The following is a 224,715-nucleotide window of genomic DNA, read 5'->3' on the forward strand; positions in this document are numbered from 1 at the left end:
TCATTCATTTCTTTTTTTAATTCCTTAAATAAAAATGGTGATATCTTGCCAATCGTATATAAATGTAAAAATTGCGGATATGTTTTTCATTATTTAGAGCATGTCGGTCAAGATTATATTGGCATTCCTTCATTAAATGAAATAATTGGAAAATATGGGTCAGTTTGTCCAAAATGCGGTAGTAAGTTGTCAAAACCGTCACAAGAGGATATCGTGATAACTTCATTATCGACTGCAGTAAAGAAAAATATGCTCCCAGTATCTGTAGGAGGTAGCTTATACGTGCTTTCAAGTATATTAGATACGAGCGTATACAAAGGAGAATTAGACAAAGTTAAGATTCCTGTCGAAAAATAATATTTAAAATCTTCTCAATTACTTTTTCTATTTCTTCTTGCATACATCTTTTTTTGAAGCAGTTTTTATACAAAATTAATAGTTCTCTTAGCTTGTTTTGTTTTATCTCATCGATTTTAAAACTCTTGGTAATCCTTTCATTAATTCTAGATTTCGAAAGGAAAAGAGCTGAAGATATTTGTAAAAAATTTGAGTTATTTCCGTTTATAGTTGAGCTACCGAAATCTAAGAAAATTGGAGTTATCTTTTCGCGATTTTTGATAAAGAAAACATGGTGATAAGGCCGGCTGAGCTCATTATGAGATAATCTGATCGAGTCTAATTTTAAAGAATAGATCAGCAAACTTCTTAAGGCATCTTTTAACTCATCTTCGCTTGCACTAAAAATAAAGTCTGAGATTGAAATTCCGTTTATTCTCTCCATTAATACGTGATACTTTGAAAAAGAATATAGTTCAGGCGCAATTTTTATCCCTGTTTTTTTAAAGTTTCTTTCCAATATATATAATGACATTCCTTCTTTTAATAGCGAAATTTCTCTATCTAATCTTACTACCTTTAAAGCGTATTTTTCATCCAGCGATAGAACAATTGAGTCTGTTCCTTTAGCTAGAAGTGTTAATTTTCTCCCCTCTAGGTCTAAGATTTTTTCAATTACTTCCTCAATTTCCAGGCATTTTTTTGCATATTTGTCATTAAAAGGAAAACAAATTACGTATTTCAAACTCTCCATTAATCTCATCTTAAACTTAAGCGCCTTTAATTGTGTCTGAATATTTCGAGCTTTTCAAAGAAGATATTTTTTCTTCGAATATAGAAAGGTAATATGGCATAATCCATTTGGGCTTGTTCATAATAAATGTCTTTAGCCAAACACCTCTTTTTCCTGAGAGTTTTTCAGTTCTCCAAGAAAGAATATACATGTCAACCAAAGAGTCTGCAAAATCAGAAATAGCAATTTCCTTTTTTCTTTCCAAGAGGAGCTGTAGTGCATTTAAAAACTTTCTCTCATTAAGTGACCATAATCTACCGTCATCACCTATCCACGGTCCTTCAACGGGTCTTAAAATGTGCTCATTAATAAATGCGAAGAAATGCTCTTTAAAGAACATAGGCGGACCTATAGACACGTTTTTACTTGGCAAAAATATTGATGTTAGTAAACAAGCAATGTATGCTTCCTTTTTCTCATCGCTCCAAGGTTCGCATTTGACGACATCAAACCCCTCATTCTTCAAGATATTAAAGGCATTTTTGCTCATTCTTTTTAGCTCTCCCCATATAACATCTTTACTAATTTCTTTACGGATTTCAAACTCGATTATTACAACGTTTTTATAGTAAGGCTCAAGCGATTCAAAATTTATTGTACTGATGACTTTTTCATCATTATCCTCTTCGAAGAAATAAAGCGTTGGTTTCTTTAAATAAAGCTTCGAAGCAGAAGAAAATTCAAATATTTTTCTTTTTGATACTGCAGCTGCAACATTTCTTTCACTATCTGTAGGGTCTTCGACTATCATAGGACAATTCTCATATTTGCTTAAGAGACGCTTTATTGATTCGCTACTTGAAAATGATATCTTTATGGGGATTCTCCACTCAGATGCTTTATTCAGTAGCTCTCTGAAACCTCCATATTTTATTGTTAAAAGCTCAATCAAGTATCCAGAAAATCCCTCGATTTTTGTCTCTGCTCCATAAACACCAATACTTCTTGCAAACTTTTTTGCAACTCTAATTTCATCCCTAAGCTCCGGAGTGGTATTTTCAAGTATAAAAAGCGTATGAAGAGGGGTTCTATCCACAGCTGTTTTAGTTCTCTTTCCTTTTTCGTATTTAATAGCTGGAACAATGTCGACGTTGTACTCATCCACTTTTATTGTTAGGTAAGGATGCTCGGCATATTGCTTTGCAGGTTCATATTCATTTAAAATACTCGCCAATTTATTAACAATGGATTCAAAGTCTTTTTTATCAAGCTCATTTTCAAAAACGATAAAAACGTCCATTTCAGGGCTTGTTCTGAGCCATGTATCCTTAGCTATGCTTCCTTCAAGCAATACCTCAAATTTTTCGTTACTCGCTTTCAATCCTTCAATTATCTTGTTTTTTACTATATTAAAAATAGCATTTGCCTTAGCCCTATCTTCATCAGTCGGCTTTATTTTTTTTAAAATTTCAACTTCAATAGAAGAAAGGGTCATTATCTATCCTTCCCTAAGGTCTTTTGATAGTATATCATCATATATTGGACCTTTTGGCGTAAGTGTGCTTTTTTTAAGTTTTAATTTGTCGAAAACTACTTCGCCAATTTCAATACTTGAAAACTCATTTATAAAGCTCGCGAGCCTTTTGATATTTTCTCTCCCCTTTATTCTCGCAATAGTAAGATGGGGGGTAAAGTCCTTTTCCCTTTCAAAAGGAACTTTATGAGCTACTAAGCTACTTGATACCTTTTTGTACAACTCCATAATAGAGATGCTCGCTTTATCGTCAACTCCTATCCAAACAACTCTCGGCGAGTTTGAATTTGGAAAAGCTCCAATTCCCTTGAGTTTTGCTTTAATTTTCGTATGCTCTATTTCTTTAATTGCTTCTATTGCATCTTGAAGAGTGTCTTCACTAATTTCTCCGATGAATGCAAGAGTTATATGAAGATTCTCCTTTTCTACAACTTTCATAGGAACTTTTAATGATAGCATCTGCTCTTCAATGTTAATAATTTTCGAGACAACATTTGGATCATTAACCTCTATTGCCACAAATGTCCGAACCAAAATACTTCCCCATTTTATTATTATCAATACAACATAGTATTAAATAATATTTTTATCAATACAAAAGAAGCTCATGAAAACTTTTCAAATGTATAGTAAGATACGTCTCCGTGTTTATCTACTACAGCTAAAATCGCTTCTCTATTTAGTCTCTTAGCCGCATCTAATAAATCTAGAAGAGTAGAAACCTTAAATTCAAAAGTTTCTTCATATACAAATACTAAGCTAATTGGCTTATTATTCTGATAAAGAGTAAAGCTGTTTTGAAAAGGTCCATACTTCAATATTCTGCCTCTTTCTCGCAGATCATAGTATACAGAAAATAGAATCCAGGCATTATTCTCTAATTGAGATCTATCTAAAACGATGTCGTACCATTCTAAAGTTTTTTGGTCTTCGTCAGTTATAATAATCTTTCCTTTTTTGCACATGTATACAGTTTCATAAAAATCCAGCTTTTCTCCAGTGTAACATACGAGCTCTCTTTTTTCCCTTAAGTATTTAGCTTTTGTACATTCTTTCACTTATGCTTCACCACTATGTTAAATTCATAATCTGCAATATTTTATAAATGAAATTTTAAGCATAATAGTATGAACATCAGAAATTTATATTAGTATGAATAAAACTAATATTAACAAATATCTTTTGACTATAATTGCGACTAAATAAATTTTTGATTCTTAAATCTAAAAGGGTGAAATTAACTTTGGGACAGAATTCAATTAAAGACGAAATAATAGAATCTATAATTTCTGCGGGTCTTCTTGAAGATTTAATTTCATACTTGAGCAAAAATGGAATCGATATAGATGGGATAAAGAAAATTACCGATATAGACGAAGAGGTTTTGTTAAAATATGCAAAAGAAAAAGGGCTGCTATTTGAAAGCGACCCATCTCAAGTACTAGAAAAAACTGATGAATATGAAGATATAGAACCTTACGAACAAAGACCAAAAACTCCTCCAAAAAATAAAAGATAATTCTGTTTTTCTTTTTACAACTGAAAGCCTCGCCTTTTAAGGCGGGAAGGAGGTCAGAATCGAGGCGATTAAGATACCTGATAATCCAGTAGGTGAAAGAGCGTTTAAAGGTTTTTTAAAGGATAATCCCACTATAATCATTTCCTAAAATTAATTTTTCCTAAAAATATATATTTTGAATTTTTATAATTATTAAGAAATTAATAAAATACAAGGTGTAAAAAATGTTATCTAAAAATCCATTGGAAATTCCTATGGATAGGAAATTAAAAGCTAATGAAATTGCCGATGCGTTGAGGCTTTCGATAATTGCTGAATTGGACGCAATAAATCTATATTTGCAACTTTCAAAGTCTGTTGAAGATGAGAACGTTAAGAAAGTTTTTGAAGACGTAGCTAAGGAAGAGAAAACTCATGTCGGAGAATTCCTTGCACTTCTTAATTCTTTAGATGCGGAACAAAAGAGTGAGCTTGAGGCTGGACTCAAAGAAGTAAAGGAGCTAACTTCTATGAACATAAAAGATGACCCAAGCAACTTAGTATCCAATGAGGAAAAGAAAGAAGAAAATAAGGTTAAGAACAGTAATGGAGATTTTCTTTCTATTGTTGTAAATGAATATCAAAAAGCTCTTGAAGAAATGAGGATTTTCAGAAAATATTTACCTATAAAAAGAATCGAAAAAGGCACTCAGGCTATATTTGTTGAGAAAAGTGATGAAAAAGGAGAAAGAGAAATAATTCCTCTAAATGAGATAGAGTCTTATTTTATAGTCTCGCAAATGTCAATAGATTCTATAGATAAAAACGGGGAATTGGAGGCTCCCGACTTATACAGATCTGCGTTGGAACTATCTAATAATGAAGATCGCTTGATACTTGAGACTATATTGAATCGCGAAGGTACGATAAAGTTACCAGTTGACGAGTGGAATGAACCGTCTCAGTCTGTAAATGATATAGCTAATGCTTTTACGGAGATTTTAAGATCAGGAGCAACTAAGCCATTTGCATTGTTTATAAGCCCGAAAAAATATGTGAAGCTTTTGGCAATAAGCGATAAAACTGGAACTACAGATCTTGAGAGGATCAAAGCTTTTATTGATAATATAGTTATTCTTCCGATTTTACCTGATAATGTGACCATAATAGTTTCATTGCAGCCCAGAATTCTGGAATTAGTAATTGGCATTGACAGTGAAATAAGATATCTCGGTCCAGAAAAGGGTTACCACAACTTTAGAGCAAGGGAAAAGCTCGCTTTAAAAGTAAAGGATGCGAGAGGAATAGCTATATTGGAGGGGAAATAAAGTTGGTTGAAGAAGAAATTAAGAAAGAAGTGAAGGAATTCGCAATTTTAGAAAAAGAATATGCTAAAATCCTTTTGGAGCTCTCAAAGAAGATAAAGCATAAGGCTTTGAGTTCTATTTTTGAATCACTCTCAAAAGATTCTGAGAAGCATGCCACATTGTATGAAACGATATCAGAGCTATTAAGCAACGAACAGCCTTTTATTTCGGAAGAGGACTTTCGGCTGATTGAACGTACCATAAATGAACATATAACAACAGAAGCAAAAATGATAGAAGAATCTAGAAAAATTCTAAATAACATAAAAGATCCTAGGGTTAGGTTATTAGCCGCTATCATATACGAAGATGAAGAAAAGCACCATAAGCTTCTACTTACTGTCAAGGAAGACATTGCAAAAAAAGAGACATTTTCTGAAACAGATTTCTGGAATATGGTTTGGAGAGATAGCCCATATCACGGAGCCCCAGGAGGATAAAAAATATGTTATTCTTTTTTTTGACTGCAGAAACTCTTGATATCCTTAAACTTATAGTCAAAATACCTGTTTTAGAACTAAATAAAATCAAACTAAAAAAATTACAGATTATTTGTGAAGCTCGAATAACTCAATCCTACTGGCAGTCACAAAGATAGAATAGCTCTATACATGGTAAGTTCTGCAATCAAAGAGCATAATCTCAAACTAGGAGAATATATAGTTGAAGCTTCGAGTGGAAATACTGCTATATATGTTGCATTTGTAGCGAGAAAATTAGGTCTTAATCCAATAATTGTAGTTTCCCGGCAAACTAGTGTAGCAAAAGTTAAATTAATAAAGATTTTAGGAGCTGAAATATTTTACGGTTCAGATGATAAGGATGCTGATGATTATTATATCAAATAAGCAAAAAAAGATCGCCGAAGAGAAAGGAGGAGTTTTTTTGAACCAATACGAAGATAAAAATAACTTCAGGGCACATTATGAAACAACAGGTCCAGAAATATGGAGTCAAATGAATGGAAAAATTGACGCTTTTGTGATGGGAATTGGAACAAGGGGAATGTAATGGAAGTTGGAAGATACTTGAAAGAAAAGGACAAAAAAATTATTGGCATAATACCGGAAGGTTCTAGACTTGCAGGGGAAAAGGTTATGAAAGAATAGAAGGTTTAATGCATAAAGATATTCCGGGCCTTCTTGATAAAAAAATCTTGGATGGCTTAATTGAAGTAAAATTTTCAGATGCAAAAGAAATGACGGAAAAATTAGCAAAAGAAGAAAAGGGATTCTTGCCGGTTATTCCTCTGGTGCTAATGTGTATGCTTCACAAAAATTAGCAGAGAATATTGAAAGCAATTCTACGATTGTAACTGTAATAGTAGATTCCATCTTAAGATATTTGACTGAATCATGAGCAAATAAGCTTAATTACTTTTTTATTACAATATTCATTTTTGCTCACGAGAGATACATCCTTTAGGGCGAAAAGTTAAGTATAAATAACAAAGATAGAAAGCTTTAGGGATATTCCCTAAAAAACAGAAGTCAAAATCGCCTGAATGCATCAATTAACATAGCCCTTGCCTTAACGAGAGGTAAGGGTCGAGGGTTATGTAAACACCCAAAGGAGATATAAAGGTGAATCATGAAGGTCGCTGGAAACCCAAAAGCCCTGCAGAAATGAAGGTAGTTTACTCTAGGTAAACTTTTATACATAAGTTGAGATTTTTTAGTTTGTTAAATTGTTAAATAAGGAGTGCGAAGACATGCGAAAAGAAGAAACTTCTTTTGAAAATTTGCTAAAAACTAGGACTTATATAAAAGATCCGGTACATAAGCTTATTCCAATTAACTTCGTAGAATATAAAATTCTTCAACACCCTTTAATGCTTAGACTTCATGGCATTAAGCAATTGGGCTTTACGTATTTAGTCTATCCACAAGCGAAACACTCTAGGTTCGAGCACTCTTTAGGTGCTATGCATGTTGCGGGCATGATTTGGACTTCTTTCATGAATAACAGCCCTGGGATAATTTCTGAACTTTTCCCAACTTCCAGCTCCAGAAAAGATCAGTCTGCTTTCTACTTAGCAACAAGAATTTCTGCGCTACTTCATGACGTTGGTCACTTGCCTTACAGCCACGTCACAGAGAGCGCCCTTGAAACTGCATATGAAAACGGGGAATTGCCTGAAGAAATGAACGAAATTTTTGAAAAAGCCGAAAAAAGAAAATTAAAATTGCATGAATATTATGGATGCATATTTTCAGAAAAACTGCTAAAAGACATACTAACAGGTTTCAAAAAAGAAGAGTTTCCTAAACAGACAATAAAAATGCTCTCTGAGGCTTTTAAATCGGTGAAAGCTGTTCTTTGTAGAGATGATGATACTATTGAGGGGAGGCTTTTTAAAAAGGAAGCTCACAACATCATGAAACAAATAATTTCCGGCGAAATTATAGATGCTGACAAGATCGATTATTTGGTCAGGGACGCATATAACACAGGTGCTACCTTTGGAGCTATTGATATTGAGAGGCTTATAAGCGGTCTAATGCTTTATGATGAAGGAGGAAAAGTAAAGATTTCCATTCCGACGAAAATAATAAGCAATTTGGAAGACCTATTTTATGCTAGATATATGATGTATAAATGGGTATATCTTCACCATAAGGTCATATCATTAGAACTCTCGTACATAAATGCCTTGCAGACAATAGGCAGAAATTGGAGCAAAAATAAGAAAAAAATTCTTAAAGTTTTTGGACATCTGCCAAACAATTTCTGGGAACTATTTCATCCTGAATATATATACAAGTCAACTACTAAGTTTTGCCTTAGAATAGATGATAGCTTTATTGATATAATTCTAAGATATTCTCTTTCTGCTAATGCAAATTCAATTGCTGAGGATGTTAATGCACTATTAAATAGAAAAGCAAAGTTCAACTCGATTATCAAAAGAGAAGAAGATCTACTAGTCGAGCTCTTTGAAGTATTGTCGTCTGAAAATGAGAAGCGTATCAAACCTATAGATGTTTTGGAAAAGACTGGAGAGCTACTTCAGAGCTCTTCAGTGGAAATCTTAGATGTTGTTAAAAAAACATGGCCAGAGGGTTTTGAAAAATTGAACGAAGAATGCGGCAAAGTTAAAAATAGCTCTTACGATACTTTAAAGTGCTGTCTTGAAAAAATCTTAGGTGAAAAAATTAACAAAAAACTCAAAAAAGATATAGAGTTAACTCTATATTTCTCGCAGAGGATATCTCCTAAAAGCTTAGGAGGTCTATCACTGATGTCTGATGGTAAGGCATTACCTATCGAGCATGTATCATCTATTATAAGCCAGATTAATAGAGCCGGTCAGCATCCAATGATATTTTTATATTCAAAAGAAAAAATCGGCAAGTCAGAAGAAAGCTCTATTAGAAGGATTCTTGCCGAAGCTTTAATAGAACTCTACCTATCTTTAAGAAAGAACGGGTCAAAACCGTCTTAACACTTTTCACTAAAAATTCGTTAAAATTGCTCAAATAAAATCGAAACATCCAGCTAGAAAAATTAGATATACATTTATTAATTTTATTTGTTAGAGTGTCAATAATGCATAGATATTATAGTGAATTGCAATGAAGTTTTTTATAAAGACTTTTGGCTGTGCGCTAAATAGGAGTGACAGCGAATTAATGAGAGAGATCCTTATAAGCAGAGGGTTTGAAGAAATAGACAACTTAGAAAATGCTGATGTTATTATAGTCAATACGTGTACAGTTAGAAAAGATAGTGACCAAAAGGCGATTGAATATATAGAAAAAGTGAAACAGCTTAACAAGAATTCAAAAATAGTAGTAGCTGGTTGTATACCAGGAAGTCAACCGTATCTAATCAAATCAAGATTTCCTGATGCGGTTTTAATTTCACCGTATGAAACTAACAGGATCGTCGATGCTATTTTTTACGAAACGGACTTCCTAGGCTATGAAGAATTCAAGCGTTATAACGTTCCAATAGTAAAGACGGGCAATATTGCTATTGTACCCCTCAATGATGGCTGCCTTTCTAACTGTAACTTTTGTATTACGAAGGTAGCAAGGAGAAGACTTTTAAGCAGAATGCCTAAAGTAATCCTTAAAGCGATAAAGGATCTTGTTGAAAACGGTGTTTACGAAATCCAGCTTTCTAGTCAGGATGCTTCAGTTTATGGGATTGATTTTAAAGGGAGACCATTGTTACCAGATTTAGTTGAAACGATCAACCAAGAGATTAAAGGGGAATACATGCTAAGGATCGCGATGATGAATCCGGATGGAGTAAAAAAAGATCTAGAAAATTTCGTAAAAATTTTTGAATATGAGCATGTATTTAAGTTCTTGCATTTACCAATACAAAGCGGAGACGATGAAGTTCTGAAGATCATGGGAAGGGACTATAGCATAGAAGATGCTCTATATGTAGTAAATGAATTCAGAAGTAGAATTAAAGACCTGAGAATAGCAACAGACATTATAGTCGGTCATCCAGGGGAGAGTGAGGAGGCCTTTGAAAATACATTGAAAGTAGTTGTAAGCGGCTTGTTCGATAGGGTACATATCGCACAATACACACCAAGACCTTTCACCCTATCAGCGCGAATGCCTCAGATTTCTGATTCTGTTAAAAAGAAGAGAAGCAGTTTACTTAAGGAGGAGCTGGAGAAAGTATTGAATAAAAAAATGGAAAAATATGTTGGTAAGATCATAGAGGGAGTTGTAGTAGAAAAAGATGAAAAAAGAGAGAGTTATATTGCTAGGACAAAGAATTACATAAGCATTGTGCTGAAAGGAGGAAAAAAAGTTTCTTTAGGGATGAAAGTAAACATTGAAATAACTGATTATACACCATATGACTTAAGAGGAATAGCGCTCTAATTGTAATACTCTGGTGAGAAAAATGGGAGAGCTATGCATGTTGAAAATAGCAAATTCTGAAGAAGGAATATCTGCAGAGATTAGTTTATATGACGAATCTACCGGTAAGATGGTTAGAAGAGAAGAACTTGGAAAAGAAAAGAATATCAGGCAAATCAGCATAAAAAATAGCGTTCTAATTACAAGCGGAATTTTCGGCTTCACTATTACTTTAATTGTCAAGGATGTTACAGATATTAGGTTAAATAACGATATTCTTATAATTAATTAAGATTTGGTGATTTGTACTGAACATCGAGCTTATAAAAGAAAGATCTAAAAGTCTCACAGGAAAACATGCAGTTTATCACTGGTCATTTCTAGTTAGTGAAAATGACGTGAAAGAAGTGCAGGAATTGAAAAAAGAAAAGATAACGACGAAATACAGAAAGGGTGAAGCTTTTAAGATCATCGTAGAACCTCCTCAAGATGAAAAAACATACATACTAGACGTATATCTTTTAAAAAACCTGAAGGGGCATATAAGCGGAAGAATCAAAGTTATAAACAATAATGGAGACGTTGTTTTAGAATGCGTATATAGAAAGATGAAGGTTAGAAGAGTAAGGGGGAGTTCTCATCTCATTTGGGCAGTAAAAAAGCTTTTAGAAAAGCTAAAAGTTCCCGTAAAAAGATATAATGTAAAAACGGGGGAGCCTATATGAACTTATTAAAGGGATGACCGGATTTTAGCGGAATGATCCTTCACAGGAAATGATTTTTTCACGGACCGGGGGACCTTTTAGATTTTTGTAAGTTTAAGCTTTTTTATAAAGATCCTTACAATAATATACTTCCTTTCATTGATGATGAGCTTTCAGTTATATAAAACCATGGTCCTTCTATTCTGAACGACTTGCACTTGGGACACTTCGATGGCCTTTTTGCCTTTCTGTTGTCTTTGAAAGTGTATCCGCAATTTAAACATCTTGCAGGCAAAATTGCTATTCTTTCTTTACCATTGCTTCTGCTTTTTAAGCTTAAGGCTAAATGCTCAATATCTTCTTCTACTTTTCTTTTCTCTCTAACTGAATAACCAAGCATATTAATTATATCTTCAACAGTCAAAGGGATAGGAGAATTTTTGAGGATTAAATATATTTTTTCTCTGGTAGTAAGAAAATTTTCTTCCCCGCTCAAAATAATTGACCTCGAAAAGCTTTAGAATACTAATATAAGTTATAAAAACTTCATTAATTTATTTTAATTATTTTAATATAACAAGTTTTTGAAAAGGTGAAATTTTTGAGAAGAAAATTCTACATTGCCACTGATGAGGAAATTTTAAATGGAGAGGCAACAGATGTCTACTTTACAAGAGTTGAAAAAATTTTAGAAAGTGCAGGATTAAAGGACAAAAAAGTCAGAGCAGAATTTCATACTTATGGGCTACCTAAAGATTACAGCTGGGCTATATTTGCTGGATTAGAGGAGGCACTTAATGTTCTTGAAAACCACAAGGTAGATGTTTATGCGTTGCCAGAAGGCATACTTTTCAGGGAAAGAGAACCTGTAATGCTAATTGAAGGAGAATACTATGATTTTGCACTTTATGAGTCTATAATATTGGGAATTTTAAGACATTACACAAGCATCGCAACGAAAACCGCTAGAATAAAATACGCAGCAGGAAATAAACAGGTTCTATTTTTCGGTTTAAGATCTCTACATCCAGCGCTTGCTCCACTTGCAGATAGAGCAGCTTTGATAGGAGGCGCGGATTCTGTCAGCGGGGTTCTATCAAAAAAATATCTTGGAGTAGAACCTTCTGGAACTATGCCCCACAGCCTGATGATAATAGTGGGCGATCAAGCTAAGGCTTGGAAGCTGTTTGATGAAAATATAGATGAAAGCGTTCCAAGAATAATACTTGTTGATACTTTTTGGGATGAAAGAATAGAAACTGAGCTTGCAATGAAAACTTTAGGGAAAAAGCTTTATGGTGTTAGGCTAGACACTCCAAGCTCACGAAGAGGGAATTTCAGAAAAATTATTGAAGAGGTTAGATGGGCTCTAGACCTTAATGGATTCAAAAATGTAAAAATTATAGCAAGTGGAGGGTTAAATGAAGAAGATATTAATGAGCTTAAGGATATCGTTGATGCTTTTGGTGTTGGGACGTCTATAGCATTTCCTCCAAGCGTAGATATTAGTATGGACATCGTTGAAGTATATGAAAATGGAGAGTGGATACCTAGAACAAAAAGAGGTAAGTTGCCAGGTGCAAAGAAAATTTATAGATGCCCAGGATTTAAAGACCAGATATTGCCTTGGAACAAATCTCCTGAGAAATGTGAAGATGGCAGTGAGCCGAAGCTTTTATTAAAGAAATATATTGAAAATGGGAAATTGATCGAACCTCTTCCGGACTTAAAAGAAATTCGAAAATTAGTTCTATCTCAACTCAATGAGCTTGCAAATATCACTTTTTAAGATTTTTTGCAACTGAAAGGTTTCGCTCTTCAGAGCGTAAGGAGGTCAGCTAAAGTCGGTATAAAAGAGTTATAACTTAATAATTAATATAAATTTAACGAATATTTTATTATCTTCAAAAATTACATATGAATAAAATATTAAAAAACGAATGGGGATGATGCGTTATTTCCAACGAAACAGAAGAAGAGAGAAAATATAGGTCAGACACTGAAATCTTATATGAAATAATGAATGTTATTTCCAGTGGAGGAGATTTTGGGATAAAGAAGACTCATTTGATGTATAAGACCAACTTAAATTCCAAAATGCTTCAAAAATATCTCGACATACTTCAGAGAAATGGACTGATAATAGAAGAAAGTAAGGGAAAGCAGAAAATAATAAAAATGACGCCAAAAGGAAAAAGCGCATACTTTTCATTAAAGATGTTTTCTTCCTATCTCAACATAGTACAGACTCCGCAGGAAATTGTTGAAATATATGAAAGATTAAGAGGATTAAAGGGAGAAAATGTTAACATAAGTTACAACAGTATGCTCTTAGGAAAAAGCGGAATAGAATATGCGGCTTTAGTTGTAATTACAAAAGAGAAAGATAGGTACGTAGTTGGACATGTGCTAAGTAAAAACAAGCTTGATATGGTAGTAGATCTTATGCAGTATATAATTATGATGCTAGATACAAATTCAAAAATTATATTAATAGTTTCAGATGAAAGCATTTCAAAAATAATACCGGAAAAATTGGAAAATGATATCAAAATAATTCCATTAGAACCAAAAGAGAACTTGATTGAAAGGATCAGGAATTCGATAAAAATCTAAAGTCCCTTATTTTTCAACTCTTTCTAATACTGTCTTCATTGCTTCCTCCTCTTTCATCGATGAGTACCTTTTTGCCTTTGAATATAGGGCTTTTAGTTGTTCATTTGAAGCGTAATCAATTGGAAATCCTTTCTCGTTATTCTCTTCCCACAACTTGTATAAAATTTCCATAATTTTTGATACTTCTGAATCGGAGAAATATGCTGCCTTTATCCAGTTGCTGGGATTTTCGTCTATCATAGATATGATTTCCAGTTTCATTCTTTCATTTTGGTTATACTTCTTTTCCATTTCCATCACCTTTTGTCATCTTTTATTTAAATAAAAAAGTAAATATAACCATTTTTCTTAATTAAATTAATTAAGGGAAAAGTTATGGATGCATATACTTTAGTTTCAAACCTAACAACTATAATATTCATCATCATAATATTGATAATTTTCCTTTCAATGGCTATAAAAGTAGTCAGAGAATATGAGAGGGCTGTTGTCTTTAGGCTTGGAAGGCTACTTGGAGCAAAAGGTCCGGGACTTTTCTTCATAATTCCTTTTGTAGATAGGCTTTTAAAAGTGGATTTGAGAATTGTTGCGGTTGATGTTCCTGAGCAAAGGAGCGTTACGAGGGATAATGTTTCAGTAGGAGTTGATGCAGTAATCTATTATAAAGTTCTAGACCCAGTAAAGGCTATTATGGCTGTGGAAAACTACTCATATGCTGTTCTCATGCTTGCGCAAACAACTTTGAGGGATGTAATCGGGCAGGTAGAGCTGGATGATCTTCTTTCAAAAAGAGAAGAGCTAAATAAGAGAATTCAGGGGATATTGGACGTGCTGACCGATCCCTGGGGCATAAAAGTGACTGCAGTTACTTTAAAAGAGGTAAAATTACCGGACACAATGTTAAGGGCATTAGCTAAGCAAGCTGAAGCCGAACGGTTTAGGAGGGCGAGAATAATTGAGGCAGAGGGTGAGAGGCAGTCTGCTAGTATAATGTCTGAAGCTGCAACATTTTATGAATCTCATCCAATGGCTATGAGACTTAGAGAGCTTCAAACCCTTATTGAAATCGCTAGAGAGAAGAATCTGATAATTGTGACTCCAGAGAGTAGGGGTGAAATTCTTGGGACCGTAGTAGGTCTTACAAAAGGTATCCAGGTAGGTGGAAAAGAAACTTCAACCTCTTCTCCCATGAAAGCTTCAAGTGAGTCAGAAAGTGAAACATAAAATGAGTCTGAAAGCTAAAGCATTGTTTTTCATAGTGGTTTTTTTATTATTATTTTTGCTTTTTTCTGAGAGTAAGATTTCATATGCTCAAAGCAATAATGTTATAGGAAACAGAGTGATAGTCATAACTGTTAGCGGTGTAATTGATTCGGCGGTAGAAGAATATGTAAGCAATGCAATTGCAGTAGCAGAGAAAGAGCATGCGATTTTAGTTATATATCTAAATACTCCAGGAGGTCTTCTCGATTCTGCGATGAACATCGCTATAGATATCGATAAATCTACCATTCCTGTGATTGGATTCGTAGTAGATAAATGGGCGGAGAGTGCTGGAACACTGATTTTTGTCTGCACACATATAGCTGCAATGCAACCGGGAACAATAATAGGTTCCATGCAACCTATTGAATATGATCCTACTACTGGAACATATACATTAGTGAATGATACTAAAATAATCAACCCGATACTAAAGTTTCTAGATGAGCATGCTGGAAATAAAGATAGAAATTTAACGTCAATACATGATTTCGTGTTGGAAAATTTAAATTTGGGGCCTCAAGAGGCTCTGGAGTATCATGTTATTAACTATATAGCTTATAACATCGACGACCTTCTTAGGCAAATTAATGGAACGCAGGTTTACCTCCCAGGTACAAACATCACATATATAATAAATACTTCGTCTTATACATTAGAATATTTTGATATGAATATAAGAGAATATATTGTGCATGCGATATCAGATCCTACTCTTTCCACACTTATGTTATCCTTAGGCATGATGATCATATTATTCGGCATACTTTCAGGGCATCTAGGAGTAGTTCCTGCAGGCATTCTTCTACTTCTTCTTGGATTTGTAGGAAATGGTTATAGTATAAGTGCAACAAGCATATTACTAATTCTCTTTGGGAGCATTTTATTGGTTGTAGAGCATTTCATTTCTAGTTTTGGAGTTGCAGGAGGGATTGGGATAGTTATGATCGTCCTTGGCATAGCTTTAGCACCAACATCAATAGGTTTTTCTTTTAGTGAGCAGTATGCACAGAGTGTTTTATACTCCGCATATGCCGTTGGAGTAGTTTTAGGGGCAATTACCGCTTTCATCATTTACAAAATAATAGCGGTCAGAAGGAGGAAGCCTTTTTCATGGAAATTAGAGGGCGCTTTAGGGAAAGCAGTTGACCCTATTTCACCTGACAATGAAGGCTTTGTAGTAATTGATGGAGAATACTGGAAAGCTAAAAGCGAAAGCGAAAGTATTTCTCCTGGCGATGAGGTTATTGTAGTGAAAAAAGAAGGACCAATTCTTATTGTTAGGAAAAGGATAGAAAAATAATACATATGCGTAAATTATATATTTTTGCATATAGTTAATATTTTTGACAAATCTTCTAAATTTAAGGTGTTGTTATTATGAGCGAAGAAGTTAGAGCTATTGTAGCAGAAGCAAAATCAAGAGATGTCGGTAAGAAAAGGGCTAGGGTTTCATTTAGGTTAATGAGCAAACTAGGAGTTACTTCTGGAGACTTTATTGAAATAGAAGGTAGAAAAGGAACTACATTAGTTCAAGTTTGGCCTGCTTACCCAGAAGATGAAGATAAGGATTATATCAGAATTGATGGTGTAATAAGGAATGCGATAGGTGTTAGCGTTGGTGAGACTGTAACAATTAGAAAGGCAGAAGCATCTCCGGCAACAAAGATAGTGTTGGCACCTACTGGTATAGAAGGCAAGCTTAGTAAGGATTATGTAGAATACTTTGAAAACTTACTTAAAGAGGAGCTTAGCGGGAAACCTCTGAAGAGAGGCGAAACGATCATCGTTCCGCTTTCATTCTTTGGCTCTGAGCTTACATTTGTTGTTACTAATACACAACCCACAACAAATGTCTTTGTTACAAGTTCTACAGAAATTCAAGTAAGAGAAGAGCCGGTGAAGGAGGGAGAAATAGTAGGAGAAATTCCTAAAGTTACTTGGGAGGACATCGGAGATTTAGAAGAAGCCAAAAGGAGGCTAAGGGAAATTGTAGAACTTCCCATGAGGCAACCACAACTATTTAGGCATTTAGGTATAGAGCCTCCCAAAGGAGTTCTACTCTATGGACCTCCAGGAACCGGAAAAACCTTACTCGCAAAAGCATTGGCAAATGAAATTGGAGCCTACTTTGTAGCAATAAATGGTCCTGAGATTATGAGCAAGTTCTACGGAGAGAGTGAACAGAGGCTGAGGGAAATATTCCAGCAAGCACAGGAAAATGCACCTGCCATAATATTTATTGATGAAATTGACAGTATTGCACCAAAAAGAGAGGAAGTCACCGGTGAAGTGGAAAGAAGGGTCGTCGCTCAATTGTTAACGCTTATGGATGGTCTGAAGGAAAGAGGAAGAGTTGTTGTTATTGGAGCTACAAACAGACCAGATGCGCTCGATCCAGCTTTAAGAAGACCGGGAAGGTTTGATAGAGAAATAGAAATCGCCCCTCCAGATGTTAAAGCCAGAAAAGAAATATTAATGGTTCATACAAGAAACGTTCCATTGGCTGAAGATGTCGATCTTGATAAGCTCGCTGCTATAACTCATGGATTTACCGGAGCAGATCTTGCTGCTTTAGTAAAAGAGGCAGCAATGAATACTATTAGGAGGTTTATCGAAGAGAAAAAAGTAGATTTGGACAAGCCGATTAAGCCTGAGCTTTTGAAAGATGTAAAGGTCACATGGAGCGATTTTATGAATGCGCTTAAAGATGTGAATCCGTCGCTTATTAGAGAAATATATGTAGAGGTTCCAAATGTTAAGTGGAGCGATATAGGTGGGCTTGAAGAGGCAAAACAGCAGCTGAGAGAGGCAGTTGAGTGGCCTCTCAAGTACCCTGAGATATATGAAAAAATGGGAGTAAGACCTCCAAGAGGCGTATTACTCTTTGGACCTCCTGGTACTGGGAAAACGATGCTCGCTAAGGCTGTTGCAACTGAGAGCGAGGCGAACTTTATAGCAGTCAGAGGTCCAGAGGTGTTGAGCAAGTGGGTTGGAGAGAGTGAGAAAGCTATAAGGGAAATATTCAGGAGAGCAAGACAGGTCGCTCCGACTGTCATCTTCTTTGATGAAATTGATTCAATTACTCCTGCAAGAGGATTAAGGTATGATTCTTCTGGAGTGACAGATAGGATTGTCAATCAATTACTTACGGAAATTGACGGAATACAACCTCTTTCAAACGTTGTTGTTATTGGAGCTACAAACAGACCAGACATACTAGATCCTGCTCTATTAAGACCGGGAAGGTTTGATAGATTGGTGTATATTCCTCCGCCAGACAAAAAGTCGAGGTTAGACATATTAAAAATACATACGAGAAAAGTTCCTCTTGCAAGTGATGTAGATTTAGAAAAGCTGGCAGACATGACTGAAGGCTACACTGGCGCAGATCTGGAAGCTTTAGTTAGAGAAGCAGTGATGCTCGCTCTTAGGGAAAAACTTGAAGCTAGACCTGTTGAGTTCAAATACTTCCTTAAGGCCATGGAGACTGTAGGACCATCGCTGACTAGAGAAGAAGTAGAAAAGTATGAGAGGCTGGCAAAGCAGCTTAAAAAAATGACGATCTGAGCTTTCAATGGAATTTTTTAATTTAGGATTATCATGAGTGGCAAGTGTGTTATTCCCGATCCACGAATTTCCCCTCCTCTTCATTTATGTTCAAGAATTTGGTATTGACGCTTTAAGCTCAGCTCTACCTCTATATTGCATAAATGATGAATGTTCATATAATGTTTGAGTCACTAATAGCAAAACTTCAAAGTATTGCTTTACGAGAGATATCTTAGCTTAAAAAGGTGGTATCTACGACTATGAAGAGAGAAGAAATAGAAGCTATAGCTTCTGACTACATAAAAACTATAGGAAAAGAACCTCCGCACGAGATTAAAAAGTTTGCAAGAAGATTGAGAGATAATACTGAAAAATACGTAAAACTGAAATATAGAAGACTGGTTGTCGTTTCTGGCGGTGATGAAAAGAAACAGGGGTTCATAAGCGGGTATATTACTTATCATTATCTGCTTGAACTATCGAGGCTTAGAGGCGGAAAAAAGTTAAAGTTACTTTATATGTATCATGATGAGTATGAAGAAGCCAGAATTAGGAAGGAGACTTTTAGACAATTTATGAAAATGGCCAGAAAAAAACTACAAAATATTGAAAGAAATATTGACGTCTATGAAAAAAGTGACAGATATTTAGGAACAAGCTATGACGTCCTTATTTTAGACCTAACTAACGACTTAAGACCTAACGATATTGGAAAGCTTGTAGAAATAGTAAACGGTGGAGGTCTCATTATTTTCCTAACGCCCGATTTAGAAAAGTGGGACAGATGGATGACGGCATTCAAGCAAAAGCTTGTAGTACCAGGATTTAATGAGCCTAGACATATATTTATAAGATGGTTCAAAGAAACCATATTAGACTCAGACAGCACTTATGTTTATGATGCAGAAAAAGACCAGCTCGTTAAGAAATTCTATGTACAGAGGGTAAAAGGAGAAGAAAAGAAGTCCGAAGTAGTGAGAGAAAAGGGGCTCAAAGAAAAACACATATTTGACGAAAGATTATATTCGCTAGCCTTAACTGAAGATCAACAAAAGGTTTTAGAAGTTATGGAAGAACTTCTAGGGAAGACGAAAAAGAAAAAGGTACTTGTAATTACATCTAACAGAGGGAGAGGAAAATCTTCCGTACTAGGAATTGGGGTAATAGCTCTTGCTAATCATATGAGTCAGTTTAAGCACAAAGTCAGAATATTAGTGACGGCACCAGAAATCACAAACGTTCAATCTCTTTTTGACTTGGCATATCTTTCAGCAAAATCAATAGGCTTAAACGTGAAACTGTTGAAGAAGGGCGGAATGATAATAGAAATACAAGGGCAAAATTTTAGTATAGAGTATTGGGAGCCAATAAATATTCCAAAGATAAAGGGCGATGTGGTTGTAGTAGATGAGGCTTCTGGAATTTCAGTGCCGCTTCTACTGAAAATATTAAAAACACACAAAAGGCTTATCTTTTCAGCGACCATACATGGATATGAAGGCGCAGGAAGGGGATTTTCTGTCAGATTTTTAGGAAGCTTAAGAAAAGACCCTAATGTAGAATTAAGTACATGTGAGATGAAAACCCCAATACGATATGGAGAAGGAGATCCTATAGAAAAGTGGCTCTACAGAGCGCTACTTTTGGATGCGGAACCTACGGACCTTAGTGACGACGATCTGACAAAAATAAAGAACCAAGAGCTTGAATATGTATATTTAGATCCTGCTGAGTTATTTAAGAAAGAAAATGAAGAACTACTGAGGCAACTCTTTGGTATATTCGTTTTAGCTCATTACAGAAATCAGCCAGACGACTTAGCAATGATGGCAGACGCGCCACATCATATGATAAGGGCTGTTATGATAAAGGGGACAAATAAGATTGTATGTTCTCTTCAAATTGCAGTTGAGGGAGGGTTGGATTCGCAAACAGTTGATACTTTGCTTAGAGGAAACAAAATACAGGGAAACATAATCCCGGATAGAATTATAAAACATTTAAGAATATGGGAAATGGGATGGCTGAGAGGATATAGAATTGTGAGAATCGCAACACATCCTGAAGTTCAAAACTTAGGAATAGGGTCTTTTGCATTAGAAAGGCTTTATGAAGAAGCAAGACAGAAATCGTTTGACTGGATTGGGAGCGGATTTGGCGCCAATTACAGTCTCTTGAACTTTTGGATAAAAAACAAGTTTATACCTGTTCATATTAGTCCGGACAAAAATCCGATCAGTGGAGAATATACAGTGATTGTTATAAGACCGATAAACCATATTGCTGAAAAAATCACAAGAGAAGGGCAAATTTACTTGAGAAAGAAAATTGTAAAGGGAATGCGGGATGTATATAAGGAGATGGAGCAGGACCTTGCATTATTGATATTGAATTCTATAGAAAAGATGGAAATTGAAATTCCTAAGCTTCATCCTATAGATGTTGATAGATTATGGATATATGTTTATGGTCCAATGACGTATGAAGCTATAAGTGATGTCTTTTTAGATTTGGCAATATATTACTTTCTTGGAGATATGGAAAAGTTAGTTGAGTTGAATAACGAAGAAAAAATAATACTTTTAGCAAAAGTATTGCAAGGAAAAGATTGGAGTGAAATGTCAAAGATGTTGAGAAGAAGGAGAATCGATCTGATGCTCATATTAAAGGATATTGCAAAAAGAATGCTAAACAGCTATTACAATAAAAACCTAGAGTCATCTGTAGGCTATCATATATAAGATCAAATTGAATGAAGATACTTTAGTCCTGAACCCGTTAATGGAATAAGAATTTTACTACCTATCAATTCTTCTCTGTTAAGTAACTCAAAAGCCTTCCACACTACCGAACTCGAAGGCTCGACAATAAACCCTCTACTGTAGAGATTCCTCATTCCTTCTTTTATATCTTCATCATCTACGATTATACCTCCTCCTTTAGTTTCATTTATTGCATTGATTATATCATTGATTCTTGCAGGATTGCTAACAACAAGCGCGTCTGCAGAATCGCTTCTTCCTTGAGATTCATGTACAATTTTTACTTTTCCCCTCAAATAGCCGGTTCTAGTCGGCTGAACAGCCCAAATCTTAGGCAATCCTCCGTTCTTATCGATATTTCTCTTAAAGCCCTCAAATATTCCAAGCAATAGAGTTCCTGAAGCAAGTGGAACAATAACGTCAGTTATGCCAATTGTTTTCTTGAGCACTTCTTCTACTAAAAATGACATTCCATAGTTGAATATTGGATTTACCATGTGCCCTATGTAGCACGCATTTTCATATTTTTTTGCCATTTTTACTGCAAGATTAAAGGCTTCCTCCCTTGTCTCAGTTATCGTGAGCTTTGCACCGAGAAGGTTTAAAAGTTTTTTCTTAGATTCAGCTATAGTTTTTGGGGAAAAAATATAGGATTCTCTATTGACCCTTCTTGCGTAAACAGCTGTGCTTATTCCTGTATTTCCAGAAGAGTCTTCAATAAAAGATGAGCATTTTTTCTTCAAAAAGTATTGCACTGTAGCTGATGTTCCTCTATCTTTAAAGCTTCCTGTGGGATTCAAATATTCAAGCTTAAAAAAGAGTTCTTTTCCTCCTATCTTTTCCTTTACAAGCGGCGTATTTCCTTCTCCCATGATCCTATATCTAAATATCTTGGGCTTCTTGGCCAAGTTTAGCGAAGAACCACAATAAGGACATTTCCAATCTTTAGGCGCATCCTCGAACTCCTTTCCGCATTTTGGGCAGATAAATGTATAGCCTTCCATTCTGTTCACTGATTATATCTACTGTACATTGAGAGTCCTTAAAATTATCGGCGCAAGATGTTCAGGTTTGCTATACCACTTGTCATATTTATATGTCTGCCCTTTGTATGATAGTTCTATATAGTCTCCCTTATCAGTAATCGTCATTATGATCTCCATGTCCTTCACTAGTCTAAGCATCTTTTCCTTAGGCAATATCTTTATACCTGCGGCATTTAGCTTTACTGATATTTGTTCTTTTAATTGTTCTAAATAGTCTGCCATTTTTGATACCTCCTAATAAACTGATTAACCTTAAATTTGATTTTAGTAGGTTAAAATTTTTTTACCTGAGTTTCTTTCTGTTACGAATGATGATGAGATCAAGATTTAAACAACTTTAAAGATTTATTCTATTTAATCTACGCATTTCCTTTTGTCAGGAGGTTCGCAAAAGGTCAAAGCAAAATATTAAAAACATATTGAAGTGCTAGGGAAAATACCCTATTTACCTATCTTATATGCAGATTAAAGATGTAAGCTTGAAACAAGTGTAAACTGATATCCGATTTTAGGGAACTTTAATCTTTTATAGCAACGAGAAGGTCAAAGAATCAACTATAACTCCTTTTGTTACTTTATTTAAAAGATATCTTTATTCTTTTCTCTCTTGGATACAATTTCAAGAACATCTGGGATTATTCCCTTTCTACTAGGTTCTGATAAACTCTCCAAATTCTTTTTACTATGACAGAACTCATATCAAATACATTTTCTTTTAGGAGTCTTATAGCTATTTCAGGAAATTACTCTGGATGAAGTCCTTTGGCCATTAATGAGGCTTCTTTACAGCTTCTACTATGTCTCTGTTACTTGGAAATCAGGCCTTTCCCCGGTTTATTTTCACTTTCATATTTTTTCATCAAGAAGGTCCCCAGGTATGAATTCGCCATAATCAAATTCATCTTTTATCAGAAACACCTGTAACTACATTATTAAATAATATATTGTTATGTAAATAATAAATTTAGCAACAATAAATAATTAATTGTTTTTTGTTAGAAATCTTAGACTTTTGTAAATAATGTACACGGGCCCGCGGGGATTTGAACCCCGGATCACCGGCTCCGGAGGCCGGCGCCCTATCCTGGCTAGGCTACGGGCCCGCTACTACAGAGATCCTTTTTTTCAATCTTTTTCACGTTATCTAAGACGTTTTGCTTAATTTCATTAAGTGGCAAGTACTTTTCAAAAAAGGTTTCAAGCTTTTTTCCATCCACTGCGGTACTTGCTTTACTAGAAGCAATAGCACAAAATTCTGGGACTCTACTACTCACCTCATAAGTTCCCACTTTTTTTGATAGCTCTATTATTTCTTCTTTATCAAAGCCAATCAATGGCCTAAATACTGGAATATCGATAAAGCTCTCTGTAACTGCAAGGTTATGAACAGTTTGGCTTGAAACTTGTGCTAGGTTTTCTCCTGTTGAAATGGCTTTTATCCCAAGCGACTTTGCGAGCGCTTCAGCCCCTACATACATAGATACCTTAAGCGCGACGGTTCTATATCCTTCTGGGAAGTAATTAAACAGGTACGGGAATATCCACCTATGTTCTACGATGTACACATTCTGGTTTGGACCGTAGGACCAGCCGCATATAAGCTTCTTTGCAACATCTAGGAAGTACTCTTTATGTTCTTTCCCTCCTATGTTAAAGAACAGTATATCAACAGGTGAGCCTCTCTTCATGAGCATCCATGCAGCAACAGGCGAGTCAAATCCTCCGGAAACGAGAGAAAGTATCTTCAACTCGCTACCTAAAGGTAAACCGCCAACACCATTTATGATATCTTTATATACAAAAAACAATCCCTTTCTAGCTTCTACATATATGGATATTTCAGGGGACTCCAAGTTCACTTTTCCAGCTCCCATTTCCTGAAGCTTCGCGCCTATCCTTCTTTCTATGTCTTTGCTTGTAAATCTATTTTCGTCGGCCCTTCTCCCTCTAACCATAAATACTTTTCCCCTAACATCTTCAATTGAAGCCTCGCTCACCTTATCTACCAAGTCGTCTAGATCTCTATACTCGCCCATCAGAGCAGGGCTTGAGCTTGTAACCCCAAAAACCCTAGAAATTAACTCGGCCTCCTTCCTCGGATCCTCAGGAGTTGTTACTAAAACTCTGCCAGGGATAACTCTTACAATCGATCTTTCGAATCCATTAGATTTCAAAGCATTTTCGATATTCTTTGCTAAAATTGATTGCATTCTTCCCCTTGTAATTTTTCCCTTTATGCCTATTTCTCCAAATCTTGCTATAATACAGTTTGCATCCATTTTTTTCCAACTCATTGATATAAGTATATTATAAAACTTTATAATTAAAAAAATAAAAAATATTGAGTTTGAAAGGTGGCTTGCTTGAGTGAAGATGACAGAAGCAGAAAGATATTCTATATATTGGGAATAAGTGGGCTACTAGCTGTAATATTCTTAATAGGCGCAATAGTATATGCTGAAATAGACACTCCATCTTTAAAGCCTATGTATTCGCAGCCTGGACTTAAGCTTGATTATTTAATGAACGTCAGCTTTGGTAATTTTTCAGTACAGTATGTTAGAATTGAAACGGTTGTAAGTAGATATCCTCCTTATAACTATACAGTGAATGTAATTGTTGCAAACACAACGCAGTTCCCTCCTCCACCTAGAACGATAGAATATAACAATAACGTCACATTTCCGATGGGAAACGGATATGCAATGGAAGGGTTGCAACTAAATTCTCTAGTTCCAATCGGCACTGTAGATTACGAGCTGAATGGAGTTAAAATTTTAGGTGAAAGGTTTCTTGACCCACAAACAGGTTCAATAATAACAGTTGATCTCGATAAGGGGATAATTTTAGAAGTGAGATACTCTTACTACGGAGTGCTTAACGATATAAAACTTATTGACATGAGCGGGGGCTCTCTTTCTTATGCCTGGTCTCGCTAGGGTGCACATAAAAGTCTACGGCATAGTTCAAGGGGTTTTTTTCCGCTCCTTTACTAGGAAAGTAGCAAAAGAATTGAACGTAAAAGGATGGGTAAGGAACTGTATTGATGGCAGCGTAGAGATAGTCGCAGAAGGGGAAGAAGACGCTCTGTTTAAACTAATAAATGAGGTAAAGAAGGGCCCCCCTGCTGCTGTGGTAGAAAATGTAGATGTAAGCTGGGAGGAGTATAGAGGTGAATTTGACGATTTTGTGATCATTAGGTAGATTTCTCATTGCGATGGAAGTTTAAACTCTCTTATGGAATAATGATTTTATTTTAAAGCAAATTACACATGCACTAAAGTGTATAACGAAAACTCCTCATTTATTCTCCCGAATTTTATAGTATTTAAATTTTGAAAAGCACTTTCCTAGGGTCAATTACATTTTTGGTAATATAATCGTCAATAGCATGTTTAATTCTTCTCAGAAGACTTCTTCTCATTGATAAAGGGAGCTTTTGGTATATTGTTAAGAGATTATATTGTAGTTTAAGTTGATCGGAAAGCTCTTTGAAGTCTGCGTGGTTTATTACAGTGTTGTAAGCTTTATTGAAGTCCCTCAATTCGATCAGAAATTTTCCCAATAGTGAGGACTGAACATATGAAGGTCTTATTCCTTCTCCAGTTAGAGAAAAGACTGTTCCGTTAGCTTCTCCAATCGTATAGCCAAAAGTATATATGGGCTTAGCTCGATATTGAAGAGTTATTAGCGATGTCTTTATGTTCAAAATTCTTAAGTTTCTAAATTTTTTATTCATAAACTCCATTAGCTTGCTTGTAGGGTTCTTTATCAGCAAAGACCCATATCCAACGTTTATTAATTTTCCAGCACTGGGAAAAACCCAGTAGAATCCTATATTTTCTGCGTCAAAAATCAGTTTTACTTCACTTTCAAGAGAAAGATCTGAGGAAATAATCGCTCTAGCTATAGGTATTTTCCTCAACTTATTGAATGAAAATGGACCAGTAGCATCTATAACTAGATCCTCGCTACCATTTTTTTCTTTAAATGGATTTACTTTTTCGTAAGAAAGCAGTATACCGCTTTTTTCTGCATACCTTCTGTGCTCTTCAATCCACTTCCTTTTATCTATGATGAACCATTTTCCTGAGGAGTAATGTCTTTCTTCTATTAAATTTTCTCCGTCGTAAATGTAGAAGTCTTTTATTTCGTGCAATATTTCTGGTTCAACATAATAGATATTCATGTTTAAGTTCAGAAGCGCCTCTCCGCATGGCTTCTCATAATTTCTCTCTCCATCATATACTTTTATTTTTTCATCTTTTCTACTGTTGATAAGGTAGCTTATTGCAAATGAAATGCCAGAGGGTCCTCCTCCCACTATTTTTATCATAATCAACCACTCCTTTTAAATATGTTTTTGAAAAATTTATAAGCTTAAATAACAAGAGAAAAGAGTTGACTTTTAATAAAAGGTGAGTTAGTGTGTCAGTAGGAAAGGTCAAAGGAATTAACACTCACGGACATTTAGGATGGGTTATGAAAAAGTGCAGGATCTGTGGCAAACATCTTGATGTAACGAGGAACATTGTTTATAAGTGCCCTAACTGTGAGAAAAAATATGATGCTTACTTCTGCGAATCAGATGCAAAGGTCCTGCACTACAGATGCCCATACTGCCACGGTCAGCTAGTTCTCTTCTCAGAGAAACCCGGTTGAAAGTTATGCCAACAAGGAGTATATGGCTAAATAACTACGAAAGGGTTACAGAAGTTTTTTCTCCAGAACTCAATACTTATGTATACTTTATTGATATCTTCAAGCAATGTAAAGTGCTTAAAAATTTAGAATGTAAAGAAATATCTTCAACAGAGGGAAAACTTTCATTATTTAGTTGTGAGTTAAAAGTGGAAGCAATAAATTCGGCCGTAAGCCTAGAAGTTTTAGTTGATTCAGAACACGATATTACTCAGGCGATAAGCGTACACTTTTCTAGAAGTCTTCCCCTCGATCCTCAGCTTTTAATGAAAGTAAAAGAAGAAGTGAGCATTTTCTTAGACAAAAATTGTTGAACGATATAAAAATTTTCCTTTAGGATTTATTACTTTTCTATATAGACAATGTTGTCTAGCTTTATAGCACCTTCCCCCGGAGGAGGGTACTCGTATGATATGTATTTTAATTTATGCAAAGCCTTCAAGTCTTTTTCTGCTTCTTTTAATTCTTGCGGAATGTAGACAACTTTTGCTATCTCATCTGAGAACTTCAGTCCATTCTGTTTTTTATACTTCCATATATCACTATTAACTTTAACCATCAAATCGATTATTTGTGTTAATTTATCATTAATGCCTTCCTCCGCATTAATTTCTTGAGTTAATGATGCTTGATGTATGCTTCCGCAATTTTTCATAAGCCTCCAAATCTCATCAGAAATAAATGGCATTATTGGGGCAGTCATTAGCAGGATTGTTCTTAATACTAAATGCAATGTGGCCCAAGCAGATTCCTGATCTTCTTTGCTCCATTCATTGTTTAAATTATATGCCCTCTGCTTCACTAGTTCTATATAATTGCTTGCAAATATATCCCAAGTAAAGCTGTAGACTAAGTTAGAAGGTTCATAAGTATCCATTTCTTTGAAGCTACTTATATACTTCCTAAGTGTCATTTTTGTATATTCTAAAATTGCTTTATCAATTGTATTCTTTCCAGCTTTTTCCTTTCCAGGATCTGGAAACCTAGATATGAACCTTGAGATATTCCAAAGTTTTGTAGTAAATAGAAGACCTGTTTTTAAGAGGTTTGGATTAAACCTGTAGTCATATCCTACTTTAGCTGCTGAAGCAGCCCAAAATCTAAATGCATCAGCGCCATAGCTTTCAATTACCGGAAACGGGTCTATTACATTTCCCTTGGACTTGTGCATAGCTTCTCCTTTCTCGTCTAGACCCATACCTGTAATCCTAACGTACTTGAAAGCAGGTCTTCCTGTCAGCTGATATACTCTAAGTATGCTATAGTATAGCCAGGTTCTAATGATCTCATATCCTTGAGGTCTTAAAATATCGTTCTTCAATTTTTCATATAATTCATTGTCTCTCATGTACCCGGTGATATATAGGGAAGATATGCTTGAATCGAACCACGTATCAAATACCTTTTTCTCTCCTTCTAAGTAGCTCTTGTCAGCGCCACAGACAGGGCATTTTTCAAAAGGCGGTTCATCTTTCCATGGCCTATAGTATTTAAAGTCTTCTGGTACTAATATTGAATTGCATTTTTTGCACCTCCATGTAGGAATTTCTGTAGCGTAATACCTATCTCTAGAGATGGGCCAATCAGTCTTTATTGAGTTGATCCAGTCAATAAGCTTCTGCTTATGCATTTCAGGGTAAAACTTCATTTTATCAATAGCTTCTAAGAGCTTATCTTTAAATTCTATCTGCTTTAAAAAGTATTCTCTAACGTGAATAAATTCTATTGGAGTTCCGCATCTCCAGCAGACTGGTACCTTGTGCATAAGTTTTTCTTTTTTTACCATCAGACCTCTCTTTTCCAGCTCTTCAGCAATTTTAGTTCTAGCTTCATGCGTTTTCATCCCCTTTAGAAATCCTGCTTTTTCATTTAGTCTACCATCCCTGTCGACCACAATTTCAGGCTCTAAACCGAGCTCTCTAAACATCTTTATATCATCTTCATCTCCGTAGCTACATATCATGACAAGCCCGGTACCAAAGTTCGGGTCAGCGTTTTCATTCTTGTAAATTTTTAATTCTTTTTCATAGATTGGCGAAATGGCTGTTTTTCCCTCGAGCCCTGAATAGCGAGGATCAGATGGATGGTAAATTAAAGCCTTGCATGAGGAAAGTAGCTCTGGCCTTGTAGTTGCAACTGTCACGTAATCGTTAGTTTCCCTTATTTTAAATTTAATATAGTATAAGTATGTTTCGAGCTCTTTATATTCAAGTTCTGCATCGCTTAAGGTGGTTTTGCATCTTGGACACCAATTTACAGGCCTTTCTGCTACATAAATCAATCCCTTCTTCCAAAGCTCCCTGAATGTTGCTTGGGTGAGCTTTCTATATTCTTCGCTGTCAGTTCCGTTTTTCCAATAATCGTAGCTGCATCCAAGCCTTTCTAGTAGCTTTACCATTTCTTCCTCTATAGAATCAAGCTCCTTTTTGCAAAGCGCTAAAAACTTCTCCCTTCCTTCTGGTGTGGAGGAAACTTCATGAGGATTTATTCCTGTTTTCTTTTCAACACTCACTTCAACAGGCAAGCCGTTTCTATCAGCATAAAAAGGAAGAAGAACATTATAACCAATCATTCTGAAAAACCTTGCAATCATGTCATGATGGACGTAATGCGCTGCCCCAGCGACGTGCCATTTTCCGCTAGGATATGGAGGTGGGGTATCAATTACAAGAGTTGGCTTCCTTCCTAAATCCTCCTTCCTGAATTTTCCTATGTTCTCCTTTTTCCACCTTTCAATGATCTCGTTCTCCTTTTTTATATCCCATCTTTTCTCTTCTATAATATTGCTACTGCCGTTGTTTTCCAAGCGCTCCACCCATTAGAGCTACTATTAGTGAAAAATTCGTTCAGGCATTTTAATTTTGTAATTAATTCCTTTAATTTTCTTTTCTTTAAAAACATGAGTTTTCCTTTAAGCTTTTAGAAATAAGACATAATTGGTAATTTATAAATAGCTTGCATTCCTAATATAATACATTCCGTAAAAAATGTTTCAAATTGGAGGTACATATGTTGCAAAGAGAAGAAGTTGTAGTTTCTCCCCAGCTTTTAGAGAAGCAACTTTCTAAGGAACCATTTTTAAAAAAGGCGTACGAAATAGCATTGCGCGACGAGGAGCTTCAGGTTTTATTAGAGCATAGTAATGTAATGGCAGTTAAAAGATTGAAATATAACGACCACGGTCCTACACATGCAAAAATAGTTTCAGGCTCTAGCTTAGAAATATTCGACAGAATATTCTCCGCCGGCATTGAGCCTACTACTATAAAAGACGGTATTTTTCAGAAGACAGAAGAAGCAAAGCTGGTGGTCCTTTTAGGTTCGCTTTTTCATGATATTGGAAATAGTATTCACAGAATAAATCACGAGTTTATAGGAATGCTTATGTCCGCAAGTATTCTAGATAGAATTCTTTCTTCAATATTTCCAAACGATAAAAGGAAAGCTATATTAATGAGAGAAGAAGTGCTTCATGCTATATATGCTACAAGCTATACTGTTCCTGCACTTACTATTGAGGCTGGCTGTGTTAAGGTTGGAGATGGCACCGATATGTCAGAAGGAAGAGCAAGGATCCCTTATAGGTTAGGAAAAAACGATATTCATGCTATTTCTGCTCTAAGCATAGACAAAGTGACGATTTCTTCCGAAGACGAGACTCCAGTTGTAATAACCATTTATATGAAGGAGAGAGCTGGAGTGTTCCAGGTTGAGCAGGTTCTTTATCCAAAGATAGCGACGAGCGGTATAAAGAAGTATGTCAAGCTTAAAGCAGTATGGGGAGGAAAAGAAATGAAAATGGATCTTTCATAAAGAGAATTGCTGAAGGTAACAATATGATAGAAACTGAAGTAAAAATAAAAATTGATGACAACGATGAAAAGAGGATCAGGGATTTTGCAGAAAGTAGTTGCATATTTAGAGAAAAAGTATCCATAAATGACATATATCTGATCCATCCTTGCATCGATTTTTCTAAAACAGATGAGGCAGTAAGGATTAGAATTGAAAGTACTGCCGGTATTGAAAAAGTAAAAATAACATATAAAGGCAAAAGAAATAAAGACACAGATTTCAAAAAAAGGGAAGAAATAGAATTTGAGGTTAAAGCGAGCCCAAATGACGTAATATCATTTTTCTTAAGAAATAGGTACAGGGTCCTTTGTAATATAGAAAAAGATAGGGAGATATATGAGTGTAAGGGTTTTTACCTCATGATAGATAATGTGAAGGATCTAGGAAAATATATTGAGCTCGAGCAAATAGGCAAAAACGAAAAATCTATACAAATCTTTCTCGAGTCTTTCAATCTCAAAGAAAAAATTGAACCTCTTACATACTTAGAACTAATTATGAAAAAATGAAAAACATACATACGCAAAGATAATAATTTTTTTAAAAACATCAATAAAATGGTGATTTAAATGTCATTGAGGCTACAAGTTAAAAAGCCGAAGGAACAGTCCACAGAATATGATGTAGCAATAATAGGTTCAGGTCCAGCTTCATTATCGTGTGGATTATATTCTGCGAGGTATAGGATGAAGACGATAATAATAGGAGATACGATTGGTGGGCAATTAAATCTTACAAATATAGTTGAAAATTATCTCGGTTTTCCAAAGATTACAGCAACAGATCTAATCTCGAGATTTAAGAAACATGTAGAAGAATACGATGTGGAATTCAACCTAGACAGAGTTAATAGTATAAAAAAAGAGGGTAGCTACTTTATTATTAGAACTGTAAATGGCAAAGAAATAAAAGCTAAGTCAATCGTTTTAGCTATAGGGCTTAAAAGGAGAAAACTTAATGTGCCGGGAGAAAATGAATTTGCAGGAAAAGGAGTCAGCTATTGTAGCATATGCGACGCCGCATTTTTTAAGGATGCAGCTGCAGTAGCTATTGTTGGCGGAGGAGACTCTGCTTTGGAAGGTGCACTACTTTTGAGCGAATATGCTAAAAAGGTTTACTTAATACATAGAAGAGATCAGTTCAGGGGACAGCCGATATTAGTAAATGCAGTAAAGTCCCGAAAGAATATAGAAATAGTTTACAACAGTATAGTAAAAGAAATTAAAGGAGATAAGAAAGTAAACTCAGTTAAAATAAAGAATGTAGTTAGCGGAGAAGAAAGAGAACTTCAAGTTAACGGAATATTCATTGAAATAGGATTTGAGCCTGACATAGAATTACCTAGAAGCATCGGCATCGAGCTCGATGAGAACGGATTCATAAAGGTCAATGAATATATGTCAACAAATGTAGAAGGAGTTTTCGCTGCTGGAGATTGCACCAACATGTGGAAGGGATTTAGACAAATAATTACGGCGACAGTGCAGGGTGCTGTTGCAGCATATTCAGCTTATAAGTATTTAAGTGAAAAATGGAATAAAAATTAAGCTTTTATTTCTGCTTTAAAGTTCTTAAGAATTTCTGCAACGTTTTCCTTCCACCTTGACAAGCCGTAAGGAGTTTCTGGGTATTCATTATATGCGTTTTTCATTTTATTCATAAATGTCGAAAGTGTCCTCAGCTTTAAAAGTAGAGACGGCTTCGAAGTCATTTTTAAAATCTTAAAGAAATCGCTCACTATCTTCACTGACTTTTCTATAGCGGATTCATTTAACTCTCCTTTTCTTCCGAGAATGTCCACATCATTTTCGTCAACAATTTTCTTCTCCATGATGAAATCGAGCTCCTCGTCACTGAGCCTTTGAAGGAACATTCTTGTAAGCTCAAGAGATGCCTGCTTTGTTCCTATCATCTTCATGTACCCAACATTTGTGATCCATAAGTTGAACCTGTTAGGCTCTCCTTTTTCAAATGCATTTTCTATTCCTTTTGATGCCCAATATGCGGATATCATAGCATAACCCATTCCGCCACCGTGGACAGGATTGACTGCAAACGCAGAATCGCCGATGGCTATGAAATTGTCCCAAACTAAGGAATCTAAGGGTCTTCTTGTTGGTACTTGTGCCCCGCCTGAAGAGATTACTTCTTTTTTGCTCCTTATCTCAGGTCTTTTGCTCAATAAATTTTCGTATATTAGTTTTGGATTTGGATATCCCATACCGCCCTGAACGCCAAGTCCTATGTTTGCGCTGTCTATTCCCTCTGGGAAATACCACCAATAACCCCCTGGAGAAACTTTCTGATTCAGGTATATTTTCAATATACTGGGCTCCTTTATCTCATAATTAAGCTTGACTATTTCTCTATATGCTATATCTGAGTCTTTGGGATCCAGTTCTTCAGAAACGGGCCATTCCTTTGGCAGGTATCTTCTTATCACTCCAGCAGTTCCAGTAGCATCAACTATAATTTTTCCCTTGAATTCTTCAATTTTATCATTGATTTTTACCTTTATTCCAGCAAGTTTTGCGTTTTCAAAAACTGGACCCAAAACTTGCGTTCTTGGATAAAATTCTACTCCGTTATCAACTGCTGTCTTAAGAAGTCTAGTGCCGAACTTTTTCCTATCAATGATGTACCCTTCACCATAAATTCTAAATTCTACATGTTCACTAGGACTGATTATACTGATTCCTGTCACAGTTTGTTTTATTTCATCTCCTTGGGGTTCTGGAATTCCAAGCTCGAAAAAGTGATGCTTACCAATAGCATTTCCGCAAGGCTTACCCCATAGGTCTTCCCAGCTTCTTGAGTCAAAGACAGCTACCTTATAGCTCTTTTTTTGTGATAAAAAATAAGCAAGAGTGGATCCGCTCGGTCCTGAACCTGCAATTATAACATCATAATCATTGTTGACAATCAACTTCTTTTCACCAGAATGTTTTTTTGCAAATAAGATTATTTATTCTTTAATTGTTAAGAATTAAAAGTTTATGCTATTTTCATCTATGTATATTTTTAATTATTAACAATTATTAAGATTTTTAATTTTTAAATGAAAATAAAGAAAATAAATTAAAATAAATTATTTATTATATATATAAAATAAAAAATATTTAAATATTATTTTTCCTAATTAAATATTACTAATATCATTATTGAGGTATCATTATTGAGGTGTAAGTAATGGCGATAACATATACAGACCCACTAACTGCTCAGTTGTTTGGAATAACAGGATCAACGATTCTTGTAGCATATGCTATGTTAAGGATGGCAATGGGCCAAGATATAAAGACAGTATTGAAAGGATTGTATGCTCCACTACTTGCAATGGGAGTGTATGTCTTTTTTAGCGGACTATATGGATACTTCATATGGCCGTTGCCAGGAAGCTATGACATACTATTTTATGATATGTATGCAGTGCTTGGCGTAGGATTAATTGCAATAGCATTGTGCATTAAGCATGACACGAAACTGGAATACATCGGTTTTCTCGCTTTGATATATGGCGTCATAACTATATTCTACGGATATTCCGGATATAGCTTAGGAATGACGAAAGAGCCAGCAGGAATGTTCGCCCTCTATGCTCTAGTAGGATTATCATCAATAGTGTTCTATTTCGTTTCTTTTGGCATCGATTCTGGAAAAGTCAACAAGCCTTTGCTATATATAGAAGCTTTGCTTTTAATACTCGGAGGACTAGCGGCAGCATACATAGCTGGAAGTGCAGTGCCTTCCCATCTCAAAATGTTCGGTCAGTACGTGCCTTTCATCTAATTTTCAAATAAATAATAAAATTTTTTTATAAAAAGGTACAATAATAATACAAGTTAAAATTCTTAACTTCCATAGAAGGGGAAAAAATTGGGATTAGATGTAGAGCAAATTAGGGAGGACTTTCCAATTTTAAAGCAAGAAGTGAGGGGAAAACAGATAGTTTATTTTGATAACGCGGCTACATCACAGAGACCTATTCAAGTTATAAATGCCATAAAAAAATATAACGAAGAATTAAACTCAAATGTTCATAGAGGGCATCATTATTTGAGTAAAAAATCAACTGAGCTCTATGAAGAAGCTCATGAGATAGTAGCAAAGCACATTAATGCAGATTCATGGCAAGAAATAATTTTCTCTTTAAATACTTCTTATGCTGTTAACCTAATGGCATATCCTTTAGTGATGAGAGGGTTAAAAGAAGGTAGAGATAAGATAGTGATCACTGAAATGGAGCATCATAGCAATATGCTACCATGGAGAAATGCAGCAAAGATATTTGGGGCAAGAGTAGAATATGCGAGAGTTGACAAAGATGGTTACATTGACGTTAAAAGGTTAATTAATAAGCTAGATGAAAAGACATCTGTACTCGCTATAACTCATGCAAGCAACGTCACAGGGATAATAAATCCAATAGAAAATATTAGTAAAGAAGCGAAAAAGTACGGAATAACCGTTTTCGCTGACGTTGCTCAAAGTATTCCTCATTTAAGTATTGACGTCAAAAAGCTTGGAGCGGATTTCATCGTGTTTAGCGGACACAAGATGCTGGGCCCACTTGGAATTGGAGTATTATATGGAAAATTAGAGATGCTTAGAGAAATTGATCCATTTATAGTTGGGGGAGGGACTATAAAGGACGTGACTTTGGAGAGCGTAATGTACGACGAGCCTCCATATAAATTTGAAGCTGGTACTCCAAACGTATCTGCGGCTGTAGGATTAATGGAGGCTGTCAAATATCTTGAAAAGGTCGGAAAAGATAACATTATTCAGCATGAAAGAATGTTGCTAATGAAGGCTAGAAAAGGCTTAAGCGAAGTTGAAAAAATTAAATTATATCCGAAAGATCTCAAGAGCGAGTCGACTGGAACTTTGGCTTTTAATATAGATGGTGCAAACCCACATATAGTAGGGAGTGTACTCAATGATTTTTATGCTATTGCAGTAAGAACAGGGCTTCACTGTGCTCACCCGTACCACTATGCAATAGGAGCGAATGAAGGAACTATTAGGGCGAGTTTTTATTTATATAACACTGAAAGTGAGATAGAGTATTTTATAAGGTCAATGAGTGAAATAGTAAAAAAATATTTTTAAAATTAAATATTTCAAATATTATAGTAAAACATAGGTGCAGAAAATGGACGTAGAAGAGAAGATTAAGCTAATAACAAGAAATACAGAGGAAGTTGTAACCGTAGAAGAGCTCAGAGATCTTTTAATAAGAGGGGAAAAGCTCGAAGGTTATCTTGGGTATGAGCCAAGCGGGTTATTTCATATAGGTTGGATGGTTTGGGCATATAAGGCTAAGGATCTAGTTGAAGCTGGAGTTAATTTAAGGCTACTTGAAGCTACTTGGCATGCATGGGTTAATGATAAATTCAACGGAAACATGCAAGTGATAAAGGATGATGCGAAATATATAAGACATAGCTTGAAAGCGATTGGTATTCCTGTAGAAAAAATAAAATTTATAGATGCAGAGGATCTAGTTAGTGATAAAGATTATTGGGCACTCCTATTGAAAGTTGCGAAGAATACTACATTAGCTAGAGCTAAGAGAACTTTAACTATAATGGGAAGAAAAGAAGAGGAAGCCGAACTTGATTCAAGTAAAATAATATATCCTTTTATGCAGGCAACAGATATCTACTATATGGGGCTAAACATCGCTCTGGGGGGCATTGATCAAAGAAAAGTCCATATGCTCGTAAGAGAGTTGGCGGAAAAGGTCGGGGCAAAGAAGATAGTAGCAATACACACTCCACTACTCACTGGTCTTCAAGGATCAGGAAGGGCAGGTGGAGGATCGAGCAAAGATGAAATAATGTCCGAAGTAAAAATGAGCAAGTCAAAGCCAGAATCTACCATAATAATTCACGACAGTCCAGAAGATATAAGGGAAAAAATAATGAACGCGTACTGTCCGAAGCAAGTGGTAGAATTTAATCCTATAATCGAGATCAACAAATATTTGCTATTTTCTCAGGATAACTTCTCACTTTATGTCGAACGGCCTAGCGAATATGGCGGTCCTATTGAAATATATAGTTACGACGAATTAGAAAGAATGTACCTGAAAGGCGAAATACATCCTCTCGATTTAAAAAAAGCAACAGCAGATGCTTTAATAAAGAAACTAGAGCCAGCTAGAAAATATTTTGAAGATAATAAAGAAGCGAAAGAGCTCGCATTAAAAATTGCTTCTGAGCTAAAAATTGAGATAAATTTATAAAAATTTACTATCTATACTTTCATAATTTTTCAATTTTTCTATAATTCTTATCTAAGGGAAAAGTTTAATTTTTGTTGAATTGAAATTTAATTGAAAATGGCGTTTATCTCAATTAATGGCGACCTATGCTAACCTCTTAGTTGATACGAGACAACAACTAGGAGAAGCTGTAAGTATAATAGATAAGTGTTTGTTAGGTTTTAGCATGGGTCGCCGCTATTTACTATCAATGCATGGAGGATGATTATATATGAAATATCTGATAAAAGCAAAAATCGAAATTGATGGTGTAGTTGATAAAAACGATGTAATAGGGGCTCTCTTCGGGCAAACCGAGGGTCTTTTATCGCCAGACCTCGATCTAAGGGAGCTTCAGGATAAAGGAAGGATTGGAAGAATAGCTGTAGATTTAAAACCTCAGAATGGAAAGATAAAAGGAGAAATAAAGATTCCCTCAAATCTGGATAAGGCTGAGACAGCTCTTATTGCAGCTCTTATCGAAACAGTTGATAAGGTAGGACCATATAACGCTAAAGTACAGGTAACTAGAATAGTTGACCTTAGAATTGAAAAATTGAAGAAGGCCGTTGAGAGGGCAAAAGAACTACTGAAAACTTGGCAGAGTGCTGAAGCACCAGACGTAAAAGATCTTTTGAAAGAGATACAATCTTCTCTGAAGCCTGCCGAAATAATCGAATATGGTCCTGAAAAGCTTCCAGCAGGAAGTGAAATAGAAAAAAGCGATACTCTCATTATTGTTGAAGGAAGGGCTGATGTCTTAAATCTGCTTAGATATGGATACAATAATGCAATAGCTTTAGAAGGAGCAAAAGGAACAATACCTGAAAGCGTTAAGCAATTAGCAAGCAAAAAGCAGAAGGTAATAGCTTTTACCGACGGAGATCACGCAGGAGAGCTGATATTGAGGACTTTATTAAATAACGTGAAGATAGATTTAGTTGCAAAAACTCCTCAAGGGAAAGAAGTTGAAGACCTTACAGGAAAAGAAATAGAAATGGCCCTCCAAAACGCGGTACCTCCACAGCAGTTCCTTTCTGAGCTAGAGAAGAGGGAAGAAAAGGAAGAAGTGACACAGAAGGAGCTGGAGAAGAAAGAAGAAAAGTTAGCGCCTCAAATAACAGTTACAGAAGAGCAACAAAAACCTTCAATGCCTCTATCTATTGAAATACCTGAAAATGTAATGAAAGATATGAATGAACTCAAGGGAACGCTCGAGGCCATCCTTTATGATGATAACTGGAATGTAGTTGCAAGAGTGCCTGTAAGGGATCTCTATGATACTTTATCTAAGCTTGAAGCTAATAAGGTTAAAACTGTTGTATTTGACGGGATCATAACTCAGAGACTTATTGATATAGCATCTCAGAAGAATGTAAGCTATTTAATTGGTGCAAGGATAGGAAACGTCTTGAAGAGAGATGAAAAAGTAGTATTACTTTCAATGTATGATTTATTGAGCTAGCCCCAAAACAAAGGATTTTTTTAATATAAATCATATAGGTGTTTTACCTAATGATCGATAAATATTCCAGCGAAGATGCCATTATCCTAAGACCTGGAACAAAAATCTTTCTTAAAAGAATTCTTTCCTACAACCTGGATATGAGTAAAATTCTAGAAGAGCCTAAATTCTCTTTTTTAAAAAGCGATGAAAAAAAAGGAAGGTATGTTGCCATTGAAGGGATAGATGGATCAGGGAAAACTACAATAGCCGAAAAAGTTTGCAACCTTCTGATGCAAGGAGGAAAAAGATGTATTTTGGTTAGAGAGCCATGGACACTGGAAATAAAAAAGCTATTAGAAAACAATCCAAAAATTGATCCTGTTGTAGAAGCCTTTCTTTTTGCGACAGATAGGATGATTCTAAACTATAATGTAATAAGTAACGCTTTAAAAGAAGATACATATGTAATATCTGACAGGTGCTACTTATCTAGTCTAGTTTATCAGTATATCAGAGGTGCAGAGGAAAGCATAATTTTTGCTTTAAATTCGCTTATAATTAAACCGGATGCGATCTTTCTGCTTGATGTTTCGGTTGAGACTGGCTTGAAAAGATTAATGGAAAAGAAGAAAAGGGAGCTGACGCACTTAGAAGGTTTTGAATTTTTGAAAAAAGTAAAAGAAAGGTATTTGGAGATTTCGAATACTTTAAAGGATCAGAAAATATTTAAAATAGATGGAGAAGCAAAGCCAGAAGAAATTTCAGAAGCAATTTTCAATAAAATTATAGCGCTTTAAAAATAAATTTAACAACTGAAAGCCTCGCCCTTTAGGGCGGAAAGGAGTCAGTTGATATGTAAAATCCCCCCTTTAAATTCGAGTTTTTTCCTTTTTATTAGTTCATAAAGCAATTTTTTAGCTTCATTTTTTGATATTTTCAGTCTTCCCATTAAAACATTAGTTGCATCTTCTAAAGTAATTTCCCCAAATTCTAGCATGCTGTCTAGCAAGACTTTATAAGCCTTCTCGAGAAAGTAGCTTTCTCCTTCATCAGCCTCAAGTAACTTTCCATTTTTATATTTCAAGTACTTTTTTAATCCCCCGTATTTTATATAAAAGCCAGAATAATCTTTTTCTAGCCTTAAAATATTCATACCAAAAATCCTGTTAATCCCTTTACTCACATGTGTGAATAGAAGCCTTACATTTCTTTTTAGCCTTAAAAAATCATTAATATAATCATCAAGGTTTTCTCCTATTGAAAAGATTATTATAGGAACATTTGTATTGTTCTTCTTCATTTGCAACTCTTCGATGCTATGAGGAGGAATTATATTTATGGAAGCTTGATTGCAATTTGCTTGAATGTATTTTTCAATAATATTTCTGTTTATTGGGGAGATCTCTACAGCAAAAACTTCAACTCCCTCACTTTTGTAAATGTTACATACGGACTGTGCTAGCAATAAGCTAGACTCCAGTGAGTAATGTGATATGACTACCAACCTGAGCTTGGTTCCTATTTTTTCTAAAATGCTTTTCAAATTTCTCCACTAACTTACTAAATAGTGCCGCGAGCTCTTTTAATTTTTCATAATAAAATCCTGAAATGTTATAGTACCCGATAAACAGCAAAATAGACAAGGGAAAAAGCTCATAATATATTGGAGAAATTTGTGTGAAGTAAAAACTATAAAGAGTTTTGTTTCCTGCAAAATATGTAATATAGTAGAAAAAGAAAAAGAAAAAAGAAAGCAATGAAAGCCCTGCGAATTTTTCCAGATTTTTGTTCTCTGAAATTTTAAAGAAATATACTGGAAAAGTCAGAAGAGATGCAAAAAAGACAGGTATATATATGAACGGAAGTCCTTTAGCTGGGATGTCTGGATTGTAAGATAAGTAAAAAGAGTGCAAACCAAAGACCCAATCGATGGGAGTGCTTGCAGGAGGTCCTGGAGGTCTGCTTTGTGTGTTCCATATTATTGCTGAAACGAATTGAGATATAACCCATACAGGTCCAAAATGAATAATGTATGGTAGGAAAACTATGATTGCAACTATAAGCTGGGCTAGTGCAACCTTGAAAAATGCACCTATTATATCATTTTCTTTTTTATAAAGAAATAATATTAAAAATGGAATCAGAAACAGACCACTGTATTTTATCGTAGATGCAAGAGAAAAGAACAATAGGGAAAAATTCTTCTTATCATAGATATAAAAGAGAGATCCAAGTGCCGTAAAAAAGGCTAGGTGAATATCTAGCATTGCTACAGAAGCCATGTTAGTTGTTAATGGATCAAAGAAAGCGGCAGTTGAAGCTAGTATCATTCCAAAAATACCAGCCAATCTCCATCCTGCTAAAGCAGCTATTATAACTATAGCTGCACCCTCTATAATACCGGGCAATCTCCAACATATAGGTTTATCACCTAAAAGGTATATTGCTAAAGCAATTATGTATTTACCTAGCGGCGGATGCTCAGGATTTATATATGTATTAACGTTTGAGGTATCTGGAAGCGGAAAGCCGGGAATTATGTCAGTTAAGTCTTTGCATTGGCCTAATGATTTTACTAAGTTATTTGGCACTGCGACAGCTATTGCTGTATTTTTAATATAGTCACCTTTGAGGATTTCTCCGCCGTTTTGCAAAACAAAATTTTCGCATGTAAGCATTCCTTGGTACGAAGAAAAGAAGAGATTTAGACCTGTTAAATTATTTACCTCGTAGGTTGCATTCAAATGAAAAATATCTTTCAAAATCAAAACCGAGCTTGGAACGTACCAAATTTCATCGCTAACATACCAATTTTGGCTTTTTGCGATGTTGTATTCATTTTCAAATTTGTATCCAGAAAGGACTAAACAAATAATAATACCTATAATGAAAAGCTTTAAACCTCTTGCGTCCGTAATTTTTTTGATTATATTCATTGAAATTAACACCGTATTACCGATACGAATTCGAAAATGTAGCTTGCTTACCACATATCATAGCTTTTACTATTATGATAATATTTCATATCTAGAAATAATTATTTATTATTTAAAATCTATTCTAAAAATAAGTAAGGAGCCTTTCGTTAACAAAAGCTTTTAGGATAAAAGATTGTTTATCTTTCAATATAATTAAAAAGTTTTTATAAAACATCATCAATTTTAGTAATAAATAATGGAAAATATTCATAAATATAATTGATCGTGGTGAAGTTTTTATGGCAAAAAAAGAGAAAAATACCATATATCAATTAGATGAAATAGATTTAAAAATACTGACGCATTTATCCAATAGTTCAAAGACAAGTTTAAACCAGCTATCAAACATTTTAGGAATCCCGGTTTCTACGGTTTTTGCTAGAATAAAAAAGCTCGAAGAAAAGGGGATTATTGATAAGTATACCTTAAGCGTTGATCCGAAAAAGCTCGGATTTAACGTGACTGCAATAATCAATTTCAGTGTAGAGGGCTCTCATATAGAAGAATTTGAGAAGCAGATATCAAATCATCCCAACGTTTTGTTTTTGTATGATATAACTGGAGATTTTGATGTCATTGCAGTAACAAGATTCAGAAACATAGAAGAACTCGATTACTTTATAAAAAACGTACTAAAAAATCCATATGTAAAAAGGACAATAACAAATATAGCATTAAGGGTTGTAAAAGAATCATATCCTCATGTTCCTTTGTTGATAGAGTAAAAAAATTTTAGAGTGAATTTGATTTGCATGCAAAGATAAGGACTTTAAAAAAGGTTGCAATATCGCTGGTTTTAGCATGTATTTTTCTTTCAATCTTTTCTTATATCTTGACTAGAAATACTATACATTTGATAGAACTATCCATATTTATCTTTCTGCTTGTAATTGACTGGATCCTTATATAAATTCTTAAAGAATTAGTTTATCTAATAGGAGCCTGGCACCGGCTTGAGGCCCCTGCGAGCCCTCTCGGCGCTCACGGGGAACCTCAACGCAACCGGCTTAACTTCCGGGATCTGACGAGTCCGGGTGTTGCCCGGTTGCTATGGCCGGTCCAGGCAATAAATTATTAATTTTCAATAGGTTTTTAAATTTAATGGTTATCTTTAAGCATCAAAATTTAAAAAGGTGATATACGTGGATAATTTAAAAAGAGGTGTTGAGCTTATAAATAAGCTTGCAAATATTGATTCAATTGCTACTGATGTTGATGGAACTATTACCGCTAATAGAGACGGATATTTCATACCAAGTGAAGTTATAGAATGCATTAGAGAGATAAGAAAGTATAACATAATGCTCATATTTGTTTCAGCTAATGCTTTTCCAGTTTTGTATGGGTTGGCGAGATATATTGGTGCAAAAGCAATCGTTTCAGAAAATGGTTGCATTATTGCTTCATTAAATGAACATGGAAGAGAGATGAATATCTACGAAATTTGTGGGCGAGGATACAGAGAATTAGTTTCAAAAATTGTATCTGAAATGGGAGATTTCTTAAAAGAAAGCTGGCAGAATGATTATAGAAAATACGATTTTGCTCTTATTCAAAAAGATAATAGAGTATCTCATATAGAATTGATACAAAAAATTAAAAAAATCGTTATAAAAAACGGATATGACAGCAAGGTAAATGTTAATTATAGCGGTTACGCTTTTCATATTACTCCAAAAGAAGGTGGCAAGTCAGTTGGTCTAAAAAAGATTTCAGAAATTTTGGGAATTGAACTAAAAAATACTTTAGGAATTGGTGATAGTTATATGGATTTAGAATTCATTCAGCTAACTGGGGTAAAAGTTGCTGTTAGAAATGCAGACGAAGACCTTAAAAGGAACGTTGATATAATAACCGACGAAGAAAGCGGATATGGTTTCGCTCAGATATGCGAGACCATAATAGATGCAAAAAAATTAAAGCTTCAATCTCTTTAGAAGATTAATTATTTTTGATTTAATCGACTCTTTGTCTTGAACATCATCAATAAGCGAAATTCCTGCAGCATATGGATGCCCACCTCCTCCTAAAGCTGAAGCTATCTGTAGCACATTTATTTTATGGCTTCTTAAAGAAATTCCCTTATCATAAATAAATACATAAAGATCAGCCGGTCTTTTTCCCTCACTTTCTAACTCTCTAACTATATCGCCTGGATGTAATTTTTCACTTGAACTTATAAAGGCTATAACTCCTTGCTCAGTTTGAACATATTCTGAAGCTTCAATTGCACTTTTTATCAATTTTTTGTACTCGAGATCGATTCTTTCAAACTCCCTCTGAGCCCATTTAGGCCAAATATAACCATCAATCCAGCTTTCGAGTGTTTTATATCTTATACTCCAATCACCCCACCTTAGCAACACCCTCCACTTGTATGTCATTTCATATTTATTGGAGAAAGTATCATCATCAATAGCTAATTTAAGTACATCTTCAATATACGATGGAGGACGTTGCTCGCCATATAAGTAATTTTTTACCAGCTCAGCAGCGCAAGAAGCTTTCTCATCTACGATGATTTCAGCCCCCCGCGTTTTTAAAAAATTTTTCGCTTCTTCATCCCAAGCATGATGATCTATCCATACCAGCTTTATCTTCTTTTTTTCTGCAATTTTGATGATGTTTTCAGCTATTTGAAAACTGGGATTTAAATCAGTAATAAAAACATTCTGGACTTTGTTCTTACTAATTTCATTGAAATATTTGTCAATTTTTATAGTGCTAGAAAGCTTAATGTTTCTAGTGGGAATTCCATAATTAATAGAAAGAATAACGGCAGAAGCTATGCCATCTATGTCCCAATGCGAAATTATACCTCTCATCATTTTCAGCCTATATATTTATCCCAAATTATTCTTCTATTCAAAGGTTAAGATTTTTTACCTGTTACACTATAAGCACTAATATCCAATATCTAAGAATTTTTTTTTGCATATTAATTAAAAGCTTTTTTATATATAAAATTATAGGACTAGAAGCATTGTTAATTATCCATATATATTGTCATTTTATGGATATCTAATCATCTATAAAATTATATCTACAGATTTTAGAAAATTATATGAAACTCAAAACAGCTTGTCTATGGCAATACTGATTTACCTTTCATTTCTGTGCTATAAAAAATATTAAATAGTTAACATAACTTTTTTTATTATAGTATTGCACTAAATCACTTTATGTTAATGCTTTTTCCTAGCTTTTTTGATATCTTCATTAACATATCCTTTACCATGGATTCAAAGACCCACTCAGGACTCCAACCCCATTCTTTCCTCGCGACACAGTCGTCGATAGTTCTAGGCCAAGAGTCAGCTATTTGTTGCCTATAATCCGGCTTGTATTCTACTTGAAATTCTGGTATATATTTCTTTATTTCTTTTTCAAGCTGTTTTGGCGTAAAGCTAAATGCTGAGACATTATAGCCGACAAATGTTTCCAATTTTGACTTATCTGCATTCATGAGCTGAATTATGGACTTTATTGCATCAGGCATATACATCATAGGAAGCATCGTATCTTCATGAAGATAACAGGTATATTTCTTCCCTTCGATCGCATAGTAAAAGATTTCAACAGCATAATCAGTAGTCCCCCCTCCTGGGAGGGCTTCGCTACTAATTATTCCCGGCCATCTAACTCCTCTTACATCAAGGTCGTATTTGTTGACGTAATATCGTGATAGTAGCTCGCCTGCGTATTTTGTTATTCCGTACATGGTTGTGGGCTCTATTATTGTGTGCTGTGGAGTGCTATACTTCGGAGTAGTCGGACCGAACACTGCAATAGAACTCGGCCAAAAGACTCTTGTTCCGTATTTTCTAGCTACTTCAAGTACATTAAAAACTCCCAATAAATTTGTCTTAAAAGCTAGCTGTGGATTTTTTTCACCAGTAGCAGACAATATTGCAGCGAGATTATAAATTTCGTCTACATCATATTTCTTCACTACTGATTCAACTAAGTCTACATTCAAAACATCTATATATTCGCGAGGAGCTTCTAGTTTAATATCAATTTTTTCAGGATAATATCCAGCAATTACATTTTCTGAACCATAAAGCTTTCTAAGTACCGGCACAAGCTCAAAGCCTATTTGTCCGTTAGCTCCTATAACTAAAGCTCTCGTCAATAGAGTATCACCTTAATTTATATTATGCCAAGTTTTTTGCCCCACTTTTCATATGCCGCAAGAGTTTTGTCTAGGTCCTCTCTGGTATGTCCAGCGCTGACTTCATTTCTGGTCCTCTCTGTGCCTCTTGGCACCATCGGATAGACTATTGGCACTACAAATATGCCGTCGTCGAATAAAGCTTTAGCAAGCTCTCTAGCCTTTTTAGTATCTCCAATTATTACGGGAATCATCGGAGTTTCACTCTTTCCCGTGTTGAAGCCTATGGATTGTAGCTCTTTTCTAAAGTAATTTGCATTCTCATGGAGCCTTCTCACTCTTTCCTTTCCTTCTTGGCTCATCACTATTTCTAAAGCTTTGAGATTTGCAGCTATAGCACCTGGAGATGGTCCAGTGCTCAAAAGCCAAGATCTGGCTGTATTTCTTACATATTCTATTATCTCTCTGTCTGAACCTACCATTCCTCCCGATGATCCTAGAGCCTTTGAAAAAGTTCCCATATGAATATCAATTTTGTCGTCAACTCCAAAATGAGCAGGAGTTCCTCTTCCTTCACCTAGCACACCTTCTCCATGGGCATCATCAACATAAACTATGGCATTGTACTCTTCAGCAAGCTTAGATATATCTTTGAGAGGAGCAATATCTCCGTCCATAGAAAATACACCATCGGTTATGATTAGTATCTTGTTGTATTTTCCATGAGCTTTGCGAAGTTTATCTTCTAAATCGGCTACATCACAATGATTGTAAACGATTTTTTCTGCTCTAGAAAGCCTAATTCCATCTATTATACTTCCGTGATTAAGCTGATCCGATAAAATGAGGTCTCCAGTTTCTACCAACGTTGGAATCGTTCCTACATTCGTAGCATAGCCTGTCGGAAAGAAAATACCAGCTTCAGTTCTTTTGAATTCTGCTATCTTTTTTTCCAATTCTGACAAAATTTCATGAAAACCAGCTATAGCCCATACCGCACCAGGCCCCCACCCATATTTTTCTATTGCTTCAACGGCTGCTTGCTTCAGCCTTTGATCATTTGCAAGATTGAGGTAATTGTTCGTTGCGAACATAATTACTTCTTTTCCTTCAACAATAGCATGAGGACCTGTAGGTCCCATTAGCTTTTTAATTTCCCAATATTCTCCTCTTTCAAGGAGCTCCTTAAGTCTCTTACCATAAAGGTCTTTTACCCAACCTTTAGCCAAAATCTACCACCAAACATAGTATCTATTTTATTTTATAAAAATTTTTGTATTAGAAATACATATGTTTAAAATTGTGAGCATCACTATATTGGGAAAGTAAAATTCGAAATCTGATGTCTTTTAATTAAAAAACTTGAATTTTTTAACAAGTTAGTTTTTGAAGGGATCAGCGGCTACCATTCAATTCATCCGGTTGCCCGTCTTTAATTATCCCCTACGCTCATCATTTGGATTTGTTGAATTTTTCTTTCGCAACCACTAAAGCTTTGTATCTAAAAATGCTCGAATATATGCGTCATAAATAGATTGATCAAATTATAGCTTAAAAATTCTTCTAGCTAAGATTGGTACTAATTTACGAAATATTACTAGAAAGCTTCTGTCCAACAAAAATTTTCTTTTTATAGTATACAGTAAATTTCCACCAACTATAAAGCCAAAAAACCACAAAAGCTCCAAAAACAACAAATCGAAGGATTACGACTTCTACATTTTCGCTTTGGATATATAAAAATATAACTTTCATGAGGAAAGTAATAGCAATAAATCCAAACCATCCATATGCTAAAATCGGTAAAATTACAAAGACGGATCTAGCGACTTTTTTCGCAGAAAATGACATCCTTCTTTTCTGCCTCGTATTAACAATTACTAACAAAATTTATCTTATCTTCTTGAAGAGCTCAATGTCGGTTTTACTACTCTAACAAAATATTCTATCCTGTTTCTTACAATTGGAGGCTTGTTCTTTCTCCCTTTTGGTTCAATTTTAGGCGTTTGATTTCTGACTTTTCCTGCTTTTGTCAATGAACCGTGACTGGGCATGTTATTTTCACCCTTTTCTTAATTATTTTTTCTAAAAGGGTTTATAATAAATTCGCCTATTTTTGCGAAGGGAAGAACCTCTTTTCTAAATAAGCTATTATTAAAGTTAGTGCACCAGCAATCACAAGACCAACTAGCAGTATTTCTAAAAATCCTGAATCAAATAAAGAACTTCTCAGTATATCTAATGCAGTACCCCCTGGATAAGTTGTTAGATATTGACCTAATCGTAAAAACGCGATAATAAATATCAGTGTTACGATCATCCCTAGCACGTCTCTCCAAATTCTTATGTTTCTTTCTATAATTTTCACAATTCCCTTTCCTATATAAATAGAGAAAATGCTTAATCCAATCAAAGGAGTCGCAGACTGTAGAGCTTCCCCCCAAGACCTTATGTTATATTCGCTATATAATGTGTATCCAAATATAACTGCGCCTGATATCAAGAAAATTGTAGCTATTGTAGAAGAAATAAACATTATAGGACTGCTAGCCCAGAGCTCATAAATTTTGCTTTCTAAATTGAACCCTCTGATTATCATAGCACCTCCGATAAGAAATCCTGCAACCATAACTCCATATTGAATATATCCAAAGAAGTCTAGTATTACAAACGCCAAAATTATTGCACCTGGGAGACCTAGGAAAATCTTCGAAAATCTTGGCTCAAATATTGCTTTTTTTAGATATTTACCAATAAGAATATATGTTTCTTCAACTCCCCTCCATTGTTCGACAACAACTCTTTTTATTGAAATTACTGGGAGAATGGTCTCTATAACTGGCAAAGTAAGCTCGTCTTCGGTCCCATCGCTAACCATTATAATTCCAGTCACTCCAGTCTTCTCCTTTAAGAATTTAACGGCATCTCTGATCTTCATATCAGCTTTTATTGAATCAGTTTCATGTCCTCCGACGACAGCAATTTCAACATCCATTCCTTCGTTTCTGAGCTTTTCATATAATTGAAGAGCGGAAAACATCACGTTTAAATCGCTGTCTTCTGGCGATTTTAGGGCGAACTCTACTGCGATTTTGAAAACATCATCTTTTCCGAAAATTGGCGTACTCTTTCCAGTAACTCTTTCAATGTCGTTATCTCTGTCTACAACCAACAGAAGAACTTTTCCTTTCTCCACTTTCAAGACCTTTGCGAGCTTCCTGTTAGATCAAATTAAGCTAAATAATAAAATTATTAGTCTATTTAATATATCTATTTTTAGACAAGACATAAACTTCCCTCAAAAATTAAGATTATAAAAATAATACCGTTATCATTTCATTTTAAAACTTTACCAGTTTCCATATACCATAAATATAAGTCGAGTTCTCCCAAAGACAGTATAGAAGTTGTTGCTATTTTTTCTAAAACTTTTTCTATTTCTTCGTATCTTTTTCTAGTAAGAGTCTTAAATTCCTGTTTCAAAAGCTTATACTTTTTTAATATATCTAATATATGAAAATCGATGATTGCTAAATTGAAAAAGCCTGTATTTCTAAGAAAATGGCTGCTCTCTTTATACCCTATACCATAAATATTGTCAGCCATCCATTTTCTAATCTGTTTTGAACGGTCTTCATCGGAATTCTTCACTAATTCACATATTTTATCCTTGAATTTCCTGGCTTTAACAATATATTCAGCTCTTTTCTCGGGATATCTATGTCCAAGCTCTCTCAGCCTTCTAGCAAGCGCTTCCTCAGAAAGATAAAGAAATCCAATGCCAATTTCTTTCTGTATGAAGATTCCTCTTTCCGCACTAAAGTTCGCTGTAAGTATACAAAAAGAAAGCTCACTAAAAATATCTTCGCAACTCCCCTCTTCTTTTAATTTTCTAAATTCAATTATTCTTCCATTTATCAATTCCCTCAGTTTCTCATCTTTTTTTAATTCGATAACTTTCTCGACTAATTCCAAGATGCTCCTCCATTTAATACTTTGTCATGTTTATCTTCGTTTAAATGAAATTAAATATTTTATAAAGTTAGCAATTATTGCAAAAACTCTAAAAATAAAAAACCATTTAATGTTTTGGGAAATTTTTCTATCTTGGATAGAAAATCTTATATACAATATTAAAAGAGCATAAAATGGATTAAAATATAATAGGAAGTGTTTTAAAATGCAGGAAGAATACTGTAAAGAGCCACCTTGCATACATGTAGTATCTAATGATAGAAAGAAAATTTTTGCAGTGTTTTTTGAAGATAGCGAAGGGGTTATTACTTGGATTGAAAATAGGAAAATGAAAGAAGCACTTCAAAAAATTAGAGAAGCTGAAAGCAAAGGATATAGAGAAGCTACTCAAGACGAATTGGATAATTTAGCTAGGGAAAAGCTGGGAGTTGAGCCTATACCTGAAGAGGAAGAGGAGTGGTAAATATTTTTATGTAAATGAGTTTTTTGGAATTTATTTTAGTCTGAAAAATATATATAGAGAAAATTTTTAAAATAGTAAGCAAGTTAAATAAAAGTAGGTGTAAGATTTTTGGTTGAAATATCAATAATAGATAAAGTCATCAATATTGAAAGCGGTAGAAAAATAGACGTTAATCCTAACAGCAAATTAGGTTCGCCGATTTTTATATATGCAGTAACAAAGGAAAGAAAAAAAGAGGTATTTCCTATTGATTCGGTAGTTAAAGATGATTGGGAAAAGGCCGAAGTAGTCTTTTTCTTCAGCAAAAAAGGATTGGAGGTATTTATGGATACTCTGGGTCATGTTGTTGAAGCTTCATTAAAAACACTATATCCCGATTATAAGCTTGCAGGAATAACAGTTAGGGAAAACGAGGTGAGAATAGACTTCTTTACAAACGGTTCGGAGTTTTCTTCTGAACAGGCAGAAGAGGTAATAAGAAAGGCGGTAGAAATCGCTAAAAATTCAAGAGTTGAAGTAGATGAAATTGAAAGATCTAGAGTAGAAGAAATGCTGAAAAATTCTGGAGAGACATTTTTGCTTGATTTAATGAAGCGTATTGAAAAGCCTAAGTTGATAAAAATAGGAAATATTTTAACAATATGCGAAAACAGCATCCATCTTCCGGACTTATCTATTATAAAGAAAATAGAGGTAACTAATTTAAGTACATCCCATTGGATGGGAAGGGAAGATGCTCCCCTACTGACTAGCATTCACGTGACAGGTTTTCCCAGTGAATTTGATGAGAACCTTTACAGTGCGAGAAAAGAAGAAGCAATGAAAAGAGATCATGTGATGCTAGGGAAGGAAATGGACCTATTTCTAACATCTCCTCTAGTAGGAGCAGGGATTATCTTATGGCCTCCAAATGGAGCGATAATGAAGAGGGCCTTGGAGGATTATATCGTAAAGGTACATATGAAAAAAGGATACCAACTAGTATCGACTCCAGTAATATCTTCGGCGGAACTGTTTAAAATAAGTGGGCATCTCTCTCATTACAGGCAGAATATGTTTCTCTTCAATTTAGATGAAAAGGAGCATGCTATAAAGCCGATGAATTGTCCCTTTCACATCATAATCTTCAAGAGGAAAAAATGGAGCTATAAGGAGCTTCCAGTTAGATATTTTGAACTTGGAAATGTACATAGGTATGAGAGAGCAGGAACACTTCACGGCTTAACAAGGGTGAGAGGGTTCACCCAAGACGATGCACACATATTTGCAAGAGAAGATCAGATAGAGGAGGAAATCTCTGGAGTATTAAAGCTGACTAAGGAAATCTATGATACAATGGGACTTAAAGATTACAAATTTATTCTGAGCCTGAGAGATCCTTCTGACAAAGAAAGCTATATGGGAAGCGAGGAGATCTGGCAAAAGGCAGAAGTTGCACTAGAAAATGCCCTTAAAAGCCTTAATGTTCAATATACAAAATCTATTGGAGATGCAGCATTTTATGGTCCAAAAATAGATGTAATATTTACCGATGCCTTAGGAAGGGAATGGCAGTGCGCAACTATTCAGCTTGACTTCAATCTGCCAGAAAGGTTTGATCTCACATATATAGACAAGGACAACAAGGAAAAAAGGCTGGTAATGATACACAGAGCTATTTTGGGAAGCATTGAGAGGTTTATTGGAATACTCCTTGAACAATATGCAGGAAGACTTCCTTTATGGATTTCTCCAATTCAAGTAGCAGTGTTGCCAGTTGAAGAGTCAGATCCTCAGCAGGTCAAAAGGGCAGAGGAGATCAATAACTATTTGATGCAGAGTGGCATCAGAACTCAACTAATGGTAGAAGGAAGATTGAATGCTAGGCTAAGAGATGCAAGATTGCTTAGAATTCCATTGATTGCAGTAATAGGAAAATCCGAGCTTGAAAATGGAAGTTTGACTGTTTCCTACCTAACTTATGGGGAAGATAGCGATAAGAGATATAAGCCTAAAGAAGAAAAGCTTTCCTTCTCTAGTGAGAAAGAGTTTGTCGAATGGATCAAGAATAAAGTTAGAGAACAGACCGGCGGTGTTCTTTGATTTCTGCGGCAAGCTTTAAATATATTGATGCTCATACTCATGCGTATGAATATGAAGAAAAAAGCCTTTCCAATTATGAAAAAGAATTTCTTTTAATAGCGGTTTCGGATGATGCTGAATCTTCTAAAAGAACAGTAAAGCTGTCAGAAGATTTTAAAGCAGTATATCCTTGTGTTGGTATACATCCATGGAACGTCTCAAGGTCTTCTAGAGAAGACATAAAAACAATAGAAAACATGCTTGAGAATTCTGAATCGCCTTGTCTTGGAGAAGTTGGGCTGGATGCCAGAATGCATCCTGAAACATTTGAGAGACAAAAGGAATTCTTCGCCTCTTTTTTAGATATTGCGAGGGAATATGATGCCATATTGAATATACATACCTTAGATGCTTGGGAACTTGTCTATGAGCTAATTACTAAAAAAGAAATAAATAGAGCAATATTTCACTGGTATAACGGTCCCATTGAGTTAATGCAAAAAATACAAGAGACAGGATATTATATTTCAATAAACGTTGCATTAAAAATGCAAAAAAAGCATGAAGAAGTGGCTAGAAAAGCTGATTTGAAAAAATTGCTTACGGAGAGCGACGGTCCCTACATATACAAAGGCACACTCCTTAAAACAGAAATGATTCCTGAAGCGATTAAATACCTTGCGGAAATCAAAGGTGTTGGGGAAAACTACCTTAGAGAAAAAATATATGAAAACTTTTTTGACCTGGTGAAAAAAATTTGAAGTTGTTTTTCACAAGTGATATTCACCTGCCATTGTTTAAAAACGAGTTTTCTCTCTCTATAGAAAGGTTATGCAATAGAGAGGAAGAATTTGAGGTTGCAATGTTTGCAGGAGATATTATAGATAGGGGCAAAATTCAACATTTCAGCGATTTTTTCTCTATAATTAAAAAGTGTAAGTTTAAAAAAATTATTTCGATTTTTGGAAATGATGAATATGAAGAAGAAAGGGAAAAGGTCAAAAAAGAATATAGCTGGGTTATTTGGCTTGATGATGAAAATGTACAATTAAATATAGAAAATTACACTGTAACGGTATTGGGGACTACTGGTGTTTTAGACGTGCCTACTAAATGGCAATATAAAAATATTCCGAACATAAGAGAAAAATATGAAAGAAGACTTGTGCTTATTGAAAAATTCCTAAAAGCTGAAAAGAGAGAAAGAGAATTAAAAATACTATTAACGCACTATCCGCCCACTTTTAAGACATTGCAAGGTGAACTTCCATTTGCCTGGCCTCAAATGGGCTCAGAAAGGGCTGAAAGACTTATTAAAGATTTAGATACTCTAGATTACGTTATCCACGGTCACGCTCATAATGGAAAAATATTAGATACTGAAATAGGAAACACTCGGGTTTTCAATGTAGCTTTTCCGGCGAGGAAAAATATCTTTATATTAGAAATTGCTAAGAAGGTTTTGTTAACGGACTTTTTTTCTAAGAAATCTTCCAGCTAAATCTTTTTATTTTGAAAAAATTTTATTTTATAACTAGTTTTTATAAAATAAATCTATATATGATGTGATTAAAATGGAAAAAGAAAACGATATCAATAGAGAAATAATCAACCATCTTTCTTTTCTTTCAAGAATAAAGCTTGATGAAGATGAAGTGGAAAAAATGATTGAAGATTTGAAAATGATAAAATCTTACATCGATGAAGTTCTTTCAATTGAAGTGGAGGATGAGGGCGAAATTTATCTCACCACTGGAAGGCTTAGAGAAGACGAGGTTACAAATCAAATGATAAATCCAGCAGATTTCATTAAACCAGAATTTATTGAAGATGGTTATGTAAAAGGTCCAAAAGTTTCTAAATAGGTGACTTTTACGAAGAAAGAGACAAAAGTAATTGAACAGGTGCAAATGATCAAAGAAGGTACGCTCGATCCTGAGAAGCCATTTGAAGATGCTGTTGAACAAGCTATAAAAAATGATCCTAAGTACAATATTTTCATAACGCTCACTTCTAATGAAGATAAAAGCATTTTTAAGAAAGGAAAACTGTCAGGAATACCTATAGCAGTAAAAGATAACATTTCCACTAAAGGGATAAGGACAACTTGTGCTAGCAAGATCTTAGAAGATTATGTACCAGGATATTCTGCTACCGTAGTCGAGAGGATAGAAGCAGAGGGGGGTATAATTTTTGGAAAGACGAATATGGATGAATTTGCTATGGGAGCTCTTGGAACGACCAGCGCTTTTGGACCGACCTTAAACAACTTAAATATCGAACTTTCACCCGGCGGAAGTAGTTCGGGAAGTGCTGTAGCAGTTTCCTCAGGAACAGTTAAGCTTGCTTTGGGTAGCGATACAGGAGGAAGTATAAGGTTACCTGCGGCGTGGACTGGTATCTATGGTTTTAAGCCAACTTATGGTTTTGTTAGCAGATATGGACTTATATCTTATGCGGACAGCATGGATCAGATTGGACCTTTGGCTACCAACATTTCAGACTTAATTCTGCTTTTTTCAATAATTTCGGGGTCTGATGAAAGGGATCCTACCAGTCAATTTCCAGGAATAAATAAAGAAAAAATGCTTAAGTTAGCATATTCCGAAGCAGATGTCGATATCTTAAAAAAGCTAAAGCTTATTGTGATAAAAAACTTAATTGAACATCCTCAGGCCGATGAAGGACTTATAAATGAGTTCTGGAAAGATTTAAAAATGCTTGAAAGTTATGGTGCGTCTATCGAATTAATAGATGAGCCTCTGATATTGAAAATACCGCAGATTTATTATATAATTGCATTCTCTGAAGCAAGCAGTAACTTGGCAAGATTTGATGGACTTAGATATGGGAAAAGAATTTCGAATGTAGAAAAAAATGACTACGATTCTTTTTATATGGAAAACAGAACTCTTTTTGGGTGGGAAGTGAAAAGGAGAATCCTTCTTGGAACATTTATATTAAGCAAGGGATACTATGAAACTTATTACGTTAAGGCTCTAAAGGCAAGAACTTATTTAAGAAAGAGAATAGATAGAATTCTTAACGAAGAAACTAAGTTCATAGTAACACCAGGTAGCCTGATAAGACCCCTTCCACTAAAGTATGATGCAAGAGATCTTTCTAAGCTGAATGCAGTCGATGCTCCTCTTATGCTTGCTAACTTGATCGGCTCACCTGCCATTGTCATCCCTACGGGTTTTTCTCAGAGCTCTCCAAAATCCTTACAACTCATTGGGAGAGTTTGGAGTGACTATACCCTTCTATCAATAGCTAAGGCTATAGAATTGGTGATGAAGCATGAGTAAAAATGATGTAATGATCGGATTAGAAATACATGTCCAGATGACTAGCTTAAAGACTAAGCTCTTCTGCGGTTGCAGTTCGGACTACAGAAATAGTCCTCCAAATACGAATGTATGTCCAGTATGTCTTGGGCTTCCTGGCTCACTTCCAATGATTAATAAAAAAGCAGTTGAAAAGGCCATCCAGGTTGCAATAGCGCTTAACATGGAGATATCTAAAACATTATCATGGACGAGGAAGCATTACTTCTACCCAGATCTCCCTAAAAATTACCAGATTACACAGTATGACGGAAAAGGCGTATCTACAATTGCTAAAAATGGGTATGTGAGTTATACGGTAAATGGTAACAGCTATGTTGCGAGGATAAGGAGAATTAATATCGAAGAAGATCCCGGAAAGATCCTCTATCCCTCTGGCTCAATGATTACAAGTGATTATATTCTAATTGATTACAATAGAAGTGGTATAGCTTTGCTAGAGATCGTTACCGAGCCTGACTTCAAAACACATCAGCAGGTTTCTTCTTTTCTCAAGAAGCTTAGAAGCATACTTGAGCATTTAGGAATAGCTGATTTCAGTCTCGAAGGATCGATGAGAGTTGATGTCAATATTAGTATAGGCGGGGGAAAAAGAGTTGAACTGAAAAACATTAGTAGCATAGCAGAAATTGAAAATGCTATAGTATATGAAATAACGAGACAAAGAACTTTGCTCAATTTGGGCAGAGAAGTTGAAATGGAAACAAGGCACTGGGATCAGGAGAGAAAAGTGACATTTGCAACTAGGGCAAAAGAAACTGAAGAGGATTACAGATATTTCCCTGATCCAAACTTGCCATCAATTGAGATAAGCGAAGAATTGGTAAAGAAAATAAGAGAAAGCCTGCCAGAGCTTCCAGACAAAAGGAAGGAGAGATTCATAAAAGACTACAAATTAAGCGAATATATCGCCAGTGTTCTTGTTTCAGATAAAAAGCTATCAGATTACTTTGAAGAGGTCATGAAATCGACTTCTATTGATACGCAAAAAGCCGCGTCTTTTATCGTAAACGATGTCTTGGGATGGATCCCGTCAGGAGATACAAATGAGTTAAATAAATACATTCCGCCGCAGAAAATAGCTGAGCTGCTAGAAATGCTGAGGGAAGGTAAAATTACAATAAAAATGGCAAAGGAATTGATACCAGAACTTATAAATGGAAAAAGCTTGAAGGGAGCAGTTGAAGAAAAGGGATGGTTTGAAGTTATCTATTCTGAAGAAGAAATTCTAAAGGTTATAGAATCTATCATGAATGAATACCCAGAAGCGGTAAAAGACAGCATTAAAGATAAAAAGGCAGTACAATTTTTAGTAGGAAAAGTTTTGGAGGCTACTAATAAAAGAGCAGATCCAAAAAAAGTATATGATCTGATATGCAAAAAAATTGAAAAAATAAGCTCTAAGCTTCAAGAGGACCTATAACTTCTCTCCCAACTTTTTTGTTAACTTCTTCGACTTTTTTGTTAACTTGTTCTTGTATATATGATATTTCAACATCATTGAGATGAGCATATCTTCCTTGCATCTTCAGATACTCTTTAACAGGTTTCCTCTTTTTAACTGGAATCGTTACGTCTAGCTTCCCATTGTCATATTCATAGTTTATCCATATAGCAGTTTCTGTAGCAAGTCTTGCGATGGTTATTCCATATTTCGGATCAAATCTCCACCCAGTGGTGCATGGCATTAATACATGCATAAAGGAAGGTCCTTCCTGTTCAAGTCCTTTTTTGAATTTATTCATCATATCGACTGTATATGCGGGGTTTGCTACCGCTGCGTACTTCACTCCATGCGCAATAACTATATCAAAGATGTCTTTTTTATTTCTCCACTCTCCTCTTATTCTTTTAGTTACTGGAGTTGTCGTTGTCCAAGCTCCAAATGGAGTTCCACCGCTTCTCTGAACACCAGTATTCATATATGCTTCGTTATCATACAATACATACATTACTTTATGACCTCTTTCAAGCATGCCAGATAATGCTTGAAAGCCTATATCAAATGTTCCTCCATCGCCAGCGACGGCAATAATATTAATTTCTTCATTCGGATCAAGTATGCCCTTCATCTTCATTGCCTTTATTGCGCTCTCTACTCCTGATGCAACCGCACCTGTGTTTTCAAACGCTACATGTATCCAAGGCACTTTCCAAGCAGTATATGGAAATGAAGTTGTTGAGACTTCGAGACATCCTGTTGCATTGACTATAATTGTGTTTTTGCCCGCAACTTTTAACAAATGTCTAATTATGATTGGCGCTGTGCATCCAGCGCACATCGAATGCCCGCCGACAAAGAGCTCTTCCCTTGGTATATCAAATATATTTTTCAGCTGTTTACTTTCAGAACTCAATTCCTTTCACCCCGTAGAAGATTGATTCTTCGTAGAATTTTTTCTCATTCATATTCTTTACGAGCATTCTATATAGCTTGACGAAATCCTCGATAAGCATCCTTCTTTGTCCAATACCTGCAATTATGCTCTGGATAATAGGCTTGTCTTTCTTATATTGCAGAGCTGAAGCGATATCATTTGCAATTGGACCGCTTGGCTTTTGTCCAAAAGCTATTGCTCTGTCAATTACGCCCAATACCTGCAAATCCTTTATCATTGAATAGAGCTCTTCCCTTGGGAAAGGTCTGAAGACTCTTAGCTTTATAGTACCCACCTTTAGACCCTCTTTCCTTGCAAGATCTGTTGCAACTTTCAGATTTGTATAATATGAGCTTGTAGCAAGAAGGGCTACTTCAGCATCTTCTATTTTGTAACCTTCTATTATGCCATAGCTTCTTCCATATAATCTTTCAAATTCTTCATCTGCACTTTTTATAACACTTAATGATTCTTCAAGCGCCCTTTCTTGAGCATATTTAAATTCGTAGTAGTATTCCGGAGACGTTATTGTCCCCATAGTTATAGGGTCTTTTACATCAAGCGTATTCCATGTCACTTTTTTAGGTATATATTCTTCGACTACTGATTTGCCTACAGTTTCAACCCTTTCAATAGTGTGGCTGAGAACATATCCATCGTAAGAGACCATAACGGGCAGTAAGACCTTCGGATTTTCCGCAATTTTGTACGCCTGTAAAATAGAATCATATGCTTCTTGTGCGCTTGAAGCTATTATTGTTATCCATCCAGTATTCCTTTGATTCATTATATCACTTTGGTCATTGAATATGCTAATTGGCGCTGATAAAGCTCTCATGGCAACGCTCATTACAACGGGCAATCTCAACCCGCTTGTTATATGAAGAACTTCATGCATTAGCGCTAAACCTTGGCTAGCAGTTGCAGTGAAAACTCTCGCTCCTACTGCTGATGCACCTATAACTGCGCTTAATGCGCTATGTTCACTTTCAACATGTATCATTTCAGCATTGAGTTCTCCATTTCCTATCAGCTCGGCCAGAGTCTCCACAACTATAGTCTGTGGGGTTATTGGGTATGCCGCTACAACGTCTACATCAGCATCCTTCACAGCTTCTGCAACAGCTTCGTTTGAATTTAACGGTTTGACTTCTCCTTTTCTTTGTTTGCTATTTAACTTTTTCTCGGAAATCATTTAATAGACACCTCCTCAGGGACCATTTGTATAGCTTTTACCGGACATTCATTTGCGCAGATTCCGCATCCCTTGCAGTGCTGGTAATCTACAGCATATGTCACCTTGTATACTCTCCCAGAAGAAGTTTTGTACTCTTTATCAAGCTCAAGTATTGCTCCTTCAGGACAATATGTCCAGCAGATCCTACACCTGACACACTTTTCTAAGTCTATTATTGGTCTTTCGCTCCTCCAACCGCTCATGTCATTTTCTATAGAATTACCAGGGTCTTTAATATTCCCTCCAAGCGGAAAATCGCTCCATTTTTCCAATTTCATATTAGGCATAATACTTTTACCTCCAATTTATTTTTTTAAAAAATGCTTATAACCTTCTTCAATAACTTGCGCATTCAGATCTCCTAGCTTTCCCTTAAAAGTCTCTCTTACAGACTCCAGCACTGTTTCCAGCTTTACAATCGGAACTATTGCTATAAATGCCCCGACCATTACCGTGTTATATATAGGCCTTCCTAGTATCCTCATTACTATGCTTTTTGCATCAATGACAAAAAAGTTCTCTTCCTTAACTTTTATTCCCATTACTTTTATGGCCTCATCTTTCGATAGTTGGGTGTTTGCAATCACAACTCCATCATCTTTGAGATCAATATAGTTTTTAGCTTTCGATAACAAGCTGGGATCCAGAAGGACGAATATGTCTGGATTAACAATTGGAGTCTTATGTATTTCTTTCAGCTCTTTAGAAACTCTCGTATAAGCTCTAACTGGAACTCCTCTCCTTTCAGCGCCGAATTCTGGAATCGCTATCGCATTTTTCCCCTCCTTTATTGCAGACATAGCGACTAGCTCAGATGCTGTGACTGCTCCTTGTCCTCCCCTTCCTAGCCATGTCACCTCAATTATATCTTTATTTAGAAGCTCCTCTTGAAAAGGATACATTATTAGTTCGTTTTTACTCAATGTTTTTTCACCAGATTAACACTCTCAAACATTTAAAATTTATTGCTAATTTCATTATAAATGTTTAATAATTACTAAAAATAAATTGAGATTATAACTGTTTGTATATACTTGTATCCATTATGTTTTCTCTTAATTACTTATTACTTAATAGCCTATTTTTTTGAGTTTTCAGAAATCTTAAAAGTTAAAACTATAAAATGCCCTAATTCTTTAAATATTAATAGAAGAAGAGGTGAAATAGCAAATGTTGCTATTCTTAATTTCTCCGTATTTCTTCTTTGGAATGTTGATTGCATCACTACTTACTGCTGGAATTATAGGGATTCTTGCCGTATCAGCAGATAAAATAGTGAGAGGTCCTCCGAAGTCGTTAACAGGACTGAAGACATCCATGGCAGTTACAGCAATAGTGACATTTTTAGGAAGTATATCTCTAATTTATTTGGTAGGAGTGTACTTTTTGGGATATGGCTTTTCCTGGCTGTACTTCACTGTAGGACTGGTAGCAATTTTTATGATTTTACAGTGGCTGCTTTCTCCATACATGATTAAAGCTGTATATAGAGCATCTGAGCCGAAGCCAGAAGAATCATGGGTATCAGAAATGGTTACTAAGATGGCAAAAGATGCAGGTTTAAAAAGCATTCCAAAGGCTGTTATAGCCGAAGTCCCTGCACCGAATGCATTTGCGTTTGGAAGTCCAATTGCTGGTAATTATGTAGCCATAACCAGAGGTCTTCTCCAGCTATTTCCAAAAGAAGAAATCGAGGCGGTTGTCGGACATGAACTAGGACATCTTAAACATAGAGATGTCGCCACTCTTCTCGCAATAAGTTTACTGCCATCAGCAATTTACTTTATAGGAAGAATGTTGTTGGCTTGGGGCTGGCTTGCAGGGGATAGTAGGGAGAGGGGAGGAGGAGCAATGTTTTACGTGTTGATCGGAGCAATACTTTTCGTAGCTGGCTTCCTTTTCCAGTTCTTAGTGACACACTTCAGCAGACTAAGGGAGTACTTTGCAGACTATCACAGCGCAAAACTTACAGGAAATCCAAGAATGTTGCAGAGAGCTTTGGCGAGGTTGACTTTGATCTACGAGTCTAATCCAAATGTGTCAAACCAAATTAACAAATCAGCTGCTATGCTCTTCATTGTCAATTACTTTGTCAGCATGTCTGGAGGGATGGCCTATGAAAATATAGACTACTGGTTCCCTTACTCAAAGAAGCCATACATTCCGAAGGACATTAATATAGATGAGGCAGTTGAAAAAATTATGAACAGAAAAGAAAGCGCGTTTCTCGAGCTTTTCAGCACTCATCCATCAACTCCAAAAAGGCTTAGGTTCCTTGAAAATTTGAGAAATAAAGTCCCCTATTGAGTTAAGGTTCAAGAGTTCTGCATGCATTTTTTGTATATTTTCAGCTTTCCCTTTAAATAATCAATAATAATAGTTCTGGCAGCTTCATCAATTATCGGTTCTTTACTTTTTCTCTCTATCCATCCCCTCTTTTTAGCAAGGGCTTCTAAGAAGGAATAGGGATCTCCGCTCCATTCGATCTTATAAATTTTTGATAGTGCATTCTTAGAGATATTACTGGCTTTTTGTATTAACTCAACAGCTATAGATACAGGATCTTTTAACTTCTCAGGTGGGCTTGATCGTATTGTTTTTTCTATATAATCTCTCGCATCAGGAAAGACACCTGGCGTGTCATATATGTAAATCCCTGAAGATATCTTATATATAGAAGTGGATTTTGTATAGCCGGGCTTTCCCGGCAATGGGCTTATATTGGCGGAGTCCTTCTTTTTCAGCATATTGATAACGCTAGACTTTCCAGTTTTAGGTACCCCTGCTATCATTCCAACAATTTTTTCCTTTCCAAGTTTTTCTTTAATTTCTAAAAGAAAATTGACTACTTCTCCCCTTCCTATGTTCTTTTCTGCGGAAATTGGTATCACAATAATACCTTTGTCTTTAAAGTACTTAATGCATTCGGCGACAACTTCCGCTGGAACTATGTCTATTTTATTGAGTAAGATGGCAAACTGCTTATTCAATTGAAATGCAAGCTTTTCTAACTTAATCGACCTTGTCCCTAGAGAGTTTCTAGCATCTACAGTCTCTAAAACAAAGTCGCTTTCTCTGATCATTTCGAGCATTTTCTCCTTTCTTAGGAACTTCATTGAATCTTTCATATTTACCACAAACTATTATGTATTATTTTTTCTTTTTATGAAAAATTTTTATCATCAAATAAAAAAATCATGATAGAAAAATCCTTCTTTATAATTTTCTTGTATATATTATTTAGTGAATAAATTTGAAAGGTCCTTATTCGACTATACCTTTCACCTCTCTTGGTGGTGGAAGGGACAGGCTCAAGGATAAAAGGTTGGTCCATAAATTGGAGGGGGGAAAAGAGATGCTCAATTGGGAAAGAGATGATTATACTTTCTGAATTTAAAGATATAAATTTTTCTTTTTCTTTTAATTGAACAAAGCCAAATAATTTTTATATATGTAATTATTATATTTTTAAATTGAGTAGATAAAATATGCGAGTAATAGATGAGGCTTTTTTCTTAAAACGTTATGACGTTAATTTGTTAATTGAGCAGATAATGAGGACAGATCCTCCTATAAGGATTTCAAAGATAGCTGAGGATTTGAATGAACCAATTTCTCAAATTCGAAGAAAAATTTCAAAGTTATACAATTTAGGATATGGATTTAAAGGTGATTTTGATTTAAGAAGAATAGGGCTTTCCACGCTTGTATTGGGTTTTAATGAACCAATTGATGATGTTATTAAAAAATTACCGAGAAATTTTTCACAATATCTACCTTTTCTTAGAAGATGGCAGGGAGAAACTTTTTCTCCTAAGCATCTTAGTATTGCTTTAATGTATATTCCATATAATTACGATGTTTTAGCTAATGCTTATGGAATTTTGGAAAAAGCAAATATATCTTTAGAAATTAAACCATTTATAGCTGACATTTCTATTATAGGCAAACCAAGAACAAAGTATTTTGGTTTACCTGACTATTTAACAAATTGGGAACTTCTTTATAATGACCTCAAAAAAGAAGAAGACGAAGAGAATATTAAAGAAATTTTAAAAATAGATCCTATAAATCTTGACCTTATAGATGTTCTGATTTTAGCATCTTACCAAAAAGATGCTTTTACGCCAGTTAGCAAGATCGCATCAGATCTAAAACTCTCTATATCAAAAATAAATAGACACCTTAAAACACATATAGAAAAAAGAAAAATATTTAATGGTTGCTCAATTAAACAACTGATTTCAAAATTAGATATTCAAAATAGAATTATGATGTTGCTTATTGGAAAAAATGAAGATTTAAGCACTCTGCTCAAATTTATATCTATTGTGAAAAATTCGCCTGAATTTTATTCGGCACTGGTTGACAGCAACAACAATATGTATATGATGTTATTTAGCATAATGTTTTCCGAAATAGACCTATTTTCAAAATTCATCAAAAATGTGAAAGAATATTTAGGCGAATATAACATATTTATTTTAAATCCTTCTACTATAAAATCCTATACTATTCCGTTTTTAGCATACAATAGAGAAATTAAAAATTGGGACTTTAAAATTTCTGTAATCGATATAATGAAAGAAAAACTTGAAGCCTTGCTAAAAGCCTAAGTTTCTGCTGTCTCCTTTTTTGTTACGATGTTGTCTTCTAGAATAGAGCTTCCTTTTTCGCTCAATTTATAAACTTTGTGTGATCCCTTGCTATATATAAGCTCAACGTATCCAAGCTCCTTTAATATCTGAAATGCTGCTAATACATAATATCTCGGCAGTCCAGTTATTGAAGCTATCTCGCCAGGGTTAGCGGTTCCCTTCTCATCAAGTGTTTTTAACAGCTTTTTTATCGTTCCATCAGCTATACCTTCGCTCATTTTTTCACCTGATTATTTCTTTAATGGAAAATTACCTTTTTAAAAAGAAGAGCACGGGTAAGTCATATTTAAAAAAGCACTTTTAGATAGAAAATTTAAGGGAAAAATATTTAATTTGTTAGGATCTAATCATACGTTAAAGTAAAAATTAATTTAATTTTTAAATATTCAATATAAGTTTATATAAAACAGAAATATCAAAATCAAATAAGAAAAAGTTAACTAATAATGAATGGAGGGTTAAAGATGTCTGAACAGATTAAAAAAATAGTAGAAAATGCCAAAAGCAGCGGGAGAAAGAAGCTTTTAGAGCACGAATCTCTTGCAGTTCTTGAGGCCTATAATATACCAGTCGCGCCATACTTTTTTGCAAAAGATGAAAATGAAGCTCAAAGGAACATCGATAAAATTGGATTTCCTGTGGTTGTTAAAATAGTGTCGCCAGATATAGTTCACAAATCAGATGTTGGAGGAGTAATAGTTAACGTAAATTCAAAGGACGAGCTGGTAAATGCCATAAAAAGTATAAGAGCAAACGTTCAAAAAAATGCACCAAGTGCTGAAGTTACAGGCTTTCTTGTACAAAAGATGATGCCAAAGGGAGGACTTGAGGTCATAGTTGGAGGTATAAGGGATCCTGTATTTGATGCAACCGTCATGTTCGGTCTTGGCGGTATATTTGTAGAAGTATTAAAAGACGTCTCATTCAGAATTGCTCCAATTACTAAAGAAGAAGCCTTAGAAATGATAAATGAGATAAAGGCAAGGAAGATTTTAGAAGGATATAGAGGAGAGGCTCCAAGAGATAAAGAAGCAATAGCTGATATAATAGTTAAGGTCTCAAAACTACTGTATGAAAATCAAGAGCTTAAAGAAATGGACGTAAACCCAGTTATCGTTTATGAAAAGGGAGCATATGCCGTTGATGCAAGATTTATCCTCTAGCCGATTCAGAAACTGAAGGTGCATAAATTAGATGGGAGATAGTGTAGGGGAGACTCTCGAAAAGATTAGCGAGGATATATATAATCTTAAGCAGGAAATAGCAACGCTAAAAGAAGAAAGGATAGGACTGATAGAGGATCTCAAAAAAATTAAAGAAGAAAAAAGAAATCTGATAGAGAGTAGCAAATCTGTATTTGAGGAGATAAATAAGAAGAAAGATGAAAAGAATGCAATACTTGAGGAGATAAAAAAGCTCAAGAGCGAAAAGGATGAAATTGCAAAGAAAATTGAAGAGTTAAAACTAGTCATAAAGAGATATGAGGAACTGATCAATAAAACTCCAAATGGTCAGTCGCTTTCCTCTTTGAAAAAAAGGATCGAGCAGCTGACTTGGAAGCAACAGACTACACCTATGAGCATAGATGAAGAAAAGAAACTGATGCAGGAAATAGATAGATTGACGCAACTCTACAATAGATTGAAGGACGCGAGGGATGCAGAGAGCAAATTAATGGAGGTTAAAGCAGAGTATACAAGTCTTAAGATAAAGTTTAAGGATATAAAAAATAGTATGCAAGAAAAGATCAAAAAGTTTGAATCTATTAAAAAAGAAATAAGCTCTCTAAGGGAGAAGATAAACGGAATATCGCAAAAAATCGATCAGGCAAACAAGGAAATTACTGAAATCAGCAATAGACTGAACCAGCTGAAGGCGTCTATCGATGAAAAATACGAGCATCTTAAAAAGCTTCAAGAGGAATCTGCGAAGATAAAAGAAGAAGAAAGCAAGAAAAAAGAGAGTGAAATACTCGAAAAGAAGAAGAAAATTGCCGAAGAAAAGCTTAAGAAAAAGGAAAGGCTAACTTTTGAGGATCTTCTAGCATTATATGGCGAAGAGAAAGATTCTGAAGGATAAAAGTTTTTGATTTTCTTTTTAAACTACTATTTTTAACACATACTTGCTTATTATTATCTGAGGGGTCAAGGTTTGAGTGAAGAAAATAAACTACTTTCTCCAGGAATCTATGTAAGGATAAAAACAAAAGATGGTGCAATAATAGAAGGCTTAATAGTACAGAGATACGAGATTTTCGATCCAGGATTTATAACTTTAAAGCTGAAAAATGGATACAATATTGGTATTTCCATTAAAAAAATTGAGTCGGTTGAACTTTTAAACAAAGAGATAGAGATGAGGAGAGGAGAAGGCGAAATAGTACCAATATTTGAAAAAACAGAATCGAAAGGAAAAGAAATTCACATCATATCTACAGGTGGAACTATTGCAAGCAAAATCGATTACCAGACAGGTGGAGTGAAACCGGTTTTAACTGCCGATGAACTAATTGAAATGATACCGGAGCTCAACAGCATAGCGAAGTTCAAAAGCGAAATACTTATGAGCATTTTCAGCGAGAACATGAATCCTAAATATTGGGAAAAAATAGCAGAAAGAGTTGCAGAAGTTCTAGTGAAAGAACCGGATACAGGAGTCATTATAACTCATGGAACAGACACTTTGGCATATACGTCTTCTGCCCTCAGTTTCGCTTTAAGAAATATCGGATCACCTATAGCTCTTGTCGGGTCTCAAAGAAGCAGCGATAGACCGAGCAGCGATTCTCCATTCAACCTGATTGCGGCATCAATCTATGCGACAAGCGATATATGCGAACCTGCAGTAGTTATGCACGGAGAAACTAGCGACAGCTATGCTTTAGCTCACAGAGGGACAAGGGTAAGAAAAATGCACACAAGCAGGAGAGACGCCTTTCAAAGTATCTCATCTCTACCATTGGCGAAGATATTTCCAGCTGAGAAAAAGATCGAAGTGATAAGAAAAGATGCAAAAATATGCAGTAAAAGCGGAAATCTGGAAGCATATACGAAGTTTTCTGAAAATGTATCTTTGCTTAAATACTACCCTGGCATGCCTGGATGGATTTTTGAAATTCTTGCAGAAAAAGGAATTAAAGGAATCGTTATAGAAGGAAGTGGGTTAGGACACGTATCTACTGAAATTATAGACAGCATAAAAAATGTGATAGATCGAGGTACGATAGTTGTCATGACATCGCAGTGCATCTTTGGGAGGGTCAACATGAATGTTTACAGCACAGGCAGGCTTTTAAAGAAGATCGGCATCATAAGTGGAGAAAATATGCTTTCTGAAACAGCGTTTGTTAAGCTTTCTTGGCTTTTAGGTAATTTTAAAGATGAAGAGGAGATTACAAGGCTCTTTGCTACAAATATTGCGGGAGAATATGAAGGAAGAGAACTATTAAACTACTATCCGAGGTGGAATCATGGAGAGCAGTAATAATGAAATAGACTTTAGGAAAATAGGATTGAAAGTCGGCCTCGAAATTCACCAGCAGTTAAAAACAGAGAGGAAGCTTTTCTGTAACTGTCCAATAAGTTCAGAAGAAGGAAGAGAAGAACTGTTTGAAAGATCTCTTCGTCCAACAACCAGCGAATTTGGAGAAGTCGACATAGCGGCCTATTTTGAATGGAAAAAGGGAAGAAGGTATAGATATCATGCTCCTCATCCTTCAAGCTGTCTAGTTGAGGCTGATGAGGAACCTCCACATGAAATAAATAGAGAAGCGCTGGAAGTAGTCATAGGTATCTCAAAAGCTTTAGGATCTATTCCAGTTGACGAAGTTCATGTGATGAGGAAGATTGTTATAGATGGTTCAAACACATCAGGCTTTCAGAGGACAATGCTTGTATCCATTGGAGGAAGGATTGAAGTTGAGGGAAAAAGCTATAGGATACAAACCATTTGCCTAGAGGAAGATGCAGCAAGGAAAGGAGAAGATGAAGGAAACATATCTCATTATATTATAGATAGACTTGGAATACCGCTTATAGAGATAGCTACAGCACCTGACATCGAAACTCCTGAGGAAGCCCAGAAGGTCGCTTTATATATTGGGCAGCTACTCAGACTCAGCGGAAAAGTGAAAAGAGGCATAGGTACAATAAGACAGGATCTGAATATTTCAATAGAGGGAGGAGAAAAGGTAGAGATAAAAGGGGTTCAGGAGCTGAAAATACTCGCAAAGACAGTTGAGCTCGAAGCTATGAGGCAGTTAAGACTTCTTGAAATTAGGGAGGAGCTCAAGAAAAGAGGGCTTTCAGAACAAGATGTTAAGTTATCTCCTATTGATGTCACTGATATACTGAAAAGGAGTCAGAGCAAAATTGTGAGGGCAAATCTGTCAAAGCCAAAAGGAAAGGCATTAGCTCAGATATTGCACAGGTTTAAAGGGATCTTAGGTACCGAGGTTCAACCGAACAGAAGATTCGGTACAGAACTGGCTGATTATGCAAGGTTTTATGGTGATGTAAGGGGACTATTTCACAGCGATGAGTTGCCTAATTACGGAATATCAAAAGAAGAAGTTGAAATGATTTACAATGCGCTAGGGGCAGATAGGGAAAAAGATGCATTTGTGTTAATAGTAGACGAGGAGAGCAAGGCGCTGAAATCTATGGAAGCGGTTATTAATAGAGTGAAATATGCCTTTAAGGGTATTCCAAAAGAAACGAGAGTTGCCATGCCTGATGGAACTACAAAGTTTTTGAGGCCCCAGCCAGGGGCGGCAAGGATGTACCCAGAGACTGATATACCGCCGATAATAATTACAGAGGAAATTATGAAAAGCTCTGAAAAGTACACACCCCAGACTCCTGAAAAGAAAAAGGAATACTACATAAAGGAGTTGGGATTAAGCAGAGCTCTAGCAGAACAAATGGTAATGAACGAATCCTTCGACTTTTTCGATGAGCTTGTCGAAGAGTTCAAAGGATCAATTGAGCCAACTACAATAGCCTCGATTATGCTAGTAACAATGCCGGCATTAAAAAGAGAAGGATTAAATGTAGAATTAATACCTGAACGAAGCATCAGAGAGATATTCTCGTTATTTGCAAGAAGGATGATTACTAGAGAAGGGATTGAGGAGCTTTTGAAGCAACTGAGCAAAAAACCTGAGGAAAAGCCGGAAAAAATCGCAAAAGAGCTTGGTCTTCTTTCGCTAGGAGAGGAAGAGGTAAGAAAAATAATAGAAAAAGTCGTTGAAGAAAACATGAATGTGATAAGAGAAAAAGGAGAAAAGGCTGAAGGAATTTTAATGGGTAAGGCAATGCAAATACTTAGGGGAAAAGCTCCTGGTAGCTTAGTATCAAAATTAATAAGAGAAAAGCTCAGCGAGATTCTTTCGAAAAGCTAGAGTGTCAGATAAATGCCTTTTCTTCATTTTTAGTTCCGTATACGGATCGTCATCATCCATATATAATTTTGTCAGAAAGATAAATATAAGTTAATATACTCACTTTTTAAAAATATCAATTAGTTTACGGAAAAGTATTGAAGGCTGATATATGATGAAGAAATATTTAACACAGCATATAGTAGGTGCCTTTCTGATTGATGAGAAAGGAGAGGTCATAAAGAAAAGCTTTTCAAATAAGGATATTGATGAAAACGTAGAGGAAATGCTCCAATTTGAAAGTGGCAATCTTACAAAGCAAATCATAGGCTTGATAGAAGACATTTCCAGCGGAGATACCGTAGTTGTAGAAACAGATGCTCTGTCTAGAGCCCTTCTCAAGCAGAAGCCCTCTCTCAATGTGGTAGTTGAGAAAAATGCCGAAGTTTTCAGGACATTTAGAGGAAAAATAAGAGAAATAGCAATAAGCGGAGGATTCTTTAAAGGAGAAGACGAATTTCAAATGTATATTCATCAGTTCAATATGGAGTATACTAGGAGAAAACTAAGAAAGGCTGCTCAAAAGAGGGATCAGTTAGCTGCCCAGGCTATAAGAGCTATCGATGACCTTGATAAGACTTATAACCTATTTGTGATTAGATTGAGAGAGTGGTACAGTGTTCATTTTCCAGAATTGGACAATTTGGTTCCTAATCATGAGCAGTATGTAAGATTAGTAGCAGAGCTTGGACACAGAGACAATTTTGAAGTTTCATCTATTGTGAATTTAGGATTTTCTCAGGATAAAGCTGAAAAGCTGACTGATGCTGCAAAGAAAAGCATAGGGGCAGATCTAAGCGATTTTGACATTAAGCCAATTCAAACGCTAGCTAGAATGGCTTGGGATACTTATGTTTTGAGGGAAGACTTGGCAGGATATATCGAGAGCGTCATGAAAGAGGTGGCGCCTAATATAACCGCACTTGTTGGAAGCCTACTTGGTGCGAGGCTTATTAGCCTTGCAGGAAGCTTAGAAAATCTTGCAAAGTTGCCGGCAAGCACTATACAAGTTTTAGGTGCAGAAAAAGCCTTATTTAGGGCATTGAAAACAGGAAGCAGACCTCCAAAGCATGGTATAATCTTTCAGTACCCCGAAATTCATAAGGCTCCAAGATGGCAAAGAGGCAAAATGGCAAGAACTCTCGCTGCAAAATTGGCAATTGCAGCAAAAGTAGATGCATTTACTGGAAGATGGATTGGCGATAAGTTGGTAGAAGACTTGCAGAAGAGGTTAGAAGAAATTAAAAAGATATATGCGAAGCCCCCTGCAAGAAAGCCTACTGAAGCCGTTCAACAGCAGACAAGACCTGAAGCGAAGAGGAGGGAATTTCCAAAGCAAAAAAAGATGAAAGGAAAGAAAAGAGGATTTGGAGGTAAGAGAGAATGAGTGAACCTATTAAAGTAAAACCACTAGAGTTGAATGAAAGGATATTTGAAATAGAATTTGATGACGGTTCAAAAAAGCTTGCAACTATAAATTTAGTCCCAGGCAAAAAAGTCTATGGAGAAAGGCTTTACAGGATAGCAGGTACGGAATATAGAGAGTGGATCCCATATAGAAGCAAATTGGCAGGAGCAATTATGAAAGGAATAAAAGCTGTTCCTATTAAAGAGGGAGAAAAGGTCCTATATTTAGGAGCTGCATCAGGAACTACTCCGAGCCATATAAGTGATATTGTAGGAGAAAAAGGGATTATTTATTCTGTAGAATTTGCGCCAAGAGTAATGAGAGAATTTTTGCTAGTCGCCTCAGATAGGAAGAACCTCATACCGATAATGTCTGATGCTAGAAAGCCTCAGCTATACTCTCATATTGTAGAGCTCGTAGACATTATCTATGCTGATGTTGCTCAACCAGAACAAGCATCAATTGTTGTTGAAAATGCTAAGTGGTTCTTAAAGTCAAGAGGTAAGATATTCCTTGCTATAAAAGCTAGGAGCATAGATGTGACAAAAGAGCCGACAGAGGTATATAAAAAGGAAATATCGATACTTCAGGAGAATAGATTTGAAATAATAGATGTGGTTCATCTAGACCCATATGATAAAGATCATGCGATGGTCTTAGCGAGCTATGAGCCAGGAAAATAATATTGCAGAGACTCTAAGAAAAAAAGTCATCCTTGACTTGTCGGCTATAAATGACCCTGTAGAGGAATATGTTAGACTGAACGAAGTTGGAAACGAAGACGTGCTTTTAAAAACAAAAAGTAAGAGCTTTTTTATTTTAAAAAAAGATGACATCGCAAAGTTGAAAGAAAATCTTCCGAGTTACTTTCATGAAATGCTCGCTCTTCCAATAGAGATAAATATCTTAGTAACGCCAAACAATAAAATTTATATGCTGAATGAAGATTTATGGCAGAGAAGGGCTGTTAGATATATACTCAATAAAAAGCTTGAGTATGAGCCTAAAAAGTATATAACCAATGATGAATTAAATACGCTGATTTCGCTGATGCCTAGTGTATTTAAACTAAAAATTAAAGTAGAGTGGTAAGTATGAAGAACGAGAGCTCTTGGGTAAATGATTACCTACAAGAGCTTTTAGAGTCCACAGTAAAAAACATCATAAAAAGCGGATTTGAGTTTGTAAAAATAGATAGGCCAGATAATTTTAACGAAAGAAGCATTGATATATTAGCATGGTCAAAAGATGAAAAGAAAAAGAAGATACATCTGAAAATCACTCTAGATACAAGCTTTTTGAGCAAAGAAGAAATAAGGGATCTTATAGGTATTACAAAAAGCGCATCGTCCAGACCAATAATAGTAAGCGAATACGATAAAAAAATAGATATTCAGGATGAGGTAATTTATCTAAAGGAAAATGTCCCTACAGTAAATGTTACTACACTACCTAAGCTTCTTTCATGCTCTAAAGATTTATACATCTTTCTAAAAAAGGGAGAATTTGTTGTTAGAATTTCAGGAGAGAAAATGAGAGAAAGAAGGGAAAAGCTGGGATTAAGCCTTGGAGAGCTAGCAAACAGACTTGGCGTGACAAGGAAATCCATATATGAATATGAAAAGAATACTTTTGACGTAAGAATAGATTATGCTGATAAGCTTTTTGACACTTTGGGAGAAGAAATAGTCTCTCCATATAATATATTTTCGGACGAAGTAGTTGAAATGGTTAAGATGAAAAAAGAAGAAATCCCAGACAACCTATTCGAGGAAAAAATCTTCAATATTTTAAATGAGAAGAATATGTTCTTCTATCATGCTAGGAAGACATTTGTAGATATAATTGCAAAAAAAGGAGAAGAAATATTTTTTATTGCTATAGATCATGAGCATATGCCACTTACTTTGGAAGAAAAAGCAGAACAGCTTTCAAAAATCAAGAAGCTTAAAGATGTTGAGAAAATGATAGTCGCCAAAAAGGAGAAGGCCAAAGAATTAAAAAAGGAATATAGCGATGAGATAAGAATAATTCCCGATGACAAGATAAACACCATAAGCAGGATTTTAGATGAAAGAAAATAGGGAATCTGTTAGGATTTTCCTTACTGGTCATCCTGGCATAGGGAAAACAACTCTAGTATTAAAACTAGCAAGTATTCTTACTTTAGAAAAGGTAAAGTTTGCCGGATTTGCAACTCCTGAGAAAAGAGGAAAAAGCGGAAGAGAGGGGTTTGAATTAATTATTTTTCCTTCTAATGAGGTCCATGAGCTTGCATCAAAAAGCATAGAAAAAGGATACAAAATGAAGCTTGGAAGCTATTATGTTAATGAGAACATGGGAGCTATTATCTTAAAAATTATAAATGAATATCTCAATGATGATTCCTTCAAATTTTTTATTGGCGATGAAGTAGGACCTATGGAGTTGATGATACCTGGTATACGTGAAGGAATTTTGAAGTTGCTCAAAGCGGAAGAAAAAAGCATGCTAATGTCCTTCCACATCAACCTGAAACAAAAAGACCCAGAAATTTACGATTTGATTTCAAAAGGAGATGTGTACGTTTTAAGCACTGAGAATAGAAATCAGATATTAAATGATATTATTAACAAGATAAGAAGGAAAATAATCTGAAGGTGGATAGCGTATTGGAAAATATTGAGCTAAAAGAAGGCAGGGCAAAATTTTTCTTGCCAATGTCTAATGAATTTTTTAGGTCTGATGGAAAGCTAGAGCCTGCATGGCTACCTATCTTTTACAATCCTTATTCATCAATTAATAGAGATTTAACTGTTTTAGGGATTAAAGCCTTTTCTTCTTTGTTTAGAAAAATTGAAAATTTTATAGAACCTTTGGCGGGAAGTTGCGTACGCACAATTAGAGTCGTCTTGGAAAATGACGATATTGAAATAAACGGATACGCTAATGATATAAGCAAAGATGCCGTTGAATATTGCGTAAAAAACATTTCTTTAAATGGGTTAGAGGAAAAAATAAAGGTAATGAATGAAGAGGCTAACTTCTTTCTGCATTTTCTACTAAAAAAAGGCATAAAACAGGATGCTGTGGATATTGATCCTTATGGGAGTCCGATAAATTTTCTTGATTCCGCATCCAAAGCGATTTCAAATAATGGTTTATTGTTTGTTACGGCTACGGATATAGGAACTCTTATGGGAAAGTACAAGGATACTTCTTTGAGGAGATACGGCTCACATGTATATAAAACAGATTACGGTAGGGAGATCGCAGCTAGAGTATTAATATACTCTGTCATAAGAGCTTTTTCATCGAATGAGAAGAACGCTTATCCTCTATTCACCTATTATCATGAACATTTCTTAAAAACAGGATTTTTAATAAAAAAAGAGAAACAAGCGAACAAAATAGGTTTTTTATGCATTGATTCAAATAGCGGTTATCCTTTTGACAAAGTAATTCTAGGTAAAGATGGCTTTAAAAGTGAATGTAGCAACTATATCGGCCCTATATGGCTTGGCGAGCTTTGGAATAGAGATTTTCTTCTAAAGGTTGAAGATTTCTATAGAAAAGGAAAAGAAAATTATAGCATTAAGCTTGAGAAAGATATTAATACTATGCTTGCAGAGTCAGAAATAGAAAATCCCTTTTACTACCATATAGATAAGATAGCGAGCAAGTTAAAAAAGAATGTGCCAAAGTTTGAAAAAATTGAGGAAGAATTAAAAAAACTAGGTTATGCCTCGTCTAGAACTCACTTTGATGCTAAAGGAATAAAAACAAATGCTCCTTATGATATAGTATTCAATGTAATAAAATCACTTTGAAGCCTGTTCAATCTTATTAGTTTCACTTTCTAGCCAATTTTTAAGAATTTCGCAATTAGCCGGAGACCATTCCCTTCCTATGCCGCACTCTTTAATATATTTGCATGTAAAGCAAGGGATTTTTATAACGGTCGAAAGCTCTATTTTTAATTCTACTGGCTTTATAGTAGATAGCTGTATTTTATAATCTATTTTTCCATCTTCTTTTTTGATCTTTTCTTTTTTAACTATTCCCTTTCTGCTTAGTCTAGCAACTACTAATTTTAGTTTATCTTCCTTTATCTTCAATATCTTTTGCAATTCGCTTAAATTCATGCCACTATTTCCTGAAGATTCTAAAATTTTTATTATAGTGTTTTCAATATCTTTTGGTAGAGTTGTATTCTTAGACTTCAATAAATTCACCAGCAATTATTGCAAGTATCCTGAGGGATATCAAAAACCTTCTAATAATTTATTTGTTTTACTAGGATATTAAATTTAACAGAGAGCTCTCTACAAAGCTATCTTTCCAATAAAAAATTTAACAAAAAGTGAAAATTTATTTTTCAACTAATAATACTTGAGACCTCGTCCGTTAGGACGAGGACTTATGTATAAATAACAGAGAAAGAATAAAAACTTGAGGAATGTTCCCTGAAAGCAGAAGTCTGCCCTTACGGACAGGGAAGTTTACTCACTTTCCAAAATTTCTTCTTCTTTTTTGAAATGACCTAATAGCTCTCCAGAGATCGATTTTTCTAAATTCAGGCCAATATACATCAGTGAAGAAGAGTTCTGAATAAGCACTCTGCCATAAAAGAAAATTGCTTATCCTTTCTTCTCCACTAGTCCTTATTATAAGGTCCGGATCTGGAGAGTCCGAGGTAAACAAATAACTGCTCACTTTATTTTCGTCTATTTCGTTTAAAGATATTACGCCCTTTTTATAGTCAGATGCTATCTTTTTTATCGCTTCAATTATTTCATGTCTGCCTCCGTAACATACAGCTATATTTAGAATTCTTAACTCATTCTTTTCGGTTTTTTCTTCTACTTCTTTAGCTTTTTTGATTATCCAGTCAGGAATGAGCTCAAAATTGCCAATAATTTTTACTTTTACCTTTGAATCATATATTCTTCTATCATTTTCTAGCTGTTCCAGTCCCATATAAAGAAGTTGAAATATGTTTTGCTTTTCCTCCTCACTCCTCTTTAGACAATTCTCGGTTGAAAGTACATAAAGAGTTACAGCTTTAACATTTAAATTCCAAATCCAATCCAAAACTTGGCTGACTTTTTCATATCCCATTTTATGTCCAAAGGTATATTCATACCCATGTCTTTTCGCCCATCTTCTATTTCCGTCTGGAATTATTCCTATATGTTGTGGCATCTGATTATCTTTTATCTGATTCCATAAATAATGCTCATATAGCTTATATACTGGCTTCAGTATTTCTTCTTCGAATCTTTCAAATACTTTTGTCAAAAATTGCATCCTCCTTATAGTATAAGCTATAAGCCTATGGTTTAAAATATGTTGTTGTTTATTTAGAATCAATTTAAATAAAAATCTTCAAAATATAAAAATTTTTAATAAAGCAGTCAATTTATGAAACAACATATTTTTGGGAAATTAATTCTTTCTTTGGGAATAATAAAACATATAAACACTGATGATAATAACAAGAATAAAGAATGACAATTAATAACACCCTTTTAGTAAAGAAATTTTATGCAATACTAAAGGTGATAAAGTTTGGGGATATACCAAGAAAATGACTTAAAAAAGTCAAGCGGTGGAAAGAAAACAAGACCGTATAAGGTAAAAAGAAAAGCTCTCTTTGGAGGATACTTCACTGAAACAAAAGTTCATTCAGAAGATGAGAAGGAAATAATCAAAGTTAGAGGAGGTAACATAAAAATTAAGCTGAAAAAGGCAAGCAAAGCAGTTATTATGAGTAAAGACGGAAAAACTGTTAAAGTGGAAAAAATATCAAGAGTAGTGGAAACGCCTAGCAATAAAGAATTTGCACGAAGAGGCATAATTACAAAAGGAAGCATAATAGAAGTTGAGTCAGGAAAGGCTCTAGTAGTATCTAGACCTGGGCAGGATGGAGTTATAAACGCAGTTTTAATTGAGAAATAAAATTGCTGGTATATAGAGTTGAGCTCGAGAGGATTTAAGGGTAAAAAAATAGTAATTTATCCTTCTTATCTCGATTGTACTTCTTCTAGAACACATGGAAGAAAGATCCCAAAATCCTTATGCGTCCAGAAGCCCAGTATTAGTGAAATTTTAGAAGTTGCAAAAGGGTTAAGTTTGAATCCAATTTTGGAGGACAAGAAATTTCCTAAAAAATGGTGGGAAATAAAACAGAGAGTAATTGTTGATAAAAGATGGGGAAAAATTGAGACTTTAAAGAGAATTTGCATTGCAATAAATGATATGAGAAAGAAAGGGAAAAAAGAATAAGAAAAATTTACTTCGTCATAAGAACAAAAATTTCCTCCTCAGTATCTAAAATTTCAAAGTCAGATATTGTACCATTTGCCTTTAATTTATTTGAAAGCCTTAAAAGGAAAGCTTTTTCTTTTTTAGAAATATCGTTCTTTTTTACAAGGCTGAATTTTGGTTCAGATATTAGTAAATATTTTGAACCTATTTTTTCAACAAACTCCACTAGGTTCAATCTCTTAGTTCTATATAACGTATGGAGAATTCTCAATAGTAGTGTTAATGATTTATCGTAATTATTTATATTCTTATAAATCTCTTCGAGAGAATCAGTGTCAGCATCTGCTAATATTGGAGTCAAAAGCATTTTACTCTTTTTGCTATATATCAAGAGCGATTCGTATATTTTTTTGTTTTTTTCTATAGCATAATATCTGAGCTTGGGAGATGCCTCACCCAAAAAGGCGTCAAAATAAATAGGAAACGTTCCTGAACCTATGTCAACAATTGTATTTATATTTTTTTCTATCATTAGCTTTTTCAGAAACTCTAAAATAGCAGTGAGGTTTTTTCCTCTTTCTAATATACTAACATGTTCACCTTCAGCACTATAAAAAACTCTTGAGGAGTAGTAAATCCTCTTTTTGATTTTTTTAATCAATTTTTTAACTTCTGAAGCATCATCAAGCTTCCCTTTTCTTTCAAGCGATTCCGCAATTTTTTTATTTAAAAGAGCTTTATTGATTTCTTCAGATATAATGTCAGAAAACCTTTCATATGAATTTTGTCCTATCTTTTTCTTTACTAACTCTGCCAACTTTTGCTTAAGTTCTTCACTCATTTTTTCTCAATTAAAAAATATTCTTATTGTCGTTATAAATTCATAGCATTTTTTGGACAAGATTTTATCTTTTTTCCATTCTTTATATAAAAAATTTACAAAATTTTGAGAAAAATTTATATGTTTTTTATTATAATTATTTCTTCATTAAAATTTTTTTAAAGTGATAACAATGAAGATTGAAGAGTTGAAAAATATTATTGAAGATAATAAGTTGAAATGGATAAACTTACAACTAACCGATCTCCTCGGAATTTTCAGGCAAGTGGTAATTTCGAGCAAAATGTTTGATGAAGATGCTATTAATTTAGGGATAGGCAAGTTGGATGGAAGTAGCGTCTATGGTTTTAAGGAAATATATGAAAGCGATTTAACACTTAGACCAGTTTTAGATACTTTGAGGACAAATCCCTTTGAAATCAATACCGCTGATATCATTACAGAAGTTTTTGATACATTTGGAACGAAAAGGTTGGAAACCGATCCTAGATATGTAGCACAAAAAACAATCGCCTATACTTCAAGCTTTGGCTATAATTCACTTACAGCTGCTGAACTTGAATTTTACATTTTTGATGAAATAAGGTCTTGGTTGCGACCCCTCTTTTCAGGTTTCGAGATAAAGTCAGGTTCAGCAGGATATGATGAAAAAACAAATCATTCTCTAACAATAAAAGGCGGGTATTATGTTCCTCCTCCGTTCGATGAATCAATAAAAATTAGAAGCGAAATAAGTGACTTGCTACAAGATTTTTACAAGATAACCATAGAATCTCATCATCATGAAGTGGGGGGTGCAGGTCAAGGAGAAATTAATATGCAAGCTCTTGACCCTGTTTCTACGTCTGACAATATTCAAAGGATAAAATACGTCTCAAGATTTGTTGCTCATAAATATGGAAAAATCATTACTTTTATGCCTAAACCTATAAGTGATGATGCAGGTAATGGAATGCACGTGCATGTAAGTTTATGGAATAATGGTAAGAACGCCTTTTACGATATAAATGATGATTATGCTGGGATAAGTCAAGAAGCAAGATATTTTATCGGGGGGCTTCTTTCACATGGAAAGGCTCTTTCAGCCATAGTTTCTCCAACAGTAAATAGTTATAAGAGGCTTTTACCACATTATGAAGCTCCAATCTTTCTTACTTGGAGTAAAGGTAATAGAAGCGCAGCGGTTAGGATACCTTCATACCATAAGAACTATGAAAGAAGGAAAAGGGTTGAGTATAGACCACCAGATCCTTCATGCAATCCCTATTTGGCAATATCGGCTATAATTTTAGCTGGAATTGATGGTATAGTTAAAAAGATAGACCCAGGCGATCCTATTGACGAGAATATATATAAAATGGCAGAAAGTAAATTGAGGGAGTTAAAAATAGAAAGGCTTCCAAGTTCACTAGACAAAGCTCTAGATGAGCTGTTAAATGATAATGAATTTCTAAGACCAGCTTTTTCTCAATCATTAATCGAACTTTATATTGAGTTGAAAAGAAAAGAAATAGAAAAAATAAATAGGACAATATCTCCGGCTGAATTTTATTATTATGCAAATATCTAAAATCAAATATTTATATGTGCATCTTTTAAATGTATATAGCAGGTACTATCGTTTATTACAGTTTTTACATATGACAAAGAATAAACAATAGCTGATGCCATTTTTAGAGAGAGAGAGCTTAAAGATCCATTTGCAAGGAATTCCGATATATTGTTGCTAATGTTAGTAAAAAGCTTATTTGCATACTCTATTCTTTTGAGACTTTCGTTGGTAATAGCTCCAGCAACTTCCCAAATTAGAGATAGGTATAAACCGAAGATATTTTTAAAATATTCAACTTCATTTTTGCTTATATCTTCCTCTCCTATTTCTATTAGCACTAATAACGTATCCAATAGGTTTCTTAATATATTGTAAATTGAGTAGTAAATAGTCATTTTCAGTTTAGCCTTTTTCTCTAAGATCGGATCTTCAGCACTAAGGTCACCTATATTAAAAAAATGCTTTATATTTGAAGCTCGTAATTCAAAAGCTTCTTTAACTTTTTTCAATTCATCGAAACTCTTTTCATTAAACGATGTCAAAGATTCTAGCAATTTATTAATAGCGCCTTCAAACGATATTAAACTCTCTCTTAGAATTGCATCAATATCTTCATCGGTCATTTTGCTAACTAATTTGAATGAAATACCAAAAGGATCGACCTTTTTTATTTCGTAATCCTTATTTTCATCTTTTACTGACATGACTTCTCTTGCTATATCATCAGTTATAAGCTCGTTGCTCTTTAATATAAAATAAGGGATCCCAGCGTACATTAAACATTTTGCTTTATTTTTTATTTCTTCTATTAGCTGATTTTTCTCAAATTCTACAACTGCATAGACTTCTTCATTTTCAAAAGCAATTATTCTAAGTTCCTTCTCTCTTTCAATTATATAAACAGAATCGCCGGCTTTTATTCCAACCTTATTGACCCATGATTTCGGAAGAGTAATAATGAGGGAGGAGCTACCAAGCCTCTGAACTTTTCTGACTTCCAAATTTTCGCACCAAATTTTTATTTGTTAAAATATGAATATTAATTTTCAAATTGATCTATTTATCAGTTTTCAATTCCTATATCAATTTTCTTTTTTAGTATTAGTTTGATGTACTAAAAGTTTTTTATTTATTGTTGGAATAAAGGTTCAAACATATTTTTAGAGTTTCATTTAATAACACTTGAGCTCCCATCCTTTAGGACGAGAAGGAGGTCAGTCTAAGGAGTGAAATCATTATCAAGAGATTTCAAATCATAAATTAACTTCTATATATAATTTGTCAATAATTTCTCTATATCTGTTTCTGATCGCAACATCAGTAAAATTACCTAAAGCTGATGCAATATCTTTTTGGTTCTTTTTTTCGCCAAAGATAGATGAAGCGATATATGCTGTAGCAGCTGCAAGGGCTATTGGGGACTTTCCGTGATCCATGTTAAGCTTTTCTATAGCATTCGCGAGTCTGTACATTAGGTTTTCAGACTGCATTGATAGTCCTAACTTGGAAGTTATCATTGGAATATAATCTTTTGGCTTAGTGACTTTTGCATTAATTTTTCCTCCCTGTATTTCAACTATTTTTCTCTGTGCGTACCTTACTTTTTCTTCATCAGCCCCTACGCTGATAATTACAGAATAAAACGTTCTCGGTACCTTCATAAGTCTACATGCCATAAACAACGAAGCTGCAACATATGCTCTTATCATCTCTCCTCTTCCAAGACCCTTTTCCACAACTTTTTTTATGTAATAGGCTGCAGTTTCTGTTACTTTTTGAGGAAGCCCCAACTTTCTAGCTTCATCATTCAAAATTTGAAGCGCCTTTACCATTCGTTTATTTTTACTCATCCTTATCGCTGTATTTTTCCTTTTCAACTCAATAAATTTCCTTCTTTTTCTGAATGGTAGCTTTTTTATGTCACTTTCGCTAGTGTAAGTAGTTAGTCCGTGATCGTGCATCCTAAATGTTAATGGTGTGCCTGCTCTTGACCTAGATCTTTCTGCTTGAGAGCTGAAATCCCTCCATTCTGGTCCAGAATCAATTATAGTACTTATCACTTCACCTGTATCAAGACAAATTAATTCTCCTCTTTCCATATCAGCTATTGTATGTTGACAGTTTATTTTATTCTCGCTACTTTCGTCTGACATCTTTCTTACTCCCTATTTTTTCTTTCTAGAAGTGAAGGTCCGTTCATCTACTAGAAGAACTTGTCCTATGTATTTGGAAAGATCTTCCTCTTTTTTGAAAGGTTTTATAACAGCATATGGATTATTTACATTTCCTATAACATCCATAACTTTTCCAAATCCTCTAAAGTCCGGTAAAAGGACTCTATTTCCTATATTAGGAATATTTTTGCTATCTGTGATTTTTACTAGTAATAAATTATTAGTAGCAACTTTTTCAATAACTCCAAGTTTTTTCAATAGAACCTTCACCATTGTAATATATTTTTAAACAGAAATTCTTATTTAAATGGCATTACTTGTATTACCGATAAAAATACTGCTTTAATTTTAAAAATAATCATGCTAAAAACAATTTTTCATATTTAAAGTATTATCGTATTACCCAAATATATTTTTAAAAAGAAAAAAGTATTACTGGCTTCATAGGTATTGGTCTTTTCCCCCTCGTCACTAATCCTTCCTCATATTCGGAAAATTTTACTTTTAATGAAAGTTTGTTTTGTAATAAAGGAATAATGCTAAGCATCAATTCCCGCTCGTTGATATCTTCGCTCTTCAAAATGAAATCTGAAATGTCTTCAGGAATCGATTGATAAAATTCATTAAATTGCTCTGCAACCTGGTAAGGATTAGCATATCCGCCTATTTCTTTGGAAATAGCAGATGTAAGTTCTTTTACAGAATGCCCCTCTTTTAGTATTAATAGTGCATTCTTAAACAATTTCCACAGCTTTTCGTTTGAAATTATAATGTGTATTTCATTCGGAGTCTTTTTTAAAGCCTTCTTTATTCCCTCAATATCACTTATTATCCTTTCCATGTATATAATTGCAAGTTCTTCAAACGAATATGACGAAATTTCATTGTAGTCAGGCCATTTATTATTGAAAACGCTCTTTTCTATAGGGTCTTTAGTTACTAGATGCCAGAGATCTTCTGCAAATGAAGGAACAAAAGGACTCATCATTATGATCCACTCGTGAATGATCTCATTTAGTATTTTCGAATTGGGATTCTGCTTTATTGAAATATATTCTTCAATGCTTTGCTCTGTTTCAAAAAATATTTGGACCACAGCGTCTCTGAGAACATATCCTTCTAAATCATCGGTAACCCTTTTTACGATCCGTTTGAATTTGCTTATGAACCATTTGTCGATAATGTCTAGCTCCGCAGCACTTCCTTCTTGAGGAGTTTTTAAATATTTATCAGAAATTTCTGCAATTAAGCTATAAATTCTAGCAAGCTTATCCTGAACAACTCTAACTAACTCTTTGCTATAATTCGCATCATTACCTATTTCTGCGGAATACAAGAGCGAAACTCTTAGTGTGTTTGGACCTACATCTCTTATTGCCTTAAACATAGGAATAAAGTTTCCCAGGCTTTTACTCATTTTTACTCCTTCAACCATGATATGCCCGTTAACTACTATTCTCTTAGGCCATAAATTTTCTGGAAATATAGCAATGTGGTTGAAAAGCATAAATGAGAGGTGATTGGGTACGAGATCCTTTCCACTATGTCTGTTGTCAAGTGGGTACCAATATAGAAACTCATTTCTGATGCTCTTTAATACTTCTGTATCAATTTTTAATTTTTCAGATATCTCTTTTTCGTCACCATAGCCTAAAAAAACGTAATCCCAGAACTCTTCAGTCAGCTTTTCAGAGGTTATCTTATAATCTCTAATCTTTTTGATAACTGTATAAAAAGCCATATAAATTGTTGAATCACTGAGGCTTTCTATTATCCAGTTTTTGTCCCATGGAAGGGAAGTTCCTAAACCTCTACTTCTAGCACAAGCTCTTTTTTTCAGCCATTCTATTGTATTAAAGAACCACTCTTTATACTCTTCCGGTACAATTTCAATTCTATTTTCTAGCGCCTTTCTAACTTTATCTTTCCACTTTTGATTTTCATAGTCTATGAACCACTGATTCTCCAAAAGCTTTACAACGATCTCTGTTCCGCATCTGCAATATACAGGCTTGTTTGCAATTTCATAAAACATATCGCCGATTTTGTTCGATAGTAAAAACGATATCACATTCTTTTTAACATCTTTAACGTTTTTCCCTCTAATTCCCTCTATGAGCTCAATAACTTTCCTATCTGCAACATCTACGGCTATCGTTTTTATGAGGTCTTCTCTAATTACACCGTTAGAAAACTCTTCTAAGTAAAGTTCTTTTGTAGCCTTGTCTAAATTCTCCTTCTCTTTAACAGATTTTATTTTGTACTTCTGAACTACGTCTTCTGCAGGATTGGGAGAATATCCTTTAAGGTAAATTACAGGTACCGGTTTTAATTTTTCTTCATCTAGACCAAATTTCTTCACTTCGTTGCTAGATATAATTTCTTTTAATGCTACATAATCATATGGGGCATGAGAAGGTACACTCATTACTACTCCAGTGCCTGTAGAAGGATCAACAAAGCTTGAAGGGAGTATGCTAACAACTTTTCCAGTTATGGGATTTCTGACTTTTTTCCCTAAGACGTTTACTCCTTTTCCTGCATCTTTAATCAGTTGCACATTCTTTTTCTGAAAGGTGATTTTGTAGAATGCCTGTTTTGAAAGGAAGTACTTTTTTCCGTCAATATTTGCAATCACGTATTCTGCATCTTCATTAACCCATAGATTCGTAACGCCAAATATCGTTTCAGGTCTTAATGTCGCAGTGGGGTAGATCGTACCATCTTCTCCTTCAAACAGTATTAAAGTATACTCTTGAATCTCGGGCTCCACATCTCCCTTTGTATCATGCATCCCTACAGGCATTTGGTGATACGGACACCATCCAACTGGATGCGTGCCTTGAACTATATACCCTCTCTCTTTTAGCTTTAAAAACTGCCATGTAATGAAAGAGCTATATTCCGGATCTATTGTTGTAAATTCTCTCCTCCAGTCAATAGAAAGCATATAATCTTTCATGTCTTTTTTAGCCCTTTCTTTGAAGTAATTTGCCATGCCAAGAGGAGTCTTTAATTTTTCAAGATCTTCCTCAGAAACTTCATAAAGTTCTCTAAATTCTTTTATTAAATGCTCTTCACCCCTTGCTATTGCTTCTGAAGAGCTGAGGATAGGAGTACCGGTAAAATGAAATGCCATTGGAAATAGAACATTGTATCCCTGAAGCCTTTTATATCTTGCAATGACATCTGGTATTAAATACGTTCTTGCATGCCCTAAATGAAGAGGTCCGTTAGGATAGGGATATGCCGCCGTTAGGTAAAACTTTTTTCTGGAAGGTTCGGGATCAGCTTCATTTATTTTTATCTTTTCCCATACTTCATTCCATTTTTTTGATATGCTTTTATCGAATTCGGTAAAGTTGGCAAATTTTTCCAAATTTCTACACCTTTACGTTAAATTCAAAAAGCCTCAATTATAAAATGTTTGCAAAAACTAATTTTTAAACTTAAATTTTTTATTGCAAAAATCTAATTATTTAGAGTTTGTTCTCTATTTAATTATAAGTTAAAATAGGTATAATGCTAAGAGAAATTTATAGATCGGAGGGAGGCAATAGGTACGATAAAGGTTGAGGGAACTTATTTATATATAGGAAAAATTACGGCAAAGCAACTAGCGGATCAGTATGGAACCCCGATTTATGTATATGATAAAGAAGTGCTTCTTAACAATTATGAAAGGCTCAAGAAATCAATTAAGTACAGAGATTTAGAAGTTCTTTATTCATGTAAAGCCAATAATAATATTGATATTCTGAAAGTGTTAAAGGAGGAAGGTAGCGGATTAGATGTTGTATCGCCGTTTGAAGCGCTTTTAGGTGTAAAGCTAGGTTTTCAGAAAGATAAAATTTTGTTCACCGGCAACAATGTTTCTAATGAGGAAATGAAGTTTCTAAAAGAGCTAGGTATATTGATTAATATAGATTCCATTTCTCAATTGAAGAGATATGGTATTATGTTTCCAGGCACTGATATATCTATTAGAATAAATCCTGGCATAGGATACGGACATCACGAATATGCGAAAACTGGCGGATTAACTAAATTTGGAATATATCTGAATGAAATAGAAGCAGCGAAAGAATATGTAATGAAATACAATTTAAGAATAAGAGGCATTCATATTCATATAGGTTCTGGCATCTTGCAGACAGATCCTTATATTTCAGCACTGAACATTTTATTAAAAATAGCGAACGAATTTAAGGATTTAGAATTTATAGATTTAGGCGGAGGATTAGGAATACCATACAGACCTGGAGAAGAAAAATTTGATCTTGGAGATTTCGGTGAAAAAGTGTCTTCCATCCTTGAAGATTTTTCTAGAAAGCACGGTCATGTAAAGCTTCGAATTGAGCCTGGAAGGTATATAGTTGGAAGTTGCGGGGTTCTCTTAGTGAGGGTAGTTAGCATTAAAGATGTTTCTTTAAATGGAAAAAGAAAAATATTCATTGGCGTAGATTCAGGAATGAACCATCTGATAAGACCTTCACTTTACGGTTCATATCATGAAATTATCGATGTTACAAAAGCTTCAGACGAAAAGGAGATTGTTGCAGATATAGTTGGGAATATATGCGAAACTGGCGACTTTTTAGCTTTGGACAGACCAATGCCGAAAGTCGAAGAAGGAGATGTTTTGGCTGTGATGGACGCTGGTGCTTATGGCTATTCTATGAGCTCAAATTATAATCTAAGACCCAGACCTGCTGAAATTTTTGTTGACGGAAGTACTGCTAAAGTATCAAGAAGAAGAGAAACATTTGAAGATTTGTTAAGCACCTTCGCAGTTTAATTTTTCTAATGGTTTTATGAGGAAGAATCTTAGGATTCCACATTGTATACATTATTTAAATATATCTAACATGTTAGGATTTAGATAGCTAATGAGATCGCTAGTTTTTACCTTATATAGCTTATTCTTGCTTCCTCCGCCACAAAGTATATACTCTTCTTCTAAAATCTTCGGGTCTAGAAAAATTTTCAGTTTTTTAATTTGTCTGTCTATAGGACTCACAGCACCCGGTTCAGTGCCGAGAATTCTTTTCACATCTTCTGGAGAAGCAAGCTGAGGCTTTGTACCAAGAATATCATTAGCCTTTATATAGTCTACTTTTCTATCACCTCTAACTATGAAAACAACATATTCATTATTGAGCTTGAAAAGTAACGTTTTTGCTATCTTTTCTCTCGGTTCACCGCTCAACAAAGACGCCTTTTCAACAGTCTCAACAGTTCCTGAGAACTCTAAAACTTCTACTTTTAAGTTATCAATTACTTCATAGTTCATTGCTAGTATCCTATTAATAATTATTGTACTTATATTTTTATTAAGTTATCTATGTCTATTATTCTATGTGCAGAATATTCCTTTTTAAATATCTCCCTGTTCCAACCTTTTTTCTTAGCTTCCCGATCGTACTTAATGATCAGTTCAAAGACTTTCATCGCATGAGGATATTCAGCTGGAAATGATGACTTCGGATCGCTGGTTTCTAAATCATTAATATGATTTTTAACGACTTCGCAATCAGCACTCACTCGCAAAGTGAAATCATCCAATCCTATTATCAATGGAAACATCTTACAAGAAAGAGGCTTTGAATTATGTATTGTACATCTGCCTTCTCTATTTAAAAAAAGGCATCTTCCTTCAATTTTCCATCTGTACATTAAAACCCCAATTTCCTCATTGTTAATTTTATAAATGATGTAAGGCTCAAACATGCTAGATTTGTTAAGTCTTTCTAACCTCCTTTTCTCCCACGGAAAGACCAGAGGAGATTCCTCCTCGCTTTTAAATGTGCAGCAAACAGCTCCGCATAATAAACAATTAAATTTAAACATATTATTTCCTCTTTTTAAAATAATCAATAAAATTTATTTAAAAAATTTAAAATATTGATAATAGCTTAAGAATAGGATAAGGGATTTTTAATTCCCTAAAATTTAAACTTAAGATATTTGCAGTATATAATAATTCGTATCTATTATGGATACTTCATAAAAATAAAGGTGAGTCGTAAAAATGGAAGTTAAGATTCCGATTTCAAAGCCTATAATAGAACAGGATGAAATTGATGCAGTTATAGAAGTTTTAAAAAGCGGCATGCTCACGAGAGGTAAGAATACTGAACTTTTTGAAAAGGAATTTGCATCGTATATTGGAACGAAATACGCAGTTACTGTGACCAATGGTACTGTCGCATTGGAAGCAGCTTTAAAAGCTCTTGGCGTCGGAGAAGGGGATGAGGTCATAGTTCCCGATTTTACTTTTATTGCGACTGCTAACGCTGTAGTTAATGTTGGTGGTAGGCCAGTTTTTGCGGACATAGATGAAAGAACTTACTGTATAGATCCCGAATCTGTCAACGAAAAGATAACTAACAGGACAAGGGCAATTATTCCAGTCCACTTATTTGGTCACATGGCTGATATGAATTCAATAAACGAGATAGCTATTGATAACAAGTTGGTCGTGCTGGAAGATAGTGCGCAAGCTCATGGTGCTGAAATGAATGGAGTAAAAGCAGGAAGCATAGGGCATGCATCCGCATTTAGCTTCTATGCAACAAAGAACATGATGACCGGAGAGGGCGGAATGGTAACTACAAATTTAGATGCAGTCTATGAATTTTTAGTAAAATGGAAAAAACATGGAGAAGCTAAGAGATACTTGAGCGATACTTTAGGAACAAATCTTTCAATGACCGAGATGCAGGCAGCTATCGGTAGAGTTCAACTTAAAAAGCTAGATAGATTTAATGAGATAAGAAGGCAGAATGCCGCATACTTCACAAAAGAACTTTCAAAGGTTAAGGAAATAAAAACGCCTGTGGAGTTACCTGGATATAAACATGTCTATCATCAATATGTAATTAGAGTTCCAGCTGAGGATAGAGACAAGCTAATAGAACACTTAAATAAACTAGGCATAGGAACCGCAATCCACTATCCTTATCCGCTTCACATACAACCAATCTATAAAGCAATGGGATATCCGGAAAAACAAAATCCGGTATCGCTTGAAGTATCAAAAGAAGTTCTCAGCATCCCAGTCCATCCGCTTCTAAGCAAGAGCGATCTCGAGTATATTGTAAAAGGAATACTGAGCTATTTCAACCAAGCTTAATTTTTATTCAATTACTTAATAATGAAAATACTTTCAAAACATTTTATCATATCTTTTTCTAATTAGAATTAAAGACCAAAGCGATGATCTCTTACAATAAAATTCTTATATATAAGAAGGATAAATGTTAGCATACAATATAAAATTATTTTCAAATATTTTAGGAGGAAGGAGCAATTAATGAGCAATGAAAAATCATTTTCTTTATTTGAAAAAGAAACAATTCCAGTTGCCTCCAGCCCGAAATTCAAAAGACCAAGAGCTCCCTTTTATATGGAAAGCTGGTGCCCATGGATAAGAGTTCATGCTCAGCCGGTATTTTACTTGTACGATCCAAGAATCTCTCAATCTCCCTCGCCGAAAATAGGTAGCAGTTTGTCCACGAAAATTAGGAAAAAATTAGGTCAGGCAGGATTCTATCACAGCTTTTTAGTTAGAAGTATATGGAGTCAAGCTTGGAAAAAAATTGTGTCATATAGTGAAAATCCCGAATTACCAAATATAGATTCTGAATATGAAAATACGGAGATCGAAGAAGTAAAAAAGGATTTTCTTATTCTGGGAGATGAGGGAGATGCGATAACTTTTGCAAACTTTTTGTATGATGAAGCTAAAGGTAGCATTCTCATGATTTCTTCTAAAAGTAGAAAAGAGCTAGAAAATGAGTCTAAAGAGACATTAAACGATTCAGTTGAATTTTACACTGGGCTCTATTTAGGTAAGTTCGATGACGGGTTTGTATTTTTAAACAAAGAGAAGAAAAAGATACTCAAAATAGATGCAAAGAGCTTTGTAATTTATCCCGGATTTAGGGATTCATTCCCGATTTTTGAGAACAATGACCTTCCAGGAATAATAGGCTCTTCATTAGCAATAAAGCTTTTAGTGAATAAAGGTCTATTGAAAGAGATAAAGAAGGTAACGGTTTTAATTGGCAATGATGAAAGAGGATATGAAGTTGCTAATGAAATATCAAAATATAAAGATACTACTATCGTTGATGTAAAAAATAACGTTAAAGAAATAAAAGCTTTTGGTTATCCAAAAATAGAAGGAATAATTGTTGATTTGCCATCTGGAATAGAAAAAATTAATACAGATCTTCTCGTTTCAGCTGTTTCATTTATACCCAATATAGAACCAGCCTTGCAGTTAGGCGGGAATATCGTTTATTCTTCGAATCTAAATACAATTACTGTGCATACAAAAAACGGAGAAATTGTAGGTAATAATAATATGTATTTTCTTGGACAGGCGTCCGGAACTCCAAAAAATTTGGTAAAGGAAGAGGCTGAAATTGCCGCAAAGTTAGCTTCGGGAAAGAGTTTATCGACCACAGAGTCGTCTAAATTGGCTGAAATTCAAAAAGAGAAGAATCTTATTGATCCAAATGAAGTTATTGTAAAGGAAAGACCAGTGTTCATCTTAACTAGCAATACAAAAGGAATGAAATTTGTATGTCCATGCCAAGATGTTACTCTAGAAGATTTAATAAAAGCTTTCGATATGGGATTTTCAAACCTAGAAGAAATTAAAAGGTTTACAGCGCTGGGAACAGGAACCTGCCAAGGAAGAATATGCAGAATTGCTGCATTGCATGCTCTCTCATACTTCAGGAATGTACCTATAGGATCCATTGGCAACTTTAGACAAAGGGCTCCTTTGGTCCCTGTTGAAATAGAATATTTGAGGTGATATATTTGAATTGCAAAAATTCAATAATAGGCGGGGGAGTTGTAGGACTTTCGGTCGCTATGAATCTAGCAATAGCTAATGGAAAAGGAAATGATATATGCCTGTTCGAATCGAAGTATCTCGGTTATGGATCTTCGCTTAGAAACGCGGGAAGGTTCAGAGTTCATTTCGGCGATGAAAACAATTTAGAATTTGCCGTAGAATCTTCGAAATATTTAAACTCGCTATCGAAAATTACAGGCATGAATGTCCTATTTGCAAAAACAGGCTATTTGTGGATAGCTTCTGATGAAGCTTCTTATAATATATTGAAAAATGCTAACTCTACCTTCAAGAAGTGGGGAGTTCCTTTAACAGAAATCCCTTCTGAAGAATTGTATAAAAAGTATAAATTCTTGAGGAAAAGAAATGAGATAATTTCAGGTTTTCTCGGAAAAGAGGACGGAACAATACACCCAGATTCTGTAATTTTCGGCATGGCTAGAAAGTGCAAATCTTTGAAAGTGAACATATTTGAGCATAGCAATGTAGAAGATATAAGCATAAGATCCGGAAAGGTTGAATCAATTAAGGTTAATGGATCCAAGGTTGAAACAGAACGAGTAATTATAGCGAATGGTGCTTGGATGACTTTTTTCTCAGAAAAATTAGGACTGAATTTGCCTATAGAGCCTGTGAGAAAAGAAATATCAGTTACTGAGCCTTTCGCGTATAGGATAGAACCCTTTATTGTTGATTCATCTTTGCATACATATGTTTCCCAAACATTAAAAGGAGAAATAATAGGTTCCACATCAACTGGTGCTGAGCCTAAAGGACTAGTAGAATTAGGGAACTCATTTTTGTGGCTTAAAAAATATGCAGAAAGACTATCGAGAATCCTGGCAGGAGCAGAGAGGATAAGAATAATACGTGCATGGAGTGGCTATTATGAGATGACACCTGATAGATCGCACGTTGTTGGAAGAAGTAATGATTGGCCTGAAGAGCTTTATGTAATTGGAGGGTTCAGCGGCCATGGTTTTATGCTTGGACCATTGGCTGGAAAACTTATGGCTGAATATATATTTACTGGAACAATGCCAAGATTACTTAGGCCATATTCTCCAGAGAGATTCAAAACTGGAAAGCTGATAAATGAAACTTTTGTTATCGGCTGAGAGGTCCTGTTACAATGTTAAGGTTTTTTATCGGAAAATTTTGATAATAGGAATAAAATTTCCCCGCATAATTTCCTTGGATGAGAATTTTTCAGAAGTAACTTTTTCATTTTTTCTTCTAGAACAGAATCGTTGACTTTTAAACCTTCGATTCCTTCACACTTAACTCCTTTAACGATCAATTCTCCGTCGTATGTTAATCCATAATACCTGTTAGGAGCAGCACTTTTAATTGGGTTCAGTGCTTTAGGAAAAATTATCCATTTGTATCTTTGCTCTTCTTTTATTTTCAGTCCTGTACCTTTTTCTATTTCGCCAAGTAATCTATTTGCATCCATATCGTTTATCAATTCTTTAGAGAATTTTTGAAGAAATAGACTGTCTACTATATAATGAAGAACATTAAAACCGTTTTTCAGAGAGATTTCTATTGCTTTGTTCATAACTTTTTTAGAGATAAATATGACCAGTTCATAAGCACCAACATTTCCAAATCTTGCATTTCTGTAACCGAGGTATCCAAAGCTAGCTACCATTATCCATTTTACCGCTTTTTCCATCGTCTTGCTAAATGGTCCGTTTATTTCTTTTATTTTACTTCTAAGATCAATTAGTTTTTTCAGTGTGGATGAAACTAAACCATCGAAGTCTACACATACTTCGTGCGGTGCATCATTTAAGTGAAGTCTGTTTCTACAATTCGGTCTATCAATAGTTTCGGGAGAGATGTTAAATTTAGAGATTATTGATGGATAGAGACTTGAAAAATCGATCTGTAAGACATTTTCATATACTCCAGCTTCCGGAATGCCTATTAGTCCACCTGAGTCATACGTCAGTAACTCATCGACATTTCTCCAACCCTCATTGTATATCCTTATATTAGGAACCACCATTTTTCTTCTGTACGCCTCTATGGCTTCTATTTCTGTTAAAAGTTTCCCTATACTACTTGAAGCTACTTCATTAAGGTTAGTAAAGGAAATCCTTCCTATAATCATCCATCCAGGTATGCTGTCAATAGGATTTCTGACGTCAATTATTAAAATCTTGTTGCGCATATTCTTAGCATTGTCGATGATCATTTCACTTAGGTTTTTTGGAAGAATGATTATGTTGCACTCATTTAGGTATCCTACAAGATCGCGCTCATCATGGAGCTCCATCTCAATAAAGTTTGTTGCTCTATTTCTACTACAGCTTAGTGCATAAAAATTCAGTTTAACCCTTTTTTCATCGTATGTTATGCTTGCAATTTTTAGCTCTGGAAATGAGAGACGCGGAGACCAAGGATCGCTGACTTCACTATCCCATTCAAAAAGAACGACGCCATTTTCTATTAATGAGATGGTTTTAGAAGAAGGCTGAACATTGACTCTTTCTAAATATCCTTCAAGCTCCCAGCGCTTCAGAAGAGGATTTAGAGCTAAATAGTACTCCAGCTCTACTCTAATTATATCCGCTTTTTTATCATACCATGGCGGTAATGACCAGCTTTCTACCTTAATGTCAGAGACTTTCGGATCTCTTTTGATATTGTCTATAACTTCATCTGTGCTTAGCTTTTTAGCGATAAGATACATTGGATATTTAGTGTAGACTTCTTTAACCCTTTCTTCTCCATATTCATTTATCTGTACCAACTCAATTTGATTTGGGAAAAAATTAGCTTTTATGTTCCACCATCTGCTCAATTTCATCTATCCTCTTCAAAGCCTTTATTAATCCTGAAAGCAGTATAGCATAGGGATAGTCGTAGGGTGGAACAGCCTTAAATACAGGCGCGAGCTCCTTATAGCTTGCAATAATTTCATTCATAACTTTTCTGATTTCCGGGTCATGTATATATTCCATCATCTTCTCCAGTCGCTTAATTTCGTAATCTACAACCATTCTAACAGAGGGAGTTGTCCTTCCCATTTATCTCTCACCGATAGAATTTCATTTATACTTCTTACTAGGCTTTTTTCAGGCCTTGAAGGGTGTTTAATTAGCGTAGCTCTATAACTCCTTCTATCAACAATTTCTAATCTAACAATCATGTATGCGCTATGGTGGCTTAGATTTCCCCCTTCAGGAAGGAATCTGCCAAACTTACTTACTCTGTTGAATAAAAGAACTCTCTTGCCTTCAGCTGAAAGTGCCCTCATCATTGCAATTAGCCTAGCAAGTTTCCAATAATTTCTTGGCTCTGAAGGAGAATGAATATACGGATCGATGATTGCAATGTTTTCTGCATCAATATTGCTTGCGCTCTTAAGCATATTTATGGCATCTTCTAATCTAAATGCCCTTGAAACTAGCATGTCGTTTGTATTGCAACCAAAGCTTCTTGCATACATTCTCAGCATATAGAAGTCGTAATTTATGAGCTCATTCTGCATAATGCCTACGGCTGTTCCATCTATGCAGTGAAAGTTTGCTATTACCTTATAAGAGGTTTGAAGAACAAGCTGAAAATCTCCGTAAAACTCTGCAATGATGCCTTTCGGAATACATCCTACTAATTCATCAATACCTTCTATTCCGCTCTTTTCGCATTGCTTCACATCATATGAACGACTATCCTTGGAAGAAACCTGAATACTAAAAGACTTCATTATCATATCACTTTGTTCAATATGTTTTTGTTTCCTTTGAGATCCTTCTATTTCGATAATATAGAAAAGAACATATGTACCAGGAATAGGTAGAGAGTGAAAACCGAAAGTAATCTATCTTATAAAAATGATAAGATGTTTTAAAGATAGGAGCCCTTTTTCCCTTTTATGTGGTGGGCCCGGGGGGATTTGAACCCCCGACCTTCGGGTCTCTCCCTATTTCACATTTCCAGTCACATTTCATCGCCTTCGGGGCTCATCAGACCCGTAAGCATTGTGCATATTACGGAGTCTGCCAGCCGGAGAGCCAGCAACGTTCGCTGACTGGAGCTTCAGCCTTTGGGTCATTTTCTACCCAAAGACCGCTGCTCTGCCTGGCTGAGCTACGGGCCCTCCAACGTTCATCTATTTATTTATTAAAAATACTGCCTATTTTTATTTTTTCTTTTTGTTTTGAGATCAATTTTTATAAGAGAATGCTTTATAATATTATTTGAAAGTTTCTTAATCGGTGAATGGATTGGCAAGCGTAAAAATTGTCTACCCAGATGCAAAAATATTCAAAAGTTTATTTGAATCGATGTCAAAGCTTATCGATGAAATTAGGCTTGAAATAAATGAAAATGGATTGGAAATAAGAGCAATAGATTCAGCAAACGTCGCTCTCATGAGCGTTTCATTTCCTAAGGAATCATTTTCAGAGTTCATAATCAACGAGAAAAAAAGCGTCGGTCTAAATCTGAGCACGTTAGTCAAAATGATGAAGAGAGTGAGAAAGGAAGATAGATTCGAAATTGAAATTAATGAAGATGAAATCTCATTAAGGCTCATCGGGACAACGAAAAGAGAGTTTAAGGTAAATAACTTAGAGGTTGCAATCCCTGAAATTCCTGAAGGAGGGATAGAATTTTCCACTAGGCTGAAAGTAATAAGTGAGACACTGAAGCATGCCCTAAAGGATTTGGAACTTGTAGGTAATCAAGCAATTTTTGAATTTGATGGTAATGAAAAACTAATGATATCTTCAGTAGGCGAGGGAAAATATGAAATGCAATTGACCAAAAGTAGCGGGTCAATTATAGAAGTAATTTCCGGTAATCCCGCAAAAAGCACATATAGTGTGGAGTACCTCTTGAATTTACTATCATTAACGAAAATCGCCGACACAATTTCAATATCCTTTTCCTCGCAGATGCCCATAAAGCTTGAGATAGATCTTCCGACTGGAGGAAATATATCCTATCTTTTAGCTCCTGCAATTGTTTGAATTAGTGAAATTAAAAATTAGCAATCTTCCTTAAAACCTTACAATTTAGTTTATTATTTATTGTAAAACTTTTGTGGTGCCTGTTAAATGCTAACCAAAGCAGGCGATGAAATTAAGGAAATGAGCTCTGAGCAGGCTGCAGAATACTTCCTTTCACTGCTTTCTGCTTCAGGACTAAGCGAAAAAACCATAAGAAGCTATAGAGCTGCTATATATGATTTTCTAAATTTTTCAAAAGTGAAAAGATTAAATGAAATATCTCAAAATCTAATTTTGAACTGGATAAATTACAGGCTTAAAAACGGATTTGAAAAAAGGGGAGGTAAAGAAGAAAAAAGGAAAATTCAATCAACCATGCATTATTACACTTTATTTTTAAGAAAATGGCTAACTTGGGCTGGATTCGACAGCAAGATCGTTCCTATAGTTAAAAAACCTCAGAGCGGAGAAATTTCAGCGCTTACCAAAGAGGAAATAGACAAACTTTTCAGCTCAAGCAGAGACCTTCTTGACATGTTAATAATATCCCTTTTATTTGAAACTGGAATGCGAGCCAATGAATTGCTTTCTATAACTGCTGATGATGTTGATTTAACAGATGGGGAAATAAGTGTAAAAAACGCTAAATACGGAAAAGTGAGGACTGTTTTCTTAGGAGAAAATTCGAAGTTCTTGCTTGCTGAAAGAGTGAAAAATATAAGCTCAGGAGAAAGGGTTATACCGCTTTCATATAACGGACTATATAAAAGAATAAAATCATTGGCAAAAAGAGCTGGTATTCCATTAGAAAAAGTTAGACCTCATATATTGAGGCACACTTTTGCAACTGAAGCTGTCAGAAGCGGAATGAGCCTTCCTGCACTTCAAAAAATATTGGGCCATTCTGATATTAAGGTTACGCAAATATATACGCATTTACTAAAAGACGATCTTAAGAAAGAGTATTACTCGAAGTTCACTTCGTCGAGAGAAAAAACAATGTCAAAGAACGACGAGAGTTCCGCATTCAATGATGAAAACATTCACGAAGACATAAAATTTTGTCCAAATTGTGGAAAAAAATTGCCGCCAGGATCAAAATTTTGTCCTTTCTGCGGCTATAGACTTCCTTTAGTTGGTTCAGATGGAAGTAATCAAATAGAAACTTAAATTTTAGAAATGCATAACTTTTATAAACAATATTGAAAAAGCTAATTGTATGTTTTTTGTATAAAAGTTTTGATTTATATGTTTTGAGAGTGAGAAAAATGTTGATAGGTATATATCCACCGCGGTATACGGTAAAGCTTGATATGACTTTTAAAGACGCAATTTTTGGATTAAATTTTAGAAGAATACGTTATCCTCCTGTAATTGAAGAGGACGGAAGATATATGGGTCTGCTTAGACTTCAAAATATTATTGAAAAGACATATGAATATTACGAAAAAAATACCTTCGCTGAGCTTCAAAATATTAAAGCATTAGAGTTAAGCGACAATACTGTACCTCCGGTAACGTTGATGAAACCTAGCATTGATGAATTAATAGATCTCATGACTTCGCATAAGGTTGGCGCTTTAGCGGTAGTAAATAAGAATGAAGAAGTGATAGGAGAGATAACCGAAAAAAACTTGATAGATACTATTGACATTAGAAAGCCATTCGGAATTTTGATAGGAGACATCATATCTGGAAAAGAAATTATAAAAGTTGAAGCTACGGACATTCTGATAAGTGCCGTAGAGCTTATGAGAAAACATAAGGTAAAGAGGCTTCCTGTGGTTTTTCAAGGAGAGCTTATTGGAATCATAACCATTAGAGATGTTTTAAAATATTTTGCACTCCAACTTAGAAGCTATGGAAGCATTCGTGAAGACTCTCTGAAGGTACCAATTTGGAGTATCTCGACGCCTAAGCCGATAACAATAGGCATCGACGATGACATCGTAAAAGCAATTGAACTTTTTAAAACGGAAGATGTCGGCTCTTTAATAGTCGTAGATGAGAATTACAACTTACGCGGCATGCTTACGGAGATTGATATATTAAGGCACTACGATCTGCTTTCAAAAAACTAAAATTTGTTTATTTATAAATTGTAGATTTAATGATAACAAAGAGGAGGGTTCTACGTTCAGTTTAAAAACGCGAGGCAAGCAGAGCTTTTTCGTTTTTATTTTAGATACCAGCTGTGTTACCGACCCAAGATATAGAAAAGAGTTCTCTACAGATTCTTTGAATGATGTTATTATCAAGCTCACGCAGCTGATTTCCAAGCTTAAATTAAGTCTTGGAGTATCTTTTTTCGTTACCAACTCCATTGCGAAAGAAATGAAAAATTACATGTTAGCTAACGGAGTGGAGGAAAGTACAATAAATGAATTCTTTATGTGGGTTACAGTTAAAATGCCGGAAAAGCTTTCTATCAAAATTCCAGCAGTAATTTTTAGCGAGTACTTAAAAGAAATGAGAATGAGAGAAATAAAAGCATTAAAAATTTCGGAAGACTTTATAAAAAAAGCATATGATTTAAATTATGATGAAAAAAACATATCCGAGTTAATTCATGATTTGCGAGAAAAGTTTAGAGAAGCAATGAGAAAGGGTATAATTGATAGTCCTGAGGATTTCGATGCTGTCCTTTTATCTTATGAGTTAAAGGGTGTTCTCGTTACGAATGATGAAGGGATGAGGAAAGTTAGCGAGATTATGGGCGTGATAACTATTGATCCTTTGGCATTTTTAGAAAATCTCAGAAGGTTGATGATATATTTAAATAACGAGGAAAAGACGTAAAATAATGAATGATGAAACGATGGTGAACCGAACGAAAGTAATGAGGAAAAATCCCCTAACTGAGCAGTTTTTTGAAAAATGTTCAGCTTTATAGAAATTATCTAAATTTATTAACATAAATACGTTTATCGTTTAAAACAAGTTTTGATCTATAGCTTATTTGGCATTCTTTCCTCTATTCAGATATATTTTTAAAGTGATCGCAATTTTTTGTATCTATTCCGGCTTACATCTTTTAGCTACGGAAAAGACAGAAATATCAAAAACCTCTTTCTTGCTTTTATCGGTGATGCCTATTCCTTGCAACTGAAAGTCCAGCCATTTATAGTGGGGATGAAAAACTATATATTTCTTAAGGTATTATATCATATTTAAGCTTAGTGATCGGCTTGCAAGGTAATTAAGGATTTACAACCTTAACCATTGAAGTAGAATTAGCCCTGAGACCAAAACAATAGAGCTCTTTCAGTGATCAAGGGGTGATCTATGAACACCTAACTCCCCTGCAAATGTAAAAACGAATAGATGCAGAGGACCTATCGCACTTTAGGCATGGAGAAAGCTAGAAATAAGAGCTATATAAATTTTCATACCTTAGTGGGAATATGTATCCAAGGTGGAATCTTATAAAATGGGGAACTTCATGATAAGCTCAAGTCTAATGGCGGATGTGCTCAATATTTCCGAAAATGAGGCAAGAAAAATCTTAAACTCAAAAAATGTGAGATTTTTAAATTATAATGACATAGAGTACTTGACTTTTAGAAGGACGATAGGGAGAATACCTGAAGGCAGTGTGATCATCTATTCAAAAAACAAAAAAGCTCTTTTCGTTCCAGGCTATCCTCAGATTAAGAGAGCTTTGATTCTTAGCACCGCAATTTCGAGACATTTCTTAGATTATATAGTTGTCGAAGAGAAGCTAAATGGATATAACGTAAGGATAGTTAGATATTACGGAAAGATTTTAACGATAACAAGGGGCGGATATATTTGTCCTTATACAACGCAGAAAATAAAGGAATTGCTTGAAAAACTTGGTGGAAAAATTAACAAAGGAGAAGTAGTTTTTGTTGAAGTGGTTGGCGACGAAAACCCTTATACTAGATACAAATATCCAAATTGTAATGGATTTTGCTTCTTTGTAATAGATGTGTTAAAGGGTAAGAAATGGCTTGATGTAAAACAAAAGGAAAGATTCTGTAGAGAAAGAAATCTCCCGTGTGTTAAGCAATATGGAATAGTAAAAAAAGATGAGACAGCCAAGTTATGGGAAATTATAAGAAAATTGGAAAAAGATGAGAGAGAAGGAATAGTGCTTAAGGATATAAAAAATAGAGTTTCCCCGCTTAAATATACCACATCTTATTGCAATATAGGAGATATTAGAGATGGGATGAAGTTTTTCTTCGATGAAGGTAAAGGTTATATTTTTCCAAGAATTTTAAGGGAGATGTTTAAAATTGAGGAAGAAAATCTCGATAAGAGTGAATTAGAAAAGAGAGAGATTGAACTTGGAAAGGCTTTATTAGAAAGTGCAATAGAGTCCATTAATTCTTTCAAGAAGAACGGTTATTTAGGTGAAGAATTTTCTTTGAGGTTTAAAAATATTAATGAGATGAATGAGTTTGTAAGCTTTATGAAAAAGCAGGGAGGATTAATTGAGATTCGAGAAGTAAAAAAAGAAAACGGAGAAATAATAGCAAAATTCTTGAAGAGAAAAAGAACTGAAAAAATTATAGAAGATATCATAAAAAGGGGTATATCTCCTTTAGATTAGACTTGTTGCGTAGGAGTTTGTGCTTGTTCAGGAAGCTTATCAGGTAGAGAGAAAAATGCGACTACCATGAAAATTATTCCGATCAGTAGGATTATGAAGCCTACAAGAATTATAGTTAGTAGCGCTCCCCAAAAATAAAATTTCCCTGCGGTAGAAAAGAGATTTACATTTGTTTTTTCTTTTATTTGTTCAAAGCTTCTCCTCAAATAAGTGCTGGCTATAGTAAAAGTCACCCAAACGATTATTAATGCGACTATAAAAGTGAGAATAGCGGAAAAGAACATTCTTCTTATTGTTATAGCTCCAAGTAAAAATGTTCCCAGTCCTAAAATGATCGCAACTATACTACCAATTATCGTTATCAATATAAAATACATGAAGTTATTAAATATGGTGCTGTCTTTGGTCTCATCCGAAATGTATTTTACTGCTACTCCTATGAGGACCAAACCAATCAATAATAAAATTGATCCTGTGAAATGAAATCCTGTAAAGAAAGATGCTAGATAAAAGAGAGATCCGATACCTCCAATAAGTCTAGCATCGTTGAGTCTGGTCATAAATGTTACCATATCTAAATTATAAAAACTGAAAATAATAAATATTCCGAAAATAATTTTTAGCATCTGTTTACAACTGTTTTCGGCAACTTTCCCTCCTTGGCAAATTCAACAATAGATCTTGCGACATATTCTGAAGTTTCTTTCGTTGCCTCCCAAGAATATCCGCCTATATGCGGAGTGAGTATGACGTTTTTCATGCTTAACAATGGGCTACTAGTAGGTAATGGTTCTGTTTCGTAAACATCTAGTGCCGCATAAATTTCCCCGCTTTTTAGCCTTTCTATTAAAGCCTGCTCATCAATAATGCTCCCTCGCGACGTATTAACAATTAATGCGCCTTTCTTAACTTTGAGTATTCTTTCTTTATTTAAAAGATGCTTTGTTTCTGGAGTTAATGCGATAGTAACGGCTATAATATCGCTTTCTTCTAAAAGCTTATCAAGTTCAATCCTGTTAATATTTATAAGATGCTCTACTTCCGGTTTCACTTTTCTGTCCCAGTAAGATACCTCAGCACCAAAAGCTATCATTCTTTTTGCAAGTTCAGCACCAATCCTTCCCATTCCGATAATCCCAATTTTTTTGCCATGTATCGTGTGACCGATAAGTTCTGAAGGTATCCTGCCTACCCATTTACCGCTTCTTAAGTACTCTTCACCTTTAATTATATTCCTATAATGTGCTAAAATTAAAGCAATTATGTGATCTGCAACAGCTTCGGCTATTGAATCAGGAGCATTGGCAACATATATTCCTCTCTTGCTTGCTTCTTCGATGTCAATCTTATCTAATCCAGAACCGCTAACCATAATAAGCTTCAAGTTTTTTGCTTTTCCTATAAATTCTTTTCCAAATGGATGAGCTGGAGGCACAACTATGATGTCAGCATTAATAATTTCTTTTTCGAGCCATTCTTCATAAGTTTGCTGAGGATGTTGATGGAATGAAACTTCTAAACCCTCTTTTTTTAGAAATTCTAACTCTACTTCATTCGGTTTGTGGATATAGAGGACCTTTATTTGGATCACCATAATTTTTCGAAAAATTTTTAAAAATAAATATCTATCGTATTTATTAAAACTTTTATAATTATAAAAAATAACCTTTGGTGATTTTTATGAATAACAATTCTTATTATGAGCTTTACGAAAAAGAAACACCCAAATCTTCTGGTGAGTATGTAAGGATAAAAGAAGAAGAGCTAAGGGCTTTAGTTGAGAACATTTTTGAGAATAATGGTCTCTCCAAGGAGCACTCAAAAATTGTAACAGATGTTTTGGTATCTGCAGATCTTATGGGGATTTCAAGTCATGGAGTTCAGAGAGTTAATAGGTACATTATGGGGTTGAAAAAATGTTGTGTAAATCCGAGACCCGAAATAAAGGTTGTTAGAGAAATAGGCGCAACAGCAGTGATAGATGCAGATGCTGGCTTAGGACATATTGCTGGATTAAAAGCGATGGACTTGGCAATTGAAAAGGCAAAGACTTACGGAACTTCACTTGTATTAGTTAAAAATAGCCAGCACTTTGGAATTGCAGGATATTATGCCTTAAAGGCAATAGAAAAGAAATTGATCGGCGTAGCCATGACTAACTCTGAGAGCCTGGTTTCATATGTTAATACTGTTGGAAAAACACTAGGTACAAATCCTATCGCAATTGCTATTCCTAAAGCTTCCTTACCACCTATCTTGTTCGATGCTGCCACTTCTATTATCCCAGTTGGAAAGGTCGAGATATATGCCAAAGAGGAAAAGGAATTACCGCATGGATGGGTTCTCGGTGATGATGGAAAAGTCATAAGCAAGGACTCAAAAAAAGCTTTAGAAATGATAAAAAATAACAGGGCATCGCTTCTTCCTTTGGGAGGAATAGGAGAGGAATTTGGAGGACATAAAGGCTCGGGGTTGGCTTTTATAATAGATATCATAACAGGAGTCCTCTCAGGTGCTGCATGGGGAATCCATGTGGGATATACCGTAGGAGAAAAGCCTGCCAATGTGGGGCATGCTTTTGCGGCAGTAAATATAGAATCTTTCATGGAGTTAGCAGAGTTTGAAAAAAGATTGGAAAAATATATAGAAGAGATAAAAAGCTTGAGAAAAATTCCAAATGCAGATAGCATTTGGATCCCTGGGGAAAAAGCATGGTATACCATGCAAACAAGGAAAAAAATTGGAATACCGCTACATAAAAATGTTTGCAATGAGTTAAATAAAATAGCTCTAGATTCTGGAATTAATGAGAGGCTGAATTGCTTATAAAGTATCAATGATTGTTGAGCACATGTTCATATCCAATTATTTCATATCCAATTATAATATAAGAAGATTAATCCTGGATCTCTGCTTAAAATCGAGATCTTCCAGTATAAGTATGTAGTTTCAGTTATTAAGGAAGAATTATTTTCTTAATCTAGCTTTTTGGCTCAAATGATAAAAAATTCAGCTGTAAAGATGTTTTTTCCCTTTCAGTAGAAAACATATTGAATTTTAAATATAAGAATTTAACAAAAAAAACGTTTATTTTTTATAAAGAAAAAATTTAAGTGAGGTTAAATAAAATGGAAGTTAACGTAGAAGTGCCCAGATTAGTTGTTGGAAAATATGATTTAGAAAAAACATATATATATATTACTTTGGCGCTTGAAGGTCCTATCTCTAACGCATCTTTTGATAAAGAAAATAGAATTTTAGAGTATGATTGCAGATGTTCGATAAACGAAGATAAAATCTTATCGAGAATTCCAAATGCAAGCGAAAAAACAATAAAATTTATTAAAAAGGTTTCAGAGGAAGATCCAAGCGCATGTATTTCTTGTGACATAGCTATCGCATCTTCTTTATTGTATGCTTTATACAATGGTGAAAGATTGGACGATATTCCTGTTGATGCGGAGCTGAAAATTGGAATAAACAGTTTAATATTAGGCGGTTTGCAGGTGCATATGTTAAAAAGCAACAAACCTATACTGCTGGAATACTTCTATCCGATTGAAAAACTAAAAGTGATTTACGCGTATACAAATAAAACTGAAAGTGAAGGAAATATAATTTTTCCTAAGGAAGCTTTTTTCCACTTATTAGCTGGGATAAGGTTAGCCCAGAACGATTTAGTTGACGAAGGGTTAAATTATCTAAGAGATGCGAGCAAATTAGTATTAAAAGCAAACGATATTCATAACTTGTTAGAACTCAATGAGATTCCTGCATTTCCCGTCTCTGACGGATTTGTCATTTTTTTACCTGTCACCGAAAAATGTTATTCTCCGTTGTATGATTTTAATACTAAAGTTTCAGAAACACTTAAGAAAATGTCGCTTGTTCCAATAATTACAAGAATATCTCGCGGAGGTCAGGTTTTTATCGGATAATTTAGGTACCTTCTTCTTCTACGACCCATCCTTCATTTTCTACATACATGACTTTCCCTTCTTCAAGAAGTCTTTTGAACAAAATTGCCATTTTTTCGCTCAGCATTTTAGATACTTTATCTGCGTTTCTCTCGTTTATTTTTGATAGTTCATTTTTGAAATCCTCCCAAAAAGTTCTGTCTATTGCTACATACTCATTTCCAAGCGTCATCACGACAGCTCCATCTTTTCTTAATCTTTCAAAAAAAGCCCTAGGAGTATTCAGCCAAGATAAGTCCTTTTGGAAAACTACTCCTTCGCTTTTTAGCCTTTCAATGGCTTTTGGCTTAACTTTTTGAGACTGCGTTTCTTTAGCTTGGAACTTCTGTTTCGGCAATTCTTTACGAGTTTCAACTTCACTGATTTTAGACTCAATCCTTTCCATTTCTTCTTTTAGTTCGGCAAAGGATCTGGTAAGTTCGTCGATCTTTGCAGTAAACGGATTTATAAGGTCCTGTATCGTTCGTATTAAGTTTTGAAACTGATCTCTTTCAAGCTGAATTTTTTCTTGTGCCGTTTTTACTTCTTGTTGCGTCAAAGGGAGCTTAGAAGGTTGGAGATTAAATATGTTTTGCTTTACAAATTCCCCTACATCAGAATATCCCATAGAATTTGCTAAATTTTGAAGCTTTTTATACTGCTCCTCCGTAAGACTGAAACAAAGCATTGGAGACATAATGACTCACCTATGGCGGCGAAGGAAGCCTGTTCTTCTCTCTTGTTTTTGCAACTTCTTCCGCTTCCTTCAGGATTGCTTCAACATCCTCATTCATTCCTTCAGACATTGGGATTTGCGGATTGTTTAATAATTCACTGGAGTCAATTTCTAAACCAATCTGATTAAGTTTTTCTTCAAAATCGTTAAACATAATAGAAAGATCTGGATATGCCTTTACGATGCTCTTCTTAAGATCATTAACTAAGGGCACTACATCTTTAAGCATTTCAACACTGCCGTTAAGATCCATTACAGTTTCAAACCTAATTCTAACTCTCTCAACAGAGGTTCTCATATTCCTAATATTAAACAGCACTTTCTTCTGTTCTGCGATTTCTCCCGCAATCATTTTTGCCGCATCGACTCCATATAATTGGTTGTACTTGAGTAGCTCATTCATTTTGCTGTCTATTGAGTTTTGCAACCTATCTTCTATCATTCTCAGCTTGTTCTCCATTAACCTCAGTTGCGTTATTGCCTTCGCCATTTTCGTTTTATCAATCTTTTTTCCGAACAAAGCTGTAGCACCTTTTTATAATGTAAAAAATATCATTTAACAATTATATTTATGCAAAAAGAGTTTTAAAAGGAATTTGATTTGCTTACTTCATTTCTTCCTTGAAAGTATTGGCCTTGAAGAAATTATCCTTTCACCACTGAACCACTTAGTTCCAATATACAGAATAATTGCGATGTAGAGGATGTTTGCAATAAAGCTTGTTAGGAGATAGATATAGTTACCCAGAAACACAGATTTTATTGCTATAATCGGCGTAGAAGCTGGCAGAATGGAAACTATAAAAGCTCCAAAGCTTCCAAGCTGAGATATATTTACATAAATGAGCAGTATGTAAGGTATCAAGAATGGAAGCCATATGTATGAGGCAATGATCTGTGCTTCTCTTATATTGTTCGCAAGAGATGAAGCGACAATTGAAATTAAGAGAATAACGAAAATTGCGAAAAGAAAGCCTAAAGCAAATAAGAATAGCACTGTAGGCGAGATTATTGATGAAGCACTGCTTATATTTAATCCACCCGCTTCAGATATTCCAGTGCTAGAAAAGATTTTGTATTCGTAATAAAGCATTGCGGTACTCATTCCTATCAGCCCGATCAATGAAACGACAAATGAGCTCAGCACTTTTGATAAGAGTATATAGCTTCTTTTTACAGGAAGCGATAGAGTTATTTCAAGAGTTTTTTCCTCTTTTTCAGTACCCATACTGGACGCAGATATGGAAGACGCTATTGAAAACATTAGTATCGGAGCTATTATTAAAGCAGTATAAGGCCCGGTGAGAGATTCGATCGTATTAGCAGGTAAGATATTGCCATTTATGAAAACGCTTTCATTTGCTGAAACCGGATTTAGGAAAAATGTAGCATTCATATTCGGATATGCCTTTGCTAAGTATGAGAGTAAAACCATTCTATTGAAGGAAGAAATAATTAAATTGCTCGCAAGTGATACCTGGGAAAGGGAACTGATACTGATCTCTTTAATATATGTATAGCTTTCTATATTAGCACTTACTCCATTTACAATGTTATATGTAAAATTATTCGGAATGACAAAAACAATGAGATAATTTCCATTCCTCATCAAGTCGTAAACAGTGCCATTAGCGAAGACTTTAACGTTGCTATTTAAATCGTTCTTTATAAAGTTGATAAAATACTGAGAAAACGTGCCGTTGTCATAATTTATAACAGCAATGTTGACACCAGTCATATTTGATATTTCAGAGGTTTTTGATATAGAATATCCCATAACTTCTCCAAGTATAAAAAAGATAACAATAGGCACAACTAGCATCGTAATAATGATCTTCGGATCTCTAAATAAGTCCTTGACCTCTTTTTTTGCCAGTGTTAAAAACTCAGACCTGCTCATATTCCGACAGCCCTCACAAAAGCTTCTTCTAGATTTTTAGCGTCATATTTCTCCTTTATTTCTTCAGGGGTTCCTTCGACAATTAACCTTCCATCATACAAAAACGACACTCTGTCACACAAGTTCTCAACTTCCAGCATGTTATGGCTACTTAATATGATAGTAATTCTTTTTACTTTTGAAAAGTCTTTAATCGACCTTCTTAATTGAAGCGAGTATAGGACATCTATACCGCTAGTCGGCTCGTCTAGAATTGCCAACTTTGGCTTTACCATGAGAGTTCTTGCTACTTGCAACCTTCTTTTCATTCCTTTACTATATGTTTTTATCTTATCTTTAAGTGCATCGCCCAGCCCAGAAATTTCTTTCCCGACTTCTATAAAACTTTCATCTACTCCATAAATTTCTGCGATATACTTAAGATATTCTATGCCCGTCATATTCGGGTAAGCTCCAGCTTCTTCAGGAAGGTAGCTAATGATTTTTCTAACTTTTTCAGGTTCCTCTGCCACATTTATGTTATCTATATAAACTTCACCGCTTGTAGGCTTAAGAAGAGTTGCTAATATTCTAAGCGTTGTCGACTTTCCAGCCCCATTCGGACCTATTAATCCATATATCTCTCCTTCATCAATATTAAAACTTATTGACTTTAATGCTTCCTTTTCTCCATAATTCTTTCTTAGATCTCTCACTGTAACTAACATGTTTATTACCTAGAAAAACAGTTTTGCATGTCATAAAAGTTTATGTTTTGATGTTTATGTTATTTCATGCTATTTATAAATCTCTCTGCAATCATTATGCTTACTCCTTTTTGATGACACCTTCAAACACCTTACTTTTCGTTGAGAATTTAAGATCATTGCTGTATGAAGACCCCCATCCTGGCACAAAGGCGTTAAGCTTAAAAACGTTTTTAAATTAAAAAAAGACTAAAGAAAATTGCTTTCAAAGTAGAATTTGTCTAATTGGAAAAACGGCGTTCAGCCGTCAAAGACATCTAATATGAGTATAGCTTATAATTATAGAGGGGATTGATGAATGAATAAGAAAAGAGAGAAGGGCAAGTCGCATAGTACGAGACCAGTGAGCGTTGGCACGCCTAAGTGGTTAAGACTCGAACCCGAAGAAATTGAAGAGTTGGTAGTAGAATTAGCGAAAAAAGGATATCCACCGTCAATGATAGGTATAATTTTGAGAGATCAGTATGGTATACCTTTAGTTAAAACCGTTACAAATAAAAAGATAACACAAATACTGAAGGAAAGAGGACTATTACCGCAAATACCTGAGGACCTTTACAATTTAATCAGAAGGGCGGTAAACGTTAGAAGGCATCTTTCAGAACATCCGAAAGATGAGAATGTAAAGAAAGGTTTGCAAGAAATAGAGTCTAAAATAAGAAGACTTGTCAGATATTATAAGAGGATAGGAAGGTTACCTCCTAATTGGGAATACTCTCCTGAGACTGCAAAGCTATTAGCTTCTCAAAGTTCGTAATTGTGGAGTATGTATTTGAACCTATCAATTTTTAGAATATTCCGGTTGTTATTTTTAACTCCTAAAATTTCAAGATGTTTAAAGATACTGGTTAGCTATAAGTATTTAAATGTTTAAAAATTCATTATATTTAAAAACCGTTGTTAAAAAATAATTCAATGGTTAGGAATACAATATAATAATAAAATGATAGCACTGGTGTAAAAATCATGGTTAATGCTATGCAAGTACCCCCTAGTATATTGGTTGAGAGATTGGCAAAATATTTAAAAGAAAACTACAGCGAAGTTATCAATCCTCCAGAATGGAGTAAATTTTCAAAAACGGGCTCATATAAAGAGTATATTCCTTTGCAGGAGGATTGGTGGTATTATAGAGCAGCATCAATATTGAGGAAGCTATACAAGGCAAAAGGACCGGTAGGAATAGAAAGGTTCAGAGTTATCTATGGCGGAAAGAAAAGGTTTGGCTCTTCTCCACCGCACTTTAGAAAGGGTTCTGGTGCAATCGCCAGAAACATTCTAAAACAGCTAGAAAAAGCAGGACTGGTGACAAGAATATCTGGTAAAGGAAGAACGCTTACACCTAATGCTGTTTCACTCCTAGATAGAATCTCAAAAGAAATAATGAGTGAATTGGCTGAGCAAACCCCTGAACTGAAGAGATATTTATGATCAAAATTTGTATAATTAGAAGTTGTTTTTTAATAAAAGCTAATTAAAGCTTTTTGCAAATTATAAATATAAAGTAGGTGTAAAAAATGAGCGACGAGTATAACGATGAAGAGCTAGCAGAAATAGAACAGAGAAAGCTTTTGGAGCTTCAGAGAAGAATGGAAATGGAAGAGAGAAGGAGAAGAGCCACAGAGGCAGAAGCACAGAAACAAGAAATTCTGAGAAAAATCTTAACCCCACAAGCTAGAGACAGACTGAATAATGTGAAGCTAGTGAGGCCAGAGCTTGCAGAAGCTATAGAAAACCAATTAATTGTGCTTGCGCAGAGCGGGAGAATTACAGAACCCATTACTGAAGAGCAAATTAAAGAGTTATTAGCTGAAATAACTACTAGATCAAGAAAGGAATTTAATATAAAAATAAGAGAAAAAGAATAAAGAAGTATTAAGAAAAATGGTGAAAGTTTTATGGCTCATTACAAGCCATTGGCAAGGAAGTTAAGACTTTCAAAAGCTTTAAAATCAAATAGTCCTATTCCTGTATGGGTGGCTGTAAAAACAAAAAGAAAAGTAAGATTCAATTTTAAGAGGAGATTTTGGAGGAGGAATAAACTAAAAGTATGAGAGTGGTTTAAATGAAGGGTAATGAGCTCGAAGAAGTCATAAACTTGAGAAAAGTTTATTCTTCCAGGAAGACGAGCAGAGCAGCTAGGGCTATTAGATATATAAAGGATTATATAAGGAGAAGGTTTCACACAGAAGAAATTAAAATAGATGACTCAGTAAACAAGTTAATATGGAGTAGAGGCATAGAGAAGCCCCCAAGAAAATTAAGAGTTAAAATAATTGCAGAGGAAATGAAGGAAATTAAAACTAAGAGCGGAGAAGTAAGGAAACATCCTACTAAAGTTAAGGTTGAGTTGCCAAAAGTTGAGAAAGTCGAAAACAAAAATAAGAAAGAAAAGGGGAAGGAGGAGTAATTTTTTAATCATACAATACTTATGCTTTAAAACTTTTTGTATTTTTAGGTGCAAAAAATGAATTTTTCCAAGCTCTCTGTATTTAGGAATCATAACATAGGAGTATACATATTTAGCAATAACAAATTCGCATTAGTTCCAAATGGGATTTCTCATGGCTCAAAAAAAGTTGTTGAAGAAACATTAGGAGTAGATGCTATAGAAACCACTATAATGGATACAAGAATTATAGGAGTCCTTGTCTCAGGTAATGATAGAGCAATCCTTCTTCCATATGCAGTAAAAAGCGAAGAAATTGATCGCTTAAAAGAAAGCATAGGAGGATCTGTGAAAATAGGAATTATTGATTCCAAGTTTACTGCTTTAGGAAATTATATAACTGCTAACAATAAGTTTGCTTATATCTCGCCTTTGCTTGAGGACGAAATAGCTAGGAAAATAAGCGACTTGCTAGATGTTAAGGTAAGCAAGAAAAGCTACTTGGGTATTTCCATTATAGGATCAATAATAGTATCAAACGATTATGTAGCTTTTGTTCATCCAATGCTAAGCGACTCTGATGCTTCAGAAATAAAAAATGACATGAAAGTTGAAGTAGTTCAGACGACAGTAAATGAAGGAGTTCCATTTGTAAAGTCTGGCATAGTGGCGAACAACAATGGAGTTTTAGTAGGTAGTGCAACGACAGGAACCGAAATTCTCAATATTACCTCTCTTTTAAATCAAGAGATCTAGCAATCTGCTTATAGTTTTGTAAATAATTTTGACTCTTCTCGAGATAAAGTTCCCTTAAGTTGGATTATAGATTCTTTACAGCTGAAAGCCTCTCCGCCCCAAAAGGCAAGGAGGTCAGTAATAAAAGATAAAGCTAGAAAAACTATAATTTTCATTCCACCTTGAAAGGTGAGGTTTTCAACTGAAAAAGAAGACTTATTAAGTTTAAAACTTTCTATATTCATGAAATAAAAAATATTAATCTAATATCTAATCAATTCCTTACAGTGGTGCTTCAATAATGACTCAGGTTAAAGTTTACAGAATTTCAGGAGAAATGCTCATCTCTCATGATCATTTCCCAAAATGGCAGAAGTTTAATTTGGAGCTGACAGGAACTAGCGAAAAAGATGCTATTAACAAGACATATTCATTGCTTGGTAGCAAGCACAAACTAAGAAGATTTCACATAAAGATTAATAAAGTAGAAGAAGTTGCCAATAAAGAAGCCGTTTCGAAGAACATTCAGGATTTGTTAGCTATTGATAGGTGGAATATATGAGCAGAACAGTTCAAATAGATGCCGAAGCCCTTTTACAAACAGTAGCAAATCTTGAGAAGTATTTGGAAAGCCTGAGGAATGCAATAGGTTTGCTAAATGAAAGACTTTTAGAGGTTAAAATCGCTAGAGAGGCCCTTAAGAGAATTAATAGCGAAAATACAAGTGATATCATTGTAAGCATGGATAAGGATAGCAATCTCATGGTAAAACTGAAGGCAAATATCGATGGGAACCCTTTAGTTCATTTAGGTCTTGACATATATGCGGAGCTTCCTTACGATAGGGCTGAAAGCGTGCTAGCTGAAAGAGAAAATAGTATTACCGAAGAGCTAAAAAGAATGAGTAAGGAATATGATGAAAAAAATAAGGAATATCAGAAATTGCAGAGCTTAATATACGCTCTATCTCAACAAAGATAATTTGTGATTTAAATTATGTTTAGTAGGCTAAAAAAATCTATAGAAAGCTTTTCAAATTCTTTAGCGGAAAAATTTAAAACTAAGGAGATCAAGCCGGAAGACTTTGATGAAATTGGAAATGATTTCTTGCTGGAGTTAGTGGAGAACGACGTAGCATATTCAGTTGCAGAAGAAATAATTAATACATTGAAAAATACCATTATTGGAAAGAGAGTGCCAAAAAACAGCGATATAAAAGAAAGCATTAAGGAGGCTCTGGTTGATTTTATAAAGAAAAACATACCGGAACCAGATTTGGATATTATAGAGGCTATTAAAAATAAACAAGCTAAAGAAAAAAAACCGTTTATTATTATATTTATGGGGATAAATGGAGTAGGAAAGACTACTTCCATTGCAAAGCTGGCAAACTACATAAAAAAGAACGGAATGACCCCGTTAATTGTCGCAGCAGATACTTTTAGAGCAGGATCGCAAGAGCAGTTGCAAGTTCACGCAGATAGATTGGGAGTGCCGATAATAAGGGCTAAGTATAACAGCGATCCGGCTTCCATTGCATTTGACGGAATAGCATATGCGGAAAAGAAAAATATACCGGTTGTTCTTATTGATACTGCAGGAAGGATGCATGTAGACAGGGACTTAATAAATGAACTTAAGAAAATTATAGACGTTGTTGGATATGATTTGAGACTGTTAGTAATAGATGCATTATCAGGCAATGACTCAGTAGAGCAAGCGATCGCTTATGAGAAAAATGTCGGATATGAGGGCTTCTTCCTAACAAAAAGCGATGCTGATACAAAGGGCGGTGTCGCTTTAAGTATTTCTGTAGAAACCAAAAAGCCAATTTACTTTTTAGGAACTGGTCAAAATTATGATGATATAGTACCTTTCAATAAAGAATGGCTGATAAAAACGCTGTTGGGAGAAAAATAGAAAGATGAATAAACGAAAAAAGTATGTGAGATTAGCTTACAATGAAATGGAGAGAGTTTTTTATAAAGCAACATTTCTGTTTTTTGAGTACCGTTCAGTTGATTTTCTGAGATACGGTGGCAGATATATTAAAAGTATTGCTCAAAAAACGAACTTGCCAGTCCGAGATGATTTAAAGCATTTCATTTGTAAAAGGTGCGGAGCCATACTTATACCTGGAGTAAACTCCTCTTACAGGATACATTCAAAAAGTGGAAATTCATACTTGAAAGTGAAATGCTTAAATTGTGGATATTCTAAAAAAATCATATTTAAACCTAGAGATGTGGTGAAAAGCAAAATGGTCAGAGCCGATATCAATATTGGAAAAAACGGCATTAATGAGAGAATTATAAAAGAAATAGACACAAGATTAAAGGTAAAAAAGGTTGTCAAAATAAGAATTAATAAAAACTTTATCGAATCAAGTGGCGAAGAAAGAGAGGAAATCGCAAAAAAAGTTTCTTCTCTTCTTAACGCAGAGTTGGTAGAAATTAGAGGAAACACATTCATTTTAAAAAGAAATTTATAGCGGTATACCTCCAACCTCAGGAGATTGCATATCCTCAGTAAATACTCCATATGGGAGCGCTTCTGTGTTAAAAATTCTGCCATAGTTGCCTCTTATATCGGCCATTATTATTCCAATTGTATTAGTGCTGTACATTCGATTGACATATTCGATTAAATCTTTTCCCACAAAAAGAACGTTTCCAGCTAAAGTTCCCCTTTCTACAATCCATCTAGTAGCACCTGTCAAAATTATAACTTCCCCTATTCCAGTGGCTGCAGCTGCAGCGAAGTGATTAGCATAATACCCTGCGCCGGGAATAGGCGTATCCCCAATTCTTCCTGGCATTTTTCCTCTTATTCCTCCGGTGCTTGCCCCCGCTGCAGTGTCGCAATCCGAACTAATAGCGATTGCTCCTACGGTATCATGGATCCAATTCGATCTTTTTTCAATGTTAATGCTAATGTCTTTTACATCTTTTTTAACATTGATTCTTTCATCTATTTTAAAACCTTTACTTAAAGCGAACTTCTGTGCCCCTTCTCCGACTAGAATTACATGTGGGGTTTCTCTCATAACCTTCATGGCGACAAGTATAGGATTTCTAATTCCTCTAATCGCAGCAACGGCACCTGCATCCATTTTTTTCCCATCCATTATTCCCGCATCCAATTCCATATAGCCTTCAGAGTTTGTTACAGAACCTAATCCGGCATTTAGGCTTCCTGAATCCTCTAAAATTCTTATAGCTTCAGCTACTGCTTCAACTGCACTTTTTTCGCGTTTTAGGATTTCCATACCAAAAGTTACGGCATCTTTTAAAGCCTGCTGTGCAGAAATTTTCGTTTCTTTAGGTATTTTACTCCAGCTTCCAGCGCCACCGTGAACCATAATAATTGGTTTACATACCATATTGAACACCTTTTAATTTTTTAATAATTTATAATATTTAATTTTTTATTAGTTACCAATCTAAGTTTAATATAAAGGCACATGAAATAAGCTTTTTATATATAGCTTGTGAATGTATATTCGGAACACGATTAATGTTTTCTAGAGAGTAGAGGGCTAGACGAAGAATCATTGAAATAAATGGAGGCGTCATCAATTATAAACAAACATGAAGAAAAAAAATTTGGAGGACCATTGTATATAATAGGCTTGGTTGAAAGCTCCTTAGAGCCATTACCAAAAGAGCTCGTTAATTCGAAAAAAGCTGTTATTCTATCTAGGAGATTTAATATAGAACCAAAATATCTTATATTAGATAAAAGCCTATTCTATGAAGAGATGAAAGTTTTAAAAGAAAAAGAAAAAAGGGGAAGACCCGATATAATCCATCAATTTCTTCTAGCAACGCAATATTCTTACTTAAACTTAAAGGGAAAATTGAAGGTGTTCATTCACACAATAAATAATGATATTATTGAAGTTAACCCAATAACAAGAATTCCTAAAAACTACTTTCAGTTCGTATCCCTCATCCAAAATCTGTACAAATACAAAAAAGTGCCGAGAAGTGGAGAGGCATTGCTTATTCTGAGAAAAAATGTTAAGCTTAGTGAATACTTAAAAGAAAAAAATATAGAAAAGCCAATCTTGTTGCATGAAAAAGCTGAAAAAGTGGAATATAATGAACTAGAAAAGTTTTACTTTCCTCCGTGTTCTTTTTTAATCGGAGGATTTCCCCACGGCGATTTCAGTAAAGATACAAAAATGGTAGCATGGAGGTCTATTTCATTAAAAAAAGACTTCATCATGGATGCATGGATGGTTGCAGATAGAATAATATGCCATCTAGAGAAATATATTTGATAATAATGAAAAATTTTTGCATTTTATATTAAAATAAAAATTTAATGCGTGATAAAGATGGAAGGCGAAGGTTATTCCTTTGAGGAGCATACTTCTGATGTGATTATTGTCGCGAGAGGGAAAACTCTTGAAAGAGCTTTTGAATATATTGCTAAAGGTTTGATGGAAATAATGACAAATCCGTCGCAAATAGATATAAAAGAAAAAAAAGAATTAAAAGTAAACGGTTTTGATTTAGAAAACTTACTTTACAGATGGGTCGAAGAATTTCTATATTTGTTTGATGCTGAAGGTTTTTTAGCAAGGGAAATAAAGGTTGAAAAAATTGAAAAACTTAATGAAGAATATTTAGTAAATGGAGTTGCATATGGAGAACGCTATAATGAAAGGAAACATGAATCAAGAACACATGTTAAAGCTCCAACTTATTCGCAAATAAACGTAACAAGAGAATCAGATCTTTGGAAGTTAAAAATAACTGTTGATATATAAATTATAATTGGCTGTCTAAAGCAATGATGAGAAGAGGGTCTCTCGACAATTATATGAAGAGAGCCGGAAATGCTGAGCTTTATGGCATTTTAAATTCGCATTTTTTCAATTTTCATGATCAATGAATAACAGTTCACTCTTCTTTTTCTGGTTAATTGCCTTTCTTTTTGGTTTCGCAAATGGTCTGAAAGAGATAAACTTTTTATTCACGCCGTACTTGACAAGATCTTTGTTTGTAAGATTTAAAAAGGGGATCAAAGAAAAAAAGAAAAGTAGAGCGGCGGTCGTCTAGCCTGGACTAGGACGTCGGCCTCCCAAGCCGGTGATCCCGGGTTCAAATCCCGGCCGCCGCATTAACAATGAAACCAATGTAGTTGTAAAAAGGTGAACTGTTTGCTGTTTTTACAACCTCTTATATTTCTCGTGTTTTTAGCTTTTATATTAGCTATAATATTTCAGCCTTCAGGGCAAAAATACGAGAAAATTTTTCTTACAATAATAACATTATTAGGAATCCTCTTCATTCTTCTCAATTATATTTTTATTTTCTCATTTCCTGAAAATATTAAGATTTATCCTTTATTCATCATTGAAACTCACGGAGGATATTCTGTCATTTCTCTCGACTTCGGTCAAATAGTAGCCGTAGTTGTGATAATTTATTTGCTACTCTATTTTTTAATAAAAAAGAAAAATCGTGTGAAAATATAGGACAAAAAATTATCATAAAATGAAAGCTCTCTAAAATTAACTTTTATAAATTGGCACTAGCGAAAGAAATTTTAAGTTTAAAAAAGATGTTAGAGTTATAAACCCTCAATTAAAAAAATTTAGAGTGAGCCGCGGTAGTATAGCCCGGTCAAGTATGCGGGCCTTTCGAGCCCGTGACCCGGGTTCAAATCCCGGCCGCGGCACCTAATAAAAAATCTGTAAATAGGAAAAACGCGCGGGATCTCTGGTTATAGTTTTGTTTTTACTCTATTAGTTTGGTGTAAAAAGATGAAAAGCGAAAGCAAAGAGGAAAGCAAAATTAAGGAAATGCTGTCAATGTGGCGAAAAATACTGAAACTGTCTAGAAGACCCGATAAAGAAGAATTTAATTTGCTGTTAAAGTTAAATATAATAGGGTTTACTCTAGTTGGAACCATCGCATACATAATTCACATTATGGTAACTGTTGTTCTTCCAGCGATAAGGTGAAAAAAATGGAAAATAACGAAAAAATAAATAATGGTGAGAAGCCAGCCGAGAAGAAAAGTTCATTTTATTTAATCAGAACAGTTTCTAGACAGGAGCTAAATGTAGCATTGCTTCTTGAGAGGAAAATTGCTCTTTCGCATTCTCCCATTTATTCAATAATTTTGCCTCCAAAGTTAAAGGGGTATTTGGTATTAGAAAGCCAAAAATCGAGTGCGGTTGAAGCTGTAATTAAGGATATGCAACATTTAAGAAAGAGAGTTTATGGAACACTTACAGTTGAAGATGTAGAAAGAATGACCAAGCCAAAAGCGACAATCGAAACTTTAAATCCCGGAGATACCGTAGAAGTTATAGCAGGTCCATTCCAGGGCATAAAAGCGCAGGTAATTGAAATAGATAAAGTCAAGCAAGAAGTGGTTCTAAATATTTTAGAATCCGCATATCCGCTCAAAGTAACTATTCCGGGTGAGTTTGTAAAACCGGTAAAGAAGGTGGAATAAAATGAGTGAAGTTAAAATTATAAATTTAAGCGTAAAAACAGGAAACGTTTCTCAGAAAGATTTAGAAGAAGCTAAAAAATATGGTTTTAATGTAGATGAAATAGCTGAAAAAATAAATAAGAGGATAGGTGCTTTAAAAGAGAAGGAAGTAAAGATAACGATATATTTGTATCCTTCTGTTAAAGATTATATTATAGAAGTGAAGCCGCCTACAGTAACCGAACTACTTCTGTGGAAAGCTAAAGCAAAAGAGCCCAGCGGCGATCCTGCTCATAAAAAAGTTGGCGATATCAAGGTAGCAGATTTAGCTGAGGTAGCAATAATAATGAAAAACGAGTTACTTACAAGAGATCTAAAGAAAGCTGTGAAGATGCTTTTAGGGAGTGCAAGAAGCATAGGTCTCACAGTCGAGGGTAAAGACCCTAAAGATGTTCAGAAAGAGCTTGAAAGCGGCACATATGATAAAATAATAGAAGATTATATAAAGGATTGGGAAGAACATTAAAAGGAGACATCGTTTTTAACTTAAAAATGAAAAATAAAAAATAGTTTATGAAAAATAAGGGTGTCACGTTACTATGGCTCAAGCGACAACATTAACGGAGAAGATAGAAAATGCTTTAAGAGAGGTATTGGAAAAAAGTCCAAAGAGAAACTTTAAGCAAAGCATTGAAATGATAATAACATTTAAAGAAATAGATCCAAAAAAGCCGGAATTTAAGATTAGAGAGAACGTATTTCTGCCTAATGCACCGAAAAAAGAACCAGAGATTTGTATAGTAGCTGACGGAGATTTGGCACTTCAGGCAAAGAATCTAAATGTCAAACAGGTTATAGATAAAGCAATTTTGGATGAAATAAGTAAGGATAAGAAAAAAGCTAAAAAGATTGCAAAAAACTGCGATGTAATTCTTGTACAAACGGATTTGATGTCTCAAGTCGGTCGAACTTTGGGTCCAGCACTAGGACCTAGAGGAAAAGCTCCGATACCTTTGCCTCCAAGAAGCGATCTTCAATCAATATTGGAAAGATATAAAAAGATAGCAATTGTAAGAATAAAAGATCAGCCACAAATTCAAGTAAAAATAGGTACTGAAGATAATACGTTAAAAGAACTGACTGAAAACGCAATTGCAATACTGAATGTAATAGAAAATAAGCTTAAGACTCTTTCAAATGTCGATGCTATATATTTCAAAAAAGCTATGGGACCTCCAGTAAAAATTAGAATGAGGTGAGCATAATGAGGCTTATAGTAAAACAGAAAGTTGTCCCTAGTTGGAAGGAAGAGGAAGTAAACGAATTAGTTAAATTAATGAAAGAATACCCTGTACTAGGAATAATTGATGCTAAAGATGTACCTGCAAGTTTGATCCAAAAAATCAAGGTGATGCTCCGAGATAAAGTCGATGACGCTATTGTCATTAAAAGCGTAAAAAACAACTTATTTCTCATAGCTTTGGAAAAGGCAGACGTTAAAGGAAAAGAAAAACTGAAAGAAGTGATAAAGGACCAGAAAATATTCGTATTTTCAAAACTGAACCCATTTATGTTAGCGGCAATGATTAACAGAATGAGATTGCCTGCTCCTGCTAAAGCTGGAATGAAGGTTGATAGAGAAATTGCAGTCGAGCCCATGGATACACACCTTCAGCCAGGGCCTCTGTTAAGTGCATTCGGAAAGCTAAAAATTCCCACAAAAGTTCAAAACGGAACCATTTGGATTGCAAAAAGGACAGTACTCGCAAAGCCTGGTGATGTAATAAGCGCAGATCTCGCATCTATGCTTCAACGACTGGGCATTTCTCCTGGGGAAGTCGGTTTAAGCTTGCAGTATGCACTAGACGATGGTGTCCTATTACCTGCAGAATCTTTGAGCTTAAACATTGAAGAGTACAGAAATAGCTTAATCCAGTCATACATTCAGGCTATAAGCTTAGCATCAGAGATCGCATATCCTGAGCCTGAAGCGCTTAAGCTATCCTTAATAAAAAGCTATAAAAGGGCTTTGCACTTATCTGCAGAAATTGGATACATTACAAGTGATAATGCAGAATATGTTTTGAGAGTTGCTGCATCTAAGGCATATAGCATTGTAGCTGCTATGGGCGACAAGGCAAAAGAATTGGGAATAGAAGGAGTTCAATTACAGAGACCTCCTGAAGGAGAAAAGAAGGAGGAGAAGAAGGAGGAAAAGAAGGAAGAGAAGGCTGAGGAAGAGAAAAAGGAGCTAAGCGAAGAGGAGCTATCTAGTGGATTAGGAGCATTATTTGGATAACAGAAAATTTTTAAATTGTTTTTCATATCTTTATATGCGATGTGATTTAATTCGTATAAATATCCTGATGAGGCTGAGCAAAGCTTAGCCGAACAAAAAAAGAAAAAAACTCAATTTATATAAAGGCATAAAAATAATGATATTTTAATAGCATAAGGGGTGATGAACTATAGAGTACATATATGCATCTCTCATGTTACATAGTGCAAAGAAAGACATTAATGAAGAAAATATAAAGAAAGTTCTAGAATCTGCGGGAATACAAGTAGATGATGTGAGGGTTAAAGCGCTTGTTGCAGCTCTACAGCAAATAAACATCGATGAAGTGTTAAAATCTGCTTTAGTAACAGGCGCAGTAGCACCTGCGGCACCTGCAGCTGCACCAGCTAGCGAGGAGAAGAAGGAGGAAAAGAAGGAAGAGAAGGCTGAGGAAGAGAAAAAGGAGCTAAGCGAAGAGGAGCTATCTAGTGGATTAGGAGCATTATTTGGATAACAGAAAATTTTGAGTAATATATTAAAATTACATGGTTTTTAAAGAATAAACTTTTATTCAGATATATTTTTGAGTTAATTTTGATTGACAGTTTTTTCGATTTACGACTGAAAGCCTTATCCTTGAAGACAAATAAAGTTTAAAATATTTCCAGGCTTTTATTCTATAATCAAATCTCAGTGATCAGCCTTTAAAGGCGGAGTAGGCTTCCTAACCAAGACAAATAGAAGGAGTATTATATCTTAGATCAAAACAATAAGTTCTTTTCAATTATCAATGGTTGGTTTCTGATAATTCTAATTCCCTTGCAAATGAAAAGTATATTTACAAATAAATACGGAAGGCCTTTCGCTATTTTGAGGATTGATGAGCACAGATATTGGATAGTACAAAAGTTTAAAGATAGTAAAAAACAATTTATGTTTAGTTTATATGAAAAAAGGTGCTGTTAAATATGGTGCAAGTAAATCCAGAAGAGTATTTGCTTAACTTTTTTAAGGAAAACGGCTTTGTTAGAAAAAGATGCAAAAAATGTGGAGAATATTTTTGGACTCTTAACACCGAATTCGATACATGCCAGGACGCACCATGTGTAGAATATTTTTTTGATAGTATCCCAGTTAAAAGACCATTAAGCGTTAGAGAGGCCAGACAAACATTCTTGACTTTCTTTGAAAAAAGAGGGCACAAAATTTTAGATCCTAGACCTGTGGTCGCTAGATGGAGAGAAGATCTCTACCTCACAATTGCAAGCATTGTCCTTTTTCAACCACATGTAACAAGCGGTCTAGTGCCACCTCCAGCGAATCCATTAGTTGTAAGTCAGCCGTGTATTAGGCTAGAAGATATAGATAACGTCGGACTCACTATGGGAAGGCACTTGACTTTATTTGAAATGGGAGGGCACCACGCGTTTAATGAAAGGAATGGCAAATTTATTTACTGGAAAGATGAAACGGTCAGATATTCATTTGAATTCTTCACTAAAGAAATAGGAATACCTCCTGAACTTTTAGTATTTAAAGAGTCCTGGTGGGAAGGAGGAGGGAATGCGGGGCCGAGCTTCGAAGTTACAGTAGGTGGATTAGAGCCTGCTACTTTGGTGTTTATGCAGTATAAGAAGAACGGCAACAACCTTGAACCGATCCCTCTTCAGATAGTTGATACAGGATATGGAATTGAAAGGATTGCTTGGTTTACCCAGAAAACGCCAACCGCGTTTCATGCAATATACGGAGACCTTGTTAACGAATTTAGGAAAAAATTAGGCTTAGAGGAACCACCGAAAGAATATTATAAGGCTGCTTTTAGATATGTTGGGCTACTCGATCCTTCTTCTGAACAAAGTGTCTCCATGTTTATAAAGAACATATCAAAACATAGCGGTTTTGATGAGGAAAGTGTTAAGGCCTTCTTGCAAAACGACATGAAGCTTTTCACGATATTAGACCACAGCAAAACATTAGCTTATATGTTAGGCGATGGGATCGTTCCAAGCAATCAAGGAGAAGGGTATCTGGCAAGATTAGTTTTGAGGAGAGCTCTTAGAACTCTTTATTTGATAAATCCTGAAATTGACTTTACAGATTTTATTGAAAAACAAATCGAATATTGGAAGCAAGACAACTACAAACTTAAAGAATTCCACAATTATATAATAAACGTAGTTCAATATGAGCAGAAAAAATTCTATGAACTTGTAAAGGAAAAAATTCCAAAATTATTGCAAACGGTCGTTTCTAATCCAAACTTTGAGACATTTGAGAAAATCTATAAAGAGCAGGGGATACCTCCTGAACTAATAGTTAATGAGGCAAAAAAGAAGAACATAAGCATAGAGGTTCCTTTTGACTTTTATTCAAAGATTGCCAGAGAAAGCTCTAGACCCAAATTAGGAAAAAAACAAGAAGTCACAACTAGGTTAGAATGGCTAAATAACATACCTCCGACGGAGCTTTTATTTCACGTAGATCCATATTTAAGAGAAAGCGATGCAAAGATTTTGGCAGCGAAAGAAAACATGCTTGTGCTCGATAAAACAATTTTCTATCCATTAGGGGGTGGACAGTCTAGCGATAAGGGAAGCATAGAAGTAGATGGAAAAATCTATAATGTAGTAAACGTGGAAAAGTACGATGAGCATGTCATTCATTATCTTGATAAAAACATTGAAAAAGACGCCGAAAAGCTGATTGGATCGAGTTGTAAGCTAAAAATAGACTGGAGTGTAAGATACCTAAACATGAGACATCATACGAGTACTCATATATTGCTTGGAGTATTAAGAAAAGTGCTGGGTCAACATGTATGGCAGGCTGGCGCAGAAAAGACACCAGAAAAGGCTAGACTTGATGTCACTCACTATGAAGTGCCGGATCCGGCTACAATAAGAAGGATCGAGGACGAAGCAAATAAGGTAGTATTAGAGAGGTTGCCTGTTATCACTAAGTTCATGGATAAAAACGAAGCCGAAGAGAGATACGGCTTTGTCTTATATCAAGGCGGCGTTCCAATGTCTAAGAGGATAAGAATAGTAGAAATACCTGGGCATGATGTTGAAGCGTGCTTTGGAACACATGTTTCAAATACTGGTGAGGTTGGAGGGATAAAGATTATAAATGTTGCGAAGCTTCAAGACGGAATTATAAGGTTTGAGTTTGTAAGCGGTACCCAAGTAACTAACTATGCTAGCAAGCTTGAATCAATACTCAATGAAGTCTCAAAGGAAGTAGAAACAGAATCGCCATTATTGTTAAACAGGGTGAAGAAATTAAACCAGGAATTTGAGCAAATGAAGAACAGACTTAACTTATACAGGGACATATATTCTGAAGTGTTTAGAGAAAACTTAAAGAGTAAAGCAGAAGTAATAAATGGCATAAGATTATTCGTTTACAAAGATGAAATAGACGATGAAGAGTTTACTACTGAGCTACTTAAAGAGATAACTCGAGAAATGCGAGAAATCATAGTTATAAGGATATTCAAAAATGCAAAGGGAACAAGTATAGAGGTAAGCGAAGGAAGAGAATCTTCTGAAAAATTAAATGCAACTGAAATAATTAAAGCTCTGTCATCCTATGGATGCAAGGGTGGCGGCAAAAAAGATCATGCCCAGTGTACAAGTGAGCAAGAAATAAATGTTGATGATGTATGGAAGATGGTGAAAGAGCTCCTGGAGAAAAAAGGCTAAAAGAAGCAATAAAAACTTATCTTTTTCTTTTGAATAATAATTTTAAATCAGAGACTGCTATAAACATAGCATCTTCAAAATACTTCTTAAGCATTAAAGAGAGAGAACTCCTTAAGAGGTGCTTTCATTCTTTTGAATTCAATAAAATGGTTAAACAAAAGACCTTCAATGAATCACAAGTTGAGGGTAAAAAAATTGCAATAGATTACTATAATGTTGTCACGACAATTTCCGAAGCTATTGAAGGATATTTTGTGTTTAGATGCACAGACGGAATAATTAGGGATCTCGCAAAAACAGAAGGAAGATCAAAAAGAGAATGGCAAATTCATGAAACAGTAATGGAATATGTCAAAGAATCGTTATATGAGATTTCTCCCGAAGAGGTTGTGTTGGTGGCGGACAAACAAGTTCCATTTAGTGGAGAGTATTTGAGCAAGGCTTCTTCCCTATTTTCTGAAAGATTGAAAAACACTAAATTTTATCTCGATAACATGGCTGATTCGCTTTTAATAAAACTATCTTTAGAAGGCAAATATATCATTGCATCGAGCGATTCTCTGATAGCTGAAAAAGCATTGAACATCTTTGATCTTTCTTCATTTGTTTTAAAGAAATTAAAAATATTGGATAAAAGAGTTATAGAAGCCATTCAATTTATAAGCGATGAAATTTGAAAACTCTTCAAGCAAGCCTTCAGTTGTAAAAATCTTATCTTTAGCTGTTTTTACTAGCACGTAATGCAAGAAAATTTTAAAAAGGGAATACTTTTAATATTTAGTAGTGATATTAGAATAATAAGGGCCCGTAGCCTAGCCAGGATAGGGCGCCGGCCTTCTAAGCGCTATCGTTTCGCCTGTGCGGGGCGAAGTAAGCCGGTGGTCCGGGGTTCAAATCCCCGCGGGCCCGTTTTTTAATTTTTAATTTTTTGTATATTTTACAACTGAAACCCTCGCCCTTTAGGGCGGGGGGAGGTCAGAAAAATAATCATATATCGGAGTTTTTCTATTTGAAATAAAAAAAAGCTTTAGTTTTCAGATTAAATTTTTATTTGAATTTTGCTAGAATGAAAAATCTTTTGATTTTTTAGAAGTACAAATTAAATATATCAAATAAAATTAAGGTTTACATCCTTCATCGCATATATGTAAGTGTTTATCACCGACTTCAATTGCTGTGCCTCCATATATATTTCTCAAAACATCTATTTTATAGACATTTTCAGGCTTTCCAAAAGTATAATAATTCCTACTAAGTAGTAACATGTAGTTGGTGTTTTTCATTAACAAATTAGGATCGTGGCTCGTTATAATGACAAGTTTCTCTCTGGACAGCTTGACTATTATTTCAGCGAGATCTATTCTTGTTGCTGGGTCTATAGAAGAGAAAGGCTCATCGAGGAGCATTACGGGTTTATCTTTTAATAATGCTTTAGCAATAAAGACTTTTTGTTTCTGACCACCACTGAGCTCTCTCATATCTTTTTCAAAAGCGGTCTCTTCCAGTCTAACGAACTTTAGTGTGTTTTTGATTCTGTTTGTAATGTTATTGTTAATTTTAAATCTAGGCCATCTCTCTTCAAATGCGAGTTCCCACTCTAAAAACTCCCTTGCACTTATTGGAAAGTTCAAAGACTTAGAAGAAATTATGAGTTGTGGAACATAACTAAAGTACTTAGATGCGAGTCTAGGGTTACCAGTAATATCTTCGCCATTAACAATGATCTTTCCCTCTTTAGGATTATATAGACCGAGTAGCAATTTAAATAGTGTAGTTTTTCCAGCTCCATTAGGACCTACGACTTGCATTAGTCCTTTTTTTGGCAAACTGAAAGATAAGTTTTCAAAAATATTTTCGCTGTTGTATGAAAACCTAATTTTCTCTACTAGCAAATATTTTTCAAATGTTTGTTCTTTCTTCAAAATAATGTTTTCAGCTTTTTCCAATGTGCACACCCTATGATAAAATTTATTAACTTTGTGCACGTTAAAAAATTTTTTGCTCAGGTGAGAAAAATGAAGAGAATATTATTTTTCATAACTTTAGTTTTTCTGTTTGTTGGTTTTAGCCTATCGATTCCAAATACCGCTTTAGCTGAAACTCAAAACCAAACACAAGGTTTCATCGTTACTACTTTCCCTTCATTAGTTGACGACGTAAAATTGATAACAGGAAACTATTTTACCGTAGTTTCGATAGTTCCGCCTGGTGTGGATCCTCATGACTATTCGCTCACTCCGCAGGATGTAGATATTCTGAAAAACGCAACACTTATTATCAGCACTTTGCATACACCCATGGAAGTGCAAATAGATAACTATTTCAAAAGCGGACTACTTCATTCCTATTATATTGCTATACCTAACATCACTGGCATAGTATTTGTCGATAATCCCAACAACGGTTTGCCAGATCCTCATATGCCAATTTACGATCCTAATAATTACTTAAAGTTCCTGTACAACTTAACTCTGACGGTTTCAGAAATTGATCCTTCTCACAAACAATACTACATGCAGAATTATGAAAACATTTCCAATCAAGTTGAAAGTCTAATAGAAAAATACGAGGGAAAATATAGGGGAACAGCTGTCGCATCTACTCCTGAAGCAGTATATGCTATCAATTGGCTAGGATTTAATGTCACAAGGCTTTTGCTAACAGAAGAAGAAGCGAGTGTTTCTCCGCAGGATGTGAATACGATAACTTCAATGATAGAGAATGGAACTGCAAATGCCGTAGCTATACTTGTTTCATTTCCACCACAAAATGGAAGCGTTTCACCTTATTCACAATACGACTCATCATTATACAACATATATACTACATATAAAAAAGGATTTCTACTGGAAGTGCCATCTCCTGTTACAGGTGGAAGTATATTAAGTAAGCTTCAATTTATAGTAGCTCAATTAAGTAGCTATAACAATACCTCAAATTATACGAGTAATTCAAGTATAAGCGAGTCTACCGCTAGTTCATATGTATATATAGTAATAGCAATAATTTTGATAGTTTTAATTACTGTCTTGCTTTATTACTGGAGAAGCAGAAGGCAAAACAAAAAATAAGGATGAATTAAAATGAAGATAGAAGACATTTATTTGTCTATGCTAGGATTATCGATACCATTAGCGATAATATTATCAATTTCTTATCCGAGCTATTTTAATCCTATTTGGATGACAGTACTTCTTGGCTCTGCTCTGATATATGGAATAATAGGCCCAATCCTTTCAGCTAAAAATCTGCTCTTTTTAGCAGGTTCTATACCTCATTCAGCACTTCTCTCGGCAAGTATGGGAATTTTGCTGAGCATGATGATTAGCGGAAGCAACCTCGTTTGGTCTATAATTTTCAATGTTATTTTAATTTTTACGATAGGTTTGGTGATACATAGAGGCGGTGATCCTAACAAATACACATCAATCTTTATCGGAACTACTGCTTCATTAACCGTGATCGTCCTTTATTATATAACGAATCACTTCTATTTATTGACAAGCGTAGAATCAATACTTTTAGGCGATCCTCTTCTCAGCACAAGAAGCGATGCTATCTTGATTTTTGTATTGACAGCGATAACTCTTCTCTTTTTCGGATTAACCTATAAGGAGCACATTTATATAGGAATAACTGGTGAGGAAGCAAAGCTTGCAGGACTAAGAACAGAAATCTACGAGTTCTTTTTTTATCTGTTTTTAGGCATTACAAGCGCTACACTAATGAAAATAGTTGGTTTCATCCTCACACATGTATTTATATTGATACCAGGGGCCGCGGGGAGCTTAGTTGCCAGGAAAAGCAAGGAGGCTATTGCTCTGAGTATGAATATAGCAGCATACTCAGCGATCATAGGGCTGTTTTTAGGTGTGTTTTTCAATCTTTCACCATCAGGAACGACGGGGATATGCATGATAGCTATATATATAGTCATAAATGTTGCAAAAAAAGTGTATGGAAGGTGAAATTATGGGGAAGAAAAGGTTTGGGATTAGCATAGACGAAGGTCTCGCAGATAAGCTGGACAAGCTCAGCAAAGCGCTTTCTACCGATAGGTCTGCAATTGTCGAAGATGCAATTAGAGGAGTAATCGCTGAACATTCTCATTACTTATATGAACATGAGTGCAAAGGAATAATGATTTTGGTTTATAGCGAAGGAAAGGGATGTAGCGTTTTTGTTAGGCAGCTTATTGAAGACTTTAAGGATATTATTCAATTCTCTTCACATTATCATACAGGTAACAACTGTACAGAGGTTTTTTTCATTGCGGGCAACTCTCTTCGAATTAGAGACCTCCATTCGGAGGCAAAGAAAAGGAAGGATATTTCAGTAAGGTATCTACCTATTTCAGAAATAAGGTAATTGACTAAAAATATTTGTTAAAAAATTTTCAGTATTAGAAAATCACGTTTCTTCTCTTCTTTTAAGATTGAGCTAATTTTTTCAATTTTTTCTCTATCACTTATGGTGCATTCTTTCAAAAATTTTAAATTTCTTAATTCGCCCTCATTTAGTATACCTTCTAAATCTTCTATTTTTACTTTTCCTATCAGCTTTAAAATGCTGTATACCGCTTCTATGTGCATACTTCTAAGCAGGAAATCATCAACTACATCAAAAGTTTTTTTATCAATGAGAGAGCTTTTCCCCTCATATGCGTAAATTTTTACTTCCATTTTTTCACCAGAGCAGAACTGGTAAAGCAATATATGCAGAAACTGTACTTAATGTTACAAGCAGATATAGTGCAGTTTTTGTAGGAAGTCCTAGCGGCGATGAATTTGCAATTTTCTCCGATGGTTCTCCCCAAACGCAACTCGTAAGCCATCTCAGCATCCATATAAAGGCGACAAATGACTCTGCTATCATAATAACTGCGAGAGTATATGATAAGATGCTACCTAATTGAACTGCTGAAAGAATAAGAAGGAGCTTTCCCCAGAAGCAACCGAATGGAGGGACACCGGTTATTGTTGCAGTAGCTACTGTAAAGCCGATACCTGAAGCTTTCTGCTTTTTAATTAAACCCTTTATCTCTCTCAAATCTCTAGTTCCTGAACTCAAAGAAATTGCTCCTGCTGTTAAAAAGAATAGCCCTTTTCCAAACCCGTGAGCGAATATGTATAGAACTGAGGCAATGATAGCAAGCTTTGAGCCCATAGCTATCAAAGATACGCCGGTGAATATGTAGGATAGTTGAGAAATAGTAGAATATGCCAGCAGTTTCTTTATATCTGTTTGAGGGAAATAAAGTGTTAGGCTATAGAGCATTGTTATTACAGCAAAAATCGCGCAGATGTATGCGACACTGTTAGGAATGCTTCCCGCCCACATCATGGTTCTTATAGCAAGAAATGCACCTAGCTTTACTAATGCTGCTGCATGCAAATAAGCACTTACGGGAGTCGGTGCACTCATTGCCCTTGGCAGCCAAACGTGAAATGGAAACTGCGCCCCTTTTCCCCATGATGCGATTAATAAACCAATAAGTGAGATTAGCTTTAATCCGCTCGGAAGAGATGAAAGGTTTCTTAAATCCACGCTACCCGTTTCATAATATATTATGCCTGTAGCAGCATATAAGCCGAAGGCGGCAATATGTGTGATAGTAAATGCTATTAAGCCAGCAGATTTAGCTTCTTCAGTTTCATAAAAGCTGATTAATCCCCATGAACAGAGGCTTGTGAGCTCGAAGAATATAATCATAAACGTTAAAGAAGAGGAAAAAACAAACCCTAGTGCTGAGGACATAAACAATAGCATGAGGGAATAGTATCTGTTGAATTTGCTTGTTATCGGGTGCTCTTTATTGTTCGGCGAAATATAATTCAACGATTCCATAATACTGCAGAAACCTACAATTGCGATCAGCATACCTACTAATGCACTTGCTGCATCCATGTACCACCCTATCTCAATAGGTCCGTAAGAATAGTAAACTTTTTCATAATCAACTTTTTGCAAAAATGTCAATGCGGCGATTAAAATGCTCAAGAGGGAAGCAATAAGCGAGGACCAAGTTGCTACTTTTTCAGGTCTTTTCGTAAAAAGGGAGAGGATAGAGCCTATTGCAGGAATCAGAACTAAAAGAGAAACCTGGATATCGATCATCTTACATCACCCCTTTAGATAATCTTCAACTCTTTTGTTGAGCAGTTCAATAATCTCCTTTATTCTGGAATCGTTATTCCATCTAGATAAGAGCCCAGTAGTTTTTTTCTTGAGCTCTTCCAAACTGTTGCAGTTTCTCATAATTTCTGCGTAGTCCATAAGAAATTTATTTCCTAGCTTATATCCCAAATATCTCCTGCAGTCGAGCTTAAGACTTCTAAAAACGGAATAGCTTTTTAGCAGTCCTCCAAACTTGAGTTCGCTTTCAGTCGTTTTCCATTCCTTTTCTTCGGAATACTCTAGCTTTTTTATTTTTTGTTCAAGAACATCTAATGCTACAAGCATCCCGTGAATTATTGCTGCAGGTCTCGGAGGGCATCCCGGTATGTAAACGTCAACCGGAACAACTTTATCCGCACCACCAAGCGTATCATATGTATTATACCATATTCCTCCGCTTGATGCACAGGAACCACATGCAACAACAACGCATGGTTTTGGTGTAGATTCGTAGATGATCTTCATTGCTGGATAGAACTGCCTTGTTATAGGACCAGTAATTAAGATAACATCAGCCTGCCTTGGGCTGTATACAACTTTTACGCCAAACCTTTCCACATCGTAGAGAGGAGTCAACGATGCTAATACTGAGATATCGCACCCATTGCATGAACCGCTATCAACTCGCAAGACAAAGACGCTTCTTGACAATAAATCGTATGCTCTCTTCTTAAGCTTCTTCCCCTCTTCTTCTAAAATCATCTTCCTCCACCCTTTCCATAGGTTTTGATAATTTTCTCAATGAACCTTTTTCTTTTGCATTCGGAACATAAGCTCGCAAGCTCGCTTATAACTTCCGCCTTTGATTGTGGGAGAGATGAACGTAAAACATCGATGACGTATTTCACTTCTCTCTCAGTAACATTCATTGATTTACCGCATGATGCACATTTTGCAACTTTTAGGTTTGCTACAACCTCAAGATCATCTTTTTTCTTCGATGCTAGCTCAAATTCTTCGTTCTGAATTATTGCTCCAACTGGGCAGACTTCTTCGCATCTACCACAAAAGATACATCTCCCGTAGAAAATCTTCCATTCCGCATGATTCTCTTTTCTAGTAAAAGTTATCGCATCAGGCGGGCAAGCCAACGAACATGAGCCGCATCCTATACATAAATCGAAATTTAAGACCGGCTTTCCTCTATAATCTTCTTCAACCTTTTCAGGGACGAATGGATATTTTACTGTAGCAATTCCGTATTTAATGCCCTTTGTAATAGTTTTTAAATTGCTCATGTATTGTCAGACCCCCTTTTTGCTTCTTTTGATTATTTCCTCATATTCAACAACTTCAACCCTCTTCGTTCTAACATCAACAACTTCAACCCTTTCAGTACAACTGTAACAGGGATCTATGCTTGCAACGATAAGCGGAACATCAGCCAAAGTATAACCCCTTGACATATAAGGCACTGAAGGCCAGTTGCTGTATGTCGGCGCTCTAACTCTCCACCTGTAAATTTTGCTGTCTTCCCCTATAATTGCGAAGTGAACTACCTCCCCCCGAGGGGCTTCTACTGCTCCTATAGCAGGTCTGTAGGCTTCTACTTCTTTAACTTCTTCAAATATCGGTCCATTAGGCAATCTATCCAGAGCTTGTTCTATTATGCTTAAAGATTCAAATGTCTCTTCGTACCTCACTAAGAATCTTGCGAGTATATCTCCTTCAGTATAAAGAGGTATCTTAAAGCTCAGCTCTCTGTAAGCAGCATACGGGTGATCTTTTCTAACATCTCTGTATAATCCAGATCCTCTTGCAACTGGACCAACAACATTTAAGGTTCTTGCAACGTCCTTTGGTAGCACTCCGATGCCTTCCATCCTTTTTAAGAGGGTAGAAGTTTTAAGCACAGTCTCTCCGATATCTTTGAGCTCCACTTCTGTCTTCTTTAAAATCTCGAGAGATTTCTTCCTCCTCTCTTCAATAATGTCCCTTCTGACTCCTCCGACAACATTTATTCCATAAGTCTTTCTGGCCCCCGTAAGAACTTCTGCTAAGTTCATCAATCTTTCTCTAACTTTCCACAGTTGCATAAATCCCCAATCGAAAGCTGCCAGATGGCTTGCAAGTCCCAGCCACAGCAAATGGCTTGTTGCCCTCTCAATTTCTAGCATTATTGTCCTGATGTATTTGGCTCTTTCTGGTACATCTATTTTCATAGCTTCCTCTATAGCCTGAACATAGGAAGTTGAATGGACGAAGCCGCAAATCCCACATATCCTCTCAGCTAAAAAAGGAACCTGATTATAAGTTAGCCTCGCCTCTCCAAGTTTTTCAACTCCTCTATGTGCATATGAAAACCTGTAATCAAGGTCAACAACGATCTCTCCATCAAGATATATTCTGAACTGACCTGGTTCATCTGCCATTATGTGTATAGGTCCAGCTATATAAGTGGTTATTCCCTCCTCTTTTGGCCATTTATACTCTGCAGGTTTGACTTCACCAGGTCTTATGGTGTAGTCCATATCCTTTCTCAGCGGGTATATGCCATCGGGCCAATCATCGGGCAATATCAGCTTTCTAGGATCGGGATGACCTTCAGGTATAACACCAAAGAGGTCTTTAGCTTCCCTTTCATACCAATTAGCTGCAGGCAATTCAGGTGTCACTGATTGGAAGCGAGGATTATTTCCTGGTATCATTGTATATACAATAATCCATGGCTTGGGGGAGGAGCTTTCTTCCTTCTCTTCAATAGAGAAAACATAATCAAGCCTGAAAGATCCATTTATTTTTCTCATATCGCTTACCGACATTGTGCTAAGAAATCCCCCAAGCTCCCAGAAAATATAGCTACAGATCTTCAATAGCGCGTCTTTTCTTATTCCAACGAATACTTTGTCCGGATAGGTTCTTTCAATGCTTATAATGTCACTCTTGAAATTGCTATCTAATTGTTTAATATAGTAAGAAATTCTTTCTTCTGTCATAACAACACCTCTTTTGCTGCGTTTTCTAAGTACGACCAGATCAATCCTGGATAAATTCCTATGATTAGAGAAAGCGAAATTAGAAGCAAGATTGGAAGCCAAACCCAAACTCGGATCTTCCAATTACTTTCTGTAGATGGCTTTCCAAATAACATGTTCGAGAACTTCCATACAAGTGCAGCAAATGCTATTACTAAAAGTGCAATCATCGTAATAATTCCTGCTAAATTGTTCTCCTCAGCTCCAGACATTACTACAAAGAGACCAGAATAAAATGTGCTGAATGGAGGACAAAGCACTATGCCCAGCATCCCCAGAAGTACTAATGTTCCAAGCACTGGAGATGCTTTAATTATTCCTCTTATTCTGTTAATGTTTCTAGTATTGTAAATGTTCATTATAGCGCCTGAACTAAGAAATAGCGAGCCCTTTATCAAAGTGTGGCTTATAAGCTGAAACACTGCACCAATTATTCCTATATAGCTTCCAAAGCCTAGTCCGCATGCTATAATTCCCATTTGTTCTATACTTGAAAAAGCGAGAAGCCTCTTAACATCTCTTGCTGTAATCATGAGCATTGATGCAATAAACATCGATAGAAGTCCAATTATTAGGAATATATATCTAACAAAGCTACCTAAACCAACAGCTACCATTATTCCATAATATCTCATCAATACGTACATGGAGCATTCTATTAATATTCCTGAAAACAGCGCAGAAACCGGAGCTGGAGCCTCAGAGTGTGCGTCTGGCAACCATGCATGAAGTGGAACTAGTCCAGCCTTTGTTCCAAATCCTACTAAAAGAAATATAAAGATCAGTTTTATCATTGAGATGTAATTCGAGAATAGATTTGAACTATTGAGGATGCTGGAATACAGCCAAGGCTTCGTAAGTCCTGCCTGATATGATATTGAATAGAATAGAACCGTGCCATATAACGAGAATGAAAGTCCCACGGAACAAAGGATCAAATACTTCCAGGAGGCCTCTAAGCTTTCAGGCTTGTTATATATGCCTACTAAAAAAGTCGAGGCGATTGTAGTAGCTTCTATCGCTATCCACATAACAACTATATTGTTAGTTGTTACCACAAGCAGCATTGTAAATATAAATACGTTTAAAAGGGAATAGAAAAGCCTTTTTCTTTCTTTTGAAATTTCGCCAATCGTTATTTCATGTTCAATATAACCAATAGAGAATATGCTTGCAGCAAAATACAGAAGCGATAAAGCAAAAATCATTATAGCGCTGAGATAATCTACTGCGAATTCATCATCTGCAAATACTAGCGCACTACTTTTAACATTTTGTAGAATTAAAATTGATAACATAGTTTCTATAATCGAGGAGGATAGTGTTGAAATTTCCTGCATCCTAAATTTTTCAATCAATGAAAGTATTGATGATGCTATAGGAACTATAAGGATCAATAAAATGAGGGATATTTCCATACTTCTACCACCTCAAGTTCTTCAACTGAGTGACGTCGACTGTATTATTTACCTTCTTTATATGTACAGCTAGAATGCAACAAACTGCAATCAGGAAGACTGCATCAGTAGTGCAACCAATTTCAATTGTCTCAGGGATTCCAGGTGCAAGCAGTGCAAGGGTTAAGTGAGATCCGTTCTCAAAATGACAGAGTCCCAAAATTTGCTTGAAGATACTTTTTTTGGTGACCATCTGCTTCAGACCTATTAGGAACAGTGAAATAGATACAGAAAGAGGAATGTAGTCTTCTCCTATCATTCCCTTAAATTGCCCGCCTGTCCAAAAGCTGAAAACCAGCAAAATTGCATAGATTACCATAGTCAGCCACGATGGAATAGAAGTTTTTATATCCTTTCTTTCACCGCTCTTTTCAAGCGATTTGATAACAAGCCATGGTACAATTAAGGTTTTTGTTACGAAAGCCACTAATGCCCAAATGAGAAAGTATGAATCTCTTATAGACATCATAGCAAATATAAGTGTCAGTAAGAATGACTGAAGCCTATATATATTAGCAGCTCTTCTCAAATCTATAGTTTCAGAGATCCATATTGCAGTGAAAATCATTAAGGCGCTTAAACCATTTATGATTATCGCTATATTGCTTGTCATTTTCACAACCTCCATATTGCTAACACTAGGGCAATAATGCTTAGGAAAATAGAAACTTCAAAATACTGGGGCATTTCAACGAATCTTATCCTGGCGTTGCTTACTGAAAGAGTCAGAAATATCATGTGTATGATGAAGATTTTTGCCATAAAAGAAAGAGTTCCAACTAGCAAACCTGCAAGAGAAAAAGTTGAAGATATGCCCCAAGGCACAAATAAAGATAGAAACAGAGAAGGAATTACAACTCTCTTAAGCATTTGGTCCAATTTAAATAAAGCAAGAGTTTTTCCGCTGTATTCAACTGAAATACCTTCCTGTAATTCTTGTTCTGCTTCGGCCACATCGAACGGCTGAACTCCTGTCTCTAAGAGCAATGCTATAAATCCAGCTATAGCTGCTAAGTAAAAAGACGGATAACTGAGCAGCTGGAGGTTTGATTCAACATAATAGCTAATTTTTCCCAAATCAGTAGTACCTGTTGTGACAACCAGGCATAGAACCGGCAGTATTAATGCAACTTCTCCAAGGATTCCTAAATATGTCTCTCTCCATGCACTTGGAATGCCGTAAGGAGAGCTAGCATCAAAGGCTGCAAGACTAAGAATGAACCTGAATATTATTAGAGAATAAATAATCAGAATTATATCTCTTAGACTGAAACCTATGCTAGATATAATTGGGATCATTATTGAGAGCGTCAATAATACAGCTAGTGCTATTATTGGGGCCTTTTCAAATATCCATGAACTGCATTCTGGTTTTATCTCTTCCCTCTTTCTCCATAGTTTTACCAGATCTCTAAATGGTTGGCTTATTGGCGGTCCGATCCTTGAATGTAGCCTTGCTATCAGCTTTCTCCTAACACCTTCCAAGAACAATGACATGAAAAGTACGATAGTTATTTGCAATAAAGATACTATAATTATTTCCCACATCAAGGTATCGACACCACTGCTATTGTTATTAAAACTATGAAGGTCAGAAGAATGTAAAGAATATATGTTATTACAGAACCAGATTGAATGTTTTTAGCTATATTTGCAAGCTTCTTAAAAGCAGAAGGGACTATTGTAACGAGCTTATCGATCGGATCATTATAAGCAGGAATCTTTAGGGTTACTTGAGCATATTTTTCTATTGGTGGGTTTATCAAAATCCTTACTGCAATTTTATAAGCTCCAAAAAATCCCCCCTCCCTTTCAACCTCTTCTCTTATTCCAAATATATTTGAGAGGTTCCTTCTTAAAGGTTGAACAAATGAGCTTGAGTGGACAGGAGGGATCGCTTCAGTACCGCTAACCCACGTCTTCCCTAGTCTCCAAATTCTTTTTCCTACTTTTGTGATCACAACTGTTGGTATAGAGACCATTATGAGAAGTGCTAGGGTATACATAGGAAAAGAGATAGACGTAGCTTCGTTCCACAAAGGAAATGACAATATTAGCGCTGAAGTATGAATAGCATTAGCATAGGAAAATGGAAGAGCTTGAATTGTAGGGATCTTGAGTAAATCTACTACTTGAGGCACGAAGATGCCCATGGTTATACAGAATGCCGAAAGAGGTATTAAAGAGAGCTTAATAGCATAAGATTCCTTCGGTTTTTCTTTTAGTTCAAATTTTGAATACCCCAGAAAACCAATACCAAAAGTTTTTATATATGCCATGACCGCAACTGCTCCCACTATAGCTATGACCAGAACAGACAATATCGAAATGATAGAAACAACAAAACTTTGAGCGCTCCATGCAGAAAACATTAGGCTTTGGTAAAGTAACCATTCGCTTGCAAAGCACCCAAAAGGAGGAATAGCTGCAATGCACCATGAAGCGATGAAAAATGTCCATGTTGTCACTGGGAGATATTTACTAAGTCCTCCAAGTTGGTCTATGTTTCGAGTGTTAAATATGTTTGTAACCGTTCCAGTACCTAAAAATAGTAAGGATTTAGCTAATGAGTGGTTAAGGGTCTGATAAAGAGTAGCAACCAAAGCTATTGTCGCGGCCGATGCAAGCCCGTAGGAACTAAAGAGTATAGTGAGCCCTATTCCAAGGATAATAATTCCCATATTTTCTATAGTAGAATAAGCGAGAAATCTTTTCAAATCGCTTTGAACGCTTGCAAGAAAAATTCCAGTAATCGCGGTTATCAGTCCCATAGCTACTGCAAAAGCTCCTATAGCGCTCATTCTTCCTATAGGAAGGAAGAACAGTGCAAATCTTATAATTCCATATATGGCCATTTTTTCCATAGCTCCGCTTAAAATTGCAACGGTATTGCTTGATGCTACCGTATATGCCTCTGGAAGCCACGCATGTAGAGGCACCATTCCAGCTTTTATTCCGAAACCAAAAAACGCTAAAATAAAAGCCAACGAAGCTTCTATTTGGGGAAGATATGAAGAAAACCTCTGAAAGTAATCGAATGAGAGCGATCGAGAATTTATAAACAAAACAGCAAAGGATAACAACACTAGTAGTCCTCCTAAATGCGCAAAGATAAAGTACAGCATGCCTGCCCTTCTTGTGCTCCCATCTGTATGATTATAAACTATTAGAAAGTATGAAATGAGAGTCATCAGCTCCCAATAAAACATAAATGAGAGAACATCATTAGACAAAAGTAGCATAATCATTGTTAAATCAAGCAAATTGATAAATGAGGAGAAGACTCTAATGTCATATTTTTTTGAAAAAATGCGATTGTAATCGATCGAGTATATTGATACAAATATGTATACAAGCGATATGCATACTAGGAAAAACGATGAAAGAGGATCGATCTTTACAGAAAAGAACTTTTCCCCTTGAATAAAAATGCCTCCGGTTTCTATGCTAATGCCATTTATAAGTGAGTATATTGAGAAAGAAAGGAGAAGTATAGAAGACAAGATCGCTGGTACATAAGCTAAAAAAAGAACACATCTATCTCTTTTTGAAGCAAATGGTAACAATGAGCCTAGAAATAGTAATAGCAGTGAAGAATAGAGTAAGTAAAAAACATCTGAACCTCCAAGGACAGATAGGCTCATGTTTTTCCCTCCTTTTATTTTTTGGCTAAAGGCGCTGCTCTTTTTGTAACTGTGGCTTCACGCTTCTGCGCAGCTACATCTTCTATTTTTCTATACGTTATTGCATCTGCTGGGCATACGGTTGCACATGCGGGCTTGAGTCCAGCCTTTCTCCTGTCCATACATAAGTCACACTTAACAGCTACTTTTAATTCTGAGTAGAGCATCGGTATTCCGAATGGGCATGCAATTGTACACATGCCGCAACCTATACATTGCAATGAATCAACATAGACAGCACCATCTTCATCTCTTTTCATTGCACCAACTGGACATATGTTTATACATTGTGCATCTTTGCAGTGCATGCAGGTTAATGGAACATTAACGAGGGAATCCTCGACCGTATATACAGTTATGTTTGAAATTCCGTTATGGAGCGTCTCACATGCAACTTCACATGCTCTGCATCCAATGCATTTTTTAGGATCCATTATCAATAGAACTGTCATTGTTTTTCACCTTGAATGATAATACTGCATGGAAAAACTTTTAGCTCGGGTTTTCTGTACTTTTTAGCTATCTCACAACTAAAAATTGAATTTGCTCCAAAATGCCAAGGTACAGCTATAACATCTTTAACGATATTTTGAGTAAGGTGAACTTTACACGAAAACTCTCCATATTCCGTTTTAATTTTTACCTTATCCCCTTCATTAATTCCCAGAGATTTTGCAGTTTCAACATTGAGCTCTCCTATCGCTTCTCCCCACCTCTTCATCAATGGGCTGAAGTTCCTCGTTAGAGTTGCAGCTCCATGCTGCCCTGCATATTCAAATGTAATGAGTAAAAATGGTAAGTTTGCGCTTTGCTTTTCAATTTCAAAAGTCTCGTTCAATTGTAGCTCAAATTTTCCACTTGGGGTATAGAAGCCCTTCAAGAAAAGAAATTTCTCCTCATTTTTATCATTTGTATTAATGTTCCAAAAGATACCACTCGTGTTTTCTTTAAGTTTTTCTGGTGTGATATTGCTATATAGCGGGTTTACGCTTGATATTTCTCTCGTCACTTCTTCAGTGCTATTAAAGCTAAAGAAGCTTTCAAACCCAAGCTCTTTAGCGATTTCCCTAACGATCATCCAATCCGGCTTCGCTTCTCCTACAGGCTCTACAGCTTTATTGTTCCACCTCACCCTCCTCTCAAAATTTGTAACAGTTCCATCTTTTTCCGGAAGCGTTGCAGCTGGAAGGATTATATCGGCAAATTCAGCCGTTTCAGTAAAAAATGAATCTTGAACGACTAAAAAGTCCAAATTTTCCAATATCTTTTTGGTTAAGTTCATGTTGGGAAGCAAAACTAATGGGTTCATCCCCATAATGTAAAGTCCTTTTATTTTTGTTGAATTAGATGAATATAACATTTCAAAGGCATTCATCCCTTCTTTATCTGGTACATAAAAGCCCCATATTTTAGAAAACTTTTCTATTTCATTTTTATTAGAAACATCTATATAGCCAGGAAGGAAGTTGGGAAGCACTCCCATATCGCTTGCTCCCTGAAGATTAACTTCATTTTTGATTCCGCCCACCACGCAACCTTCTTTTCCCAGGTATCCGCACAATGCTGAAATAGTAAGCAATGCTTCAATTATATCATCTCCATTTATCTGTTGCAATATTCCTAATCCCCACAGAATTGAAGCTTTTCCTGAAGTAGCAATCAGCTTAGCTACCTGCCTTATTGTATTTGCTTGTATTCCGCAGATCTTCTCGACTACTTCAGGACTGTAGCTATTGATTACTTCTATAGATTTCTGCGATAAGTTAATCCTTTCAGAATAATTCTTATCGTATAACTTCTCGTTGAAAATCACATTTAGTAAGGAAAGCGCAAGAGCATAATCAGTTTTTGGATTCAGCATTAAGTGAATATCCGAAAACCAAGCAGTTTTTGTTTTCCTGGGATCAACTACAACAACTTTTGCACCCTTTTCTTTTGCTTTTAGAATATATTGGCCCATTAAGACAGGATTAGTTTCTGCAGGGTTGAAACCCCAAATAAGAACAACAGAAGATTTTAAAAGCTCTTCATATGTGGAAGAAAGAGAGGGTATTCCTAAAGATTTGTACATAGCATTGATTTCAGATAGAGCAAAAAAAGAGGCGTGATGATCAATGTTATTAGTTCCGATAGCCCTAGCGAATTTTTGAAAAACGTAGTTGTCTTCGTTAGTACAATTTGCTGAGCCCAAAAAACCCAAAGATGATGGGTCATCGCTTTTTGTTATCTCTTTTATTCTCTCGGAAATCTCCTTTATCGCATCGCCCCAGCTTATTTCGACAAAACCATTTTCTTTTCTTTTCATCGGATGAGCTAATCTGTTAGAGGAATTCAAAAATGAAGGAATAGAGAAAGGTTTAGGACAAGCTTTTCCCTTGCTTACATGGTCGCCTTCAAACGCATCAACTGCATAGGGCCTTCCAAACTCATCAATTTTTAATGTGACAGCGCATCCTAATCCGCAGAAAGGGCATATTAACTGTTTATTCGTCATTGTTATCACAACTCTTTTTACCTAAAATATTTGATAAATATATATAAATATAATTGTTATTTATTTTTACTTTTAATTTTATATTTGATTTTTTATTATTAATTTATCAAAAAATGTAAATAAAGATTTTGTTTGATAGCATGCTAAAAATTAAGGATTATTATACGTAGCTAGTCTCTCTTCTCCTGGAAAGCGAAGGTTCCGCATCTATTCATAAATATATTTTTCATCTTCACTGAAGATAGAAAGATTAGAGTTCCTAATTAAGCTCGGAAGAGCTCTACTACTTTGTACTTGTTTTGTTCTTCATATGGACAATAAGGTTTAGTACCCTAATTACCTTGCAAAGCTGATCGCTAAGCTTAAATAAAGATTGAAATCTTAAAAATATTTAAATCTCATTGCTACCATAAAAAGCAAGTTTTTCGATTATAAATTGTGGTAATGATGATTCAGGAAAAATTAAAAAATTTATTAAATGAAAAAAAAGCCCTGATAATTTGTCTTGGAAATGAGCTAAGAGAAGATGATGGTGTAGGACCGTATATTTGCGATAAACTAAACTGCAAAAATACAGTTTCAGTGGACGTTCCAGAAAATTTGAATAACAAAGCTTTTAGCTTTCAGCCTGATGTAATCGTTATAATTGACTCTGTTGACTTCGGTGCTTCTCCGGGGTCTATTTTAATAACTGAAGGGATTAGCGATAAAACTTCTATTAGCATACACAAGTTACCAATTCGCCTGATATTTGATGCTGTTGGGTTAAAAGCGGAAAAAATTTTCTTGATAGGAATACAGCCGAAGAGTTTAAACTTCGGAGAGCAATTGAGCGAAGAAGTTAAAAATTCTGCTGACTTTTTAATAGAACAGATAAAGGAGCAATTTTCATGTCTCTAATCTAAACAACGAATGTATTATAGTTGGCATGTTTGTGCTATAAAATAAAAACGATAGCTTTAAAAATTATCGTAAGAATATAGTATTTGCAACAGAAGGAGATAGGGCGATAAGAACGATGCAGAAAAATATAAAACAGGCAAATTTTCTTGATATCGAATCAATGGCTTTGGGAAATAAATTAGCTTCTGTTAAGATAGAAAACTGCGGAGAGGAAACCTCAAAAATCGTAGCTGAGGATAATTTAGGAAACATCTATGAAACGCCATGTGAACAGAAGAAAATTGTCTCTAAAAGCTACATGATTATAAACAATTATATTAAATGGTCCAAGCTAGTATTAGAAAGCTAGTTATTGCAGACAACTTTCTTTAGTTATTTTATGTTCAGCTAAAAATAAATAGAGATATATCATAAAAAAAGAATAATGTGAAATTAAAAAATTGACAATGATGATGGTTGGTATTACTGAAAGGTGAAGAATGACACCAATTCTGAGTCTTATTTTTCGCCGCGTATTCGTTAAGCAAATTCTTAATAATTTTTAAACTTGAGAAAGAAGATTAAATGTGTTAAAAAAATAAAAAACTGTTGAGTATAGCAGTTTAAAGGGCGTATGAAAAATGAGTGAAGGTATAAGCAAGAAAAAAATGATTGAAATAGAATTAAAAAGCATATCAGATCTTGCTCGTTTATGTGCAACAACTTCTCCAATTGGACAGACAATGCATATTATTAGATATGAATCTAACAATGAAACAAGGCTTGGAATAATAGCGATACTAAGGGACTTTTACGAATTACGTGGGATTCCCATATTTTATTATGTTAAATGTGCTGAAAATGATAACTGCAAAAAGTCTCACTACATTTCATTCCGAATAACGGAAAATGGAGAAAATGTGGCATTTGCTGATAAGAACATACCTGGAACCATAATGATCCCTATAATAGATATAAAAGAATTACCAGGATTTCTAATGGATTGAATTTTTGTTAACAAAAATTGCAAAATCTTTTTTAGAAATAGATATTACAACTGAAAGCTCTACTAATTATAGCAAGGATAGAGGTTTAGGTATTTTTAGGGAATTGCTTTTTTATTTAAGCTTAGTGATCATCTTTGCAGAACGATAGAAATTTTTATTATGGAAAAATTTTGCGTTAATGTTCTCCTGAGCGATAAAAGAGCTTTTTATGTTGCTAATCCAGCATCTTTTTCTTAGGGACAAATCTTTAACAACACATAAAGCTTTTCTAATCACCTATTATCAAAGCGGAATACAGAATATAAAGCTTCTATAAGCCTTTCATTCATGCATTAAAGAGGCGAGATTTTTAAAAGTAAAAATTTTTCTTTCTTAAAATCATAATTAATTATATAGGTAAAAGCAAAATGATCGAAAATAGCAATTTGCCTCAGTTTATAATAAGCGAAGTAGAGCCTTTACTAAAATTGCTGAAAGTATATGGAATGAAAAAAAGAGATATTGAGATATATCTTCGTCTCCTTAATTCTGGAGGTCTGACCGCAAAAGAGCTTTCTGTTATGACAGGACTGCCGCAGTCTAAAGTTTACGAGTCCCTTTCAAAGCTCATAGAAAAAGGCTGGGTGATGAAAAGCTCTGACAGACCCTCTATATTTTATCCAGTAAATATAGCAGAGGTTTGGAATGAAACAAAGCATGAAATAAGTAAAAAAATGGAGGAGGTTGAAACCAAAGTTATACCTTTGCTGGAGAGAGCATCTGTAGGGAGCCCGCCTCTTTTCAGGATATTTCTTTTAAACGAAGGTAAAATTCAATATTATATTGAAAAAGTTTTTTCTAAAGCATCGAAGGAAGTTCTAATTGCGATATCTCATAAGGAAATAATTAATGATGAATTTTTTGAAAAAATTAGTAGCTTAAAGGATAAAGGTGCTAAAATTTGGATGATAATAACTAAGGGTGTCTATGAGTTTTTAAAAGATAAAAACATTATGGTAAGAGAAAATTACAAGATTGCGGATGAGATGTTTGGAAGCGGAATTATCAGCGATGAGATAATACTTATATTTAAAAATGGTAATCAGCTTAACGCTCTCTGGTCAGATCATAATTACTTCGTAGAACTTGGTAAAATATATTTCGAACATCTTTGGTCTCATTAATTTAATCAGTAGCTACTGAATTCTCATTATTTCTCTTTACGTTGAGGTAGTCTATGCTAAATATTTCCTTTGCTAAAAATTCATCCAAAGCCTTGTTTATTATCTGATTTCTGTTCTTATATTTTCCTGATCGAATCAGTTCCTTTATGAGCTCCAGCACGTCATCGGAAACCTTTACAGTAATGTTCTTCTTCATTTCAAGAACCACCATTAAAATTATTTTTGACAATTTAAGTATAAAACGAAAATGATCTGCGCATATGAAGTAAGGGAAACAAAGATGAGAAAACTTAAAAAGCTCAATTGTAATTAACTTAATAAGATGGATTTAAGGTCTTAAAAAAGAGGCTTGAAATTGTAGTAATGCAGGTGTGGTTTTATGCCCATAAAAGATCCTGAACTTGTCGAAATAGTAACGAAGAGAGTATTAGACAAGATGATTTGTAGGAATTGCGGAGCTATCAACCCTCCTAATGCTACTAAATGCAGGAGATGTGGCAGTAAAAATTTAAGACCAAAGAAGAAGAAATTAGGAATGAAGAAAGGATGAAACCGCTTTCTAATTTTTAAATTGATTGCGCCGGGGTGGCCGAGCGGTCTAAGGCGGCGGGCTGCAGATAAATTTTGAATTAAACCGCCTATCGATTTAAGTGGAAACCCGTTTTATCGCGGGTTCAAATCCCGCCCCCGGCTCTATTTCGACTTTTTTAATTCAAATCAGAGAGTGCATAGTTCTTGAAATTAACTAAAAACAAGAATGTCTATTAAGTCGATCTAATAAATACTTACTCTGAGTGCTTTGTAGCTTCCTCTTCCTGACCTTCCATCTTTTTCTTCAAATCTTTATATACAGTAGTGAAGAGCTCCATCAAATATTTCTGTTCTTGAAGTTGTGGCTTTTGAGTGTAATTTTGAAGTTCTAAAAGAACTACCTTGTCCTCATCACTTACTTTCATCGTTTTTTCCTCTTTTTTAGACTCTAAAGTGATTTCTTCCAAAAGCCCTTCATAAGGATCATAAATTAAAGATGGAAATTCTGCCAAAAACTGATCTTGAGATTTTATAATTCCTCCAATAGACATTATTGGAACATTGTTTTCAATGCTTCTCGTTTCAAGAATTTTTTTCAGTTTTTTATCAAAAACAGGTTCAATTCTTGGGAAATTTATTAAAACTGTTGAGCCTAAAATTGTAAGCCCCCTAGCGATTTCAGGATGATAAGAGTCCCACTCCGCCATGATTCCATATTTTTCTTTCATATCAACTACTTCAAGGCTCTTTCCAGAAGATAAACCGATAGAAATATCCGAGTGGCTTAAAACTATTTTTCTATATTTTCCTACAATATTTCCAGTAGGAGATATCGCTAGGGAGGTCAAAAAAACCTTAGGTCCAGCCCTTTCTAGTATTGGCCCAGAGATTATGAAGATGCTGTTCTGTACAGCCAAAGTTGAAAGGAAATATGCTGTTCCTCCGCTAGGTATTCTCTCTGCATGATTCTTAAGGATAGATTTCAGTTGAGCAGGGCTTGTAAATGAAATAGCAGGACCTAAATTTATCATTGATGGAAGAATGACAACTTTAGCACCTTTCTGCTTTGCTTCATGAACAACTTTTTTAGCTCTTTCGAAATTGAGCTTCTTTGAGAGTAATTTTAGTGTCATGTGAGCAATAGCTATTTTCATCAAGTTATACCTCTTTTCCACTAATAATTGTTCTTAAGAATATATAAATAACTTAAATGATTCTAATTATAAAGTTTTATATTGACTTATATTTTTTAAGTTGCTTTTGTCTGGCTTTTGACTTTTTTATAAGGCAGTGCAATTAAAAATCCGTTGAAAATTATTTAGAGATTTCGCTTATCTCTCTATATAATTCTTCTATTACATTTCTATAGTCTTCTTCTCCATTTGCGACCCTACTCATTTTTTCTTCCAGCGATCTCGTCCTTTCTTCGCTTACTAGTTTGCTGAAATTAGCTGAAAGGTAATTATAGACATTTATTCCGAGCTTCGTTGGAACTATTTTCCTGTACTTTCCGCTTTCCAGAGCATATCTTCTAGTAAGAATTTTTGAGATAATCGTTGCATATGTGCTTGGTCTCCCTAATCCCCTCTCTTTCATCTTCGAAACAAGATCCGCCTGGGTATATAATTGAATGACCCTTTTCTTTATAGCATTTACATTAACGATGCTATAAGAACCTTCTTTCATTCTTTGCCTGAGTTCTAAATAGCTATATACGGTCAGAAACCCTTTATCTTTGATGTTATTTGTTAAAATCTCTTCAGATATTTTTATACCAGTTCCCTCTATTTCATATACAATAAATTGCTTACTTACAACGCATGGCTTCATTTGGGATGCTACGAATCTTCTAAATATTAGATCATATAAAGAGAAATGCGTTCTCGTCAAAGGCTTCGGAACGATTATTTCTCCTTCATCGATAAGCTTGATCAGGTCATCTTTACTGAGAGGTCTTGTCGGTCTAATGGCTTCATGTGCTCCCTCAGATCCCCATATTCTTGGAGTGAATAATTTTTCCCAACTATCTACAAAATTTCTTTGAATATAATCTTTAGCAACTTCTATGCCTGTTGTGGAAACTCTTATGCTGTCAGTTCTGTGATATGTTATCAAACCTGCTTCAAAAAGATCTTGTGCAAGCTGCATCGTTCTTGAAGCGCTTAGTCCAAGAACCTTATTTGATTCAATGAGTAGAGTATCTGTGGTGAAGGGCGGCCTTGGGAATACTTCTGCATCCTCCTCCTTTACCACCTTTACGATTACTTTCTTTTCTTTCAGCGCATCCAAATCTAATTCTCTATTATAATCCTCTTTTGCAAATGAAAGCTCAATTAAACCTCCATTTTTTGCTTGTATAGAAATTATTGTCTTTTCGCTTTTTAAGTGATCATGATATCTTTCAATTATCCATCCTAAAACTGGTGTTTGAACCCTTCCTGCGCTTAAATTTTTATTTTCCGAGCATCTGCTCTCATTCTTAACATACTTCATGCAATATTCTTTCCAAAAGTCCTTTTGAAGCTTTTGCGATAGCGAAAAGCCGATCCACCTGTCTTCAACCCTTCTTGTAATCTGCGCATCCACTAGCTTTTCATCTATTAATTTTTCTTCTGATAGTGCCTTTAATATTGCTCTTCGAGTAACTTCGTGAAAGAGTACTCTCTTGATGTTTTGAGTAAAGGGTCTAAGTAGAACAGAAATATCCCATCCGATTTTTTCTCCTTCGGTATCTGGATCGGTGGCAATGAGAACTTTATCCACTTCAGTTGCCAAGTCTCTTAGAGCATTTATTACATTTCTGCTGTCCTTTATCTCTCTGCTACCGCACCTAGGGCACCTATCGATTTCATCTGAAAATTGATTGCCGCAGTTCAAGCACTTCTTTATTGTCGAATATACAGGTACGAAAGTTTTTCTCTTCTCATCGTACAGTATTCCGTAAAGCTCTTTTTTTAAACCGGAATACGCTTTAAGCTCATTATCATTTGCATTTGTTACCACATCAACTATATGTCCTCCGCTAGAAGTAATAAGAAGCATCAAATTTCCAATAGAAACTTCATATGCCTTTAGGTTTTCTCCAAGTATCCTGACACTCGGCCTTCCGAAAAAGTTTGAGATAGTCTTCGCCTTATTCGGGGACTCTACTATCATAAGAGCGCTCTTCACTAAATCTAATTTTTCTCCCTCAAACTTTCCTTCAATTATCTTTAGAACTTTTTTCCTATCTTCATCAATTTCTTTCAAAACCTGATTAAGGTCTATGATTTCAAGTGGCTTAATATCCGCACTTTCTATATATATCCTTGCAGTTCTTTGGAAGATTTCAAATAACCGATTTTCACTCTTGGGAACAAGAGTTATTGCTAGCCCTTTGGTCAAACCTCCCGCATATAATCTGCTGCATCTTCCGCTCGCCTGAATATAGCTTTTTATATCAGGCACATAAATGAAGAATTTCTCTCCCTCCTTTTTTACGAAGACCTCATTTGTGCTCAGTAGATAATTTTTAACGTCTTCTCTCTTCAATGAGTTCTTCAAGAATTGAATGCTTTCCATAAATGCTCTATCTATATCATTTTCGATCTTTCCCTCAATAAGTTTATTAGCTATGATTTGAATTGCAGCTGGAGACAAGCTTCTCAAAATTCTTCTAATGTTTTTCAAATATACCTTTGCTTGTTCAGATACATCTTTAATGTTTGCCTTTGAAAGAAGTGAGAGAATAGTCAGTACATTCAGAGGATGTATATTTTCCAGCTGGAGTGTGAATTTGAACCTCGGCAGTCCTGCAAATATAACATATCTAACCCTGTGAGGAAGATCCAGTCCTCTTACAAGGATGCCATAGTAGATTGAAACGCCCACTAAAACATCTATTTCACCTGTTTCGAAACTTTTTATGGATCTGATATTCTTTGAAGAAATCGCTTCACTTTTTATTCCTATATAATTTAGCAAATCAGCAATCTTTTTTGCATATTCGGTTCCCATATCGCTTGGAACAAATACCAAACCCCCCGAACCCAGTTTTTTTACTAAGCTTACAAGTTCTTTCTCTAGATCCTCGTCGGAAACTACCTTATAGGTATCAACTACATTTCTAAGTTGCTCAGTCTTTGTTCCAACTTGGAATCCCAAGAGCTCTTTAAAAAGCGAAATTTTCCTCCCCTTTGGGCTACCTGTAGCGCTACTTACAACTAAAACTGCACCGATTTTTTCTTTCTCTTTTTTAAGCTTTTCCAGCTTTTCATTGAGTTCTTTTCTCAACTTTTCACTCTTATTGTCCTCCTGTGCTCTCATTGCTAGTGAACGTAAACGTGAAATCTCTAGAACAAGATTGATAGCTTCGCTGCTAAAGCCCATCGCGTTAAAAAGGGATTCTATACTTTTACCGCTTTTTAGAACGGAGTCAACGTCATCTACAAAAAAGAAGCGGAAACCAGCTCTTTTCAATATCGAAGAATTCCTTATCATGAATTTAGAAGTGCAAACAAAAATGTCAAAATCTCCTTTAGACAACATTTCTAAAACTTCGGACTTAATACCCGCTCTGAGCATTGAAGAGCATAAGATTTTTGCATCAATTTCAAGTGTTTCTTTGAATCGTTCAAGCTTTTCACATACCTGAGAAACCAAGGCTCTAGTTGGGAGAACTATCATACTTTTCTCTTTGTGCTTAGAGAAAAATAAAGCAGTAATCATTCCAAATACAGTTTTTCCAACCCCTGTAGGAGCAACAATGGAAAAGCTTTTATTGAGAAAAACTCTTTTGGCCCATGTGATTTGGGCGCTCCAAGGAGGGTTCCTTAAAGCTTTTTCGAACATATCGACAAATTCTTTTAGCATTTCCTCCATATTATAGTACTTTTTTAGCTCCTTTAAAGAGCCCTCTTCTTTTAACTTAAGCAATAGGCGCTCGAAATCCAATTCTTCATTTATATCTGGTAAGCATCTTTCACATGCTAGCCCTTTTGAGAGCCTGAGATCTGATACAGGACCACCGCAGTTAGGACAGCTTCTGATATATATACCTTTTACCTGTTGCATGACAGTTCAACATTTTTCTTTATCCTTTTACTTCCTTTTAAAAACAATTTTTTATTTATATATTTAATTTTCTTAAAGTCGTAAATGTATGTTGAGGATAAGATGTTTTACTTAGACATGGATGAAGCTTATAGCATTTCTCTCATTTCAAGTTGTGTGAGAGAAAAGTATGTTATCTGTCAACATAATACCTTTGGTTTTTCAAAACTTTGTATAACTTTTTGTTAGAATTGAAAGTCTAGGTATTTGCAAATGCGCAGAAATCCTCATTGAATTATTGGTAGAAAATCCTGAAAAATTATTGTAATGCTTATTCTTGAATTATTCGCTCTGATAAATTTAAACCGCTTCAGAAAAAAGCATAAAACTTCATTCTTATATCCGTTCCCGGATTCCTCATCATCAGACGGATTTCAAATTACAAATATTTTTCTTTTCCTTTTATTCTTTTCTTATTTCAATGTGAAATATTGTTTGTTTGCGAGCACTTAAGTTCTCAGTTTTGCCTCAATTTTTTCGACCAAACTAAGAATTTGCTTTTTATTATCCTCAGAAAGATTCACGTTAACTTTGATTGTGTCAAGTATTTCGATTTTGCTATCTTTTAAGAGCTCTTCAATTTGTTTATCAGCGCTTGTCCCCCATCCAAACGTTATTATTACTCCTGCATATTTTATCGGAGGCTTCAAAAGCTTTAAAAGATAAAGATAATTAAAAGGTATTGGATGAATGCTACCAATTATTGTCGGAACAGCTAGGACTATCGCGCTGGAATCAGCCATGTTCTTTGAAACTTCGCTTAAGTTAGCTTGAACTAAGTCATACAGTTTAACATTAATCCCCCTGTTAAAAAATTCACTTTCTAGCAATCTCGCAATGCTTTCCGTATGTTTGTACATGCTAACATAGAGAATCAAAACTTTCTTATCTGTTTTCCCTTCTGTCCATTCATTATATTTTTCCAAAATTTTTTCTGGGTGCCGAATAATCGGTCCATGAGACGGGGCTATCATTTTTATTTTTAGGTTTGAAATCTTTTTGAGCGCGGAGATAGCGTTCGTTCTAAAAGGCATCATTATTGTAGCCCAATATTCCTTTGAGAATTCAATGATATCGCTGACATCATCATCCCAGATTCCTTCTGCTAAATGAGCGCTGAAGAAGTCGCATGAAAAAAGTACGCCGTCCTCAACAAGGTAAGTAAACATAGTTTCAGGCCAGTGAAGCATAGGCGCTTCAATAAATTTCAGCGTTCTTCCTCCTAAATCTATTATATCACCATCTCTTACTATCTTGATTCTTTCATCTGGAACATGATAAAAGACTTTTGCTAGCTTTGCGCCAAATGCCGTCGTCACAAGCTTAGCATCAGAAGCCTTTTCCATTACGACAGGTATAGAACCTGAATGATCCGGTTCAGCATGATTCATAATGACGTATTTTATGTCCTTAATATTAACAACACTCTCAAGCTTTTCAAAGAATTCGCTTTGAAAATCTGATTCAACGGTGTCAATAAGAGCAACAGATGTGCTTCCTTTTACTAAATAGGAGTTGTAGCTGGTGCCCCTCTCTAGTGGAGCAAATGCGTCAAATATTTTTCTGCTCCAATCTTTAACCCCGACCCAGTATATCCCTTCGGTAAGCTTAATTGGCTTAAAATTCAACAAATTTACCACCAAAATTTTTTCATTCATTATTTTTTTCTCGTTGATTATATATTTATTCTATATATTAGAAAAGAGAGCTTTCTATCAGTAAAATTTATTCGCGTTCATTGCGATTTAATTAAAAAAAGAAAGTGGATGAAATTGTCTTTAAAGAAGCTTATGGCATTAATGATTTTCCTGTTTTTAATTGGCGGTATATTAGGATATTTAATTGTACTGAGCGGTCAGAGCGATCTGATATCGCAGTTAATAGGAGGAGTTGGAGAAAAGGCGAAAACAATAAACTTTAAGCCATTTTCACCTTCATCTGTTCTTGCAATTTTTGTTAACAACTTAACCGTTTCTCTAATTTCAATCTTAAGCGGTTTGACAGTTGTAATTCCCTCTTTCATAGTACTGGCTAATGGTATAATTACCGGACTGGTTGTCGGGCTTTTAACTCAGGAAGGGTTGAGTGTTTTTTCTGGCATATTATCATTAATGCCGCACGGTATTTTTGAGCTTACGGCAATTTTTCTTTCAGCAGCTTACGGCACTTCTCTTGGAGTAAACTTTTGGAAGTTTATGTTTAGAAGAGAAAACAACTTTTTCGATGTATTAAAAAAGATGCCGAAGTACGTGCTGAATATTGTTATACTGCTACTTATAGCAGCAGTTATAGAGGTTTTCATATCTCCTTTAGTTCTGCAGTTCCTCTTGAACAGCAAGACGCCTGTTCCTATATGAATTATCTGACCTCCTCCCCGCCCTAAAAAACGAGGCTTTCAGTTGTTAAACAGCTAATTTCTTTTAATATTTAAAAATCACAGTGTTTAATTATATATAGAACTAACATTTTAAGGAGATGTTTGGCTTGAGCAGCTTTTATGATATTCTTTTTTCTGTAGTGATTGCAGTAATTATCATACTAGTAGGTTACCTCATTGGAAGATTAATGAAATATCTCATTGAAGCATCTTTAAAGAGGACCGGATTTGATAATTGGCTGAAGAAATTCACAATCGGTAGGGCTTTAGACAAGGCTGGATATTCAGCAAGTGAGTTTTTCGCACTAGTTACATCATGGTTTTTATACGCATTCTTTATTTTGCTCGGGTTTGAATATATCTTCATTAACCTCAATTTAGGCTACTTTTCTAGCCTAATCCTGACAATCATGAAAGTATATCTTTGGGGGCTTGCTAAAGTAATTATAATCGTAATTCCAGGATTCATATTGGTTGATTCGTTTGTAGGGTATATATACAGTACTTCAGAGATAAGAGAAGAAGAAATCATTCTATCTCCCATTGCCGAATATTTGCGAATATTGCTGTATATTGTAATTGTAATATTTGCTCTGGACAGAAGCGGGATGGAAGTCCAGGTTCTAGAGAGTGCGATGTCCCCTATAATTTGGGGACTAACTGCCGTTATGATAATAGTATCTGTGAGCATAATAATTTCAAGAATGTTTAAAAGCAACAAATCATCTTAAATTAATATTTTGGTGAGATTGAATGACCGAAATAAATTATTACGGTCACAGCGCGTTTGAGATTCAATTAGTGGGGCTTGACAATAGAGTTAAGACGGTTCTAATTGACCCTTGGATAACAAATCCGCTATCAAAAGCTAAAGTTGAAGATTTTTCTAATAAAAAGATCGACTATATCATTGTCACTCACGATCACTCAGATCATTTGGGGAATGCTTATGATATATGCAAAATAACGGGCGCTAAGATGGTAGGAGTTTATGAATTAGCTGAAGAGGCTGAAAAAAATGGGATTTCTGCGATCGGTGGAAATGTAGGAGGGCGATTGAGCATAGACGATTTAGATATAGTGCTCGTTCCTGCAGTGCATTCAAGTGAAAAAGCTGTTCCTGTGGGAGTTGTCGTATCAGGAAGGGACTTCACTTTTTACCATGCAGGGGACACAGGTGTTTTCACTGATATGAGCATAATAAGCGAGCTGTATTCACCAGACCTCGCATTTCTTCCAATTGGGGGACACTTCACTATGGGAATAAAGGAAGCAGTAAAGGCAGTTCAGCTGATTAAGCCTAAAATGGTCGTGCCAATGCACTACAATACTTTCGAGGAGATTAAGGCTGATCCATTAGCCTTTAAGTCATTAGTCGAATCACTAACCAAGACAAAAGTTATAGTGGTAAATCCTGGCGAGAAAATAATTTTATAAATTTTTATTTTTTTGAAAAGTCTTATAAAGTCTATAGAAAAATATATTTTTTAAGGTGTGAGAATTGTACAGGAGAAGAGTGCAAATTGTTGGAGGATCTACTTACATTCTCAGCCTTCCTAAAAGCTGGGCCGAAAAGGTCGATTTGAAGGAAGGTGAAGAGCTATTTGTTGAAGAACTCAGTAATCAGGCGCTTCTTATATACGCGCCAGAAAGAAGAGAGCATTTTTCAAAAGCAGAAATTTCTTTCACATGTAAGGAAAGCAGGAATTTTATAGAGAGGACAATTATTGCTCAATACTTAGCCGGAAAGAAAGAAATAGTCCTACATGCGAGCGATGTTGAATGCAAAAAAACGCTTTCAAGCATTGCCGATTCTCTGAAGAAAAAGGTACTTGGGCTAGAAATATTAGAAGAAACTTCAAACGACATCGTTTTGGGAGCTATACTTGACACAACATTTTCAGATATTACACATGTAATAAACAGCATGATGAAAACTATAATATACATGCTTGAAGATCTAGCTATTGGACTGCGCAAAAACGACTTAAAAATTATTAAGGATATATATCAAAGGGATGATTATATAGACAGGCTGTATCTATATTCTATAAGATACTTAGTTAACATTTACAATATGCCGACCCAAGAACGGATCAACCCAAGCTCTTCTGTTCATTACGCACTTGCCACAAAATCATTAGAAAGAATAGGAGACCATGTATCAGCAATATCAAAAAACTTGGAAGTAGAGCTTGTCCAGTCTAATATAAACGACAAAGAAAAGGAAGGAATACTGAATTTGATTAATTCTATAAAGGATTTAGAATCTCAAATTCTAAAGCTGGTTTTGAAGTTTGATGGTGAGCTACTAAATGAAATAACTGAAAAAGCAATAAACTTGATGAATGTAGAATCAGAGCTTAGAGTATCTCTTCTTAAATATTCAGTTAACCTCAGCTACGTTGCAGAAAGTCTGAGGAGAATAATTGCATATTCAATCGATTTATTAGAGAGTGTGTTGGACATTAATGTTCTGCAAACTTAAAGCTTTCCCTTTTTGCTATGAGAATCATTTGAATTAATCAGCACTTCAAAGCTAATCACTGGGCTTTAATAAAGATTAAAGTCTTAAAAATTTCCTAACTTCTTTAATGCATATATAATTCATACACTTTGTTGATTTGTGCTACACGACACTTTTTTTCACTTTGACAAAACAAGCGACAAGTCTCACTATTTATGGCGGGGGGAAGGAGGTCAGAATAGAGTTAAGACGGTTCTAATTGACCCTTGGATAACAAATCCGCTATCAAAAGCTAAAGTTGAAGGTCTTTATACAGATCTAAAAGTAAATAAATTATGAAATTAGTAATAATTAAATAATGATGAATGGTATTACCCCTGAAGCAATATGCAATGATGATAAAAGATGACTGAAAATGTTCCATTTGACCAGTTAAACTTTTCCAATATTGTAATCAAGAAAGTCTATGAGGAGAAACTGAAAGAGTTCAATGATAGACTATCAGAAATAAAAAATCCAAACATTATATATGTCTCAGATCTGGTTTACTGTCCATTGAAAAGGCTTTTCAGAATGCAATATCCTGAAATTTCTTTTATTTTTGAACCGCAGGCTATTCAGGGAGAGCTGATCCATAAGGGGTTACAACTCTATTTAAAGGACTTGGGTTATGAGATAGAAAAGGAAATTTCAGAGAAGATATATATAAACTCCGAAGAGTTTGTTCTAAAGGGAAGAATGGATGCTTATAAAGAAGGGGAGGAAGTGATTGAAATAAAAACAGCAAAAAGTAGCTTAGGGATACCTCATGATCATCATATTCTTCAACTAAAAATTTACCTCTCTATGACCAATATCAGCAAGGGCACTCTTATTTATGTCTCTCCCGATAGAATAGCAGAGTTTCCAATAAAAAAGGACAATTTGGATCTGAGTAAGCTGGTATTTGACTACTTATCTAAAAAATATGCCCCTAGATGGGATTGGGAGTGCAAGAACTGTATATTCAGCAAGCTCTGTCCGTACAGATTGGAATAAAAAAATCTTTGAGGTCGGGAATATTGCTAGATGAAGGAATGCCCGTAGTGCTCTTTTTTCCAGACAATACGAAGAAGCTTGTAGTCCTGAAAAGAGGAAAATATACTGAAAGCAAGTATGGAAGAATTAAGCATGACGATATAATAGGCAAAAACCTGTTAGGGAAATTTGTAAAAACTAATAGCGGTGCGAGAATTCTTGTTCAGAAGCCTACAATTGACGAAATAATATATTCTCTTTTCAAAAGGAAAAGTCAAGTCATCTATCCTAAAGACGCATATGCGATTATTTCTGAAGCAGGGTTAAAAAGAGGAGATAAAGTAGGCGAGGCTGGAGTAGGATCCGGGTTTCTTGCAGCCCATATACTAAGCATTATTGGAAATGAGGGAGAATATTACGGCTATGATTTGAGAGATGATATGATAGAAACAGCTATAAATAACCTCTCTCTTCTTGGGTACGATGTTAGTGGAAAGATCAGAAAGAAAGATGTAAAGGAAGGCATTGATGAGAGCGATCTTAACGCCTTCTTTTTAGACCTCCCCGATCCTTGGAATGCAGTTAATGCAATATATCCATCCTTAGCCCCAGACGCAAGAATTGTCATATTCGTACCAACCTTAAATCAAGTGATTAAATTCCTTGCCTCAATAGATGATTCCAGCAAATTTAAAATAAACAGAATATTCGAGACGTTTAGCAGAGAATATGCGGTTTCAAAAGATGCGCTCAGACCTAGCCCTATCCAATCATCATTCACGGGTTATATTATTTCATTGGTTAAAATATCGGAGTAAACTTATTAAATAAAAATTAGAAATTTTAAAACAATGTTTTGATTTTTGGCGGTATGATATGAAAAGAATTAGCGAATCAATCAAGATAATCACCGATTTTGAAAAAGACGTTGAGGAATTAAAAAGCACTTATGAAAAGAAGTTCTCGAATTTAATTGAAGTTGCAGAGAGAAATGCGAAAATGCTGAACGAAGTAGCAAATGCGATTGTAATCTCAGCCAAAAAGGAAATAGACGAAAAGCTCAAAAACGAATCTAAGGAAGTTGAGGAAGAATACAACAAAAAGCTCAAAGAAGAATTGGCCAAAATTGAAGAAGCAAAGGAGAGAAAATTCAAATTAGCTGTTGAAGAGGCTTTAAAGTCCTTTCTGGGGAAATTCGATGAGAGAGCTTGATTATTCATATTTGACGCCTAAGCTCTACTATTGGAAGTCCAAATTGTTAAATTTTAACAGCTACAAATCGATAATTGAGACAAACGAACTTGAGAAGATCATAAGCATTTTGGAGCAGTCTGGAATTAAAATAAGCGGAGAAAAATCGGAAATCAATGTCGATATGATTGCAACCCAGATCGAAAAATTTACTCTAAGTATGATAGAAGAAATTATAAAGATTGCTCCAGAAGAAACATCTTCATTAGTAGGAAGCTTTTATAATTGGCTTAACATGAGTGCATTGCTTTCTGTAGTGAAAATATACCAAAATAAAAAAAATATATCCTATGCGGGCTTCATACTTTCTGATGAAACATTTTCTAAGCTGAAAAAGGGAATAGATTCGGGTTCTGTAACATTAAATGAAGATCCAAACAGCATAGCTTTGCTTATGAAGTATTTTTTTGGGTATGAAATTGTCGCCGAGCTGGGTAAGTACAAACAGCTTGCCGAACAAAGCTCGTGTTTTTCTCTATATCAGATCCTAGGAACGATGTTTTATGCGAAAAAGATAAAGTCCGCTTTTAGCGAAATTGATACGTTCAACTATATGATGGTCAGGGAACTTTTAGGCGCATATATGGACATGAAAGCAGTTGAGGAATTTATCAACGCTCATAAAATGTGCAATGATAAAAAATCCATCGAGCATATCGCATTGGAATACAATGGCTTCTTTATAAATGGTAAAGATATATCAAATTCTCTAATTTCTGGGAGTTATGAAAGTTCATTTGAATTGCTAGCTTCAAAGCTGAATATAAAATCTGAAAAAGATGAGAAGAAAGACGTAAGTTTTAATATAAAGAGAAAAATCAGGAACTTGGCTGAACACCAGTTCGGAAAGTATCCGTTTTCACCGGCTCTCAGTCTTGGATACGTATTGCTCCTCTTAATTCAGAGGGACAATTTGATGTCCATACTTATTGGAAAAAGCAGCAACATAAGTGAAGAGATTATATTAGAAAATCTCGTTCTTTAAGATGCCTCGAAAAATAATTGCTTCGCTTATGGTCTTTTTCTCTCGTAGTTCCATTCATAAGTAGAGTATTTGTTTTTATATAATTCAAGTGATAAATCAAACTCTTTTTCCGATAGAAAATCTAAGTAGAATCCTTTCAAATCCTTTACTCTCATAAATCCATAAATTAGAGCATTGACTACGTCTCTCTCTCTTATATCATTCCTGATTTGAGAAATTGTAGTCACCCTATATTTTACGGAGCTAACTTTCTTTTCTGCGAGCTTTTTTAGGGGAACTTTAAGGACGCTTGAAAGCACGCTTAGATTTGTATTGTATAACATAGCTCCGTGAATAAATGCGCAGTTTCTTCTTATGCTTCCTGCAATTCCAATAATTTTTTTCCCATCTATGATGATATCATTATAATTTTCTTTTTTAGGAGAGAAGCCCAGCTTTTCCAATGCATATATTGCACCGTTTATTAGATAATTAAAAAGGTAGTCAACTCCCCCCTTTTCTCCCTCCGGCACCTTTGTTGAAAAAGCGAAGTTAATATTACCTAAATCGTGGTACACCGCTCCTCCCCCTGTGAATCTTCTTGTTATCGCTATTCCGTTATTTTTCGCATATTCAAGATCTACTTCTTCTTCTGGAACCTGAAAAACTCCTATTACAACAGCATTTTTATTTCTCCATATTCTTAAGATGTCATCTCCATCATCTCTGCACCTGCTTATAAAAAGTGCTTCCTCAATTGATAAATTCATATAAGGATCCTCAGGTCTTTCCTCTAGTAATACCCTCAATTCGCCCAATTTCATTCACCACCAATTATAGCTCTTACGAGATCATCTGGAGTCATTCCAACAAATTCAGCACTGAGCTCATCAATCAGCTTAGTTACTACTTCTTTTACCGCATTTTCATCAAATTTTGTTCCTTTAAGCCTTTCCTCCAATATCCATAAAAATTCCTCGGGATAAATGAAGAAGTCCCCAGTTATCTCGATTTTTTCAATCTTATCATCGTCACTGAGTAATACCCGGCTCTTCAAAAGTCCTTTCTTCGCTTTGTATTCACTATATGTTTCTCTCATTACTTTCGACCACTGATATTTATTTACAAATAACTTTATAGATCGTTAAATTTTAAAAATTAATATAAAATAGTCTGCTTAAATACTTTCGGTTATCTCTTTAATAGAGGCTGTTGCTAATTGAGTGAAGAATTAAGCAATAAAAGCATCATTTGCAAGAGCATCGGCTATCTAAATATATGTGAAAATGATGTCATCGAGTATAAGAAGGAGGAGCTCGTTCTATCTGATGTTTTGAGGAAAATAGAAGAGTGCATTGATAGGAACAGATGTTCTAAAGGAGTGTTGCTTGCAGAAGACTTTATGCCAATAAGGAAAGTTGATAAGTGGAAATACTTAGAAAAGGCAGAAGAGTCACTTGAAAATGTCATTTCTTCAGGCAAGGAAAAGCTAGTTATGAAAGGTAAGATAAATCTATCTGAAATTCTGAAAAGTTCTAAATATAGCAAAATTAAGAATTTTGAACCAGTGTCTATTCCTTTTGGTATTATCTTAGGAGTTAGGTATAAAAATTCAGTGCTAATACCATCAGAGTCATTTAGCGACTTCCGCCAGTCCGATCAAAGAGCGGTTCAGTCATTCTTTGAAATTCGTAATTATTTTCCTCTTCTATCATATGCTGCTTTTTCCCTTCTAAAAGTTTATAGAAAGCTATTATATGTAATAGACCTCCCCGTAACAATAAAAGGAAATAGATGCCCAGAAAAGGGCTTTAAACTTCAATGTTATTCATATTCGGGAAGCGCTAGATGCATTTTTGATCCGAATATCATTTGTCCGTTGCGGGTCCTGTACAGAAGACCTAACAGAGAATTATATGGAGGAGTCTTTTATTGGCTCAATACGCTGAGAATGATTATTGAGGATAAAGAAGTGAGAAGTTCTACAAAACCGATTGATACTATTGTTACAAGCTTTCTCACCTATTATTTGTACGGAATAGCTTTATCTTTAAGCGAGTCCTTGTTCAGCCTCATCGGAAAAAAAGAATATATAGATCGCGGTAGCTATAGCTTTAGTGAGATTGAAAGCGGAATTACTCAATTGAAAGGGATGACAAATAATTATAAATTAAAAGAATTTATGGACTTATCGATGAAAGAGCTGAGGGAAATAAAGAATTCGTCAAATCCATATGAAATGAGGACAAGGTCTATCATATCCTTAGATAACCTTATGCTAAAAACCAAAATCTTGAGGAAAACTATTGTCAACGATTCGATATATAGCTCATGCCATCCTGCAGAATTGCATGCTGGAATTATAGAAGGATATATTAATACTTATTTTCCACTGCTTAGGGGTTCAATTTCAAAAATTGTTTCTGAAAAAATAAGCATGCTTTTGAGGATAAACGGATGCATCGAGCCTTCAGACCTTTCATCTATATTAGAAAGCAACCTTTCAAGTGTATTATTAAACATGCTTACTGAAAAAAATCTTCTTTCAAAAAAGAAGGGCATAGAAGGTTACGTTTATTTTGTCAAATGAGAAAAATTTTACAAAAATAATTTTAAATCATTAAGTTAACTTGTAAGTGTCTGTTTTTTATAAAGGGTGCATGTAATTTGAGCGATAGCAAAGAAGGCAAAAAAACTGTACTGAAAACAGCGAGTTTAGGCATACTTTCAGGAGTTATTTTAATCATTATAGACTTATATTTTAAAAATACCCTCCTTTCTTTAAAGTCATATGAATTATTGATAGGCAGTATTATAATTTGGATGTTGACTTTCTTTCTTAAGGTGTTTTTTTATCCGACAAGATTCGTGTTAAGTTTTGTAATTTCAGGTTTCTTCCTTCTTTTTGTATATGAAGTTTTAATTGGTAGAACCGAAGTAGTTTATGCATTTCTTTTAGGATCTCTTTTAGGATATTTGCATTCTATCTTAAAGCTTACAACTGAAACTCCCTCACTAAAAGACGAGAATTAGGTTTAAATATTTACAATGTTTTAATCTTTATTTAAGCTCAGTTATCAGCTTTGCAAGCTAATGAGAGTTAGAACTGAGCACAAAGCGATAGAGCTCTTTCAGCGCTCAAGAAAGGTCTCTGAACTTCTATCTTTTCTGCAGATGAAGGATGTCAACACGAATAGATGCGGTGAGGAGGTAAGCTAAAAATTTAAAGGTGGTAAAAGATGAGCCCAACTGTTTTAAGCTTTTGGGGAAAAGGGGGAGTTGGCAAGACTACATTAACTTTTTCCCTCTCTCTTGAGCTAGCTTTAAGAGGAAAAAAGACGATATATCTCACAACTGACCCTACTCCCCCGCTTCCTTACTGGGGTTCAAAAGATTGCGATTGGAGAGAGTATAAAGCAAAATGCGGGGACAATCTAGAGCTATATCTAATGAGCGAAAAAATTGTGAGAGAGCTTTGGATAAAGAAGTTTGGCGAAGAAGTTTATGAAGTTGCATCTTCTATCTTTCCTGTAGAAAGAGAAGTAATTGATTATGTTGCTGGTGCTCCAGGAATAGCTGATGAATTCTTGATGTACTTCGTTCAGAACTTATGCAGGAACGAGTCAGCAGATTACATAGTTTGGGATACTACAGCAGCTGGCGGGAGCATTAGGCTTATAAGGCTGGAGAAGGAATTTTACGAACATCTCGGTCAGGCCTCAAAGATGTACCTAAAAATTAAGGGTACATTGGAGAAAATTAGAAGAGGAAAGAAGGATCCTGCCGAGCTTATTGATAGCTGGAGAAAAATAGCTGAAGAAGTTTTGAGCTTTCTCTCTTCTTCAAGCCATAAAGCATATATAGTTTCTATTCCCGATTACTACGGCCTTCAGGTAACGAGTAGCATTTATGAGGAGCTCACTATGAACAAAATAAACGTTGAGAAAGTCATTTTAAATATGGTGTTCGGAGAAGAAGTTCAGAAGGAGTGCAAGGAAATTGGAAATATGGCAAGAGAGCAGAAAAAATATATTCAGGAGTTTTTTAAAAAATTTGAGGGAAAGGCTGACATATGCATGGTCAATTACTATTTTGAGGAGCTTCAAAAAGAAAGTCATATACTAGAAGAAATTGGAAAGAGAATTATTGAAAGTTGCATAGGTGGATTGCAATGAGCTCAAATGAGAATGATATTAGGGATTTGATAGACAGGCTTTTAACTGAAATAGCTTCAAAAAGTAGCATTGATAGAAAAAAGTTTCCGGTAGGTCCCTTCAGCCCCAACGGAATTTACTATTTTGACAATGGAGAATGGAAGCTTCTGAGAAGAGATGGACTGCCATTCCAGCCAGGGGAAAATGGCGATGGAATTTATGTAGTTTATTTTGACAATACTCAATGCTCAGCCTGCAGGAGGTTTGATCCTGAGTGGTATTCATTTGTTGAAGAATACAAAGATAGAGGAAAGTTTTATATAATATTGTGCGATTGGTTTGCTAGGGAGTGTGATTCAAAAGCGGCATCTAGGACATTCTTTATAAACGAGGTTAGAGCCTCTCCGACGACAATGATATTTCTAGTAAAGGAGGGAGCAATTGTAAAAAACGAAAGGATTGAAGGAAGCGTGAAGAAAGAAGAGCTTGCCTCAAAGTTCAAGAGCTTTATTTCTAGTTAATAAGAAATATCCTAAGAACACGTATGAAAGTTGAATTTTAACAAATATGCTATATCAAAAAATTAATAAGAATATATAAAAAGAATTAACAATTGCAGTCCTAATGCGGGGGTGCCCGAGCATGGTCAAAGGGGTCGGACTTAGGCTCCGATGGAGAAGTCCTGCGTGGGTTCAAATCCCACCCCCCGCATCTTAAGCTGATTCTCATCATTAATAAAGTGCTATAAATAAAACTTTTACAGCTGAAAGTCTCGCCTTTTAAGGCGGGGAGGAGGTCAGTTCTTCTGTGCTCATTTTTCTTCTATCTCAACCCTATTGCATAAAGAGAAAATGTGCAAGTTGTAAAGATTTTTGCCTTTTTATTGCATTGTTAAAAATTTTTTATGCAAAGGATGCAGATAATGAGAGTTAGAACTGAGCACAAAGCGATAGAGCTCTTTCAGCGCTCAAGAAAGGTCTCTGAACTTTTAATCTTCTCAGTAGATAAAATACCTATTTTCAAATAAACGCAGGGAATTCATGAACACTCGCACTTTAGGGAGAGAATGTGAAAAAAAGAATAAAAAATTATCCATATCTATAATGGATTCCTTTTCCCGGCTCAGGATACTCCCACTTTATTGCTTTGAGAGGGCATATTACTCTGCACGTACCACACTCTAGGCATCCTTCGTGATTAAACATTATTTTCCCGCTTTCCGATAACGTGTAGCATCCTGCAGGGCAGAGATACAGGCATGGCTTGCTCTGGCACTTTTCGCATTGTTCATAGTCTACAACTATGTGCGGCTTTTCGTCTACCTCCCACTTATCTTCTTTCATTATCTCATCAAGCGTTTTTTTCTCCTTTTTTATCTGACTTGTGCTCATAGCGAACTCACCATATTAAGTAGATCTCTTAGCAGTGATACCACTCCAACGTTATCTTTTTTGAGCGTTTCAAAAAATGCATCTTTAAACGTTGCGGTCTTCTCTTCTATATGGAATTTCGATGCCATAAGATCGCTCAGCAACTTAGGATATGATGTGAGTAGCTTTGGATTCTTTACAACTTCATGCACTTTTCTATATCTCATTATTTCTTCAAACATCGAAGAGCTCCTCACCATCGAATCGAACGCATTCCAACTTTCTTTATTATTTCTTATCTTTTCATAAGCCTCTGCCGCTAGGTACCCAGAATACATGGCAAAGTCTACACCCCTAAATGTATAGCCCATATTAGCCAAAAGTCCGCCAGCATCACCGATTATCATGTAGCCATTTCCTGAAAGTTTTTCGGGGATGAAGCTCTCCACATCAACTACTGTTAAATGAGCGGCGTATTCAACTATTTCTCCGTCTTTGAGGAGATTTCTCATAACTGGATGAATTCTCAATTTTTCAGCAAAGTTGTATATGTGCTCATTTATACTATCAATTGCTGTACCTAACGTTACGACAGCCCCAACGCTTACAGCATCCTTAAAGGTGTAAAGGAAGGCTCCATCAGGGAGACCGTTAGTCACATCTCCCAAAAACAGCCAAGAAAGACCCTCATTATCTCCTATATTGAATCTCTCGTTTATCGCTTTTTGATCGAGCTTTATTGTTTCTTTTATCCCCACTGCAACCTGCATAGGGTCAGGTGGTCTCACTAACCCTGCTTTTTCCAAAAGTATTCTGTTTGCACCTTCGGCAATTATTGTGACATCAGCCTTCACTTTTTCCTCTCCTGCCTCTATACCTACGATTTTGTCCCCCTCTCTGATGAGACCAGTAGCTTTGCTTTCAGATATAACAGTCGCTCCCTGCTGCTCTGCCTTCTTACATAGCCAATTGGTGAAGTCGCTCAGATACGCTGTAAAGCTAGGAGCTTGAGGAGAGAAATACTCGAACGTTACGGCGGAATCGTTGTAAGTAATAGAGTACCTTTCTCTGTTTACCCATCTCTGGATAGGCGCTTCTTTTTCAAATTCAGGAAACAGCTTTTTTACGTAGTATGAGTAGATCTTTCCTCCATACACGTTTTTGGAGCCATACCTCTTGCCTCTTTCCAAAAGCAGCGTGTTGTAGCCTTTTTTTGCGAGGAAATATGCAGCTGTGGCTCCTGCTGGACCGCCTCCAACAACAATTGCATCAAAATCTAGACTGTTACTCATGATATGCACCTTTTTTAAACAATATTTATAAGCGATACAAAATATTATAAATATTGTTTATGTACTTTAACTCTTTCTCGTTTAGAAGCAATTTAAAATTATTAATAAGATGGAGGTATTGGCTTTGGAAAGTAGTATATATGCTGAAGAAACTTACAAAAATCTTATAGATTCTGTAAAGAGTAAGCTGAGCGAGTTCCGAAGATATTCCATGGAGGTTGATGAGAAGGAAGACTATAATCTAGTGAAGAGGAATCTGCTAAAACTAGGGGAAGATAAGCTTTTGGGGATTTTCGTCCCAGAAAGCTATGGCGGAAGAGGACTGGATTTTAGGGCTTTCTCATTTTTTACAGAAGAGCTTTCCAGGCACTGCACGTCTACTGCTTTTTCCTATATTGCTCATATCCTTTCCATATCAAGCATACTCTTTGGAGGCAGTGAGGAGCAGAAGAGAGAGCTCCTTCCTGTAATGTCAAGAGAGAAGATAGGAGCTTTTGCCCTCGCTGAGCCACAAGCTGGTTCAGACGTGAGTAGCATAAGGACCAATGCTGTAAAGAAAGGAGGAAAATATATTATAAACGGAGAAAAAAGGTTCATTACAAATGCGTATATTTCAGATTACCTCATTCTTTTCGCGAAGACAGATCCCGAAAGGGGAAACAAGGGACTCAGCGCCTTTATTATAGACTCGAAGAGGCAGGGTGTAAAGATCTCTGAGCCGCAGCCAAAAATGGGAATGAGAGGTGCACCGGTTTCACAGATATCTTTTAAAGACGTGGAAGCTTCAGAAGAAGAATTAATAGGAAAGGAAAATGAAGGATTTAAGATTGCTATGAAATCTTTAGATATAGGAAGAATAGGCGCCTCTTCAATCTCTCTAGGCATTTCAAAGAGGGCATTAGAGGTCTCTCTCAGCTTTGCAAAAAGCAGAGTGCAATTTAATCAGCCAATAGCGGATTTCGAGGGAATTCAATTTAAGCTCGCAGATATGTATGCTAAAATGAAAGCAGCTGAAGCCTTAACTTATCATGTCTCATACATGCTGGATAGGGGTCGCGCTGAACCGTCAGATATAGCAACAGCAAAGCTGTTCTCAAGCGAAGCTGTAAACTATATTGTGAGCGAAGCGCTTCAGATTTTTGGAGGTTTCGGTTATATAAGAGGGGCAGAGGTTGAAAGGCTTTATAGAGATGCAAGAATATTGAGCATTGGTGAGGGGACGAGTGAGATCCAGAAGATCATAATAGCGAGAAAGCTTCTTAGAGAATAAAAAACATTTTTTTCAAAAAATATAAAAGATTTTAAAAAATTTTTAAAAGTTTTATATAGGTTTTTGACAATAATTGAAACTTAATTATTAAAAATTATTATATGGATGATGCAATTATGGAAGGTAGTTTTAAAATTGTAGTACTGATGAAACCAGTGCCAGACATGGAAAAAGTGAAGTTTAATGTTGAGAAGGGAACAATAGAAAGAGAATCTTCCGAACTGGTCATAAATCCATTTGATCTCCATGCATTAGAGGTCGCCGCACAAATAAAGGAAAAAGTTAACGGTACTGTAACAACAATAAGCATGGCTCCGCCACATGCCGCTGATGCATTAAAAGAAAGCATAGCTAGAGGCTCAGATAGAGCAATACTTCTTTCAGATAGAAAGTTTGGAGGAGCTGACACTCTTGCTACAGCTTATGCCTTGGCCTCTGCTATAAGAAAGCTCGGGATCCCAGACTTGATAGTAGCTGGAGAAAAAAGTGTCGACGGCGATACTGCACAAGTACCACCTTTAGTTGCTGAAATGCTCGGCATACCCCATGCGTCTTACGTTTCAAAAGTCATTGATATAAAGGAGAAAGCTATCGAAGTTATAACTGAGCAGGAAGCTCCATATAGAGTTGAGCTCAGGCTTCCAGCACTTATTCAAGTAACTAAAGAGGTTGCTAAGCCAAGGGTTCCAACGCTTAAAGACAAGCTTAAAGCTAAAAAGTATGAAATTGAGGTATGGAGTGCAGATAAGCTTTCCGACGTAGCCAATCCCGACTTTTTTGGTCTTAAAGGATCACCGACCTGGGTTTCCAAGATAATCGTGCCTAAGCCAAAGCCTAGGTCGAAGCAAGTTTTCAATGCAGAAGAAGGAATTAAGAAGATTATTGAAATACTTTCCAAGGAGGGAGTGATCTGAGGTGGGCAGTGTGAGCCAAGAAGATTATTCGGGCTTTATGGTCTTTGCTGAGCAGCACGATGGAGTTATACATCCCGTGACTTTCGAGCTTTTGGGAAAGGCTAGAGAGCTCGCTGAAAAGAAGGGAAGCAAAGTATATGCAGCGCTTTTAGGCTATAACGTCGGAAGTCTCTCGAGCGAACTCATTTATTATGGAGCGGACAGGGTTTATGTTGTTGATAGCGAAAAGTTGAAAGTGTTTGATGTAATGCACTATAAAGATGCATTTCTAAAAGTTATTGAAAAGGCAAAGCCGGAGGCTATATTGATGGGGGCAACCAATACAGGGAGAACCTTAGCTCCAAGGATTTCTGCAGCGCTGAAAACTGGTTTGACCGCTGACTGCACAGATCTGTTTATAGATGAGAAAGGAAACTTTATACAAGTTAGGCCGGCATTTTCAGGCAATATTTTTGCTCATATAGGGACGAAGACCAAGCCAGCAATGGCAACAGTTAGATACAGGACTTTTAAGGCGATAGAAAAAGATACGAGCAGAAAAGGGGAAGTGGAAAAAGTAGAGTACAGCGGACCTGATGACACTGGCTACAAGGTTTTAGAAAAAATTCCGAGAGAAAAAGTCAACATTTCAGATGCTGAAGTAATAGTTGCTGTAGGTAAAGGGCTCAAGAAAAAGGAAGATCTTAAGATAATAGAAGATCTAGCTAAGCTTTTAAATGCCACTGTTGGAGCATCGAGACCTCTTGTTGACGATGACTGGATATCTAGGGATCATCAGGTAGGATTCAGCGGCAATATAGTTAAGCCTAAGATCTATATTGCAATCGGAATATCTGGAAGTCCCCAGCACACTGTCGGGATGAAGGATTCAGGTATAGTGATCTCGATAAACAAGGATCCCAATGCGCCAATTGCCGAGTACAGCGACTACTTCATCGTGGGAGATCTGTATGAAGTTGTTCCCAAATTGATAGAAGAAATAAAGAAGAAAAAAGGCACTTAATATTTTTTAATCCCTCACAGTTTCAAGCAAGCTGACTATATTCCATATCGTTATTCTCGTATGCACGGGCATATTGGGATCTTGGCTTATCTCGTCAAGCACCTGGATAGCATTAGCCGCCCTCACTCCAGGACTAAGTGAAGGGTCTTTCAGTTTGTTTATCGCATCTGTAGCAACCCTTCTAATGTTCCTAGGAACGCTTACATCATTGACGACTTTGGTAAGCATAACTATTGCATTTTTAATTTTTTCTTCATTGAGGTTTGCAGTGCTCATTTTGCTCACCTTTTATAATCCCCTGTATTGCAAACAATAACATTTAGAACTTCTTTCGTAGCATTTAATAAGAATATTGCATTTATTTATAAAACAGAAAAATAAACTTATTATCTTTTTCTACAAAAGCAAAGACAGGAAAATTTTAATAATGAGAAATTAAAAAGTATCTAGCGAGGGCCCGTAGCTCAGCCTGGCTGGAGCGCCCGGCTGATAACCGGGAGGTCCGGGGTTCGAATCCCCGCGGGCCCATTCTTTTAAAAAATCATGCTTATTAAAGAAAGTATCTCCATTCCACGCGAACTTCTCACGCTTAGCTAATAAAAACCGGGAAATATTATTAATTCCTTGTAGCGAAAGGATAGAAATTTTTTATAATTCGTTTTAATTTTAAAAGAAAAATTTTTAAATATATCTTTTTCATTAAAAATTACAAGTTCTTTTTTTGAATGTATTTATAGTAGGTGCAAGAATTTGGTGAAAGAATACGCTAAAGTTGCATCATATATCATCACAGTCGCTTTTACCGCTTTTGCGACGTATATGCTTCACCTATCCCTCCAGCAAATTGTTAGCGTTACAGTATTAGCAATTTTTATAGCGGGTTCATTTATTTACTGGAACTTCAGAGTTGCTTTCGCTTTTTTGGGGATCACTCTTCTTTTCGTATTCAACGTCCTTGATATACAGCACTTTATAAACTACTCGAACATTGATGTATTGACACTTATAATAGCAATGATGATCGTTGTGGGGTTTTTGGAAGAGTACAAATTCTTTGACTGGCTTACCGCAAGGATAATAGTCAATTTCTTAGACAGACCAATGGTTGTAATTTTCCTCCTTCTGTTGCTATCATTTATAATGTCATCTTTAGTCAATGAAGTAGCAAGCATTATATTCATGCTTGCAATTGCTGTAAGGGTTTGTAAGTATTATGAGATGAACCCTATTCCACTGAGTATTTTTCTCGTTTTTACTACAAATTTGGGCAGTAGCGCGACTGTGATAGGAAATCCGATCGGTGTTCTAATAGCTTTTAAAGCAGGTCTTTCTTTTATGGACTTCATGAGGTGGGCTTTTCCGATCAGCCTCCTGGCTACGCTCGTTACAATAGCAATAAGCAGGTATTACCTTGAAGGCGAGCTGAAGAAGGCAAAGACGGTAAAGCATCCGGAAGAGGTTAAAAACGAGATCAAAAGAATGGCTAAATTTCACAAAAAACTTATAGTTCCTACAATAGTGTTCTTCGGAGTGATTTTAGGACTAGCGCTTCACCATTACATTGAAGAATATTTGAGGCTTGAGACGAACACAATGCTGCTTGGAATGAGCCTCCTCGGAGCGTCTGCATCTCTTTTTATAGCTCATGATAGAGCAATTGATATTGTGGAAAAGAAGGTTGACTGGTGGAGTATTTTGTACTTTCTCCTTCTGTTTGCAAGCGTCGGAACGCTTGAATATACGCATGTTTCGGACATAATTACAAGTGCAGTTATGTCTGTGACAAAAGGGAACATATTATACATAATGCTCATTTTGAGTGCAGTAGCCGGCGCGATAACGAGCGTTATGGATAATGTTTTGGCTATAGCAATAGTAATTCCTGTAATTGATTCCTTAAAAGGAGTCATAAATGTCTTTCCAATATGGTGGGCTATATTATTTGCCGGTACTTACTGGGGAAATGCAACTCTAATTGGATCAACTGCCAATATTGTCATGGCAGGATATATGGACAAGCTGAAGAAGAGGGGAGAGCTGGAAAGAAGCGTTGGAATGTGGGAATGGATAAAAATAGGCGTTCCTGTATCAGCTATAACATTCTTCCTGGCATTCTTACTATTATATTTGCAGTTAGGGATAATGCCTCACTGAATTTTTAAAAAGTTAGTGGAAGAACTGTTATATTTTTCTATTTTAGAATTTAATTTAGCAGATCGAGGACCTTTATTGAACTATCAGAAAGGCTATAAAGCTTGAAATTTCCTTTTCTAGAATACTCAATTAATCCCAAATCTCTTAAGGTCTTTAAGAGGTGCGAAATGAGAGTTTGATCCAGACCTAAAATATAGGAAATAACGCAGACAGGTAGAGGTCCATTCTTAAGAAGAAAGAGAATTTTAAGCTTATTTGGCTCACCTATATTCCTGAGTATTTTTGAAATTTCATTCAACTTTTCTGAAGGCACTTCTATTTTTCTATCTTCCAATATATCTGCAATATTCAGAGAGCACTTACCTGCATTTTTGCAATTCGTTAAGAACGTCGTAAAGCCTTAAAGTTCGCTCCAAAGGCATCACCAAAATATTTTATTTTTTAAAATATATTGAGTTATATTGTTTACCTATAGATTGAAATAACTTAATCCTGTTTTGTCCAAATAGCTTATTGCAGGATCTTGAGAAAAATGGGGACTACACATCTTCAAATTTTTTATTAAAATCGAAAAATTGCGAGATTTTTTAACTTTATCGGGTGAGTTCTCCATTGGGAAAGCTGAAAATGAAAACCGATAATTTTATATTTTCCCTCATCGCAATTATTATCGCTGCGTGGCTGAGAAAGAGCCAGGGGACATAGTCTGGTAGCTGAAGCAGGAAGCCGCCTGCGAAAGCTGGTGGCAGTTCACTAGAAAAACTAATTTTTATTAAAGATGATGAGCAAACGCTTTTTGACGATATAGGATGAAATGGGTCTTGAGTGCTGATCATTAAATTTTTTAAGAATGTATAGAATGTATAGAAATCATTGTTATAGGCTTGATATGAAAATGAGTTTATATCGGAAGCATTTCATTTATGTATAAAAGATTGAAGGTCAGAGCGTCGTGACTATTTTGTATTCTTTTAAAATTGCTATCGGGACCCCATATACTCTTGACAAGATATCTGCTCTTAATACTTTACTCGGTTCTCCGAACGCAACTACTTTACCTTTATTCATTAATAGAACCTTATCTGAAATGCGATAAGCTTGTGTGAGATCGTGTAGAGACATGATAACTATTAATCCCTCATTGCTCAAAACCTTAACTAAATTTAGAAGCTCAGTTTGATGTTTTAAATCCAAATTATTTGTGGGTTCATCTAAAATCAAAACTTCTGGCTCTCCAGCTAAAGCCCTAGCAATCAGCACTCTTTGCAACTCTCCTCCGCTGAGCTCTTCCAGCGTCCTTTCAGCAAAATTTTCCATGTTCACCAACTTCAGTGCTTTAAAAACGCGCTCATCGTCAGCTTTTGTCGGGACGAGACCAATGTGAGGTTTCCTTCCCGTCATAACGAAATCATATACACTTATCATTCCAAATGAATGTAACTTTTGAGGTACATATCCAAATATCTTTGCCGCACTTTTATGAGGGATCTCATAGATAGATCTTTTATCAACATAAACCGTTCCAATTTTTGGCTTCAATATCCCGTTTATTACTCTCAAAAGAGTAGATTTTCCAGCTCCATTTGGTCCAATTACACAAAGCACTTCTCCTTTCTTAATATGTAGCGAAACTCCATCAATAGCTTTTGTGCTTTTATAGTATACTTTTACATCTTTGACTTCAATCTCTATAACCATGCTTTTCACCTTTTATTAAAAGAAATATGAGCAACGGAACACCTAACAGAGAAGTCATTATACCTACAGGTATCGTTACGGGAGAAATTATTATTCTTCCAAGGGTGTCAGACCACAAAAGTATTAGTGATCCCATAGCCATAGATGTTGGCATCAGATATCTGTGCCCTCCTCCAACAAGGAACCTTGAAATATGAGGTGCTAATAGGCAAACGAATCCCACAACACCGACAAATGATGTTGCGAGAGATGCGCCTAATGCCGCTATAAAAATAGTCTCAAATCTCAATCTTCTCGGATTAATGCCTGAAGATTTAGCTATATCGTCCCCTCCTATAATTACATCGTAATCAATGCTTCTGTAAACAAAGTACGGTATAACTATCAATAGAGATACGATCGCAATGAGTTTTAATTCCTCCCAAGATATTCTCTCCAGGTCTCCGAATGTCCAAAATACTACCGTTGAAACGTAAATTTCGTTAAGGAAAAAATACTGAATGAGGTATAAAAGTGCTTGGTACGCGAATGAGATCGCTATCGAAGAAAGCACTAGCGATATGGAGCTCAACCCCGCTTTGTAAGCCAATAACAATATGATAAGTACTTGAATTAAAGAGAAAATGAACGCAAAAAAAGCTATTATGAAAGGATTCTGAATATTAATTTGATATCTTAAAATACTTCCCTCGTTAAGAGCTAAGAGACCGACAGCTACTCCCACGGATGCCGCATAAGATAGCCCTAAAGTGAAGGGAGAGGCAAGCGGATTACGCATAGAGGCCTGGACAGCAGTTCCCGATCCTCCTAAAATAGCTCCTATTATGATTGCAGCTAGTATTCGTTTAATTCTAAGGTCCCAGACAACTATAGATAGCTGAGAATTATCAGGTCTAAAAATGACTCTAGTTATTTCAAATATTGAAGCTTTATAATATCCTAGATATATGCAGAGTGGTACAGATAAAAAAACTAGTAATAATAGGGAAAAAAACACAAGTTGTTTTCTATGCTTGAAGATGGCCACTACGGACTTCACCCAAAAGCATTAGAGAGACATTTGAAGCCTCCATAAGCAGCGCTATATTCTTGATAAAGCGGTTTTCCGAGGAACTCATTGAAAATTTCATTAGCTTTTTCTGCGGGATTAATGTCTTTAAATCTATCAGGATATAAGATTTTTCCCATATAGTATGCATCGGCTAAAGCTGTTGCAATATTAGTATCGTAGTAATTGAAGGGAAGAATTCCGTAGACTTCTCCATTTCTGAAGGCATTCAATTGAAGGTATGGAGACGGATTGCTTTCAAAGCTCTGTTTCACCAATTGCAGGTTTCCCTCATCTATAAACACAACATCCGGCTGTTCAGAAATCAAGTATTCGAAGTCTAAGGAGACAAACCCCGTTTTATTGCTATAGTTATCGGCTATTGATTTAGTGTTCAACAGCGATAAAGGGGGGAACGGAGACTGCGTTGACGTGAATGGCTGTGCTCCCTTGTATGACACTGCTCCAACATATACTTTTGGCCTCATAGTAATATTATTAGTTCGGTTGTTTAGATCATCAACTATGCTTTGAATGTAGTTTATTAGGGATTTTGCCCTATCTTCTCTATTTAGTGCTATTCCCAAAATAGTAAGAGAATTGTTGAGCTCTTTAAAATCAAGATATCCGGCCGGACCATAATCTAAGACAATAACTGTCGCATTAACTTCTCTCTGAAGCGTATCTGGGTCAATGAATTGGCAGTATATTTCGCTCATTATTATAAGGTCCGGTTTTACGCTTAGTAGTAATTCAGGATTAGGTGCCTTGCCTGGTCCGCCTGGACCTATTACCGTCAAATTCTTAAATTCATCATAATAGGCCATAGCATAGTCCCTTCCAGTAGGTCCCCACTGTAACTCGCTCTGTTCGATCCCAACCAGCATGTCCGTTGCATTAAGATAGCAAATCAGTCTCAGCATTCCAGGACCGATTGCAACTATCCTACTGACGTTTGCAGGCAAGGTTACATTTCTTCCTGCATCGTCGATTACATATCTTTGGAGCGAAACTTTCTCTTGAGCTGAAGAAGGATTATGGGTATAGAAATATTCGCAGCAAAAGGCAATTATTAAAATAAGGACAACTGCCGTAAGAACAACAGTCCTTACATTCATAGTTTACCACATCTTTATAATCTCTTTTCGAAAGGCGTTTTGAAGTCTAAAACAATTCCTCTTCCAACCACAGCATTACAACTTCCAGCACAGGTCTGGCATAAAGTTTTACCATTTACTACTTTTGCCCTAGTTTTCATAACTAGCTCTCCGCATAAATCGCATTTAACCGTTTCAAATATTGGCGCTCTCTCTACTGGCGAAATTTTTACTTCCTCAATTTTGAATATCTCTTCTGGTGCATCCCTTAACGCAAAACCTATTTCGTTCCAAAGCTTTCTCAGCCTTTCTTGGTCTTCACTAGTGCCTTCCCTTCTTGCTATGACTTTCTCAAAAAGCCTGCTTGCTTCTTCGCTAAAGTATCGCTTCTTCATTTTTTCACTGTCTACATATACTCTAATCCCTTTCCAGTCTCTCCTTCTTACTAATGTTACGGCATTTTTCCCCGTATCCATGTATATCAAACCATTATTTCCAAAAGTGCAACCTGTAGCGACCTGCACTCCGTCCGCAAAACAGTTGTTACATTCGACAATAGCAATAATGTCTTCATTAACGGTTTCAGCCTCACTTGCTTTCTTTATATTTAGTCTCTGCATGGCTATTTCAGATGCTCTCAGCCCTAGTACAACATAAGGGCATATATGCCCGTGAAATTCTCTAGCTTTTTCTATAAGGGTCTTACTAACCATATGAACCACGAAATGGTGTTACTTTTTTTAAAAAAGTTATACCATTTATGTATTTTGCAAAAGCATTTTTAAATTTTTAGTTTTTTTAGAAAAAATATTAAAAAAGAAATTTTAAAATAAAAACATAAATATAACACATAAAATGTTTTGTGAAAGTATATATTAAACTGCGCTGTCTATTTGAATTGCAAATTAAAAATAGAATGTTCCTTCTTTTTAACTTGGAAGAAATATTCCCTTCCGTGAGGGGTGAATAAATACCTTATAGAAAAATTTATAATGCTTCTCTAAGCATTTCGCTTTTGGTTCGGGAAGCTTTTAGAGCCTGCAGACAGGAAATATCCATAGCAAGATGGAGACGTCTGTATAGGGTAAGCTTATAATCATTTTGTCCTTGTTTTACTTGTTTCAAAAGGCGGTCCTTTTGGTTCTGACCTCCTCCCCACCTTAAAAGGGGAGGGTTTCAGTTGTAAACCATTCGGCAAACTTCCTAGCTGCAATTCCTCTATGACTGATTTTATTCTTTTCTTCAATACTCATTTCGGCAAGTGTCTTGCTATATCCGTTTGGAACGAAGACCGGGTCGTATCCAAAGCCGAAGTATCCCTTCTTCTCCATTCCAATTTCTCCGCAGAGCTCTCCCACAAATATTTTCTTTATATCGTAATAGCAAAAACATATTGCCGTTTTAAAGCAGGCCTTTCTATTTTCACTGTTTTTTAGCAGTTCAAGAAGACCATCAAGACCAACCGTCTTTAGAAAATACTCGGCATAAGGACCTGGGAAACCGTTCAGTGCCTCTATGTAAAGCCCGGTATCGTCAACAAGAATGGGCTTTTTTTCTTTCAAGAAGAGATTTTCTCCTGCAAATAGAGCGATTTCTTCAACGCTTTCTGCTTGGATTTCCACTTTTTCTCTTTCTAAATGTTCAACATGTATGCCGTAGGCTTTTAAGATCTTACTGATTTCCATGAATTTATGTTTGTTTGTTGATGCGAAGTAAATTGTGAATGTGCTCAAATCTCCCCCCTTCTTTCACGTACATATCTACCTCTGAGCCTTATATCTTCCAGGCTTTTTCTAATTTTTTCAGAGCCAGCAGCATTTTTAAAATAGGTGCTAAAAAACGGTTCTAAAATTTTTTCTTTATACTCAGGATGAGTGCTCTCTACAGCTCTTTCAAATATTCTCAGATCCATCGCTTTATCTTCTTCCCTTTTACTCCTGAAGCTTAAGCCAAAGTCAATAATGAACGCATTGCCATCCTTTATAATAATGTTTGAAGTTGTCAGATCGCCATGAATAATGTCCAGATTATGCATTTTTGAAATGCTGTTCGCGACTTCAAAGACGATGTTTTTTGCTAATTCGTCAAAGCCTTTCTCATTTAAATAATCTCTGAAGACTTCACCAGAAATATAGCTAATTATAAGCAGACCGTTTTCCGCATCAACTTTCAATGGGTATGGAACTCGAATTCCTGCTTTTATGCAGTCCATTAAAATTCTTGCTTCACTGGACGTCCTCTTCGATATTAGAGACTTGGCCAGCCTTGGGTCCATGTAAGGCTTAATTATTCTCTCTTTAAGCACTGCGATATCGTTCAAATACTCTATGAGATATAAATTGGATTCAGCCCCCCAAGAAAGAGGCTTTTTTTCTAACCTCACTCCTTCCATACAACTTCAACCTCTTCTACTCTCCACCTCTGTGATATATAAGCCATTGAAGGATCGATGATAATTCCATGAACATATTCTAGCAAGCCGGTCCAGGCGATCATCGCCCCATTGTCTCCCGCAAATGCCGGAGGAACGCTAAAGAATTTCGCGCCATGAAGAGCACTCATCTTCTCAAGCTTTTCTGTGAGAACTTTGCTAGCAGAAACTCCTCCAGTTAAAATTACCTCCTTCTTCCTCGTGTGGGCTAAACCTCTCTCTGCAACTTCAGTAATCATAGAGTAGCTTATTTCTACGAGAGAGTAGCATACATCTCCGAGGTCCTCCTTTCCGATCATTTTCAAAGAGGAAGTCAAAAGCCCTCCATAAGATACATCTTGCCCCTTTACAATATATGGAAGGTCTAGTAGCTTCTTTTCCTTGCTTCTTTCAGCACATAGCTCAACCACATGCCTTCCATTCACAACATATGGAGGAGCAAGTCCTGCCTCTCTGGCAAAAGTATCTATTAAATTGCCTAAAGCTATATCCTGCGTCTCTCCAAAAACTCTGTACCTCTTCTGCTTATATGCAATAATGCTAGTATTTCCGCCGGAAATGTAAACAACTAATGGATCAGAAAAGCCTGAGAGAAGGTTCCCTATTTCTATGTGTGCTATTGCATGATTCACGGGGATTAGAGGTTTGCCAAAATAGCTGGAGATCGCTCTTGCAGCTGTAGCTCCTACCCTTAAGCAGGGGCCCATCCCCGGCCCTAAAGCTACTGCAACTGCATCAATATCATCTATTTTAAGATTCGCTTTTTTCAGTGCCCTTGAAATTATACTGCCAATTTTTTCCGCATGATGCCTTGAGGCATCTCTCGGATGTATTCCCCCCTTTTCAGGCTCGTATTTATCCTTCTCATTCGCCAAGATGTGTGGTTCTCTATTCTGCGCTATGCCAACTCCAATTGTATGTGCAGTTGACTCAATGCCTAATACTCTAATCAGCTTTTCTTCTCCAAGAACTCCGTGTATCCGCATGAGCCGCAATACCATCTCTCAGTAGGTTCCTTATAATGTCCCATTATGCTCCCGCATCTCGGGCATCTTTTGTTCTTAAGCTTTATAGTTTTTGTCTTGTAATCATATTCATAGTAATTGTGCACTTGAGACATTTTTACTGACCCTCCTTCTTTTCCTCACTCTTCTGCTCTTTTTCCTTCTGCTTCTTTTCCTTCTCTTCTGCTTCTTGCATTTCCTCTTGAAGAGTCTTGTTTCTCTCAATAATGTACTTTGGGACGAACCTTTCAGCAGCTTTTTTATTTGGATAGATGTGGAAAAGGACCTTTGACCTACCGATGCCATATTCGGTTACAAGCGATATGACATATATGCTTCCTAGATCAACCTTCATCTTTTCTGCAACTTTCGTCCTAAGTACTCCTAAGGAGGGAGTTCCCTTTCCCTGATGGTAGACGTATCCTGAGATCTCCCTTCTTCCTATTAAGGGGTTTTTCACATCATTTACGATTTCCAAAGACAGCTGGTCACCAAGGTCGATTATTTGGCTTGGTTGCTTTTCATTTAAAGACAAGCAATTCACCTCATGGTTTTGATCTTATTTTACTCATTAAACTTCAGATCGTAATTGAAAGGGAATCTGAAGTTAATATTTTTAAAGTATTATCTTTTGGAACTTAGCTTAAAAAAGTTTATAAATCTTAATACAGCCTGAAAAAGTTTCCCCTTAAAGAAAAATGAGTTTTGAAGTTCGTGAAATTATTGAACTGATAATGCTTGGAAAAGAGAAGCGTGCAAGATCGAAAGTCCGACAAAGAAAAATTTCTTTATCTTTGATAAATCAATAATTACCTATAAAATATTAATCGAAATCAACAAATTTAAACATGAACTTTATATTTATAAAACATATCTGTAGTGATTAAAATGTCGAGCAAAGAATATATTATTGCTAAGTATGAATCGAAGGGAAAGCACTTTGAGATACTTGTCGATCCTGAATTAGTATTTGAATATAAAGAAAGTGGGAAGCCAAATATAGAAGAAGTCGTAAAAAGCGAGTTTATTTATAAAGACGCGAAAAAGGGATTGAAAGCCTCTCCAGAAGACATTAAGTCTGTTTTCGGTACGGAGGACTTTTTGGCTGTAGCTGAAAAGATATTGAAAGGAGGGGAGCTCCAGCTCACAACTGAGCAGAGGAGGAAAATGCTTGAATCGAAGAGAAAAATGATCATCACCTATATTTCAAGGAATGCAATTGACCCCACTACAAAGCTTCCAATACCCCCGCAGAGGATAGAAAAAGCGATGGAAGAGGCTAGAGTGAGCGTGAATCTGAACGAATCAGTGGAAAAGCAGGCTATTAACATAGTTAAGGCTATAGCTAGGCAGATACCCATAAAAATGGCAAAAGCCCTTTTAGAAGTTAACATACCTTCTTCGTATGCGAGCAAAGCGTATAGCAACGCGAAAACCTTGGGAATAGTTCACAAGACTAATTGGAACCAGGATGGAAGCGTGACATTTGAACTGGAAATTCCAGCAGGTATGCAAGAGGAGGTAATAGACAAGTTAAATAAACTCACAAAAGGTGAAGTATCTGTAAAGGTGTTGAAAATTGAGTGAAATGGAAAAGCCTGTGTTTTACGTTCAGCAAAGAGATATAGTGCTCCCAGGAGATCTGGTAGGAGAAGGGAAAATCGAAACTAACTCACTTTACATTTATAATATTGGAAATAAGTACTTCTCTAGCATAATAGGAATGGTTGAGATAAAAGACGACAAGCTTTTCTTCTATCCAAAAGAGCAGATATACATTCCAAAGCCAAACGATCTTGTCATCGGACTTATAACTGATGTCGGTCCTACTTACTGGGATGTGGATCTCAACAGCCCATATGAAGGACAGCTACCGGTGAGCGAAACTCCTCTAAGGCAAACACATGCAACCGTTGACACGATGAGGAAGTTTCTCAGCATAGGCGACTTCGTAGCTCTTAAGGTTTTGAGCTTTGACAGGCTCAGGGATCCGCTCTTGACTATGAGGGGAAAGGGTTTGGGAAAAATATATGGAGGCAAAGTTATCGACATAGCCCAGCATGCAGTTAATTCTCTTATTAATAGGAAAAGGGCTTTAGTAGAGGCTATAGTAAAGGAAACGAAGACCGAAATATTAATATCCAACAATGGGAGGGTTTGGATAAAGGGAACCGATTCCATTTTAGAAGACCTTGCAGTTTTGGCCATCAAGAAGCTTGAAAGCGTTGATTTATATTCCATTACCTCCTCAGAGATTATTAATTTTATACAAATTGAAAAACAGAAAAGAGGGATAGGTGATGTCGCACAACAGTAATAGAAAGCTAATAGATGAAAACGGATTAAGGGTTGACGGTAGGAGACCTGACCAGTTAAGACCTATATCCATGAAGGTTGGAATACTTAAGAATGCACAGGGTTCGGCCCTAGTTTCATATGGAAAAACGCAGGTCATGGCAGCCGTTTACGGCCCTAGGGAAGCGCTTCCCAGGCACATGACACTACCTGATAGAGCAATCTTGAGAATAAGGTATCATATGGCTCCATTCAGCACTTCAGAAAGGAAATCCCCAGCTCCGACAAGAAGAGAGATAGAGCTCTCAAAAGTTATAAGAGAGGCTCTCGAGGCTACTGTTTTCAGCGAACTGTTTCCAAGAACTACGATTGATGTCTTTATTGAGGTCTTGCAGGCAGACGGAGGGACGAGGACAACAAGCCTGACAGCTGCTAGCTTGGCTCTCGCAGATGCTGGAATCCCAATGAAGGATCTAATAGCAGGGGTTGCTGTGGGCAAAGTCGATGGAGTGCTCGTCCTTGATATAAACGAAATAGAAGACAGCACTGGGCAGGCAGATATGCCTGTAGCAATAATGCCGAATTTAAACAAGATAGTGCTCCTTCAGCTAAACGGCACGCTCACAAGAGATGAGTTTAATGAGGCTTTGAAGATGGCTCAAAAAGCAATAAAGGAAATATATATAATGCAGAAAGAAGCGCTCAGAGAAAAATATTCATCAATGGAGGAGGTCGAGCAAGCATGAGTGTAACACCTACTTCATATCCGCTTATACCAAAAATGAAAAGGGAAACCATTATATCTGTACTCGAAACTGGAAAGAGGATAGATGGAAGAGCTTTAGATGAAGTAAGGAAAATAACAATTGTGCCGAACTACATTGAAAAGTCCGACGGTTCAGCTCTAGTGTATTTGGGCGATACGTTGGTGCTTGTAGGGGTGAAGGTGGAGCCTGGTGCACCATATCCTGACAATCCCAATGAAGGAGTGCTGATGGTAAACGCCGAGTTCGTCCCTTTAGCATCTCCAGCCTTTGAGCCTGGGCCACCGGATGAGAACGCATATGAGCTTGCAAGAATAATTGATAGATCTTACAGAGAGTCCAAGGCGATTGGTCTAGGAGAATTGGCGCTTGTTCCAGGACAGAAGGTACTCGTCGTTTGGAACGATATATATGTGTTGAATCACTCCGGAAACCTCATCGATGCCTCAGCTATAGCAAGCTTAGTGGCTCTGATGAATACAAGGATACCTGTATATGAAGAAGCGGATGGAGGAAACTTCGTAAAAAAGGAAAACGAGTACAAGGGCAACTTAAACGTGAAAAAGAAAATTATCACCGCAACTATTGCCAAAATCGGAAACTACTATCTTGCAGATCCAACTGATGAGGAAGAATATGTTTCAGATGCTAGGCTGTCAGTATCGTTTACAGAAGATGGGATAATAGCCGGAATGCAGAAAATGGGGATCGGGTATTTAGACGAGAACGACATAAATCAGATGATCGACCTTGCATGGAAGACGGCGAAAATATATTTAGGTGAGATTTCAAAACTCATATGAGCTAATAAAGGTAAATTTTTAAAATCCTTAAGATCACTAATTAAAAAGAGCAAATGGTGAATATAGATGGGAAGAACAAAGATAGTCGGTATTGCAGGAAAGTTTGGAGCCAGATACGGGTCGACTTTAAGAAAGCAGTATAAGGAAATAATGGAAAAGAGGTATGCCCCTCACGTTTGTCCATTCTGCGGTATGAGCGGAAAAGTAACAAGAATAAGCATAGGTCTGTGGAAATGTGAAAAGTGCGGCAACGTTTGGGCAGGAGGAGCATATGTCCCGAGGACTGGACTGAACAAAATGTTTCCAAAGAGTATTAACACAAGATGAATTTTTTTAAAGTTGCAAAGAGAAGTCTCATAAATGCGTGTTGAATTTGGTCAATAAAGTTATTTTTTCAACATCAAGAGAGCCTTCTTTGAGGGTAAGAAGCTTTTTAAAGGACATTATCAGCTTGGCGCCTTGGCTTGTAAAGGTAAACAGAGGAAAGCTGACCTTCAAGGATTTAGTTGACATAACCATAAGCGAAAAGAGCACGACGTTCGTCATTATTGGAGAAAAGAACGGAAACCCAAGCATAATGAGGATTTATGACGTATCCGATTATTTGATCAAAAATGCGGTACTTCACGCTTATACCCTCTTCATAAAGGGGGTGACCCTTGCGAGGGAAGCGAACAGACCATCATCTCCTGGATATGTGGATGATGCAATAATAGAAGGCAGCCTCCCTCCTGACGAAGAGCATAGAAACTTGACTTTTGCGCTGATAAAGATGTTTGGAAGCAGCATTATTCCCAATGCTGAAAGCAGCAACGTCTTGAAAATTCAAATCAAGGGATATCCGAATTCGGGGTGGATGTTAAATTTTAAAAAATCTGGCAGCAATGAATATGTTGGTCCAAGAATTTTTATAGGAAAGGTTAAAAAAGTAGGAGAATATATGAGCGTCAGTGAAAGTGAAAGCGATGGAAAAGAAGGAGGAAATTGAGAAGATATCTTTTAGTTTAGAAATTCACCATGAAAACGAGAAACTCCTCAAAGCCTACTTCGAATCTCTCAAGCCGGAAGCAGATTCTCTTGTAAACCAGAAAAAAGGGAAGGTATTTGTGGAATATAATGCGGAAGAAAAGAAGCTCATTCTTAAAATGGAAACGGAAACAATAAGTGACTTTAAAGCTCTCATGAACTCGTATCTTTATCTGATAAAAGCTATTAATGATTCCTTGAATTCTGCAACCTCCTCTATGCAATAAGGTGTGATCTTTCATTTCTGGCCTCCTTTCCTCAGAATGGCAGGGATGTTCCTGCATCTATTCGCGATCGGATCTTTCATCTTAATGAAGGCAAGAGCGATCAGAGATTCTTTCTTGACCATAGAATGAACTCTATTGTTTTGTCTCAAAACTAACCCATATTCCAAAAGCTATGGTTTAAAATTCATCAATGCACGAAGAGAAACATCAGAGCTTGAATGAGAAGTAACACCTTAAAGATACTAAACTTCATTTTCATCTTAAAAAGGCATGCTTTCGATTGATGTAAAAGCGAACTGTTAAAAACCATAAGAATTTATTAAGCAAAAATTTCAATCTTCTATAATAGTTATTTATTTGGAGTTGATAATGTATGGCAGAGAAAGTTCCGCCCGAGATAGAACAGGTTGCTCAACAGCTCGATGAGCTTCAAGAAAAGTACAATAATTTGTTGAACCAGAGATTAATAGTAGAAAGCGAGTTGAAAGAAATAAATAAACTGCTTGAGACTCTCAATAATATTCCGCCTGAGACAAAAATCTATAGAAGCGTAGGGAACATCTTCTTTGCTGAGGATAGGGATAAGCTGGTCAAAGAACTTACTGAAAAGAAGGAGACTGACGAGCTTATATATGAGAGATTTAAAAAAGATGAAGAAGATCTCAAGAAGCAGATTTCAACCCTTCAGGAAAAATTGAGAGGATTGCTGTCTAAATATTATCAGAAAGTTTCAACACCTGTAACAAAAACTGGCAGTGGTGCATCTTAACGGAAGAAGGTAAAAGAGACAAGAAGGTCTCTATCGAAGATATGGAAAAGATACTGGTTGAATCGGTAAGCAGTGTAGAGGATAATATAAGGAAGAGCAAAAGCGATACATCTTTTTTATCTGTGGAGCTCAACCTCGATGAAAAGGAGGAAGTTTTAAAAGCATCATTTGATGTTGAGGTTATAAGCGCAGTGAGAACTCCGTTTGGTCCGGAGGATAAGGCAGGAAGAATTGCAGATGGGCTAAAAAGAAGCTTGGAGGAAAAAATAAGTGAACTACGCTTTAAAAGAACTGATAAAAAGGGCAGTAGAGAGAAAGAAGGAAATAGTGATAGTAACTCATAAGCAAGCAGATGTAGACGCATTTTCCTCAGCTTTAGCTTTAAAGCGCCTTATTGTTAGAGAGTTTGGATCTCAAAGTGGTGAAATTAAAGTAGTTTTCCCAGAATCTATTTCTTCAGAAGCTGAAAGGCTGGAAAAAGTTCTTTTAAGTAAACAAGAAAACTTTGAGTATCTTAATGAAATCAACGAAGTAAATGGAGAGACGATTATAATACTCGATACCGCATCAGAAAGCCAGCTGCCTAATTTTCAAGAAATACTTAAAGGATATACTTTCCTAATAGATCATCATTACTATAATAGCATAAAAAAATTTGTATCGGAATATTACATCGACAGAACTGCTTACTCCACTTCCGAGCTCATAGCATCTATATTTCCTGAAGGTCTTCTAGATGAAGCAACATCATGCCTATTGCTTGCCGGGATTGTTTTCGATACAAATCGCTTCAAAAGGTCGAGCGAATCAACATTCATATGCGCTTCAAAGCTTTCAAGCAGGTGCAACTATAACAAGTTAATTTCTGAAATCGAAACAAGAGAAGAGGACGTTTCAAAGAGGATGGCAAAGCTTAAAGCACTTCAGAGGCTGTCGCTGCTGAGGAAAGGGGAGCTGATTATAGCTATGACTCATGTGAGCTCTTTTGAAAGCGATGTGGCGTCTTCAATTTTAAGAGAAGGAGCCGACATCTCTCTCGTGATTTCTGATAAGGATTTTGGGCTGAGAATTGTTCTCAGATCAAAGAGCGAGGTGGAAGACGAGGTTTTGAGAAAGATCAGAGAAGTTGTTGAGAGGCTTGCTGAAGGTAAATTTGGAGGGCACAGGGAGTCCATGGTGTTAGAAAGCAATATTAGGATAGAGAAGAGAGAGATAGAATCGCTGATGAAAAAAATCAAAGAAGAGCTTCAGCCTTCGTTGGGAGCGGAATAGCTTAGCTCCTAGTTTAAAATTTAAAGCGAATATACTAAAAAACATGCTTAAAAACCCGTTTTTTGATATATTTTCTAAAGAAATTTTTAAATCATTTAAAAAGGAAACATTATTTAATCTTTTTCAGGTTAAATTTGAATGTTGTTTTAATACAAAGTTAGAGAGGTTCGGAAAATTCGATAAAATACAGGAGTTGATAAAGAATGGTAAAATACAAAATGGTTCCTGAAATTTTAAAAATGATGGGTAACCTCGATCAAGTGAGGAATATCGGTATTATCGCCCATGTCGACCATGGAAAGACGACGACATCTGATACATTACTTGCAGCAGCAGGAATCATTTCACAAAAAGTAGCTGGAGAGGCACTGGCTACTGATTATCTTGAAGTAGAGCAGAAGAGGGGTATAACAGTAAAAGCGGCAAACGTCAGCCTTTATCACGAGGTAGACGGAAAGTCATATGTGATCAACTTAATTGACACTCCAGGGCATGTAGACTTTACTGGAAAGGTTACAAGAAGCCTCAGAGTTTTGGATGGTGCTATAGTAGTCGTCGATGCTGTTGAAGGAATAATGACTCAGACCGAAACCGTTCTGAGGCAGGCATTAGAAGAGAGGGTAAGGCCCCTGCTTTTCATCAATAAAGTTGACAGACTTATAAAAGAGCTCAAGTACACACCGCAACAAATGCAACAGAGATTTGTTGAGATAATAAAGGACATCAATAAGCTTATTATGAATCAGGCTGAACCTGAATTTAGAGACAAATGGCTTCTCGACCCAGCGAAGGGACAGGTTGCTTTTGGATCGGCAAAGGAAAAGTGGGGCTTTACAATCCCAGTATCCGCGAAGAAAGGGATTAACCTTTCGCATGTGATTGACGCTTATAATAAGGGGAAAGAGGCTATAGAAGAGCTCGCAAAAGAGGTTCCAATTGCGAATTCGCTTCTCGATATGGTCATTAAGTATGTTCCCAACCCGAGGGAAGCGCAGAAATATAGGATTCCAAAGATATGGAAAGGCGATATAAATTCAACAATCGGAAAGGCCATGCTCGAAGCTGATCCCAACGGTCCTGCAGTTATGCTGATCAATGACATGAGAGTTGATCCACATGCTGGATTGGTAGCGACAGGAAGATTATTCTCTGGATACCTCGAGAGCGGAAAGGAAGTTTGGCTCGTCAACAGCAAGGTCCCTCAGAAGATTCTTCAGGTCAGCTTGTATATGGGACCAACCAGAGAGGTTGCGGATAGAGTTGTAGCCGGAAACATCCTCGCGGTGTTAGGGCTTGATAAGGCTAGAGCGGGAGAGACGGTAGTAGATGTTGCCTATAAAGATGAAATGGCTCCCTTCGAAAGGCTTCACTATGTCAGCGAGCCAGTAGTAACTGTTGCAGTTGAGCCCAAAAATACTAAGGATCTTCCTAAGCTGATAGAATCTCTATATAGGCTTAGCATCGAAGACCCCAATTTAGTTGTTAAGATAAATGAAGAGACTGGAGAGTATCTACTTTCAGGGATGGGGCCGCTTCACTTGGAAATAGCTATGACATTCTTAAAGGACAACTACGGAGTTGAGGTCACAACTTCTCCTCCAGTAATTGTATATAGAGAAAGCATCAGGACAACGAGCGACGTCTTTGAGGGGAAGAGCCCCAACAAGCACAACAAGTTCTACATAAGTGTTGAGCCGCTTAATGAGGAGACGATTAAGTTAATCCAAGAGGGTCAAGTATTCAATGATCAAGATTTCAGAGACCGAGCAAAAATATTGAGGGATAAGGCTGGCTGGGACTACGATGAAGCCAGAAAGATATGGCTTGTGGAGGACAACATCAATATATTCGTAGACAAAACATCAGGCCTGCAGTACTTAAGGGAAGTGAAGGACACTATACTCCAAGCCTTTAGGCTTGCAATGAAGGAGGGTCCGCTGGCTAACGAGCCTGTTAGAGGAGTTAAGGTCGTATTGCACGATGCAGTCATTCATGAAGACCCAGCTCACAGAGGACCCGCTCAGATATATCCAGCTGTGAGAAATGCCATATTTGCAGGCATGCTATCCGCTAAGCCGACACTGCTGGAGCCTATTCAGAAGCTAGACATAAGGCTTCCCATGGATTACTTAAGCGGTGTTACCGCCATAATAACTAAAAAGAGGGGCAAAATACTCACGGTAGCTGAAGCGGGAGACCTTACCAGAGTTATCGCAGAGATCCCAGTTGCCGAGTCCTTCGATTTGGCTAGTGAACTTAGAAGCGTAACAGCAGGTAAGGCGTTCTGGGGATTGGAGTTCAGCAGGTGGTCTCCAGTTCCTGATTCATTGCTGATGGATGTTGTAAAGAAGATAAGAGAGAGAAAGGGATTGCCGTTAGAGCCTCCAAAAGTATCAGACTTTCTATCTCCATAACGCTTTTTAAATAAAATTTTAATATTTTATAAAAAATCTTTTTTATAAAAAATTTAAAAAAATTTTTGAATTTTTTAACTTTATAAAAATTTAAATATCTCAAATCATTTTCTTATATAAATTGGTGTTTATCAGGTGACAATTACCGCAATATTTTCATATGGAGTTGTTCCTGCTTTATTGTTATTCTTCCTTTTAGCGGTCATCTCTCTTCTATACTTCGTCCTCAGAAAGGAAGAAAAAACCATAACTGGACTGAAAGACGAGCGGTATGAGGCAGGGAATCCGCCGAAATATAAGGCGAGGGTAAGAGTAGGGTTTCAATATTTGGGATTCTTTATCCTGTTTGCTAGCTTTGAGTCTGTAGTTGTAACGTTTCTTCTTCTTTCTCTTTCCAGCGGTGCTTATATAAATAAACTTGCTGAATTTTTCTTATCAATAGTCCTTGTTTCTGTGCCAATCCTCCTCTACGGCATAAAGGAGGCAGAAAAAGTCGAAAATTGGGTATGGGATGAGGAATAATGGAAATTGCAATCGAAATTGCTAATAGCATATCTAATAAGATAATGCGCTTTACAATTAAACTTGTTAAGAGAATTCTGAAGCCCTTTTCAGGAATGATCGACTGGGCAAACTCCTACAGCCTTTGGCCTGTACACTTTACAACCTCTTGCTGCGGTTGCGAGTTCGCTGCAACTTACGATCCCAGATTTGACAGCGAGAGGTACGGGAGCCTTCCATTTACGCATGTAAGAGATACAAACACGATTATTATAGAAGGTACTATCAGCAAGAAAATGGCAAAGGCGCTTAAAGTCGTTTACGATCAGATGCCCTCTCCTAAGTATGTAATAGCTATGGGTGCTTGTGCAATCGATGGCGGGATTTTTTATAACAGCTACAATGTGGTGAAGCCTAGAGACTTCCTTCCAGTGGAAGTTTACATTCCTGGATGTCCTCCAAGGCCTGAGGCAGTTGAAAATGCAATATTGACAATGCAGAGAAGGATAAGGGAGCTTAGGATCGCTTCGAAAAAAGTAACTGAATAGGTGGCGAGGAAAATTGAGCGCGAGTCAGAGCGCAATTTATGTCTCAAAAGAGGAGCTCTTGAAAAAAGCGGAAGAGCTTTATAAATCAGGGTACGATCACGTAATATCTATATCCGCAGTCGACTACCCCGAGAGGAACGAAATTGAACTTGTTGTGCACGTCTCAAGCTATACTCGTAAAGATATATCTCCTAAGATCCTTGAAATAAGAACGAAGCTCGACAGGAGCAGTCCAAGAGTTAACAGCCTAACTAAGGTCTGGAGATCTGCAGAGTTTCAGGAGAGAGAGGCACATGAAATGTTCGGGATATTCTTCGAGGGGCACAGCGACCTTAAGTACCTCCTACTCGATCCTGAGGAATTCAGATTTAAATATCCTCTGAGGAAGGACTTCAAAGTTATAGTTGAGGATATAATGTTGAAGAAATGAGAGGTGCTTGAATTGCAAATTGAAAACATACAAAATCAGTTCATTTCCACGAGGAAAATAGACGATAATACAATGGTATTGTTCATTGGACCGCAGCACCCAAGTAGCGGACACATGAGGTTCATTGTCAAGGTTGATGGAGATATAGTGACTGAAGTAGACCCTGATATAGGGTATGTCCACAGAACTATGGAAAAGCTCAGCGAAACTAAAGAGTGGGTGAAAGACACCGTATTATTTGAAAGGCTTGCGATTCTAGATGCGGGGAATATTTCGTTAGGATATGTTTTAGCTCTAGAAAAGCTCTTAGGAATAGATGTTCCTCCTAGGGCTCTATATTTGAGAACGATTCTATCTGAGATAAACAGAATTGCCAGCCACCTTTATGGAATGGGAATTCTGGCGATCATGTTAGGTAGCTCAACAGGATATATGTGGTTTTTCGGAGATAGAGAGGTTCCAATCGAGCTTGCAGAAAGGATGAGCGGTGCAAGACTCACGCACTCCTACCACATTCCTGGAGGAGTGAGAAGAGATGTTCCGAAGGACTTTTTCGATGAACTTGAAAGAGGTATATCATACATAGAAAGAAGACTGAAAGAATATGAAATCATGTTTGTTAACAACCCGGTCATAAGGAGCAGGCTGGAGAACGTGGGTGTTATGTCTAAGGAAATGGCAGTCAGCCTTGGAGTAGTTGGTCCAAACCTAAGAGCAAGCGGAGTGTCCTATGATGTGAGGGTGGAGGAGCCGTACAATGCATATACGGAAATAGACTTTGAGGTCCCCATATATAAAGAGGGAGATTGTCTAGCTAGAGTTATGCAGAGAGTAGATGAAATCAGGCAGAGCATTTCTATGCTAAGGCAGCTTTCAAAGAAGATACCCGATGGACCCATATTCAATGAGAAATATATGAAACAGTTCACAAAGATAATGAAAGATATATATGATGCGGAAAAGAGGGTGAAGTTACCAGCTTCATTCTTGAACCTTAAGCCGCAGAAAGGCACCGCATATTCAAGAATTGAAGCTTCTAGAGGAGAGCTTTTCTACTATATAGAAAGTTCTGGAGATCTTAAGCCCTATAGAGTAAGGGTTGTCACCCCTTCTTTCAGAAACTCCATAATTTTGAAGTACCTACCAGTAGGATACAGGCTTGCAGATCTTGTAGCTATATACGGAAGCATAGATTACTTCCCTCCGGAGGCTGATAGATAATGGGGATCATAGAGGCAATACTCAACATAATACTCTACCCTCCAATATTTTACCTGGTAATTGTTCCAGGTCTCATAACTGTCATGGGCGCCCTTATTTTTTTGATCTGGGCTGAGAGAAAGATCGCCGGAAGGATTCAGATGAGGTATGGACCGCTGGAGATCTCCCCAAAGATAGGAGGAGCTATTCAGCTATTAGCTGATTTAATGAGGTATATGTTTCAGGAGATAATCATACCTAGGAACGTAGATCTCCTTCCATATTTTATAGCCCCAATTTTGGGCTTCGTGGTTGCACTCCTTCCAATCGCATCTATTCCGATTTCCCCATATTACTACCCTTCTCCAACCTCAAACTCTATACTTGTGGCTGTAGGCCTTACAACTCTACCTCCCCTGCTTACGATACTAGCAGGATGGTCAAGCAACAACAAGTTCTCCTTATTAGGAAGCACAAGAGAGGCATTTCTCATCTCCGCATATGAGCTCCTGATAATTCTCTCTGCGGTAAGCGCAGTAATAATATACTCGACGCCAGACTTTACCGTTGCTGTTCAGGAGCAGCATATATGGGGGATAGTTCTAAACCCGATATCTGCAATTACCTTCTACGTTTCCGTCCTCATGGCTACAGGTAGATTCCCGTTTGAAATAGCTGAGGCAGATTCAGAAATAGTCATGGGAGCGTATACAGAATATAGCGGTCTCATGTATGGGCTGAGCATGGGGATCCCATATACGAGAATGTTCGTCTACAACCTCATCTTCACTCTTCTTTTCTTGGGAGGATGGAGCCCCTTAATCGTGATCCCGGGTCATGCGTTCATAAGCTTTGTGCTTATACCGGCAATTATAGTTGTAGTTAAGGCACTGATTGTTTCGTTAACAATGGTCTTTACAAGGGCAATATACGGAAGGCTGAGGATAGACCAAGCATTAGGAGGGGCTTGGAAGTTCTGGTTCGTGGTGACCATGGTAGGAATAGCCTGGTCTATAGCGTTGGTATGGATTTCAGGAGGTGCTCTCTGATGCCAGGAAAATATGTTGACAAAAGCGCCAAAAACAGGAGGTTCAGCATCGGAAGAAAGGCGGTAAATCATACAAGAGCTCTCTTCCTGGGAGCTAAGCTCCTCTTCAAGCCAAACAGGCTGACCTTCAGATATCCTATAGTAAAGCAGGTTCCCAGCGAAAAGTACAGGGGGTTCATTATTTACAATAAGGAAAAGTGCATAAGCTGCTCAATGTGCGCAAGAGTTTGCCCTGCAAACGCTATGAAGATGTTTCAAGACACCGACAAGAAGCTTAGGCCAGCTATTAATTATGAGAGGTGCGTCTTCTGCGGGTACTGCGTTGACATATGCCCTGCAGAAGCGCTGAGGCACGCTAAAACTCATGATATTGTGTTTGAAAAGGGGGAGGAAATGCTTTACATGCTGGAGAAGTTCCAATACGATCCGGATGCGAACTTAATGAAAGCAAACATATATAGAGCTAGACTAGATCCGAAGAGGGGAATCGTATATGAGCGTGTTGAATGAACTTCCTACTATTGCATATTTGGTTTCATTCATCTCACTTGGCTTAATTTCAATAGTCCTTTCGCTGCTCATTATCAAGACTAAGACTTTAGTCTACAATGCCTTCATATTGGCGGGAATAGCGCTCTCCGTTTCAGCTCTTATTGCTATGCTCGGATTTCAGGTCATCGCAGCAATTCAGATAATTGTTTACGTGGGAGCGGCAGTTCTCTTCTTCATCATTTCTCTTTCCATGATTGGAGAAAGCAAAGCAGAGAGCGTAGATCCAGCCATTCCAGCAGTCATCGGCATTGTTTCATTCGTCGTCTTTTACCTTGTAATATATACTGTTTCAAGCTCTATGCCGGCTCAGCCTTCGCCGACAATATTAAATGGAAGCGATTTATCTTCATATCTTCTTAACGAATTTGCGTTTCCGCTCATAATCGCTTCATGCGGAATAATCATCGCTTCAGCATTCTCAATTTATTTATCAAAAAGTATCAAGAGAGGTGGAAGGAAACAATGATCGATATAATTATGGATGTATATAAGTTGGTGATTGCCGCCCTACTGGCGACAGGGCTCACAGTCATTCTCTCTTCTAAATCCCTAGTGAGGATGCTCATCGGAGCGGAGGTCATGTTTAACGGCGCCCTACTTTATTTAACCTACATTGCTTCGCTCGTCCCCGTTCAGGGCGCGGTGTATTCGTTCTTCGCGATCATTATAGCATCAAGCGAGCTTTTAATCGCTGTATCGATCGTCATTCTATACTACAGAACCCACAAAACTTTAGAAATAAATGTTGAGCAGAGCGAGGAGGAGGGGAGGTAGAAGAAATGATTCAGAACTTGCATTTGATTCTTTTATCTGTAGTCTTGCCTATAGTTTTGCTCGCATTAATGGTAAAGCTCACAAAGAGCGAAAAAGGAGTCTACTCTAGCACTATTTCAATGTACGTGCTAGCGACAATTCTCTCACTCGTACCTGTAGCTTTAAATGGGTTCACGAGCACTTATTATGATGGCTCATTTCTGAGCGCTAACTATATTGGGGTATTTGACTTTCAGGTAAATATTATCACTTATCCGATTGCAATTACCGTTCTTGTGCTTTCGATGTTAACTGCCTATTATTCCTACCCATACATGACAGGCAGGCTCAGAGCTGAAGGGAGAGAGACGAAGACAGAGCTGTCTATATTCTACTTCCTACTCTTCATGTTCACTTTGTCAATATATGCATCTATACTCTCAACAAACCTCTTGGAATTTTACCTATTTTTAGAGATCTCCTTGATCACAAGCTTTATACTCGTTAACAATTACGGATATAACGACAAAAGAAAGGTCTCACTAATTTACCTCGTGTGGACTCACGTTGGGGCAGTTCTCTTCCTAGTTGGCTCGTTAATTTTGGGGATTTATGCGGCGACGTTTGATGTATATTCGGGATATGCAAGCCTCAAAAATATTGCACAATATATTCCATCATCTGTACTGGCATGGTCCTTCTACTTAATAATGATAGGTCTTTTGGTTAAGTCTGCTTCCTTCGGCTTCCACCTTTGGCTTCCGTATGCATATGCAGAGGCACCTACTCCAGTAAGCATGGCGATGTCTGCTTTATTTACAGGCATCGCGCCTTATGCGATATTCAGGTTCGTCATTCCTGTGTTCCCAAGCATGTTTGCTAGCTTCAGCAAGTATCTCGCGTTATGGGCTGCTGTATCCATGATTTACGGAGGTCTGAATGCTCTTTACGAGAGCGATTTTAGGAGATTTCTCTCATACAGCAGCATATCGCAGATGGGATACCTCCTTTTGGCAGTTTCGACAAATAGCATATATGGCTACGTGGGACTGCTGCTTCACTACATATCTCACGCGTTTGGAAAGGAGCTCTTGTTCGGAAGCTCTGGTTCCATGATGCTGAGCCTCGATGGTGCAAGAGATATGAGGAAGATGGGAGGATTTTCGAAGGTGATGCCGATTACTGCAAATATGGCGCTTATAGGCTTTTTCAGCATAAGCGGAATGCCCCCTACTATTGGATTTTGGAGCGAGCTCTTTATACTGAGGGGCGCTGTCGACGCATTTTGGGAGATGGGAGAATTTGGCGCAACAGTACTCGCATTGATATTCATAGGCTTTTCCCTCACAATAGCTTATTCTTTCTACAATTACAAAAGGGTCTTCCACGGTCCATATTTGAATGAAAAGAGGGATGTAAGAGAGAACATGACCATAGTTCTTTCTCTAATAATTGTGTCATTGCTAGCAATTCTCATGTTCATAATTGCTCCGGCATATTCCAATGCATTAATAACTTTCATAGGAGGGGTGAGCGCACAATGATTCTGAGCCAGTTGTACTTCCTCGCGGTTCTTCAAATCTTCATTTTTGCATCAGTAATAGCTATGCTTTCATATAGTAAAAGATTTGAAAAGGTAAATTCATCTCTCAGCATTATTTCACTAACTATATCATTTTTAGCATCTCTTGCATTGCTTGTTGATATATTGGCGAATAGGGAAAGCAAAGTGGTTTCTTTGGCCAGCTATCCATTCATTGGTTTTTCGCTTTCATTCATATATGATCCGCTTTCAGTAATAATGATGGCTCTAGTATCATTCCTCTCTCTGCTCATAGCTATATACAGCACAAATTACATGAAGGGGGATGAGGGCTACAACAGGTACTTCGTGTACTTTACCTTCTTTGTTGGGAGCATGATGACGGTGGTATCTGCGAATAACCTCATCCTTCTATTCTTCGGATGGGAAGGCACGGGGCTGGCAAGCTACGCTTTGATCGGTCATTGGAGGAACGATGAAGAAGAGAGAATGGTGGGGGAGCCAAACAGATATGTTAAAAACACCCCCATGTTCTCTTATCCGAGCATGAGCGCACTGAGGGCTATACTCTTTACAAGAGTTCCCGACATTCTGATGCTTATTGCCATATTCATTTTGTATTTGTATGGAGGTAGCTTTGAAATCAACGTCCTCATGAACAAGGCACCACACATATTATCATCTCTCTACACAAGCGGGATCCTCGGTCTTACTATGTTCATGCTCAGCATGGGGTCATTAGCTAAGAGCGCCCAATTCCCGCTTCACGAGTGGCTCGTAACAGCAATGACAGGCCCCACGCCAGTGAGCGCTCTAATACACGCAGCTACAATGGTCAAGGCGGGAGTCTACTTTATGCTGAGGATATCACCACTCTTCATCTATGGTTCTTCAGAGCTCATCTCGCTCGGTGCCCCCAATTCAGCGGGAGTCCTCTCTGCAGTACACGCTTTTTACTATGCAATCTTCTTAATAGGTGCTGTTACGGCTTTCGCTTTAGGTAGCATGGCTCTCGTCGCAAGGGAAGCAAAGCTGATTCTAGCTTACTCAACTGCCAGCCAATTGGGATACATGTTTGCAGGAATTGGCGCAGCAGCTTTTTCCTCTGAGCCTTCAATAATTCTGACCTTTGTGCTAGCTCACCTAATCGCGCATGCAGTATTTAAGGCAGGACTGTTCTTAGGAGCTGGGACATTTATACATGAGGGAGGAAGCAGATTCATCGACGAATGGCCTAACCTATATAGGCTAAAAGGGTCGATGTCGATGATGTGGCTATTGGTGCTTTCTCTTGCGGGCATACCCCCATTCTTGGGATTCTGGACGAAAGACGCTTTAGTTGAGGGATATCTATCCACGGGACTTTACATTCCAGTTATACTACTCATGACAACAATACTTTTTACAGCATTCTACAGCACAAGGTTCCTTCTATACAACTATAAATTTAATAAGGGAAGCAGGGAAGTGGAGGAGCCGCCAGCATATGTTCTCTCTACATATTCGATACTAGCGCTTCTGTCAATACTTCTGGGAATTGCCTGGCCATTTATCGTTAGAGGCTTCTCCACCTTTGTTACAGCTTCATTTTCAGCGATAAGCTCCTCTTATTCTATTGAGATTGGGCTTCCAATGTATGTATCGCTGACGATAGTAGTTATTGCTCTTCTGCTGTCGCTCTCCGCATATTTATTCAATGCCATAAATTCGAAGAAGGTTGTTGAGAAAATAGGCCCAATAGAAGGCTTCCTCAGCGACAGGTGGTATATTAATGTAATTTACCACAATTTCGGTCTTCTTGTCGCTATTATCGGAAAGGCTATATACAGATTCTTTGAGAAGCCATACGACAAGCTGATGGACGTTCTAGTACCTGCAGCAGGCGGAAAAATAAGCGTTGCCTTCAGGAAGCTCCATACGGGAGGGCTGTATCTCTATATTTTTTATTTCATATTAGGAGCTTTAATATTATTATTAATAAGCATACTGTGGTGATATGAAATGCTGTCCAGTGAAAGTTTATTTTTAATAACAATTGCTATAGGCTTTATAGGAGCTTTATCTCCATTAATTTTGAGCTACTCCTATAAGGAAAAAAGCTATTTCGGTGTTTTAACCGCTCTTTCGTCCGCATATTTGTTCGTTCAAATAATTCTGCTCTCCATGCTTGTATTCAAAGTAATAAATGTCGGCTATTCCCTGATTCTTGGAGGAAAGATTTTGCTTGACGGATTTGCAGCCATACCTTCGGTATTTATAGCGTTTATTGCCCTGGTTGTGCTCCTCGCGTACGCTTCAATGGCAGATGACTTGGAAAGGTATTCTATATTCACATCTGTGCTCTTCCTCGGCGAACTGGGATCAATTCTCATATCAGAATCATCGAGCATAAGCATGTTCCTTTCCTCATGGATACTCATCGTCATATCATCATACATTGCTATAGCGAGCGAAAAAAGCAAGCTGAGCTCTGATGCTGCTCTCAAGTACTCTCTCATGGGTGTAGTCTCCACCGCATTTATAGTTTTATGGCTGGGCAGCGGGATTTACTTCGGAGGAGATGAAATATATGGAGGAGTGTACCCCCTAACGAGCAAGCTCGCGATGATCGCAATAGTTATGCTGACTGCAGGGATAGGGTTTAAGCTGGGGATATTTCCATTCCAGTGGTGGATGGTTGATGTATATTCATTTGCCGATGGGAAGTCAGTTTCCCTCATAACTGGAGTGATAAAAGTAGGAGTAATTTTTGCGTTTACCAGGATGCTCTACTACACTTTCTACCTTTCCCCATCAAGCGTTGCTCTTCTCATGATTTCGATCTTAAGCATACTTACAATGACTTTTGGGAACTTTGCAGCATTTACTTCGAAAGTATTTCCGAGGATACTTGCATACAGTAGCATAGCGCAAATAGGATACATAATGGTAGGAATGGTCGGACTTCTAAACGGTGCAATTACCGGCAACCAAACTTTAGTGCTCTTCTCTTCTGCAGCTATAGCTGTTCAGGGTTTGAGCTACGCACTTTCAAAGTCTTTAAGCTTTTTAGTTTCCGGCAGATACGGTTCTATGGTGGAGCTTTCACAGCTTAAGGGTTTGTACAGAAGAGACCCTGTTGTCGCGTTCTCAATTATAGTTGCAATGCTCAACCTATTAGGCCTCCCGCCTCTCTTGGGATTTTGGGGAAAGGTTTATCTATTTCAGGCAGGACTAACCTATAGCATATGGCTTGTAGTAATTGCCATAATTAACAGCGGAATATCAAGCTTTTACTACGGAAGAATAATAGCCGAGATATTCAGCTCAAGCGAGCAGCAGGGAGAAGATATGAAGCTGAAGGCTATGAGGACATATGTAATCGTACTGGCAATTTTGCTTATAGTGCTCGGACTTGGATTAATACAGGCGATGTTCAGCTATATGGGCATTCATTACTTCTAATTTTTAAACTTTCAGGAGCAAAGCTATGAGGAGGGTATTGGGGTTCTTAGTTTCTTATAACGGGCTCCTCTTTTACGGATACCAGAGGCAGCCAGATAAGCCGACTGTCGAATCTGCAATTTTCTCCTCTTTTGAAAAGAGTGGATGCATGGATGGGGAATCTCTGAACTTTTATAGCTATGGAGGGAGGACCGATAGGGGGGTTAGCGCATTAGGGCAGATTTTTACCATCTCTCCATCTCCTCTTTGCGAAATTCAGGACTTCATAAGAGAGCTGGAAAAAAGGTCCGTAAGGATTTGGGGGATAAGGGAGGGCATGCCACCTCAATTTCATGCGAGGCACTGGGCGTTGTGGAGGGACTACGTTTACATATTCCGAGAAGAGGATATAAGCATTGACCATAAGTGCAGCGAATCTATTAAAAAAGAGCTGCATTCAAGGCTAGATTTTTCCTTTTTGTATAAGGGATCGAAGATAGCAGAAAATAAAAGGTACATGAGGAGGAGGATCTTGAAGTTCGAACTAGAAAAAGAAGGAGAATGGACCGGGATGTTCGTAAGGGGGGAGACATACCCCTTTCACTTTGTGAGGAGGCTTGCTTCTTTCGTGAGAGACTACGACTGCAGCAGGAGCTTTGAGGAAAACATACAATTATGGAGGGTGTCGGAAGCTGATCCTGAGAATCTTATATTATTCAGGGTGAAAATTCCCTATCAGTTTAAAAGAACTATTCCGCTAGAAAACATTGCAGAGGAGCTCTTTAAGTCTTTATTCAAAACAACTGAGTCTGACCTCCCCTCTTTTTTGAAGTCCTTCCTTTCGCTCTCTTGGCCTGAGTCCTACTGATTTCCGCCTTTTCGGCGCTCTTCTCCTGCCTTTCCGCTGCCATTTCAGCAAATGCCTTTTCAACCTGCTTGTCTCCTACAATGACTGCCGCTTCTTCAACCGTTATTCCGTAGGACCTACATATTTGGACGAAGTGGGGTGGTGAAAGTCTGTAGATGGACCTTAAATAGGGCAGGAGATCCTTTTTGCTCTTTGAAGTAGACTGGCTGAGCCTTTTGGAAAGCTTTTGAAGGGAAGAGTTTAAAAGCTCTCTGCTCCTCTTTGTTTCCGACAGCATTTTCAGCTTGGATGGGTAGTTGTATTTTAGCCACTTGAACTTGGTCTTTTTCCTGGAAAATGATATCGCTGGGCCGATCATCTCCGTTATATATGCGAGGAAGTCATAGTTTCCCGTCTTCTTAATAATTCCCCTGTAAACATCTGCCCTTGAAAGCGCTTGAAAGGCCAGATAAGCGTCCTCGGGATCTGTGAGCTGAACGGGTATGTTTTCGGAGAGCCATTCAATAAGCGTATCAGTATCAACCTCGCTGTGCGATATTGCATTTCTGCTCTGCCATACATATTTTGAAGTGAATATATTCCTTAGGGTGTCAAATGGGTTGAGCTCTCTATCTCTGTAGTATGTTAGCTCTGTTGCGAGCTCCTCATTCACCTTTCCGTAGACCTCAGCTATGCTTTGAAGGTCATTTATGCAGGCTCTCAGATCTCCCCTGTTTTTCTCGTAGATGACCTTCAGCCCAGCATCCTCGCACTCCACTCCCTCTCTTTCGCATATGATTTTAAGCACTGTGAGCACGTGTTTCTGATTCAAGTTCTTAAGCTCTATCATCACAGCGAGGTCCCTGATGGGCTTCAAATCAGGATGAAATGCGTTGTTCGCTGTGAGAATTATAGGATTCTTCGTCTGCGTAATGAGCTGCACGATAGCCTCAATGCCTCCCTTATCTCCAGTTGAGGAGAGCCCATCAACTTCATCGAGAAGTATAAGCTTCTTCCTTCCAGTGAGCGTTCCCTGGATCGCTGAGTTGTAGACCTTTCTGTATATGTCGTCCCTCCTCCTGTAATCGCTCGCATTAGTTTCAACTATTTCGTAGCCGTAGTCATTGGCCAAAGCTTCAATAAGAGAGGTCTTTCCGACCCCTGGAGGACCGTAGAGAAGAACAGCCTTTTTTGTGGGAGCCCTCTTCTCCCAATCCTTTATCCATGAGGTTATGATCGCGACAGCAGTTTCTTGGTTTACGTATTCTTTCAAACTCTTAGGCCTGTACTTTATAATCCATGGGAGGCCTTTTTCTGCACTCATGAAATTTTCCTCTTTCAAATCCTCTTTCTGAGCAGGACAAGCCATGCGAGGAAGCTGTTCAGCTGTATCTCGTCATCGCTCCCTTCAGTTATCCTGAAAAGTATCTCCCCTGTGTAATCAGCGATCATGAGCTTCATCTCCTCAGACAAATCTATTTCATTGCTGAAGATCTCCTTGTGGATCTGCTTTATAACATCGACTCCACTTAGTCCATAATCCATCATGAGCTTTCTCAGCCTCTCTCTTGCTCCGTTGAAGTCTCCGCTTAATGCTAAATTCAGCATCTCTCTTATCTCCTTTGGATGTGCCAAGCCGACTACTTTGTATACCGTATCAACTGTCACCTTACCTATGGCGCTAGCAGATTGGAGAACATTGATGGCCTTTCTCATATCTCCCTCGCTGATCTCAAACACCGCTTCCAGCGCGCTTTCTTCGTAGCTTACAGATTCATTTTCCAGTATCCACTTCAGCCTCTTTATCACATCCTCCTTCTTGAGCGGAGAGAACCTGAAGAGGGCGGTCCTTGACTGAATTGGCTCGATTATTTTGCTTGGATAATTTGCAATTAATATGAATCTGCTGGTGAGAGTGAAGTTCTCCATCATCCTCCTTAAAGCCTGCTGAGCATCAGAGGTGAGGTTGTCAGATTCGTCAAGTATTATGAGCTTGAAGGGCACCCCTCCAACAACGCTCGTCCTTGCAAACTCCTTTATCTTCCCCCTTATGACGTCGATCCCCCTCTCATCTGAGGCATTGAGCTCAAGAACGAACTGCTGGTAGTTCTTACCGTATAGGTCGTGTGCAAATGCGAGAGCTGCAGTGGTCTTCCCTGTCCCAGGAGGACCGGCGAACAGCATATGAGGAGCGTTCTTCTCCTTTACAAACTTCTTAAGCCTTATTATCGTCTCCTCCTGATCCACGATCTCATCTAGAGATCTCGGCCTATACTTTTCAGCCCATAACAAGTAATTTTCCGAATTTTCATCCGACATACAGGTCACCGCGCGCTTAAGGGAAAGCACACAAAAACAAAATAAGCTTGATTATTTTTAAATGCGGAAACGTATTTATACTTTATTGCAGTGATAAATGGGAAACTTTGGAAATCTTTTTTAACATGTAGTAATTTTTTATATATTTAAAAAGGGTGATTTTGGTGAACGAGGTAAAGATATTCTATGTTAACATCCCTGTGCCGGAGGACGTAAACGTCATAATCGGTCAGTCTCACTTCATTAAAACTGTAGAAGATCTTTACGAGGTTCTAACTACTTCGAGTACGTGCATAAAGTTCGGAATAGCATTCAACGAGGCAAGCGGAAAGAGGCTCATAAGATACGATGGAAATGATGAAGAGCTCACTCAGATGGCGGTAGATGCAGCTAAATCCATAGGGGCTGGGCACGTTTTCGTAATATATATAAGAAATGGTTGGCCTATCAACGTTCTAAATGCGATAAAGCACGTCCAGGAGGTATTAAACATATATGTTGCAACGTCCAACCCTGTTCAGGTGATAATAGGAGAGACGGATCAGGGGAGGAGCGTCCTCGGAGTGGTTGATGGATATACCCCACTCGGAGTTGAGGGAGAGGAGGATAAGAAGGAGAGGATAGAGTTCTTAAGGAAGATCGGTTACAAGAGAGGATCCGCTTAATTTTTTATATAACTAAAAAGCTAAATTAACGTTTTTATAGCATGATAATTAATTTGGTGTAAGTTTTGCCTCAAAAAAACAATGAGAAGAAGAATGAAAGTCCTGTAAAGGCTGTAGCATACATAAACGTATATACCCCAGAAAGCATAGAGGTCAGGGGGATAAAGCTTAAAGCGTATGTTTTAAATGACAAAGAGAGTGCAATTAAAGAGATCACAGCACCATCAGTTTTAGATATAGTAAGCAAAGCTAGAGAGATTTTGAAGAAGCATTTAAGCGGCGAGCTCAAGAATCTGAGCGGTGGGCTCATAACTGTGGACATCTCCGGAAAGGGCTTTTCCTTTTACTATGGGGAATACATAGGGGAAGAGAGAAATAAGGAGCTCCTTTTTCCCAGGCCGGCAAAGTTACTGAAGATTGGATACTATGTGAATGAAAACGGAGAAATGAAGAGGAAATTGGCAAAAAAGAGCTTCGATAAGGAGTATTATGTATATGAAGGAGAGATCCAGTTCCCTCAGGGGATTGAGGGGATCGTCTTGGCAACAGAATACGGAAGCAGGAGCATCTTCAGATCGGGAACCGGCAATGAAGTGGCAAGAAGTAATAAGGAACAGCAGAACTGAAGGTCTAGCAGAGAAGTGCATGCTCATCCTCGCTTCAGAGGATGTTGCAGAGGAGACGGGGGTCCAGCCTCATTTGGACTTCTCCTCACTGACCATATATTCTGAATCCTCGGACAGCTATTTAGAAGATTATGTAGCTCAAAACTACTCTGAGAATATTAAGATACTCAGTGAGCCACCTGATTCAGGCTCACTTCCTCTGGAATCCTCATATTCCGAATACCTCAATATGGTTTTAAGGGAACTGGCAGACTTATTGATACAGGTTGTGAAAAGAACTGATAGCATAGATACCGAGCACGCTTTATTCCTTACGAAGGAAGGCGATCTTATCGTTTTGGAGGGAGAAAGGCAGAAGGTCGTCCTTCCAGAGCTTAAAACCTGCCTCTTCCTCCACACTCATCCAAACGGCGTCTGCCTTCCTTCGAAGAGGGACATTCAAAGCGCATCTAGTTTTTTCATGAACGGAGGGATCCTTTTCCTCATTCTATCAAGCAGGTGCTTTTTCTCCATGTATAGAAGCTCTCTTATAAATGAAAATGACGTTTATGCTTTAAAGAGGCTGGAGAATGAGGTTGAAAAGGCTTACCTCAAAAGCTTCAATCCGATAGAATATTTCAACGAAAGCTTAAAAGGGAGCAATATAAAGGTCAGAATCCTCCCTCCTCCCTTCGGTATTTAAGCGCTGAAAATGCTGTTTATTATGGACATCAAAATTTCCGATCCCTTTTTCCTTGCCATTACCGCTTCTATTAGGTTGGTGTGCGGGTAGAGGTCGTTGATATCTACAGTCTCCTTGTTGTCGAGCTCAATTGATTTATCGCTGTATGCGCTATCGATCCTTTCTATTATTTTCCTTGAAGCTTCTTCGCCTATAAGCCCAAAGCTCGCCTTAAGCCTTATCATTTCTTTCGCATTCTGGTAAGTAGACTTAGCGATATCGTCTTTGCTCATGTATCTAGTGCTGTAATTCAGCATATACCTCCAGTCTCTATTGTTCTTAATGAGGCTGTAGTGCCCATCAAAGCTCCTGGTTTCCAGATTATATCCGAACCTTTCAGGGTAGTTGAACACCAGCGACCCTGGATCGACGAATGGTGCAAGAGGAGCTACGAAGTAATCTATCTTTCTAGCATTTTTCTTACCGACTACATCGCTTAAGATGTGTCTGATGTATTGAGGAAGCATTGTTGAATCCTCAAATGTCTGCTCTGGCAGCCCTATCATAAAGTAGAGATCGAGCCTGGAAAAATGCATGGAGACGGTGCTTCTTATGAAGTCTTCCAGTTGCTTGTTTGAGTACGGCCTTCCGAACCTCGCTCTTACATGCTCATTGTGAGTCTCAGGACTTATTTGGAGGTAGACATCCGTTTTTAAGTTATCGAGAATCTTCAAGAGCTCTATAGATGGAGGCCTGAAGAACTCGAAGAATACCCCCGAATCGATTTTTGAATCATTGAGCTCCCTAACGAGATTTTCAGTGAAATTCATTCCCATAAAGCTCATATCGCCAATGAAGAAAACCGGTATCTTCATGTATTCCTGCATCGTGGCTACTTCGTTCATAACAGTCTTAAGGCTCTTTTTTCCAAGCTCGCCCCTGCCGAGGTACTTCTTAAATGTGTAGTTAGATCCTCCGCACGTTACACAGCTATACCTGCAACCTTTAAATGATATGACCGCCCCGATCGGATCCGTAATGAAGTTGGCAAAAGGGATGAAGCCGACTGGATCTGAGGAGGAGATCACGTGATTTAAGAGAGCATCATAATCGACTCCGAACTCATCGAGGTTGCTGTATGCGTGGTTCAATGCATTGACCTTCACGGTTCCGTTATGCCTGTAGGCTAAATTGGGTATATCTTCAATCTTTTCTCCTCTTCCAGAAATATGACGTATCAGCTTCTCGAAAATCGGCTCAGAAGTATCCCCTAAAATTACGTAATCGATCCATGGGTATTTCTCCATTATTTCTCTGTGGAAGATAGTGGCGGAAAACCCCCCGAGCACAATTTTCGCGTTGGGATTCAGCTCCTTTATAATCCTCGCCGACTCAATTGCTCCATGGGCGTGGACTAGCCAGTGCAGGTCTATTCCGTATAGGAGGCTGTCTGAACTCTTTATGTAGTCGGAAAAGCTGTATGACTCGTTAAGAATCATTAGCGCAGCGGCGTTGTGTATCCCTACGCTGTAACCTCTTTTTATGAGGTAAGTCGCAATAGAGAGGAATCCATATGGATACATGTCGAAGACCGGAGAGGAGGGGACTACATCGCTAACAGGACCGAATGCCCTTTTCTCTTCTCTGAAGTATTGATAGCTTGGAGGGTGAATGAGCAGAAGATCGAGCGTCTTCAAAGCTATCTACCTTTTTCAAATTACAATTTTAAAATATTTCAATTAGGTAATTTAATAAAATTTCTCGCCTCTTTTCAAAATAAGGGAGCGTATAATACTTTCGGTCAACTACTTATTTAAACTAGAAAGTGATCTTTAGATCTTGTATGACAATTATTTTGCACCTGGTGCACGGGATTGCCCTCGGTAGAGAAAATTATAGAAGATGAGATATCCTCTCCCTCGGTCTTCAAAGAGAAGCACAAGCTATATCCGGAGTACACTCCATCAAGCCTCCCCCACAGAGAAAAGCAACTTAAGCAGCTGGCGCAGCTCTTTAAGAGCTTCTTCTCATCCCCGGGCGAAGAAATGCAGAGAGTTATGCTCGTCGGAAGCTTTGGGACGGGCAAAACCGTTACTTCTAAGCTTTTTGGAGCTTCCGCCTCCTCTCTTGCGAGCAGGAACGGAATAAGGCTCAAATACGTCCACGTGAATTGCTATAAATCCAGGACGCTCCCTCAGATCATCTATAACATTTCCCTGGATTTGGGAATAACTTTGCCGCAAAGGGGGCTGAGCGCACAGGAGCTTATGAGGGGACTTATAGAAGAGCTCGAAAGGAGAAATACATATGCGATAGTTGCCCTGGACGAGTTTGACTACTTCGCGCTCATGAGCTCAGGTCTGAACTCGATCTACGTATTGGTCAGGGCATATGATGAGTACGTAAACAAAAAGAAGAGGCTGCACTTCATATTCATTTCGAGGAGCATAAGCACACTCGAGAATATCGACCCATCGTCTTCTACGTACTTTCTCAAGAACATAGTTGAGTTCTCTCCATACACTTATTCTGAGCTTTACGACATTTTGAAGGAAAGAGCTGATGAGGCGCTATACCCAGGGGTTATAAGCGATGATGAGCTTAAGTACATATCGATGATTGAAGGCTACGACAAGGGAGGGAGCGGAAGCGCCAGAACGGCGCTGGAAATACTGGTAAGAGCGGGAGAAAGCGCAGACAGCGAAAAGAGGAGCTCAATAACTCTAGATGACATAAGAAAAGCACATGTAATTGTTAAGCCTGAGCTAGCTATGCTTCAGGACCAGGTGAGCGCTCTAGACAGGCATGAGCTCGTGCTCTATCTTTCAGTCATAAAGGCGTTGAAGGGATCGGGCTCAGGCTTTGTGAGGATCGGGGATGTCGAAAAAATCTATAGGGTCCTCTGCGAGGCCTACAATCTACAGCCGAGAAGGCACACTCAGGTTTATACGCACATACTCGAGCTTAGAAGCATGGGGTTCATTCAAACGAAGAGCAGCGGGAAGGGATTCAGAGGAAAGAGCACTCTCATCGGAATAAGCGCTGCCCCGCTGTACGTTCTTGAATCTAAGGTCGAAGAGCTTCTCAAGAGGGAGTAAAAGTGGAGGAAATAGTGGGAAGCATAGGGAAGGTCAAGATACTGAAGGTTATATACAAATTGGGAGAGGTGAACATCACGAGGATTTCTAGGGAGACTGGACTAAACCACAAGTCCGTTTCTATTCACTTGGAAGAGCTCAAGAAAATGGGAATAGTATATGAGAGGAGGTTCGGAAGGGTCAGGATGCTCTCTCTAAATTATTTAAATCCGAAGGTCCTCGTACTATCAGACCTCCTCAACTTTCTGAACGATGAATGAGGCTTCTTGGTTGAAGCTTTATAGCTATTGAGACGCGTCCTCATCGCACAGATCAATGTGCCTTCTGACCGAGGGGAGGGCGAGAGATCTAGTAAAAGAATTAAAGTAGGGATGCAGATTATTAAATTGGTGAGTGAATTTTAATTATTAATAGGGAAATGAGAGGGCATGAGCGAAACGGGACAGCAGGCAGCTGTGGAAAGATTGAAGACTGGAGTTAAAGGCTTCGACGAGCTCATTGAGGGGGGAATACCGAGGGGCTTTTTCATCTCCATAGTTGGAGAGCCGGGCACCGGCAAGACCATATTCTCTATACACTTTGCTTGGGAGGGGATAAAGGAGAGCGATAGGGTGATATATGTAACCACTGAGGAGAGCAAGGAGAGCATAGTTCAGCAGGCATCTCAGTTCGGAATGAACTTCAGAAAGGGGCTTAATGAGAAGAAGATGATAATTATAGATGCATTGATGAAGTCCAAGGAAGAGGAGTGGACGCTCAACGATCTAAATATCGAGGAGCTCGTGAGCAAGGTAATAGAGGCTAAAAAGGCTCTAGGATACGGGAGAACGAGGCTCGTAATCGATAGCATGAGCGCGTTTTGGATAGATAAGCCCGCCATGGCGAGGAAGATGAGCTATTACATAAAAAGGGTGCTCTACAAATGGGATGTAACAGCCTACCTGATATCTCAGTATGCGGTTACAACTGACCTCGCATATGGTTTTGGACTCGAGCATATCGCAGACGGGATAATACGCTTTAAGAAGATACTCTCAAGAGGCGTTCTCAAGAGGTACGTATTGGTTGAAAAGATGAGACAGACAAATCATGACCTCACGTCCCATGAAGTGTACATAAAGCCCGGAATTGGTATGGAGATAGGTCCCGGTACAGAGAAGAAGAGGGAGGATTTCAGGATCAATCCAGAAGTCGCAAAGAAGATGGTTGATGCGAAGAACAAGGGGATAAGGGAGTTTTTGGGCGAGGAAGAGAGCGAATGGCCAGAAAAGTAGTTATCTTAGACGGATATACCGATGAGCCTGCAGGTCTCGGAGTGCCCCCGTATATCGATGTCTATCCCAGGTACATCGCGGGGGCAGTGTGGAGCATTGATCCTGATGCTGATTTGAGGTACTATACAATAGATCAGGTAAGAAAGGATGTAGATTCTTTTGTGAAGGAGGCAAATTCTTCCGATTTAACTGCAATTGTCGCGGGGGTGGTAGTGCCTGGAAAGTACATCGGAGGAGAGCCCATAAGCGCTGAAGAGCTGAAGCTTCTCGGGAGGCTTTTAGGCAACACATTTACGGTCCTCGCAGGGCCTGTTGCTAGGTTTGGGATAGGACAGGAGGGAGGGAAGATAGCCACTTCTCCGGAGCACTTTAAGTCGATCTTTTCAGCGGTTGTTCGGGGGGATCCGGAGGAATATGTGAAGCAGTTGCTGAAAGAAGGTGAGGTCAGGGCGAGCGAATATGCGATGAGGAAGGACTATTCCGAAGTCAGGAGGTTCGCAGTGCTTGGAGCTAAAATAATCACGCAGCACCCCAACTTCGGGTACAACCTTACAGTGGAGCTTGAGACGTATAGGGGATGTAGCAGATGGATAAGCGGAGGTTGCTCCTTCTGTATTGAGCCCCTTTATGGGAGGCCTGTTCAAAGAAATCCTGAGGATGTAATACTTGAAATGAGAGAGCTCTACAGATTGGGAGCTAGGGCTTTTAGGCTCGGAAGGCAGTCAGATATTTTGGTCTACGGGTCTAAAGAGCTTGGAGAGAAGGAATTACCGAGGCCAAATCCAGAGTTTATAGAGCGCTTTTTCCAACTTGCTAGGGATGCTATTGAGGGCTCAGTCCTCCATGTAGACAATTCAAACCCAGCGGTAATAGCCAAATACCCGGAGGAAAGCAAGAAGGCTATGCTTGCAATGATAGAGTATCACACTCCTGGAGACATTTTGGCTTTCGGGCTTGAAAACCTAGACGAGGAAGTAGCCGAGATAAATAACCTGAACTCTAATGAGGAAGTAGCTTATGAAGCGGTAAAGGCAGTTAATGAAGTAGGGTTATTGAGGGGGGACAACGGCATGCCGCATCTGCTTCCGGGGCTGAACTTCATAATAGGACTTCCAGGCGAGCGCAAGGCGAGCTTCGAGAAGAACATCTCCTTCCTCGAGAGGATATATGAAGATGGCTTTGCAGTCAGGAGGATAAATATAAGGAAGGTTTTGGTCATACCCGGCACGAGGCTTTCGGTGATGTGGAGGAGGGAGTACCTCGAGAGGAATGAAGAAGAAGCGGAGAGGTTTGAGTGGATAGTGAGGCACGTTTATGATGTAAAGTTTTTGAAGAGGATCCTACCAAGGGGGACCATTTTAAGGGATCTTTATGTAGAGAAAAGCTCCAACGGAAAGACATATGCGAGGCAGCTAGGAACTTACCCGCTTCTTGTGGAACTCAGCGGAACTTTCAATAGACCGTGCATTTTAGATGCGGAGATAATAGGATACAAGGGCAGGAGCGTTAAAGCCAGGCCTGTAGGAGAGAAAGATTGCACCCACGTCATGGCCGGTACTTAAAAATAGAATCTAAAATTAATCGGAGTGCTTGAGAGCGTATTCTTTAATTCTGTAAGCGAGCCTTTCTCCTATTCCCCTAACCCTCATGAGTTCATTTACACTCGCCTTTCTTATATCTTCTATGCTCCTGAAGCCAGAGCTGTAGAGGTTCCTGGCTCTCACCCTTCCTATCTCCGGAATTGATACCAGCTCGTAGAGCTCTTCCTTTATTCCGTACTTGACTCTGTAGCTTAAAGCCTCCAGCTTTTTAGAATACTGCTTAGCCTGCTCGAGGACGTCGGATAGCTTGTAAATCGCATAAGCTATCCACGCCGCCGACTCTATAAATGAGTAGACATCCCCAGGCCCTAGATCGTATTTTTCGCATATTTCCTGCTCGGGAACCTCATTGATCCAGTCGTAGAGGAAAAGCGCAGTTTTTACCTCGGAGAGGATATCCTCATATGAGACATCTCTGTCTTCCAATCCCAAGAGTATTTCTGGGATGAGTTCCACGAATGCTGCGTCGATCTTTGCAAACTCCTTCTTTTTCAGGCTGAGCTTGGGCATGTCCGGAGTTGCGGCAATTATGTGCATTATTGAGAAGTCCGTAGCCCTCTTCTTTTTTGAGAACGCTTCCTTTACGAGCTCGGCTGAGAGAGGATCTATATAGAGGTCGGAGACGTACTTTCCATAGCTTGTAGCTTTGTAGTACTTGCCTTCCTCTTCTATGAACCCCTTCTCCTTGAGGAACCTGAGGGAGTCCGAAAGGAGCTTCTTGGCGCTCTCTTGGCTCATCTGCCTCGAGTAGAGGGTGTTCTTTACGAATCCCCTTATATCCTCAAGCCTCAGCTTTTCGAGTGTTGCGATGTATGAAAGGAGGTGGGATCTGAAAGCGGAGGAGGATCCCATTTTTGAATATATGCTCTCCGGCTTTCCATTAATATATTGAGAGAACATCTCCCTGACCTCAACGGGATCCCCAGCAATGAGTATAGCCTCTCCGTATTCGTCGTATCCAGGTCTCCCCGCCCTTCCAGCGAACTGCTTGTATTCTAGGACCTTTATTGGAGAGTTCCCCTCGCCAGCTACATATCTCTCAGAGCTCTCTATTATGACCCTCCTAGCAGGAAGGTTCACACCAGCCGCGAGAGTTGGAGTTGCAACAATTACATTTATTGCACCTTTCCTGAAGCCCTCCTCAATCATCCTCCTCTGCTCAACCGTCAATCCTGCATGGTGGAATGAGACCCTGTTCTTGATCATTTCGCTCAGAACTTCATTGAGCGATTGAACCTCGCTCGACTCTATAATGAGCTTTGAAAGCTCCTCCGCCTCGCTCGATTTATTCATCTTCAATCTCTTTGCAACCGTTTGTGCAAGGGAAACAGCCCTCCTCCTGCTGTTCACGAAGACTATAGCCTGACCTCCATCGCTTATAACATCGTTGATCAAATCCAAGACGGGGCTTGAGAAAGGCTCGCTTATCTTCTTCTCCTCTCCATCGCTGAACTTTATCTTCCCCCTATAGTAAACTCCCTCCTTCAGCGGAATCGGCCTCCAGCTGCTCAGAACCAGTTCAGCGTCGAGCCACGAGCTTATCTCCTCAGGGTTCCCAACCGTAGCGCTGAGCCCGAGTATTTGGGCGTCGCTCTTCATGCTCTTCAGTTTAGCTATCAAGCTCTCGAGCACAGGTCCCCTCTTCTCGTCATCGAGGTAATGTATCTCGTCAATTATTACCAGAGACACCCTGCTGAGCCATGAAGGCCTGTGCCTTAAGATGCTGTCCATCTTCTCATATGTAGCTACAATTATGTCATACCTCTCAAGCATGGGCTCAGAGGAGTCGTAATCCCCCATAGTCGCGATAGTCCTTATTCCTATTCTCTCATATTCTATGAAGTCGCTATACTTTTCAATTGCGAGGGCTTTAAGAGGGGTAAGATATACGGTTTTCCCCCTCCCGCTCAGAACATTGTTCACGGCGATGAGCTCGGCCAGGAAAGTCTTACCTGAAGCGGTCTGCGTGACCATGAGTACGTTTTTCCCGTCGAGTATGCCCTTTCTGATGGCCTCCTCCTGCGGAGGGTAAAAACTCTTCATTCCCTTCATGGCACAAAGCCTTTTAACTACAGGATGAAAAGGCGCTTCAGAAATTTCCATGAAGATCACTTATCCTCTAACGCTATCAAGCCAGGCTGTAACATCCAAATCTGTCCTGTACGATGATCCCGTCTTTATACATCTTTGAAATGAGATCTTCGAGCTCCTTCTGCGATATGTTCTCGCCCTTCAACCTCTCCATTATATCCTTTATCCTGGCGCACTTCTCGCCCGTCTCGTTCAGTATGTCCCTTATCGTGTCCTCTATGAGCATCATCTTCTCCCTCTTGCTCTTCGACTTTCCGACCATAAGAGCATCTATATCTACGACGCCGCTCTCAGTCATTAGCCCAGCTTGCTGCATGAAGACCTTCATGAGCCTTATCGCCTCCAGAGCATCTTCCTCAGTGACCTCCGTTTTAAGCGCCATCTTCGCATGAGCTTCAGCTAGCCTTATAAGCGCTTCAAGCTGCCTGGGAGTTATTGAAACGACGTTTGACTGCGACTCGCTCCCTATCCTTCTCATTTCCACGAAGAAGTCCCTCAGCAGGTTTCCTGCTTCCTCTGTGAGCACAGGTCTGTAGTACCTCTTAGCATAGCTTATGTACTTCTTCAGCAGGTCTACGGGGATCTCCGGAGTTACGTTTTCGGCCTCCTTGTGGACGTGGATCATGTGAGATGCGAGCATGGTGTCGTATTCTGCTGAGGGCTTGTCCTTGAGTATGAATATCAGATCGAACCTGCTGAGTATCGTGACGGGGAGGTTTATGTTGTCCGCTACGGACCTCTCCTCAACATACCTCCCGTATTTCGGATTGCCAGCCGCAATTACTGTAGCCCTCGCATTAAGCTTCGCGACGATCCCAGCCTTTGCTATGCTCACTGTCTGCTGCTCCATAGCCTCATGTATCGCAACTCTATCTTCCTCCCTCATCTTGTCTATCTCATCGACAAGCGCTACTCCTCCATCCGCGAGCACCATCGCTCCAGCTTCAAGGTAAAAATCTCCAGATTTTTTATCCCTTATGACCGCGGCTGTGAGCCCTGCCGCTGATGATCCCTTGCCCGTAGTGTAGACGGCTCTTGGAGCTATCCTGCTGAGGAACTGGAGGAGCTGGCTCTTCGCCGTCCCGGGGTCTCCTACGAGCAGGATGTGTATGTCTCCCCTTATCCTGGTCTTGTCTTTGGTCTCCTTCTGCACGCCTCCGAAGAGGGCGAGCGCTATCGCCTCCTTGACATCCCAATGCCCGTAGATCGCTGGAGCGATGCTCGCCACGATCTTCTTTCTTATCCAAGGATCTTTCGAAAGCTGCAGTATTCTCTCCTCATCCTCCCTCGTAATTTCGACCTCCTCAAGCGTCTTCTGGCTCACGAGGACGCTGTTCGCATCGAGGACTATGTCATATATGGGCTTCATTTTTGACTGAGAAGGCACGACCCTCAGAATTCCCACAATGCTCACTCTATCCCCAGGCCTAGCCTGATCCACGAGATCCCTGGTCAGAACGACCTCGATGCTCCTCGGTATCTGGCCTGGGGGTATCTCCTCCGGCCTCTCTTGGACGACGGTCCTCTGGTAGTCGATGAACTGGCTCTCCTCATATATCAGCCTCAGGTTCCCCGGCTTTCCACATATAGGGCAGACCTGAGGAGGCTCTATAACATCTTTTATCTCCTCCCCTGCAGGGGGCCAGTAGAAGGTCTGGTTGCACTCCTCTATATTGTGCCTGAACTTCGCTTTAAACATCTTCTCCTTTATCGGAGTCACTCTCACGAGGATGCCATCGATCATTATGAGCTTGTTTATATAGTCGCTCTTAATGCTCCTTATCGGAACTGATTCGGGGAGGTTAATTATCCTGGCGAAGAACTCCTTTTTCTCCTCCGCATAATCGGGGCTGAAGTCCAAGACGGAGGAATAAATTGCCGCGTTTAAGTAGCTCAGCATCTCATCAGGCTTATTCTGGAGAGCAGTTGCGAGCTGCCTGTCATAAATATATAGGTCATTCCAATCCACATACATCCAGTTCCTTCCTTCATTTACCATTTCTTTTATCTCAGCTTTGTACTTGTACTCCTTTTCCCTAGTATAGAATTCCTTCAGAAACTTCCTCAATCTGTCTTCATAGCCTGCCTTCTCTTCTTCCAATTCGCTAGTAGAAGCAGCGCTGCTCATTTTTTATCATTCCCACCAATAACGATCTTCTTCCACTGGATTAATAGGTTTTTCAACTCCTCAGCCAGGATGATCTCCTCTTGCGTTAGCTTCTGCGATATCTCGGTGTAGTCACCATATGAAAAGACGTAGGTTATTACCGCCCTCATCCTCTTTTCTACAATTTCGCTCAAGAACTCCAATAGGTTCTGCCTGTCTTCAATAAAGCTGGGATCCGCTTCACTCCTGATCTTCTTCTCGAGGTAGTCGAGGTACTCTTGGACGAGCCAGTAGAAGTTGCTCGGAAGCTGCTCTATATCTTTAACCGCCCTCCTGCTCATTTCCCTGTAGTGTATTTTCGAGACCTCCTGAACTGATATCTCATCCCACTTTCTCTTCACCAATCCCCTCTCCTCTAAAAAGTTCGCTATCCACCTCGGAAGTTCCACTTCTTCGCCCTTTTTCGCTTTAAGTACAGCACCGTTGGGGAGTACGGTCTGATCTATGTCGCTTACAGCTATCACCTTAACGCTCGTGTTGTTGAAAGCCTGCTTCAGAAGCTCGAGCCTTTCTTCCATCGTGTTCCACTCTTCAAACTGCTGGACGACCTCTATCGCGAAAGAGGAATAGACAAAATGAGATCTGTACTAAAATTATTTTAAAAAGGATGGATATAAATTATTTCATTATGATGCTTGGTGCTTTAAAATGAAGATCGGGATAATTTCAGACACCCATGACAATATGAAAAATATTTCAATGTTCCTCGAAATAATGAAAAGCCACGAGGTCGAGCTCCTCATCCACCTCGGGGACTTCTCCTCTCCCTTCGCTTTTAAGAGCATATTTTCAAGCTATCAGAATAGAGGATATGCTGTTTTCGGGAACAATGACGGGGACAGGGTCGTTCTCACGAAAATGGCGATGAGGATGGGGATTGAAGTCGCTGAGTCCGTAAATCCGGTCAGCATAGGAGGAAGGAGATTCTTCCTAATGCACGGCTTCGGCTCTCCTGAGCTGACTTCCGAAATAGCTGAGGCGGTCGCGAGGTCCGGAAAATATGACTATGTTCTTTTCGGACACACGCATTCATTGAGAATTTCCCAGATGGAAAGAGCGCTTTTAATAAATCCTGGGGAGGCCAGCGGCGCACTTACTCAGAAAGCTACTGCAGTGATCCTCGAGATACCTGAGAACAGAGTTGAAGTCGTGGAATTATAGCTCTCTCTCCATCACATACGCATTCTCTCCGTCGCTGTAATAGCCCTCAATCACCCTCACCTTTTTGAATCCGAGCTTTTCGTAGAGCTTTATGGCGGGATCATTGGAGACCCTAACCTCAAGGTAGACGCTCTTCGCCCCGTAGACATCCTTCATGCTCTTCATTCCAGCCCTCATAAGAGCTTCTCCTATCCCCCTCCTCCTGTATCCTTCAAGGACCGCTATAGAAACCACGTGCCCCTTTTTCTGGAAGAAGCTCCTGCTCAGTCCCATTACGGTTTCGATCCTATTCATTATATAGCCGACCGCCCTCCCGTCGACCTCGGCGAGGAAAAATGCCCTCCCCCAGTTATCTAGATGGTATTCATAGAAGTACTCCGGATAGTTTTCAGGGAGGGTCACCTCGTTTATGTATATGACCTTCGGAAGGTCCTCTTTCTTTACATTCCTTATTATGAAGCCCCGTCCTACAATAGTCCCCTCGTTAGATGACAACCAGTCCACTCTCTCCATACTTTTAAAAAATGATTTGTAAAAAAGCATATTAAATATTTATACTCTTCCGCTTTGTCACGCATGGCGATGCGTCTTTTAAAATCAGAATTCGAATGACATTCCAGTGTGGAGAGGGGAGAACCTCTCTCCGAATTCCCTATAGAGCTCGACCTGAGCCTTAAAGCCAGTGCAGTGTCCTGCATATATCCTGTCTATTTTCATTTGCGAGAGAGCTCTCACCGTCTTCTCTATCCTCTCATCAGACGCATCAATTAGGTGGAACCCCCCTATAACTGCGAGAACCCTATCCTCCTTTGCAAGCTCAGCTGAATGCTTAATTATGTTCACTATGCCCGCATGGCTGCACCCAGTCAATATAACGATCCCGCTATTTGTTATTCCTACTACCGAGATGTCGTCCATCATCCTATCCTCGACAACCCCACCATTATCAGTAACTGTGAAGAGCCTGTATCCCCTTCCCTCAAAATCCGTCTGCCTCCTCACCTCTCCCGTTGTTATGAGCCCCGGGAATACCATCAACGGATCCCTCGCTAAAATCAGCCTTCCACCGCTTTCCTCAATTTTCTCCCTAGAATCTTCAAGGGTCATTCCCACATGCCTCAAAACTGGGTCATTGCTCAGATTAAGCCTGAAGATGTCCGGATGAGCTATGACTGGGAGATCCCTCTTCCCAATCTTCCTGAGCACCTCAGCGATCCCCCTGGTGTGATCGTAGTGGCAGTGGGTAAGGACGATCGCATCAATTGTTGAGGAGTCTATATTCATAAGCTCCATATTGTGCATCAATGCATACGTGTTCTGACCGACGTCCACCAAAACATTTGCCCTCTCGCTTCCTGAATATGTCTGGACGAAAAATGAAACTCCATGCTGAGCCAAGTAAGGAGTGTTGTACAATACGCTGTCTTCTGCGAGCACAAAAACTTTAAGCTTATCAAGCTTTCCAAATCCGTGTTCCATTTTTGCCACCAAGTATCATATCGCAATGCAAATATATATTGCTATGCAGATGAATCCTCTCTGATCGAAGCATATATTAGTGCTTCATCAGTTAAGAATTTAATTGAGACTCGATTGAGGCAGAATATAGGCAGGGAGATGGCAGATCATGGAAAGGGTGCGGCTCAGCGTTGACATGCACATGCATTCCAACTTCAGCGATGGCGAGAGCGACGTCGAGTCCATTCTTCTCCATGCTGAAAGGATAGGGCTAAATGCTGTGTCTATAACGGATCACAACACGTTTCAGGGCTCTTTCCATGCTTCAAAGGTCGCGAAGGAAAAGGGGATCGGAATTCACGTCGTAATGGGGAGCGAGGTAAGGACGGACGTCGGCGATACCCTAGTCTACTGCAGGGAGCCGATTGAAATAAGGAAGGGGATGCCATTCCTCGAGCTTTACGATAGAGCTAGAGAAAACAGCTGCTTTTTGGCATTTGCCCATCCTTTCGACATCTTCAGAAATGGCATCTCCATGGGGGATCTGCACAGGCTTTGGGAAAAAATTGATGCGATAGAGTGCTTCAACTCAAACAGCCTCTTCCTCACTAACAGCAAAGCTTATAGGTTCGCGAGAGAGCACTCTATTCCATGCATGGCATCGAGCGATGCGCATACTTTGAAAAACATAGGGATTTTCAGAATGATCGTTAGCTTAGAAAGCTCCGAAGATCTTTATTACTCCCTTTTCTCATCTATAAAAGTGGGAAGGGTTGAACTCATCCACAGAAGAGTTCCAATTTCGGTGAGGGTTGATAAGTTAAGGTGGTCGATAAAGAGGAAGTTAAATATGCAGTAGGGGCGGTTTTTGAGAAGTTGAAAGAGGAGGTAATCGTTGATCAGGAAAAGTGCACACTATGCAAGAAATGCGAAGAGCTCTGCCCAGTAGGCGCGATAAGCATTGAGGATGGGAAGGTGAGGGTAGACAGTGAAAACTGCATAGCTTGCTACTCCTGTGCGATAATCTGCCCTGAGGGAGCAATATCAATTAAGTGGAAGTACAGCGAACCGAGGTTTTCCCTCTTTAAAGAGAGGTAAATAATTTAACCTCATGTTCAAATAAATATTAAGGTGGTGTCCATGATAGACGAGAGATCCCTCCTTTCTATAGGATTCCTTTTGGTTTTCATCGGGATAATAGTCATAATGGGAGCCTTCCTCTACATGTTCATGAAATCTCCAAGCAGCAGCTCAGAAGTTCAGGGAGGAGGGATCATATTTATAGGCCCGATCCCTATCATATTCGGGAGCAGCAAGAATATAACGAAATCCCTCCTCATCGTGGCGATGGTCATAAGCTTAGTTCTAATAGTGGTCTACATCCTCTCATTTTTGAGAGGATCCGGTTATCTCTGACCTCCTTCCTGCCTTAAAAGGCGAGGCTTTCAGCTGTAATTCCGTCATAGGTGAACCTGGTATTACTCTTATAAGGCAACTTTTTGAAATTCTCAAATAACTTTTTATTAAAAGGCGATCTCATTTTAAATTGCTCAGCCCAATTTTAGGTGTGGTTTTTGATCGAGCAGGAAGAAAAGACCGTCGTTGGAAGCGTATACGATAGAGTTAAGATGTTGCTTTTGAACTACGGCTCGAAGGCAGAGGAGGTCATGCTTGCTGCATTGAAGAGGGCAGAGGAGCTCGATGCGAATGGCAACGGATTCAGGTTCGGGGACTTCGACTTTAAAGGGTTGAAGGAAAAGCTCACAGAAATGGAAGTAAAGTACAACCCGAACATCCTTCTCAGGATCATGGAGAGGGACTACTTAATAATCGAGACTACATATAAGTCCGGAAACCAGCACTGGTGGAACTTCACAGATAGAAAGGCCGTGGAGAGCATCCTCCTCTCTTCTGGAAAGAGTAGCAGGGAGAAGAGCGGAGAGGATTTGAAGTACATTTCCATTAAGGCGATGTATGCCTCTCTAGAACCGGGCAAATTGCTGGAAGCGCTCGAGTCCATCTCGAGGAAGAGGAGGCTCGACGACATAGATAAAAGGCTCTTCAAAAAGATAGTCTTTGAGGAAATGAAAAACATCGTCTCGCTTATCGAGTCGATGAAGGAGATGGAGAGCAGGTTTGAGGGTGAGCTGAAGGTCCTCTACAGAATAGTGGATCTCATAGATTCTCTATCCAACAAGTTAATTAAGGAGTGATGAGAATTTTAGATTTAATTGTATAGGACTTGTTTGGGTCAGCAGATTATGAATAAAATAAATCATGTAGAAGAAAAAATCAGGTCTTCTTCTAATAAAGCCTTGGTGATAAATGAATGACTAAGTACAGAGACCACAAGGAAGTATACACCAGAGACTACTCGAGGTGGAGCGTCTACCCGAAAATTCCTAAGCCGGAAGAGTACCAAGCACAGGAAAAGCTGAGACCGGGATCCGAAATTACGATCGAGATAAGGGATATAGATGAGAAGGGAAGAGGAGTAGGGTACTACAACAGGACTGTGATTAGGGTCAACGGCGGCGGTACGGTTGGCGATAAGGTGAGGGTGAAGATAACAGAGAGGAGAGATAATGAGGCATACGCTGATATAGTAGAGTGGCTTCAGAAATAGCCCGCATTTTTATTTTCAGATAAAAAAGCATTTTTTAGAACTTAATTTTAATAACATCTATTTTTTAAAATTAGAGTGTTTCTTGTAAACGCGCGAGATAACACTGCATGGCAAGGTGAACCAAATTTTGGAGAAGGGAAAGAAGGTTTACAGGAAGAAGGTTTCCGTCGCAATAGATGTGCTGAGCGAGGCTCTCGAGAGAGGGGAAATAAGCAGGGAGGAGATGGCTGAGCTCCTCAGGAAGAAGTACAGAGAGAATAAGATCTCCCCGTTCAGAGGGATAGCCCTTCCTTCTGACATCTACGATAAGGAGCTCGCGACGCTTTACGTTATAGGGAAGTACGGCATGGGGGTTATGTACGACTATCCCGAATTTTTCGAGAGCGTCTTTTCAAAGGAGATGGAATATGAGAGGGCTATAGAGGTCCTCTCCAGCGACGCATCAGATGAGGAGAAGAGGAAGATCGTGAGCGGAATATTCGGCGGTATACCATCGAGCAACGATGTGGCCAGAATGCTGAGGATAGCGTTCACGAAGGTTATCTTCGGCTTCGCTGAGGAGAAGGAGCTGCTCGATCTCTTTTCTGCGATAAAAAGGGCTCTTCCTGAGTGCGAGAAGGATGTGAGCAACTTCGCCAGGTTCTACATAGGCTTCAAAATTGCAGAGAAGATAACGATAGGTGAGATAAAGAGCAGGGTTGAAAAGGAGGCTACAAAGCAGGCGATGAACTTGAGCGTGAACTTGGGAATGAACATGCCGGACGACAAGTACATTTACGTCATCGCAAGGAAGGTCTTTAAGGTCCCCGAGGAGATTCTGGAAAGAGTTCTGAGCGTGAAGGAAAGAGGAGGGAAGGGGGAGGAGAGGAATGAAGCTCACGAAGAGGATAGCGAATGAATACGGTGGAGTCGTGCTGGAAGATTCCCCCATTCCTCCTCTTCTCACCAGAGAGGATGATGTACTGATCAAAGCTGAAAGGATACTCCTTACTCCCATTGACCACATGTGCATGAAGGGGTACTTGTTAGCAAAAGCGAGGGGTACTCTCGGGACATTTGCTTACGGAAGGGCTCTTGAGTCTAAGGAGTTGAGCGGGTCGCCTGAGTTCTCAACGTACCCCAACTCGTGCGACTGCTTTCCTATCATCTCTAGGGAGGGGGTCGGCTACTTCCATACGACCTTCCCTTCAAAATGCGCGAAGGTCCCCCCGAGGGGGCTCGAGGCCAAGGAGTTCTTCTTCATTTACGATCTGATCCTTGAGATCGAGAGGACGAGCGAGGGTAGAGTGCTGGTGGTTGGGGGGGAGGGGCTCCAGACGCTCCTTCTCTCTCACGTTTTGGAGGGGGCTGTCTTTACGGGAATAGACGACAGGAAGTTCTTAAAGGAGGGTAGGAGAACTGTAAGCTTGGAAAATATTGAGGGCTCGAGATGGGATACGGTTGTTATAAATACTCTGAGCGTGGGAAAGGCATCTCTCGTATTGAGGAGGATAGAGGCGTCGAAAGTCGTCGTCAACCCCTTCTCTCTCTGCCTCTTCAAAGAGATCAGCATTCCCTCGAGCGGAGAGGTTGAGATAGTCGCATCGTTTCCGAGGAGGAGCTATTATGGAGGGGAAAGATATGAAGAGCTAGAAGAGGCGAGGAGGATGTCCGGGCTCCACACTACCGCTCATGCAGGAGAGCTCAATTATCCTCTGACCTCTCCTCCGAACCAGTACTTCACGCTCATCGCGGGAAATGAGGAAAAATGAGGAAGAAATGCGGATTTCTCTTTAAATTCACAGCCTTTCTGCTCCAGTTTGTCATTTCCGGCTCCTCCCTCCTCGCCGCCCTCTTCTACCTCTCATCCTATTACACGCTTTCATACTTCTTCCTCTTTTTATATGTCTTCATGAACCTCCTTCAATCTCTCGTCCACATCTTCATTTACACGAATTTCAGCGGTGAGCAGATTTCCTTAAAGAGGGGGCTAGGCATAACTGCACTTTCTCTCTTGACTTTAGGATCCTATCCACTCGCGCTCTATGCGGGAAGGAAGGCGAGGAACGCGCTTTTCATCCTCTCGATCGCCCTCTCGCTCTCGTTCATGTCATCTTATTGGTATTACCTCTTCCTAGACAAGATGTTCTCGAGGAGAGAGGAGTACCAGGGGATCATATTCTCGATGTAGAATTCGATAGAAAATGGAAAGCTTAAAAATAGAGACCTCTTAAATTATATTTAATTCATGCCGAAAGGTGGAAAGTAATGCGCTTTTATAAGATAAGTGACCTCTTCTCGATGGAGGATGGAAGTGAGGTCTCGATAAGAGGTTGGATACACAGGAAGTTCCAGGTAGGGAAGAAGATATTCATAAGAGTGAGAGACTCCTCTGGAGTCATTCAGTGCGTAATAGAAGAGGGAGTTGTTGGAAAGGAGAAGTTCAATGAGTTTGAAGGGGCGAAGAGGGAAAGCAGCGTAGTAGTTTCAGGGAAGCTCAGGACGGATGAAAGGGCACCGGGAGGAAAGGAAATGTATGTCAGTGAAGGGAAGGTCGTCGGCTTCGCTGATGACTTCCCGATAAAGGGATATGAGGGAGTGGAGTTCCTATTGGACAACAGGCATCTTTGGCTCAGGAGCACATATCTGACAAACGTAATGAAGGTAAAGCACACGGCGCTCAAGCTTCTGAGGGAGTTCCACACGCAGGAGGGGTGGTGGGAGGTCACGCCTCCGATAATTACTTCCTCCGCAGTAGAAGGTGGGGCAACCCTGTTCAAGGTTGACTACTTCGGGGAGCCTGCGTACTTGAGCCAGAGCGCCCAGTTCTATTTAGAGGTCCTGATCTATTCCCTTGAGAAAGTTTTTGCGCTGACTCCGAGCTTTAGGGCGGAGAAGTCGAGGACGAGGAGGCACCTCTCCGAGTACTACCACTTCGAGATAGAGGGAGCCTGGATGGACATGGAGGAGCTGATGAAATTCACTGAGAGGACTGTTGAATACGTAGTTCAGAACCTGATCGATGAGAGGCAGAAGGAGCTTGAAGACCTCGGGAGGGATATAGAGAGCTTGAAGAGGGTAAAGGCCCCGTTTGAGAGGATCACCTACACTAAAGCAATCGAATTTCTCAAGCAGAATGGCGTCAACATAGAGTGGGGCAATGATTACGGCGCGGATGAGGAGGCTATGCTCACGAAGCTATTCGACAGGCCCTTCTTCGTCACGCACTTCCCGAAGACTATAAAGCCGTTCTACATGAAGGTTGATGAGAATGATGAGAGGGTTGTAAAGGGATTTGACCTCTTAGCTCCTGAAGGTTATGGAGAGATAATAGGGGGGAGCCAGAGGGAGGACAGCTACGACGTTCTTCTTAAAAGGATCGTAGAGCAGGGATACGATCCTAAGGACTACTACTGGTACCTAGATCTGAGGAAATATGGGAGCGTCCCTCATAGCGGATACGGGCTCGGAATAGAGAGATTGGTAATGTGGGTGGCTGGGCTGGAGCACATCAGAGATGCAATACCATTCCCCAGGTTCAGGGAGAGAAGCAAGCCGTGAAGGTCGTCTGAGACGAGAGCAGGTGTTCTCTTTTCTGGTGGAAAGGACAGCAGCTTCGCGATGCACCTCGCCTACCTCATGGGATTCGAGATCTCCTCCTTCTGCTCAATAGCGCCAAAAGAAGAGGACTCTATGCTATTTCATTACCCGGCGACGAGGTTTCTCAAGGTCTTCGAAGAGGCATACGGAATTCCTCTACTCCTCCTAGAGGGGAGCGGCGATGAAATGGAGGATCTGAGAAATCTTCTCTCAGAGTGCAAAAGTGAGGGGATAGAGTACGTTGTGAGCGGAGCTCTCGCTTCAGACTACCAGAGAATCAGATATTCAATCGTCGCTGAGGAGCTCGGTCTCAAAACCCTCAACCCTCTCTGGAGGAAGGATCAGAAGGAGTACATGAAGTGGCTGATAGAGGGAGGATTTGAGTACATTATTGTAAAAATCTCCTCATTCGGCCTCCCTTTTGACCTTCTGGGAAAGACGATAACATATGAGGACACCCTCAGGATAATTTCGCTAGCTGAGAAGTACGGCTTCAATCCCGCTTTTGAGGGTGGAGAGGCTGAGACCCTCGTTCTGGACGCTCCGCTCATGAAGAAGAGGCTTGAGGTTGAGGGTGAGAGGAGGATAGAGGGGAATTACGTGGCATATTACGATATCCGTAATATTAAATTGGTAGAAAAGCGGAAAATCCGATGAATAACTTTAAAAATCCCTATAGCGTATTAAAGACTGATCAATAAAGGTTTGGGAGAGATGGAACAGGCAGAGGAAAAAAGTAATATTAAAACAATAGATCTGCAGGATATGGTAGTTGGAAAGCACGTATACGGGAATCTCTACGACATGGATCCGAAGATATTGGGTGATGAGGAGTACATAAGGAACATAATGCTTGAAGCTGTGAAGAAGGCGAACGCAACTTTATTTGATGTGCGCAGCTGGTCCTTCCCAGGAAAGAAGGGAGGAGTGAGCGTTCTAATTCTAGTCCTCGAGAGCCACCTAGCAATCCACACGTGGACCGAGTACAGGTACGCCACTCTTGACATCTATACATGCGGCCCTCACACTCATCCAGAAGCTGCTTTCGACTTCGTAGTTGAGAAGCTCAACCCGAAGAAGGTAGTGAAGCACAAGACTTTTAGGCTTAGCAACGTCGAGGCTGAGCCGCTGCTGGACTACTGAAAAATTTCAAGCTAAAGTTTTTTGATCTCAAATGCTCAAATATTCCATCCACCATTTTTTTAGGTTCTTCAAATATTTTTATTTCGGTGCTTCTTCTTTCATCTATATATGGAGATAGCGCTTTCAGCTCATCTGTTGGAAGTCCTAGATTGCTGAGGACGAATACAGGGATCCCCTCAGCGTATGCTACGATCGCCTCCAAAAACGTTCCCGAAGATCCTCCTAGTACTGCCAAAACTTCTGAAGATCTGACGAAGGGAATGCTCCTTCCCCTCATGCTCATCCCGGTCCTTATCAATATTGCCTCCTTCGGGTAGTCCACATCGCTCTCCCTCTCAAGAGGGGGGAAGAGGATCACCTTTAAGCCCTTCCTTATCGCTTCATCTACGGCGACCTTCATTATTCCCCAGTACCCTCCCAAGAGAAGATAGACCTCAATCCCCTCGCTAACACTCCTTTGATAAACTTCATCTACAAACTCAATTGCCTTTTTCCTGTGATCTTCGCTGGAAATAGAGCTGTGGGCCGCGATTCCGATCTTCGCGATCATTTTAAAGCATCTCATGTTTTTTAATAAGGGGAAAAGTCAGAGGCGCCGGGGGGAGGGCTCGAACCTCCGACCACCGGGTTAACAGCCCGGCGCTCTACCCGCTGAGCTACCCCGGCCCTACTTCAGAACATTTAATATTATTAAGTTAAAAGGTTTTTTAAGCTTTTCTCGAACCCGCTGGAACTCTCTTCGAGGGTTCTGCTTTCAATTATATCCGAGACTTTCGAGAGGGAGAAGAGGAATGCAGAGACTTTGAAGACCAGCTGATAGCGTATGGTTGGCTCGTCCAGGAATCCGCGGGTGGAGTGAGACAGCTCGTGCTCTATGTTGGGAGGAGGATCGAATGGAGCGCCGAGTACAGCGGGAGCCTCCACAGGAGGGGGCATGGCTGGTTAGAAAGTTGCTTGCTCTGCGGGAGAGCAGCAGGCCTCCCCCACCTCTTAGAAATGCGAAGTGCTCGTACTGCTCCTTCAGGAGGATCTGCTTGGAAGAAGGAAATGCTATCATCCTGTAGAGAGGAAGGGAGATGTGAAAGGCGGAGAGAAAGCTATTTTTCCTCCCTTAGCAGTGCATTGATCGGGAAGCAGCTTTCGACAAATCTGTTCCTTTTATGAGTGAGTACAGAAGAGGGGATCAAGAGATCATCAACTTCCTCAAAAATTTGATCAGCAAGAAGATAAGGGTCTGCTTCATAAGCTCCTACTGGAGGCTCGCTCTATACATGCAACAGTGCTCAAAGACGATGTGATGTTTCTCGAACCTTCTGAACTTATAGAGGAGAGTAGAGCATGCGCAGAGGACGCACAGGCTTCATGCTGAATCTGGCATCCTATTGCAGCGGGATCACGATTAGAATAGGAGGAAGGGAATACGATTCAAGCCCGAGAAGATAGAGGAAAAAATCTTCAAATGCCAGAGCTGAAGGCCTCATCTCCTATTTTATTCTTACCACCAAATATTTTTCAGATTCAATCATGAGGGCTACTCTTTAGCTCTAAAGCGCTTTCCTGGGAACTTTCTTTTTTATGTTGAGAGTATTCTTCTTTCTTGAAAGATGCGAGGAACTGATAGAGGCTCACTGAGACGGCGAAGAGGTTTACCATAGCGAAGAGCACCTCTCTGCTGAAAAGTGCATAGAGGAAGAGGAAGAAGCTTCCAGCCGAGTATATTCCACTCAGAGATCTGGGAGGGATATTCTTTATTGTGGTAACCCATGCGAATGATATGAGCAGCATTCCAACAATTCCCAAGAAATCAGCGAGCACTAATTATTCACCAACAAGTTTTAAAAGGCGGAAACAGTTATAAGTTTTTACCATAGGCTTTCATCTTTCTGCTTACTGCTTTTCATCATTTCCTCAACCGCATTTGAAACTTTTTCTAGAAAAGTTCCTGCTTTTTCCCTAACAACGAGCTCCGCATCTTTATCTAGATGCGTCGGGCTTTCATTTATTATAAATAGCTTGGCTCCGTGATCCAAAGCGATCTCAGGTATAAGAGCTGCCGGATACACCGAAAGGCTCGATCCGACGACAATGATGAGCTTGGAGCTTTTTGCAAGGGAGAATGCGGATGAAAGTTCCTCGCTCGGAAGGGGCTCTCCAAAGTAAACTACAGCTGGCTTCAAAATCCTGCCGCACTTCGGACATCTAGGTACCCTCTTCTCCCTAATAAAATCCTCAATGAAATCCTTTATATCTCCGTGAAATCCACACCTCAAGCACTGAACTTTATCATATGTTCCGTGGAGCTCTATAACCTTTTTGCTCCCGGCCTTCTGGTGGAGCTTATCTATGTTCTGGGTTATTACCGCTTCAACAAGTCCTAAAGATTCCAGTTCTGCTATTACAATGTGCGCTCTGTTAGGAGACGCTCTAGAAATCTGAGAGTACACGTATTCAGCATAAATTCTCCAGGAATACTCAGGATCTCTGTAGAAGAGGTCTATGTCGAAGACCTCCGGAGGTATCCTTTTCCACAATCCTTGAGGGCCACGGAAGTCGGGAACCCCGCTCTCAGTGCTAGCTCCTGCCCCAGTGAAGAAAAGCGCCTTCCCTCCTGCATCTATAAGCGTCTTAGCAAGCTTTTCCTCAGCACTCAAGAGAAGATCACCCCATCAGCAATATCCAAAACGTGGGATAAAAATGTTCACTCGAGCCTCTTTAAATTTTTTTCTATGAAGGGTAATGCAATGAGGGAAGTGAAAGACGCATATTTGAAAATAGCTCACTTTTACGGGGTTCAGGTCTCATATAAGTTCATAGATTAATCTCATCCCCTCATTTTTAATTTCCTGCATCCCTTCTTGGTTCTGCATATGGCTTAAAGGCTTTCGAGAGCAAGGTATTTGGAGAACATGTTTATGCATGCAACAATATCCTAAAGCATCTGAGGGCTCTATAGATTTTATCGCGAAGCATCCAAAGAAATTCTACAATCTTCTTATCGCTGCTCTCTGGAAGAGCTCTTTTCCCTTCACAGAGCAGCTCAACTCTAGAATTCAAATGCGGAGAGATTTATAAATAGCGAAGAAATAACATTAACATCAAAGTATAAACTTTTATGAAACTCAAAACAGCTTGTCTAGGCTTGAGCTAATAGCGAGAGCTTTTAAATCAACTTTCAATTTGCTTTTCCTTCCTATCTTTCAAGATACTGTTGAGCATTGCGGCTGCTTCACCCCATGGCGTTAAGCTTGGAAGGCCTCTCCCCCTCTTCTCTATGAATCCCATCTTTTTAAGTTTAGTGATCCTATTTACAATAGTCTTCTCTCCTATGTTTAGTATGCGCGAGATGTCCTTTGGGGTCGATCCCCTATTGTTGTAAAGAGCCTCAAGTATGTCTCCATCCCTGCTGCCTATTCCGCTTATAACGAACCTCAAGAACCCCCAAGGTATTCTTAGAGATTGTGGACTTCCCTCTATGGTGGTCTCTATTGAGACCCTTTTTCCAGAAGCGATTGCAGAGAGGAGAATTAGCACAGCGGTGCCTCTCATCCCCCCTCCAAGCTCAAGGACCAGCTCACCTTCGCTACACTCTTTTGAGATAAGGTCTGCAAGCTTAACCGCGCTCTCCCATGGCTTATCTAAGTCCAGGTGAAGAACCTTTATATCGCTTTCCTTAATACCAGCTTTAGTAGCAAAGAGCTTGAACTCACTTAGCGCTTTGCCTGAAGAAGGGTTTTCTGGACCGCTTATTAGGATGATCTTCTCTCCGGGTTTTATAGAGCTGTCAGTTATTCTCCTCAATCCCACATCTGCATGGAAGCCTATGTTTATTATGAAGCACCTTTCCACAATTTATCACCATTTCCCTTTTTATTTTGGGAAGTATTTAAATCCTTTATAAATAAAAATTTGTGAATGAATTTTATGGATGAAATTTCGCATAGTTGGGAACAAAGCTGATTTTAAACTAAAGGATAAATTAAACATATTTCTATTATATATTTTTTATTACAATTTCCTAGAAAAAATGGGGAAAAATATATCAGATCTTGCAATTTTTGCAATTGGACCGAAAAGTTTTTATTATAATACCAAATTATAAATTATACAAATGAGCTCAAAAAATCGTGCAGAATCTCTCAGATAGAATTGAAAG

242 protein-coding genes, 9 tRNA genes, 1 rRNA gene and 2 pseudogenes are annotated in these 224,715 nt (G+C 37.3%); 160 read left to right on the forward strand and 94 right to left on the reverse strand.

The window, feature by feature from the left end:
* Nucleotides 1-45: 45 nt before the first annotated feature.
* Complete coding sequence (locus FFONT_RS05695; RefSeq protein ID WP_148683723.1) at nt 46-357, forward strand: hypothetical protein; 312 nt, start codon at nt 46-48, stop codon at nt 355-357.
* On the opposite strand, the gene FFONT_RS05700 is transcribed toward FFONT_RS05695, so the two are convergent.
* The 4 genes from FFONT_RS05700 to FFONT_RS05715 all read right to left on the reverse strand — a co-directional run bounded on the left by FFONT_RS05700 (nt 335) and on the right by FFONT_RS05715 (nt 3,661).
* Nucleotides 335-1,090, reverse strand: coding sequence for a hypothetical protein (locus FFONT_RS05700; RefSeq protein ID WP_148683724.1), 756 nt, complete (start codon nt 1,088-1,090; stop codon nt 335-337). The two genes, FFONT_RS05695 and FFONT_RS05700, sit on opposite strands and share 23 nt — an antisense overlap.
* 16 nt (nt 1,091-1,106) lie before the next feature.
* Entirely contained in the window at nt 1,107-2,564 is a 1,458-nt protein-coding gene (cca, locus tag FFONT_RS05705; protein ID WP_014558284.1) for a CCA tRNA nucleotidyltransferase, read from the reverse strand.
* A gap of 3 nt (nt 2,565-2,567) precedes the next feature.
* Nucleotides 2,568-3,137: an RNA 2',3'-cyclic phosphodiesterase gene (thpR, locus tag FFONT_RS05710; protein WP_158308324.1), complete on the reverse strand. Its 570-nt coding sequence runs from the start codon at nt 3,135-3,137 to the stop codon at nt 2,568-2,570.
* A gap of 71 nt (nt 3,138-3,208) precedes the next feature.
* On the reverse strand, nt 3,209-3,661 hold the full coding sequence (locus FFONT_RS05715) for a tRNA-splicing endonuclease subunit beta (RefSeq protein WP_014558286.1): 453 nt from the start codon (nt 3,659-3,661) through the stop codon (nt 3,209-3,211).
* A gap of 185 nt (nt 3,662-3,846) precedes the next feature.
* Between FFONT_RS05715 and FFONT_RS05720 the strand changes: the two genes are divergently transcribed.
* From FFONT_RS05720 to FFONT_RS05760, 10 genes and pseudogenes are all read left to right on the forward strand, one after another.
* Complete coding sequence (locus tag FFONT_RS05720) at nt 3,847-4,122, forward strand: hypothetical protein (protein ID WP_148683726.1); 276 nt, start codon at nt 3,847-3,849, stop codon at nt 4,120-4,122.
* Nucleotides 4,123-4,346: 224 nt separating this feature from the next.
* Nucleotides 4,347-5,429, forward strand: coding sequence for an encapsulin (locus FFONT_RS05725; RefSeq protein WP_014558288.1), 1,083 nt, complete (start codon nt 4,347-4,349; stop codon nt 5,427-5,429).
* 2 nt (nt 5,430-5,431) lie between these two features.
* Entirely contained in the window at nt 5,432-5,908 is a 477-nt protein-coding gene (locus FFONT_RS05730) for a ferritin family protein (protein WP_014558289.1), read from the forward strand.
* Between the two features lie 141 nt (nt 5,909-6,049).
* Nucleotides 6,050-6,316: pseudogene (locus tag FFONT_RS07245) on the forward strand (pyridoxal-phosphate dependent enzyme); the annotation flags it as partial.
* Entirely contained in the window at nt 6,297-6,479 is a 183-nt protein-coding gene (locus tag FFONT_RS07250) for a pyridoxal-phosphate dependent enzyme (RefSeq protein WP_014558291.1), read from the forward strand. The pseudogene FFONT_RS07245 and the gene FFONT_RS07250, both read left to right, overlap by 20 nt.
* A 106-nt stretch (nt 6,480-6,585) precedes the next feature.
* A complete protein-coding gene (locus FFONT_RS07015) occupies nt 6,586-6,750 on the forward strand; it encodes a hypothetical protein (RefSeq protein ID WP_014558292.1) in 165 nt (54 codons plus the stop codon).
* 429 nt (nt 6,751-7,179) lie between these two features.
* Nucleotides 7,180-8,913, forward strand: coding sequence for an HD domain-containing protein (locus FFONT_RS05745; RefSeq protein WP_148683728.1), 1,734 nt, complete (start codon nt 7,180-7,182; stop codon nt 8,911-8,913).
* 130 nt (nt 8,914-9,043) lie between these two features.
* Nucleotides 9,044-10,321: a tRNA (N(6)-L-threonylcarbamoyladenosine(37)-C(2))-methylthiotransferase gene (locus tag FFONT_RS05750; RefSeq protein WP_014558294.1), complete on the forward strand. Its 1,278-nt coding sequence runs from the start codon at nt 9,044-9,046 to the stop codon at nt 10,319-10,321.
* Nucleotides 10,322-10,343: 22 nt separating this feature from the next.
* Nucleotides 10,344-10,592 (forward strand): hypothetical protein, encoded by a 249-nt coding sequence (locus tag FFONT_RS05755; RefSeq protein ID WP_148683729.1) that lies wholly within the window; start codon nt 10,344-10,346, stop codon nt 10,590-10,592.
* Nucleotides 10,593-10,698: 106 nt separating this feature from the next.
* Entirely contained in the window at nt 10,699-11,025 is a 327-nt protein-coding gene (locus tag FFONT_RS05760) for a hypothetical protein (protein ID WP_014558296.1), read from the forward strand.
* Between the two features lie 115 nt (nt 11,026-11,140).
* Here the strand turns inward: FFONT_RS05760 and FFONT_RS05765 are convergent, their stop codons facing one another.
* Complete coding sequence (locus tag FFONT_RS05765; RefSeq protein ID WP_014558297.1) at nt 11,141-11,500, reverse strand: transcriptional regulator; 360 nt, start codon at nt 11,498-11,500, stop codon at nt 11,141-11,143.
* Nucleotides 11,501-11,596: 96 nt separating this feature from the next.
* On the opposite strand from FFONT_RS05765, the gene FFONT_RS05770 reads away from it, so the two are divergent.
* Both FFONT_RS05770 and sso10a read left to right on the forward strand, forming a co-directional pair.
* Complete coding sequence (locus FFONT_RS05770; protein ID WP_014558298.1) at nt 11,597-12,793, forward strand: nicotinate phosphoribosyltransferase; 1,197 nt, start codon at nt 11,597-11,599, stop codon at nt 12,791-12,793.
* Between the two features lie 167 nt (nt 12,794-12,960).
* On the forward strand, nt 12,961-13,620 hold the full coding sequence (gene sso10a, locus FFONT_RS05775; protein ID WP_280101547.1) for an Sso10a family chromatin protein: 660 nt from the start codon (nt 12,961-12,963) through the stop codon (nt 13,618-13,620).
* A 6-nt stretch (nt 13,621-13,626) separates the two neighbouring features.
* Here the strand turns inward: sso10a and FFONT_RS05780 are convergent, their stop codons facing one another.
* Nucleotides 13,627-13,911 (reverse strand): hypothetical protein, encoded by a 285-nt coding sequence (locus FFONT_RS05780; RefSeq protein WP_148683731.1) that lies wholly within the window; start codon nt 13,909-13,911, stop codon nt 13,627-13,629.
* A gap of 84 nt (nt 13,912-13,995) precedes the next feature.
* On the opposite strand from FFONT_RS05780, the gene FFONT_RS05785 reads away from it, so the two are divergent.
* The 4 genes from FFONT_RS05785 (at nt 13,996) to FFONT_RS05800 (ending at nt 21,176) form a co-directional block, all read left to right on the forward strand.
* Nucleotides 13,996-14,844, forward strand: a complete 849-nt coding sequence (locus tag FFONT_RS05785) for a slipin family protein (protein WP_014558301.1) — start codon at nt 13,996-13,998, stop codon at nt 14,842-14,844.
* A 1-nt stretch (nt 14,845) separates the two neighbouring features.
* Complete coding sequence (locus FFONT_RS05790) at nt 14,846-16,186, forward strand: NfeD family protein (protein ID WP_014558302.1); 1,341 nt, start codon at nt 14,846-14,848, stop codon at nt 16,184-16,186.
* A 77-nt stretch (nt 16,187-16,263) separates the two neighbouring features.
* The gene (locus FFONT_RS05795; protein ID WP_014558303.1) at nt 16,264-18,453 is read left to right on the forward strand and encodes a CDC48 family AAA ATPase; all 2,190 of its coding nucleotides are present in this window, start codon (nt 16,264-16,266) and stop codon (nt 18,451-18,453) included.
* Between the two features lie 242 nt (nt 18,454-18,695).
* The gene (locus FFONT_RS05800; RefSeq protein ID WP_014558305.1) at nt 18,696-21,176 is read left to right on the forward strand and encodes a tRNA(Met) cytidine acetyltransferase TmcA; all 2,481 of its coding nucleotides are present in this window, start codon (nt 18,696-18,698) and stop codon (nt 21,174-21,176) included.
* A 2-nt stretch (nt 21,177-21,178) separates the two neighbouring features.
* Here the strand turns inward: FFONT_RS05800 and FFONT_RS05805 are convergent, their stop codons facing one another.
* The 4 genes from FFONT_RS05805 to thiI form a co-directional block, all read right to left on the reverse strand.
* Nucleotides 21,179-22,201 (reverse strand): threonine synthase, encoded by a 1,023-nt coding sequence (locus FFONT_RS05805; RefSeq protein ID WP_014558306.1) that lies wholly within the window; start codon nt 22,199-22,201, stop codon nt 21,179-21,181.
* 18 nt (nt 22,202-22,219) lie between these two features.
* Nucleotides 22,220-22,465: a hypothetical protein gene (locus FFONT_RS05810; protein WP_014558307.1), complete on the reverse strand. Its 246-nt coding sequence runs from the start codon at nt 22,463-22,465 to the stop codon at nt 22,220-22,222.
* An 806-nt stretch (nt 22,466-23,271) separates the two neighbouring features.
* A tRNA-Arg gene (locus tag FFONT_RS05815) sits at nt 23,272-23,346 on the reverse strand.
* Nucleotides 23,332-24,522, reverse strand: a complete 1,191-nt coding sequence (gene thiI, locus FFONT_RS05820) for a tRNA uracil 4-sulfurtransferase ThiI (RefSeq protein ID WP_158308326.1) — start codon at nt 24,520-24,522, stop codon at nt 23,332-23,334. Before thiI ends, FFONT_RS05815 begins: the two co-directional genes overlap by 15 nt.
* An 84-nt stretch (nt 24,523-24,606) precedes the next feature.
* Here thiI and FFONT_RS05825 point away from each other — a divergent pair, with 84 nt between their 5' ends.
* Entirely contained in the window at nt 24,607-25,182 is a 576-nt protein-coding gene (locus FFONT_RS05825) for a hypothetical protein (protein ID WP_148683732.1), read from the forward strand.
* Nucleotides 25,166-25,447 (forward strand): acylphosphatase, encoded by a 282-nt coding sequence (locus FFONT_RS05830; protein WP_148683733.1) that lies wholly within the window; start codon nt 25,166-25,168, stop codon nt 25,445-25,447. Before FFONT_RS05825 ends, FFONT_RS05830 begins: the two co-directional genes overlap by 17 nt.
* 124 nt (nt 25,448-25,571) lie before the next feature.
* Here the strand turns inward: FFONT_RS05830 and FFONT_RS05835 are convergent, their stop codons facing one another.
* Complete coding sequence (locus FFONT_RS05835) at nt 25,572-26,579, reverse strand: NAD(P)/FAD-dependent oxidoreductase (RefSeq protein ID WP_014558311.1); 1,008 nt, start codon at nt 26,577-26,579, stop codon at nt 25,572-25,574.
* Nucleotides 26,580-26,725: 146 nt separating this feature from the next.
* Here FFONT_RS05835 and FFONT_RS05840 point away from each other — a divergent pair, with 146 nt between their 5' ends.
* A complete protein-coding gene (locus tag FFONT_RS05840; RefSeq protein ID WP_409335739.1) occupies nt 26,726-26,905 on the forward strand; it encodes a hypothetical protein in 180 nt (59 codons plus the stop codon).
* 5 nt (nt 26,906-26,910) lie between these two features.
* Nucleotides 26,911-27,258 carry a hypothetical protein gene (locus FFONT_RS05845; protein WP_014558312.1) on the forward strand — a complete coding sequence of 116 codons (348 nt, stop codon included), beginning with the start codon at nt 26,911-26,913 and terminating at the stop codon, nt 27,256-27,258.
* A gap of 29 nt (nt 27,259-27,287) precedes the next feature.
* On the opposite strand, the gene FFONT_RS05850 is transcribed toward FFONT_RS05845, so the two are convergent.
* Nucleotides 27,288-29,750 carry a valine--tRNA ligase gene (locus tag FFONT_RS05850; RefSeq protein WP_014558313.1) on the reverse strand — a complete coding sequence of 821 codons (2,463 nt, stop codon included), beginning with the start codon at nt 29,748-29,750 and terminating at the stop codon, nt 27,288-27,290.
* A 203-nt stretch (nt 29,751-29,953) separates the two neighbouring features.
* Here FFONT_RS05850 and FFONT_RS05855 point away from each other — a divergent pair, with 203 nt between their 5' ends.
* From FFONT_RS05855 to trxB, 3 genes are read left to right on the forward strand one after another with little or no spacing between them, the layout of a single operon-like run.
* Nucleotides 29,954-30,757: a phosphohydrolase gene (locus FFONT_RS05855; RefSeq protein WP_014558314.1), complete on the forward strand. Its 804-nt coding sequence runs from the start codon at nt 29,954-29,956 to the stop codon at nt 30,755-30,757.
* A 23-nt stretch (nt 30,758-30,780) separates the two neighbouring features.
* On the forward strand, nt 30,781-31,308 hold the full coding sequence (cyaB, locus tag FFONT_RS05860; RefSeq protein ID WP_014558315.1) for a class IV adenylate cyclase: 528 nt from the start codon (nt 30,781-30,783) through the stop codon (nt 31,306-31,308).
* 60 nt (nt 31,309-31,368) lie between these two features.
* Nucleotides 31,369-32,346 carry a thioredoxin-disulfide reductase gene (gene trxB, locus FFONT_RS05865; protein WP_014558316.1) on the forward strand — a complete coding sequence of 326 codons (978 nt, stop codon included), beginning with the start codon at nt 31,369-31,371 and terminating at the stop codon, nt 32,344-32,346.
* On the opposite strand, the gene FFONT_RS05870 is transcribed toward trxB, so the two are convergent.
* Nucleotides 32,343-33,725: a digeranylgeranylglycerophospholipid reductase gene (locus tag FFONT_RS05870; protein ID WP_014558317.1), complete on the reverse strand. Its 1,383-nt coding sequence runs from the start codon at nt 33,723-33,725 to the stop codon at nt 32,343-32,345. The genes trxB and FFONT_RS05870 overlap by 4 nt on opposite strands.
* Nucleotides 33,726-33,988: 263 nt before the next feature.
* On the opposite strand from FFONT_RS05870, the gene FFONT_RS05875 reads away from it, so the two are divergent.
* From FFONT_RS05875 to tmk, 6 genes are all read left to right on the forward strand, one after another.
* Nucleotides 33,989-34,588, forward strand: a complete 600-nt coding sequence (locus tag FFONT_RS05875; protein ID WP_014558318.1) for a DUF981 family protein — start codon at nt 33,989-33,991, stop codon at nt 34,586-34,588.
* 87 nt (nt 34,589-34,675) lie between these two features.
* A complete protein-coding gene (locus FFONT_RS05880) occupies nt 34,676-35,911 on the forward strand; it encodes an aminotransferase class V-fold PLP-dependent enzyme (RefSeq protein ID WP_014558319.1) in 1,236 nt (411 codons plus the stop codon).
* Nucleotides 35,912-35,954: 43 nt separating this feature from the next.
* Complete coding sequence (locus tag FFONT_RS05885; RefSeq protein WP_014558320.1) at nt 35,955-37,049, forward strand: tyrosine--tRNA ligase; 1,095 nt, start codon at nt 35,955-35,957, stop codon at nt 37,047-37,049.
* Between the two features lie 115 nt (nt 37,050-37,164).
* Nucleotides 37,165-37,293: a hypothetical protein gene (locus tag FFONT_RS07255; protein WP_265589014.1), complete on the forward strand. Its 129-nt coding sequence runs from the start codon at nt 37,165-37,167 to the stop codon at nt 37,291-37,293.
* A gap of 6 nt (nt 37,294-37,299) precedes the next feature.
* Nucleotides 37,300-38,532 (forward strand): DNA primase DnaG, encoded by a 1,233-nt coding sequence (dnaG, locus tag FFONT_RS05890; RefSeq protein WP_014558321.1) that lies wholly within the window; start codon nt 37,300-37,302, stop codon nt 38,530-38,532.
* A gap of 50 nt (nt 38,533-38,582) precedes the next feature.
* A complete protein-coding gene (tmk, locus tag FFONT_RS05895; protein ID WP_014558322.1) occupies nt 38,583-39,311 on the forward strand; it encodes a dTMP kinase in 729 nt (242 codons plus the stop codon).
* Nucleotides 39,312-39,358: 47 nt separating this feature from the next.
* Here the strand turns inward: tmk and FFONT_RS05900 are convergent, their stop codons facing one another.
* Together FFONT_RS05900 and FFONT_RS05905 are read right to left on the reverse strand one after the other, a co-directional pair.
* Nucleotides 39,359-40,057: a hypothetical protein gene (locus FFONT_RS05900; RefSeq protein WP_148683737.1), complete on the reverse strand. Its 699-nt coding sequence runs from the start codon at nt 40,055-40,057 to the stop codon at nt 39,359-39,361.
* Nucleotides 39,984-41,450, reverse strand: a complete 1,467-nt coding sequence (locus FFONT_RS05905; RefSeq protein WP_148683738.1) for a glycosyltransferase family 39 protein — start codon at nt 41,448-41,450, stop codon at nt 39,984-39,986. The genes FFONT_RS05900 and FFONT_RS05905 overlap by 74 nt, the downstream gene beginning before the upstream one ends.
* A gap of 281 nt (nt 41,451-41,731) precedes the next feature.
* Here FFONT_RS05905 and FFONT_RS05910 point away from each other — a divergent pair, with 281 nt between their 5' ends.
* Nucleotides 41,732-42,217 carry an Lrp/AsnC family transcriptional regulator gene (locus FFONT_RS05910; RefSeq protein ID WP_014558325.1) on the forward strand — a complete coding sequence of 162 codons (486 nt, stop codon included), beginning with the start codon at nt 41,732-41,734 and terminating at the stop codon, nt 42,215-42,217.
* Between the two features lie 218 nt (nt 42,218-42,435).
* On the opposite strand, the gene rrf is transcribed toward FFONT_RS05910, so the two are convergent.
* Nucleotides 42,436-42,554 (reverse strand): 5S ribosomal RNA (rrf, locus tag FFONT_RS05915).
* Nucleotides 42,555-42,634: 80 nt separating this feature from the next.
* On the opposite strand from rrf, the gene FFONT_RS05920 reads away from it, so the two are divergent.
* On the forward strand, nt 42,635-43,429 hold the full coding sequence (locus tag FFONT_RS05920; RefSeq protein WP_014558326.1) for a phosphoglycolate phosphatase: 795 nt from the start codon (nt 42,635-42,637) through the stop codon (nt 43,427-43,429).
* Here FFONT_RS05920 and FFONT_RS05925 read toward each other — a convergent pair.
* The 7 genes from FFONT_RS05925 to FFONT_RS05955 all read right to left on the reverse strand — a co-directional run bounded on the left by FFONT_RS05925 (nt 43,409) and on the right by FFONT_RS05955 (nt 49,581).
* Nucleotides 43,409-44,317: a DHH family phosphoesterase gene (locus FFONT_RS05925; protein ID WP_158308327.1), complete on the reverse strand. Its 909-nt coding sequence runs from the start codon at nt 44,315-44,317 to the stop codon at nt 43,409-43,411. The genes FFONT_RS05920 and FFONT_RS05925 overlap by 21 nt on opposite strands.
* Before the next feature lie 350 nt (nt 44,318-44,667).
* Nucleotides 44,668-45,627, reverse strand: coding sequence for an NAD-dependent epimerase/dehydratase family protein (locus tag FFONT_RS05930; RefSeq protein WP_014558328.1), 960 nt, complete (start codon nt 45,625-45,627; stop codon nt 44,668-44,670).
* 17 nt (nt 45,628-45,644) lie between these two features.
* Entirely contained in the window at nt 45,645-46,835 is a 1,191-nt protein-coding gene (locus tag FFONT_RS05935) for an aminotransferase class I/II-fold pyridoxal phosphate-dependent enzyme (protein ID WP_014558329.1), read from the reverse strand.
* A 355-nt stretch (nt 46,836-47,190) separates the two neighbouring features.
* A complete protein-coding gene (locus FFONT_RS05940; protein WP_148683740.1) occupies nt 47,191-47,493 on the reverse strand; it encodes a hypothetical protein in 303 nt (100 codons plus the stop codon).
* Between the two features lie 8 nt (nt 47,494-47,501).
* Nucleotides 47,502-47,660 carry a 30S ribosomal protein S30e gene (locus FFONT_RS05945; protein WP_148683741.1) on the reverse strand — a complete coding sequence of 53 codons (159 nt, stop codon included), beginning with the start codon at nt 47,658-47,660 and terminating at the stop codon, nt 47,502-47,504.
* Nucleotides 47,661-47,716: 56 nt separating this feature from the next.
* On the reverse strand, nt 47,717-48,802 hold the full coding sequence (locus FFONT_RS05950) for a DUF373 family protein (RefSeq protein WP_014558332.1): 1,086 nt from the start codon (nt 48,800-48,802) through the stop codon (nt 47,717-47,719).
* Nucleotides 48,803-48,942: 140 nt separating this feature from the next.
* Complete coding sequence (locus tag FFONT_RS05955; RefSeq protein ID WP_014558333.1) at nt 48,943-49,581, reverse strand: N-glycosylase/DNA lyase; 639 nt, start codon at nt 49,579-49,581, stop codon at nt 48,943-48,945.
* A 205-nt stretch (nt 49,582-49,786) separates the two neighbouring features.
* On the opposite strand from FFONT_RS05955, the gene FFONT_RS05960 reads away from it, so the two are divergent.
* The 7 genes from FFONT_RS05960 (at nt 49,787) to gatB (ending at nt 56,875) form a co-directional block, all read left to right on the forward strand.
* On the forward strand, nt 49,787-50,044 hold the full coding sequence (locus FFONT_RS05960; RefSeq protein ID WP_014558334.1) for a hypothetical protein: 258 nt from the start codon (nt 49,787-49,789) through the stop codon (nt 50,042-50,044).
* A gap of 108 nt (nt 50,045-50,152) precedes the next feature.
* On the forward strand, nt 50,153-52,126 hold the full coding sequence (thrS, locus tag FFONT_RS05965) for a threonine--tRNA ligase (protein WP_014558335.1): 1,974 nt from the start codon (nt 50,153-50,155) through the stop codon (nt 52,124-52,126).
* The gene (locus FFONT_RS05970; RefSeq protein ID WP_014558336.1) at nt 52,123-52,866 is read left to right on the forward strand and encodes a TatD family hydrolase; all 744 of its coding nucleotides are present in this window, start codon (nt 52,123-52,125) and stop codon (nt 52,864-52,866) included. The genes thrS and FFONT_RS05970 overlap by 4 nt, the downstream gene beginning before the upstream one ends.
* On the forward strand, nt 52,863-53,606 hold the full coding sequence (locus FFONT_RS05975) for a metallophosphoesterase family protein (RefSeq protein WP_148683743.1): 744 nt from the start codon (nt 52,863-52,865) through the stop codon (nt 53,604-53,606). Before FFONT_RS05970 ends, FFONT_RS05975 begins: the two co-directional genes overlap by 4 nt.
* A gap of 73 nt (nt 53,607-53,679) precedes the next feature.
* A complete protein-coding gene (locus tag FFONT_RS05980) occupies nt 53,680-53,970 on the forward strand; it encodes an Asp-tRNA(Asn)/Glu-tRNA(Gln) amidotransferase subunit GatC (protein ID WP_014558338.1) in 291 nt (96 codons plus the stop codon).
* Complete coding sequence (locus FFONT_RS05985) at nt 53,971-55,413, forward strand: amidase family protein (RefSeq protein ID WP_014558339.1); 1,443 nt, start codon at nt 53,971-53,973, stop codon at nt 55,411-55,413.
* Nucleotides 55,406-56,875 (forward strand): Asp-tRNA(Asn)/Glu-tRNA(Gln) amidotransferase subunit GatB, encoded by a 1,470-nt coding sequence (gene gatB, locus FFONT_RS05990; protein ID WP_148683745.1) that lies wholly within the window; start codon nt 55,406-55,408, stop codon nt 56,873-56,875. Before FFONT_RS05985 ends, gatB begins: the two co-directional genes overlap by 8 nt.
* Here the strand turns inward: gatB and FFONT_RS05995 are convergent.
* Genes FFONT_RS05995 through FFONT_RS06010 form a run of 4 tightly spaced genes read right to left on the reverse strand, consistent with a single transcriptional unit; the run spans nt 56,853 to nt 59,990 of the window.
* A complete protein-coding gene (locus FFONT_RS05995; protein WP_014558341.1) occupies nt 56,853-57,809 on the reverse strand; it encodes a thiamine pyrophosphate-dependent enzyme in 957 nt (318 codons plus the stop codon). The genes gatB and FFONT_RS05995 overlap by 23 nt on opposite strands.
* Nucleotides 57,799-59,025 carry a 2-oxoacid:ferredoxin oxidoreductase subunit alpha gene (locus tag FFONT_RS06000; protein WP_014558342.1) on the reverse strand — a complete coding sequence of 409 codons (1,227 nt, stop codon included), beginning with the start codon at nt 59,023-59,025 and terminating at the stop codon, nt 57,799-57,801. The genes FFONT_RS05995 and FFONT_RS06000 overlap by 11 nt, the downstream gene beginning before the upstream one ends.
* Nucleotides 59,022-59,345 carry a 4Fe-4S binding protein gene (locus FFONT_RS06005; protein ID WP_014558343.1) on the reverse strand — a complete coding sequence of 108 codons (324 nt, stop codon included), beginning with the start codon at nt 59,343-59,345 and terminating at the stop codon, nt 59,022-59,024. The genes FFONT_RS06000 and FFONT_RS06005 overlap by 4 nt, the downstream gene beginning before the upstream one ends.
* Before the next feature lie 27 nt (nt 59,346-59,372).
* Complete coding sequence (locus tag FFONT_RS06010; RefSeq protein ID WP_148683746.1) at nt 59,373-59,990, reverse strand: 2-oxoacid:acceptor oxidoreductase family protein; 618 nt, start codon at nt 59,988-59,990, stop codon at nt 59,373-59,375.
* 247 nt (nt 59,991-60,237) lie between these two features.
* On the opposite strand from FFONT_RS06010, the gene FFONT_RS06015 reads away from it, so the two are divergent.
* Complete coding sequence (locus FFONT_RS06015) at nt 60,238-61,374, forward strand: zinc metalloprotease HtpX (RefSeq protein ID WP_014558345.1); 1,137 nt, start codon at nt 60,238-60,240, stop codon at nt 61,372-61,374.
* A gap of 8 nt (nt 61,375-61,382) precedes the next feature.
* On the opposite strand, the gene FFONT_RS06020 is transcribed toward FFONT_RS06015, so the two are convergent.
* Nucleotides 61,383-62,195: a GTPase gene (locus tag FFONT_RS06020; RefSeq protein ID WP_014558346.1), complete on the reverse strand. Its 813-nt coding sequence runs from the start codon at nt 62,193-62,195 to the stop codon at nt 61,383-61,385.
* Between the two features lie 125 nt (nt 62,196-62,320).
* Here FFONT_RS06020 and FFONT_RS07020 point away from each other — a divergent pair, with 125 nt between their 5' ends.
* The gene (locus tag FFONT_RS07020) at nt 62,321-62,458 is read left to right on the forward strand and encodes a hypothetical protein (protein ID WP_014558347.1); all 138 of its coding nucleotides are present in this window, start codon (nt 62,321-62,323) and stop codon (nt 62,456-62,458) included.
* A 97-nt stretch (nt 62,459-62,555) separates the two neighbouring features.
* On the forward strand, nt 62,556-63,683 hold the full coding sequence (locus FFONT_RS06025; protein ID WP_014558348.1) for a hypothetical protein: 1,128 nt from the start codon (nt 62,556-62,558) through the stop codon (nt 63,681-63,683).
* On the opposite strand, the gene FFONT_RS06030 is transcribed toward FFONT_RS06025, so the two are convergent.
* Nucleotides 63,680-63,943 (reverse strand): transcriptional regulator, encoded by a 264-nt coding sequence (locus FFONT_RS06030; RefSeq protein WP_014558349.1) that lies wholly within the window; start codon nt 63,941-63,943, stop codon nt 63,680-63,682. The two genes, FFONT_RS06025 and FFONT_RS06030, sit on opposite strands and share 4 nt — an antisense overlap.
* 246 nt (nt 63,944-64,189) lie before the next feature.
* On the opposite strand from FFONT_RS06030, the gene FFONT_RS06035 reads away from it, so the two are divergent.
* The 10 genes from FFONT_RS06035 (at nt 64,190) to FFONT_RS06080 (ending at nt 74,382) form a co-directional block, all read left to right on the forward strand.
* A complete protein-coding gene (locus FFONT_RS06035) occupies nt 64,190-64,888 on the forward strand; it encodes an acetate--CoA ligase family protein (protein ID WP_148683747.1) in 699 nt (232 codons plus the stop codon).
* Between the two features lie 31 nt (nt 64,889-64,919).
* Nucleotides 64,920-65,804, forward strand: a complete 885-nt coding sequence (locus FFONT_RS06040) for a coiled-coil protein (protein WP_014558351.1) — start codon at nt 64,920-64,922, stop codon at nt 65,802-65,804.
* A gap of 72 nt (nt 65,805-65,876) precedes the next feature.
* A complete protein-coding gene (gene gatD, locus FFONT_RS06045) occupies nt 65,877-67,208 on the forward strand; it encodes a Glu-tRNA(Gln) amidotransferase subunit GatD (protein ID WP_014558352.1) in 1,332 nt (443 codons plus the stop codon).
* Entirely contained in the window at nt 67,195-69,126 is a 1,932-nt protein-coding gene (gatE, locus tag FFONT_RS06050) for a Glu-tRNA(Gln) amidotransferase subunit GatE (RefSeq protein ID WP_014558353.1), read from the forward strand. Before gatD ends, gatE begins: the two co-directional genes overlap by 14 nt.
* Before the next feature lie 151 nt (nt 69,127-69,277).
* Complete coding sequence (locus tag FFONT_RS06055) at nt 69,278-70,552, forward strand: Pre-mRNA processing ribonucleoprotein,-binding region (protein ID WP_014558354.1); 1,275 nt, start codon at nt 69,278-69,280, stop codon at nt 70,550-70,552.
* Nucleotides 70,549-71,256 carry a fibrillarin-like rRNA/tRNA 2'-O-methyltransferase gene (locus FFONT_RS06060; protein ID WP_014558355.1) on the forward strand — a complete coding sequence of 236 codons (708 nt, stop codon included), beginning with the start codon at nt 70,549-70,551 and terminating at the stop codon, nt 71,254-71,256. The genes FFONT_RS06055 and FFONT_RS06060 overlap by 4 nt, the downstream gene beginning before the upstream one ends.
* Nucleotides 71,240-71,665, forward strand: a complete 426-nt coding sequence (locus tag FFONT_RS06065) for a DUF61 family protein (protein WP_014558356.1) — start codon at nt 71,240-71,242, stop codon at nt 71,663-71,665. The genes FFONT_RS06060 and FFONT_RS06065 overlap by 17 nt, the downstream gene beginning before the upstream one ends.
* A gap of 2 nt (nt 71,666-71,667) precedes the next feature.
* The gene (locus FFONT_RS06070; protein WP_014558357.1) at nt 71,668-72,657 is read left to right on the forward strand and encodes a helix-turn-helix domain-containing protein; all 990 of its coding nucleotides are present in this window, start codon (nt 71,668-71,670) and stop codon (nt 72,655-72,657) included.
* A complete protein-coding gene (locus tag FFONT_RS06075) occupies nt 72,644-73,210 on the forward strand; it encodes a nucleoside-triphosphatase (protein ID WP_014558358.1) in 567 nt (188 codons plus the stop codon). Before FFONT_RS06070 ends, FFONT_RS06075 begins: the two co-directional genes overlap by 14 nt.
* 14 nt (nt 73,211-73,224) lie before the next feature.
* Complete coding sequence (locus tag FFONT_RS06080) at nt 73,225-74,382, forward strand: hypothetical protein (RefSeq protein WP_148683748.1); 1,158 nt, start codon at nt 73,225-73,227, stop codon at nt 74,380-74,382.
* Here the strand turns inward: FFONT_RS06080 and FFONT_RS06085 are convergent.
* A complete protein-coding gene (locus FFONT_RS06085) occupies nt 74,374-74,778 on the reverse strand; it encodes a hypothetical protein (protein WP_148683749.1) in 405 nt (134 codons plus the stop codon). The genes FFONT_RS06080 and FFONT_RS06085 overlap by 9 nt on opposite strands.
* A 280-nt stretch (nt 74,779-75,058) precedes the next feature.
* Nucleotides 75,059-75,862, reverse strand: coding sequence for a polyprenyl diphosphate synthase (uppS, locus tag FFONT_RS06090; RefSeq protein WP_014558361.1), 804 nt, complete (start codon nt 75,860-75,862; stop codon nt 75,059-75,061).
* Nucleotides 75,863-76,123: 261 nt separating this feature from the next.
* Between uppS and FFONT_RS06095 the strand changes: the two genes are divergently transcribed.
* A complete protein-coding gene (locus tag FFONT_RS06095; RefSeq protein WP_014558362.1) occupies nt 76,124-76,513 on the forward strand; it encodes a 30S ribosomal protein S8e in 390 nt (129 codons plus the stop codon).
* A gap of 18 nt (nt 76,514-76,531) precedes the next feature.
* Complete coding sequence (locus FFONT_RS06100) at nt 76,532-76,840, forward strand: signal recognition particle subunit SRP19/SEC65 family protein (protein ID WP_014558363.1); 309 nt, start codon at nt 76,532-76,534, stop codon at nt 76,838-76,840.
* Nucleotides 76,841-76,847: 7 nt separating this feature from the next.
* On the opposite strand, the gene FFONT_RS06105 is transcribed toward FFONT_RS06100, so the two are convergent.
* Nucleotides 76,848-77,663, reverse strand: coding sequence for a hypothetical protein (locus FFONT_RS06105; RefSeq protein WP_014558364.1), 816 nt, complete (start codon nt 77,661-77,663; stop codon nt 76,848-76,850).
* Between the two features lie 172 nt (nt 77,664-77,835).
* On the opposite strand from FFONT_RS06105, the gene glnA reads away from it, so the two are divergent.
* Nucleotides 77,836-79,233 (forward strand): type I glutamate--ammonia ligase, encoded by a 1,398-nt coding sequence (gene glnA / locus FFONT_RS06110; RefSeq protein ID WP_014558365.1) that lies wholly within the window; start codon nt 77,836-77,838, stop codon nt 79,231-79,233.
* 2 nt (nt 79,234-79,235) lie between these two features.
* On the opposite strand, the gene FFONT_RS06115 is transcribed toward glnA, so the two are convergent.
* The 4 genes from FFONT_RS06115 to leuS all read right to left on the reverse strand — a co-directional run bounded on the left by FFONT_RS06115 (nt 79,236) and on the right by leuS (nt 84,768).
* On the reverse strand, nt 79,236-80,216 hold the full coding sequence (locus tag FFONT_RS06115) for an AbrB/MazE/SpoVT family DNA-binding domain-containing protein (RefSeq protein ID WP_014558366.1): 981 nt from the start codon (nt 80,214-80,216) through the stop codon (nt 79,236-79,238).
* A 252-nt stretch (nt 80,217-80,468) separates the two neighbouring features.
* Nucleotides 80,469-81,368, reverse strand: coding sequence for a transcription initiation factor IIB (locus tag FFONT_RS06120; RefSeq protein WP_014558367.1), 900 nt, complete (start codon nt 81,366-81,368; stop codon nt 80,469-80,471).
* A 12-nt stretch (nt 81,369-81,380) separates the two neighbouring features.
* Nucleotides 81,381-81,647, reverse strand: a complete 267-nt coding sequence (locus FFONT_RS06125) for an H/ACA ribonucleoprotein complex subunit GAR1 (RefSeq protein WP_158308328.1) — start codon at nt 81,645-81,647, stop codon at nt 81,381-81,383.
* Between the two features lie 157 nt (nt 81,648-81,804).
* A complete protein-coding gene (gene leuS / locus FFONT_RS06130; RefSeq protein WP_014558369.1) occupies nt 81,805-84,768 on the reverse strand; it encodes a leucine--tRNA ligase in 2,964 nt (987 codons plus the stop codon).
* 213 nt (nt 84,769-84,981) lie between these two features.
* On the opposite strand from leuS, the gene lysA reads away from it, so the two are divergent.
* A complete protein-coding gene (lysA, locus tag FFONT_RS06135; RefSeq protein ID WP_272984780.1) occupies nt 84,982-86,187 on the forward strand; it encodes a diaminopimelate decarboxylase in 1,206 nt (401 codons plus the stop codon).
* A 51-nt stretch (nt 86,188-86,238) separates the two neighbouring features.
* On the opposite strand, the gene FFONT_RS06140 is transcribed toward lysA, so the two are convergent.
* Both FFONT_RS06140 and FFONT_RS06145 read right to left on the reverse strand, forming a co-directional pair.
* Complete coding sequence (locus FFONT_RS06140) at nt 86,239-86,682, reverse strand: aminoacyl-tRNA deacylase (RefSeq protein WP_014558371.1); 444 nt, start codon at nt 86,680-86,682, stop codon at nt 86,239-86,241.
* A gap of 29 nt (nt 86,683-86,711) precedes the next feature.
* Nucleotides 86,712-87,239, reverse strand: coding sequence for a YkgJ family cysteine cluster protein (locus tag FFONT_RS06145; RefSeq protein WP_014558372.1), 528 nt, complete (start codon nt 87,237-87,239; stop codon nt 86,712-86,714).
* 181 nt (nt 87,240-87,420) lie between these two features.
* On the opposite strand from FFONT_RS06145, the gene FFONT_RS06150 reads away from it, so the two are divergent.
* From FFONT_RS06150 to FFONT_RS06160, 3 genes are all read left to right on the forward strand, one after another.
* Nucleotides 87,421-88,524, forward strand: a complete 1,104-nt coding sequence (locus FFONT_RS06150) for a DegT/DnrJ/EryC1/StrS family aminotransferase (protein ID WP_014558373.1) — start codon at nt 87,421-87,423, stop codon at nt 88,522-88,524.
* Nucleotides 88,525-88,704: 180 nt separating this feature from the next.
* Nucleotides 88,705-90,219, forward strand: coding sequence for a (2Fe-2S)-binding protein (locus tag FFONT_RS06155; RefSeq protein WP_014558374.1), 1,515 nt, complete (start codon nt 88,705-88,707; stop codon nt 90,217-90,219).
* 5 nt (nt 90,220-90,224) lie between these two features.
* Nucleotides 90,225-91,379, forward strand: a complete 1,155-nt coding sequence (locus FFONT_RS06160) for an NAD(P)/FAD-dependent oxidoreductase (protein ID WP_148683752.1) — start codon at nt 90,225-90,227, stop codon at nt 91,377-91,379.
* A 17-nt stretch (nt 91,380-91,396) separates the two neighbouring features.
* Here FFONT_RS06160 and FFONT_RS06165 read toward each other — a convergent pair whose 3' ends face one another.
* From FFONT_RS06165 to FFONT_RS07025, 4 genes are all read right to left on the reverse strand, one after another.
* Nucleotides 91,397-93,079, reverse strand: a complete 1,683-nt coding sequence (locus FFONT_RS06165; RefSeq protein ID WP_148683753.1) for a DNA polymerase domain-containing protein — start codon at nt 93,077-93,079, stop codon at nt 91,397-91,399.
* Complete coding sequence (locus FFONT_RS06170; RefSeq protein WP_148683754.1) at nt 93,045-93,299, reverse strand: hypothetical protein; 255 nt, start codon at nt 93,297-93,299, stop codon at nt 93,045-93,047. Before FFONT_RS06170 ends, FFONT_RS06165 begins: the two co-directional genes overlap by 35 nt.
* On the reverse strand, nt 93,263-93,979 hold the full coding sequence (locus FFONT_RS06175; protein ID WP_148683755.1) for a RecA family protein: 717 nt from the start codon (nt 93,977-93,979) through the stop codon (nt 93,263-93,265). The genes FFONT_RS06170 and FFONT_RS06175 overlap by 37 nt, the downstream gene beginning before the upstream one ends.
* A gap of 171 nt (nt 93,980-94,150) precedes the next feature.
* Nucleotides 94,151-94,372 (reverse strand) — tRNA-Trp (locus FFONT_RS07025).
* Nucleotides 94,373-94,499: 127 nt separating this feature from the next.
* On the opposite strand from FFONT_RS07025, the gene FFONT_RS06185 reads away from it, so the two are divergent.
* The 5 genes from FFONT_RS06185 (at nt 94,500) to FFONT_RS06205 (ending at nt 99,804) form a co-directional block, all read left to right on the forward strand.
* On the forward strand, nt 94,500-95,246 hold the full coding sequence (locus tag FFONT_RS06185; protein WP_158308329.1) for a DNA polymerase sliding clamp: 747 nt from the start codon (nt 94,500-94,502) through the stop codon (nt 95,244-95,246).
* 87 nt (nt 95,247-95,333) lie between these two features.
* Nucleotides 95,334-96,395, forward strand: a complete 1,062-nt coding sequence (locus FFONT_RS06190) for a tyrosine-type recombinase/integrase (protein WP_014558380.1) — start codon at nt 95,334-95,336, stop codon at nt 96,393-96,395.
* Between the two features lie 98 nt (nt 96,396-96,493).
* Nucleotides 96,494-97,306, forward strand: coding sequence for a CBS domain-containing protein (locus tag FFONT_RS06195; RefSeq protein ID WP_148683756.1), 813 nt, complete (start codon nt 96,494-96,496; stop codon nt 97,304-97,306).
* A 97-nt stretch (nt 97,307-97,403) separates the two neighbouring features.
* Nucleotides 97,404-98,024: an RNA ligase partner protein gene (locus FFONT_RS06200; RefSeq protein ID WP_244403701.1), complete on the forward strand. Its 621-nt coding sequence runs from the start codon at nt 97,404-97,406 to the stop codon at nt 98,022-98,024.
* A 643-nt stretch (nt 98,025-98,667) separates the two neighbouring features.
* Nucleotides 98,668-99,804 (forward strand): RNA ligase, encoded by a 1,137-nt coding sequence (locus tag FFONT_RS06205; protein ID WP_158308330.1) that lies wholly within the window; start codon nt 98,668-98,670, stop codon nt 99,802-99,804.
* Here FFONT_RS06205 and FFONT_RS06210 read toward each other — a convergent pair.
* A complete protein-coding gene (locus tag FFONT_RS06210) occupies nt 99,801-100,364 on the reverse strand; it encodes a DUF996 domain-containing protein (protein WP_158308331.1) in 564 nt (187 codons plus the stop codon). The genes FFONT_RS06205 and FFONT_RS06210 overlap by 4 nt on opposite strands.
* A 59-nt stretch (nt 100,365-100,423) precedes the next feature.
* Nucleotides 100,424-101,398: a 2-hydroxyacid dehydrogenase gene (locus FFONT_RS06215; protein WP_014558385.1), complete on the reverse strand. Its 975-nt coding sequence runs from the start codon at nt 101,396-101,398 to the stop codon at nt 100,424-100,426.
* 86 nt (nt 101,399-101,484) lie between these two features.
* On the opposite strand from FFONT_RS06215, the gene FFONT_RS06220 reads away from it, so the two are divergent.
* Nucleotides 101,485-102,633 carry an Ldh family oxidoreductase gene (locus tag FFONT_RS06220; protein WP_014558386.1) on the forward strand — a complete coding sequence of 383 codons (1,149 nt, stop codon included), beginning with the start codon at nt 101,485-101,487 and terminating at the stop codon, nt 102,631-102,633.
* A 299-nt stretch (nt 102,634-102,932) separates the two neighbouring features.
* A complete protein-coding gene (locus FFONT_RS06225) occupies nt 102,933-103,742 on the forward strand; it encodes a hypothetical protein (protein WP_014558387.1) in 810 nt (269 codons plus the stop codon).
* Between the two features lies 1 nt (nt 103,743).
* On the opposite strand, the gene FFONT_RS06230 is transcribed toward FFONT_RS06225, so the two are convergent.
* From FFONT_RS06230 to FFONT_RS06245, 4 genes are all read right to left on the reverse strand, one after another.
* Nucleotides 103,744-104,457, reverse strand: a complete 714-nt coding sequence (locus FFONT_RS06230) for a hypothetical protein (RefSeq protein ID WP_014558388.1) — start codon at nt 104,455-104,457, stop codon at nt 103,744-103,746.
* Nucleotides 104,458-104,467: 10 nt separating this feature from the next.
* Nucleotides 104,468-105,016, reverse strand: a complete 549-nt coding sequence (locus tag FFONT_RS06235; protein WP_014558389.1) for a hypothetical protein — start codon at nt 105,014-105,016, stop codon at nt 104,468-104,470.
* A 90-nt stretch (nt 105,017-105,106) separates the two neighbouring features.
* A complete protein-coding gene (locus tag FFONT_RS06240; RefSeq protein WP_014558390.1) occupies nt 105,107-106,396 on the reverse strand; it encodes an ABC transporter permease in 1,290 nt (429 codons plus the stop codon).
* Nucleotides 106,393-107,103 (reverse strand): ABC transporter ATP-binding protein, encoded by a 711-nt coding sequence (locus FFONT_RS06245; RefSeq protein WP_014558391.1) that lies wholly within the window; start codon nt 107,101-107,103, stop codon nt 106,393-106,395. Before FFONT_RS06245 ends, FFONT_RS06240 begins: the two co-directional genes overlap by 4 nt.
* Nucleotides 107,104-107,440: 337 nt before the next feature.
* On the opposite strand from FFONT_RS06245, the gene FFONT_RS06250 reads away from it, so the two are divergent.
* From FFONT_RS06250 to FFONT_RS06295, 10 genes are all read left to right on the forward strand, one after another.
* A complete protein-coding gene (locus FFONT_RS06250; protein ID WP_014558392.1) occupies nt 107,441-107,899 on the forward strand; it encodes a 30S ribosomal protein S15 in 459 nt (152 codons plus the stop codon).
* A gap of 209 nt (nt 107,900-108,108) precedes the next feature.
* On the forward strand, nt 108,109-108,573 hold the full coding sequence (locus tag FFONT_RS06255) for a 30S ribosomal protein S19e (RefSeq protein ID WP_014558393.1): 465 nt from the start codon (nt 108,109-108,111) through the stop codon (nt 108,571-108,573).
* Between the two features lie 86 nt (nt 108,574-108,659).
* On the forward strand, nt 108,660-109,010 hold the full coding sequence (locus FFONT_RS06260; RefSeq protein ID WP_014558394.1) for a DNA-binding protein: 351 nt from the start codon (nt 108,660-108,662) through the stop codon (nt 109,008-109,010).
* 30 nt (nt 109,011-109,040) lie between these two features.
* Nucleotides 109,041-109,196, forward strand: a complete 156-nt coding sequence (locus FFONT_RS06265; protein ID WP_014558395.1) for a 50S ribosomal protein L39e — start codon at nt 109,041-109,043, stop codon at nt 109,194-109,196.
* An 11-nt stretch (nt 109,197-109,207) separates the two neighbouring features.
* A complete protein-coding gene (locus FFONT_RS06270) occupies nt 109,208-109,552 on the forward strand; it encodes a 50S ribosomal protein L31e (protein WP_014558396.1) in 345 nt (114 codons plus the stop codon).
* Between the two features lie 57 nt (nt 109,553-109,609).
* Nucleotides 109,610-110,287 carry a translation initiation factor IF-6 gene (locus tag FFONT_RS06275; RefSeq protein ID WP_148683759.1) on the forward strand — a complete coding sequence of 226 codons (678 nt, stop codon included), beginning with the start codon at nt 109,610-109,612 and terminating at the stop codon, nt 110,285-110,287.
* 280 nt (nt 110,288-110,567) lie between these two features.
* Entirely contained in the window at nt 110,568-110,828 is a 261-nt protein-coding gene (gene rpl18a, locus FFONT_RS06280) for a 50S ribosomal protein L18Ae (RefSeq protein ID WP_014558399.1), read from the forward strand.
* Nucleotides 110,825-111,247: a prefoldin subunit alpha gene (gene pfdA / locus FFONT_RS06285; protein WP_148683760.1), complete on the forward strand. Its 423-nt coding sequence runs from the start codon at nt 110,825-110,827 to the stop codon at nt 111,245-111,247. The genes rpl18a and pfdA overlap by 4 nt, the downstream gene beginning before the upstream one ends.
* A 15-nt stretch (nt 111,248-111,262) precedes the next feature.
* A complete protein-coding gene (ftsY, locus tag FFONT_RS06290; RefSeq protein WP_014558401.1) occupies nt 111,263-112,186 on the forward strand; it encodes a signal recognition particle-docking protein FtsY in 924 nt (307 codons plus the stop codon).
* 4 nt (nt 112,187-112,190) lie between these two features.
* On the forward strand, nt 112,191-112,757 hold the full coding sequence (locus FFONT_RS06295; protein ID WP_148683761.1) for a YhbY family RNA-binding protein: 567 nt from the start codon (nt 112,191-112,193) through the stop codon (nt 112,755-112,757).
* On the opposite strand, the gene FFONT_RS06300 is transcribed toward FFONT_RS06295, so the two are convergent.
* Entirely contained in the window at nt 112,752-113,648 is an 897-nt protein-coding gene (locus tag FFONT_RS06300; protein WP_148683762.1) for an isoaspartyl peptidase/L-asparaginase, read from the reverse strand. The genes FFONT_RS06295 and FFONT_RS06300 overlap by 6 nt on opposite strands.
* A gap of 180 nt (nt 113,649-113,828) precedes the next feature.
* Between FFONT_RS06300 and FFONT_RS06305 the strand changes: the two genes are divergently transcribed.
* The 13 genes from FFONT_RS06305 to FFONT_RS06365 all read left to right on the forward strand — a co-directional run bounded on the left by FFONT_RS06305 (nt 113,829) and on the right by FFONT_RS06365 (nt 123,616).
* Nucleotides 113,829-114,551 (forward strand): ribosome biogenesis protein, encoded by a 723-nt coding sequence (locus tag FFONT_RS06305; protein ID WP_014558404.1) that lies wholly within the window; start codon nt 113,829-113,831, stop codon nt 114,549-114,551.
* A gap of 57 nt (nt 114,552-114,608) precedes the next feature.
* Nucleotides 114,609-115,043, forward strand: coding sequence for an archease (locus FFONT_RS06310; RefSeq protein ID WP_148683763.1), 435 nt, complete (start codon nt 114,609-114,611; stop codon nt 115,041-115,043).
* Nucleotides 115,044-115,320: 277 nt separating this feature from the next.
* A tRNA-Gly gene (locus FFONT_RS06315) sits at nt 115,321-115,396 on the forward strand.
* A 486-nt stretch (nt 115,397-115,882) separates the two neighbouring features.
* Nucleotides 115,883-115,957: transfer RNA gene (locus FFONT_RS06320), tRNA-Glu, on the forward strand.
* Nucleotides 115,958-116,042: 85 nt separating this feature from the next.
* A complete protein-coding gene (locus FFONT_RS06325) occupies nt 116,043-116,243 on the forward strand; it encodes a protein translocase SEC61 complex subunit gamma (RefSeq protein WP_014558407.1) in 201 nt (66 codons plus the stop codon).
* 5 nt (nt 116,244-116,248) lie between these two features.
* Nucleotides 116,249-116,743, forward strand: coding sequence for a transcription elongation factor Spt5 (locus FFONT_RS06330; RefSeq protein WP_148683764.1), 495 nt, complete (start codon nt 116,249-116,251; stop codon nt 116,741-116,743).
* A 1-nt stretch (nt 116,744) separates the two neighbouring features.
* Nucleotides 116,745-117,248 carry a 50S ribosomal protein L11 gene (gene rpl11p / locus FFONT_RS06335; protein WP_014558409.1) on the forward strand — a complete coding sequence of 168 codons (504 nt, stop codon included), beginning with the start codon at nt 116,745-116,747 and terminating at the stop codon, nt 117,246-117,248.
* A 73-nt stretch (nt 117,249-117,321) separates the two neighbouring features.
* Nucleotides 117,322-117,981, forward strand: a complete 660-nt coding sequence (locus FFONT_RS06340; RefSeq protein WP_014558410.1) for a 50S ribosomal protein L1 — start codon at nt 117,322-117,324, stop codon at nt 117,979-117,981.
* Between the two features lie 5 nt (nt 117,982-117,986).
* The gene (locus FFONT_RS06345; RefSeq protein ID WP_148683765.1) at nt 117,987-119,021 is read left to right on the forward strand and encodes a 50S ribosomal protein L10; all 1,035 of its coding nucleotides are present in this window, start codon (nt 117,987-117,989) and stop codon (nt 119,019-119,021) included.
* Between the two features lie 169 nt (nt 119,022-119,190).
* A complete protein-coding gene (gene rpl12p / locus FFONT_RS06350) occupies nt 119,191-119,514 on the forward strand; it encodes a 50S ribosomal protein P1 (RefSeq protein ID WP_148683766.1) in 324 nt (107 codons plus the stop codon).
* 454 nt (nt 119,515-119,968) lie between these two features.
* Nucleotides 119,969-122,707, forward strand: coding sequence for an alanine--tRNA ligase (alaS, locus tag FFONT_RS06355; protein ID WP_148683767.1), 2,739 nt, complete (start codon nt 119,969-119,971; stop codon nt 122,705-122,707).
* Nucleotides 122,668-123,384: a DUF434 domain-containing protein gene (locus FFONT_RS06360; protein ID WP_014558414.1), complete on the forward strand. Its 717-nt coding sequence runs from the start codon at nt 122,668-122,670 to the stop codon at nt 123,382-123,384. The genes alaS and FFONT_RS06360 overlap by 40 nt, the downstream gene beginning before the upstream one ends.
* A 124-nt stretch (nt 123,385-123,508) precedes the next feature.
* A tRNA-Arg gene (locus FFONT_RS06365) sits at nt 123,509-123,616 on the forward strand.
* Nucleotides 123,617-123,825: 209 nt separating this feature from the next.
* Here the strand turns inward: FFONT_RS06365 and FFONT_RS06370 are convergent.
* The gene (locus tag FFONT_RS06370; protein ID WP_014558415.1) at nt 123,826-124,653 is read right to left on the reverse strand and encodes a metal ABC transporter ATP-binding protein; all 828 of its coding nucleotides are present in this window, start codon (nt 124,651-124,653) and stop codon (nt 123,826-123,828) included.
* Nucleotides 124,654-124,722: 69 nt separating this feature from the next.
* Here FFONT_RS06370 and FFONT_RS06375 point away from each other — a divergent pair, with 69 nt between their 5' ends.
* Genes FFONT_RS06375 through FFONT_RS06385 form a run of 3 tightly spaced genes read left to right on the forward strand, consistent with a single transcriptional unit; the run spans nt 124,723 to nt 127,075 of the window.
* Nucleotides 124,723-125,778 carry a metal ABC transporter substrate-binding protein gene (locus FFONT_RS06375; protein WP_158308332.1) on the forward strand — a complete coding sequence of 352 codons (1,056 nt, stop codon included), beginning with the start codon at nt 124,723-124,725 and terminating at the stop codon, nt 125,776-125,778.
* Between the two features lie 12 nt (nt 125,779-125,790).
* Nucleotides 125,791-126,675 carry a metal ABC transporter permease gene (locus tag FFONT_RS06380; RefSeq protein ID WP_014558417.1) on the forward strand — a complete coding sequence of 295 codons (885 nt, stop codon included), beginning with the start codon at nt 125,791-125,793 and terminating at the stop codon, nt 126,673-126,675.
* Between the two features lie 4 nt (nt 126,676-126,679).
* On the forward strand, nt 126,680-127,075 hold the full coding sequence (locus FFONT_RS06385; protein ID WP_158308333.1) for a CopG family ribbon-helix-helix protein: 396 nt from the start codon (nt 126,680-126,682) through the stop codon (nt 127,073-127,075).
* Between the two features lie 17 nt (nt 127,076-127,092).
* Here the strand turns inward: FFONT_RS06385 and FFONT_RS06390 are convergent, their stop codons facing one another.
* From FFONT_RS06390 to FFONT_RS06440, 11 genes are read right to left on the reverse strand one after another with little or no spacing between them, the layout of a single operon-like run.
* Nucleotides 127,093-127,389, reverse strand: a complete 297-nt coding sequence (locus FFONT_RS06390; RefSeq protein ID WP_014558419.1) for a hypothetical protein — start codon at nt 127,387-127,389, stop codon at nt 127,093-127,095.
* Between the two features lie 4 nt (nt 127,390-127,393).
* Nucleotides 127,394-128,824, reverse strand: a complete 1,431-nt coding sequence (locus tag FFONT_RS06395; protein ID WP_014558420.1) for a hydrogenase 4 subunit D — start codon at nt 128,822-128,824, stop codon at nt 127,394-127,396.
* A gap of 6 nt (nt 128,825-128,830) precedes the next feature.
* Nucleotides 128,831-129,586: an NADH-quinone oxidoreductase subunit B family protein gene (locus FFONT_RS06400; RefSeq protein WP_014558421.1), complete on the reverse strand. Its 756-nt coding sequence runs from the start codon at nt 129,584-129,586 to the stop codon at nt 128,831-128,833.
* Complete coding sequence (locus FFONT_RS06405) at nt 129,583-130,122, reverse strand: 4Fe-4S binding protein (protein WP_014558422.1); 540 nt, start codon at nt 130,120-130,122, stop codon at nt 129,583-129,585. The genes FFONT_RS06400 and FFONT_RS06405 overlap by 4 nt, the downstream gene beginning before the upstream one ends.
* Before the next feature lie 6 nt (nt 130,123-130,128).
* The gene (locus FFONT_RS06410; RefSeq protein ID WP_014558423.1) at nt 130,129-131,820 is read right to left on the reverse strand and encodes a hydrogenase large subunit; all 1,692 of its coding nucleotides are present in this window, start codon (nt 131,818-131,820) and stop codon (nt 130,129-130,131) included.
* Nucleotides 131,817-133,277, reverse strand: coding sequence for a proton-conducting transporter transmembrane domain-containing protein (locus FFONT_RS06415; RefSeq protein WP_014558424.1), 1,461 nt, complete (start codon nt 133,275-133,277; stop codon nt 131,817-131,819). The genes FFONT_RS06410 and FFONT_RS06415 overlap by 4 nt, the downstream gene beginning before the upstream one ends.
* Nucleotides 133,278-133,281: 4 nt before the next feature.
* Entirely contained in the window at nt 133,282-133,944 is a 663-nt protein-coding gene (gene hyfE, locus FFONT_RS06420) for a hydrogenase 4 membrane subunit (protein WP_014558425.1), read from the reverse strand.
* A complete protein-coding gene (locus FFONT_RS06425; RefSeq protein WP_014558426.1) occupies nt 133,932-134,864 on the reverse strand; it encodes a respiratory chain complex I subunit 1 family protein in 933 nt (310 codons plus the stop codon). The genes hyfE and FFONT_RS06425 overlap by 13 nt, the downstream gene beginning before the upstream one ends.
* Complete coding sequence (locus tag FFONT_RS06430) at nt 134,864-136,960, reverse strand: proton-conducting transporter transmembrane domain-containing protein (RefSeq protein WP_014558427.1); 2,097 nt, start codon at nt 136,958-136,960, stop codon at nt 134,864-134,866. The genes FFONT_RS06425 and FFONT_RS06430 overlap by 1 nt, the downstream gene beginning before the upstream one ends.
* A gap of 14 nt (nt 136,961-136,974) precedes the next feature.
* Nucleotides 136,975-137,451, reverse strand: coding sequence for a 4Fe-4S dicluster domain-containing protein (locus FFONT_RS06435; protein WP_014558428.1), 477 nt, complete (start codon nt 137,449-137,451; stop codon nt 136,975-136,977).
* Nucleotides 137,448-139,493: a molybdopterin oxidoreductase family protein gene (locus tag FFONT_RS06440; protein WP_148683770.1), complete on the reverse strand. Its 2,046-nt coding sequence runs from the start codon at nt 139,491-139,493 to the stop codon at nt 137,448-137,450. The genes FFONT_RS06435 and FFONT_RS06440 overlap by 4 nt, the downstream gene beginning before the upstream one ends.
* A gap of 447 nt (nt 139,494-139,940) precedes the next feature.
* Between FFONT_RS06440 and FFONT_RS06445 the strand changes: the two genes are divergently transcribed.
* The 4 genes from FFONT_RS06445 (at nt 139,941) to FFONT_RS06460 (ending at nt 142,545) form a co-directional block, all read left to right on the forward strand.
* On the forward strand, nt 139,941-140,393 hold the full coding sequence (locus FFONT_RS06445; protein ID WP_158308334.1) for a hydrogenase maturation protease: 453 nt from the start codon (nt 139,941-139,943) through the stop codon (nt 140,391-140,393).
* Nucleotides 140,394-140,511: 118 nt separating this feature from the next.
* Nucleotides 140,512-140,745 (forward strand): hypothetical protein, encoded by a 234-nt coding sequence (locus FFONT_RS06450; RefSeq protein WP_014558431.1) that lies wholly within the window; start codon nt 140,512-140,514, stop codon nt 140,743-140,745.
* 271 nt (nt 140,746-141,016) lie between these two features.
* The gene (locus FFONT_RS06455) at nt 141,017-141,382 is read left to right on the forward strand and encodes a hypothetical protein (protein ID WP_014558432.1); all 366 of its coding nucleotides are present in this window, start codon (nt 141,017-141,019) and stop codon (nt 141,380-141,382) included.
* 407 nt (nt 141,383-141,789) lie between these two features.
* Nucleotides 141,790-142,545 (forward strand): TrmB family transcriptional regulator, encoded by a 756-nt coding sequence (locus FFONT_RS06460; RefSeq protein ID WP_014558434.1) that lies wholly within the window; start codon nt 141,790-141,792, stop codon nt 142,543-142,545.
* A 1-nt stretch (nt 142,546) separates the two neighbouring features.
* Here the strand turns inward: FFONT_RS06460 and FFONT_RS06465 are convergent, their stop codons facing one another.
* A complete protein-coding gene (locus tag FFONT_RS06465) occupies nt 142,547-142,741 on the reverse strand; it encodes a ribbon-helix-helix domain-containing protein (RefSeq protein WP_158308335.1) in 195 nt (64 codons plus the stop codon).
* Between the two features lie 183 nt (nt 142,742-142,924).
* On the opposite strand from FFONT_RS06465, the gene FFONT_RS06470 reads away from it, so the two are divergent.
* Nucleotides 142,925-143,095: a 50S ribosomal protein L40e gene (locus FFONT_RS06470; RefSeq protein ID WP_014558436.1), complete on the forward strand. Its 171-nt coding sequence runs from the start codon at nt 142,925-142,927 to the stop codon at nt 143,093-143,095.
* A gap of 29 nt (nt 143,096-143,124) precedes the next feature.
* Nucleotides 143,125-143,238, forward strand: a tRNA-Cys gene (locus FFONT_RS06475).
* Between the two features lie 92 nt (nt 143,239-143,330).
* Here FFONT_RS06475 and FFONT_RS06480 read toward each other — a convergent pair.
* The 3 genes from FFONT_RS06480 to FFONT_RS06490 form a co-directional block, all read right to left on the reverse strand.
* Entirely contained in the window at nt 143,331-144,230 is a 900-nt protein-coding gene (locus tag FFONT_RS06480) for a carbon-nitrogen hydrolase family protein (RefSeq protein WP_148683771.1), read from the reverse strand.
* Nucleotides 144,231-144,390: 160 nt separating this feature from the next.
* Entirely contained in the window at nt 144,391-148,128 is a 3,738-nt protein-coding gene (rgy, locus tag FFONT_RS06485; RefSeq protein WP_014558438.1) for a reverse gyrase, read from the reverse strand.
* A gap of 488 nt (nt 148,129-148,616) precedes the next feature.
* A complete protein-coding gene (locus FFONT_RS06490) occupies nt 148,617-149,807 on the reverse strand; it encodes an FprA family A-type flavoprotein (protein WP_425276991.1) in 1,191 nt (396 codons plus the stop codon).
* 132 nt (nt 149,808-149,939) lie between these two features.
* On the opposite strand from FFONT_RS06490, the gene FFONT_RS06495 reads away from it, so the two are divergent.
* The 8 genes from FFONT_RS06495 (at nt 149,940) to FFONT_RS06535 (ending at nt 156,264) form a co-directional block, all read left to right on the forward strand.
* A complete protein-coding gene (locus FFONT_RS06495) occupies nt 149,940-150,524 on the forward strand; it encodes a stage II sporulation protein M (RefSeq protein WP_158308336.1) in 585 nt (194 codons plus the stop codon).
* A gap of 127 nt (nt 150,525-150,651) precedes the next feature.
* On the forward strand, nt 150,652-151,275 hold the full coding sequence (locus tag FFONT_RS06500) for a mechanosensitive ion channel family protein (RefSeq protein ID WP_158308337.1): 624 nt from the start codon (nt 150,652-150,654) through the stop codon (nt 151,273-151,275).
* A 22-nt stretch (nt 151,276-151,297) separates the two neighbouring features.
* A complete protein-coding gene (locus FFONT_RS06505; RefSeq protein ID WP_148683772.1) occupies nt 151,298-151,981 on the forward strand; it encodes a metal-dependent hydrolase in 684 nt (227 codons plus the stop codon).
* A gap of 64 nt (nt 151,982-152,045) precedes the next feature.
* A complete protein-coding gene (locus tag FFONT_RS06510) occupies nt 152,046-153,032 on the forward strand; it encodes a phosphate signaling complex PhoU family protein (RefSeq protein ID WP_148683773.1) in 987 nt (328 codons plus the stop codon).
* A gap of 384 nt (nt 153,033-153,416) precedes the next feature.
* Entirely contained in the window at nt 153,417-154,049 is a 633-nt protein-coding gene (gene cas4 / locus FFONT_RS06520; RefSeq protein ID WP_014558444.1) for a CRISPR-associated protein Cas4, read from the forward strand.
* Nucleotides 154,001-154,846, forward strand: coding sequence for a tRNA (adenine-N1)-methyltransferase (locus FFONT_RS06525; protein ID WP_158308338.1), 846 nt, complete (start codon nt 154,001-154,003; stop codon nt 154,844-154,846). Before cas4 ends, FFONT_RS06525 begins: the two co-directional genes overlap by 49 nt.
* A gap of 58 nt (nt 154,847-154,904) precedes the next feature.
* Nucleotides 154,905-155,240 (forward strand): hypothetical protein, encoded by a 336-nt coding sequence (locus tag FFONT_RS06530; RefSeq protein WP_014558446.1) that lies wholly within the window; start codon nt 154,905-154,907, stop codon nt 155,238-155,240.
* A complete protein-coding gene (locus tag FFONT_RS06535) occupies nt 155,227-156,264 on the forward strand; it encodes a V-type ATPase subunit (protein WP_014558447.1) in 1,038 nt (345 codons plus the stop codon). Before FFONT_RS06530 ends, FFONT_RS06535 begins: the two co-directional genes overlap by 14 nt.
* A gap of 26 nt (nt 156,265-156,290) precedes the next feature.
* On the opposite strand, the gene FFONT_RS06540 is transcribed toward FFONT_RS06535, so the two are convergent.
* Nucleotides 156,291-157,061 (reverse strand): lipoate--protein ligase family protein, encoded by a 771-nt coding sequence (locus tag FFONT_RS06540; RefSeq protein ID WP_158308339.1) that lies wholly within the window; start codon nt 157,059-157,061, stop codon nt 156,291-156,293.
* A 2-nt stretch (nt 157,062-157,063) separates the two neighbouring features.
* Nucleotides 157,064-157,342 carry a lipoate protein ligase C-terminal domain-containing protein gene (locus FFONT_RS06545; RefSeq protein ID WP_014558449.1) on the reverse strand — a complete coding sequence of 93 codons (279 nt, stop codon included), beginning with the start codon at nt 157,340-157,342 and terminating at the stop codon, nt 157,064-157,066.
* Between the two features lie 120 nt (nt 157,343-157,462).
* Between FFONT_RS06545 and FFONT_RS06550 the strand changes: the two genes are divergently transcribed.
* The 5 genes from FFONT_RS06550 (at nt 157,463) to FFONT_RS06570 (ending at nt 161,108) form a co-directional block, all read left to right on the forward strand.
* Nucleotides 157,463-158,833 carry a hypothetical protein gene (locus FFONT_RS06550; protein WP_014558450.1) on the forward strand — a complete coding sequence of 457 codons (1,371 nt, stop codon included), beginning with the start codon at nt 157,463-157,465 and terminating at the stop codon, nt 158,831-158,833.
* A 77-nt stretch (nt 158,834-158,910) separates the two neighbouring features.
* On the forward strand, nt 158,911-159,276 hold the full coding sequence (locus FFONT_RS06555) for a hypothetical protein (RefSeq protein WP_014558451.1): 366 nt from the start codon (nt 158,911-158,913) through the stop codon (nt 159,274-159,276).
* A 206-nt stretch (nt 159,277-159,482) separates the two neighbouring features.
* Nucleotides 159,483-160,418 (forward strand): ArsA family ATPase, encoded by a 936-nt coding sequence (locus tag FFONT_RS06560; protein WP_014558453.1) that lies wholly within the window; start codon nt 159,483-159,485, stop codon nt 160,416-160,418.
* On the forward strand, nt 160,415-160,918 hold the full coding sequence (locus FFONT_RS06565) for a thioredoxin domain-containing protein (protein WP_014558454.1): 504 nt from the start codon (nt 160,415-160,417) through the stop codon (nt 160,916-160,918). The genes FFONT_RS06560 and FFONT_RS06565 overlap by 4 nt, the downstream gene beginning before the upstream one ends.
* Before the next feature lie 105 nt (nt 160,919-161,023).
* Nucleotides 161,024-161,108 (forward strand) — tRNA-Leu (locus FFONT_RS06570).
* Nucleotides 161,109-161,485: 377 nt separating this feature from the next.
* Here the strand turns inward: FFONT_RS06570 and FFONT_RS06575 are convergent.
* Nucleotides 161,486-161,788, reverse strand: coding sequence for a ferredoxin family protein (locus FFONT_RS06575; protein WP_014558456.1), 303 nt, complete (start codon nt 161,786-161,788; stop codon nt 161,486-161,488).
* Nucleotides 161,785-163,059: an FAD-dependent oxidoreductase gene (locus FFONT_RS06580; protein WP_014558457.1), complete on the reverse strand. Its 1,275-nt coding sequence runs from the start codon at nt 163,057-163,059 to the stop codon at nt 161,785-161,787. Before FFONT_RS06580 ends, FFONT_RS06575 begins: the two co-directional genes overlap by 4 nt.
* Nucleotides 163,060-163,183: 124 nt before the next feature.
* Here FFONT_RS06580 and FFONT_RS06585 point away from each other — a divergent pair, with 124 nt between their 5' ends.
* The 3 genes from FFONT_RS06585 (at nt 163,184) to FFONT_RS06595 (ending at nt 166,246) form a co-directional block, all read left to right on the forward strand.
* Nucleotides 163,184-164,329, forward strand: a complete 1,146-nt coding sequence (locus FFONT_RS06585) for an acyl-CoA dehydrogenase family protein (protein ID WP_158308340.1) — start codon at nt 163,184-163,186, stop codon at nt 164,327-164,329.
* Between the two features lie 116 nt (nt 164,330-164,445).
* Nucleotides 164,446-165,243 (forward strand): electron transfer flavoprotein subunit beta/FixA family protein, encoded by a 798-nt coding sequence (locus FFONT_RS06590; RefSeq protein ID WP_148683776.1) that lies wholly within the window; start codon nt 164,446-164,448, stop codon nt 165,241-165,243.
* Between the two features lie 10 nt (nt 165,244-165,253).
* Entirely contained in the window at nt 165,254-166,246 is a 993-nt protein-coding gene (locus tag FFONT_RS06595) for an electron transfer flavoprotein subunit alpha/FixB family protein (protein WP_014558460.1), read from the forward strand.
* 6 nt (nt 166,247-166,252) lie between these two features.
* On the opposite strand, the gene FFONT_RS06600 is transcribed toward FFONT_RS06595, so the two are convergent.
* Nucleotides 166,253-166,522 (reverse strand): stationary phase-response protein, encoded by a 270-nt coding sequence (locus FFONT_RS06600; protein WP_148683777.1) that lies wholly within the window; start codon nt 166,520-166,522, stop codon nt 166,253-166,255.
* Between the two features lie 177 nt (nt 166,523-166,699).
* Here FFONT_RS06600 and FFONT_RS06605 point away from each other — a divergent pair.
* Together FFONT_RS06605 and FFONT_RS06610 are read left to right on the forward strand one after the other, a co-directional pair.
* Nucleotides 166,700-166,774, forward strand: a tRNA-Ile gene (locus FFONT_RS06605).
* A 225-nt stretch (nt 166,775-166,999) separates the two neighbouring features.
* Nucleotides 167,000-168,400: an ArsB/NhaD family transporter gene (locus tag FFONT_RS06610; RefSeq protein WP_014558462.1), complete on the forward strand. Its 1,401-nt coding sequence runs from the start codon at nt 167,000-167,002 to the stop codon at nt 168,398-168,400.
* A gap of 49 nt (nt 168,401-168,449) precedes the next feature.
* Here FFONT_RS06610 and FFONT_RS06615 read toward each other — a convergent pair whose 3' ends face one another.
* The 10 genes from FFONT_RS06615 to FFONT_RS06660 all read right to left on the reverse strand — a co-directional run bounded on the left by FFONT_RS06615 (nt 168,450) and on the right by FFONT_RS06660 (nt 176,213).
* Complete coding sequence (locus FFONT_RS06615; RefSeq protein WP_014558463.1) at nt 168,450-168,734, reverse strand: ArsR/SmtB family transcription factor; 285 nt, start codon at nt 168,732-168,734, stop codon at nt 168,450-168,452.
* 608 nt (nt 168,735-169,342) lie between these two features.
* Complete coding sequence (locus FFONT_RS06620; RefSeq protein ID WP_014558464.1) at nt 169,343-170,098, reverse strand: ABC transporter ATP-binding protein; 756 nt, start codon at nt 170,096-170,098, stop codon at nt 169,343-169,345.
* The gene (locus tag FFONT_RS06625; protein ID WP_148683780.1) at nt 170,082-171,137 is read right to left on the reverse strand and encodes a FecCD family ABC transporter permease; all 1,056 of its coding nucleotides are present in this window, start codon (nt 171,135-171,137) and stop codon (nt 170,082-170,084) included. The genes FFONT_RS06620 and FFONT_RS06625 overlap by 17 nt, the downstream gene beginning before the upstream one ends.
* Complete coding sequence (locus FFONT_RS06630; protein ID WP_014558466.1) at nt 171,134-172,264, reverse strand: iron ABC transporter substrate-binding protein; 1,131 nt, start codon at nt 172,262-172,264, stop codon at nt 171,134-171,136. The genes FFONT_RS06625 and FFONT_RS06630 overlap by 4 nt, the downstream gene beginning before the upstream one ends.
* A 14-nt stretch (nt 172,265-172,278) precedes the next feature.
* A complete protein-coding gene (locus FFONT_RS06635) occupies nt 172,279-172,956 on the reverse strand; it encodes an FmdE family protein (protein WP_014558467.1) in 678 nt (225 codons plus the stop codon).
* Nucleotides 172,957-173,403: 447 nt separating this feature from the next.
* On the reverse strand, nt 173,404-173,976 hold the full coding sequence (locus FFONT_RS06640; RefSeq protein WP_211206230.1) for an XTP/dITP diphosphatase: 573 nt from the start codon (nt 173,974-173,976) through the stop codon (nt 173,404-173,406).
* Nucleotides 173,973-174,635, reverse strand: a complete 663-nt coding sequence (locus FFONT_RS06645; protein ID WP_014558469.1) for a Kae1-associated kinase Bud32 — start codon at nt 174,633-174,635, stop codon at nt 173,973-173,975. The genes FFONT_RS06640 and FFONT_RS06645 overlap by 4 nt, the downstream gene beginning before the upstream one ends.
* Nucleotides 174,623-175,624, reverse strand: a complete 1,002-nt coding sequence (kae1, locus tag FFONT_RS06650; protein WP_148683863.1) for a KEOPS complex N(6)-L-threonylcarbamoyladenine synthase Kae1 — start codon at nt 175,622-175,624, stop codon at nt 174,623-174,625. The genes FFONT_RS06645 and kae1 overlap by 13 nt, the downstream gene beginning before the upstream one ends.
* Nucleotides 175,624-175,794 (reverse strand): 30S ribosomal protein S27ae, encoded by a 171-nt coding sequence (locus FFONT_RS06655; protein ID WP_014558471.1) that lies wholly within the window; start codon nt 175,792-175,794, stop codon nt 175,624-175,626. The genes kae1 and FFONT_RS06655 overlap by 1 nt, the downstream gene beginning before the upstream one ends.
* A 2-nt stretch (nt 175,795-175,796) precedes the next feature.
* Nucleotides 175,797-176,213 carry a 30S ribosomal protein S24e gene (locus FFONT_RS06660; RefSeq protein WP_014558472.1) on the reverse strand — a complete coding sequence of 139 codons (417 nt, stop codon included), beginning with the start codon at nt 176,211-176,213 and terminating at the stop codon, nt 175,797-175,799.
* A gap of 353 nt (nt 176,214-176,566) precedes the next feature.
* Here FFONT_RS06660 and FFONT_RS06665 point away from each other — a divergent pair, with 353 nt between their 5' ends.
* The 7 genes from FFONT_RS06665 to FFONT_RS06695 all read left to right on the forward strand — a co-directional run bounded on the left by FFONT_RS06665 (nt 176,567) and on the right by FFONT_RS06695 (nt 180,793).
* Nucleotides 176,567-177,265: a ribosome assembly factor SBDS gene (locus FFONT_RS06665; RefSeq protein ID WP_014558473.1), complete on the forward strand. Its 699-nt coding sequence runs from the start codon at nt 176,567-176,569 to the stop codon at nt 177,263-177,265.
* Nucleotide 177,266: 1 nt separating this feature from the next.
* Nucleotides 177,267-177,995 (forward strand): exosome complex RNA-binding protein Rrp4, encoded by a 729-nt coding sequence (gene rrp4 / locus FFONT_RS06670; protein ID WP_014558474.1) that lies wholly within the window; start codon nt 177,267-177,269, stop codon nt 177,993-177,995.
* Complete coding sequence (rrp41, locus tag FFONT_RS06675) at nt 177,979-178,719, forward strand: exosome complex exonuclease Rrp41 (RefSeq protein ID WP_014558475.1); 741 nt, start codon at nt 177,979-177,981, stop codon at nt 178,717-178,719. The genes rrp4 and rrp41 overlap by 17 nt, the downstream gene beginning before the upstream one ends.
* Complete coding sequence (gene rrp42, locus FFONT_RS06680) at nt 178,716-179,540, forward strand: exosome complex protein Rrp42 (protein WP_014558476.1); 825 nt, start codon at nt 178,716-178,718, stop codon at nt 179,538-179,540. The genes rrp41 and rrp42 overlap by 4 nt, the downstream gene beginning before the upstream one ends.
* Before the next feature lie 66 nt (nt 179,541-179,606).
* Entirely contained in the window at nt 179,607-179,867 is a 261-nt protein-coding gene (locus FFONT_RS06685) for a 50S ribosomal protein L37ae (RefSeq protein WP_014558477.1), read from the forward strand.
* A 46-nt stretch (nt 179,868-179,913) separates the two neighbouring features.
* Nucleotides 179,914-180,528, forward strand: coding sequence for a Brix domain-containing protein (locus FFONT_RS06690; protein ID WP_148683783.1), 615 nt, complete (start codon nt 179,914-179,916; stop codon nt 180,526-180,528).
* Entirely contained in the window at nt 180,506-180,793 is a 288-nt protein-coding gene (locus FFONT_RS06695; protein ID WP_014558479.1) for a KEOPS complex subunit Pcc1, read from the forward strand. The genes FFONT_RS06690 and FFONT_RS06695 overlap by 23 nt, the downstream gene beginning before the upstream one ends.
* A gap of 11 nt (nt 180,794-180,804) precedes the next feature.
* On the opposite strand, the gene FFONT_RS07030 is transcribed toward FFONT_RS06695, so the two are convergent.
* A complete protein-coding gene (locus tag FFONT_RS07030; protein WP_158308341.1) occupies nt 180,805-180,942 on the reverse strand; it encodes a hypothetical protein in 138 nt (45 codons plus the stop codon).
* A 224-nt stretch (nt 180,943-181,166) separates the two neighbouring features.
* On the opposite strand from FFONT_RS07030, the gene FFONT_RS06700 reads away from it, so the two are divergent.
* From FFONT_RS06700 to FFONT_RS06775, 16 genes are all read left to right on the forward strand, one after another.
* The gene (locus FFONT_RS06700; protein ID WP_014558481.1) at nt 181,167-181,562 is read left to right on the forward strand and encodes a prefoldin subunit beta; all 396 of its coding nucleotides are present in this window, start codon (nt 181,167-181,169) and stop codon (nt 181,560-181,562) included.
* A 41-nt stretch (nt 181,563-181,603) separates the two neighbouring features.
* Nucleotides 181,604-181,906: a hypothetical protein gene (locus FFONT_RS06705; RefSeq protein ID WP_014558482.1), complete on the forward strand. Its 303-nt coding sequence runs from the start codon at nt 181,604-181,606 to the stop codon at nt 181,904-181,906.
* Nucleotides 181,833-182,834, forward strand: a complete 1,002-nt coding sequence (locus tag FFONT_RS06710; RefSeq protein ID WP_148683784.1) for a DHH family phosphoesterase — start codon at nt 181,833-181,835, stop codon at nt 182,832-182,834. Before FFONT_RS06705 ends, FFONT_RS06710 begins: the two co-directional genes overlap by 74 nt.
* Before the next feature lie 203 nt (nt 182,835-183,037).
* On the forward strand, nt 183,038-185,248 hold the full coding sequence (locus tag FFONT_RS06715; protein ID WP_014558484.1) for an elongation factor EF-2: 2,211 nt from the start codon (nt 183,038-183,040) through the stop codon (nt 185,246-185,248).
* 135 nt (nt 185,249-185,383) lie between these two features.
* On the forward strand, nt 185,384-185,770 hold the full coding sequence (gene ndhC, locus FFONT_RS06720) for an NADH-quinone oxidoreductase subunit A (protein WP_014558485.1): 387 nt from the start codon (nt 185,384-185,386) through the stop codon (nt 185,768-185,770).
* Nucleotides 185,770-186,297: an NADH-quinone oxidoreductase subunit B gene (locus FFONT_RS06725; protein ID WP_014558486.1), complete on the forward strand. Its 528-nt coding sequence runs from the start codon at nt 185,770-185,772 to the stop codon at nt 186,295-186,297. Before ndhC ends, FFONT_RS06725 begins: the two co-directional genes overlap by 1 nt.
* Nucleotides 186,298-186,310: 13 nt before the next feature.
* A complete protein-coding gene (locus FFONT_RS06730) occupies nt 186,311-186,727 on the forward strand; it encodes an NADH-quinone oxidoreductase subunit C (RefSeq protein ID WP_014558487.1) in 417 nt (138 codons plus the stop codon).
* A 3-nt stretch (nt 186,728-186,730) separates the two neighbouring features.
* A complete protein-coding gene (locus FFONT_RS06735) occupies nt 186,731-187,948 on the forward strand; it encodes an NADH-quinone oxidoreductase subunit D (RefSeq protein ID WP_014558488.1) in 1,218 nt (405 codons plus the stop codon).
* Nucleotides 187,948-188,976: an NADH-quinone oxidoreductase subunit NuoH gene (gene nuoH / locus FFONT_RS06740; protein WP_014558489.1), complete on the forward strand. Its 1,029-nt coding sequence runs from the start codon at nt 187,948-187,950 to the stop codon at nt 188,974-188,976. Before FFONT_RS06735 ends, nuoH begins: the two co-directional genes overlap by 1 nt.
* Complete coding sequence (locus FFONT_RS06745) at nt 188,976-189,485, forward strand: NADH-quinone oxidoreductase subunit I (protein WP_014558490.1); 510 nt, start codon at nt 188,976-188,978, stop codon at nt 189,483-189,485. The genes nuoH and FFONT_RS06745 overlap by 1 nt, the downstream gene beginning before the upstream one ends.
* Complete coding sequence (locus tag FFONT_RS06750) at nt 189,469-189,993, forward strand: NADH-quinone oxidoreductase subunit J family protein (RefSeq protein ID WP_014558491.1); 525 nt, start codon at nt 189,469-189,471, stop codon at nt 189,991-189,993. Before FFONT_RS06745 ends, FFONT_RS06750 begins: the two co-directional genes overlap by 17 nt.
* Nucleotides 189,990-190,301, forward strand: coding sequence for an NADH-quinone oxidoreductase subunit NuoK (locus tag FFONT_RS06755; protein WP_158308342.1), 312 nt, complete (start codon nt 189,990-189,992; stop codon nt 190,299-190,301). Before FFONT_RS06750 ends, FFONT_RS06755 begins: the two co-directional genes overlap by 4 nt.
* 5 nt (nt 190,302-190,306) lie before the next feature.
* On the forward strand, nt 190,307-191,824 hold the full coding sequence (locus tag FFONT_RS06760; protein ID WP_014558493.1) for a complex I subunit 5 family protein: 1,518 nt from the start codon (nt 190,307-190,309) through the stop codon (nt 191,822-191,824).
* Nucleotides 191,821-193,818, forward strand: a complete 1,998-nt coding sequence (locus FFONT_RS06765; protein WP_014558494.1) for an NADH-quinone oxidoreductase subunit 5 family protein — start codon at nt 191,821-191,823, stop codon at nt 193,816-193,818. Before FFONT_RS06760 ends, FFONT_RS06765 begins: the two co-directional genes overlap by 4 nt.
* 6 nt (nt 193,819-193,824) lie before the next feature.
* Nucleotides 193,825-195,267 (forward strand): NADH-quinone oxidoreductase subunit N, encoded by a 1,443-nt coding sequence (locus tag FFONT_RS06770; protein ID WP_014558495.1) that lies wholly within the window; start codon nt 193,825-193,827, stop codon nt 195,265-195,267.
* A 25-nt stretch (nt 195,268-195,292) separates the two neighbouring features.
* The gene (locus tag FFONT_RS06775) at nt 195,293-196,114 is read left to right on the forward strand and encodes a pseudouridine synthase family protein (protein ID WP_148683788.1); all 822 of its coding nucleotides are present in this window, start codon (nt 195,293-195,295) and stop codon (nt 196,112-196,114) included.
* Here the strand turns inward: FFONT_RS06775 and FFONT_RS06780 are convergent.
* Entirely contained in the window at nt 196,041-197,417 is a 1,377-nt protein-coding gene (locus FFONT_RS06780; RefSeq protein WP_014558496.1) for a replication factor C large subunit, read from the reverse strand. The genes FFONT_RS06775 and FFONT_RS06780 overlap by 74 nt on opposite strands.
* 14 nt (nt 197,418-197,431) lie before the next feature.
* Nucleotides 197,432-198,412, reverse strand: a complete 981-nt coding sequence (locus tag FFONT_RS06785; RefSeq protein WP_014558497.1) for a replication factor C small subunit — start codon at nt 198,410-198,412, stop codon at nt 197,432-197,434.
* A gap of 164 nt (nt 198,413-198,576) precedes the next feature.
* On the opposite strand from FFONT_RS06785, the gene FFONT_RS06790 reads away from it, so the two are divergent.
* The 3 genes from FFONT_RS06790 to FFONT_RS06800 all read left to right on the forward strand — a co-directional run bounded on the left by FFONT_RS06790 (nt 198,577) and on the right by FFONT_RS06800 (nt 200,385).
* Nucleotides 198,577-199,077, forward strand: a complete 501-nt coding sequence (locus tag FFONT_RS06790; protein WP_244403676.1) for an adenosine-specific kinase — start codon at nt 198,577-198,579, stop codon at nt 199,075-199,077.
* Between the two features lie 65 nt (nt 199,078-199,142).
* Nucleotides 199,143-199,703 carry a hypothetical protein gene (locus tag FFONT_RS06795; protein ID WP_014558499.1) on the forward strand — a complete coding sequence of 187 codons (561 nt, stop codon included), beginning with the start codon at nt 199,143-199,145 and terminating at the stop codon, nt 199,701-199,703.
* Nucleotides 199,666-200,385: an MPN domain-containing protein gene (locus FFONT_RS06800; protein ID WP_014558500.1), complete on the forward strand. Its 720-nt coding sequence runs from the start codon at nt 199,666-199,668 to the stop codon at nt 200,383-200,385. Before FFONT_RS06795 ends, FFONT_RS06800 begins: the two co-directional genes overlap by 38 nt.
* On the opposite strand, the gene FFONT_RS06805 is transcribed toward FFONT_RS06800, so the two are convergent.
* Nucleotides 200,382-202,061, reverse strand: a complete 1,680-nt coding sequence (locus FFONT_RS06805) for a TIGR04190 family B12-binding domain/radical SAM domain protein (protein WP_014558501.1) — start codon at nt 202,059-202,061, stop codon at nt 200,382-200,384. The two genes, FFONT_RS06800 and FFONT_RS06805, sit on opposite strands and share 4 nt — an antisense overlap.
* A gap of 177 nt (nt 202,062-202,238) precedes the next feature.
* Here FFONT_RS06805 and FFONT_RS06810 point away from each other — a divergent pair, with 177 nt between their 5' ends.
* From FFONT_RS06810 to FFONT_RS06825, 4 genes are all read left to right on the forward strand, one after another.
* On the forward strand, nt 202,239-203,462 hold the full coding sequence (locus tag FFONT_RS06810) for an ORC1-type DNA replication protein (protein WP_014558502.1): 1,224 nt from the start codon (nt 202,239-202,241) through the stop codon (nt 203,460-203,462).
* Between the two features lie 2 nt (nt 203,463-203,464).
* Nucleotides 203,465-203,722, forward strand: coding sequence for a winged helix-turn-helix domain-containing protein (locus FFONT_RS06815; protein ID WP_014558503.1), 258 nt, complete (start codon nt 203,465-203,467; stop codon nt 203,720-203,722).
* A 168-nt stretch (nt 203,723-203,890) separates the two neighbouring features.
* Nucleotides 203,891-204,736: a KaiC domain-containing protein gene (locus FFONT_RS06820; RefSeq protein ID WP_014558504.1), complete on the forward strand. Its 846-nt coding sequence runs from the start codon at nt 203,891-203,893 to the stop codon at nt 204,734-204,736.
* Nucleotides 204,721-206,298 carry a radical SAM protein gene (locus FFONT_RS06825; protein WP_014558505.1) on the forward strand — a complete coding sequence of 526 codons (1,578 nt, stop codon included), beginning with the start codon at nt 204,721-204,723 and terminating at the stop codon, nt 206,296-206,298. The genes FFONT_RS06820 and FFONT_RS06825 overlap by 16 nt, the downstream gene beginning before the upstream one ends.
* Nucleotides 206,299-206,313: 15 nt before the next feature.
* Here the strand turns inward: FFONT_RS06825 and FFONT_RS06830 are convergent, their stop codons facing one another.
* Genes FFONT_RS06830 through gins23 form a run of 3 tightly spaced genes read right to left on the reverse strand, consistent with a single transcriptional unit; the run spans nt 206,314 to nt 211,113 of the window.
* On the reverse strand, nt 206,314-208,440 hold the full coding sequence (locus FFONT_RS06830; RefSeq protein WP_014558506.1) for a DEAD/DEAH box helicase: 2,127 nt from the start codon (nt 208,438-208,440) through the stop codon (nt 206,314-206,316).
* Between the two features lie 25 nt (nt 208,441-208,465).
* On the reverse strand, nt 208,466-210,556 hold the full coding sequence (gene mcm / locus FFONT_RS06835) for a minichromosome maintenance protein MCM (protein WP_014558507.1): 2,091 nt from the start codon (nt 210,554-210,556) through the stop codon (nt 208,466-208,468).
* Nucleotides 210,553-211,113, reverse strand: coding sequence for a DNA replication protein Gins23 (gene gins23, locus FFONT_RS06840; protein ID WP_014558508.1), 561 nt, complete (start codon nt 211,111-211,113; stop codon nt 210,553-210,555). The genes mcm and gins23 overlap by 4 nt, the downstream gene beginning before the upstream one ends.
* A 130-nt stretch (nt 211,114-211,243) precedes the next feature.
* Here gins23 and FFONT_RS06845 point away from each other — a divergent pair, with 130 nt between their 5' ends.
* Complete coding sequence (locus FFONT_RS06845) at nt 211,244-211,756, forward strand: metallophosphoesterase (protein WP_014558509.1); 513 nt, start codon at nt 211,244-211,246, stop codon at nt 211,754-211,756.
* Here the strand turns inward: FFONT_RS06845 and rimI are convergent.
* Both rimI and FFONT_RS06855 read right to left on the reverse strand, forming a co-directional pair.
* Nucleotides 211,751-212,269 (reverse strand): ribosomal protein S18-alanine N-acetyltransferase, encoded by a 519-nt coding sequence (gene rimI, locus FFONT_RS06850; RefSeq protein ID WP_148683792.1) that lies wholly within the window; start codon nt 212,267-212,269, stop codon nt 211,751-211,753. The two genes, FFONT_RS06845 and rimI, sit on opposite strands and share 6 nt — an antisense overlap.
* An 84-nt stretch (nt 212,270-212,353) precedes the next feature.
* Nucleotides 212,354-213,235 carry an MBL fold metallo-hydrolase gene (locus FFONT_RS06855; protein WP_014558511.1) on the reverse strand — a complete coding sequence of 294 codons (882 nt, stop codon included), beginning with the start codon at nt 213,233-213,235 and terminating at the stop codon, nt 212,354-212,356.
* Between the two features lie 148 nt (nt 213,236-213,383).
* On the opposite strand from FFONT_RS06855, the gene FFONT_RS06860 reads away from it, so the two are divergent.
* The 11 genes and pseudogenes from FFONT_RS06860 (at nt 213,384) to speD (ending at nt 220,562) form a co-directional block, all read left to right on the forward strand.
* A complete protein-coding gene (locus FFONT_RS06860; RefSeq protein ID WP_014558512.1) occupies nt 213,384-214,073 on the forward strand; it encodes a PHP domain-containing protein in 690 nt (229 codons plus the stop codon).
* Nucleotides 214,040-214,312 (forward strand): DUF362 domain-containing protein, encoded by a 273-nt coding sequence (locus FFONT_RS06865; protein WP_014558513.1) that lies wholly within the window; start codon nt 214,040-214,042, stop codon nt 214,310-214,312. Before FFONT_RS06860 ends, FFONT_RS06865 begins: the two co-directional genes overlap by 34 nt.
* Before the next feature lie 42 nt (nt 214,313-214,354).
* Nucleotides 214,355-214,630 carry a TIGR00304 family membrane protein gene (locus tag FFONT_RS06870; RefSeq protein WP_014558514.1) on the forward strand — a complete coding sequence of 92 codons (276 nt, stop codon included), beginning with the start codon at nt 214,355-214,357 and terminating at the stop codon, nt 214,628-214,630.
* Nucleotides 214,631-214,788: 158 nt separating this feature from the next.
* Complete coding sequence (locus FFONT_RS06875) at nt 214,789-215,427, forward strand: hypothetical protein (RefSeq protein WP_148683793.1); 639 nt, start codon at nt 214,789-214,791, stop codon at nt 215,425-215,427.
* A 116-nt stretch (nt 215,428-215,543) separates the two neighbouring features.
* Entirely contained in the window at nt 215,544-215,840 is a 297-nt protein-coding gene (locus FFONT_RS06880; RefSeq protein WP_014558516.1) for a TRAM domain-containing protein, read from the forward strand.
* Nucleotides 215,841-215,967: 127 nt separating this feature from the next.
* Complete coding sequence (locus tag FFONT_RS06885) at nt 215,968-216,738, forward strand: DUF2192 domain-containing protein (RefSeq protein WP_158308343.1); 771 nt, start codon at nt 215,968-215,970, stop codon at nt 216,736-216,738.
* Nucleotides 216,710-217,591, forward strand: coding sequence for a hypothetical protein (locus tag FFONT_RS06890; protein WP_014558518.1), 882 nt, complete (start codon nt 216,710-216,712; stop codon nt 217,589-217,591). The genes FFONT_RS06885 and FFONT_RS06890 overlap by 29 nt, the downstream gene beginning before the upstream one ends.
* Complete coding sequence (locus FFONT_RS06895; RefSeq protein WP_014558519.1) at nt 217,588-218,010, forward strand: hypothetical protein; 423 nt, start codon at nt 217,588-217,590, stop codon at nt 218,008-218,010. Before FFONT_RS06890 ends, FFONT_RS06895 begins: the two co-directional genes overlap by 4 nt.
* 77 nt (nt 218,011-218,087) lie before the next feature.
* Nucleotides 218,088-219,380 (forward strand): asparagine--tRNA ligase, encoded by a 1,293-nt coding sequence (asnS, locus tag FFONT_RS06900; protein WP_148683795.1) that lies wholly within the window; start codon nt 218,088-218,090, stop codon nt 219,378-219,380.
* Nucleotides 219,381-219,407: 27 nt separating this feature from the next.
* Nucleotides 219,408-220,076: pseudogene (locus FFONT_RS06905) on the forward strand (diphthine--ammonia ligase); the annotation flags it as partial.
* Nucleotides 220,077-220,133: 57 nt separating this feature from the next.
* Nucleotides 220,134-220,562, forward strand: coding sequence for an adenosylmethionine decarboxylase (gene speD / locus FFONT_RS06910; RefSeq protein WP_014558522.1), 429 nt, complete (start codon nt 220,134-220,136; stop codon nt 220,560-220,562).
* On the opposite strand, the gene FFONT_RS06915 is transcribed toward speD, so the two are convergent.
* Together FFONT_RS06915 and FFONT_RS06920 are read right to left on the reverse strand one after the other, a co-directional pair.
* Nucleotides 220,525-221,112, reverse strand: coding sequence for an SLOG cluster 4 domain-containing protein (locus tag FFONT_RS06915; RefSeq protein WP_014558523.1), 588 nt, complete (start codon nt 221,110-221,112; stop codon nt 220,525-220,527). The two genes, speD and FFONT_RS06915, sit on opposite strands and share 38 nt — an antisense overlap.
* A 43-nt stretch (nt 221,113-221,155) precedes the next feature.
* Nucleotides 221,156-221,228 (reverse strand) — tRNA-Asn (locus FFONT_RS06920).
* A 189-nt stretch (nt 221,229-221,417) separates the two neighbouring features.
* Between FFONT_RS06920 and FFONT_RS06925 the strand changes: the two genes are divergently transcribed.
* Together FFONT_RS06925 and FFONT_RS07035 are read left to right on the forward strand one after the other, a co-directional pair.
* The gene (locus tag FFONT_RS06925) at nt 221,418-221,726 is read left to right on the forward strand and encodes a hypothetical protein (RefSeq protein ID WP_148683796.1); all 309 of its coding nucleotides are present in this window, start codon (nt 221,418-221,420) and stop codon (nt 221,724-221,726) included.
* Nucleotides 221,723-221,860 (forward strand): hypothetical protein, encoded by a 138-nt coding sequence (locus FFONT_RS07035; RefSeq protein WP_014558526.1) that lies wholly within the window; start codon nt 221,723-221,725, stop codon nt 221,858-221,860. The genes FFONT_RS06925 and FFONT_RS07035 overlap by 4 nt, the downstream gene beginning before the upstream one ends.
* A gap of 220 nt (nt 221,861-222,080) precedes the next feature.
* Here FFONT_RS07035 and FFONT_RS06930 read toward each other — a convergent pair whose 3' ends face one another.
* From FFONT_RS06930 to csa3, 3 genes are all read right to left on the reverse strand, one after another.
* Nucleotides 222,081-222,377 (reverse strand): hypothetical protein, encoded by a 297-nt coding sequence (locus FFONT_RS06930; protein WP_014558527.1) that lies wholly within the window; start codon nt 222,375-222,377, stop codon nt 222,081-222,083.
* 47 nt (nt 222,378-222,424) lie between these two features.
* Nucleotides 222,425-223,213 carry an NAD-dependent protein deacylase gene (locus FFONT_RS06935; protein ID WP_014558528.1) on the reverse strand — a complete coding sequence of 263 codons (789 nt, stop codon included), beginning with the start codon at nt 223,211-223,213 and terminating at the stop codon, nt 222,425-222,427.
* Nucleotides 223,214-223,727: 514 nt separating this feature from the next.
* A complete protein-coding gene (gene csa3, locus FFONT_RS06940; RefSeq protein ID WP_014558530.1) occupies nt 223,728-224,408 on the reverse strand; it encodes a CRISPR-associated CARF protein Csa3 in 681 nt (226 codons plus the stop codon).
* Between the last annotated feature and the right edge of the window lie 307 nt (nt 224,409-224,715).

This window comes from Fervidicoccus fontis Kam940, from assembly GCF_000258425.1.
Lineage (GTDB): Archaea > Thermoproteota > Thermoprotei_A > Sulfolobales > Fervidicoccaceae > Fervidicoccus > Fervidicoccus fontis.

What these genes read in the sequence shown, in the direction of transcription:
- FFONT_RS05700 (WP_148683724.1), bottom strand. Translation starts at nt 1,090, where the DNA reads ATGGAGAGTTTGAAATACGTAATTTGTTTTCCTTTTAATGACAAATAT.
- cca (WP_014558284.1), bottom strand. Translation starts at nt 2,564, where the DNA reads ATGACCCTTTCTTCTATTGAAGTTGAAATTTTAAAAAAAATAAAGCCG.
- FFONT_RS05725 (WP_014558288.1), top strand. Translation starts at nt 4,347, where the DNA reads ATGTTATCTAAAAATCCATTGGAAATTCCTATGGATAGGAAATTAAAA.
- FFONT_RS07250 (WP_014558291.1), top strand. Translation starts at nt 6,297, where the DNA reads ATGATTATTATATCAAATAAGCAAAAAAAGATCGCCGAAGAGAAAGGA.
- FFONT_RS07015 (WP_014558292.1), top strand. Translation starts at nt 6,586, where the DNA reads ATGCATAAAGATATTCCGGGCCTTCTTGATAAAAAAATCTTGGATGGC.
- FFONT_RS05745 (WP_148683728.1), top strand. Translation starts at nt 7,180, where the DNA reads ATGCGAAAAGAAGAAACTTCTTTTGAAAATTTGCTAAAAACTAGGACT.
- FFONT_RS05750 (WP_014558294.1), top strand. Translation starts at nt 9,044, where the DNA reads ATGAAGTTTTTTATAAAGACTTTTGGCTGTGCGCTAAATAGGAGTGAC.
- FFONT_RS05755 (WP_148683729.1), top strand. Translation starts at nt 10,344, where the DNA reads ATGGGAGAGCTATGCATGTTGAAAATAGCAAATTCTGAAGAAGGAATA.
- FFONT_RS05780 (WP_148683731.1), bottom strand. Translation starts at nt 13,911, where the DNA reads ATGGAAAAGAAGTATAACCAAAATGAAAGAATGAAACTGGAAATCATA.
- FFONT_RS05785 (WP_014558301.1), top strand. Translation starts at nt 13,996, where the DNA reads ATGGATGCATATACTTTAGTTTCAAACCTAACAACTATAATATTCATC.
- FFONT_RS05790 (WP_014558302.1), top strand. Translation starts at nt 14,846, where the DNA reads ATGAGTCTGAAAGCTAAAGCATTGTTTTTCATAGTGGTTTTTTTATTA.
- FFONT_RS05795 (WP_014558303.1), top strand. Translation starts at nt 16,264, where the DNA reads ATGAGCGAAGAAGTTAGAGCTATTGTAGCAGAAGCAAAATCAAGAGAT.
- FFONT_RS05800 (WP_014558305.1), top strand. Translation starts at nt 18,696, where the DNA reads ATGAAGAGAGAAGAAATAGAAGCTATAGCTTCTGACTACATAAAAACT.
- FFONT_RS05805 (WP_014558306.1), bottom strand. Translation starts at nt 22,201, where the DNA reads ATGGAAGGCTATACATTTATCTGCCCAAAATGCGGAAAGGAGTTCGAG.
- FFONT_RS05810 (WP_014558307.1), bottom strand. Translation starts at nt 22,465, where the DNA reads ATGGCAGACTATTTAGAACAATTAAAAGAACAAATATCAGTAAAGCTA.
- thiI (WP_158308326.1), bottom strand. Translation starts at nt 24,522, where the DNA reads ATGGATGCAAACTGTATTATAGCAAGATTTGGAGAAATAGGCATAAAG.
- FFONT_RS05830 (WP_148683733.1), top strand. Translation starts at nt 25,166, where the DNA reads ATGCCTGGTCTCGCTAGGGTGCACATAAAAGTCTACGGCATAGTTCAA.
- FFONT_RS05835 (WP_014558311.1), bottom strand. Translation starts at nt 26,579, where the DNA reads ATGATAAAAATAGTGGGAGGAGGACCCTCTGGCATTTCATTTGCAATA.
- FFONT_RS05840 (WP_409335739.1), top strand. Translation starts at nt 26,726, where the DNA reads ATGAAAAAGTGCAGGATCTGTGGCAAACATCTTGATGTAACGAGGAAC.
- FFONT_RS05845 (WP_014558312.1), top strand. Translation starts at nt 26,911, where the DNA reads ATGCCAACAAGGAGTATATGGCTAAATAACTACGAAAGGGTTACAGAA.
- FFONT_RS05855 (WP_014558314.1), top strand. Translation starts at nt 29,954, where the DNA reads ATGTTGCAAAGAGAAGAAGTTGTAGTTTCTCCCCAGCTTTTAGAGAAG.
- cyaB (WP_014558315.1), top strand. Translation starts at nt 30,781, where the DNA reads ATGATAGAAACTGAAGTAAAAATAAAAATTGATGACAACGATGAAAAG.
- trxB (WP_014558316.1), top strand. Translation starts at nt 31,369, where the DNA reads ATGTCATTGAGGCTACAAGTTAAAAAGCCGAAGGAACAGTCCACAGAA.
- FFONT_RS05875 (WP_014558318.1), top strand. Translation starts at nt 33,989, where the DNA reads ATGGCGATAACATATACAGACCCACTAACTGCTCAGTTGTTTGGAATA.
- FFONT_RS05885 (WP_014558320.1), top strand. Translation starts at nt 35,955, where the DNA reads ATGGACGTAGAAGAGAAGATTAAGCTAATAACAAGAAATACAGAGGAA.
- FFONT_RS07255 (WP_265589014.1), top strand. Translation starts at nt 37,165, where the DNA reads ATGGCGACCTATGCTAACCTCTTAGTTGATACGAGACAACAACTAGGA.
- dnaG (WP_014558321.1), top strand. Translation starts at nt 37,300, where the DNA reads ATGAAATATCTGATAAAAGCAAAAATCGAAATTGATGGTGTAGTTGAT.
- tmk (WP_014558322.1), top strand. Translation starts at nt 38,583, where the DNA reads ATGATCGATAAATATTCCAGCGAAGATGCCATTATCCTAAGACCTGGA.
- FFONT_RS05905 (WP_148683738.1), bottom strand. Translation starts at nt 41,450, where the DNA reads ATGAATATAATCAAAAAAATTACGGACGCAAGAGGTTTAAAGCTTTTC.
- FFONT_RS05910 (WP_014558325.1), top strand. Translation starts at nt 41,732, where the DNA reads ATGGCAAAAAAAGAGAAAAATACCATATATCAATTAGATGAAATAGAT.
- FFONT_RS05925 (WP_158308327.1), bottom strand. Translation starts at nt 44,317, where the DNA reads ATGAGAGGTATAATTTCGCATTGGGACATAGATGGCATAGCTTCTGCC.
- FFONT_RS05945 (WP_148683741.1), bottom strand. Translation starts at nt 47,660, where the DNA reads ATGCCCAGTCACGGTTCATTGACAAAAGCAGGAAAAGTCAGAAATCAA.
- FFONT_RS05960 (WP_014558334.1), top strand. Translation starts at nt 49,787, where the DNA reads ATGCAGGAAGAATACTGTAAAGAGCCACCTTGCATACATGTAGTATCT.
- FFONT_RS05980 (WP_014558338.1), top strand. Translation starts at nt 53,680, where the DNA reads ATGGAAAAAGAAAACGATATCAATAGAGAAATAATCAACCATCTTTCT.
- gatB (WP_148683745.1), top strand. Translation starts at nt 55,406, where the DNA reads ATGAGTAAAAATGATGTAATGATCGGATTAGAAATACATGTCCAGATG.
- FFONT_RS06000 (WP_014558342.1), bottom strand. Translation starts at nt 59,025, where the DNA reads ATGATTTCCGAGAAAAAGTTAAATAGCAAACAAAGAAAAGGAGAAGTC.
- FFONT_RS06005 (WP_014558343.1), bottom strand. Translation starts at nt 59,345, where the DNA reads ATGAAATTGGAAAAATGGAGCGATTTTCCGCTTGGAGGGAATATTAAA.
- FFONT_RS06015 (WP_014558345.1), top strand. Translation starts at nt 60,238, where the DNA reads ATGTTGCTATTCTTAATTTCTCCGTATTTCTTCTTTGGAATGTTGATT.
- FFONT_RS06020 (WP_014558346.1), bottom strand. Translation starts at nt 62,195, where the DNA reads ATGAAAGATTCAATGAAGTTCCTAAGAAAGGAGAAAATGCTCGAAATG.
- FFONT_RS06025 (WP_014558348.1), top strand. Translation starts at nt 62,556, where the DNA reads ATGCGAGTAATAGATGAGGCTTTTTTCTTAAAACGTTATGACGTTAAT.
- FFONT_RS06030 (WP_014558349.1), bottom strand. Translation starts at nt 63,943, where the DNA reads ATGAGCGAAGGTATAGCTGATGGAACGATAAAAAAGCTGTTAAAAACA.
- FFONT_RS06035 (WP_148683747.1), top strand. Translation starts at nt 64,190, where the DNA reads ATGTCTGAACAGATTAAAAAAATAGTAGAAAATGCCAAAAGCAGCGGG.
- FFONT_RS06040 (WP_014558351.1), top strand. Translation starts at nt 64,920, where the DNA reads ATGGGAGATAGTGTAGGGGAGACTCTCGAAAAGATTAGCGAGGATATA.
- gatE (WP_014558353.1), top strand. Translation starts at nt 67,195, where the DNA reads ATGGAGAGCAGTAATAATGAAATAGACTTTAGGAAAATAGGATTGAAA.
- FFONT_RS06055 (WP_014558354.1), top strand. Translation starts at nt 69,278, where the DNA reads ATGATGAAGAAATATTTAACACAGCATATAGTAGGTGCCTTTCTGATT.
- FFONT_RS06060 (WP_014558355.1), top strand. Translation starts at nt 70,549, where the DNA reads ATGAGTGAACCTATTAAAGTAAAACCACTAGAGTTGAATGAAAGGATA.
- FFONT_RS06065 (WP_014558356.1), top strand. Translation starts at nt 71,240, where the DNA reads ATGAGCCAGGAAAATAATATTGCAGAGACTCTAAGAAAAAAAGTCATC.
- FFONT_RS06070 (WP_014558357.1), top strand. Translation starts at nt 71,668, where the DNA reads ATGAAGAACGAGAGCTCTTGGGTAAATGATTACCTACAAGAGCTTTTA.
- FFONT_RS06075 (WP_014558358.1), top strand. Translation starts at nt 72,644, where the DNA reads ATGAAAGAAAATAGGGAATCTGTTAGGATTTTCCTTACTGGTCATCCT.
- uppS (WP_014558361.1), bottom strand. Translation starts at nt 75,862, where the DNA reads ATGCAATTTTTGACAAAAGTATTTGAAAGATTCGAAGAAGAAATACTG.
- FFONT_RS06105 (WP_014558364.1), bottom strand. Translation starts at nt 77,663, where the DNA reads ATGAGTGAAGAACTTAAGCAAAAGTTGGCAGAGTTAGTAAAGAAAAAG.
- glnA (WP_014558365.1), top strand. Translation starts at nt 77,836, where the DNA reads ATGAAGATTGAAGAGTTGAAAAATATTATTGAAGATAATAAGTTGAAA.
- FFONT_RS06120 (WP_014558367.1), bottom strand. Translation starts at nt 81,368, where the DNA reads ATGTCAGACGAAAGTAGCGAGAATAAAATAAACTGTCAACATACAATA.
- FFONT_RS06140 (WP_014558371.1), bottom strand. Translation starts at nt 86,682, where the DNA reads ATGAACTATGAAGTAATTGATAACTTAAAAGTAGAAGTTTTAGAGTTC.
- FFONT_RS06145 (WP_014558372.1), bottom strand. Translation starts at nt 87,239, where the DNA reads ATGTTTAAATTTAATTGTTTATTATGCGGAGCTGTTTGCTGCACATTT.
- FFONT_RS06150 (WP_014558373.1), top strand. Translation starts at nt 87,421, where the DNA reads ATGGAAGTTAAGATTCCGATTTCAAAGCCTATAATAGAACAGGATGAA.
- FFONT_RS06155 (WP_014558374.1), top strand. Translation starts at nt 88,705, where the DNA reads ATGAGCAATGAAAAATCATTTTCTTTATTTGAAAAAGAAACAATTCCA.
- FFONT_RS06165 (WP_148683753.1), bottom strand. Translation starts at nt 93,079, where the DNA reads ATGAAATTGAGCAGATGGTGGAACATAAAAGCTAATTTTTTCCCAAAT.
- FFONT_RS06170 (WP_148683754.1), bottom strand. Translation starts at nt 93,299, where the DNA reads ATGGGAAGGACAACTCCCTCTGTTAGAATGGTTGTAGATTACGAAATT.
- FFONT_RS06175 (WP_148683755.1), bottom strand. Translation starts at nt 93,979, where the DNA reads ATGAAGTCTTTTAGTATTCAGGTTTCTTCCAAGGATAGTCGTTCATAT.
- FFONT_RS06190 (WP_014558380.1), top strand. Translation starts at nt 95,334, where the DNA reads ATGCTAACCAAAGCAGGCGATGAAATTAAGGAAATGAGCTCTGAGCAG.
- FFONT_RS06195 (WP_148683756.1), top strand. Translation starts at nt 96,494, where the DNA reads ATGTTGATAGGTATATATCCACCGCGGTATACGGTAAAGCTTGATATG.
- FFONT_RS06205 (WP_158308330.1), top strand. Translation starts at nt 98,668, where the DNA reads ATGATAAGCTCAAGTCTAATGGCGGATGTGCTCAATATTTCCGAAAAT.
- FFONT_RS06210 (WP_158308331.1), bottom strand. Translation starts at nt 100,364, where the DNA reads ATGACCAGACTCAACGATGCTAGACTTATTGGAGGTATCGGATCTCTC.
- FFONT_RS06215 (WP_014558385.1), bottom strand. Translation starts at nt 101,398, where the DNA reads ATGGTGATCCAAATAAAGGTCCTCTATATCCACAAACCGAATGAAGTA.
- FFONT_RS06220 (WP_014558386.1), top strand. Translation starts at nt 101,485, where the DNA reads ATGAATAACAATTCTTATTATGAGCTTTACGAAAAAGAAACACCCAAA.
- FFONT_RS06225 (WP_014558387.1), top strand. Translation starts at nt 102,933, where the DNA reads ATGGAAGTTAACGTAGAAGTGCCCAGATTAGTTGTTGGAAAATATGAT.
- FFONT_RS06230 (WP_014558388.1), bottom strand. Translation starts at nt 104,457, where the DNA reads ATGTCTCCAATGCTTTGTTTCAGTCTTACGGAGGAGCAGTATAAAAAG.
- FFONT_RS06240 (WP_014558390.1), bottom strand. Translation starts at nt 106,396, where the DNA reads ATGAGCAGGTCTGAGTTTTTAACACTGGCAAAAAAAGAGGTCAAGGAC.
- FFONT_RS06245 (WP_014558391.1), bottom strand. Translation starts at nt 107,103, where the DNA reads ATGTTAGTTACAGTGAGAGATCTAAGAAAGAATTATGGAGAAAAGGAA.
- FFONT_RS06250 (WP_014558392.1), top strand. Translation starts at nt 107,441, where the DNA reads ATGAATAAGAAAAGAGAGAAGGGCAAGTCGCATAGTACGAGACCAGTG.
- FFONT_RS06255 (WP_014558393.1), top strand. Translation starts at nt 108,109, where the DNA reads ATGGTTAATGCTATGCAAGTACCCCCTAGTATATTGGTTGAGAGATTG.
- FFONT_RS06260 (WP_014558394.1), top strand. Translation starts at nt 108,660, where the DNA reads ATGAGCGACGAGTATAACGATGAAGAGCTAGCAGAAATAGAACAGAGA.
- FFONT_RS06265 (WP_014558395.1), top strand. Translation starts at nt 109,041, where the DNA reads ATGGCTCATTACAAGCCATTGGCAAGGAAGTTAAGACTTTCAAAAGCT.
- FFONT_RS06270 (WP_014558396.1), top strand. Translation starts at nt 109,208, where the DNA reads ATGAAGGGTAATGAGCTCGAAGAAGTCATAAACTTGAGAAAAGTTTAT.
- FFONT_RS06275 (WP_148683759.1), top strand. Translation starts at nt 109,610, where the DNA reads ATGAATTTTTCCAAGCTCTCTGTATTTAGGAATCATAACATAGGAGTA.
- rpl18a (WP_014558399.1), top strand. Translation starts at nt 110,568, where the DNA reads ATGACTCAGGTTAAAGTTTACAGAATTTCAGGAGAAATGCTCATCTCT.
- pfdA (WP_148683760.1), top strand. Translation starts at nt 110,825, where the DNA reads ATGAGCAGAACAGTTCAAATAGATGCCGAAGCCCTTTTACAAACAGTA.
- ftsY (WP_014558401.1), top strand. Translation starts at nt 111,263, where the DNA reads ATGTTTAGTAGGCTAAAAAAATCTATAGAAAGCTTTTCAAATTCTTTA.
- FFONT_RS06295 (WP_148683761.1), top strand. Translation starts at nt 112,191, where the DNA reads ATGAATAAACGAAAAAAGTATGTGAGATTAGCTTACAATGAAATGGAG.
- FFONT_RS06300 (WP_148683762.1), bottom strand. Translation starts at nt 113,648, where the DNA reads ATGGTATGTAAACCAATTATTATGGTTCACGGTGGCGCTGGAAGCTGG.
- FFONT_RS06305 (WP_014558404.1), top strand. Translation starts at nt 113,829, where the DNA reads ATGGAGGCGTCATCAATTATAAACAAACATGAAGAAAAAAAATTTGGA.
- FFONT_RS06310 (WP_148683763.1), top strand. Translation starts at nt 114,609, where the DNA reads ATGGAAGGCGAAGGTTATTCCTTTGAGGAGCATACTTCTGATGTGATT.
- FFONT_RS06325 (WP_014558407.1), top strand. Translation starts at nt 116,043, where the DNA reads ATGAAAAGCGAAAGCAAAGAGGAAAGCAAAATTAAGGAAATGCTGTCA.
- FFONT_RS06330 (WP_148683764.1), top strand. Translation starts at nt 116,249, where the DNA reads ATGGAAAATAACGAAAAAATAAATAATGGTGAGAAGCCAGCCGAGAAG.
- rpl11p (WP_014558409.1), top strand. Translation starts at nt 116,745, where the DNA reads ATGAGTGAAGTTAAAATTATAAATTTAAGCGTAAAAACAGGAAACGTT.
- FFONT_RS06340 (WP_014558410.1), top strand. Translation starts at nt 117,322, where the DNA reads ATGGCTCAAGCGACAACATTAACGGAGAAGATAGAAAATGCTTTAAGA.
- FFONT_RS06345 (WP_148683765.1), top strand. Translation starts at nt 117,987, where the DNA reads ATGAGGCTTATAGTAAAACAGAAAGTTGTCCCTAGTTGGAAGGAAGAG.
- alaS (WP_148683767.1), top strand. Translation starts at nt 119,969, where the DNA reads ATGGTGCAAGTAAATCCAGAAGAGTATTTGCTTAACTTTTTTAAGGAA.
- FFONT_RS06360 (WP_014558414.1), top strand. Translation starts at nt 122,668, where the DNA reads ATGGAAGATGGTGAAAGAGCTCCTGGAGAAAAAAGGCTAAAAGAAGCA.
- FFONT_RS06375 (WP_158308332.1), top strand. Translation starts at nt 124,723, where the DNA reads ATGAAGAGAATATTATTTTTCATAACTTTAGTTTTTCTGTTTGTTGGT.
- FFONT_RS06380 (WP_014558417.1), top strand. Translation starts at nt 125,791, where the DNA reads ATGAAGATAGAAGACATTTATTTGTCTATGCTAGGATTATCGATACCA.
- FFONT_RS06385 (WP_158308333.1), top strand. Translation starts at nt 126,680, where the DNA reads ATGGGGAAGAAAAGGTTTGGGATTAGCATAGACGAAGGTCTCGCAGAT.
- FFONT_RS06390 (WP_014558419.1), bottom strand. Translation starts at nt 127,389, where the DNA reads ATGGAAGTAAAAATTTACGCATATGAGGGGAAAAGCTCTCTCATTGAT.
- FFONT_RS06395 (WP_014558420.1), bottom strand. Translation starts at nt 128,824, where the DNA reads ATGATCGATATCCAGGTTTCTCTTTTAGTTCTGATTCCTGCAATAGGC.
- FFONT_RS06400 (WP_014558421.1), bottom strand. Translation starts at nt 129,586, where the DNA reads ATGATTTTAGAAGAAGAGGGGAAGAAGCTTAAGAAGAGAGCATACGAT.
- FFONT_RS06405 (WP_014558422.1), bottom strand. Translation starts at nt 130,122, where the DNA reads ATGAGCAATTTAAAAACTATTACAAAGGGCATTAAATACGGAATTGCT.
- FFONT_RS06410 (WP_014558423.1), bottom strand. Translation starts at nt 131,820, where the DNA reads ATGACAGAAGAAAGAATTTCTTACTATATTAAACAATTAGATAGCAAT.
- FFONT_RS06415 (WP_014558424.1), bottom strand. Translation starts at nt 133,277, where the DNA reads ATGGAAATATCCCTCATTTTATTGATCCTTATAGTTCCTATAGCATCA.
- hyfE (WP_014558425.1), bottom strand. Translation starts at nt 133,944, where the DNA reads ATGGAGGTTGTGAAAATGACAAGCAATATAGCGATAATCATAAATGGT.
- FFONT_RS06425 (WP_014558426.1), bottom strand. Translation starts at nt 134,864, where the DNA reads ATGTGGGAAATAATTATAGTATCTTTATTGCAAATAACTATCGTACTT.
- FFONT_RS06430 (WP_014558427.1), bottom strand. Translation starts at nt 136,960, where the DNA reads ATGAGCCTATCTGTCCTTGGAGGTTCAGATGTTTTTTACTTACTCTAT.
- FFONT_RS06435 (WP_014558428.1), bottom strand. Translation starts at nt 137,451, where the DNA reads ATGACAGTTCTATTGATAATGGATCCTAAAAAATGCATTGGATGCAGA.
- FFONT_RS06440 (WP_148683770.1), bottom strand. Translation starts at nt 139,493, where the DNA reads ATGACGAATAAACAGTTAATATGCCCTTTCTGCGGATTAGGATGCGCT.
- FFONT_RS06445 (WP_158308334.1), top strand. Translation starts at nt 139,941, where the DNA reads ATGATTCAGGAAAAATTAAAAAATTTATTAAATGAAAAAAAAGCCCTG.
- FFONT_RS06450 (WP_014558431.1), top strand. Translation starts at nt 140,512, where the DNA reads ATGCAGAAAAATATAAAACAGGCAAATTTTCTTGATATCGAATCAATG.
- FFONT_RS06455 (WP_014558432.1), top strand. Translation starts at nt 141,017, where the DNA reads ATGAGTGAAGGTATAAGCAAGAAAAAAATGATTGAAATAGAATTAAAA.
- FFONT_RS06460 (WP_014558434.1), top strand. Translation starts at nt 141,790, where the DNA reads ATGATCGAAAATAGCAATTTGCCTCAGTTTATAATAAGCGAAGTAGAG.
- FFONT_RS06465 (WP_158308335.1), bottom strand. Translation starts at nt 142,741, where the DNA reads ATGAAGAAGAACATTACTGTAAAGGTTTCCGATGACGTGCTGGAGCTC.
- FFONT_RS06470 (WP_014558436.1), top strand. Translation starts at nt 142,925, where the DNA reads ATGCCCATAAAAGATCCTGAACTTGTCGAAATAGTAACGAAGAGAGTA.
- FFONT_RS06480 (WP_148683771.1), bottom strand. Translation starts at nt 144,230, where the DNA reads ATGAAAATAGCTATTGCTCACATGACACTAAAATTACTCTCAAAGAAG.
- rgy (WP_014558438.1), bottom strand. Translation starts at nt 148,128, where the DNA reads ATGCAACAGGTAAAAGGTATATATATCAGAAGCTGTCCTAACTGCGGT.
- FFONT_RS06505 (WP_148683772.1), top strand. Translation starts at nt 151,298, where the DNA reads ATGACCGAAATAAATTATTACGGTCACAGCGCGTTTGAGATTCAATTA.
- cas4 (WP_014558444.1), top strand. Translation starts at nt 153,417, where the DNA reads ATGACTGAAAATGTTCCATTTGACCAGTTAAACTTTTCCAATATTGTA.
- FFONT_RS06530 (WP_014558446.1), top strand. Translation starts at nt 154,905, where the DNA reads ATGAAAAGAATTAGCGAATCAATCAAGATAATCACCGATTTTGAAAAA.
- FFONT_RS06535 (WP_014558447.1), top strand. Translation starts at nt 155,227, where the DNA reads ATGAGAGAGCTTGATTATTCATATTTGACGCCTAAGCTCTACTATTGG.
- FFONT_RS06545 (WP_014558449.1), bottom strand. Translation starts at nt 157,342, where the DNA reads ATGAGAGAAACATATAGTGAATACAAAGCGAAGAAAGGACTTTTGAAG.
- FFONT_RS06560 (WP_014558453.1), top strand. Translation starts at nt 159,483, where the DNA reads ATGAGCCCAACTGTTTTAAGCTTTTGGGGAAAAGGGGGAGTTGGCAAG.
- FFONT_RS06565 (WP_014558454.1), top strand. Translation starts at nt 160,415, where the DNA reads ATGAGCTCAAATGAGAATGATATTAGGGATTTGATAGACAGGCTTTTA.
- FFONT_RS06575 (WP_014558456.1), bottom strand. Translation starts at nt 161,788, where the DNA reads ATGAGCACAAGTCAGATAAAAAAGGAGAAAAAAACGCTTGATGAGATA.
- FFONT_RS06580 (WP_014558457.1), bottom strand. Translation starts at nt 163,059, where the DNA reads ATGAGTAACAGTCTAGATTTTGATGCAATTGTTGTTGGAGGCGGTCCA.
- FFONT_RS06590 (WP_148683776.1), top strand. Translation starts at nt 164,446, where the DNA reads ATGGAAGGTAGTTTTAAAATTGTAGTACTGATGAAACCAGTGCCAGAC.
- FFONT_RS06600 (WP_148683777.1), bottom strand. Translation starts at nt 166,522, where the DNA reads ATGAGCACTGCAAACCTCAATGAAGAAAAAATTAAAAATGCAATAGTT.
- FFONT_RS06620 (WP_014558464.1), bottom strand. Translation starts at nt 170,098, where the DNA reads ATGGTTATAGAGATTGAAGTCAAAGATGTAAAAGTATACTATAAAAGC.
- FFONT_RS06630 (WP_014558466.1), bottom strand. Translation starts at nt 172,264, where the DNA reads ATGAATGTAAGGACTGTTGTTCTTACGGCAGTTGTCCTTATTTTAATA.
- FFONT_RS06635 (WP_014558467.1), bottom strand. Translation starts at nt 172,956, where the DNA reads ATGGTTAGTAAGACCCTTATAGAAAAAGCTAGAGAATTTCACGGGCAT.
- FFONT_RS06645 (WP_014558469.1), bottom strand. Translation starts at nt 174,635, where the DNA reads ATGGAAGGAGTGAGGTTAGAAAAAAAGCCTCTTTCTTGGGGGGCTGAA.
- FFONT_RS06655 (WP_014558471.1), bottom strand. Translation starts at nt 175,794, where the DNA reads ATGTCTCAAGTGCACAATTACTATGAATATGATTACAAGACAAAAACT.
- FFONT_RS06665 (WP_014558473.1), top strand. Translation starts at nt 176,567, where the DNA reads ATGTCGAGCAAAGAATATATTATTGCTAAGTATGAATCGAAGGGAAAG.
- rrp4 (WP_014558474.1), top strand. Translation starts at nt 177,267, where the DNA reads ATGGAAAAGCCTGTGTTTTACGTTCAGCAAAGAGATATAGTGCTCCCA.
- rrp41 (WP_014558475.1), top strand. Translation starts at nt 177,979, where the DNA reads ATGTCGCACAACAGTAATAGAAAGCTAATAGATGAAAACGGATTAAGG.
- rrp42 (WP_014558476.1), top strand. Translation starts at nt 178,716, where the DNA reads ATGAGTGTAACACCTACTTCATATCCGCTTATACCAAAAATGAAAAGG.
- FFONT_RS06685 (WP_014558477.1), top strand. Translation starts at nt 179,607, where the DNA reads ATGGGAAGAACAAAGATAGTCGGTATTGCAGGAAAGTTTGGAGCCAGA.
- FFONT_RS06695 (WP_014558479.1), top strand. Translation starts at nt 180,506, where the DNA reads ATGGAAAAGAAGGAGGAAATTGAGAAGATATCTTTTAGTTTAGAAATT.
- FFONT_RS06700 (WP_014558481.1), top strand. Translation starts at nt 181,167, where the DNA reads ATGGCAGAGAAAGTTCCGCCCGAGATAGAACAGGTTGCTCAACAGCTC.
- FFONT_RS06705 (WP_014558482.1), top strand. Translation starts at nt 181,604, where the DNA reads ATGGAAAAGATACTGGTTGAATCGGTAAGCAGTGTAGAGGATAATATA.
- FFONT_RS06715 (WP_014558484.1), top strand. Translation starts at nt 183,038, where the DNA reads ATGGTAAAATACAAAATGGTTCCTGAAATTTTAAAAATGATGGGTAAC.
- FFONT_RS06725 (WP_014558486.1), top strand. Translation starts at nt 185,770, where the DNA reads ATGGAAATTGCAATCGAAATTGCTAATAGCATATCTAATAAGATAATG.
- nuoH (WP_014558489.1), top strand. Translation starts at nt 187,948, where the DNA reads ATGGGGATCATAGAGGCAATACTCAACATAATACTCTACCCTCCAATA.
- FFONT_RS06745 (WP_014558490.1), top strand. Translation starts at nt 188,976, where the DNA reads ATGCCAGGAAAATATGTTGACAAAAGCGCCAAAAACAGGAGGTTCAGC.
- FFONT_RS06750 (WP_014558491.1), top strand. Translation starts at nt 189,469, where the DNA reads ATGAGCGTGTTGAATGAACTTCCTACTATTGCATATTTGGTTTCATTC.
- FFONT_RS06755 (WP_158308342.1), top strand. Translation starts at nt 189,990, where the DNA reads ATGATCGATATAATTATGGATGTATATAAGTTGGTGATTGCCGCCCTA.
- FFONT_RS06760 (WP_014558493.1), top strand. Translation starts at nt 190,307, where the DNA reads ATGATTCAGAACTTGCATTTGATTCTTTTATCTGTAGTCTTGCCTATA.
- FFONT_RS06765 (WP_014558494.1), top strand. Translation starts at nt 191,821, where the DNA reads ATGATTCTGAGCCAGTTGTACTTCCTCGCGGTTCTTCAAATCTTCATT.
- FFONT_RS06770 (WP_014558495.1), top strand. Translation starts at nt 193,825, where the DNA reads ATGCTGTCCAGTGAAAGTTTATTTTTAATAACAATTGCTATAGGCTTT.
- FFONT_RS06775 (WP_148683788.1), top strand. Translation starts at nt 195,293, where the DNA reads ATGAGGAGGGTATTGGGGTTCTTAGTTTCTTATAACGGGCTCCTCTTT.
- FFONT_RS06780 (WP_014558496.1), bottom strand. Translation starts at nt 197,417, where the DNA reads ATGAGTGCAGAAAAAGGCCTCCCATGGATTATAAAGTACAGGCCTAAG.
- FFONT_RS06785 (WP_014558497.1), bottom strand. Translation starts at nt 198,412, where the DNA reads ATGTCGGATGAAAATTCGGAAAATTACTTGTTATGGGCTGAAAAGTAT.
- FFONT_RS06800 (WP_014558500.1), top strand. Translation starts at nt 199,666, where the DNA reads ATGAAGTGGCAAGAAGTAATAAGGAACAGCAGAACTGAAGGTCTAGCA.
- FFONT_RS06820 (WP_014558504.1), top strand. Translation starts at nt 203,891, where the DNA reads ATGAGCGAAACGGGACAGCAGGCAGCTGTGGAAAGATTGAAGACTGGA.
- FFONT_RS06825 (WP_014558505.1), top strand. Translation starts at nt 204,721, where the DNA reads ATGGCCAGAAAAGTAGTTATCTTAGACGGATATACCGATGAGCCTGCA.
- FFONT_RS06830 (WP_014558506.1), bottom strand. Translation starts at nt 208,440, where the DNA reads ATGGAAATTTCTGAAGCGCCTTTTCATCCTGTAGTTAAAAGGCTTTGT.
- mcm (WP_014558507.1), bottom strand. Translation starts at nt 210,556, where the DNA reads ATGAGCAGCGCTGCTTCTACTAGCGAATTGGAAGAAGAGAAGGCAGGC.
- gins23 (WP_014558508.1), bottom strand. Translation starts at nt 211,113, where the DNA reads ATGGAAGAAAGGCTCGAGCTTCTGAAGCAGGCTTTCAACAACACGAGC.
- FFONT_RS06845 (WP_014558509.1), top strand. Translation starts at nt 211,244, where the DNA reads ATGAAGATCGGGATAATTTCAGACACCCATGACAATATGAAAAATATT.
- rimI (WP_148683792.1), bottom strand. Translation starts at nt 212,269, where the DNA reads ATGGAGAGAGTGGACTGGTTGTCATCTAACGAGGGGACTATTGTAGGA.
- FFONT_RS06855 (WP_014558511.1), bottom strand. Translation starts at nt 213,235, where the DNA reads ATGGAACACGGATTTGGAAAGCTTGATAAGCTTAAAGTTTTTGTGCTC.
- FFONT_RS06860 (WP_014558512.1), top strand. Translation starts at nt 213,384, where the DNA reads ATGGAAAGGGTGCGGCTCAGCGTTGACATGCACATGCATTCCAACTTC.
- FFONT_RS06870 (WP_014558514.1), top strand. Translation starts at nt 214,355, where the DNA reads ATGATAGACGAGAGATCCCTCCTTTCTATAGGATTCCTTTTGGTTTTC.
- FFONT_RS06880 (WP_014558516.1), top strand. Translation starts at nt 215,544, where the DNA reads ATGACTAAGTACAGAGACCACAAGGAAGTATACACCAGAGACTACTCG.
- FFONT_RS06890 (WP_014558518.1), top strand. Translation starts at nt 216,710, where the DNA reads ATGAAGCTCACGAAGAGGATAGCGAATGAATACGGTGGAGTCGTGCTG.
- FFONT_RS06895 (WP_014558519.1), top strand. Translation starts at nt 217,588, where the DNA reads ATGAGGAAGAAATGCGGATTTCTCTTTAAATTCACAGCCTTTCTGCTC.
- asnS (WP_148683795.1), top strand. Translation starts at nt 218,088, where the DNA reads ATGCGCTTTTATAAGATAAGTGACCTCTTCTCGATGGAGGATGGAAGT.
- speD (WP_014558522.1), top strand. Translation starts at nt 220,134, where the DNA reads ATGGAACAGGCAGAGGAAAAAAGTAATATTAAAACAATAGATCTGCAG.
- FFONT_RS06915 (WP_014558523.1), bottom strand. Translation starts at nt 221,112, where the DNA reads ATGATCGCGAAGATCGGAATCGCGGCCCACAGCTCTATTTCCAGCGAA.
- FFONT_RS07035 (WP_014558526.1), top strand. Translation starts at nt 221,723, where the DNA reads ATGAGTGAGTACAGAAGAGGGGATCAAGAGATCATCAACTTCCTCAAA.